181 protein-coding genes and 2 tRNA genes (2 of these 183 only partly in view) are annotated in these 230,686 nt (G+C 42.4%); 111 read left to right on the top strand and 72 right to left on the bottom strand.

What is annotated here, in order from left to right:
• The 6 genes in view from EZ437_RS14050 to EZ437_RS14075 are tightly spaced (at most 56 nt apart) and all read left to right on the top strand, a layout consistent with a single transcriptional unit that may run on beyond the window.
• Nucleotides 1-3,085, top strand: the 3' portion of a protein-coding gene (locus EZ437_RS14050; RefSeq protein ID WP_131596692.1) for a SusC/RagA family TonB-linked outer membrane protein. 113 nt of this gene lie to the left of the window's left edge; only the last 3,085 of its 3,198 coding nucleotides appear in the window; its start codon lies off the left edge, out of view; its stop codon occupies nucleotides 3,083-3,085.
• Between the two features lie 12 nt (nucleotides 3,086-3,097).
• Nucleotides 3,098-4,636 carry a RagB/SusD family nutrient uptake outer membrane protein gene (locus EZ437_RS14055; protein ID WP_131596693.1) on the top strand — a complete coding sequence of 513 codons (1,539 nt, stop codon included), beginning with the start codon at nucleotides 3,098-3,100 and terminating at the stop codon, nucleotides 4,634-4,636.
• Between the two features lie 56 nt (nucleotides 4,637-4,692).
• Nucleotides 4,693-6,162 (top strand): glycoside hydrolase family 30 protein, encoded by a 1,470-nt coding sequence (locus EZ437_RS14060; RefSeq protein ID WP_131596694.1) that lies wholly within the window; start codon nucleotides 4,693-4,695, stop codon nucleotides 6,160-6,162.
• A gap of 50 nt (nucleotides 6,163-6,212) precedes the next feature.
• Nucleotides 6,213-7,634: a glycoside hydrolase family 30 protein gene (locus tag EZ437_RS14065; protein WP_131596695.1), complete on the top strand. Its 1,422-nt coding sequence runs from the start codon at nucleotides 6,213-6,215 to the stop codon at nucleotides 7,632-7,634.
• A gap of 36 nt (nucleotides 7,635-7,670) precedes the next feature.
• Entirely contained in the window at nucleotides 7,671-9,446 is a 1,776-nt protein-coding gene (locus tag EZ437_RS14070) for a cellulase family glycosylhydrolase (RefSeq protein WP_131596696.1), read from the top strand.
• A 13-nt stretch (nucleotides 9,447-9,459) separates the two neighbouring features.
• The gene (locus EZ437_RS14075; RefSeq protein ID WP_131596697.1) at nucleotides 9,460-10,638 is read left to right on the top strand and encodes a multiheme c-type cytochrome; all 1,179 of its coding nucleotides are present in this window, start codon (nucleotides 9,460-9,462) and stop codon (nucleotides 10,636-10,638) included.
• Between the two features lie 66 nt (nucleotides 10,639-10,704).
• Here the strand turns inward: EZ437_RS14075 and EZ437_RS14080 are convergent, their stop codons facing one another.
• Complete coding sequence (locus EZ437_RS14080; RefSeq protein WP_131596698.1) at nucleotides 10,705-11,034, bottom strand: DUF3276 family protein; 330 nt, start codon at nucleotides 11,032-11,034, stop codon at nucleotides 10,705-10,707.
• A gap of 69 nt (nucleotides 11,035-11,103) precedes the next feature.
• Nucleotides 11,104-12,894: an ABC transporter ATP-binding protein gene (locus EZ437_RS14085; protein ID WP_131596699.1), complete on the bottom strand. Its 1,791-nt coding sequence runs from the start codon at nucleotides 12,892-12,894 to the stop codon at nucleotides 11,104-11,106.
• Between the two features lie 112 nt (nucleotides 12,895-13,006).
• Here EZ437_RS14085 and EZ437_RS14090 point away from each other — a divergent pair, with 112 nt between their 5' ends.
• The 9 genes from EZ437_RS14090 to EZ437_RS14125 all read left to right on the top strand — a co-directional run bounded on the left by EZ437_RS14090 (nucleotide 13,007) and on the right by EZ437_RS14125 (nucleotide 19,117).
• The gene (locus tag EZ437_RS14090; RefSeq protein ID WP_131596700.1) at nucleotides 13,007-14,095 is read left to right on the top strand and encodes a Glu/Leu/Phe/Val family dehydrogenase; all 1,089 of its coding nucleotides are present in this window, start codon (nucleotides 13,007-13,009) and stop codon (nucleotides 14,093-14,095) included.
• Between the two features lie 34 nt (nucleotides 14,096-14,129).
• Entirely contained in the window at nucleotides 14,130-15,080 is a 951-nt protein-coding gene (nusB, locus tag EZ437_RS14095; RefSeq protein WP_131596701.1) for a transcription antitermination factor NusB, read from the top strand.
• A 3-nt stretch (nucleotides 15,081-15,083) separates the two neighbouring features.
• Nucleotides 15,084-15,578 carry a DUF1573 domain-containing protein gene (locus EZ437_RS14100; RefSeq protein WP_131596702.1) on the top strand — a complete coding sequence of 165 codons (495 nt, stop codon included), beginning with the start codon at nucleotides 15,084-15,086 and terminating at the stop codon, nucleotides 15,576-15,578.
• Nucleotides 15,579-15,588: 10 nt separating this feature from the next.
• Nucleotides 15,589-15,909, top strand: coding sequence for a preprotein translocase subunit YajC (yajC, locus tag EZ437_RS14105; protein WP_131596703.1), 321 nt, complete (start codon nucleotides 15,589-15,591; stop codon nucleotides 15,907-15,909).
• 102 nt (nucleotides 15,910-16,011) lie between these two features.
• Entirely contained in the window at nucleotides 16,012-16,959 is a 948-nt protein-coding gene (locus EZ437_RS14110; protein ID WP_131596704.1) for a CdaR family protein, read from the top strand.
• Nucleotides 16,959-17,558 (top strand): dephospho-CoA kinase, encoded by a 600-nt coding sequence (gene coaE / locus EZ437_RS14115; RefSeq protein ID WP_131596705.1) that lies wholly within the window; start codon nucleotides 16,959-16,961, stop codon nucleotides 17,556-17,558. The genes EZ437_RS14110 and coaE overlap by 1 nt, the downstream gene beginning before the upstream one ends.
• Entirely contained in the window at nucleotides 17,555-18,496 is a 942-nt protein-coding gene (locus EZ437_RS14120) for an exonuclease (protein ID WP_131596706.1), read from the top strand. The genes coaE and EZ437_RS14120 overlap by 4 nt, the downstream gene beginning before the upstream one ends.
• The gene (locus tag EZ437_RS21630; RefSeq protein WP_165500427.1) at nucleotides 18,496-18,660 is read left to right on the top strand and encodes a DUF5522 domain-containing protein; all 165 of its coding nucleotides are present in this window, start codon (nucleotides 18,496-18,498) and stop codon (nucleotides 18,658-18,660) included. The genes EZ437_RS14120 and EZ437_RS21630 overlap by 1 nt, the downstream gene beginning before the upstream one ends.
• 7 nt (nucleotides 18,661-18,667) lie before the next feature.
• Complete coding sequence (locus EZ437_RS14125) at nucleotides 18,668-19,117, top strand: MarR family winged helix-turn-helix transcriptional regulator (protein ID WP_131596707.1); 450 nt, start codon at nucleotides 18,668-18,670, stop codon at nucleotides 19,115-19,117.
• Nucleotides 19,118-19,121: 4 nt separating this feature from the next.
• Here the strand turns inward: EZ437_RS14125 and EZ437_RS14130 are convergent, their stop codons facing one another.
• Genes EZ437_RS14130 through EZ437_RS14140 form a run of 3 tightly spaced genes read right to left on the bottom strand, consistent with a single transcriptional unit; the run spans nucleotide 19,122 to nucleotide 21,138 of the window.
• Nucleotides 19,122-19,847 carry a ZIP family metal transporter gene (locus EZ437_RS14130; protein ID WP_131596708.1) on the bottom strand — a complete coding sequence of 242 codons (726 nt, stop codon included), beginning with the start codon at nucleotides 19,845-19,847 and terminating at the stop codon, nucleotides 19,122-19,124.
• A complete protein-coding gene (locus tag EZ437_RS14135; protein WP_131596709.1) occupies nucleotides 19,847-20,410 on the bottom strand; it encodes a phosphatase PAP2 family protein in 564 nt (187 codons plus the stop codon). The genes EZ437_RS14130 and EZ437_RS14135 overlap by 1 nt, the downstream gene beginning before the upstream one ends.
• Nucleotides 20,407-21,138, bottom strand: coding sequence for a class I SAM-dependent methyltransferase (locus EZ437_RS14140; RefSeq protein WP_131596710.1), 732 nt, complete (start codon nucleotides 21,136-21,138; stop codon nucleotides 20,407-20,409). The genes EZ437_RS14135 and EZ437_RS14140 overlap by 4 nt, the downstream gene beginning before the upstream one ends.
• A gap of 115 nt (nucleotides 21,139-21,253) precedes the next feature.
• Between EZ437_RS14140 and glmM the strand changes: the two genes are divergently transcribed.
• The 7 genes from glmM (at nucleotide 21,254) to EZ437_RS14175 (ending at nucleotide 28,827) form a co-directional block, all read left to right on the top strand.
• Entirely contained in the window at nucleotides 21,254-22,642 is a 1,389-nt protein-coding gene (glmM, locus tag EZ437_RS14145; RefSeq protein ID WP_131596711.1) for a phosphoglucosamine mutase, read from the top strand.
• A 6-nt stretch (nucleotides 22,643-22,648) separates the two neighbouring features.
• Nucleotides 22,649-23,797 (top strand): cysteine desulfurase family protein, encoded by a 1,149-nt coding sequence (locus EZ437_RS14150; RefSeq protein WP_131596712.1) that lies wholly within the window; start codon nucleotides 22,649-22,651, stop codon nucleotides 23,795-23,797.
• Nucleotides 23,798-23,895: 98 nt separating this feature from the next.
• On the top strand, nucleotides 23,896-24,093 hold the full coding sequence (locus tag EZ437_RS14155) for a hypothetical protein (protein WP_131596713.1): 198 nt from the start codon (nucleotides 23,896-23,898) through the stop codon (nucleotides 24,091-24,093).
• 177 nt (nucleotides 24,094-24,270) lie between these two features.
• On the top strand, nucleotides 24,271-24,948 hold the full coding sequence (locus EZ437_RS14160; protein ID WP_131596714.1) for a basic secretory protein-like protein: 678 nt from the start codon (nucleotides 24,271-24,273) through the stop codon (nucleotides 24,946-24,948).
• A gap of 25 nt (nucleotides 24,949-24,973) precedes the next feature.
• Nucleotides 24,974-27,262 (top strand): GH92 family glycosyl hydrolase, encoded by a 2,289-nt coding sequence (locus tag EZ437_RS14165; RefSeq protein ID WP_131596715.1) that lies wholly within the window; start codon nucleotides 24,974-24,976, stop codon nucleotides 27,260-27,262.
• Between the two features lie 179 nt (nucleotides 27,263-27,441).
• Nucleotides 27,442-28,101, top strand: a complete 660-nt coding sequence (locus EZ437_RS14170) for a hypothetical protein (protein ID WP_131596716.1) — start codon at nucleotides 27,442-27,444, stop codon at nucleotides 28,099-28,101.
• Between the two features lie 99 nt (nucleotides 28,102-28,200).
• On the top strand, nucleotides 28,201-28,827 hold the full coding sequence (locus EZ437_RS14175) for a DNA/RNA non-specific endonuclease (protein WP_131596717.1): 627 nt from the start codon (nucleotides 28,201-28,203) through the stop codon (nucleotides 28,825-28,827).
• A 45-nt stretch (nucleotides 28,828-28,872) separates the two neighbouring features.
• On the opposite strand, the gene accD is transcribed toward EZ437_RS14175, so the two are convergent.
• Complete coding sequence (gene accD / locus EZ437_RS14180) at nucleotides 28,873-29,718, bottom strand: acetyl-CoA carboxylase, carboxyltransferase subunit beta (protein WP_131596718.1); 846 nt, start codon at nucleotides 29,716-29,718, stop codon at nucleotides 28,873-28,875.
• Nucleotides 29,719-29,897: 179 nt separating this feature from the next.
• Here accD and fbaA point away from each other — a divergent pair, with 179 nt between their 5' ends.
• Nucleotides 29,898-30,977 (top strand): class II fructose-bisphosphate aldolase, encoded by a 1,080-nt coding sequence (gene fbaA / locus EZ437_RS14185; RefSeq protein WP_131596719.1) that lies wholly within the window; start codon nucleotides 29,898-29,900, stop codon nucleotides 30,975-30,977.
• Nucleotides 30,978-31,135: 158 nt separating this feature from the next.
• Nucleotides 31,136-31,564: a GNAT family N-acetyltransferase gene (locus tag EZ437_RS14190; RefSeq protein ID WP_131596720.1), complete on the top strand. Its 429-nt coding sequence runs from the start codon at nucleotides 31,136-31,138 to the stop codon at nucleotides 31,562-31,564.
• Nucleotides 31,565-31,571: 7 nt separating this feature from the next.
• Here the strand turns inward: EZ437_RS14190 and EZ437_RS14195 are convergent, their stop codons facing one another.
• The 5 genes from EZ437_RS14195 to EZ437_RS21965 form a co-directional block, all read right to left on the bottom strand.
• On the bottom strand, nucleotides 31,572-32,432 hold the full coding sequence (locus tag EZ437_RS14195) for a hydroxymethylglutaryl-CoA lyase (RefSeq protein ID WP_131596721.1): 861 nt from the start codon (nucleotides 32,430-32,432) through the stop codon (nucleotides 31,572-31,574).
• 96 nt (nucleotides 32,433-32,528) lie between these two features.
• On the bottom strand, nucleotides 32,529-35,474 hold the full coding sequence (gene secDF / locus EZ437_RS14200; protein ID WP_131596722.1) for a protein translocase subunit SecDF: 2,946 nt from the start codon (nucleotides 35,472-35,474) through the stop codon (nucleotides 32,529-32,531).
• A 133-nt stretch (nucleotides 35,475-35,607) separates the two neighbouring features.
• A complete protein-coding gene (locus EZ437_RS14205; RefSeq protein ID WP_131596723.1) occupies nucleotides 35,608-36,093 on the bottom strand; it encodes a dihydrofolate reductase in 486 nt (161 codons plus the stop codon).
• A complete protein-coding gene (locus EZ437_RS14210; RefSeq protein WP_131596724.1) occupies nucleotides 36,090-36,884 on the bottom strand; it encodes a thymidylate synthase in 795 nt (264 codons plus the stop codon). Before EZ437_RS14210 ends, EZ437_RS14205 begins: the two co-directional genes overlap by 4 nt.
• A gap of 127 nt (nucleotides 36,885-37,011) precedes the next feature.
• Nucleotides 37,012-37,140, bottom strand: coding sequence for a hypothetical protein (locus EZ437_RS21965; protein WP_262708924.1), 129 nt, complete (start codon nucleotides 37,138-37,140; stop codon nucleotides 37,012-37,014).
• 73 nt (nucleotides 37,141-37,213) lie between these two features.
• Between EZ437_RS21965 and EZ437_RS21755 the strand changes: the two genes are divergently transcribed.
• From EZ437_RS21755 to EZ437_RS14220, 3 genes are all read left to right on the top strand, one after another.
• A complete protein-coding gene (locus tag EZ437_RS21755) occupies nucleotides 37,214-37,543 on the top strand; it encodes a hypothetical protein (RefSeq protein ID WP_205942718.1) in 330 nt (109 codons plus the stop codon).
• Nucleotides 37,544-37,715: 172 nt separating this feature from the next.
• Complete coding sequence (locus EZ437_RS14215; protein WP_131596725.1) at nucleotides 37,716-39,899, top strand: TonB-dependent receptor family protein; 2,184 nt, start codon at nucleotides 37,716-37,718, stop codon at nucleotides 39,897-39,899.
• A gap of 94 nt (nucleotides 39,900-39,993) precedes the next feature.
• Nucleotides 39,994-40,311: a hypothetical protein gene (locus EZ437_RS14220; RefSeq protein ID WP_131596726.1), complete on the top strand. Its 318-nt coding sequence runs from the start codon at nucleotides 39,994-39,996 to the stop codon at nucleotides 40,309-40,311.
• A 20-nt stretch (nucleotides 40,312-40,331) separates the two neighbouring features.
• Here the strand turns inward: EZ437_RS14220 and EZ437_RS14225 are convergent, their stop codons facing one another.
• Nucleotides 40,332-43,352: an ATP-binding protein gene (locus tag EZ437_RS14225; RefSeq protein WP_131596727.1), complete on the bottom strand. Its 3,021-nt coding sequence runs from the start codon at nucleotides 43,350-43,352 to the stop codon at nucleotides 40,332-40,334.
• Between the two features lie 355 nt (nucleotides 43,353-43,707).
• On the opposite strand from EZ437_RS14225, the gene EZ437_RS14230 reads away from it, so the two are divergent.
• Entirely contained in the window at nucleotides 43,708-44,244 is a 537-nt protein-coding gene (locus tag EZ437_RS14230) for a hypothetical protein (protein ID WP_131596728.1), read from the top strand.
• A 38-nt stretch (nucleotides 44,245-44,282) separates the two neighbouring features.
• On the opposite strand, the gene EZ437_RS14235 is transcribed toward EZ437_RS14230, so the two are convergent.
• Together EZ437_RS14235 and EZ437_RS14240 are read right to left on the bottom strand one after the other, a co-directional pair.
• Nucleotides 44,283-44,594 carry a hypothetical protein gene (locus tag EZ437_RS14235; RefSeq protein WP_131596729.1) on the bottom strand — a complete coding sequence of 104 codons (312 nt, stop codon included), beginning with the start codon at nucleotides 44,592-44,594 and terminating at the stop codon, nucleotides 44,283-44,285.
• 155 nt (nucleotides 44,595-44,749) lie between these two features.
• Nucleotides 44,750-45,391 (bottom strand): energy transducer TonB, encoded by a 642-nt coding sequence (locus EZ437_RS14240; RefSeq protein ID WP_131596730.1) that lies wholly within the window; start codon nucleotides 45,389-45,391, stop codon nucleotides 44,750-44,752.
• Between the two features lie 222 nt (nucleotides 45,392-45,613).
• Here EZ437_RS14240 and EZ437_RS14245 point away from each other — a divergent pair, with 222 nt between their 5' ends.
• Nucleotides 45,614-46,537, top strand: coding sequence for a DUF6263 family protein (locus tag EZ437_RS14245; protein WP_131596731.1), 924 nt, complete (start codon nucleotides 45,614-45,616; stop codon nucleotides 46,535-46,537).
• 126 nt (nucleotides 46,538-46,663) lie between these two features.
• Here the strand turns inward: EZ437_RS14245 and EZ437_RS14250 are convergent, their stop codons facing one another.
• Entirely contained in the window at nucleotides 46,664-47,845 is a 1,182-nt protein-coding gene (locus EZ437_RS14250) for a retropepsin-like aspartic protease (RefSeq protein WP_131596732.1), read from the bottom strand.
• Between the two features lie 20 nt (nucleotides 47,846-47,865).
• Complete coding sequence (locus EZ437_RS14255; protein WP_131596733.1) at nucleotides 47,866-48,348, bottom strand: hypothetical protein; 483 nt, start codon at nucleotides 48,346-48,348, stop codon at nucleotides 47,866-47,868.
• 337 nt (nucleotides 48,349-48,685) lie between these two features.
• Here EZ437_RS14255 and EZ437_RS14260 point away from each other — a divergent pair, with 337 nt between their 5' ends.
• On the top strand, nucleotides 48,686-49,192 hold the full coding sequence (locus EZ437_RS14260; RefSeq protein WP_131596734.1) for an RNA polymerase sigma factor: 507 nt from the start codon (nucleotides 48,686-48,688) through the stop codon (nucleotides 49,190-49,192).
• A gap of 1 nt (nucleotide 49,193) precedes the next feature.
• On the top strand, nucleotides 49,194-49,808 hold the full coding sequence (locus EZ437_RS14265) for a hypothetical protein (RefSeq protein WP_131596735.1): 615 nt from the start codon (nucleotides 49,194-49,196) through the stop codon (nucleotides 49,806-49,808).
• Nucleotides 49,809-49,991: 183 nt separating this feature from the next.
• On the opposite strand, the gene EZ437_RS14270 is transcribed toward EZ437_RS14265, so the two are convergent.
• Nucleotides 49,992-50,672, bottom strand: coding sequence for a hypothetical protein (locus tag EZ437_RS14270; protein ID WP_131596736.1), 681 nt, complete (start codon nucleotides 50,670-50,672; stop codon nucleotides 49,992-49,994).
• Nucleotides 50,672-51,010 (bottom strand): PadR family transcriptional regulator, encoded by a 339-nt coding sequence (locus EZ437_RS14275; RefSeq protein WP_131596737.1) that lies wholly within the window; start codon nucleotides 51,008-51,010, stop codon nucleotides 50,672-50,674. Before EZ437_RS14275 ends, EZ437_RS14270 begins: the two co-directional genes overlap by 1 nt.
• A gap of 234 nt (nucleotides 51,011-51,244) precedes the next feature.
• Here EZ437_RS14275 and EZ437_RS14280 point away from each other — a divergent pair, with 234 nt between their 5' ends.
• Together EZ437_RS14280 and EZ437_RS14285 are read left to right on the top strand one after the other, a co-directional pair.
• Entirely contained in the window at nucleotides 51,245-51,499 is a 255-nt protein-coding gene (locus EZ437_RS14280; RefSeq protein ID WP_131596738.1) for a type II toxin-antitoxin system Phd/YefM family antitoxin, read from the top strand.
• A complete protein-coding gene (locus EZ437_RS14285) occupies nucleotides 51,496-51,750 on the top strand; it encodes a Txe/YoeB family addiction module toxin (RefSeq protein ID WP_131596739.1) in 255 nt (84 codons plus the stop codon). The genes EZ437_RS14280 and EZ437_RS14285 overlap by 4 nt, the downstream gene beginning before the upstream one ends.
• 93 nt (nucleotides 51,751-51,843) lie before the next feature.
• Here EZ437_RS14285 and EZ437_RS14290 read toward each other — a convergent pair whose 3' ends face one another.
• Together EZ437_RS14290 and EZ437_RS14295 are read right to left on the bottom strand one after the other, a co-directional pair.
• Nucleotides 51,844-52,500, bottom strand: a complete 657-nt coding sequence (locus tag EZ437_RS14290; protein ID WP_131596740.1) for a hypothetical protein — start codon at nucleotides 52,498-52,500, stop codon at nucleotides 51,844-51,846.
• Between the two features lie 60 nt (nucleotides 52,501-52,560).
• Nucleotides 52,561-54,639: a right-handed parallel beta-helix repeat-containing protein gene (locus tag EZ437_RS14295; protein WP_131596741.1), complete on the bottom strand. Its 2,079-nt coding sequence runs from the start codon at nucleotides 54,637-54,639 to the stop codon at nucleotides 52,561-52,563.
• Between the two features lie 200 nt (nucleotides 54,640-54,839).
• Between EZ437_RS14295 and EZ437_RS14300 the strand changes: the two genes are divergently transcribed.
• The 3 genes from EZ437_RS14300 (at nucleotide 54,840) to EZ437_RS14310 (ending at nucleotide 57,939) form a co-directional block, all read left to right on the top strand.
• Complete coding sequence (locus tag EZ437_RS14300; RefSeq protein WP_131596742.1) at nucleotides 54,840-55,427, top strand: GDSL-type esterase/lipase family protein; 588 nt, start codon at nucleotides 54,840-54,842, stop codon at nucleotides 55,425-55,427.
• A 47-nt stretch (nucleotides 55,428-55,474) separates the two neighbouring features.
• Nucleotides 55,475-56,221: an esterase family protein gene (locus tag EZ437_RS14305; protein ID WP_225869592.1), complete on the top strand. Its 747-nt coding sequence runs from the start codon at nucleotides 55,475-55,477 to the stop codon at nucleotides 56,219-56,221.
• A 170-nt stretch (nucleotides 56,222-56,391) separates the two neighbouring features.
• Nucleotides 56,392-57,939 (top strand): bifunctional GNAT family N-acetyltransferase/carbon-nitrogen hydrolase family protein, encoded by a 1,548-nt coding sequence (locus tag EZ437_RS14310; RefSeq protein WP_131596744.1) that lies wholly within the window; start codon nucleotides 56,392-56,394, stop codon nucleotides 57,937-57,939.
• Nucleotides 57,940-57,953: 14 nt separating this feature from the next.
• On the opposite strand, the gene EZ437_RS14315 is transcribed toward EZ437_RS14310, so the two are convergent.
• Nucleotides 57,954-60,002: a tetratricopeptide repeat-containing sensor histidine kinase gene (locus tag EZ437_RS14315; RefSeq protein WP_131596745.1), complete on the bottom strand. Its 2,049-nt coding sequence runs from the start codon at nucleotides 60,000-60,002 to the stop codon at nucleotides 57,954-57,956.
• 147 nt (nucleotides 60,003-60,149) lie between these two features.
• Here EZ437_RS14315 and EZ437_RS14320 point away from each other — a divergent pair, with 147 nt between their 5' ends.
• The 7 genes from EZ437_RS14320 to metZ all read left to right on the top strand — a co-directional run bounded on the left by EZ437_RS14320 (nucleotide 60,150) and on the right by metZ (nucleotide 74,257).
• Nucleotides 60,150-60,866, top strand: a complete 717-nt coding sequence (locus EZ437_RS14320) for a LytR/AlgR family response regulator transcription factor (protein ID WP_131596746.1) — start codon at nucleotides 60,150-60,152, stop codon at nucleotides 60,864-60,866.
• A gap of 116 nt (nucleotides 60,867-60,982) precedes the next feature.
• Nucleotides 60,983-62,695, top strand: a complete 1,713-nt coding sequence (locus tag EZ437_RS14325; protein ID WP_131596747.1) for a hypothetical protein — start codon at nucleotides 60,983-60,985, stop codon at nucleotides 62,693-62,695.
• A 4-nt stretch (nucleotides 62,696-62,699) separates the two neighbouring features.
• Complete coding sequence (locus tag EZ437_RS14330) at nucleotides 62,700-69,731, top strand: hypothetical protein (protein ID WP_131596748.1); 7,032 nt, start codon at nucleotides 62,700-62,702, stop codon at nucleotides 69,729-69,731.
• 12 nt (nucleotides 69,732-69,743) lie between these two features.
• On the top strand, nucleotides 69,744-71,735 hold the full coding sequence (locus EZ437_RS14335) for a fibronectin type III domain-containing protein (protein WP_131596749.1): 1,992 nt from the start codon (nucleotides 69,744-69,746) through the stop codon (nucleotides 71,733-71,735).
• Nucleotides 71,736-71,808: 73 nt separating this feature from the next.
• A complete protein-coding gene (ispE, locus tag EZ437_RS14340; protein WP_131596750.1) occupies nucleotides 71,809-72,612 on the top strand; it encodes a 4-(cytidine 5'-diphospho)-2-C-methyl-D-erythritol kinase in 804 nt (267 codons plus the stop codon).
• Nucleotides 72,613-72,624: 12 nt separating this feature from the next.
• The gene (locus tag EZ437_RS14345) at nucleotides 72,625-73,038 is read left to right on the top strand and encodes an OsmC family protein (RefSeq protein ID WP_131596751.1); all 414 of its coding nucleotides are present in this window, start codon (nucleotides 72,625-72,627) and stop codon (nucleotides 73,036-73,038) included.
• Nucleotides 73,039-73,090: 52 nt separating this feature from the next.
• The gene (metZ, locus tag EZ437_RS14350; protein WP_131596752.1) at nucleotides 73,091-74,257 is read left to right on the top strand and encodes an O-succinylhomoserine sulfhydrylase; all 1,167 of its coding nucleotides are present in this window, start codon (nucleotides 73,091-73,093) and stop codon (nucleotides 74,255-74,257) included.
• A gap of 2 nt (nucleotides 74,258-74,259) precedes the next feature.
• Here the strand turns inward: metZ and EZ437_RS14355 are convergent, their stop codons facing one another.
• The 5 genes from EZ437_RS14355 to tgt form a co-directional block, all read right to left on the bottom strand.
• Complete coding sequence (locus EZ437_RS14355; protein ID WP_131596753.1) at nucleotides 74,260-74,538, bottom strand: LapA family protein; 279 nt, start codon at nucleotides 74,536-74,538, stop codon at nucleotides 74,260-74,262.
• Between the two features lie 3 nt (nucleotides 74,539-74,541).
• On the bottom strand, nucleotides 74,542-77,349 hold the full coding sequence (locus tag EZ437_RS14360) for a TolB-like translocation protein (protein WP_131596754.1): 2,808 nt from the start codon (nucleotides 77,347-77,349) through the stop codon (nucleotides 74,542-74,544).
• Nucleotides 77,350-77,801: 452 nt separating this feature from the next.
• Nucleotides 77,802-78,692: a DMT family transporter gene (locus EZ437_RS14365; RefSeq protein WP_131596755.1), complete on the bottom strand. Its 891-nt coding sequence runs from the start codon at nucleotides 78,690-78,692 to the stop codon at nucleotides 77,802-77,804.
• Nucleotides 78,692-79,795, bottom strand: a complete 1,104-nt coding sequence (locus EZ437_RS14370) for an LptF/LptG family permease (protein ID WP_205942719.1) — start codon at nucleotides 79,793-79,795, stop codon at nucleotides 78,692-78,694. Before EZ437_RS14370 ends, EZ437_RS14365 begins: the two co-directional genes overlap by 1 nt.
• A complete protein-coding gene (tgt, locus tag EZ437_RS14375; protein WP_131596756.1) occupies nucleotides 79,796-80,926 on the bottom strand; it encodes a tRNA guanosine(34) transglycosylase Tgt in 1,131 nt (376 codons plus the stop codon).
• A 129-nt stretch (nucleotides 80,927-81,055) separates the two neighbouring features.
• On the opposite strand from tgt, the gene EZ437_RS14380 reads away from it, so the two are divergent.
• Together EZ437_RS14380 and rsmG are read left to right on the top strand one after the other, a co-directional pair.
• Complete coding sequence (locus EZ437_RS14380; protein WP_225869593.1) at nucleotides 81,056-82,177, top strand: glycosyltransferase; 1,122 nt, start codon at nucleotides 81,056-81,058, stop codon at nucleotides 82,175-82,177.
• Nucleotides 82,168-82,800 carry a 16S rRNA (guanine(527)-N(7))-methyltransferase RsmG gene (rsmG, locus tag EZ437_RS14385; protein WP_131596758.1) on the top strand — a complete coding sequence of 211 codons (633 nt, stop codon included), beginning with the start codon at nucleotides 82,168-82,170 and terminating at the stop codon, nucleotides 82,798-82,800. Before EZ437_RS14380 ends, rsmG begins: the two co-directional genes overlap by 10 nt.
• 6 nt (nucleotides 82,801-82,806) lie before the next feature.
• Here the strand turns inward: rsmG and EZ437_RS14390 are convergent, their stop codons facing one another.
• A complete protein-coding gene (locus tag EZ437_RS14390) occupies nucleotides 82,807-84,441 on the bottom strand; it encodes a M56 family metallopeptidase (RefSeq protein WP_131596759.1) in 1,635 nt (544 codons plus the stop codon).
• Complete coding sequence (locus tag EZ437_RS14395; RefSeq protein WP_131596760.1) at nucleotides 84,438-84,809, bottom strand: BlaI/MecI/CopY family transcriptional regulator; 372 nt, start codon at nucleotides 84,807-84,809, stop codon at nucleotides 84,438-84,440. Before EZ437_RS14395 ends, EZ437_RS14390 begins: the two co-directional genes overlap by 4 nt.
• A 144-nt stretch (nucleotides 84,810-84,953) precedes the next feature.
• On the opposite strand from EZ437_RS14395, the gene dprA reads away from it, so the two are divergent.
• On the top strand, nucleotides 84,954-86,042 hold the full coding sequence (dprA, locus tag EZ437_RS14400; RefSeq protein ID WP_131596761.1) for a DNA-processing protein DprA: 1,089 nt from the start codon (nucleotides 84,954-84,956) through the stop codon (nucleotides 86,040-86,042).
• A gap of 151 nt (nucleotides 86,043-86,193) precedes the next feature.
• Nucleotides 86,194-87,555: a pyridoxal-phosphate dependent enzyme gene (locus EZ437_RS14405; protein ID WP_131596762.1), complete on the top strand. Its 1,362-nt coding sequence runs from the start codon at nucleotides 86,194-86,196 to the stop codon at nucleotides 87,553-87,555.
• A gap of 2 nt (nucleotides 87,556-87,557) precedes the next feature.
• On the opposite strand, the gene murA is transcribed toward EZ437_RS14405, so the two are convergent.
• From murA to EZ437_RS14465, 12 genes are all read right to left on the bottom strand, one after another.
• On the bottom strand, nucleotides 87,558-88,883 hold the full coding sequence (murA, locus tag EZ437_RS14410; protein ID WP_131596763.1) for a UDP-N-acetylglucosamine 1-carboxyvinyltransferase: 1,326 nt from the start codon (nucleotides 88,881-88,883) through the stop codon (nucleotides 87,558-87,560).
• A gap of 30 nt (nucleotides 88,884-88,913) precedes the next feature.
• Nucleotides 88,914-89,582, bottom strand: coding sequence for a DUF4290 domain-containing protein (locus tag EZ437_RS14415; RefSeq protein WP_131596764.1), 669 nt, complete (start codon nucleotides 89,580-89,582; stop codon nucleotides 88,914-88,916).
• 80 nt (nucleotides 89,583-89,662) lie between these two features.
• Nucleotides 89,663-91,984: an ATP-dependent helicase gene (locus tag EZ437_RS14420; RefSeq protein ID WP_131596765.1), complete on the bottom strand. Its 2,322-nt coding sequence runs from the start codon at nucleotides 91,982-91,984 to the stop codon at nucleotides 89,663-89,665.
• Between the two features lie 379 nt (nucleotides 91,985-92,363).
• Nucleotides 92,364-93,374, bottom strand: a complete 1,011-nt coding sequence (locus EZ437_RS14425) for a glycosyltransferase family 2 protein (RefSeq protein ID WP_131596766.1) — start codon at nucleotides 93,372-93,374, stop codon at nucleotides 92,364-92,366.
• 6 nt (nucleotides 93,375-93,380) lie between these two features.
• On the bottom strand, nucleotides 93,381-95,426 hold the full coding sequence (locus EZ437_RS14430; protein ID WP_131596767.1) for a glycosyltransferase: 2,046 nt from the start codon (nucleotides 95,424-95,426) through the stop codon (nucleotides 93,381-93,383).
• Nucleotides 95,413-96,621, bottom strand: a complete 1,209-nt coding sequence (locus EZ437_RS14435; protein ID WP_131596768.1) for an ABC transporter ATP-binding protein — start codon at nucleotides 96,619-96,621, stop codon at nucleotides 95,413-95,415. The genes EZ437_RS14430 and EZ437_RS14435 overlap by 14 nt, the downstream gene beginning before the upstream one ends.
• On the bottom strand, nucleotides 96,618-97,487 hold the full coding sequence (locus EZ437_RS14440) for an ABC transporter permease (RefSeq protein ID WP_131596769.1): 870 nt from the start codon (nucleotides 97,485-97,487) through the stop codon (nucleotides 96,618-96,620). Before EZ437_RS14440 ends, EZ437_RS14435 begins: the two co-directional genes overlap by 4 nt.
• 40 nt (nucleotides 97,488-97,527) lie before the next feature.
• Nucleotides 97,528-99,021 (bottom strand): PH domain-containing protein, encoded by a 1,494-nt coding sequence (locus tag EZ437_RS14445; RefSeq protein ID WP_131596770.1) that lies wholly within the window; start codon nucleotides 99,019-99,021, stop codon nucleotides 97,528-97,530.
• Nucleotides 99,011-99,568, bottom strand: coding sequence for a PH domain-containing protein (locus EZ437_RS14450; RefSeq protein WP_131596771.1), 558 nt, complete (start codon nucleotides 99,566-99,568; stop codon nucleotides 99,011-99,013). Before EZ437_RS14450 ends, EZ437_RS14445 begins: the two co-directional genes overlap by 11 nt.
• A gap of 34 nt (nucleotides 99,569-99,602) precedes the next feature.
• Nucleotides 99,603-101,555, bottom strand: a complete 1,953-nt coding sequence (locus EZ437_RS14455) for an OmpA family protein (protein WP_131596772.1) — start codon at nucleotides 101,553-101,555, stop codon at nucleotides 99,603-99,605.
• A 27-nt stretch (nucleotides 101,556-101,582) separates the two neighbouring features.
• A complete protein-coding gene (locus EZ437_RS14460; protein ID WP_131596773.1) occupies nucleotides 101,583-102,581 on the bottom strand; it encodes a PorP/SprF family type IX secretion system membrane protein in 999 nt (332 codons plus the stop codon).
• The gene (locus EZ437_RS14465; protein ID WP_131596774.1) at nucleotides 102,578-104,560 is read right to left on the bottom strand and encodes a gliding motility-associated C-terminal domain-containing protein; all 1,983 of its coding nucleotides are present in this window, start codon (nucleotides 104,558-104,560) and stop codon (nucleotides 102,578-102,580) included. Before EZ437_RS14465 ends, EZ437_RS14460 begins: the two co-directional genes overlap by 4 nt.
• A gap of 147 nt (nucleotides 104,561-104,707) precedes the next feature.
• Here EZ437_RS14465 and EZ437_RS14470 point away from each other — a divergent pair, with 147 nt between their 5' ends.
• Nucleotides 104,708-106,078, top strand: coding sequence for a dipeptidase (locus tag EZ437_RS14470; protein ID WP_131596775.1), 1,371 nt, complete (start codon nucleotides 104,708-104,710; stop codon nucleotides 106,076-106,078).
• 209 nt (nucleotides 106,079-106,287) lie between these two features.
• Here EZ437_RS14470 and EZ437_RS14475 read toward each other — a convergent pair whose 3' ends face one another.
• From EZ437_RS14475 to EZ437_RS14485, 3 genes are read right to left on the bottom strand one after another with little or no spacing between them, the layout of a single operon-like run.
• Complete coding sequence (locus EZ437_RS14475; protein WP_131596776.1) at nucleotides 106,288-107,919, bottom strand: M56 family metallopeptidase; 1,632 nt, start codon at nucleotides 107,917-107,919, stop codon at nucleotides 106,288-106,290.
• 11 nt (nucleotides 107,920-107,930) lie between these two features.
• Complete coding sequence (locus EZ437_RS14480; protein WP_131596777.1) at nucleotides 107,931-109,526, bottom strand: M56 family metallopeptidase; 1,596 nt, start codon at nucleotides 109,524-109,526, stop codon at nucleotides 107,931-107,933.
• Complete coding sequence (locus EZ437_RS14485; RefSeq protein ID WP_131596778.1) at nucleotides 109,523-109,894, bottom strand: BlaI/MecI/CopY family transcriptional regulator; 372 nt, start codon at nucleotides 109,892-109,894, stop codon at nucleotides 109,523-109,525. The genes EZ437_RS14480 and EZ437_RS14485 overlap by 4 nt, the downstream gene beginning before the upstream one ends.
• A gap of 210 nt (nucleotides 109,895-110,104) precedes the next feature.
• Here EZ437_RS14485 and EZ437_RS14490 point away from each other — a divergent pair, with 210 nt between their 5' ends.
• From EZ437_RS14490 to EZ437_RS14500, 3 genes are read left to right on the top strand one after another with little or no spacing between them, the layout of a single operon-like run.
• Complete coding sequence (locus tag EZ437_RS14490; protein WP_131596779.1) at nucleotides 110,105-112,837, top strand: TonB-dependent receptor; 2,733 nt, start codon at nucleotides 110,105-110,107, stop codon at nucleotides 112,835-112,837.
• A complete protein-coding gene (locus EZ437_RS14495; protein WP_131596780.1) occupies nucleotides 112,834-113,601 on the top strand; it encodes a GLPGLI family protein in 768 nt (255 codons plus the stop codon). Before EZ437_RS14490 ends, EZ437_RS14495 begins: the two co-directional genes overlap by 4 nt.
• Before the next feature lie 21 nt (nucleotides 113,602-113,622).
• Nucleotides 113,623-114,504 carry a glycoside hydrolase family 25 protein gene (locus EZ437_RS14500; protein ID WP_131596781.1) on the top strand — a complete coding sequence of 294 codons (882 nt, stop codon included), beginning with the start codon at nucleotides 113,623-113,625 and terminating at the stop codon, nucleotides 114,502-114,504.
• Between the two features lie 117 nt (nucleotides 114,505-114,621).
• On the opposite strand, the gene EZ437_RS14505 is transcribed toward EZ437_RS14500, so the two are convergent.
• Nucleotides 114,622-115,722, bottom strand: a complete 1,101-nt coding sequence (locus EZ437_RS14505) for a mandelate racemase/muconate lactonizing enzyme family protein (protein WP_131596782.1) — start codon at nucleotides 115,720-115,722, stop codon at nucleotides 114,622-114,624.
• Nucleotides 115,723-115,846: 124 nt separating this feature from the next.
• On the opposite strand from EZ437_RS14505, the gene EZ437_RS14510 reads away from it, so the two are divergent.
• Genes EZ437_RS14510 through EZ437_RS14535 form a run of 6 tightly spaced genes read left to right on the top strand, consistent with a single transcriptional unit; the run spans nucleotide 115,847 to nucleotide 121,729 of the window.
• A complete protein-coding gene (locus tag EZ437_RS14510) occupies nucleotides 115,847-116,677 on the top strand; it encodes a substrate-binding domain-containing protein (protein WP_131596783.1) in 831 nt (276 codons plus the stop codon).
• 9 nt (nucleotides 116,678-116,686) lie between these two features.
• Complete coding sequence (gene pstC, locus EZ437_RS14515; RefSeq protein ID WP_131596784.1) at nucleotides 116,687-117,577, top strand: phosphate ABC transporter permease subunit PstC; 891 nt, start codon at nucleotides 116,687-116,689, stop codon at nucleotides 117,575-117,577.
• The gene (pstA, locus tag EZ437_RS14520) at nucleotides 117,574-118,419 is read left to right on the top strand and encodes a phosphate ABC transporter permease PstA (protein WP_131596785.1); all 846 of its coding nucleotides are present in this window, start codon (nucleotides 117,574-117,576) and stop codon (nucleotides 118,417-118,419) included. The genes pstC and pstA overlap by 4 nt, the downstream gene beginning before the upstream one ends.
• A complete protein-coding gene (gene pstB / locus EZ437_RS14525) occupies nucleotides 118,412-119,173 on the top strand; it encodes a phosphate ABC transporter ATP-binding protein PstB (RefSeq protein WP_131596786.1) in 762 nt (253 codons plus the stop codon). The genes pstA and pstB overlap by 8 nt, the downstream gene beginning before the upstream one ends.
• 30 nt (nucleotides 119,174-119,203) lie before the next feature.
• Nucleotides 119,204-121,216 (top strand): thioredoxin domain-containing protein, encoded by a 2,013-nt coding sequence (locus EZ437_RS14530; RefSeq protein ID WP_131596787.1) that lies wholly within the window; start codon nucleotides 119,204-119,206, stop codon nucleotides 121,214-121,216.
• 12 nt (nucleotides 121,217-121,228) lie between these two features.
• Nucleotides 121,229-121,729, top strand: a complete 501-nt coding sequence (locus EZ437_RS14535; protein ID WP_131596788.1) for an FKBP-type peptidyl-prolyl cis-trans isomerase — start codon at nucleotides 121,229-121,231, stop codon at nucleotides 121,727-121,729.
• A 49-nt stretch (nucleotides 121,730-121,778) separates the two neighbouring features.
• Here the strand turns inward: EZ437_RS14535 and EZ437_RS14540 are convergent, their stop codons facing one another.
• The 3 genes from EZ437_RS14540 to EZ437_RS14550 are packed head-to-tail and all read right to left on the bottom strand — an operon-like array spanning nucleotide 121,779 to nucleotide 124,091.
• Nucleotides 121,779-122,216: a hypothetical protein gene (locus EZ437_RS14540; RefSeq protein ID WP_131596789.1), complete on the bottom strand. Its 438-nt coding sequence runs from the start codon at nucleotides 122,214-122,216 to the stop codon at nucleotides 121,779-121,781.
• A 4-nt stretch (nucleotides 122,217-122,220) separates the two neighbouring features.
• Nucleotides 122,221-123,420 carry an ABC transporter permease gene (locus EZ437_RS14545; RefSeq protein WP_131596790.1) on the bottom strand — a complete coding sequence of 400 codons (1,200 nt, stop codon included), beginning with the start codon at nucleotides 123,418-123,420 and terminating at the stop codon, nucleotides 122,221-122,223.
• Complete coding sequence (locus EZ437_RS14550) at nucleotides 123,417-124,091, bottom strand: ABC transporter ATP-binding protein (protein WP_317126431.1); 675 nt, start codon at nucleotides 124,089-124,091, stop codon at nucleotides 123,417-123,419. Before EZ437_RS14550 ends, EZ437_RS14545 begins: the two co-directional genes overlap by 4 nt.
• A gap of 80 nt (nucleotides 124,092-124,171) precedes the next feature.
• On the opposite strand from EZ437_RS14550, the gene EZ437_RS14555 reads away from it, so the two are divergent.
• Nucleotides 124,172-125,578 carry a glycogen synthase gene (locus EZ437_RS14555; RefSeq protein WP_131596791.1) on the top strand — a complete coding sequence of 469 codons (1,407 nt, stop codon included), beginning with the start codon at nucleotides 124,172-124,174 and terminating at the stop codon, nucleotides 125,576-125,578.
• Nucleotides 125,579-125,589: 11 nt separating this feature from the next.
• The gene (locus EZ437_RS14560; protein ID WP_131596893.1) at nucleotides 125,590-126,855 is read left to right on the top strand and encodes a glucose-1-phosphate adenylyltransferase; all 1,266 of its coding nucleotides are present in this window, start codon (nucleotides 125,590-125,592) and stop codon (nucleotides 126,853-126,855) included.
• On the opposite strand, the gene EZ437_RS14565 is transcribed toward EZ437_RS14560, so the two are convergent.
• Both EZ437_RS14565 and EZ437_RS14570 read right to left on the bottom strand, forming a co-directional pair.
• Nucleotides 126,852-128,213 carry a sensor histidine kinase gene (locus tag EZ437_RS14565; RefSeq protein ID WP_131596792.1) on the bottom strand — a complete coding sequence of 454 codons (1,362 nt, stop codon included), beginning with the start codon at nucleotides 128,211-128,213 and terminating at the stop codon, nucleotides 126,852-126,854. The two genes, EZ437_RS14560 and EZ437_RS14565, sit on opposite strands and share 4 nt — an antisense overlap.
• A 1-nt stretch (nucleotide 128,214) precedes the next feature.
• A complete protein-coding gene (locus EZ437_RS14570) occupies nucleotides 128,215-129,585 on the bottom strand; it encodes a sigma-54-dependent transcriptional regulator (protein ID WP_131596793.1) in 1,371 nt (456 codons plus the stop codon).
• A gap of 183 nt (nucleotides 129,586-129,768) precedes the next feature.
• Here EZ437_RS14570 and EZ437_RS14575 point away from each other — a divergent pair, with 183 nt between their 5' ends.
• The 3 genes from EZ437_RS14575 (at nucleotide 129,769) to EZ437_RS14585 (ending at nucleotide 134,081) form a co-directional block, all read left to right on the top strand.
• On the top strand, nucleotides 129,769-131,013 hold the full coding sequence (locus tag EZ437_RS14575; protein WP_131596794.1) for an efflux RND transporter periplasmic adaptor subunit: 1,245 nt from the start codon (nucleotides 129,769-129,771) through the stop codon (nucleotides 131,011-131,013).
• An 8-nt stretch (nucleotides 131,014-131,021) separates the two neighbouring features.
• Complete coding sequence (locus EZ437_RS14580) at nucleotides 131,022-131,720, top strand: ABC transporter ATP-binding protein (RefSeq protein ID WP_131596795.1); 699 nt, start codon at nucleotides 131,022-131,024, stop codon at nucleotides 131,718-131,720.
• Between the two features lie 237 nt (nucleotides 131,721-131,957).
• A complete protein-coding gene (locus tag EZ437_RS14585; RefSeq protein WP_165500429.1) occupies nucleotides 131,958-134,081 on the top strand; it encodes an ATP-binding protein in 2,124 nt (707 codons plus the stop codon).
• Nucleotides 134,082-134,139: 58 nt separating this feature from the next.
• Here EZ437_RS14585 and EZ437_RS14590 read toward each other — a convergent pair whose 3' ends face one another.
• Nucleotides 134,140-134,745 carry a YciE/YciF ferroxidase family protein gene (locus EZ437_RS14590; RefSeq protein WP_131596797.1) on the bottom strand — a complete coding sequence of 202 codons (606 nt, stop codon included), beginning with the start codon at nucleotides 134,743-134,745 and terminating at the stop codon, nucleotides 134,140-134,142.
• 376 nt (nucleotides 134,746-135,121) lie between these two features.
• On the opposite strand from EZ437_RS14590, the gene EZ437_RS14595 reads away from it, so the two are divergent.
• From EZ437_RS14595 to EZ437_RS14630, 8 genes are read left to right on the top strand one after another with little or no spacing between them, the layout of a single operon-like run.
• Nucleotides 135,122-137,488: an ABC transporter permease gene (locus EZ437_RS14595; RefSeq protein WP_131596798.1), complete on the top strand. Its 2,367-nt coding sequence runs from the start codon at nucleotides 135,122-135,124 to the stop codon at nucleotides 137,486-137,488.
• Nucleotides 137,489-137,499: 11 nt separating this feature from the next.
• Nucleotides 137,500-139,872 (top strand): ABC transporter permease, encoded by a 2,373-nt coding sequence (locus tag EZ437_RS14600; protein WP_131596799.1) that lies wholly within the window; start codon nucleotides 137,500-137,502, stop codon nucleotides 139,870-139,872.
• 5 nt (nucleotides 139,873-139,877) lie between these two features.
• Nucleotides 139,878-142,271: an ABC transporter permease gene (locus EZ437_RS14605; protein WP_131596800.1), complete on the top strand. Its 2,394-nt coding sequence runs from the start codon at nucleotides 139,878-139,880 to the stop codon at nucleotides 142,269-142,271.
• A gap of 2 nt (nucleotides 142,272-142,273) precedes the next feature.
• Complete coding sequence (locus EZ437_RS14610; RefSeq protein ID WP_131596801.1) at nucleotides 142,274-144,670, top strand: ABC transporter permease; 2,397 nt, start codon at nucleotides 142,274-142,276, stop codon at nucleotides 144,668-144,670.
• Nucleotides 144,671-144,681: 11 nt separating this feature from the next.
• The gene (locus tag EZ437_RS14615) at nucleotides 144,682-145,359 is read left to right on the top strand and encodes an ABC transporter ATP-binding protein (protein WP_131596802.1); all 678 of its coding nucleotides are present in this window, start codon (nucleotides 144,682-144,684) and stop codon (nucleotides 145,357-145,359) included.
• 13 nt (nucleotides 145,360-145,372) lie between these two features.
• Nucleotides 145,373-147,784 carry an ABC transporter permease gene (locus tag EZ437_RS14620; protein ID WP_131596803.1) on the top strand — a complete coding sequence of 804 codons (2,412 nt, stop codon included), beginning with the start codon at nucleotides 145,373-145,375 and terminating at the stop codon, nucleotides 147,782-147,784.
• A 15-nt stretch (nucleotides 147,785-147,799) separates the two neighbouring features.
• Entirely contained in the window at nucleotides 147,800-150,211 is a 2,412-nt protein-coding gene (locus EZ437_RS14625; RefSeq protein ID WP_131596804.1) for an ABC transporter permease, read from the top strand.
• Nucleotides 150,212-150,225: 14 nt separating this feature from the next.
• Nucleotides 150,226-151,023 (top strand): ABC transporter substrate-binding protein, encoded by a 798-nt coding sequence (locus EZ437_RS14630; RefSeq protein ID WP_131596805.1) that lies wholly within the window; start codon nucleotides 150,226-150,228, stop codon nucleotides 151,021-151,023.
• A 27-nt stretch (nucleotides 151,024-151,050) separates the two neighbouring features.
• On the opposite strand, the gene EZ437_RS14635 is transcribed toward EZ437_RS14630, so the two are convergent.
• Nucleotides 151,051-153,531 carry a M1 family metallopeptidase gene (locus EZ437_RS14635; RefSeq protein WP_131596806.1) on the bottom strand — a complete coding sequence of 827 codons (2,481 nt, stop codon included), beginning with the start codon at nucleotides 153,529-153,531 and terminating at the stop codon, nucleotides 151,051-151,053.
• 152 nt (nucleotides 153,532-153,683) lie between these two features.
• Here EZ437_RS14635 and EZ437_RS14640 point away from each other — a divergent pair, with 152 nt between their 5' ends.
• Nucleotides 153,684-155,831, top strand: a complete 2,148-nt coding sequence (locus tag EZ437_RS14640) for a prolyl oligopeptidase family serine peptidase (protein ID WP_394343172.1) — start codon at nucleotides 153,684-153,686, stop codon at nucleotides 155,829-155,831.
• Between the two features lie 309 nt (nucleotides 155,832-156,140).
• On the opposite strand, the gene EZ437_RS14645 is transcribed toward EZ437_RS14640, so the two are convergent.
• The gene (locus tag EZ437_RS14645) at nucleotides 156,141-157,430 is read right to left on the bottom strand and encodes a serine hydrolase domain-containing protein (protein ID WP_131596807.1); all 1,290 of its coding nucleotides are present in this window, start codon (nucleotides 157,428-157,430) and stop codon (nucleotides 156,141-156,143) included.
• A gap of 227 nt (nucleotides 157,431-157,657) precedes the next feature.
• Here EZ437_RS14645 and EZ437_RS14650 point away from each other — a divergent pair, with 227 nt between their 5' ends.
• The 10 genes from EZ437_RS14650 to EZ437_RS14695 all read left to right on the top strand — a co-directional run bounded on the left by EZ437_RS14650 (nucleotide 157,658) and on the right by EZ437_RS14695 (nucleotide 168,405).
• Nucleotides 157,658-158,218: a carboxymuconolactone decarboxylase family protein gene (locus EZ437_RS14650; protein ID WP_131596808.1), complete on the top strand. Its 561-nt coding sequence runs from the start codon at nucleotides 157,658-157,660 to the stop codon at nucleotides 158,216-158,218.
• A gap of 43 nt (nucleotides 158,219-158,261) precedes the next feature.
• Nucleotides 158,262-161,039: a TonB-dependent receptor gene (locus tag EZ437_RS14655; protein ID WP_131596809.1), complete on the top strand. Its 2,778-nt coding sequence runs from the start codon at nucleotides 158,262-158,264 to the stop codon at nucleotides 161,037-161,039.
• 46 nt (nucleotides 161,040-161,085) lie between these two features.
• Nucleotides 161,086-162,327, top strand: coding sequence for an MFS transporter (locus EZ437_RS14660; protein WP_131596810.1), 1,242 nt, complete (start codon nucleotides 161,086-161,088; stop codon nucleotides 162,325-162,327).
• Nucleotides 162,328-162,337: 10 nt separating this feature from the next.
• On the top strand, nucleotides 162,338-162,883 hold the full coding sequence (locus EZ437_RS14665; protein ID WP_131596811.1) for a carboxymuconolactone decarboxylase family protein: 546 nt from the start codon (nucleotides 162,338-162,340) through the stop codon (nucleotides 162,881-162,883).
• A 1-nt stretch (nucleotide 162,884) separates the two neighbouring features.
• Nucleotides 162,885-163,430 carry a carboxymuconolactone decarboxylase family protein gene (locus EZ437_RS14670; protein ID WP_131596812.1) on the top strand — a complete coding sequence of 182 codons (546 nt, stop codon included), beginning with the start codon at nucleotides 162,885-162,887 and terminating at the stop codon, nucleotides 163,428-163,430.
• A gap of 183 nt (nucleotides 163,431-163,613) precedes the next feature.
• Nucleotides 163,614-163,695: transfer RNA gene (locus tag EZ437_RS14675), tRNA-Leu, on the top strand.
• Nucleotides 163,696-163,836: 141 nt separating this feature from the next.
• Nucleotides 163,837-165,183, top strand: coding sequence for a trigger factor (tig, locus tag EZ437_RS14680; protein ID WP_131596813.1), 1,347 nt, complete (start codon nucleotides 163,837-163,839; stop codon nucleotides 165,181-165,183).
• A 177-nt stretch (nucleotides 165,184-165,360) separates the two neighbouring features.
• Nucleotides 165,361-166,056 (top strand): ATP-dependent Clp endopeptidase proteolytic subunit ClpP, encoded by a 696-nt coding sequence (clpP, locus tag EZ437_RS14685; RefSeq protein WP_131596814.1) that lies wholly within the window; start codon nucleotides 165,361-165,363, stop codon nucleotides 166,054-166,056.
• Between the two features lie 2 nt (nucleotides 166,057-166,058).
• A complete protein-coding gene (gene clpX, locus EZ437_RS14690) occupies nucleotides 166,059-167,303 on the top strand; it encodes an ATP-dependent Clp protease ATP-binding subunit ClpX (protein ID WP_131596815.1) in 1,245 nt (414 codons plus the stop codon).
• Between the two features lie 238 nt (nucleotides 167,304-167,541).
• The gene (locus EZ437_RS14695) at nucleotides 167,542-168,405 is read left to right on the top strand and encodes an AMP nucleosidase (RefSeq protein ID WP_131596816.1); all 864 of its coding nucleotides are present in this window, start codon (nucleotides 167,542-167,544) and stop codon (nucleotides 168,403-168,405) included.
• Here the strand turns inward: EZ437_RS14695 and EZ437_RS14700 are convergent.
• From EZ437_RS14700 to sppA, 7 genes are read right to left on the bottom strand one after another with little or no spacing between them, the layout of a single operon-like run.
• Complete coding sequence (locus EZ437_RS14700) at nucleotides 168,402-168,902, bottom strand: SixA phosphatase family protein (RefSeq protein WP_131596817.1); 501 nt, start codon at nucleotides 168,900-168,902, stop codon at nucleotides 168,402-168,404. The genes EZ437_RS14695 and EZ437_RS14700 overlap by 4 nt on opposite strands.
• 25 nt (nucleotides 168,903-168,927) lie before the next feature.
• The gene (locus tag EZ437_RS14705) at nucleotides 168,928-169,866 is read right to left on the bottom strand and encodes a glycosyltransferase family 9 protein (protein ID WP_131596818.1); all 939 of its coding nucleotides are present in this window, start codon (nucleotides 169,864-169,866) and stop codon (nucleotides 168,928-168,930) included.
• Between the two features lie 55 nt (nucleotides 169,867-169,921).
• On the bottom strand, nucleotides 169,922-170,419 hold the full coding sequence (gene rfaE2 / locus EZ437_RS14710; protein WP_131596819.1) for a D-glycero-beta-D-manno-heptose 1-phosphate adenylyltransferase: 498 nt from the start codon (nucleotides 170,417-170,419) through the stop codon (nucleotides 169,922-169,924).
• 2 nt (nucleotides 170,420-170,421) lie between these two features.
• A complete protein-coding gene (locus EZ437_RS14715; protein ID WP_131596820.1) occupies nucleotides 170,422-170,976 on the bottom strand; it encodes a D-sedoheptulose 7-phosphate isomerase in 555 nt (184 codons plus the stop codon).
• Nucleotides 170,977-170,982: 6 nt separating this feature from the next.
• Nucleotides 170,983-171,963 (bottom strand): D-glycero-beta-D-manno-heptose-7-phosphate kinase, encoded by a 981-nt coding sequence (rfaE1, locus tag EZ437_RS14720; protein WP_131596821.1) that lies wholly within the window; start codon nucleotides 171,961-171,963, stop codon nucleotides 170,983-170,985.
• Nucleotides 171,964-171,998: 35 nt separating this feature from the next.
• Entirely contained in the window at nucleotides 171,999-173,684 is a 1,686-nt protein-coding gene (locus EZ437_RS14725; RefSeq protein ID WP_131596822.1) for a DNA polymerase/3'-5' exonuclease PolX, read from the bottom strand.
• Nucleotides 173,685-173,719: 35 nt separating this feature from the next.
• Nucleotides 173,720-175,492, bottom strand: coding sequence for a signal peptide peptidase SppA (gene sppA, locus EZ437_RS14730; RefSeq protein ID WP_131596823.1), 1,773 nt, complete (start codon nucleotides 175,490-175,492; stop codon nucleotides 173,720-173,722).
• 58 nt (nucleotides 175,493-175,550) lie between these two features.
• On the opposite strand from sppA, the gene folK reads away from it, so the two are divergent.
• Nucleotides 175,551-176,045: a 2-amino-4-hydroxy-6-hydroxymethyldihydropteridine diphosphokinase gene (folK, locus tag EZ437_RS14735; RefSeq protein ID WP_131596824.1), complete on the top strand. Its 495-nt coding sequence runs from the start codon at nucleotides 175,551-175,553 to the stop codon at nucleotides 176,043-176,045.
• Nucleotides 176,046-176,103: 58 nt separating this feature from the next.
• Complete coding sequence (locus tag EZ437_RS14740; protein WP_131596825.1) at nucleotides 176,104-176,478, top strand: Hpt domain-containing protein; 375 nt, start codon at nucleotides 176,104-176,106, stop codon at nucleotides 176,476-176,478.
• Nucleotides 176,479-176,484: 6 nt separating this feature from the next.
• On the opposite strand, the gene pssA is transcribed toward EZ437_RS14740, so the two are convergent.
• Together pssA and rho are read right to left on the bottom strand one after the other, a co-directional pair.
• Nucleotides 176,485-177,171, bottom strand: coding sequence for a CDP-diacylglycerol--serine O-phosphatidyltransferase (pssA, locus tag EZ437_RS14745; protein WP_131596826.1), 687 nt, complete (start codon nucleotides 177,169-177,171; stop codon nucleotides 176,485-176,487).
• Between the two features lie 3 nt (nucleotides 177,172-177,174).
• Nucleotides 177,175-178,836 carry a transcription termination factor Rho gene (rho, locus tag EZ437_RS14750; RefSeq protein ID WP_131596827.1) on the bottom strand — a complete coding sequence of 554 codons (1,662 nt, stop codon included), beginning with the start codon at nucleotides 178,834-178,836 and terminating at the stop codon, nucleotides 177,175-177,177.
• 271 nt (nucleotides 178,837-179,107) lie between these two features.
• Here rho and pyrF point away from each other — a divergent pair, with 271 nt between their 5' ends.
• The 14 genes from pyrF to EZ437_RS14820 all read left to right on the top strand — a co-directional run bounded on the left by pyrF (nucleotide 179,108) and on the right by EZ437_RS14820 (nucleotide 196,502).
• Nucleotides 179,108-179,938 (top strand): orotidine-5'-phosphate decarboxylase, encoded by an 831-nt coding sequence (gene pyrF / locus EZ437_RS14755; protein WP_131596828.1) that lies wholly within the window; start codon nucleotides 179,108-179,110, stop codon nucleotides 179,936-179,938.
• The gene (locus EZ437_RS14760; protein WP_131596829.1) at nucleotides 179,935-180,831 is read left to right on the top strand and encodes a DMT family transporter; all 897 of its coding nucleotides are present in this window, start codon (nucleotides 179,935-179,937) and stop codon (nucleotides 180,829-180,831) included. The genes pyrF and EZ437_RS14760 overlap by 4 nt, the downstream gene beginning before the upstream one ends.
• Nucleotides 180,832-180,874: 43 nt before the next feature.
• Nucleotides 180,875-182,155: a DUF2851 family protein gene (locus tag EZ437_RS14765; RefSeq protein WP_131596830.1), complete on the top strand. Its 1,281-nt coding sequence runs from the start codon at nucleotides 180,875-180,877 to the stop codon at nucleotides 182,153-182,155.
• A 1-nt stretch (nucleotide 182,156) separates the two neighbouring features.
• On the top strand, nucleotides 182,157-182,378 hold the full coding sequence (locus EZ437_RS14770) for a PspC domain-containing protein (RefSeq protein ID WP_131596831.1): 222 nt from the start codon (nucleotides 182,157-182,159) through the stop codon (nucleotides 182,376-182,378).
• A 210-nt stretch (nucleotides 182,379-182,588) separates the two neighbouring features.
• On the top strand, nucleotides 182,589-185,123 hold the full coding sequence (locus EZ437_RS14775) for an FtsK/SpoIIIE family DNA translocase (protein WP_131596832.1): 2,535 nt from the start codon (nucleotides 182,589-182,591) through the stop codon (nucleotides 185,121-185,123).
• Nucleotides 185,124-185,129: 6 nt separating this feature from the next.
• Nucleotides 185,130-185,780 (top strand): LolA family protein, encoded by a 651-nt coding sequence (locus EZ437_RS14780; RefSeq protein ID WP_131596833.1) that lies wholly within the window; start codon nucleotides 185,130-185,132, stop codon nucleotides 185,778-185,780.
• Nucleotides 185,781-185,819: 39 nt separating this feature from the next.
• Nucleotides 185,820-186,584: an MBL fold metallo-hydrolase gene (locus EZ437_RS14785; protein WP_131596834.1), complete on the top strand. Its 765-nt coding sequence runs from the start codon at nucleotides 185,820-185,822 to the stop codon at nucleotides 186,582-186,584.
• 25 nt (nucleotides 186,585-186,609) lie between these two features.
• Nucleotides 186,610-186,693, top strand: a tRNA-Leu gene (locus tag EZ437_RS14790).
• Between the two features lie 431 nt (nucleotides 186,694-187,124).
• Entirely contained in the window at nucleotides 187,125-188,132 is a 1,008-nt protein-coding gene (locus EZ437_RS14795; protein ID WP_131596835.1) for a chemotaxis protein CheB, read from the top strand.
• 214 nt (nucleotides 188,133-188,346) lie between these two features.
• On the top strand, nucleotides 188,347-191,502 hold the full coding sequence (locus tag EZ437_RS14800) for a chemotaxis protein CheB (protein WP_131596836.1): 3,156 nt from the start codon (nucleotides 188,347-188,349) through the stop codon (nucleotides 191,500-191,502).
• A gap of 146 nt (nucleotides 191,503-191,648) precedes the next feature.
• Complete coding sequence (locus tag EZ437_RS14805) at nucleotides 191,649-193,397, top strand: PAS domain-containing protein (RefSeq protein WP_131596837.1); 1,749 nt, start codon at nucleotides 191,649-191,651, stop codon at nucleotides 193,395-193,397.
• Between the two features lie 178 nt (nucleotides 193,398-193,575).
• The gene (locus EZ437_RS14810) at nucleotides 193,576-194,628 is read left to right on the top strand and encodes a sensor histidine kinase (RefSeq protein WP_131596838.1); all 1,053 of its coding nucleotides are present in this window, start codon (nucleotides 193,576-193,578) and stop codon (nucleotides 194,626-194,628) included.
• A gap of 24 nt (nucleotides 194,629-194,652) precedes the next feature.
• Complete coding sequence (locus EZ437_RS14815; RefSeq protein WP_131596839.1) at nucleotides 194,653-195,801, top strand: TlpA disulfide reductase family protein; 1,149 nt, start codon at nucleotides 194,653-194,655, stop codon at nucleotides 195,799-195,801.
• A complete protein-coding gene (locus EZ437_RS14820) occupies nucleotides 195,798-196,502 on the top strand; it encodes a LytR/AlgR family response regulator transcription factor (protein WP_131596840.1) in 705 nt (234 codons plus the stop codon). Before EZ437_RS14815 ends, EZ437_RS14820 begins: the two co-directional genes overlap by 4 nt.
• A gap of 215 nt (nucleotides 196,503-196,717) precedes the next feature.
• Here EZ437_RS14820 and EZ437_RS14825 read toward each other — a convergent pair whose 3' ends face one another.
• Together EZ437_RS14825 and EZ437_RS14830 are read right to left on the bottom strand one after the other, a co-directional pair.
• Nucleotides 196,718-197,308 carry a nucleotidyltransferase family protein gene (locus tag EZ437_RS14825; protein WP_131596841.1) on the bottom strand — a complete coding sequence of 197 codons (591 nt, stop codon included), beginning with the start codon at nucleotides 197,306-197,308 and terminating at the stop codon, nucleotides 196,718-196,720.
• A complete protein-coding gene (locus EZ437_RS14830; RefSeq protein WP_131596842.1) occupies nucleotides 197,305-198,411 on the bottom strand; it encodes an XdhC family protein in 1,107 nt (368 codons plus the stop codon). The genes EZ437_RS14825 and EZ437_RS14830 overlap by 4 nt, the downstream gene beginning before the upstream one ends.
• Before the next feature lie 254 nt (nucleotides 198,412-198,665).
• Here EZ437_RS14830 and EZ437_RS14835 point away from each other — a divergent pair, with 254 nt between their 5' ends.
• The 3 genes from EZ437_RS14835 to EZ437_RS14845 all read left to right on the top strand — a co-directional run bounded on the left by EZ437_RS14835 (nucleotide 198,666) and on the right by EZ437_RS14845 (nucleotide 203,220).
• A complete protein-coding gene (locus EZ437_RS14835) occupies nucleotides 198,666-199,403 on the top strand; it encodes a hypothetical protein (protein WP_131596843.1) in 738 nt (245 codons plus the stop codon).
• 5 nt (nucleotides 199,404-199,408) lie between these two features.
• Complete coding sequence (locus EZ437_RS14840; protein ID WP_131596844.1) at nucleotides 199,409-201,457, top strand: plastocyanin/azurin family copper-binding protein; 2,049 nt, start codon at nucleotides 199,409-199,411, stop codon at nucleotides 201,455-201,457.
• A gap of 74 nt (nucleotides 201,458-201,531) precedes the next feature.
• On the top strand, nucleotides 201,532-203,220 hold the full coding sequence (locus EZ437_RS14845; protein ID WP_131596845.1) for a GH39 family glycosyl hydrolase: 1,689 nt from the start codon (nucleotides 201,532-201,534) through the stop codon (nucleotides 203,218-203,220).
• Nucleotides 203,221-203,302: 82 nt separating this feature from the next.
• Here EZ437_RS14845 and EZ437_RS14850 read toward each other — a convergent pair whose 3' ends face one another.
• From EZ437_RS14850 to EZ437_RS14870, 5 genes are read right to left on the bottom strand one after another with little or no spacing between them, the layout of a single operon-like run.
• Nucleotides 203,303-204,391 carry a family 16 glycosylhydrolase gene (locus EZ437_RS14850; RefSeq protein ID WP_205942720.1) on the bottom strand — a complete coding sequence of 363 codons (1,089 nt, stop codon included), beginning with the start codon at nucleotides 204,389-204,391 and terminating at the stop codon, nucleotides 203,303-203,305.
• Between the two features lie 7 nt (nucleotides 204,392-204,398).
• Entirely contained in the window at nucleotides 204,399-205,694 is a 1,296-nt protein-coding gene (locus EZ437_RS14855) for a glycoside hydrolase family 2 TIM barrel-domain containing protein (RefSeq protein WP_131596846.1), read from the bottom strand.
• Nucleotides 205,695-205,715: 21 nt separating this feature from the next.
• Nucleotides 205,716-207,386: a RagB/SusD family nutrient uptake outer membrane protein gene (locus tag EZ437_RS14860; protein WP_131596847.1), complete on the bottom strand. Its 1,671-nt coding sequence runs from the start codon at nucleotides 207,384-207,386 to the stop codon at nucleotides 205,716-205,718.
• Between the two features lie 21 nt (nucleotides 207,387-207,407).
• Nucleotides 207,408-210,464, bottom strand: coding sequence for a SusC/RagA family TonB-linked outer membrane protein (locus EZ437_RS14865; protein ID WP_131596848.1), 3,057 nt, complete (start codon nucleotides 210,462-210,464; stop codon nucleotides 207,408-207,410).
• A 34-nt stretch (nucleotides 210,465-210,498) separates the two neighbouring features.
• The gene (locus EZ437_RS14870) at nucleotides 210,499-211,332 is read right to left on the bottom strand and encodes a hypothetical protein (RefSeq protein ID WP_131596849.1); all 834 of its coding nucleotides are present in this window, start codon (nucleotides 211,330-211,332) and stop codon (nucleotides 210,499-210,501) included.
• Between the two features lie 177 nt (nucleotides 211,333-211,509).
• On the opposite strand from EZ437_RS14870, the gene EZ437_RS14875 reads away from it, so the two are divergent.
• The 9 genes from EZ437_RS14875 to EZ437_RS14915 all read left to right on the top strand — a co-directional run bounded on the left by EZ437_RS14875 (nucleotide 211,510) and on the right by EZ437_RS14915 (nucleotide 226,447).
• Nucleotides 211,510-214,425: a triple tyrosine motif-containing protein gene (locus EZ437_RS14875; protein WP_131596850.1), complete on the top strand. Its 2,916-nt coding sequence runs from the start codon at nucleotides 211,510-211,512 to the stop codon at nucleotides 214,423-214,425.
• A 62-nt stretch (nucleotides 214,426-214,487) separates the two neighbouring features.
• The gene (locus tag EZ437_RS14880) at nucleotides 214,488-215,045 is read left to right on the top strand and encodes an RNA polymerase sigma-70 factor (protein WP_131596851.1); all 558 of its coding nucleotides are present in this window, start codon (nucleotides 214,488-214,490) and stop codon (nucleotides 215,043-215,045) included.
• An 80-nt stretch (nucleotides 215,046-215,125) separates the two neighbouring features.
• Nucleotides 215,126-216,283, top strand: a complete 1,158-nt coding sequence (locus EZ437_RS14885) for a FecR family protein (protein ID WP_131596852.1) — start codon at nucleotides 215,126-215,128, stop codon at nucleotides 216,281-216,283.
• A gap of 226 nt (nucleotides 216,284-216,509) precedes the next feature.
• Entirely contained in the window at nucleotides 216,510-220,058 is a 3,549-nt protein-coding gene (locus EZ437_RS14890; RefSeq protein WP_131596853.1) for a TonB-dependent receptor, read from the top strand.
• A 23-nt stretch (nucleotides 220,059-220,081) separates the two neighbouring features.
• Nucleotides 220,082-221,545: a RagB/SusD family nutrient uptake outer membrane protein gene (locus EZ437_RS14895; RefSeq protein ID WP_131596854.1), complete on the top strand. Its 1,464-nt coding sequence runs from the start codon at nucleotides 220,082-220,084 to the stop codon at nucleotides 221,543-221,545.
• Nucleotides 221,545-222,951 carry a DUF4832 domain-containing protein gene (locus EZ437_RS14900; protein WP_131596855.1) on the top strand — a complete coding sequence of 469 codons (1,407 nt, stop codon included), beginning with the start codon at nucleotides 221,545-221,547 and terminating at the stop codon, nucleotides 222,949-222,951. The genes EZ437_RS14895 and EZ437_RS14900 overlap by 1 nt, the downstream gene beginning before the upstream one ends.
• 21 nt (nucleotides 222,952-222,972) lie before the next feature.
• Nucleotides 222,973-223,833, top strand: a complete 861-nt coding sequence (locus EZ437_RS14905) for a PKD domain-containing protein (protein WP_131596856.1) — start codon at nucleotides 222,973-222,975, stop codon at nucleotides 223,831-223,833.
• 5 nt (nucleotides 223,834-223,838) lie between these two features.
• On the top strand, nucleotides 223,839-225,338 hold the full coding sequence (locus EZ437_RS14910; RefSeq protein WP_131596857.1) for a DUF4832 domain-containing protein: 1,500 nt from the start codon (nucleotides 223,839-223,841) through the stop codon (nucleotides 225,336-225,338).
• A 2-nt stretch (nucleotides 225,339-225,340) separates the two neighbouring features.
• Nucleotides 225,341-226,447: an acyltransferase family protein gene (locus EZ437_RS14915; protein WP_131596858.1), complete on the top strand. Its 1,107-nt coding sequence runs from the start codon at nucleotides 225,341-225,343 to the stop codon at nucleotides 226,445-226,447.
• A 25-nt stretch (nucleotides 226,448-226,472) separates the two neighbouring features.
• Here the strand turns inward: EZ437_RS14915 and EZ437_RS14920 are convergent, their stop codons facing one another.
• Entirely contained in the window at nucleotides 226,473-226,895 is a 423-nt protein-coding gene (locus EZ437_RS14920) for a secondary thiamine-phosphate synthase enzyme YjbQ (RefSeq protein ID WP_131596859.1), read from the bottom strand.
• Between the two features lie 48 nt (nucleotides 226,896-226,943).
• Between EZ437_RS14920 and EZ437_RS14925 the strand changes: the two genes are divergently transcribed.
• Nucleotides 226,944-228,035, top strand: coding sequence for a hypothetical protein (locus EZ437_RS14925; RefSeq protein ID WP_131596860.1), 1,092 nt, complete (start codon nucleotides 226,944-226,946; stop codon nucleotides 228,033-228,035).
• 8 nt (nucleotides 228,036-228,043) lie between these two features.
• On the opposite strand, the gene EZ437_RS14930 is transcribed toward EZ437_RS14925, so the two are convergent.
• From EZ437_RS14930 to EZ437_RS14940, 3 genes are read right to left on the bottom strand one after another with little or no spacing between them, the layout of a single operon-like run.
• Complete coding sequence (locus tag EZ437_RS14930; protein WP_131596861.1) at nucleotides 228,044-228,679, bottom strand: DsbA family oxidoreductase; 636 nt, start codon at nucleotides 228,677-228,679, stop codon at nucleotides 228,044-228,046.
• Nucleotides 228,676-229,449, bottom strand: coding sequence for a hypothetical protein (locus EZ437_RS14935; RefSeq protein WP_131596862.1), 774 nt, complete (start codon nucleotides 229,447-229,449; stop codon nucleotides 228,676-228,678). The genes EZ437_RS14930 and EZ437_RS14935 overlap by 4 nt, the downstream gene beginning before the upstream one ends.
• Complete coding sequence (locus tag EZ437_RS14940; RefSeq protein WP_131596863.1) at nucleotides 229,433-229,759, bottom strand: hypothetical protein; 327 nt, start codon at nucleotides 229,757-229,759, stop codon at nucleotides 229,433-229,435. The genes EZ437_RS14935 and EZ437_RS14940 overlap by 17 nt, the downstream gene beginning before the upstream one ends.
• A 166-nt stretch (nucleotides 229,760-229,925) precedes the next feature.
• Here EZ437_RS14940 and EZ437_RS14945 point away from each other — a divergent pair, with 166 nt between their 5' ends.
• Nucleotides 229,926-230,686: the 5' portion of an MFS transporter gene (locus EZ437_RS14945; RefSeq protein WP_131596864.1), read on the top strand. The gene runs 448 nt beyond the window's last position; only the first 761 of its 1,209 coding nucleotides appear in the window; the start codon lies at nucleotides 229,926-229,928; the stop codon falls past the right edge of the window.

The following is a 230,686-nucleotide window of genomic DNA, read 5'->3' on the forward strand; positions in this document are numbered from 1 at the left end:
GACTCCATTGCCGGGGGTCACTATTAAAGTACAAGGCACTAACATTGGAACGTCAACAGACGCCTCAGGGAATTTTTCGATCCAGGTCGCCATCGGGGCAAAGCTGGTGATATCATCAGTCGGCATGATTATGAAAACGATTTCAGTAACCTCTCCCGGCCCACTCGAGATCAAGATGGCTCAAGATGCGGAAGCATTGGGCGAAGTGGTGGTAGTAGGGTATGGCACCCAGAAGAAAAGCGTAGTAACAGGTGCAATATCTAGTGTAAAGGCCGCTGATCTGGATAACCAGCCTGTGACAAGAATTGAACAGTCATTGCAGGGACGAACATCAGGTCTTACAATAGCTTCTAATTCAGGCCAGCCAGGTGCGGCTTCTACGGTGCGATTGAGGGGTTTTACCTCTTTTGGTAATGGCAAAAATGAGCCTCTTTGGGTGGTAGATGGTGTGGTGATCGACAATGGTGGTATAGGCTATCTCAATCAGGATGATATTGAATCACTGGAAGTATTAAAGGATGCTGCATCGGCCGCCATCTACGGTACACGCGCGGCCGCAGGAGTTATTCTCATCACAACCAAAAAAGGAAAAGCAGGTGCTATTGACATCAATTACAGTAACTATTTCGGCACTCAGGCACCGGCAAAAAAACTGGACCTCCTAAATGCTACCCAGTACGCTACGCTGAGGAACCAGGCATTCTCCAATAATGCAGCTAATGCGGGTAAACCACTGCCTTTTCCGGATGCTGCCTCACTGGGTGAGGGAACTGACTGGCAGGATATTGCATTCAATAACAGTGCTAACAAGCAAATTCATGAGTTTAATGTAAGTGGTGGAAATGAGAAAGTTACTTTCTTCAGTTCATTTTCTTACTATGACATTGAAGGAATTGTGGCATCGCCTATTTCTAAAGCCAACCGCGCAAATGTGAGGATCAACTCTACTTACAAACCTGCCAAATGGATCAGTTTTGGAGAGAATCTGGGCTACGCACACGGCGTGAACAGTGGCGTTGGAGAGACCAACCGTGAGTACGGGGGTGTATTAAGTTCGGCTATAAACCTGGATCCGATTACTCCGGCAATCATAACCGATCCGGCTAGCCAAGCGGCATTTTTTCCTGCCGCACCGATTGGTGGTGCCCCCGCCTCTGCTGCTTACAAAGCTGCACTAAGAGATTCTCAGGGCCGTTTTTATGGCGTTTCTCCATATGTAGCCAATGAGATGAGAAATCCACTTGCCTACATACAAAGCAGGTTAGGCAATTATGGCTGGGACCATAACATTATCGGAAATGTTTTCCTGGATCTGGAACCAATAAAAGGGCTTAAGTTTCATTCTTCTTTAGGTACTAAACTTTCATTTTATGGAGGCGACTCGTTTAATCCGACCACGTATTTTAATACTTCGTCATCTATTCAGCCCAATTCATTTCAGCGGGTAAACAACTACCTGATCAATTGGAATCTGGAAAATACACTTTCCTATAACCATGTATATAATAAGCACAATATTACTTTACTAGTGGGCCATGGTGAATACAAAGACAATAATGCCCGGGGTACCACTGTTACATATTCTAACATTCCGGCTACAAGATTTAACGAGGCATCTTTCCGTTTCCCTACGCTACCGGCCAATCGTACCAGTGAAGGTAGAGACGGTACTGATCACAGGATCAACTCCCTGTTTTCGCGTATCCAATACAACTACGATGAGAAATACCTTTTTACTGCCCTCATCAGACGTGACGGCTCGTCAAGATTCGGTGCAAACAATCAATATGGATTCTTTCCTTCAGCCTCTGTAGGATGGGTGCCGACCCTGGAGTCTTTTTTTCCTGAAAACAGCGTGGTTAATTTTCTAAAGATCCGTGCCAGTTACGGCGTTACAGGAAATGACGGTATTGGTGATTTCGCGTTTGTGCCATTGGTTGATGCCGGCGGACAGCGGAACTATACATTCGGAACCAGCAACGTAGAATCGATCGTATTGGGATATAGTCCTGCAGCACCTGCTAATCCGGATTTGAAATGGGAAGAGACAAGCCAGCTTGATATAGGTTTTGATGCGACATTATTACAGAATCTTTCTCTGACGGTCGATGTTTACAATAAAAAAACCAAGGGAATATTGCAGAATCCACCTATTCCAGGATATGCGGGATATGGGAGCTTTGCCCAAAATATCGCTGATATAGAAAATAAGGGGCTTGAATTTGAATTGGGTTATAGAAAGAAGTTTGGAGAACTTGATTTTGGTCTGAATGGAAATGTGTCGTTTTATAAAAATAAGGTAACCAAGCTGATTGCGGGCACTACTTTTCTAAACGATAACAATGCCACTTTTCAAACGCTGGGAGATATCACCCGTACTGGATTGGATCGGGCATACAACCAGTTCTTCGGCTACGAAACGCTTGGTATCTTTCAGAGCCAGGCCGAAGTTGATGCCCACTTGGGTGCGGATGGCGTTACAAAATTACAGCCGAATTCTAAACCCGGAGATCTGAAGTATGCCAACCTGCAAGAAGACAATACCATCAATGGAGATGACCGGACTTATCTGGGTAATCCAAATCCGACAATGAGCTATGGCCTTACGTTGAATCTTGGTTATAAAAACTTTGATTTAACTGCATTTGGAAGCGGTGCGGGCGGTAACAAGATTTTCCAGGGATTGAGAAGACTAGATATCGCCACCTCAAACTATCAGGAGAAATACCTGGATGCCTGGACGCCCACCAATACTGCGGCTAAACTTCCAAGGCTATCTGAAGGAGAGGCTACTAATAATTACACCCGGTTCACGAGTCTGTATCTGGAAGATGGCGACTACTTCCGCCTGAGGACCTTGCAACTGGGTTATAGTTTCCCAACTTCAATAATGAATAAGGTCAAAATCAAGAAGCTAAGGGTATATGTGCTGGCCGAAAACTTGTTTACTTCTACTAAATACTCTGGTTATGACCCTGAACTGGGAGTAAGTGCTGATTCAGGTGGCGGTGCAGTATATAGTGTTGACCGCGGGGTTTATCCGCAGGCCCGTACTTTCCTGTTTGGTTTGAATGTTGGATTTTAATTGTAAATAACTATGAAAAAGAAATATATGTATCTTGCTGTAGTCGCATTGGCCATACAGCTCACAAGTTCTTGTAAAGATAGCCTTGAAGTAAACCCAAGTGGCAGGATCACTCTGGATAACTATTACAAAACTGAAGCGGATGCTTTCGCGGCACTCGTGTCGGTTTATGACAGGTTCGGTTTCCAGGCAAGCGGCCTGTACGACAAGATCGCCATCATGGACGTTGCGTCAGATGATCATTTTGCCGGTGGTGGTAGTGCCACCGATATCAATGATCTGCAGGTAGTGTCTAATTATTCGCTAAGTGCCAATGTAGGTCCCCAGGGTTATCTTTGGAACAGAGGCTATTCAGGCATCTTCAGGGCCAATACACTGCTTGCAAAGATCGCAGATATACCTATGGCAGAAGCACAAAAGAACCGCTTTGTTGCTGAAACCAAAACCTTGCGTGCCCTATTTTACTTTGACCTGCTGAGGTTCTTCGAGAACATTCCAATTATCGACGGTGTGGTAGACCCAAAGGACCTTTACAATGTGGCACAAAGCAATCCTTCGGACGTATATACCTTTATAGAAAAGGACCTGACTGAGGCGATTCCAAACTTACCTGCTACTGTAGTACTGGCTGAGGGAGGAAGAATTACTAAGGGTGCCGCGCAGGCTACTTTGGGGAAGGTCTATTTATGGCAGAAGAAGTACAGCGAGGCGGCAGAGCAACTTGCGATTGTAAATGGTAGTACGCCAGGGCAGGTAAATGCAACCTATGGTTACAAATTAATCAATAATTTTTCGGATTTATGGAAGCCAGCTAATAAGTTCAATTCTGAATCTATTTTAGAAGTTACCCACAGTGCCAGCTCACAAGGCTCCTGGAATGATGCCGGTGCCGGCGAAGGGAACTTGCTTAGCATCATCTCAGGTCCCAGGGGCTATGCTACCCTAAAACCGGGTGCTCCCGATTACCATACAGGATATGGTTTCCTGATCATCACCAAAAATCTTTTCGATCTGATCCATTATGATCCGCGCAACCAGGCGACAGTGGCCAATCTAGACAGTCTGAAGAGCAATGGAATTGCAAATTACCAAAACAGCTACCAGAACACGGGTTATTTCCTTGAGAAGTTTGCCGGAAGGGTATCTACCCGTACCACAGTACCTTCATCTGTAGTGGATTTGAACTTTGGGTACAATACTTATGAAATCCGTCTGGCGGATACATACCTGTTGGAAGCTGAGGCTTTAATGAGCAGCAATGCTGCAGTAGGCGCGGGTTCCAGAGCATATCAGCTTTTAAATGCGGTGAGAGCAAGAGTGGGGCTGAGTCCCGTACCAGTGACACTGGAGACCATTGAGAAGGAAAGGAGGCTTGAACTCGCAGGCGAGGGACACCGGTGGCTAGACCTAATCCGGTGGGGAAAGGCTGCTGCAGTTTTAGGCCCGTTAAAGGGCTTTGTAGCCGGCAAGCATGAAGTGTTTCCAATCCCTCAAAATGAACTGAACAATACCAAAATTGAACAAAATAAAGAATGGGGCGGAAGTAAATAAAAATGCGTTCTCAGGGGCGGGTATTGTACACGCCCCTTTTTTTAAAAAATCATTAAATGAAAAGACCTTATCCATCAATTATCTTTATGTCTGCGCTTCTTGCCTGTACATCTCCTGCAGACAAAAAAGATGAAGCAGCCGCCAAAACATTTTCCCTAAATAACAAAAAGATCATCGTATATACCACCGCTCAAAACTCAGACCTGCGGATTACTCAATATGGTGTGCTGGAGTTTAAACCCGCTCCTCAGCCATTGGAAACAGAACCAGCAGTATTTATAGATCCAGGAAAGACCTTTCAGACCATGACAGGGATAGGAGGGGCAATAACCGATGCTTCTGCAGAAACTTTTGCCAAACTATCGCAGGAAACTCAAAAGGAGTTTTTAACTGCCTATTTTGATCAGAAAAATGGGATAGGCTATACGCTGGCGCGAACCAATATAAACAGCTGCGATTTCTCTTCAGGAAGCTATACTTATGTAGCGGATAATGATAAGGAGTTGAAAACTTTTGATATCGCACATGATGAGAAGTTTAAAATTCCGATGATCCAGCAAGCCATCTCTGCTGCGGGAGGTAAATTGCTGCTGTATGTAAGCCCTTGGTCGCCACCAGCCTGGATGAAGGACAATAACGATATGCTTCAAGGCGGTAAGTTAAAGCCTGAATTCAGACAAGCATGGGCCAGCTACTATATAAAATTTATACGGGAATACGAGAAAAGAAACATTCCTGTCTGGGGGCTATCGATTCAGAATGAGCCGATGGCGAAACAAAGATGGGAATCCTGCATTTTTACTGCCGGAGAGGAACGCGATTTTATCAAAGAGTTTTTAGGCCCTACACTTCACAAGGAGGGAATGAAGGATAAGAAGCTGATAGCATGGGATCACAACCGGGACCTGATCTATCAAAGAGCGTCTACCATTTTAAGTGACCCGGAAGCCGCAAAATACGTTTGGGGGATAGGCTTTCACTGGTATGAGACCTGGACCAAAAGTTCCATGTTGTTTGACAACCTGAGACGGGTGAAAGAAGCTTTCCCTGATAAAGAGCTGATCTTTACTGAGGGCTGCCAGGAGAAATTCAATCTGGACAGCATCGGCAATTGGTCGCTTGGAGAAAAGTATGGTCACTCCATGATCAACGATTTTAATAGCGGAACAGCAGCCTGGACTGACTGGAATATTTTGCTGGATGAAACGGGCGGTCCCAATCATGTAGGGAACTTTTGCTTTGCACCAATCCATGCCGACACAAGGACTGGTAAGCTAATCTATACGAATGCATATTATTATCTGGGGCATTTTTCAAAATTCATCAGACCGGGTGCAAAGCGGATCATTTCTTCGTCAAGCAGGGACCTGTTGCAGACCACAGGTTTTATCAATTCAGACGGTAAGGTCGTGGTCATAGTAATGAACACCAGCAATCAGGAACTGCCATATCATCTGTGGATAGGCGGACAGTCGGCAGCTGTAAAAAGCCTGGCTCATTCTATCAGTACTTTTGTTATCGAATAATCCCCTTTTCTGTTATCTTGCATGTTGCAACCAAACACATAACCAATTAAATGGATATCAATCTTAACGCTATAGGCAGAAATGTAAAGTTCTTTTTTGCCTGCTTACCGCTCTGTCTGGGTGTTATACCCGTTCAGGCGCAGAAAAGTGCAGAATTATGGCTAACCGATCCCGGCAATAAAATTTTGTTCAGCAGACAGGATCCGCTGAAAATCACAAAGGCAAAAAATAGTGGCCCACAGGAAATTGTAGTCGATACAAAGACCAGTTATCAAACCATAGACGGATTTGGCTATACGCTGACCGGAGGCAGTGCTCAGCACATTTTTGGAATGGGTAATGCGGAGCGGGCTGCACTTTTAAAAGAACTTTTTGCATTTGACGGAGCCAATATCGGTACCAGTTATATCAGACTTAGTATTGGTGCCTCAGATCTAAATGAAAAGGTTTTTTCGTACAACGATCTTCCGGCAGGTGAAACAGATCCGGAGATGGAAAAATTTGACCTTGGCGCTGATAAAAAAGATATAATACCGGTACTCAGAGAGATTCTTGCTATAAACCCCAACATTAAGATACTGGGTTCTCCCTGGTCGCCACCGGTTTGGATGAAAACGAACGGAGATACAAGAGGAGGAAGTTTAAAGCTGGAATATTATGATGCGTATGCCAAATATTTTGTAAAATACGTTGAGCACATGAAGGCTGAAGGAATTAGGATTGATGCAGTAACTATTCAAAATGAACCCTTGCACCCTGGAAATAACCCTAGTCTGCTAATGCTGGCACAAGACCAGGCAATTTTCATTAAGAACCACCTTGGCCCTGTTTTTAAGAAAGCTGGCCTGGATACCAAAATAATCATATATGATCACAATGCTGACCGTCCTGATTATCCGATCTCTATTTTGGATGATCCCGAAGCGAAGAAATATATAGACGGGTCGGCCTTTCATTTGTATGGAGGAAAAATAGATGCGCTGAAACAGGTACATGAGGCACATCCCGACAAACATATCTATTTTACTGAACAATGGGTCGGTGCTCCTGGAAATTTGAAAAGGGATTTTGTGGACCACATCAGCAAACTGATCATTGGCGCTCCGCGCAACTGGAGCAGGAATGTACTGGAATGGAACCTCGCCGCCAACAGCAATAATGATCCGCATACCGACAGGGGTGGCTGCGATCGTTGCCTTGGGGCAGTAACCATTGACGGTAATGAAGTAAAGCGTAATCCGGCATACTATATCATTGCACATGCAGCAAAATTTGTTAGGCCCGGATCAGTGCGGATTGCGTCTAACCTGCTAACAGGGTTGCCTAATGTCGCCTTTAAAACACCTGATGGAAAGAAAGTGCTTATCGTATTAAACACCAGCGATAGTCCGCAATCCTTTACTGTCCGGGCGGATAAAAATACCTTGGCAACCAGTTTGAATGCTGGTGCAGCAGCCACCATCGTGTGGTAAATAAATCATGAGAATTATAATATAAAGCAAACATAAATGCCTCTTCTAAAATTGATATATACCATAACAACTGCCGCAATTATTGTTTGCGGATTGACAATACTGCCCTCCGCTAAATTGCATGCGCAGGGGTATTTGAAAGCCGATGGAAAGAAGATCGTGAATGAAAAAGGTGAGAACGTATTGTTGAGGGGCGTGGGGCTGGGAGGCTGGATGCTGCAGGAAGGGTACATGCTAAGGATTAACAATGAAGGACAGCAATATCGGATTCGTGAAAGGTTTGAAAATTTGATAGGTGCGGAGCGTACACAGGAATTTTATGATCTCTGGCTGGCCAATCATACCCGTAAAATTGATATAGACTCGATGAAAGCCTGGGGTTTTAATTCAGTAAGACTGCCAATGCATTACAATTTGTATACACTACCGGTTGATAAAGAACCGGTAGCGGGGCAGGACACCTGGCTGGAGAAAGGGTTTGCGATGACAGACAGCCTGCTGGCCTGGTGCAAAGCAAATAAAATGTACCTGATCCTTGACCTTCATGCCGCGCCGGGAGGACAGGGCAACGATCTCAATATTTCTGACAGAGACCCATCCAAGCCTTCATTATGGGACAGTGAGGCCAATCAGAAAAAGACAATCGCCCTGTGGAAGAAAATCGCTGAACGCTATGTAGATGAACCCTGGATTGGTGCATATGACATCATTAATGAGCCAAACTGGGGATTTGATGATCCGACAGGCGACAAAAATGGAACGAAAGAAAAAAGAAATATTCCATTAAAGAAGCTGATGGTAGACATTACAAGCGCAATTAGGGAAGTCGATAAAAAGCACATGGTGATCATTGAAGGAAATGGATGGGGAAACAATTACAATGGTATTTTGCCTCAATGGGATGATAATATGGTGCTCAGTTTTCATAAATACTGGTCATACAATGACCAGGGTTCTGCAGAAAATATGATTAAAATGCGTGAACAGTACAACATCCCTGTCTGGCTGGGTGAAACAGGGGAAAATTCAAATGTCTGGTTTACCGAAGCCATTCGGTTATTTGAAAAGAATAACATCGGCTGGGCATGGTGGCCTTTAAAAAAGCTCGGCTTCAATAATCCTATGGAAGTAAGGTCTAATAAGAACTATGATCAGGTGCTTCGGTTTATTAGCCGAAATGAGGACAAGCCCGCTGCAGATAGTGTATATAAGGGGTTAAAAGAACTGGCGGAAAACGTTAGGCTTGAAAATACCATCATTCACAAAGATGTGATTGACGCAATGATGCGCCAGCCTTTTACCGCAGAGACAAAGCCGTTTAAAGTCAACAAAATAAACAGGAGTGCTGTGGTTCAGTCTGTTGATTATGATCTGGGGATTAATGGAGCGGCTTATTTTGATCTTGATACTGCAGATTATCATGTCTCCACCGGTAAAAATACACCCGGTAACAGGGGGCGTGTATATAGGAATGATGGTGTAGACATAGGTAGGGATGCTAACGGCAGAGACAATTATTATGTGACTAATTTTGAAAAAGGAGAGTGGTTGCAATATACCATCGATGTAGCAAAAGCAGGGGATTACAAGCTCGTTTTAAATTTTGCTACTGCCGATTCTGATGCGGCTGTTTCCGCAACCTTGAACGGGAAGCTATTTGCGGAGGCGGTTAAACTACCTAACACAGACGGATTAACTCAGTTTAAAGAACTAGAATTTAGAAATAGCAGACTTTCTGCAGGCAAACATAAAATACGTATATTCTCTACTGGGAGTAGTTTTAATTTTAGTTATATTCGGTTTGTAGAATAACTAATTAACAAACATGAAAGGAAAAAAGCGTTTATTACTGATATTTAGCGGTATAGGAATGTTTGTGTTTCTTTTTTCCCAGTGTATGGAAAAACCTAAAGAGAAGGTTGCTGCAACGGAATTGTCAATTGCCGGAGCGGAGACCTGCAAACAATGTCATCAAAAAGCATACAGTGATTACCTGAAAGATCCCCATACACATACCTCCTGGCCAGTAACTACAGATGAAGTTGTGAAGGGGGGAGGTGGTCCTAAGTCGGCTGGGTTTTCTTTTGATGAACACCTTAAAATAGTGATAGAAAAAAGAAAGGACGGTATGTATCAGGTGCCGTACTATGATGGAGAAGAAGGCCCTGCCAGACGCTTTGACATCGCCATAGGATCAGGAAAACATGCACACACATATGGTTTTTGGAGAGAAGACAGGCTTAACCAGCTCCAGCTTACTTATTTCAGAAGCATAAATGAATGGACAAACAGTCCTGGATATCCAAACCGCATGTTTTTACAGGCCATAGGAAAGCGCTGTCTGGAATGCCATACATCCTATGCAAAAGCTACGAATGTTCAAACGGGCTCTTTATCTATTGAGAACAGTTTCGATAGAAAATCAATTATATATGGCATCGACTGTGAACGCTGTCATGGGCCGGCGGGTAAGCATGTTGAATTCCACATCAACAACCCTGATGATAAATCACCTAAATATGTAAAGCTATATAAAGACCTTACCCGAAAACAAAAAATTGATGCCTGTGCAGTATGTCATTCCGGGAATGATGTTGAATCACTTAAGTCGTCTTTTGCTTTCAAGCCAGGGGATGATATTGCGGAGTATTACCATTACAACCCGGGCTCATTCGCCTCGGCAGAACCGGATGTGCATGGCAATCAGATTGGTATGCTGCAAGGGAGCCAATGTTTTATAAAAAGCAATGATATGACCTGCGGTAGTTGTCATAATGCCCATAAAGCTGAAGACAACAATTTGATCGCATATTCAAAAAAATGCATATCCTGCCATCCAACTGCAAAACATAGCAAAAAAACACTGGGCAATGCTATGGTAAACACAAACTGTATAAATTGTCATATGCCGCTCAAGGCTTCAAAAGTTATTACTTTTCAGCAGGCGGGACATGAAGGGAAAAGTGCCTATCAGTTGCACACCCACCGCATAGCGGTATACTAAAATTCGACAAAAGGATAGGACATAAAAAAATCCCTCTTTTTTGAGTAAAAGAGAGATTAGTTATTTTTAAAACGAGAAGTCGTCGTTTTGGACTCTTGTTCCTACACCTTCATGATTTTCGGAGTATTCATAACGTTTTTCTATAACTTCCTGATGATTCTTAATGTACTCAACAGTCTCGTTCAAACCCTCAGCAAATTTTTCAAAATCTTCTTTGTATAAAAAGATTTTATGCTTTACAAACACTCCGTCCTCAAGCCTTTTCTTGCTTTCGGTTAATGTAAGGTAGTAATCTCCTGATCTGGTTGCTTTTACGTCAAAAAAGTAAGTTCTCTTTCCAGCTCTTACTTTTTTTGAAAAAACCTCTTCTCTCTCTTTGTTGTCAAATTCTCCCATGGTTGCTTTAGCTCTTGGTTTTGGTACGGGTAAATATAAAGTAATAATTACTAAAGTTCAAAATAGAAATTACACAGAATGATTTTCTTGTTCCAATAATTGGTTCTGGTACATTTCAGCATAGGCCCCAGCCTGTTCTAATAGCTGGCTGTGTGTGCCCTGCTCTATAATTTCCCCCTGATCCAGTACCAGGATTTTATCGGCGTTTTTTATCGTTGAAATTCTGTGTGCGATAAGTATACTGGTTCTTCCTTTCATCATCCTACCCAGATTGCTCAGTATTTCTTCCTCTGTTTTAGTGTCTACAGCGGATAAACAGTCATCGAATATCAGGATACCTGGTGACTTAATTAAGGCACGGGCAATAGATACCCTTTGTTTTTGTCCGCCAGAGAGGGTAATCCCACGCTCGCCCAGCATCGTCTCAAACTTATGCTCAAAATCAATAATATTACTGTAAACAGCAGCATTTTTTGCGGCATTCTCCACTTCCTGATCGGTAACCTGATCAAGTCCAAAGGCTATGTTGTTTTTAATAGTATCAGAGAATAGAAAAACTTCCTGGGGCACAAAACCTACCTGGTTTCGAAAGTCATATAAGTTTAGGTCTTTTAATCCCTTCTCATCAATTTTAATCTGTCCTTCATCTACGTCATACATTCTCATAATCAGGTTTGCCAACGTAGACTTACCCGATCCGGTACGGCCAATGATGGCTACAAACTGTCCCCGTTTTATTTCGAAGGTTACGTTGTTTATTGCGTTTATACCTGTATCAGGATAAGTGAAGCTTACGTTTTTGAATTCGACATTGCCTTCCAGTTTAAGCGTTTCAGTATTTTCAGATACGATATCAGATTGCAGCTGCAGGAATTCATTGATGCGTTTTTGCGAAGCTGAAGCCCTTTGAATCAGTGTGGTCACCCAGCCAAGCATGGAGACAGGAAAGGTAAGCTGATTTACATATACAATAAATTCGGCTATATTGCCGGGAGTAATCGCGCCATTAATCACTTGCTTACCACCCACATAAATAGTAAGTATAGTGCTGAGGCCTACCAGCAAAAGCATTGTAGGGTAAAATAGGGCCTGTACTTTGACCAGGCTCATTGCATTCCTTTTATAGCCCTCACTTTCTGTAGCGAATACCATATTGGTATGTGCCTCCCGCACATATGATTTAATAACCCTTATGCCCGAAAATCTTTCCTGAACAAAACTTGACAGCCTGGAGAGCTGCTCCTGGATCTGTTCGCTTTTTTGGTTAATCATTGTATTTACAAAGTAAATGGTGACCACCAGTACCGGAAGCGGGAGCAGACAAAAGATGGCCAAAGTGACATTTACAGAAAACATGGCATAAATAATAAGGACAAACAATACTGCAGTATTGATGGCATACATAATGGCGGGACCAACGTACATCCTTACCCTGTTTACATCTTCTGTGGCCCTGTTCATCAGATCACCTGTGTTGTTGCGGCGATAGAATCCCAGGCTCAGGTCCTGATAATGTGCATAGATCTCATTTTTCATGTCAAATTCAATATGTCTTGACATCAGAATAATGGTCTGTCGCATAAAGAATAAGAAAAGGCCTCTTAGAAGATATAGGATCAGAACGATGCTCCCGAAATAGAGTAAGCTGTAGCTAAAGATATCGTAAATAATTGAGCGGCGTTCAAAACCTTCAAACAGGCTGTAAATCTGAATGTTTTCAGTGATCAGGTTAAAGGCATGGCCGATCACCCGGGCGGGTATCACACCAAATATATTTGATATAATCACGAAAAGCACCCCGGGAATAATCCGCCATTTATATTTTAAAAAGTACTTGTTTAAAAACCTAAGGTGTTTCATGAAAAAGTAATTTAGCCAAAGGAAGGTAAAAATTTCAAAGTCTTTGGTTAAAACAATGTAATTAATGTTTTTTTTATACTAGTTTTGCGGCTTATCTGATAAACAAAATTATATGTCTGGTAATAGTTCTATTGTAAATTCAGTTTTAGATCAAATTGGCGCCTCGGGGCATAAGAAGGTTGTTTACTGTAATGACCCAGATACGGGTTTAAGAGCAATTATTGCCATTCATGATACTACTTTAGGCCCCGCACTTGGCGGAACCCGGATGTGGAGCTATGCAACAGAAGGTGAAGCACTGGAGGATGTACTGAGATTATCAAGGGCTATGACCTACAAAGCTGCCATTACAGGCCTTAATCTAGGGGGTGGAAATGCTGTAATCATCGGTGATTCACGTAAAGGAAAATCAGAAGCGATGATGCGCAGTTATGGCAGGTTTATCAAAAACCTTAACGGTGAATTTATTACTGCTGAGGATGTTGGTACCAATACCAAGGACATGGAGTACATACGTATGGAAACAGCGCATGTAACAGGAGTTCCGGAGTCTTTAGGGGGCGCAGGTAATCCGGCACCAACTACCGCAAAAGGTGTGTTTCTAGGAATAAAAGCTTGTGTAAAGGAAGTTTTTGGTACGGATATGCTCGCCGGACGTTCTGTAGTGGTACAGGGAATTGGAAATGTGGGCGAACACCTGGTAGAATTGCTCAGAGCTGAAAACGTAGAAGTCTATATCAGCGACATCAATGAAGAGCGTTTGCAGCATGTTGCACGAACCTACAAAGCGAAACCTATTGCAGCAGATAAAATATTCGGACTAAACGCAGATATTTATGCACCGTGTGCATTAGGTGCTACTGTAAATGACAAAACCATTAAAAAAATGAACTTTGCAATTATTGCAGGTTCGGCCAATAACCAGCTTGCAGATGAGCAGGCTCATGGCAAGCTTTTACTGGATAAAGGAATTTTGTTTGCCCCGGATTATCTGATCAATGCCGGCGGACTGATCAGCTGCTATTCAGAATTAACAGGTTTTGGTAAAAAGCGGACCATGCAGCTTACAGAAAACATATACAATGCAACGCGTGACGTAATTAAAATGTCCAAAAAGGAGAATATCCCTACTATATGGGCCGCTAACCGCATTGCTGAACAAAGAATCATTGACATCAAAAAAATAAAATCATCATTTTAATAAACCAGGTAATTTACCACTCGTTCTTACATTCATGTTAAATAGAAGGCACTTAAGAATTAAAGCTTTGCAAAATATATTTGCTTGGCACATGACAGACAAAAGAGATCTTGCTTCTTCCAAGAAGGGGCTGATGCAAAGTATAGACAACGTATACGAAATGTATATTTGGATGCTCTCACTTTTAGTAGAAGTTACAGAATATACAGGCATTGATGCTACAGAAAGGGCAAATAAGCATTTACCAACAGCTGATGACCTCAATCCGAATTTGAAATTGCTGAACAACAAGTTCACAGTTGTGCTTAAAGCAAATCCGGACTTTATATCGGCGATGAATAAATACAAAATTAACTGGATGGCAGATCCGGAGTTTGTAAAAGCGATTTTTAATACTTTAAAAGTAAGCACTGAGTATGCTGCTTACCTTGCTGATCCGGATAACAGTCTGGAAGAATCCAAAACCATTATCAAATACATATTCCGGAAAATTATCCTTAAAAGTCATAACATCATTCAGGCTTTTGAAGACAAATTTATCAACTGGTCTGTAGACAAAGAGGTAATGCAGGGGATGGTGGCTAAAACAATCAAGAATTTTACATCTGATGATGTGTTTGCCAATAAGCTGACCCCGATTAGTCAGGACTGGGATGAAGACAAGAAATTTGTGGAAGACCTATTTGCCTATACACTTAGGAATGATAAAGATTACCAGGCACTTATAGCAGAACGCACCAAAAACTGGGAATCTGAAAGAATTGCTTTAATGGATACCATTTTAATGAAAATGGCTATCTGCGAACTGTTGAATTTCCCATCTATACCTGTTAAAGTGACGATTAATGAATACCTGGATCTTTCAAAAGATTACAGTACTCCGAAAAGTAATTCATTTATTAACGGTATATTGGACAAAATTATGGGCGACCTAAAAAGGACGAATAGTATAACAAAAATTGGTCGGGGACTTATAGAAGAATAATTTATGAAAAAAATCTTATTACTTGCAATGTGTGCTTTTACACTTGCATCATGCCAGCAAACTGGTAAAAAAACTGAAGGAAATACTGATTCCGTAGTTGTTAATGAACCACATCCTTCGTTAGTACCGGTGGACACGGCGGTGACAAATGCATCAAATATCACGGTGGTGAATGGGGATGCACCGGCAATTGAGTTTGCAACGGTCGATTATAATTTTGGGCAGATCAAGCGGGGCGAAAAAGTATCTTACAGCTACAGATTCAAAAATGTTGGTAAAACTCCGTTAATTATAGCTAATGCAGAAGCTACGTGTGGCTGTACTGTTCCGGAGATACCCAAACAACCTATTAAACCAGGTGCTGAGGGCGAGATCAAGGTAGTGTTTGACAGCACAGGCAAACCGGCCGGTTTACAGGATAAAGTAATTACCATTACCTCCAATGCTGCAGCGCCTGTAGTTCAGGTACACTTAAAAGGCGAAATTTTAGACAAATAAATTTATATATATGACATCAATGGTTATTCTACAAAGTACTAATATGCTGGGTACATTAGTTCCTATGGTACTTATTATGATAGTATTCTACTTCTTCATGATCAGACCACAGGTAAAAAAAGCTAAAGACCACAAAAAGTTAATTGAAGAACTTAAGAAAGGCGATAAAATAGTTACCACTGCTGGTATCCATGGAAAGATAGTAGACCTGAACGAGACTACTTTTCTGATTGAAGTGGAAGGCGGTACTAAAATCCGTTTTGATAAATCTGCGGTTTCTCTTGACGCAACTAAAGCTGTTGCACCTAAAATTGACACTGCGAAAGCCTAAAGCTTTTTTAATGAGCTTAAAGCCGTTCCATAATTGGGACGGCTTTTTTGTTTTGGTAAATTTCTTCAGTTAATTCATTTTTCTATTGTTAACTTTACGGTCATGCCGTTTATAAAACTCACGAAGATAGAACGAAAACGCTTTCTTGTTTTCATCACTTGCTTATTAACGGCAATCGGGGCCTGGCTGTTCCTGGCATTGAACAATAAATATGTGTACACTGCCAAAACAGTACTTATTTACAAAAACGTTCCTCAGAAAAGAGCATTTCATGCTTTGCAATCAGATACGGTCGATTTACAGGTGGAAGGCACAGGCTGGCAGTTGTTATTCGCAAGATTGAGAGTCAAACCACAATCCATTTCGATTAGTCTTGAAAAACTGAATAATAGAAACTTTATACTATTTTCTGAACAGCTGTACAACGTAAACCAACAACTAGAAACCTCACAAAAGATCATCTCTGTAAAGCCGGACACACTTTATTTCGATTTTTCGGAAAAGAAGATAAAGAGAGTACCTGTTACACTGGTGTCGGATTTTAGTTTTGCAAAGCAGTATGGTATATCAAATGACATTATGATCATTCCTGAATATGTTACGCTTTCAGGCCCGGAAAAGGAACTAAAGAAAATAAAGGAGTGGCCCACTGATACCCTAAAGTTGACAAATCTGCAGGCGACAAGTGTTTCAAGAGTGGCAATGACACAAAACAAAATGAAAAATGTAAGCATCTTTCCTTCCAGTGCAGAAGTCAGGGTGCCTGTTGATGAATATACAGAAAAAGTGATTGACCTAACCCTCGGGGTGATCAATAACAATCAGTTTTATGATATTAAACTATACCCCAGGAAAATCAAGGTTACCTTTCTGGTCCCACTATCCAGATATGCACAGATCGACGAAGACTTTATCGATGCTGTCGTAGATATGAACGATTGGAAAATACTTAACCATAATAAACTCAGGGTAAAATTAACAAGGTTTCCGGAGTATTGTAAACTGGTAAACATCATGCCGGACAAAGTCGATTTTATAATAGAAAAATAATGCTTAAAATAGGGATTACAGGCGGGATAGGAAGCGGAAAAACCACCATCTGCAAAATTTTTGAAGTATTGGGCACACCTGTATTCTATGCGGATAAGGTGGCCAGGCAGATTATGGTAGAAGATGCTGTTTTAATTGAAGCTGTAAAGGATACATTTGGACAAGAGAGTTACTTCGATAACGGGGCTTTAAATAACAAACACGTAGCCGCGATCGTATTTAATAATACCGCTGAACTGGAGAAACTAAACGCGCTGGTCCATCCTGCAGTTTTCAGGGCATTTGATTCCTGGATTGAACAGGTCCCGCAGCACATTCCTTATGTACTAAAAGAAGCTGCCCTGCTGTTTGAAAGCGGATCTTACAAGATGTGTGATCAAAGTATCCTGGTAATAGCACCTGAAGTGCTTAAATTAAGGCGTGTTACTGAGCGGGACGGGATAACGGATGATCAAGTAAGGGCCAGAATGGATAAGCAATTCACAGATGAGGAAAAACGGCTAATGGCTGATCATATTATTCACAACAATGAGCAACGCTCGTTAATAGCCCAGGTAATTGAATTGCACAGGGCATTCTTAAAAACAACAGCTATATGATATTGGATGATTTTATCGTGATCGACAAAACAGGACTGTTTTGCCGGTATGGCAATTTTTATCTTGATCCTAAGGAAGTGGTACAAAATGCGGTGATCTCTCACGCACATGGAGACCATGCCATTGGTGGCAACCTGAAGGTATTTTGTACAGAAGCTACCGCTTTATTTATGACCCACAGGTATAAAAAATTTGCTGCAGGTGAGTTTTTTATCAAACCATATTATGCTGTGTTTGAATTGAATGATATAAAGATCAGTTTTATTCCGGCCGGACATATACTTGGGTCGGCCATGGTATTGATGGAATACCTGGGGGTGAAGTACTTATATACAGGAGATTATAAACTGCAAGCCGATAAAACCTGCGAACCAATTGAATTTGTTGAAGCAGATGTACTCATTACTGAAACTACATTTGCAGATCCTGAAACACAACATCCGAACGCAGAAGCAGAGATTCTTAAGCTAAACACTACCAACAGCAATATCATGCTCGGTGCTTATTCGCTCGGAAAATGTCAGCGTTTGATTAGCTTAATGAACGATCATTGTATAGAAAAAAGGATATTAGTGCATTATAGTATGATGCCTTTTGTGAAAATATATGAACAGATGGGCATTAATTTGGGTAAATATGAAATATACGACAGAAAAGTCATGAAGCACAATCTGACAAATATGGTCTATATGGTGCCACCCATGGTTTTTAAAAGTTATTTTAAAGCAATCAACGTAATCAGGGTATTTGCAACGGGTTGGAAACACCTGCAGAACAACCATGAGATACAATTATACATTTCCGATCATGCAGACTGGAGTGATATTTTATTTACCATAAAGGAGGTAAAACCAAAGCAAGTCTGGACAAATCATGGCAACGGCATACAGCTAAAGCGTTATTATGAAAATAGTTTGGTCGTTAAATTGCTTAATTGATGGAAGAGGGTGTCGACTACTATTTTAACGAAAACGGATTTATGGTTTTTACAGAAGTCTACCATTTAAAACGTGGATACTGTTGTAAAAATAAATGCAAACATTGTCCATGGGATTTTGGAAAACCAAAAATAGCTGACCCGACTGATATAAAAGATAAGTAATTTAAAGATGCAATTGCAGAAAGAAACACATACTTCCCGATTTGAGAGTGAACATCAACAAGCTTTAGTAAACGTTCTATATACATTTAACTGGTGCAATGATAAATTAAAGGGGCTGATTACTCCATATGATATTACTACGCAGCAATTCAATATTTTGAGGATATTGCGGGGGCAGTTTCCAAATCCTTCCACTATTAATCTTTTAAAATCAAGGATGCTGGACAAGATGTGTGACGCTTCGCGCATTGTAGACAGACTGGTACAGAAAGACCTGGTTGTAAAGGAGCCTAATCTGACTGACAAGCGTTCTGTAAACATTTTGATTAGCCAAAAAGGTCTGAATCTATTGAAGAAAATGGACGATGAGATCAGTATATCAAATATTGTTGCCCCAAACCTAACTGAAAGTGAAGCCATTCAGCTAAATGAACTGCTTGATAAAATGCGCGGTTAAGGGCCTAATGAGCGTGTGAGGAGCTGAAATAGCCTATTAATGCAATGCCTATGCCACACAATACAGCAATCATTTTACGTTTGGTGACTTTGTGGTCCACGCTCGACTCAAATAGTATGGTGGTGGAAATGTGTAAGAATATTCCGATCACAATACCCATGATCCTGTTAAAGTAGTTTTCAATGCCTCCAATACTGCCATTGCTAATGCTATAGCTCACAAAAAAACCGAGCGGGGCCATCAATGCAAAGAGGCTGATATAAAAAATGATATTTCCTTTTTTAATATGGTTTTGCATCAGGATACTTCCCAATGCAAAAGCAGCAGGAATATGGTGCAGGGAAATCCCGAAGATAAGTGCGTTGTGCTGATCTTTTGCCAGGGGCATACCTTCCAGAAAGGCATGAAGACACAAGCTGATCATGATTCCGAAAGGGAATACCCTGTTCTCGTTGTGTTTGTGGATATGTCCATGTTCCACACCCTCAGAAAATTGTTCAAGAAATACCTGCAGTAAAAAGCCTATGAGGATGAAAATCCCGATGTCTTCATGGTCAGTACCATGATAAGCATCAGGTATTAAATGCAATACCGTGATGGCAAATAAATAGGCCCCGCTAAAAGACAAGATCAGTTTCAATAGTTGGGATTTATCGCTTTTGACCAAAAAAATAGCTGCACCTCCCAAAAAGGCGCTTAGAAATAAAATTGATAGCTTCCAGATTTCCATTATAACTGAGGTTGTAGTTTTTTATAAATACTTGCCGTGATCAAACCAATTGTCGTACCTAGTAAGGCACCCGCTATGGTATCTACTGGGTAATGAACACCGACATAAATTTGTGAAAAAGAAATGATGAATGCCCAGAAAAGGCCAATCGGCAAAACGGGTTTCCATTTATCATAAAATACAAAAATAAGAAATATCGCGATGGCAAAATGATTTGTGGCGTGAGCAGAAGGAAAACTGTAGCCGCTGCCACAGGGTACCCTATGGATGATGTCATTCACCAGATTTATGTCGTTGCAGGGTCTTATCCTTGCAATTAAAGGTTTAATCAATCTCGATGCGGTCAGATCGCCCAGCCCAAAGGTAGCCAATAGCATTCCTATTATGTACCAGGCTCTTTTCTTATATTCAATAAAGCAAAATACGATAATAAAAAGATACAGTGGTGCCCAGAAATACCTGTTGCGCATTAAAGGTAGCAGCCAGTCAAAAAAAGGATTGGCAAGGCCCCTGTGTATTTTTAAAAACAGGTCTGCATCAAATTGCTGCAAACTTTCTATCATGCTTTTTGGCAGATTAAGATCAATCTTTCAGACTTAACTTCATCATAAGGATCTAATCCGTAACTCCCAAAAGTAGCCCTGATCCTTAGCCCGCTTTTCTCACACATCCGCTCAAAATCTGCCAGTGTAAATGCCTTTACGCGCTCTTCAAAAGCATATGGCTTTCCTCTGTGTTCAAAATTAATGTGTTTGATGATCTTGCCGTCCGCCACAAATTTATGCAGGTGAAACTCAATCCCCTCCAGGGTCTTTATTTCCTGCTGGGTAAGGTTCTTTATGATCTTTTGGGTGTTGAAATAATCAATTACTAGGGTGCCGTCGGGTTTAATTCCTTTTCTAAAGGATTTAAGGGCATTTACATGGTCTTTTTCGGTTTCAAAATAACCAAAACTTGTAAACAGGTTCATCGCAATGTCAAAATAATTGATAAAGCAGAGCTTCCGCATGTCGTGTACGAAAAAATGCAGGTGCTTTTGCTCAAATTGCTGGGCATACTTGATGTTCTGTTCAGACAAATCTATTCCGGTAACATCATAGCCCTTTTTATTGAGGTATATGGCGTGACGTCCCCTGCCACAGGCAATATCTAAAATTCTTGAATCGGCAGCAGGTTTCAAATAAGAAGATAAATTGTCGATTAAAAATTCAGCTTCGGCATCATTCCTTTGACTATATAAAATATGGTAGAAGGGAGAGTTAAACCAATATTGAAACCATTTACGCTGCATAGAGCCAGTATTTGATGTTTTAGAAAAAAACAAAGATAGCATTTTGCTTTTGTGGTGGAGTTAAAATAACCTCCTTTGCCTAATTTTTGTTATTTTTGAAAAAAAAACTAACAAATTGACACTAATAAAATCTATCTCCGGTATAAGGGGAACTATCGGCGATACAGCCGGTAACGGTCTTACCCCAATTGATATTGTAAAATTTACAGCAGCTTATGGTTCATGGGTTATCAGCAAAACGAACAACAAGCGTATTGTTTTAGGCAGGGATGCAAGAATTTCCGGCGAAATGGTCAATAACCTGGTAGTCGGAACACTGCAGGGGCTCGGGATAGAAGTGATTGACCTGGGTCTTTCTACTACCCCTACGGTTGAGATCGCTGTCCCGATGGAAAAGGCAGGCGGAGGGATTATCCTGACTGCCAGTCACAATCCTAAACAGTGGAATGCACTAAAACTGCTCAATGACCTCGGTGAGTTCATCAGCGATGCCGATGGCAAAGAGGTACTGGATATTGCAGAAAAATCTGAATTTAAGTTTGCTGGGGTAGATGAGCTTGGTAAAGTGCACAGCAATGATACCTATCTGCAAAAGCACATAGACATCATCCTTGCGCTGCCTTTGGTGGATGTAGCAGCTATTAAGGCGGCAAACTTTAAGATAGCCATCGACTGTGTAAACTCTACTGGTGGCATTTTTGTTCCGGCCTTGTTAAGGGCTTTAGGTGTAGAGACAATTTATGAACTGTATTGTGAACCAAATGGTCATTTTCCGCACAATCCTGAGCCGCTACCGGAAAACCTTACAGAGATTGCCAAAGTGGTGCAGAGCAATAACGCAGATCTTGGTATTGTGGTAGATCCTGATGTAGACAGGTTATGCTTTGTAAATGAAGACGGAACCATGTTTGGTGAAGAATATACACTAGTAGCTGTCGCAGATTACATCCTTCAAAATACTCCGGGCAACTCGGTATCAAATCTTTCCTCTACACGGGCTTTAAGAGACGTAACAGAAAAGGCAGGAGGCGAGTACAACGCAGCTGCGGTGGGAGAAGTAAATGTGGTAAATAAAATGAAAGCTACCAATGCCATCATTGGCGGGGAAGGAAACGGTGGAATCATCTATCCTGAACTGCATTACGGTCGTGATGCACTCGTGGGAATTGCTTTATTTCTAACTCATCTGGCCAAATTTGGCAAGTCAATATCCCTTTTAAGGAGCAGCTATCCTCAATACCATATTTCTAAAAACAAGATTACGCTAACGCCTGAAATGGACATTGATGCCTTATTGATCAAGGTTCAGGATAAGTATAAAAATCAGCCTAACAGTACCATTGATGGTCTCAAAATAGAATTTGATAAGGAATGGGTACACCTGCGCAAGTCAAATACCGAACCGATCATCCGCATATATAGCGAGGCAGGTACGGAAACAGTGGCAGAAAACCTGGCAGCAAAGATCATTTCAGATATCAAAGAGATACTAAAACTGAGCTAAGCAGCCATGGACAGGATTTATTTAGACAATGCGGCGACCACCCCCCTGGATGCAGTGGTAATTGAGGAGATGGTTAATGTAATGAAATCGCATTATGGCAATCCCTCTTCTATTCATGCACAAGGGCGTGAGGTACGTACATTGATAGAAAAAGCGAGGAAAGCGGTAGCAGGGTTATTAAATGCCACTCCCGCCGAGATCTTTTTCACATCCGGCGGTACCGAGGCAGATAATACGGCTATCAGATGCGGTATTGCGGCTTTTAACATCAGACATGCCATCACTTCCAAAATTGAGCACCATGCAGTTGAACATACCTTAAGCATGTTGTTGCAGCAAGGGGTGATCGATAAGCTCAGTTTTGTCAATGTTGATGAAAAAGGAAATGTCGACCATGCCCATTTGGAAGAATTACTTCAAAATAATGAGCGTTCATTTGTTTCTTTGATGCATGCCAATAATGAGCTTGGCACACTCACCGACATAGAAAGAGTAGGGGATATCTGTGAGCAGTACAATGCCATTTATCATTGTGATACAGTACAGACAATGGGGCATTATGTTCACGATGTTAGAAAACTCAAAGCACATTTTATTGTCTGTGCGGCACATAAACTTCACGGACCGAAAGGTGTAGGTTTTTTATATGTAAACCACACAGTAAAGATCAGTCCGATGATCTTTGGTGGAGCGCAGGAGCGAAACATGAGAGGCGGTACTGAAAACGTATATGGAATAGTTGGCCTGGCCAAAGCGTTGGAAATTGCTTATGCTGAAATGGAGCAGCACCAGCAGCATATACAGGAATTGAAGACTTACATGAAAGATAGATTGTCAGCAGAAATACCTGATCTTAGTTTCAATGGCGAAACAGACACGGAAAAAAGCTTATATACGGTCCTGAATGTTTCATTTCCTGCAATGGATATGGCTGATATGCTCCTGTTCAATCTGGATATACAAGGCATCTCTGCTTCCGGAGGCAGTGCTTGTTCCTCGGGTTCCAATATAGGCTCACACGTACTTACTGGCATCAATGCTGATCCAAACAGACCATCTATAAGGTTCTCATTTAGCAAATACAATTCAAAAGAAGAACTGGACTTCGTTATTGATAGGCTTAAAAAAATAGTCAGTCAGAATGTAGCAGTTTAGTCTTCCGGGCTTCATAGGTTCATTAATTTTAAACAATATTGATTTCAACGTGTTACTTAATTGAATGCTTATCAATTTATTAACTAAACCTATGAGTTATGGCACTTACAAATAATAAAGACGAAAAGAAAACAGTTATTAAAGAAACGGGAAACTCAACAGATAATCAGACCCCTGGAGAAACATCATCCGTGGCTGATTTTGACAGATCCGGTGCTACTAAGAGACCAGTACGTAAAAATAAACCCCTGGGTGCAAGTCATGAGCCAGGAGTGATGCCGGGAACTGAAATATAGCTCCTGCAGCAAAATAAAAAAAAGCACATTCGTCAGAAGCGGATGTGCTTTTTTATTTAATCCTTTTCAGTGATGAGCTGAAAAAGTGAATAGTTTCAAATTTTATTTGCCATATAAAGATATTTCCTTATTATTATGTTTATTTGTTTGCTAAAACGTTTTAAACTTAATCAATATATGCGCAAGACCTGTTCCTCACTGTTTATAGCTGGCTTAAGCCTTTTTTGTTGCCTGCAATCAAAAGCACAAAAAATAGAAACATTCAAGGAGAACGACCTCACATTAAATTTTACCAGTCTGGAGCCTGCATTTGATCCTGTATTAAAAAAAAGAATGATTGAAACATTCTTTAAAGTATACCCTCTGCTAAAAAAGGAATACAACGACACAGCTGCTACTGAAGTCGATTTTGTGATCGATACCGCTTATGAAGGCGTTGCAGCTACGTCTGGAAGAAAAATCATGTATAGTCCGGTTTATTTTAAAGAGAATCCCGGCGATATTGATGTAGTGACCCATGAAGCAATGCATGTAATCCAAAACTATGGCCGTCGCTCTGGTCCCGGATGGCTCACCGAAGGCATTGCTGACTATGTAAGATATAAATTCGGCGTAGACAATCCCGGTGCAGACTGGGCTTTGCCAGAATATAAAAACACACATAAATATACCGACAGTTACCGCATCACCGCAAGGTTTTTTGCCTGGTTAGAAAACCATGGCAACAAAGGCCTGGTAAAGAAATTGGATGCCAATCTGCGCGGCCGAACTTATACTAACGCTATCTGGAAAGTTGAAACCGGGAAAACCCTGGATGAGCTATGGATGGCCTACTCAAAAAATCCTGCATTGTAACACATTAGACGAACCTTTAAATACTATGATTAAAAAATTGCTTACAGCCTCTTTATTTTTGGCATCTTACACTGTTTCAGCACAGCAAGTAGGGAAAATAACTGACCCTGTTGAGTGGATCAATCCGCTGATGGGTACCGACAGCAAGCCTTCCATGTCCAATGGAAATACTTATCCTTCATTGGGTGTGCCATGGGGTATGAACCTCTGGACTCCTCAGACGGGGAAAATGGGTGATGGATGGGCCTATCAGTACACTGCAGATAAGATCCGCGGCTTTAAGCAAACACACCAGCCTTCACCATGGATGAACGACTACGGACAGTTTTCGGTAATGCCTGTAACAGGCAAACTCCGCTTTAACGAAGATGAGCGTTCCAGCTGGTTTTCTCATAAAGCGGAAGTAGTAAAACCATACTATTACAGTGTCTATCTAGCTGATGCAGATGTAACTACAGAAATTACTACCACTGAGAGGGCTGCGCAGTTCCGTTTTACTTTTCCTAAATCAGATGAGTCATATGTAGTGATAGATGCTTTCGACAAGGGTTCTTATGTGAAGATCATTCCTGCTGAACGTAAAATAGTCGGCTACAGCACCAGGCACTCGCATAAAGTGCCGGACAACTTTAAAAATTACTTTGTGATCTACTTTGACAAGCCATTTGCTTCAGCCAGTACCTGGAAAGGAAAAGACCTGGCCAAAGACGTTTTGGAGATGACCGCTGATCACTCAGGTGCAATCATTGGCTTTAAGACCGCCAAAGGTGAAAATGTAAACATGAAAGTGGCTTCTTCGTTCATCAGCATTGAACAAGCCGATATCAGCTTGAAAAGGGAACTGGCCAGTGATAGTTTTAATGATACAAGGGATAAGTCAAAAGCAATATGGAATAAAACACTGAGCAGGATCTCTGTAGAAGGTGGTACCATTGATCAGATGCGTACTTTTTATTCCTGTTTTTACCGCACGCTTTTCTTCCCAAACAAATTGTACGAGCTGAATGCTAAAGATGAGATCGTTCACTGGAGCCCTTACAATGGCAAGATTCTGCCGGGTTATATGTTTGGCGGAACTGGTTTCTGGGATACGTTCAGGGCCTTATATCCATTCTTGAACCTGATGTATCCATCTATCAACAAGGAAATGCAGGAAGGCCTGGCCAATGACTTTAAAGAAGGCGGATGGTTACCGGAATGGTCAAGTCCTGGTCTTGCCAGTGTAATGGTTGGCAATAATTCGGCTTCTGTGGTTTCCGATGCATACATCAAAGGTATGCGTGGGTATGACATCAATACCCTTTGGGATGCAGTGAAGCATGGCGCAGACAATGAAGGCCCAATGCCGGCTGTAGGCCGCTACGGGGTTAAATATTACAATGAACTTGGATATGTACCCTATGATGTAAAGATCAATGAGAATGCCGCAAGGACATTAGAATATGCATACGATGATTTCGCGATCTATCAGTTGGGCAAGGCCCTTGGTAAACCGGCATCTGAAATTGATATCTTTAAAAAACGTGCAATGAACTATAAAAACCTCTTTGACCCTGCCAGCGGTCTGATGCGTGGCAAAAACAAAGATGGTAAGTTCCAGTCACCGTTCAACCCGTTTAAATGGGGCGATGCCTTTACGGAAGGCAATAGCTGGCATTACTCCTGGTCAGTATTCCAGGATGTGGCAGGCTTGTCTAAACTGATGGGCGGAAAAGATAAGTTTGTAGAAAAACTCGATTCAGTATTTATCTTGCCGCCAATATTTGATGATAGCTATTACGGTAGCGTAATCCATGAGATCCGCGAAATGCAGATTGCCAATATGGGGCAGTATGCGCACGGAAACCAGCCGATCCAGCACATGATCTACCTATACAACTACGGTGGTGCACCATGGAAGACTCAATACTGGGTTCGTGAAACCATGAACAGAATGTACAAGCCAACTCCTGACGGCTATTGCGGTGATGAGGACAACGGACAAACTTCTGCGTGGTATGTATTCTCTGCTTTAGGTTTTTATCCGGTAACACCTGCTACTGATCAATATGTTTTGGGTGCGCCATTATTTAAAAAGGTTACTTTAAACCTGGAGAATGGTAAACAAATTGTTATCAATGCTCCGGAGAACAGCGATACGAACAGGTATGTTGACATACTTAAGTATAATGGTAAAATCCGCACAGAGAATTGGCTGAGCCATGCTGATCTGTTAAAGGGAGCTAAGCTTGATTTTAATATGATTGCTTCGCCGAATAAAGGCAGGGGGGTTAAAGAGAGTGATTTTCCTTATTCTATGTCAACGGAAAAATAAGTGATCTTTTTTCGGGCTGCATTTCTTTAAGCTTCGCAAAAAGAACGCTATGCCCTCCCCAGACACTGATTTTTCTGGGAGCAGATCAATATTTAAAGGACAAGAGGCTGTAAATAAACAGCCTCTTTTTTTATACCGAATTATTAGATTTGTAACTCATGTATTCTTAAATTGTCCCTATGAAAAAAGCCTGTGTAATAATAATATTATTTCTATCCTCCGTTCACACCGCTATTGGACAAGATGACAACAGAAATTTTGGGAATATACTACAGAGCTATCATCTTTTTAAAGATAAAGATTTGATAGAAAAAACGATTGATTTTACAAACAATACCGACATGCCACAAAGCAATCTGGAACCAATTTTAACTGGTTTTTTTGGCGCATTATATCTGCAGGATGAATCTATTAAGAAAAAGATGGGGGCTAATCTTAAGCAAATTAAAAATCTGGATATTCAAAAGTTATTTCTTCACATCGCTTCATTAAATATCGATTCTGTGTATTCCAAAGCGCCTATTAATCCATCTTATAACGATATGAATTGGTCTTCTTACTTTGCTACTGGACAAACAAAATATCTGGATCATATAATTGCAAATATTCAGCATAGCGAGAATAGAGTGGATCAAAAAATGTTTCTAGCCGGCGCTACCGCAAAATGGTCGCTCTGCTCAAATGCGAAAAAACATCCTGCTGTAAAAGAATACCTCACCTCACTGCAGGATAAAAACGGCCGAATTGCTGAGCTCCTCACTAATGACCAAGTCTATTTTAGGGAACAAGTGATAAATGTCATTAAAGCACAGCGTGCAAAAGGAATATGGAACGAGTAAGTTACCGTAGTCAACTTAGGAGCCCTTTTAATAGGATAAGCACTTATCAGCATTTTAAAGCTGGAATTCTTACTTTAAAATTTTTAGTTTAACCGCTCAATGAAACCGCACAAATTTCTTATCTATTTCCTGATTTTAATGTTTTCTTTCTGCGCTGCGGTAGCACAGAAAGTCGATAAGATCATTAAAATGAGTGCATATAAATCTTATTATTCCTATGAGGTAAAGAATCCGCTGTATGTCACGTATACTTTGTCTAAGGGTGGAGGAGATTGTGACCGTAAGGGTTTTAGCTTCAGGAAATGTGACGAGGATACCGCAGGTGATGCGGACTATGCAGGTACAGGGTATGATAAAGGGCATCTGGCCAATGCAGAGGATTTTGCGTACGACTGTACACTTGATAAGGAAACCTTTTGTTATTACAATTGCGTGCCGCAGACGGTAAAGCTCAACAGGGGCATTTGGAAGCAATGGGAAACCGAAGTCAGGAAGCTATCTCAAAGTAAACCAGTCTTCGTTATCGCAGGGGCGATATATAGTGATAAACTGCTTAAGCCAGGACATAAAGTAATCAAGCCCGATTACTGCTATAAGATCGTGGTAGACCCGCCCACACACGCCATTATCTATTGCCTGTTATTTCCAAACGATGACAGCGGTGAAGTGCAGCAGCTTAGCTTAACGGAGCTTAAGGGCAAATTGCCCTACCCCCTGGTGCCTTAACTAGCTCATAAGCGTAATGATCTCGGCCTAAACTTGCTATTGCAACTAGTTTTTTATCATTTTAAGGAAGGCAGCAATCTTCGCTTTCATTGCCCTGCGGTCTACTATAAAGTCCAAAAAGCCGTGTTCCAATACGAACTCAGCGGTCTGAAAGCCCTTTGGCAGGTCTTTTTTAATCGTTTCTTTAATTACCCTTGGTCCTGCAAAGCCGATCAATGCACCTGGTTCAGCTATATTGATGTCGCCCAGCATCGCATACGAGGCCGTCACGCCACCTGTAGTCGGATCGGTAAGTAATGATATATATGGTATTTTAGCCTGGCTTAGCAGGGCTAATTTGGCCGAAGTCTTCGCCATTTGCATCAAAGAGAACGCAGCTTCCATCATCCTTGCACCACCAGATTTAGAAATCATCAGGAAGGGGATCTTATGTTTTATAGAATAATCGATAGAACGGGCGATTTTTTCACCCACTACAGAACCCATCGAGCCGCCTATGAAATTAAAATCCATACAGGCCACCACGAGGTCTTCACCCTCTACCTTCCCATGAGCCGCTCTGATGGCGTCTTTCAGGCCGGTTTTCTTCATGCTTTCTACCAATCTTTCTGCATAAGGCTTGGTGTCTGTAAAGTTTAGCGGGTCGCCAGATGTCAAATCAGCAAAAAGCTCGGTAAACTCGTTATTGTCAAATAAAACATGGAAATATTCTTTAGAACCAACCCTCAAATGATAGTCACAGTATTGGCAAACATATCTGTTTTCTACTAAATCAGCGCTGTGCAATGCTTTTTTACAATTCGGACACTTGTTCCACAAACCATCAGGCGCTTCTTTTTTTTCTTCAGTCAGCGTACTGATACCTTTTTTTTCTCTCTTAAACCAAGCCATGTTATATCTTGAAAAATGCGATACAAAGAAACGAAAAAAAATAGAACACTTTAATGATATATCAGCATTATAACTTTATTACCATTGACCTACAATATATTATAAATGAAAATAATCCCCCTATTGGTTGGCTCAGAATGATATTTTTGCTAACTTCGGCAGATAAAAAATTATAAAAAATGAGTTTAAAAGGCTATAAGGGTGTAATTTACGGAGATGCCGTTCAAGAATTGTTTGAGCAGGCTAAAAAACATCAGTTTGCATTACCAGCAGTAAATGTTACGGGTACAAATACTATTAATGCAGTAATGGAAACTGCCAAGGCAGTTAATTCGCCTGTTATTATTCAATTATCAAACGGCGGAGCCCAGTTTTATGCAGGTAAAACCTTAAATAATGATAATTTAAATGCATGTGTCCTTGGTGCAGTTTCTGCAGCTAAACACGTTCATTTATTGGCTGAGCACTATGGTGTAGCAGTGATCTTACATACTGACCATGCTGCTAAAAAACTTTTACCATGGATAGACGGACTGTTAGACCATGGCGAGAAATTCTTTGCTGAAACTGGCAAACCTTTGTTCTCTTCTCATATGCTTGACCTTTCTGAAGAGTCAATCGAAGAAAACATGGAGATCTCTGCCAAATACCTGGAACGCATGGCTAAACTGGGTATGACCATAGAAATCGAGCTTGGCGTTACAGGCGGTGAAGAAGATGGGGTAGACAATAGTGATGTAGACAGTTCAAAATTATATACTCAGCCGTCTGAAGTAGCATATGCTTACGAAGAACTGAGCAAAGTGAGCGATAAATTTACGGTGGCAGCAGCATTTGGTAATGTACATGGTGTGTACAAACCTGGTAATGTTAAACTACAACCGGTGATCCTTAAAAACTCACAGGATTTCATCAAAGAAAAATTCAACCTTACTGCTGAAAAGCCTATCAACTTTGTATTCCATGGTGGTTCAGGTTCCTCACAAGAAGAAATCAGAGAAGCAATTTCTTATGGTGCCATCAAAATGAACATTGATACAGATATGCAATGGGCCATGTGGGAAGGTTTGTTAAATTACTATAAAGCTAATGAAGCTTATCTTCAGGGCCAGATAGGAAATCCAGATGGAGAAGACAAGCCAAACAAAAAATATTACGATCCCCGCGTATGGTTGCGCAAAGGCGAAGAGCAATTCGTTGCACGTCTTAAACAAGCATTTGAGGATCTAAACTGTAAAGATGCCAGCGATAGGCTGTAATAATCTATAAGATCTAACATACAAAGCGCCTTAAAGAAACTTAAGGCGCTTTGTTGTTTTCATGTATTTTTATACGACCTGACAGGATGTATATATACTCCCTATGAACAGAAGAAAACCTTATCTTTACATCATCTCTTAAATTAAATAATAAGACTATGGATGCACTTCAGGTAATTAAGATCAGAAATAAAGAAGAATTAGACAAGGCATTTGCAGTTAGAAAGAAAGTATTTGTAGAGGAACAAAATTGTCCCCCTGAGCTGGAGTGGGAAAATGAAGAAGAATCCACACACTTCCTGGCGCTGCTAAACAATGAACCTTGTGGTGCATGCAGGTGGCGTAAAACTGACAAAGGCCATAAACTGGAGCGTTTTGCCGTGCTAAAAGAATATAGGGGCAAAAGGATAGGGCAGGCTTTACTGGCCGCGGTATTGTCTGATCTGCCGTCAGATGCTACTTATATTTACCTGCATTCACAGGTAGATGCCATGCATTTGTATTCCAGGTTTGGTTTTGCTGCTGAAGGAGGGGAGTTTGAAGAAGCTGGCATACAGCACTTCAAAATGGTAAAGACGCAGAACTAAGCTAAACTTACAAAAATACTTTTTGTGAGAACCAGACAGCTTCCTGCCATTTCTCCATATTTAAGTTAAGTGGTTCGGCTTTAGCAGAAAGATAGCTGATCAGGTCTTCAGTGGCCATATTTCCGGTCAGGTCGTCTGCCGCCATCGGGCAACCGCCAAATCCTTTCAATGCGCTGTCAAACCTGCGGCAACCACATGCATATGCGGCTTCAATTTTTTCAAATCGCGTATCCGGAGTACTATGCAGGTGAAGCCCAATTTCTATATCACTAAACCTGTTGATCAATACAGGCATCAACTCCTTTATCTTTTCCGGAGTGGAAACCCCGGTAGTATCAGACAGCGCAAGTATTACCGCCCCTGCACTTACCAGTTCATCCGCCCAGTGTGCTACAATCTCTGCATTCCAGGGATCTCCATAGGGATTTCCAAAGCCCATAGACAAATAGATCACCGCTTCTTTATTCTTTTTATCGCAAATCTCCAGGAGCTGTTTTACGGTATCCATAGACTGTGCAATGCTGGAGTTCGTATTTCGCAGTTGGAAGGTCTCAGAGATAGAAAAAGGGAAGCCAAGGTAAGCAATCGCTTCGTGCGTACTGGCGGCTTGCGCACCCCTTAAATTGGCTACAATGGCCAATAGCTTAGAGACAGAACTGCCAAGATCCAGTCTGGACAACACTTCACTGGTATCCTTCAGCTGCGGAATCGCTTTTTCAGAAACGAAACTCCCAAAATCTATGGTGTCAAAACCTACCTGCAGCAGGAGATTGATGTATTCAGCCTTAATTGCCGTAGGTATAAACTCATGGATGCCCTGCATGGCATCCCTTGGACATTCTATAAGCTTAATTGGCGTAGTGCTCATTTGATCTGGATATAAACTCAATAAACAAATATACACAACAAACAAAAAGGCACCCTATGCAGGATGCCTTTTTGTTTATGTTTAAGCTAATTGTCTTTATTTATAAACCTGATCGTCTCTCTTGCGGGTAAACTCAACCACGAAAGGAGTAGCCACAAACAGTGAAGAATAAGTACCGAATATTACACCGATCAGCATCGCGAATGAGAATCCTCTCAGGATGTCTCCACCGAAGAAGAACAATACCAATAAAGCAAGCATTACGCACAATCCTGTTACCACAGTACGGTTTAGTGTGCTGTTCAATGCATTGTTTACAATGGTTGGCATGTCCTCGTTTTTATGACGGCTCTGGCCAAGGTATTCCCTTACACGGTCAAATACAACCACCGTATCGTTCATCGAGTAACCCATTACTGTAAGGATGGCCGCGATAAACTGCTGGTCAATGTCCAGAGAGAATGGCAACCAGCCATTGAAGATAGAGAAGATCGACAATAGTACCAGTACGTCATGCAATAGCGCAATCACAGCTGCCAGACCAAACTGAACGTTTCTAAAACGAATAACGATGTAAATAAATACCGCTACTATAGCCAGCAATACCGCATAGATGGCAGATGTTTTGATGTCACTGGCCATTGTTGGCCCGATTTTCTGCGCATCTTTAATCTGATAAGGATTGTTTAAGCTTTTTAGGCCCGCAGCAAGTTTAGCCTCTACCTGATCATCAATGTTTTCACCGTTCTGATCTATTAAATATGAAGTCGTGATCCTTACCTGATTGCCGATACCAAAAGTTTTTACCTCAGGAACCTGACCAAACTGGTCATCCAGTGCATCCCTTACTTCAATCGTATTAATGTCTTTTTCAAACTGAACCACATAAGCACGTCCACCTTTGAAATCCACACCCAGGCTAAATCCTTTAGTGAAGATAGAGATGATACCGGCTAAAATGATGATAGAAGAGAAGATGTAAAACTTACGGCGACCGCTTACGAAGTTAAAGTTAGAGTCTTTAAAGATGTTGGCAGTAAAAGGAATTGAGAAGGAGATCTTACCGTCTTTTTTCAGCAATGATTCAAATACCAGTCGGGTAATGAAGATCGAAGTGAACAATGAAGTAATGATACCCAATACCAATGTAGTAGCAAAACCTTTGATTGGTCCTGTACCCAGGTAGAATAAAATAATACCTGTTATTAACGTAACAATGTTTGAGTCAATAATCGCAGAGTAAGCATTGCTATAACCATCAGCTATTGCCTGACGGATCGCTTTACCTGCGGCAAGTTCTTCCTTGATACGCTCATAGATCAGTACGTTGGCATCTACCGCCATACCTATGGTCAGTACCAGACCGGCTATACCAGGTAAGGTCCATACAGCACCCAAAGAGGTCATTGCACCGATCAGGAAGAATAAATTGGTAACTAAAGCAATGTTAGCTACCCAACCTGCTTTGCTATAATAGATCGCCATGAAAATCAATACCACGATTAGACCCACAATAGAGGAGATCAGACCGCTGTTGATGGATTCCTGACCCAGGGTAGGACCCACTACATACTCACCTACAATGTGCGCAGGAACAGGTAGTTTACCAGCCTTTAATACGTTGGCCAAATCTTTAGTTTCCTCAGGTTTAAAGCTACCCGAAATAGAAGAAACTCCACCAGGAATTTCCCCGTTTACATTTGGAGCAGAATATACCTGATCATCCAGTACGATAGCAATTGCACCTTTTTTAGCTGCAGCTTCGCCAGTCATTTTTTTCCATTTGGCAGCACCTTCACCGGTCATGTACATGGTAACTTCCGGTTTGCCGTCCTGACCAAAGTCATCACGGGCATTGCTCACAGCGTCGCCGCCAAGATCAGGTTTGCCATCCAATGAGGTTACTTTAATAGCATAGAGTTCAAATACTTTAGTGCCGTCCATTGGTTTCACGCCCCACATAAACTTATAAGTCTGAGGAATGATCGAAGCAATTTCAGGTCTTGCAAAGAAAGCATTTACTTTAGCAGTATCTTTTTGGGCTACCCAGCCTACTACAGCTCCCGGACGTAAACTTGTCTGTCCGTTTTCAGCCTGATAGCTAGGGATATTTAAAACCGCAAACAGCGGGTTAGATTTAGAAAGCTCCTGATTTTGCAGACTGGTTGAATCCTTAGCGTCAGTCTTTTTCGCTAAGTTGGCCAACTTACTTCCGCTTTTAGCGGTAGTATCACCAGCAACAGCAGCTGTTGTATCTTTTACAGATTTTAAACTTGCAGCAAGTGTTTTGTTGATGTTTTCCATTACCGGATACACCTCTTCATTATTATATACATGCCAGAACTGCAATTCGGCAGAACCGGAAAGCAATTTACGGACACGCTGTTTTGCGCTTTCGTCCACACCCGGCAGCTCAATCAGGATACGGTTGGTACCTTCCTGTTTTTGCATATTCGGACTCACCACACCAAAACCATCTATACGGCTACGGATAATGATGAATGAACGGTCAATCGCACTGCTTGCTTCTGTAGTAAGGAAAGATTTTACTTCAGAGTTAGTCGCGTTTGGCTTTAAAACTGCAGCATTGTCCTGGTTAGAGAACAAATCGGCAAGTTTTCCGTTAGGATTTAATTTTTCATATTCACTTACAAAAACAGATATAAAATCCCTTCCGCCGACACTGGTCTGCGTTTGGGCATTTTTTACCGCCTGGTTAAAGTTAGCATCGTCCGAATCATTGGCTAATGATTTCACCAGATTAGCTAGTGAGATCTCCATTGTAACGTTCATTCCACCTTTAAGGTCCAGACCAAGGTTGATCTCTTTTTCTTTACAGAATTGGTAGTTAAATCCAAAAAGCGGATAAACCGGAACTGTTGCCATAGAGTCTAAATAAGCTTTTTCCTTATTTACATCTCCTTTAGCATAAGCTTTTGCGTCTTTTTCAACCTTAGAAGTTACGAAGTTGAAAGAGAGAGAATACACACAGACAATACATAATAGTATTGCCATAAATTTTATAAAACCTTTACCCTGCATCTGTTTGTAATTATTAATCTATATGCTATATCTTTTTTTAACAAGTCGGCAAATCTAATTATTTTTTTAATTAATAGACCACGTTATGAAATTTTTATTATGGCGCTGCCAAACTAATGGGGTGCTCAAGTGTTTATCGGCGTTCAAGTGTTGAAAATGTAAAGCCAAGGTTGTTTTTTTCATCCGGCTGGTGACTTTCAGAAGCAGTTTCCTTCCAGATATTTTCATCGATCTGAGGGAAAAAAGTATCGGCTTCAAAACTTTCATGTACCACTGTCAGGTAGATCCTGCCCGTATGCGGCATAGCCTGTCTGTAGATCTCCGCACCCCCTACGATAAACACTTCCTGCTCTTCAGCGCAAAGCTGCAAAGCGGAGTCCAGGTCATTCACCACTTCCACCCCATCTATGCTAAGTTCCCTGTTTCTCGTGATCACGATATTGCGCCTGTTGGGCAGCGGTTTACCTACCGAATCAAAGGTCTTGCGCCCCATGATTACGGTGTGCCCGCTGGTGATGGTTTTAAAGTGCTTCAGATCCTTGGGAAGGTACCATAATAACTGATTGTCTTTTCCTATAGCATTGTTTTCGGCGATGGCCACTACCATGGAAACCATCATACTGCTACTGCTCCTTTAATGTGCGGGTGCGGATCGTAGCCCTTCAGTGTGAAATCTTCAAATTTGAAGTCGAATATATCTTTCACCTCCGGGTTGATCTCCATCACCGGCAATGCTTTTGGCTCACGGCTCAACTGCAGTTTGGCCTGTTCGATGTGGTTGTTGTACAAATGCGCATCGCCAAGCGTGTGGACAAAATCACCGTATTGCAAACCGCATACCTGCGCTACCATCATGGTCAGCAAGGCATAAGAGGCAATGTTGAAAGGCACCCCCAAAAATATATCTGCACTTCTTTGGTACAGCTGACAGCTTAGCTTGCCATCGGCTACATAAAACTGAAAAAAGGCGTGACAAGGCGGCAAGGCCATGTTGTCCACTTCCGCTACATTCCATGCCGATACAATGATCCTTCTTGAATCCGGATTGTTTTTGATAGTATTTATGATCTTTTCGATCTGGTCTATGTGCCCGCCATCAGGCGTAGGCCATGAGCGCCATTGCGAGCCATATACCGGCCCCAGATCGCCATTTTCATCCGCCCATTCATCCCAGATCTTTACCCCATTGTCTTTCAGGTACTTGATGTTGGTATCCCCGCTCAGGAACCAGATCAGTTCATGGATGATAGATTTAAGGTGCAGTTTTTTGGTAGTTACCATTGGAAAACCTTTTTGCAAATCAAACCGCATCTGGTAGCCAAATACGCTGATGGTGCCAGTACCTGTGCGGTCATGTTTTTGTGTGCCCTCGTCCAGCACATGCTGCATTAAATCTAAATATTGCTTCATCTGTTTGTCTCTTTTCTCCGTGTCGCCAGATTAAGCCTTTTTTGTCAAAGGTTTCATCCGATTCTAACAGACTGCTAATATAAAGGTATCCTTTCAATTTTTTCTGATCAAATCGCTTTTGTGGATATTAGGTGAGGGTCATGGTGTCTACATATACGCTGTCGCTGATGCTTTTCCTGTCATCGGCAATCATGGCGATATAAAGATGCAGTTCCGTGTTTTTGAAGTACACAGGTAGTTCAAGGATATCAGACATTTGGAAAATACTAGTTTTCCCCAGTACTAAACGACGTTAAACTCTGATTAAATTACCGGCTAAGCTGTTTTCTGTGAACCAAAAGCCGGTGTTATCAGATACGACTAACACCAGGGCTAGCATGCCTGTTGATCAGATTTTTTCGCATGCCACTTCGGATGAGCCAACGGCCGATTATTATTATTTTACCTTACCTGTTAGTACTGAAGGCACTGCTAATATTTCTGCTTACTTCAGCACTGTAAGTTTTTATGACCGGCAGCCTCGAAAGTATGACCGCTATTCAGGTAAACTATTAGTTGCAGGCGAACGGTCCTCTTCTCTGAGTGCTTCTGATCAGTTAAATCGATCAACTACGACATACATACCGGCACCGCGCTGGGTTTACCTGGGAAAATACTAGGTTTTTTGGCAGGATTAATTGCGGTGTGAAAAAGAACAGACAGTTACCACAGGGTCAGTATTGAGAAACTAGAAGCAATGGATGAAATAGCAAGAATCAGTTTTTTATCTGGAATCATTCCAGATAATTGAGGGTAATTTTTTATATTCGTCACAACCAAAATTAACCTTTAATGAAACAAACTTGGATCTTCGCACTTACAATAATTACCAGCATCCCTGTATTTGCGCAAAACACCACTACAGAAGAACCAAAAAAGCTGATGGAAGTTAACATTAACCGAATCAGCCGGCAGCGTGAAATAAGGCGGTTGGATTCTGTTTCCGGTACGTACATTTTCTCCGGAAAGAAAAGTGAGGTCATCGACCTGACCAATAAAGATGTAGGTTTGGCCGAAAAATACGGTCGCCAGGTCTTTTCCAAAATACCAGGTATTTTTGTATATGATATGGACGGTACAGGTAACCAGACAAATATCTCGACACGTGGTCTGGATCCGCACCGCGGATGGGAGTTCAATATTCGAAAAGACGGAATCCTCACCAATTCTGATATGTATGGTTATCCGGCCAGTCATTATAACATCCCTCTGGAAGCAGTTGAACGTATTGAACTGGTTCGTGGTACGGGTTCTCTTCAATATGGCGGACAGTTTGGCGGAATGCTCAATTATGTGAGTAAGAAGCCCGACTCTTCCCAACTTTCATTTCAAAGTGTTAATACGGTTGGTTCGTATGGTCTCCTGAGTACATTCAATTCCCTCAGCGGTACCAAAGGCAAATTTAAATACTACGCATGGTTCAATAAGAAGGCAAGCAGCGGTTATAGAAAGAACAGCGATTCTAAATACGGTGCGCAAAATATCTCCTTGTTTTATGAGTTTACTCCAAACCTGGAATTTAAAGCGGAATGGACAAGATCCGATTATGTCACCCACTTGGCAGGGCAACTGACAGACCAGATGTTCAAAGACGATCCACGTTCATCCACCCGGTCACGCAATTATTATAACCCGGATATCAATGTTCCATCTATTACACTCGACTGGAAGGCAGGCGAGAACACACAACTGAAATTTACTTCATCCGCAGTAATTGGTGCACGTAATAGTGTATTATTTGACAAGCTGGTCAATGTAGTTGATGCTATAGACCCGGTAAACCTTCAGTATGCAAACAGGCAAGTTGATGTCGACCACTTTAATAGTTACACCAGCGAACTGCGGTTGTTGCACTCTTACCGGTTTTTGGGCCAGATCAGCAACCTGACTGCTGGTATTCAGTACATGAACAATGACCTGCATCGTCAGCAATTGGGCAAAGGGACAACCGGAGCAGATTTTGACCTTTCACTGGTCACGCCTGGCTGGGGCAGGGACATGCACCTCAAGACCAGCAATGTGGCTTTATTTGCTGAGAACAGATGGGTCGTGTCGCCTAAATTCTCTGTAAATGCTGGATTACGTGTTGAAGCAGGAGAAACAAATATGACTGGGGTCATCAACAATTATCCTACTGAGGACATCCCAAATACCATCAAACACGAATATCCCCTGTTTGGTGCCGGCGCCCAATATGAACTGAATAAAACGATGAACTTATATGCAGGATGGTCACAGGCCTACCGGCCGGTCATCTTTAAGGATATTGTTCCGGGTTCGATATTTGAGATAGTCGATAAAAAGCTGAAAGATGCGAAAGGTTATAACCTTGAAGGTGGTTTTAGGGGTAACTGGAAATTCCTGAATTGGGATGTAAGTTATTTCCAGTTGCAGTACAATAATCGTCTGGGCACTGTTTCACAAACTGATGGAGATAACCAGGAAACTATCTATCGTACTAATATCGGTGATTCTAAAACCAGAGGAGTGGAGATCTTCATTCAGGCGGCATTTCCGTTAGGGAAAATGACCAGCCTCTCTTTATTTACTGCCACCGCATATATGGATGCACAATATCAGAAAGCGAGCATTAGAGATGCCAATGCCAAAAGTACTGTTTCCGTTGATGGTAACAAAGTGGAGAGTGTGCCGGAGTGGACATCGAGAAATGGTGCAACACTGAAAATTAAGCATAACAGTCTGAGCATCCTGCACAGCTATACCGCCAAATCATTTGCTGATGCATTAAATGCTGTAATGCCAAATGCAACTGGTTCTGTTGGTATTGTGCCTTCCTATAATCTGTTTGATATGAATGCCAGCATAGCAATGACCGGCTATTTACGTATCGGACTAAATGTGGGTAATGTATTTGATAAAGAATATTTTACGAAACGTCCTCAGTTCTATCCGGGGCCCGGTATTTGGCCGTCCGACGGCAGAATGTATTCGACCTCCGTATCGCTGAGTTTGTAGGCTGATTTTATATTTAAGCATTTTTGTAAATTAAACGCTATATTGAATTGCAGCTGCTTGCTGTTGTCTCAGAATTGTTTTATAAATTTGGTCTGTGAATAATTTAGATAACGAAATTGAATCCAAAAGGGAACCTGAACTGCCTATTTACCGCAAACTGGCTTTGTCTCTGGCCACTGACATTAAAGCTGGCATGTATAAAATAGGGGCTTTGATTCCTTCAATAGGAGAAAGCTCAAAACTACATGGGCTTTCGATACCAACTATAGCTGCTGCATATGACCTTTTAAAAAAGCATGGTATTATTGGCCTGAATGTCAGTAACAGATATGCGGTAAAAAGCAAGAATTTGGAACGGTTTTTAGCTGAAGAGCTTAAAATGACCAGACAAGCCCGGTCTCAAAGCAAGTAGATCTGCATTATATTATAAGGTTAAGAAAGCCCCACGCTACTTAACCATGCTCTGGCAGACTCAGCATCGGTGAAAAACTGAACCACTGTATTTCCGACTTTGACATCAACCGCTTTTTCAGCTGAGAGCCTGCTGAATGCACTGGGAGAATATACCCAGGCAAAATAGCGCAGCCCCGCGTTTTCCATCATCGGGAACCATTCCTGCCCGGCCCAGTCGGCAGCTTCAGACCAGGTGCCCGTTACATTCGTGTTGTCATTCATGACCTTACTAACACCGCTTGCTTCAAGCATCTCCAGCATTTTCATGCCACCAGCCTTTACAGCATCCACAGTCTGGAAACCTGTCCAGTCCACCTCCAACCAGTGGTTGTCCTTGTCTTGAAATATGGTGATGTGGTCATTTTTGTAGAATTGGTTTTCCTCGGTGACCGGAGCAGAAACAACGGGCTCAGTAAGCGGCAATCTGAAATAAAATGTGGAGCCTTTGCCCGGCTCGCTTTCTATCCAGAAAGTGCCCATGTGGCGCTTTAGGATTTCTGAAGAGATGAACAGCCCAAGCCCCAGCCCTTCAAAGCGCATGGCGCTATTGTCGATGCGGTAATAGCGGTCAAATAAGCGTTGTACGTGTTGCTCCTGGATACCGATGCCGAAATCCTGAACTGATACAATCAGCGCGTCCCCGGCCAGATGGCTTTTCACAATGACCTCTATTCCGTCCGGGGAATATTTAATGGCATTGCTCAAAAAGTTGTTGATCACCTGCTCCAGCCTCAGTCGGTCTCCGGTGATGGTCAGGCCCTCGGTTTGCGCTAAAGTGATCTGGTGACTGGTGGTCAGCTGCGCACTCTCCACAGCGTCTTTCAGCATCTGAGAGAAATTGAAAGGCTGCAGGTCGTAGCTGAGTTTCCCGGCGTTGATCTTGGTCACATCCAACAGGTCGTTGATCAGTTTTTCCAGTCTGTGGATGTTATCAGTCGATTTTTCAATATAAGTTGCAGTTCGCTCCAAGTCCGCGCTTCTTTGCATCAATTGCGTGAAAGCCTTTATTCCGGTAAGCGGGGTTTTAAGCTCGTGACTGGCAATCGAAAGAAACTCGTCTTTTTGCTGTTCATTTTGCTTTTGCTGCTGGATATTGGTATTGGTGCCCAGCCATAGGCTGATTTTTCCCTCTTCTATCAAGGGTACAGCCCTGGTCAGGTGCCAGTTGTACTCTCCGTTTGCAAATTTGAGGCGGAACTCAGTAAGGTATTCCTTGCCCGTGGACAGGGCCTGCTGCCAGGCCAGTAAGCAGGAGGGCAGGTCGTCAGGATGGATAAAAGCCTGCCAGCCTTGTCCTACAATTTCCGGACCGGGATAGCCGAAGTCGTTTGAAACTACTTGGTTGACGTAATTTAATTGCCCCTCAGGATCTGCAGTCCAGACCTGCTGAGGAATGGCGTTGAGCATGAACTGGAAACGGCGCTCTGTCGCTTCAGCCTGCTGCCTTGCTAATACCTGACCGGTGACATCCTGGCACAAGATCATCACACCGGCAAGCCTTCCATTAGCTTCGCGGTAGGGCTGATAAATGAGGTTTAAAAATCCTGATATTGGCGCATCGTCCTTATTAACCAGGTAGGCTTGTTCATACAGATAGGTGGGTTCGCCGGTATGGAGCACGTCTTCAATAACTTTTGCGAAGGCTGCTTTGGCCTCAGGAATGATATTGAACAGTGGTTTTTGGTGCAATTCCCCAGTGCTGCGCCCGATTAGTTTGGCGTATGCTTCATTGACGACTTCAACGATAAACTCGGGCCCGGTGAGTAAGATGATTCCAACAGAGGCTTCCCGGATCAGGTTTCGAAACCGCTGTTCGCTTTCTTTAAGCCCGTCGAGGGTAGCCTGCAATAAGGATTGTGTTTCGCTCAGTTCCTCATTGGTTGTAGCCAGTTCTTCGTTTGCTGCAGCCAGTTCCTCGTTGGATGCATACAATTCCTCATTTGAGGCAGAAAGTTCTTGGTTGGCAGCAGTGACTTCTTCTGCCAGCGCTTGCTGCTCTTCATGCAGGTTTGCATTCAAAAGGAGTTCATTTTGATAAGCCTGGGCCAACTCAGTCGCCGCTGCATTATTGAGGATGGTTCCGGTGTTTGCGGCGACGGCCAAAAGGAACTGACGGTAATCTTCGTCAATCCGCTTTCTCGCGGACGCTGCCAGTACCAAATGTCCCTTGATGATGCCTTCTGCATTATTTACCGGGATGATCAGGGCTTCAGTCACAGGTTCCGGCCAGTGACATATAGCCGGTTCAGCAAGTCTGGTATCCAGGTTTTCAAGGTGGATCACTTCCTGTCCGTCCCCATCTTCCAACAGTTGAGCTACACCGGCAAGCTGATGCGAATTCAAACAACTACTGAAGACCAGTTCTTTCTCGCTGGAATCGTTGTTATTGCTATAATAAATGTAAAATGGAATATCGAGAAAAGCAATTGCCAGCAGACCCTCAATGATCTGGTTCGCTGTTGTGACGCTTCGAGCGGTATGAACTTTGGCAAGAAATGCGCTTCTTATGGCCGACCTCCGCTCGTTGATGACCCGGTAGGAGGTCTCCACAACTGCGTTGAACACGCCGCCCACACTTCCATCTATACTGACAATAGGAGAAAGGGTATAGTCAAAATAGCACTCCTCCGTATACCCGAAACGGTGCATGTACAATGGGGCATCCGGTCGGCGGTAAGACTGGCCCTGGTACAGTACACTTTCAAACTCGCCTTTTAATCCTTCCCATATTTCCGGCCAGACCACTTCGCCGGGTTTGCCCAGCGCCCAGGGATGCTTTTGTCCCGGGATGCTGCTCCAGGCATCGTTGTAAAGCAAGGTAAAGTCCTTTCCCCAATAGATGGCTATCGGAAAGCCAGAACTCAATGAAATCGCAATTGCTGAACGCAGGCTTTCAGGCCAGTGATCAGGGGACTTTAAGGTGGTGGCTGACCAGTCTTTATCTCGGATCAATTCTCCGAGTTGACCTCCGCCCTGCAAAAAAGGTAGTTGTTCGTGCATGCAGCAAATATAATACGTGTTTTGGCAGAAAAAACTGAATTTTTATGATTAACAACCGCTTCTTGATATAGTTTTGGCTTAGGGCGAAATATTCTTATTTGATCTTATCTTCCACACAGAATAATTATATTGCAGTATGGAACAAGTATACGACCAACGAGTATAAATGGATACCCTCAAAGTAATGGGATCAGGAGCTATGCATTATATTGGGTGCTTGAGGTCTTGTCTTTCGGCCTCGGTCTTCTGCGTGCATCGCTATACATAATTTACAAAATTTACATTTTTATTTACAATCTAAGTTCTTCAGATTGAAGGATATCAAAGTAGTTTCGCTGAATCAAATTGATAGGATATGAAAAACAAAAGAATTGTTTTATCCAGCCTGATCTTCGTAATGGCGGTAGTAGTTTGCCTTCCTGTACTGGCTCAGCAAAAAAAAGGCGCTCATAAGGCTACCTTTGTTGGTAAATGGAAATTAAATAAGCCGAAAAGTGACCTGACCGGGCCGTTTCCCGTGTGTATTTTTGGGGAAGGTGATCGTATGTTTTCTAATACGATGACCGTAGCCGGAAATAAAGGTCTTCTAACCGTCCATGTAACGAGTTCGTCTCCTGAATGGGAGCCGGTTAAAAGGCAAGAGAAACTGATTTTCGACGGTAAAGAAAGGGAAGCTACTGTTTTTGGGAGAGCAAGGGACGAGTCTACTGCCAGGTGGGCACACGATGGACAAACTATGATTGTTACCTCGCTTAAATCCTTCTATACAAAAGGTAAGGAACCAGATATTAAAGTAAAAGAGGTTTGGAAGTTGATCAATGATGGTAAGTCTATATCTGTCCAGGTCAACCTCCGCAAGGAAATGAGGAAGCTGGTTTACGATAAACAATAGGCTGTGGATTGCTGTTTACATGATCTCTCGATAAATTGTTATTCGATCAATTCCAATATTACACCATATTTTTTCTCACGAATTTGAGTGTCGGAAATGATTTCAAAAGTATAAGAGCCAGAATTCTGAGATGTTGTAACTTTTAATTTAGAGCCATTGATTTTATAGGTGCCCCGATACACTATATCACCACCCGGGCTCAAATCTGCAACCCCTTCTGGTTGTAATGTCAGGCCCCAGCCTCCATCATAAGCATTCATTGGTACATGGCCTACCTGGCTATATTGCTTCGATTGGTCTACCGTAATTCGGTCTTTCTTGCAGCCTGCGGCGAACAGTAATACTGTCATACAAATAATGGAAGGTAGCAAATAAGTCTTAAATAGCTTCAGTTGAATGGTCATTGTCAGGTTTCATTTAAGGTTTTTTATTTAAACGACTAAAACACCTAGGAACGCTACAATTAAAGTTTTTTTGTTCTCACACCTCTCTATCGTTTGTTGGGTTATTTCATACTTAGCGGGATATTATATTTTACCCTCACTGGTTTACCGTTCTGGGTTCCTGGTTTCCATCTAGGGACTCTTTGTAAAACACGTACCGCTTCTGCATCAAGAAGTTCATGCATAGATTCTACCACAGTGATGTCGGTAATACTGCCATCCTTGTCTATTACGAAGCTCAAGTTTATTTTACCAATTGGCTTAGGGTTAAGACCTTTAGGGTAAACGAATTTTGCACCTATGTATTTATAAAGTGCCTGCATACCCCCAGGGTATTCTGGTGGAACGTTTATGATCTCGACTCCCTCTTCGTCCCAGCTTTTGGTGCTTGTGGTGGCGTTATCCTTATAATTCGTTACCGTCTGCTTTCTCCCATTTTGGTGGTACCAGATAAAGTCACCATCTTTTACCTCCGGTGATAAAGATTTGAAGGTTCCGGTCATTTGAACTTCCCCTGTTTTAAAATAATCAGTAGCGAGGAACTTGCCGTCATCAGTGTTGCTCATGATTCTGTAGAAAGAATGATTGGCTTTTTCTGTTTCCTTCCAGTCGGCGTCGTAAAATGTAGTGTCGACCTTTTGGGCATAGCTTTGAACGCCTGCAACAAGTAAGAGTAATGCTGAGATAATTAAGCGTAAATTCATATTGCTAATATAATATTTTCCTGCTGAAGGTCAAGGACTGAATAACTCCCTGTATGAATAAAAGCCAATATCATCGTGCTCTTCAAGTCATTTTAAGGTATTTATAGTTGCTGTGCTCTTTTCCCTTGAGTTTTTATCAATCCCGGGAAGTAAATCTAAAGGCAATGAATGCAAAAGAAATGTTTAAGTTTAACTACTTTAGCATTAAACCAAAATAATACCATGAAACGTCATTTAACCTTTATCCTCGTTACCTTCTTCTGCAGCGCCTGTTATGCCCAAAATAAAATTGAATTGAACCTGACCAAAGGACAGGTATACCAACAGAAAATGTCTATGGTAATGGCTATTAAACAGACATTCAACCAGACTGAGATGCTCATCAACATGGCCATCAACGGCACAACGGTATTCACCGTTACTGATGCAAAAGATGGTGTATATGACATCGATGTTGCTTATAAGACCCTTTCTTCGAAGACAGATATGCCTGGCGGACAAAGTATATCTTTCGATTCTGAAAAAGAAGACAAAAGCGATACGGTTTCCATTTCTTTGGGGCTGATGAAGAACAAGCCCTTTCATATGAAAATGAACAAGCAGGGAAAACTTTTGTCCATCAGCAATGTCACACACCTTTACTCCTCTGTATTTGAAAAATTCCCGAACCTGACGCCATTGCAAAAGCAAAAACTGCAGGCTAAGATCGAACAGTCCTTTGGCGAAAAGGCCTTCAAGAACAACATGGAAAATATGATGGCTTTCTATCCCCAGTCAGCAATCAGCAAAGGCAGCAAATGGACTGTGAAAAATACAGTTGCATCTGCAAACATGGATATGCAGGTGGATAACAATTATACTTTGGATGAGATTACTGCAGGACAATATGTGATCAGCGGCGTCTCCAAAATGACCAGTCCAAATGCGGGTACTTACAAGGAGCTCAACGGGATGTTCGCCAAGACGGATATCACCGGCGATGTTACAACCAGTATGAAAATAGACAAGAAATCAGGCTGGGTAGAGGAGTCTGCTTCAAATATGACCCTCAAAGGCATTGTTTCTTTCAAAGCCAATGATAAAATGCCCGAAGGAATGACCATCCCAATGGAGATCAGCGGCAAGACAACGATCACTTCAAATTAAGCCCGCTTGCTCTCCCACGGTCGCTGATTGGCCTATACTCCAGTCTAAAGCCATAGCCTGCCACACTGATGCCAAATAATAGAGTAACAATCGTAAAACTTTGCGCTTAAGCGAACTTTACTCTTTTTACTTCTTATATATAGTCACTTTTCTTGTCGCTCCATTAGCGTTCCTCAGCGTTAGAGTCGCTTGGCTTGCACCATTGAAGATGGTGGGTTTCACCATGATTTCGCAAGTGGAAACATTTGTATAGTCGACGCCGTCAATGGCAAGAACCTGGTCGTTAAGGCTGATCTTGTCTTTCAGCTGCTCATCCCAGATCATTCCTATCCATATTTTATCGTCTTTAGGAATAATGGTTACCGGAAACCAGCCATTGGACAGATCAAAAGATGTTTCAAAAGGTTCAAAGTAGAATTTTTTATGTTTATAGTCTACTGTTACTATACCGTAATCCAGCAGACGCGCTCCGATAATGGAATCGTTTCCTACTGTGGTATTGTGGTTTACATTCTTGAATACTGTTCCATTGATGTGTAATTCCGGCACCTGCAACCGATACTGCGTGGTGTCGGTTCCAAAGCCATATAAACCTAAACTGTTTCTGCCTCTTGATTTCGCCTGTACGTTAAACACCTCCGCTTGTTGAGTTGCATTAAAATGAAATAGGGCAAGGTTAAAAAAATCTGCGAAGCCTGTATCGAAGAGTGTCGGAATGGTACCCGACCCTTTGCCGAAAAATGCGATAGTTACCAAGGGAAGGTTCTGGCTTTGTGTCAAGTACATATCCGTTCCTTGTTTTTGGTGCAGATTCAATTTTTCCGGCTGATCTGTAATTACAATTTTCCTGGTTTTGGAGGAAAATTGCACTATAGAGTTTCGCAGCATATTGCTCCCGATAAAGCCGTCGATCTTCAGACAATCGAAAATGAGGGAGTCTTTAGGGACCGCGCTTGGAATATTGTTGAAGACTAGATTACCAATCGTGATTTCTTTTAAATTTACGATACTCAAACTGTCCGCTTGATTATTGGCGTCCGAGATGGGGATCTTCTTAATCACCTCGGGCGTTAATTCGTCAAATAGCTTTTTTGTGATGGTATTGCCCGCCCCGGTATCCAACAGAAAACGATAAGTTTTACCATTGATAGTCACATTGATAATGGGTGCCCATCTTATATCTTCATATTCGATCTCTGTAAAGTAGTTTTTTTGACTCGTGCCACCCTGATTCAGTGTGAATTCCTCTTGTGAGTAAGATAGTGTGGAACTTAGGGTAAGCAGGAGGATGGCGAAAAATATTCTCATTTAATATGCTCCGATCATTGTTACCAATCGACTCTTTCGTAGATTTCTTCATATATTTCCGGCCCACCTATTGTGCCAACGGTATGCAGCTTGCCATCTTTTATAGTTAGTTTGTAGTTGATTTTCATTTTTTCGAAGCCATCAAAAGCGGCATATTTAGTAAATTCCTGGTAATTTCCGTTCTCTAAAGAATAAATCCCTCCGGAAACTGAAGCTGCAATTTTTCTATTGTTTAGCTCTGGTACTTTCTTTTCTACGATCACAACAAAATTTGTCGGCGTCAGTATTTTCCGCAAAAAAACAGATCCGCTGTCCGACAAAAGCATTTGGCCGTTTTGATAGGTGATCTTCTGGCTGATCAGTTTCCAGGTGCCAATATGTGCTGTGCTGTGAGATGAGGTTTTAATTGTTGCGTTGTTAACTTTTTTCTTTTGCGTTTGTGCGATGGCAGCTGCGCAGATCAGCGTGGCCGCAAGGGTAAGGATCAGGATTTTATTCTTCATACAAGCGTTAATAATCGGTTATTGTAAATATATATTAATTCATCATTTGCAACAAGCTTATATGAGGAACTTTACGTAATGGGGCCAATAATTGATCATTGTATTAACATCTAAGATTTCCAGGGCGTATGAAATTTGGCTTCTAATAATCTTCGTTTTGTGAGACATTAAGTTTCTCTTTATCTTGCTTAATGCTTAAGTTCCCGGCTAGACGAAAAGATGGATTTCACAGCGTTAACAATGCACAATTGTCGATGTAAAATAAATGTTTTCATTTTTGTGATTTTTCAATCGTTCTAGCGAATAATATAGTGAATATAAATCTTAAGTGAATCGAATGTCAGAAAGAGAGCAATTTATTGATATTATAAATGAGCATAAAAGGCTTTTGTATAAGGTGATCTACTCTTATTGCCGGAATTCGGACGACAGAAAAGACCTGGAACAAGAAATTATAATCCAGTTATGGAAGTCCTTGAAGAATTATAATCAGGAATTTAAATTGTCTACTTGGATATATAAAATAGCTCTGAATGTGGCTGTATCATATTACAGAAGAGATTTCAAACGTACGAAGACTATCGAGCCTTATAATGAGACCATCTTTAAAATCGCAGTGGAAGAAGATTATAATGAAGAGCACATAAATAAAACCATTCTCTTACACAAGTTTATCAATAAACTCGATGAACTAAATAAGGCAATTATTATACTTTATTTAGAAGATAAAAGCTATAACGAAATTTCGGAAATCACTGGACTGACCGAAACCAACGTCGGCACAAAAATTAACCGAATCAAAAGGAAACTAAAAGAAAGTATTTCTATAATAAATGACTATTAATATGGAACTCGACGAATTAAAAAATCTCTGGCAAGCGGAACATAGAAACTTAAACAGCAGGATTAAACTTAACGAAGAACTTTTGATGAAAATGAATATGGAAAAAGCTGCCGGAGACATTAACAAGATTGTCAACATATCATTGTTTGGCCGGAATATGGCCTTGATTTATTGTCTTGTATCCATAGGCCTTGCAGTTTCGATGATTGAGTCAATTGAGTACAGTATACCGGCGATTTTAGGTGCTTTAGCGATGCTATGGTCTTTTATCTCCCATTTATCGATAAAAAAACCAAACTATAAAGACTCAATAATTCAATTGCATAAGACGATTTGCACCTTTAAGATTCATTTGGCTGCGAACGCTAAATATGATATTATAATTGTTGCCTTTTGGTTTTTAAGTGTAGTGCCAATCGTTTTAAATGTTACTTATAAAGTTTCATTGTATAATAATAATCAGGTTCTAGCAATCTTTTGTTTGGTTGCTGGTATTATTCTTACACTCACTATAATTTTAAGCCGTAAAGCGTATGCAGAATATGATAGACAATTAAAAATTACCCAGGATCAATTGGCAGAACTGATTGAATTTGAAAAGAATAACTTACGTTAATGAATTCTTGAAAGTATTGTTAGATCACATTTTTTTAATTTCAATACGGCTTTTTTCATACCTGAATCTTTGTTGTTAAGATTTTTTAAGAAGAAACTATTATATCAGCTTTACGGGAAAAAGAAATCTTCGTTTAATGATACAAATGATAAACACCATTATAAAGCTCTTTGTCTTATCGAACTATCTATCTAAGACCAGCCTTGTAGCAGGTAACATATTTATCTTCTTATCGAATAATCTTTTGAAGGAACGCACGTAGATATCAGTCAATAGAGTTGTACCAAATAATACAAAGAATTTTGCTTCTCCATTAACTGAAAATAATGCTGCAGGTTGAACAACCAAACCAATTATAGAAATAACAATGGAAAATCCAATCAACCAAGTTCTGTTCATGAAATCGTAAATCAAAGAAGGCTTCTCAAATCTTCTGTCTATAAAATATCTTTTGTAAAAATAGTACACTCCAGGAAAAGTTACCGCAATTGCTAATGCGTACATTATGTTAATCATCACCTTTTCCGGTATAGTGCTGTTGTAAATCATATAGAAATACCAGCATATAACGATATAGATACAACATCGGGGAACTTCAAAGCTGTTCAACACCTCTCGCCAAAGTAATTTACTATATTTTACTGTCACGTGTTTGCGATGATGCTTCTCTTCCTCCCCAATCAACTCAAAGCTCCCAAAATCCTCCTTAATAATTTGCGCTACGAGTAGTAAACTGAAGGCTTCATCTTTAAATTCCAACGCATTTACTAGATGGTCATAAAGTTCTTCACAAGTTTCTCTATATTTCACTTGCATTGAGACAAAGTGATGAATTTCATTCAGCTGTTTTATGGTTAATTTCATCAGAATGAGGGTTTAAGATTCAACAGCGCTTGCAGGTTTTGTATGAAACATGATGCTTCCTGTCGTTTATTTACCACTTCTATTTTTCCACTCTCAGACAGTGAATAATATTTACGAACACGATTATCCACTATTTCCGTTGATGTCTCCAATAATCCTTCAGCTTCCAGCTTATGCAAAGTAGGATATAATGCCCCTTCTTTTATTAGTAAGTCGCCCTGTGTGATGGTTTTTACTTTTTGAGTAATCTCGTAACCATACATTTTATCCTGCTGAGACAGCATGCTTAAAATAATGGTTTGCAGAGTGCCTTTAAATAGATCAGTGTTTAATGCCATATGCTAATATACATAATTTTATATACATAAAAAATTATGCATAAAAAACTACATTTATATCACTGTGTTTATTTACTAAGTTTCTATTTTTTTATTAGTGGTAGATCTTGATAAATCGGGGTGTATCGTGTTGTGGTAGTAAATTAAGGTTAGGAATTATTAAACAGACTTGTACTCGTTATTGTACAAGTCTTATTTTTTATTTAACTTTGAATATATATTATTGATAACATTATGGAGATCACCACATATTCTAATTTCAGGCAGCATTTAAAAAGCTTTTTAGATAAGGTATTCTTAAGCCAGGGACCTTTGTACATTAGCAGGAATAATGGAGAAGACGTGGTTGTTCTCTCTAAAGCGGATTACGAGAGTTTGATGGAAACATTTCATTTGATGAAAAGTCCGAAAAATGCTTCCAGACTAATGGAAGGGATTGTTGAATATAAAAAAGGTAAAGGGCAGGAAAGATCGCTTATTGAAGAATGAGAATTATTTTTCTAAGCGTTGCCTGGGAAGATTACCTTTACTGGCAACAAAATGATAAGTCAATTTTAAAGAAGATTAATGCGTTAATTAAAGAAATTGAAAGAACACCATACGAGGGGCAGGGGAAACCTGAAATGCTTAAGCACGATTTATCTGGTTGGTGGTCGAGGAGGTTAAATTTAGAGCATCGCGTTGTATATAGAATAGAAGATGACTCAGTTATTATTCTTCAATGTAGATATCATTATTGATCATTAAAACTTTTTTAAAATAAATCTACTACCAATAATCCGGAAATAGCCGCTGCTACGCCATTGCAGCTGGACATGGCTATCTTTAGCTGTTTATTCAAATCCACGATGGCCAGTTAGCTTAGCTACATAAACCGCCCTGGTATTTCCCCGAATAAATTTGATCCTGCCCTTTGACCTCCCCAACTGCATTCCAGTATGCCATCCAATCTCTACCGGCCCAATAGATTTCAGGGTTCCCTTTATTTCCCTGAGGTCGAAATTAGTGTTGTATTTGATGTTAATGTTCCCAATGGATTTGAGTGTTCCTTGTTGGTCGTGAATGTCAAATGAATTGTTGTATTTAAAAATAATGTTGCCAATTGACTTTATTTTTCCAGGTATGTCGTGGATGTCGAAATTGCTGTAGTAATCAACGTCGATGCCATTAATGGATTTTATCTTCCCCGCTTTATTGTTGTCAAAATCATTATACTCCTCTATTTTCAGGCCCTGGTTGGGGGAGGGCCTTCCGTATATGTCGAAATCGATATCCGAAGTTTGCTTATCGCTTCTGCGTAAAGATGTGGTAGCTATAATATTTCCTTCCCCATCGATCGTGATGATGAAATCCTGGACAGTGAGCTCGAGCAGACGGATATGAGATTTGAAGTCTTCGATCATAAAATAGGCGGAATGGATTTGCTGAGCGCTGGCGGTGCTGGCAAGACATAGCCAAAACAGCACCATTTTTACAGTAATGTTTTTCATTTGTGTGTGTTGATTATTGCAGACCTAACACTGCCCCTCAATATAGTAAATATTGGGGATTTAAAAAGGAGTTTGGTCTTTTAACAGCCGGTCAACCGTCTCACTGAACTTTGTTTGTAAGCGCTTATCAAAAAGCGCCAGTTTTTTCCATGCTTTGTTTCCATACACTCCGGCCTTAGTATAATCAAACTGCCTGAAGCCTATTTTATCGATCACTGTGGTGTTTTTAATATGGAAATCATGATTCAATGGATCATTAAACAATGGGTCGGCTACAAGGGCATGTTGATCTTTTGCAGTATTGATTTTTTCCATGGCAGTGTTCCAGTAGATATTGCTGTCTTTTACCGCATTGACTTTATCCCAGTTAGTCTCACCAAGTTTTCCCGACGAGTAGTAAATGATGTTTCTGGTAAACCTGAAGGATTGATGCTTTTCTACGCGGCTAGCCTGAAGCTGGGCTTTGATCTGGAAGGCAAAAATGTTATTGCGGATGAGGTTGTCTTTGCCATAATGCTGGTGAAAGCCGGAGTTTTTGCAATTGTATACCAGGTTGTTTTCCATAACAATACCTGTGGAGCCTTCATCGGTATACAATCCCCAGCCACCGTAGCCATAGGAGTAAATATCGTGAATGACATTGCCACTTACCACCGTGCCTTCAGAGAGGCCGAGCGTATAAATGCCACCCATATCACTCAACTCACCCCAGCCCAGATGATGGATGTGGTTGTTGATGATCTTATTGCGTTTTGTCGGACTTTCTGCATATCCCCATACCCATCCAACAGAAATACCTGTGTACCTGAAATCTGCAATCTCGTTGTGCGATATGGTGTTGTCTGCCGATTGAAAAATGATGACTCCTATACCCGTAGGTATTTCCTGCCCGCCTGAGCGGATGATGTTGTTGTCGATCAGGATATTTCCCGTAGCTGTGCGCTGATCAGCAGGTATCTTCATTTCGCCGATCTTTAGTCCTCCAATACCCAGGTCATGGAAGTAGCTGTTGGTGACAGAATTGTTCTGGCAGGCGGTCCGGAACCATAGTCCGTTATTGCCTGTGTGGAATATCTCACATTTGTCAAAGCGGATGTTGTCTGCATAATCGACCATAACGGTGGCTTCGGTAGGAGCGGCTGCCTGCATAGGTTCTTCCCCCTCAGCTGTCATGATGTGACGGGTATGCTGAAAAGAAAGATTTTCAAACCGTATATGTTGTGCTTTTAGATCAGGGCTGCCTTTAATGACTACTATTTGTTCGATAAGCGGGACGATTGCGATAGTTGCAGTTATGGTTTCACCTGGTTTGGGTATATAATACAAAGCACCTGAAGGATCGTAAAAGAACTCACCTGCCTGGTCCAGAAATGTTCTCTTGTTCTCGAAATAAAACTGTGCGCTGTTATTGAGCTTGTTCCAGGGCTGCATGGGTTTTCCGGAGATGGAAATACTTGTTTCTTTCCCCTCGATTTTCTCTACATATTTACGGGTTCTGTCCCATGCGTGGTGGATGGAAACGATCAGGTTACCAGTGTCCTGTGCAGGAAATTGCAGGGTCTGAAACTGATCGGTTGTGAGCGGGATCTTTTGAATAGCCCGCTTTCCGGCTGTTTCCGATACGCCTTTGATTTTGTAGAAAATATCTTGATTTGGTGTGCGGGCACGTACCGCCCTGGTTCCATTTATGAAGAGCTGCTGGATAGGCCCTCCATATAGATTGGGATTTGAAAGGTCAATTTTCCATAGCTGATCTGTTATTTTTTGAAAGGAAGGGAGCAGTGTGCCTCCGCTAAAAACAGGTGTTTTTCCAGCTGTACCGCGAATGATCAGGGCTGAATTGGCTGTGCCGGAATCCTCTTGTGTAAATTCCAGAGGCTTTGTCAGGTAATAAGTGCCGCTGCTTACCAGTATCTCTACCGGTTCCTTCAATTGTTTTTGCTGGCGTAGCTTTCTAATATGGTCCCGCGCTGCTTCAAGGGTAGCAAAGGGTGCTTTGGCAGTTCCGGGATTGCTGTCCTTGCCGTTTAAGGATACATATATGGTTAAAGAAAATGCGGAGGAAGTAATGCCTACTGAGAACGTCGAGTGCGTTGAGAACATGAGCAAAAGAAGAATGCTTTGTTTTAATCGGGTCATCTGGTTTAATTTAGAAAACCTAATTTAAACAATAAAAAGGGCTTATGGCTATTTTATTATAGACAACAAGAAATAGACTTATGTTATTGTCGTGTTAAATCTGTGTTATCAACAGTTGCCTAAAAGGTGAAGATGGCTTGGAAAACTTAATAATGGATATGATTAATGAGATGTAAAACAAAAGTATCTTTATGCTTACTATGTATTGGTACGAAAATGATGTAAGAGCACTTGAAGCTAATCACCTAAATGAAGCGTACGACCCTGAAATCATTTTTTACGGTAGTTCTTCGATCCGTTTGTGGAATACGCTTTATCTAGATTTCCCGGATAAAAGAGTAGCTAATCTGGGTTTTGGCGGTTCAACCCTCGCCGCGTGTGTCTGGTTCTTTGAAAGGATCATGACTGATTATAATCCGGGCGCTCTGATTGTTTATGCGGGGGATAATGACCTCGGAGATGGGAGGAATCCGGAAGAGATCTTCATTTTTTTTCAGCAGCTAATGGCCAAAACGTCGAGACTGTTTGGTGGCATACCTTGTTATTTTGTTTCCCTTAAACCTAGCATTAGCCGCTGGCACATGGCCGATAAGTTTATGTATACCAATAACCTGATAGAAGGAGAGATCATAAAACTTCAGAGTAACTGGAAGTTTATTGATGTATACAAAAATATGCTGGATAAATCGGGATATCCAAAACCAGAATATTATACACATGACGGATTGCATTTAAGCGGACAAGGTTATCAATTGTGGAAAGAGATCATCCAACAAGCGCTGTGTTAATCATGACACCTGCTTAATATCCATGTAACATCAAACACTGATATTTCTTGAGAAATTTAATAACGATGAGACGGGAATATCACAAATGGTTTAGTACGCGGCTGGGCCGGGAAATGGAACTCCTGGTTTTCGGTCACGCAGGAAAGGCGGTGCTGTTCTTCCCTACCCGTATGGCCAGGTTCTATGATTATGAAAACTGGGGAATAGTAAACGCACTAAAAACAAAAATTGATAATGGTGAGCTACAGCTTTTCTGTGTTGACAGTATCGATCAGGAGAGTTTCTATAATCAGCATGCCTGTCCTTTAGTGAGGATTGCAAGGCACCTGCAGTATGAGAACTACCTGATAGATGAAGTGATCCCATTGATCCGGCTAAAAAATAATGGGAATTATATAGAAACCGCAGGCTGCAGTATGGGTGCATACCATGCCATTAACCTTGCCATGAAATATCCATGGCTATTTAAAAAATCTGTGGGCATTAGCGGAAGATATGACCTGACCAATGCTCCTGGTGATTTTAAAGATCTGTTGGATGGCTATCATAATGAGACCGTTTATCTTAACATGCCTGAACAATATATTCCAAATTTAAATGACAATTACCTGCTGAATGCGCTGCGCAGTCTGGAAGTTATCCTTGCAGTGGGCGAAACCGATCCTTTTTTGCCTGGTAACCGAAGGTTCAGCAATATGCTGTGGAACAAAGGTATTTCCAATCAGTTTCACATATGGAATAGCAATGCGCACCGGCCACACTACTGGCGGCAGATGGTTCCGATTTATCTTTAATCATGCCGATGGCAAGCATAAGCCTGATTTATTTGTTGATGCTAATTTAAATAAATAAAAAGGGCTTCGGCATTTTTATTGTTTCTTTGTAGTGAGCTACTTTATTTACAAGACAATTCCCCGCCTTTTTTGGGAAAGATGGTCGTACAAAGAAAAAATCAATGGTTAATATGGAGAAAGAATTGAAAAATGAGGATCTTAAAATAGAATTAAGGACACTTACTAAGGACGATTATCTTGGGCTTAAGGCCTCTATGATAGAAGCTTATTCAGAATGGGAGGGTGCCTCTTCATGGGGTGAAACGCATATTAGCCAACTGGTGGAGATCTTTCCGGAAGGACAGATCTGCATACTGGTAAATGGTGCGATAGCTGGGTGTGCGCTTTCCCTTATTGTAGATTACGATAAATTTGGAGATAATCATACTTATGCACAAGTAACCGGCAACTATACCTTCTCTACACACGATGAAAATGGGGATGTTTTGTATGGGATTGATTTCTTCGTCCACCCTGATTATAGAGGGATGCGTATAGGACGAAGGCTGTACGATGCCCGGAAAGAGATCTGCGAAAGACATAACCTGCGCGCCATAATTGCTGGAGGACGCATACCGAAATATAAAGAGTATGCTGATCAGCTGACACCTAAAGCGTATTTGGCCAAGGTAAAAGGCAAGGAAATACATGATCCGACTTTGTCATTTCAGCTCGCAAATGATTTTCATGTGAGGAAAATATTAAAAGGCTATTTGCCGGGTGATACACAGTCGCTTGAATTTGCTTCGCTACTGGAATGGAACAATATCTATTATAACGAGGAAGCCGCCCATATCAATTCCAAGAAGTCTATCATACGACTTGGCCTGGTGCAATGGCAGATGCGTCCCTTTCCAAATATGGAATCGCTCTGCGAGCAAATAGAATTTTTTGTGGACGTAGTAAGTGATTATCAGAGTGATTTTATTCTATTTCCAGAACTGTTTAATGCGCCATTGATGACGGCTTATAATCATTTAAGCGGAGCAGAGGCGATGAGGCAAATAGCCAATAGCACGATCCCGCTGCGTGATAAATTTGTGGAGTACGCAATTAGCTACAACATCAATATCATCACTGGAAGTATGCCGTATCTGGAAAATGGGGTGCTGCAAAATGTTGGTTACCTATGCAGAAGGGATGGGACGTACGAGATGTTTCGTAAGATCCACCTCACTCCATCAGAAAAAAACGCTTGGGGAATGGTGGGCGGAGATGAAATAAAGGCTTTTGATACGGATTGTGGTAAAATCGGGATATTGATTTGTTATGATGTAGAGTTTCCTGAACTTCCCAGGTTATTGGCAGAGCAGGGCATGCAGATCCTCTTTGTGCCGTTTATGACGGATACACAGAATGGTTATACCCGTGTGAGGAGCTGCGCACAGGCCAGGGCGATAGAAAACGAATGCTATGTAGCGATTGCGGGTAGTGTTGGGAACCTGCCAAAAGTGCATAATATGGACATACAATATGCTCAATCGGCTGTGTTTACACCTTCAGACTTCTCATTTCCTAGTAACGGGATCAAAGCGGAGGCGACACCAAATACCGAGACTACTTTAATCGCGGACGTGGATGTGGACCTACTGAAAGAACTCCATAGCTTTGGCGCGGTCAGAAATCTTAAGGACAGGAGGTCTGATATTTATAAGATAGTAAATAAGAGTAAAAAATAAAAGAACTGACAACTTTATGGCAGTCTGAAAATCTTAGGTAAAATAATTTTTGCAGTAGTACCTGAGCCCTGTTCAGGTGTCTTTTTTACGATCTCAAATCGGGCGGGCGCGCCTTCATTGATGGCGTTGATGATGTCTATACGTTCTTTGATAGCTGAAAGGCCAATGGATTTGCTCTTGACCGAAGAGGAAGTTTTAAATTTCCCAGCCTCGTCTATTCCTATGCCATTGTCGTCTATTGTAAAAATGATACTGGATGTGGTTTGTTCGAGGCTGATAATGATGTTATTTTCAGCAGAATCTGAATTGCGCATGCCGTGATGGATGGAATTTTCAATAAGGGGCTGTACCAGCATAGGGGGAAGCATGATTGTGGAAAGATCAAGACTTGGGTCGAGTTCAAAAGTGCAGGTAAACTGCTGGTTGAAACGCATCATTTCCAGGTCGGCATATAATTTTAGTGCTTTCCATTCGCGTTCGGCAGTAACCAGGCTCTGGGTGGAATTTTCGAGTACCAAACGGGTGAGTGAAGCAAATTTCTGTACCAGTCTGCTTGCTGTTTTTGAATCATTTTCGACAATGTAGGACTCGATCGAATTGAGTACATTGAATATGAAATGCGGGTTCATCTGTGCCCTGATCGCTTTTAATTCGCTTTCTGAAAGCTTATTTAAATGCAGCAGCTCTTTTGTTCTTTCCTCAGCTTCTTTCTTTTGTAATTGGTTTTTCAGGTGCAGCTGGCCGATGCGCGAGCGGTTGAGCAGGTAGATCAGTATGGCAGATACAAGGAGTATTATGAGGGCTGCATACAGGTACACCTGCTTCATTTTTAGTACGCTGATCTGTTGCTGCTGTTTATATCCATCTTCCTTTTCCCTGAATGCATGCTGGGCTTCCAGGGTGGCTAGCTTGTTTTTGCTTTCCTGAGAATACAGGGAGTCATCTATCCCTTTGGAGGCTTTAAAATTTTCAAGCGCCTGCTGGTAATTGCCTTGCTCTTCCTGCAATTGCGCAAGGTTATCCAGAAAGTAACTCAGGTTGTCTTTGTCGCCTATTTCAGTGGCATATTTTGCTGCCTTTTTGAGGTATTCATCGGCTTTTTTAGCGATTACCTTGTAATCTAACGGGATGTTTTTGTAAGGACCTTTGCCAGCAAGCTTATTAATATAAATATCAGCATAGGTTCCCCCGATGTTCCCGATATTGGTGAGCGAATTGTTGTGATAGGGATTGGTCTCGTTAAAGAGCTTTTGGGCAGTAAACATATAGGTCAATTTCTTATCCTTATCGGCGTCGTGGACCAGGGCTATTTGCGACAAAAGGACCGCTTCTTTCAGTTTGTTTTCCATCGCTTTGTACATCTTGAGGCTCAGGTTAAAGTACACCTCAGCTTTTTTGAGGTTGTCCTTTTGAAGATGCATAATTGCCAGGCTATGATATACGTCGGCAATCCCATTCTTATCTTTCATCTCCTTGTGCTTCTTGAGTGCTTTGTAATTGTATTCCAGGGACTTCTCGAAGTTACCCTGATCCATATATACGGTAGCGATATTGGCGTATAAAAGACCCGTCAGATCGTTCATCTTATTGTCCTCTGCCAGTCTTAGTGCCTGAAAGTTGTACTCCTGTGCTTTGACCAGCTGGGCCTGCCGCTGATAAACTGAACCGAGATTGTTTAGGTTCCTTGCCATGTTTGGCCGGTGGTCTATCACTTTATTGATCTTGTATGCTGCATGGTAGTACTCCAGTGCCTTTGGATATTCGGCATTGTCATTGTGAACGCTGCCCAGGCAGTCCAGAAGCGCGCCAATCCCCTTTTGCCATTTGAGTTTTTTGGCCAGAACAAGCGCCTCACTGACATAACGCTTTGCTGAATCAGGTATACTGAACCGATATCCCTCGGCTATGCGGTACATGATACGGACTTTATGGGTATCCGGCTCTGCGGTAATCAGGTGTTGCTTTATCGAATCGATGGCGGTCAGCCCTTGTTTCTGTGTATAAGCCGGCTGGAAATACAGTATTGGCAATAGCATCAGGCAGATTTTGAAAAGGGACTTCATGATCAGGTCTTTTAATTACTCAAAATAACGGATTATTCATCATAATGTTAGCGGCTTCCGCTAGTTGCATGGCATTGCCCGCTAATTGATAACATGCATTCACTCAATCGGGATAATTTCTTTATCTTACCAGCGTAAATTCAGTGTATGTTAAAAGCGGTAATTTTAGATGATGAATTGCGCGGCAGTACTTTGCTGAACCGTAAACTTGATTTTTTTAAGGGCGACCTGGAGGTTGTTGCAGTCTTTAATGATCCTTATAAAGCACTTTCAAAAATTGCAGACCTGCAGCCTGATGTACTTTTTCTGGATGTGGAGATGCCGGGACTGAACGGGTTTGAGTTTTTGGAGAAGTTGGGCAGTTTTGCCTTTCAGGTGATATTTACTACAGCATATGATACTTATACGCTGGAGGCGTTGCGGCTGAGTGCGGTAGATTACCTGTTAAAGCCGATTGACGAGGATGAACTCCATACAGCCATCTTCAGGTTGAAAAAACGTATGGCCGAGTATCCGCGCAGCCACACGGCAGAGACACCCGGCCGACTGGCACTTTCTACTGCAGAGGGGGTATACCTGATAGACAGTTCGAGCATCATACGTGTAGAGGCCATGAGCAATTACAGCACATTTTACCTGCGCGATCAAAAGAAGATCATGGTTTCCAAAACCCTGAAGGAATATGAAAATACTTTGCAGGGAAACAGCTTTTTGCGCATCAGCCGCTCGGCCATTGTAAACCTGGATTATGTAGTCAAATACCGCAAAGGCGACGGTGGTACGCTGGAAATGACCGATGGTACTGAAGTAGAAGTATCAGCATCCAGAAAAGAGGCGCTGATGGAGAAATTGTCTATCCATTAAGCCAACTTACTCAGTTCATTAGGGGCTTCACTCATTGAACCTTACTGCTTACTCATTCTGACAAAAATCTAATAATTTTTGCTGCTACTTTGGGTTGAATCATCATAAACCCTATTATGAAAACAGCAGTAAAAATTCTCAAGTGGATGCATTGCCTGCTTATTGGATTGGTCATCATTCCGGAGGGAAAGGCACAGGATTTTTCTAATTTTAAGGAACTGAAGCCCTTTACTTACTCCGGAACCCTGGAGGCAAGAAGTATGTTTTACAGCGCCACAGGAATTGCCAATCGCAGGCAACCACTTTCTTATCTGTTTAGCGGCAACCCTACCATTGGTATCTATGGCTTTCAGATCCCGGTGTCGTTTAGCTTTAGTGAGTCGGACAGGTCGTTCCGCCAGCCATTTAACCAGTTTGGCATGAGCCCCAATTACAAATGGATTACCCTGCATGCAGGATATCGGAACCTTTCTTTTTCACCTTATACACTGGGTGGGCATACCATGCTGGGCGGTGGCTTTGAGCTGAATCCCGGAAAGTTGCGTGTTGGATTTATGTATGGCAGGCTGAGCAGGGCTACAACCATCGACACGACATCACAGTCGCTGGTCCCTTTCTCTTTCTCCAGAAAGGGGTACGCGGCCAAGCTAGGTTATGGATCGGACAGGAACTTTCTGGAATTCAGTTACCTGAATGCCAAAGATGACCCGCAGAGTAAACCTTTAGGCGTTCCCCAGCAACTTGATGTCATATCGCCTGCCAAAAATGATGTATTTGGTTACTCCTTTAAAGTAACGTTATTAAAGAATTTATTTTTGGAGAGCACAGGGGCATTTAGCTTGTATACAAATGATATCAATTCTCCGCTGAATCTGGATTCGGTAGACAGCGACCTCTTAAAGAAGGCGAGGAAATATTTTATCATCAATGCAACAAGTGAATACTACACGGCATTTTCTGGGTCATTTGGCTATAGAGTTAAAAACTACGGTATCAAAGTCGGCTATAAGCGCATAGAGCCTGAATTTAAGACAATGGGCGCTTATTTCTTCAATTCAGACCTGGAGAACTGGACCATAAGTCCGAATGTGACATTATGGAAGGGGAAGGTCCGGTTTAACGGAAGCATTGGTCTGCAGCATGATAACCTGAAAAAGCAAAAGACTGCGCAGAATAAACGCATCATTGCTTCTGCAAATGCCGGTGTGGAACTGACCAAAGCGCTGGGGCTGGATGTGGTCTATACGAATTTCTCTGACAACCAGCGCCCGCAGACGGCCAGGTTTGCCGATTCATTAAGGATTGTGCAGACCACGCAAACGATTGGCCTGATGCCCAGGTATTTTATATTGCGGCCGGAAACTACCCACGCCATTTCCGGTTCGGTCAACTTTAGCAGCCTGAATGATTTTAACAATTATTTTGATGCGCAGGCCACGTCTAGAAACATTACTACCAATCAGTATTTTATAAATTATAACCTCAGCTTTATTAAAAAGCAGCTGAGTTTGTTCATGAACCTGAACAATACTACGCTGAAAGGCCAGGGACTGTCAAACCGCTATACGGGAATCACCCTGGGAGGCAATTCTACCTTATTGAAACAGAAAATGCAGACCGGGCTTAGTGTTACTTTAACAGATGCGCTCGGCAATGGGCAAAAAAGCTATATCCTGAACGGATCAGGCAACCTGGGTTACCTGGTCAGTAGGAGCCAGCGACTGGGCTTCAATATATTTCTTACCAACAATAACACCAATACTTTCAATGCACTGCAGTCCAACTTTACTGAAACACGGGCAGAGCTGAGCTATCAATTTAAATTTTAACGTTATGAAAAGATCTTTTATACTAAAATCGGTGATGATGGCCTGTTTGCTGTTTTGGCAATTGCGAGCTGCTGCCCAGGTTAATATATCCATACAAATTCTGCCTCCGTACCCTACTAAATTTACGGATTATGCTTCCAAGCCACATTTGATGGTGGTTATGCTGACCAATACTTCAACTGTGACGCAAAGGATACAGCTTAGAGGGTCTATCACAGGAGACAATGGCATAGAAATCCGCTCGAGGGTAGGGCAGAGAAGTACGAGTCCGATAGAACTGGCCGCGGGCGAGACAAAGAGCCTGAACGGTAGTGACATTGCTAAAATAATCGACTACACCAGACTGGACTATGTGGGCATTACCCAAAACGAGTTTCTTACCAAAGGCGGACTGCCTGAGGGAAGATACCAGCTATGTGCAAGGGCTTATAATTATGACAACAACCAGCCGGTAAGTGCGGATGAGCCGGTGGGCTGCAGTAATGTATTTACGATCAGCAGCCTGGAACCGCCTGTGATATTGAGCCCGATGGCCGATCAGCAGATCCCTTCAGGTCCGGGACAGGTATTTTCCATTCGCTGGAATACGCCGGCAAGTGCCCCACCAAGCACCAAATACCGGATCAGGATGGTAGAGATGCTGGGCAACAGGAATCCGAACGATGCGATCATGACCGCTACGCAGCCTTATTTCTTTGAAAAAGAGGTAAACTCAAATATCTATGTATACAACCCTGCCGATCCCCAGCTCACACCGGGAAGGAAGTATGCGCTTATGGTAGAGGCATTTGATCCGTTTGAAGCAGCAGTATTCAGAAATCAGGGCAGGAGCGAGGTGATTGCCTTTGAATATGGCCTGACTGAACAGGTAATTGCAGCGGTGGAAGAGGAAGTGGAAGAACCTGAAAAGGAAACGGAAACATTGCCTAAAACTCCGGTTATTGTAAAAGGGACGTTGAAATACCGTTTCCCTGAATCGCCGGAGAGCGGCTTGTTTACCTTAAAGAATACCCGTGTATATCTTGAGAAAGTCAGCGCAAGGCCAAAATACAAGATTTCCGATATGCGGGATACTGATCCGCTGGACGGGGTAGTAGCTACCACAGACCAGGCTGGAAATTTTGAATTGAAGTTTGGGATGTCTGTCCAGGATACCGCGCTGGGTATAAGATACAGATTGCGCATAGCGAACCCTCATTATAAAGCCTATGAGGAACTTTTGAGAATCGCACCGGGAGACACGATTATGCTGCAGCAACTGGTGGTAGATGCGAACAGCTATGAGCTGAATGTAAATGTAGCTGAGTCCTTTAACGGTGATAAAGGAAAGTATGTGCCCGGTGCGACAATCAAAATTTACCGTCTAAAATCTGATAAATTAAATACGGAATTGGGGATTCCTTTCTTTGAAGGGGATTTGCTGGACAGTGCGAAAAACTGGAAAGAGGTGGGAGGTAAGGTGCTCATTGCATCAGCAGTTACCCCTCAAGCAGATAATGCCCAGGATGGCGCGGCTAACTCTGTCAACTTTAAGCGCCTGTTCAGGAACTTGAGCCAGCCGGGATACCATTACCTGGTTTCATTAGAAAAAGGGGAAAGGGTCTTGGCTCAGCACTCATTTGCGGAGCTTGACCAGGTCAGAAAAGGTGGTTCGGGGGCCTATTTGAATAAAACGAACAATGAGCCGCCACAGGATGTAGTAAAGGACTTTGCCTACAACCAGTCGACAAATGTCACAGACCTAACCCTGCTTAAAGAGCTGACCGCGTCACCACGGTCTAAGGTAACAGGCGTGATGAAATACAGGTTTAAATATTATAGCGGCGTTCCTGCTCAGCCTTACGCAAACATGAAAGTGTCCTTGCGTTCTTCGAAGGATATGAAGAGTGTGGTCGATGTTGCCATCACCGACAATGAGGGTCGCTTCAGCTTCGATTTTGCCAATGTAGACAGTACTTACCAGGCTAGGGCAGTAAGGCAAGGCGGAAGAACGGTCGGGGTAGACCAGCGTGTTTATTATGTCGTTCCGGAGGTAAAGTATTATGCGGTGCCCAACACTGAGGTAATGGTGCAGCCATGGGGCGATTTTGATTGCGGAGAACTGGTAAGTATGGTGCAGACTTATGGCGTAAAGATAAACGCAGAGGGTGTAGACAAAGAAGCTGTGCCAGAGGCGGAGGTACTGGTATTAAGGTACGCTCCTGAAACTTTTAAAAATCAATTGCCAAATCTGCCTGAAATGAATACCAATCAGGAGGTTAGTTTTGGAAATGGCGACGCATTGAGTAATAATTATCGGGTAGCAGGCAGCAATACAGGGTCATTGGTAGCTATGCAAATCGTAGGTCAGTCGGAAAGTAATACCAATAATTTCACCTTGCTGCGTAAGTTATATACCGAATCAGACGGCAGCTCTGTAACGATAAAAGGGTTAATTCCGAGTACAGATATCAATAAGGACAGGTATCAGATCCGGGTAGGGAGTGCAGATCGTTTGTCAAACAGCGTGGCCTATCAAACCGAGATTTTTCATTTTCCTTACACGATTCCTCCACGTCCCCAGCCTGGGATTGACGTAGTGGACAAAAATAATTTGACAGTGGAGGGAAGATTAAAGAATTTGAGAGATCAGCGTTATGACCCGACCTGGGGGTATAGGGAAACGGTTACACACGATCCGGGAGGTGCGCTGGTTACCAAAGGTTATGATATGGGTATTCTTCAAAACAGTGTATCCGGTGTGGTAGGGGTTAAGGTTAACGTTCCTCAGGTTAAAGCCCTGGGAGGAGTCAGACTCGGGTATTCAGCTAATGGCCACTCAAGTTGGTTTGAGTCATCGGACTGGAAGTCGCTGGCAAATTCTCTGCCCCAGGCTGAAGTGCAAGGCAACAGTGTGCTGAGGGAAGTACCCAACCTGTTTAATACAGTCGGGCTTTTATTGTCAGATACAGCCATCATTTTTAACAGTCAATTGCCTGCAAATGAAACCGTGTTTGAAGAGCAGATTATGATTACAAAAAAAGGCTGGCGCATTGCCGGCAGGGCATTGGATGCTTTTAGCAAATTGGGTGTGAAAAACCTAACTGCATACGTTTGCCAACCGGGATTACAAAATGGGAGAGTGGTCTATTATAATTTTGGACATGTAAAAGCCAATGATAATGGTGATTTTGTACTAACTGAATCGATACTATACCCACAGAGTACAGGATTTAAGGCCGACAAAAATGCTGCCCTTAAACTGGTAGCCCCGGGCTATAAAGAAATGATTATTGACCTGGGTAGGATCACCGTAGGATCACAATATTATAATGAACAGATCAATTTGGAGCCATTGGGCAATGGATTATATGGCTATGTGGTTGATGCACAAGAACAGCGGTATAGCGTACCTGCCCGCATCAAAATGGTTGATAACGGCAAATGGGTAAACACCGTGGCCTATTCTGGAGACAAACATAAGGAATCAATGAATTCTAGTCAGAACCTTGATATGACTGAACAGGTGAGGAATATGCAGCGGTTTAGCATTGACCTTCCCGCAACTAAGGTCAAACTGGTGATCATGCCCTATGACAGGGCTTATCTGACTGATACGATAGAGGTTGATTTACCGCGGGGAGACCAGTTTATCGGGATGATCCCTTTAACATTGAGGACCCATAAAATGAGGATCCGGGTGAAACACCAGAATGATGAACTGGTGCCTGCACTGGTAACATTGGTGGAAACCGGTTCACAAGATACGATTATGCAGACTTCGGGCCTTGTGCAGCAGAGTACTGCTTATTTTAACTTTGTAAACAATGCGACTAAAAACTTTACGATACACGTAAAGCCGCTTAGCAACACGCCAGTACCGGGAAAGAAGTTATTCGTGCCACGGACATTTACAATAGAAAATGTTGACAACGGCATCGAGGAGCCCTATGAATTGGAGGTGTTTCCTGGCAGGGCGATAACGGGAAAAGTAGCTTTTGATACCGGTGAGAAAGTGGCGGGGGCAAAGGTGTACATGGAATCAGGCTGGGGCGATGCGACAGACAACTTCTCGATATCAGACTCAGAAGGTAATTATAGTATCGTTTTACCGCAGGTGGGCATTAGCGAATATACGCTTCGTGCGAATCATTATGAAGAGGGCAAGACGTATGTTTCTGCTGAGAAGCTGGTTAAGCCCCAGGAAAACAAGGCTGATCTGCTGATTAAAATTGTAAAAGATATTGACATAAGCCGCCTGCTGGGCTTCAAAACTAAGATTACCGCCCTTAATTCCCAGGGAGATGGCGTCTATCAGGTCAGTGGCGAGCTTTACGACGTTCCGATGAACGGGAACTTTGGCACCACGGACAGCATTCTGAACCGTAACCTCAGCTTTAGCAATGTCCTGGTGAAGACCTCTACTATTAAAAATTCGGCAGGAGTGCCACTAGCGGTACCAATTGAGAACATACCAACAGACAATCAAGAGCTGTCTGTATCCGTAAACAATGCGTTTAATGGGATACTACATGGTGCTGAGGGTCAGATTATGCTGATGAAAGGCAGTTCAGATACCACTGGTACGATCAACGGTAAGGTTAGGATACTGGACAATTCATTTCAATTTCCAAGCAGCTATATGCGCATGCAGGACACGGATTTTTATCTGGGTATCCAGACAGCAGCAGAGACAATGCCTGTGTTTTCATCAGGACAACGTGGGGCGGTATCCGGGCAGTTTAAATTGACTAACAAATTAGGAGGTGCCATATCATTTAAGTATTTAGGCTTCAATGGGGTAGCTGATATCCAGGGAGCGCGCACCAGTAGCCTTAAAGCTCAGACCATTCATCTTTATATGAATTTAAGTACGGTATTGCCGGGGAATATTCCGTTAACCCTTAAAGCAGGCGAGGCACGCATTTCTAAAGGCGGGATTGGAAGGATTATTACAACGGATACGCTCAGTTTTGCACTGGACGATTGGACTGTAAAGGCAAGCAAACCGCGCATGAATATGGCGGTATACAATACGGAGACGGGGGAAAGTTCGGAGATCGACAACAGTACCTGGACACTTTCTCCAAGCTCTGGCGGACTGGTGATTAAAAGCGGAGAGATCCTGACGAAGAAGTTGAATATTCCATTTACAAATATGACCATTATTCCGGGTGAGGAAGGCGTGGCCGGAGATCTTATTTGTCCCGACCTGATTGATAATAAATCACTTGATAAGCTGGATCTTAATATTGGGGGGATTGCAACACTTAAAATACAACAGGGTTCACAGGTATCTTTTATCTATGACAGGGGTGTGGGACGTGACGGAAGCGGACATTATAAGCTTTCGGTTACCTCACCGAATTATAACGGTTATGCAGCCTCTTTTAGCGGATTGGATGGAATGAGCGATCCTGCGCAGTTGTTTAAGATACAAATGATCAGTTTGCTGAGTAATGGGGAAGAATTGTTTGGCTTTGTGAACAACCAATCGATCACTTATTACAATCAAGTGAAATTCATGCCGACGACATTGTCGAGTACATCACAGAACAGCTTCTCTATTGCGGGTAATCTGGATCTGGGGGTACCTTCCTTAAATACAGATTTTTATGATCGCCTGGTATACAGTAAGAATGGAACTGGTAATAAAGTGACCATGCCAGTGCTGGAGTTCAGCTTTACTGGTCCGGGTGGTGTGAAGTTTACCTCAATTGCTAAAAAAGAAGCACAGCAATTCCGTCCTGAAGGATTTGTCGTAGCTGGAAATATGGAACTGCCAGGGGGTGTGAATATAAAGGGAGGAAAACTCATTTCAATGGTTACCAGTGCTGCGGGAACTGCTCTGCAACGCGAAGTAGACGTGCTGTTTGGCGCCAGGGAGAAAGTAGAGCAATATTTTGAAGATACCAAACAGGAGCTGGAGGCCCGTGTAAAGCAGGCGAAGGATGACCTGTTGAAAGTGGCAGAAGATGCGGTAAAGGACGAGGTAACCAAGCTGATCCCGCTGGGGGCAGACGAGGCAAAAGGCGCACTCGGTGAGGTAGCAGGAGCATGGAAGTTGGGACAGGGTGCTGCAGACGCGTTGAGAGATGGAGATTACATGCGCCTGGCTGGTATGATGAAGAACATCCCGGGTGTGGATGAAGCGATTCAGGAAGCAAAGAACGCGGTGTTAATGGAAGCAAAGAACGCCTTGACAGCGACGCAGGAAGCTCTGCCGAAGTTTAAAGACCTGCCGGTAGGCAATGAAGGATTTAAAGGAGGGGAGTTTGAATTTGACCTTAAGAACGGACGGATATTCGGTAACATCAAATTTGCGTTAATTCCCCTTGGGCCGGTAATATTGCGCGATGGTGAGATGGAGATGCTGTTTGACCGTCAGGGTTGGTATTTCTGTTCGGGTGCAACAATGGAGATTCCTGTGCCGCTTCTCTCACCGCTCAAAGTAGGCGTGCTAATAGGCAACTATGGAGCTATCAGCGATGAGCTGGAGGCAAGAGTGACCCAAATTGCACAGTCACAATCTAAAAGGCTGCCACCTGCAGTAAAGAGCGGCTTAAGTGGTTTCTTTATTGTGGGAGCCAAACCGATTGCCGATGTGGATGTCAGTTACGGTATCCCAGGTATTGCACAGTTTAAACTGGTGGCAAGTGTGGGAGCAGAAGTGCGGACTTACGCCTTGTTTGGCAAGGGAAGCTTTACATTGGGTATGGGTGCCCTTGCTTATGGACGGGTTTATTCAAGTACTTCGGCTTTGGGTGTGAGTGTTTCAGGCGGGGCAGAGGTCAACGTGGCGATCGCCAGTTCGGCGAAGTTTGCTAATGGGAATGTGGGGATTTGTGCCCAGGGTTGTGTATCGGTCGAGTTCTTTGTAGAGGCTTGTGTATTGGGAGGCTGCGGTAGTCTGAACGCGAGTATTATGGCTATGCTAAATATTGGAATCGGCGATGCAGGGATATTGCGCACCACAGGATGCGGAGGCAACGGTGTTGATTTTAGCATCAGTACAGGGTCAGGAAGCTGTATCAATAACCCCAATTTTGATTTTTAAAAATTTACGATCATGAAGAATTTAATATATAATAGTTTACTATCAATGCTGATTTTTACATCCGCTGTTCATGCACAGGAAAAAAGTAATGACTTTAAGCCGGAAGTAACCCCGGCAGGGGTTTATCTTAATGTTGGTGCAGTTCCCCAAAAGGGAGAAAGGGTAATTGTATGGCGCAACACCGGCAAGGGTTTTGAAACCGTTGCCAGCCTCAATGCGGCGAGCACGAAAGCAGCATTTTATCAGCGGATGCAAAATCAGGCAATGAGGTTTCCGGATTACTATCATGTAACTGAACAGGTGGCCGGTAATTTATGGGACATGATCCAATCTGGCAAGCAGGACAGCATCCGTAACGCCGGTATTCCGGTGGTGCTATTGGCAATGGGTGCTGCTTTTTTGGATACTACTGCTAATCTCCCTGCGGGAACGCGGTACCGTGTACAATTGGGTAATAGAAAATGGGATTCTGAGGAGATAGGAGATAAACCGTTGAAGGTAGCTTATGATCAGATCGTTTTTCATCAGTTGCAGCCTGCTCAGGAAGCTATCAGGGCTGAATGGCGACTACTGCGTACACAGCAATCGCCATTGCTGGAGGTACAGCGTCAGCGTATGGGTATAGACAGCAATTTTGTAGCGCTGAAAACTGACCTTGGTTTCGAAAAAACAGCGAAGGGCGACTCGATAAGCGTTCATTTGTCGGATACTACTGTGCTGGCGGGTATCAATTACCAGTATTACCTTACGGGCAAAGATTATCTGGGCCGCGTGATCAGCCGGTCTGATACAGTGAGGAGCTTTGCTGGAAACCGGGCAACGGTTGCCGGGTTAAAGAACCTGGTAACGAGGGAGGCTGCGGATAGTAGTGGTATAGAACTATTGTGGAGTAAGCCGGCTGCGAACTCGATTCGATCCATCAGGGTGTTCCGGAGTGCCTATTATGATAGTGCATATGTGCAAGTGGCCGTACTCTCTGCCACTGATACGAGTTGGGTGGACCGTACGAGCGCAATGGGGATCAACTACTACTACCAGGTTATTGCGCAGGGCGATGGTGATTTTGCCATTCCGTCACTGAGGGTATTTGGGTCTTACATGAACAATAGTCGATTGATGCCGCCTTCAGAAATTACAGTCGCCGCAGTAGAAGCCGGGACTGCTTTAAATTGGAAATATCAAAGTTATCTGAACTTGTTAGGTTTTAGGGTATATCGAATGCAGGGCAACACCGGAAAATTTGAAGCAATCAGCGATTTAATCCCTGCCCGAAAAGATTCTCTGGTATTTAGTTATCTAGACAAAAATCCAGCATCATCAGGTGATCAATCCTATACTTATGCCATCACCGCGGTCGGTCGCAATGATAAGGAAAGCCCATTGTCAGGGATCGTGCAGTCTAATGTCTCTGAGAAGGGTGTATTGCCTGTACCCTTGCAAGTGAGGAGTTTGCAGCTGGACGATGATAAGATTTCCATCACCTGGCAGGATATGAGCGCTTCCAATCCCTCTGTAACTGGCTACCATGTGTATCGTAAAGCGATAGGCGCAGACAGCGTAAAGGGCTTTGTGAGGCTGACTACCCAAGCTATTGCCAATGCAAACGAGTTTGAGGATGCGCCAGGCAGGCAAAATGCCTGGCAATATGTGGTCAGGTCTGTGAGCTATGCAGATAGTAGTGGGTATAGTCTGCCTGTAGGCGTGAGGATATATGGTGCTAAACCGTTGCCTCCTGGGAGGGTGCATGCTGTCAGTCAGAAGAGCAGCGTGGTACTGGATTGGGATGGTACACAGATTCCCGGTATCGGGACTTATCAGGTTTACCGTGCATCGGTAGGGGCGGAGCCTGCACTTATCGGATCGGTGCCATACAGTGAGAAGAAGCACACCTACGAGGATAAGAATGTATCGGGAGGGGAACTGTATTTTTATTATGTGACCACTAAAACGTTGGACGGTGTAGAGAGTGACCGTTCGCGGGAAATAAGCATCAGGCCAAGATAATAGCCTCACAGGCAAAACGCATTTGCGAATAGGAACGGCAGTGCTTAGCTTTGAGGACGCTTAACAAATAAGGATGCTTGCTTTTGCCAATGCTAAAATAAATCTGGGGTTATCAGTCACGGAAAAAAGACCGGATGGCTATCACAATATAGAAACAGTATTTTATCCGCTGAAGCTATATGATGTGGTGGAGATCACCGATGCGGAGGAAACTTCGTGTGTGGTAGCTGAAGGAACCATTCCTGGAAATGCGGAGGATAATATATGTCTGAAGGCTTTTAATGCGTTGCAGAAGGATTTTGGGCTTCCTGCCCAGCAGATCACCTTATTAAAAAATATTCCGGTAGGCGCAGGATTAGGCGGAGGGTCGGCTGATGCGGCCTTTCTTGTAAAGCTGGTAAATGATAAGTTTAAGCTGGGGCTTTCCGATGCGCAAATGGAAGACTACGTGAGGCCTTTAGGTGCCGACTGTGCGTTTTTTATTCGCAATAAGCCGGTCTTTGCTTATGGAAAGGGTGATCAGTTTGAGGTCATCGATTTAGATCTTTCCGCCTATTTCATCGTTTTAGTAAAACCAGACATACACGTTTCGACTGCGGATGCCTATAGCGGAATAAAGCCGGCAGTTGCTGGTACTTCGCTAAAAGATTTAATACATTTGCCTCTGGAAGACTGTAAACTGGCTATTAAAAATGATTTTGAGGCTTCGGTGTTTGCAAAATATCCCGAGATTGAAGCAGTTAAGTCTTCGCTTTATCATGAGGGGGCAATATTTGCGGCTATGAGTGGGAGCGGTTCGTCAGTTTTTGGGATATTTGCTGCTGAGGTAAAATTACCGGAGCTGGAAAAGAGGAATAGAGTTTTTTATAACGGTTAGTTATTTTAATACATGGAAATCAATTTAATACGTAAAAGTGGCAAGTTTAATTTTGAGGCAGAGAATGCAGGTGGTTTTAAAGTAGAACTGGATGCTAATCCGGCAATCGGAGGTGAAGGTAAAGGGTTTAGGCCTATGGAGACCTTGCTGGTCGGTCTGGGCGGATGCAGCGGGATTGATATGGTAAATATTCTAACCAAGCAGAAGGAGCCCTTGGACGATATCAAAATCAAGATCAACGCGACCAGAAAGGATGCGGAGCCTGCGATTTTTGAAGTGATCGATATACATTTTAGCTTATATGGAATGCTCTCAGAGCAAAAAGTAAAGCGCGCGCTGGACCTGACTTTTGATAAGTATTGCTCGGTGTCTAATATCCTGGGCCGCTCGGCAACAATTAATTTTTCATATTCATTACATTCCTAAGCACAAAAATTTACATTTTTGTCGGAAAATATAACCAAGCCTTTCTAATCCAATGCAAGAAGATCATTTTGAAACCATAGCTATCCGTCTACAAGCCGAACGCAGTCAGTATAAAGAACATTCTGTGCCTTTATACCTGACCTCAAGTTACAAATTTGATGATGCGGAGGAAATGCGTGCGCTGTTTGCTAATGAAAAAGAAGGCAATGTGTACAGCCGTTATGCCAATCCGAATACAGATGAACTGATTGAGAAGATGGCTGTACTGGAAGGTGCAGAGAGTGGCTGGGCTACCGCAAGCGGAATGGCTGCGATCTTTACTACGTTTGGGGCATTCCTGCAGTCGGGCGATCATGTATTGTCAAGCCGCTCTGTGTTTGGCTCTACACATCAGTTGCTGAACAACGTTTTTTCTAAATGGGGTATCACCTACACTTATGCCGATCTGGACAAGCCTGAGCAGTGGGAAAGTGGGATTCAGCCAAATACTAAGGTTATTTTTGTGGAAACTCCTTCTAATCCAGGGATCGACATCATTGACCTGGAATGGTTGGGCAACTTCTCAAAAAAGCACAATGCCTTGTTGGTAATAGATAATTGTTTTGCTACTCCATATCTGCAGCAGCCGATAAAATACGGTGCTGATATTTCTATTCATTCTGCTACTAAGTTTATAGATGGCCAGGGCCGTACATTGGGCGGGATCATTTTGGGAAGTGCGAAGCTGATCAAGGAAATTGAAGGTTTTGCAAGACACAGCGGACCGGCCATGTCTCCTTTTAATGCCTGGTTGCTGTCTAAAAGCCTTGAGACACTTGCTGTACGAATGGACAGACATTGCGAAAATGCGCTGAAGGTAGCTGAGTTTCTGGAAAGCCACCCGAGCATAAAAAGGGTAATGTATCCTTTCCTGCCATCGCATCCGCAATATGAAATTGCAAAGAAGCAAATGAAACAGGGTGGTGGTATCGTAACACTGGTGATTGAAGGCGGCGTAACTGCTGCTAGTAAGTTTATGGACGGGTTAAAGATGTTCTCTATTTCTGCTAATCTGGGTGATACGAGGTCTATTGCAACTCATCCTGCCACCAGCACACATTCAAAACTAACTGAGGAGGAAAGGCTTCAGGTTGGGATAGAACAGGGGACTATTCGCCTGTCAATTGGCCTGGAGCATATCAATGACATACTTACGGATATTAAACAAGCATTAGATTAAGTTTAGTTGATGTAATCGCGGTCTTCTTCGCTTAAAGAATTTCTACGGTCCTCAGGGTTGTCCTGGGGATTTTCTGTATCATAGCTGCTGATGGTAGTTTTAGGTTTTCCAGCCCAGTAGCCCAATATGAACCCCACAAAGGTACAGATGCCTACGACCAACAGTTTGGAAATGTCTTTCTTTACAAAGATCAGGTCAAACTCTACGGCATCTGTGTTCATTAACAAAAATGTGGTGATCAACGCTGTGAAAGCAATTATGAAAATGGTTTTTCCGCTCATGGTTTAAAAGCTATAGTTTAAAATTAATTCTAAGATAGGATTATGTTTGTAAATTTTATTTACAAAAACAACCCTGGCGCCGACTTCGACAATTGGGTCATAACGTAACAGGTTCATGTTACTACGCAATTCGAAGCCAAAAGTTTTAGGTTCCCCAATATTTGTTTCTTTGCCGATGTTTTCATAGTGGCAGAATAAACCTGCCCTAAGGTTTTGTATATAGGCAAGGGGGCCAATTTCTGCATCGGGAAACGCTATTGGGAAACGGTAGTTGAACAAAAGGGTATTGCTCAGTTTGCTTCTCGCATTGATGTTGTTGTACCCGTACACAGTTCCGATATCGGTATCAAACTCACGTACCCCGGAAGCGTTCTGGTAATTGAAGTTGGCAAGAAAGGTGTGGTTTCTGGCCAGTCCGGGAAAATAGAAAAAGCTTTCAAACGAATACAAATGACCTTCCAGGTTGTCGGCAAAAGGCTGGTGACGGTAGCTGAAGCGAAAGGACTGGGCCCATTGCGGGGCTACTTCTCTTTCTGCCTGCCTGATTGAATGAGTCATTACCGCACTGTACCTCATTGGGAAAAGCAATTTCCGGATATAGTTATTTGGCATATTCTGGCCCATATATCTTTGGGTGTAGTTGGTAGATGCGGCAACAGAAAAATTGTAATAGTGGTTGAGTGCATTGATGCTAAGGGGAACAGAAGCCTGCAGGTCAATGGAATTCTCACGCCAGTCTCCCTGCTGCACAGTCCCTTTTGAGTTGTAGAAGGTTCTTCTGGGCCTGTTGTGATAGGTAGCGCTTAAAACAGGGTACAGTGCTTTGTAGGTAATTCCTGCGCTGTAATCAAAGCGGCGAAGGTCGCGTGCATATTCAACACCTGCGTACGACTCGACCGTGCTGAGGAGATTGTTAGATCTCAGTTGCAGTCCCCCTTTGTATTCGTTTTCAATCGTAGGCGTAATGCTGTGCACATGGAACAGGTGTGCCAGTGTCTTGTATGGCTTAGAAGTAAAGCTGCTGTCAGGAATGCTGGAAAATACATTTCCGGTATTTTCCTGGTTCTGTACTTCAGTGCTGAAATTGACAAAGTGGTTGCGGCCGTTTGGCCGAAGTTTTATGGCGGTTTCGGAAATCTGATAGCCCGTTAGCGTATAGTCGTTGAAAACTATCGAAGAGTCGTTGCTGAGGGCCGGATTAAATGCGCCGTATTTTGAGGCGCTCAGCGCGTTTATTTTTTTGCTGATGGTGTCTATGTAGTAAATGTTGTCGATCCCGTTGTAGTGGGCGTTAAAAGCTATTCCCTGGCGAATGTAAATTGGTCTGCTTAGTTGCTGTGGAGATCCTTTGATCAGTTGTTCAGTTTTTCCTTCGGCATCAGTGGTCCATAACCCCTTGCCCTGTTCCGTTACACTGATATAGGTGACCAGGTTGCCGGTGGCGTCGTATGAGGGAGTTTGCAGGATCAGGTTTTCAGGATTTGGAAAGATGTTTAATATTTTTCCGTCCGCTGCGCTAAGTTCGACAAGGTTGCATTTATTGCTGAGGTCGAACTTTACCGCAATGATCTTAGTACCGTCTGCAGACAGGGAAGGTGAGAAGAGCCTGCTTCTGGAGCTTAGTTTTTTAACTTTTTTTGTTTTTAGGTCGTACGTGCAGACCACGCTATAATTACGCTGATGATAACGGGGGTCGTTCCTGATCTCTGCCCAGGTAATGATCCCGTTGGCGTAGCTAAACCAAGGTTGCTCCTGCGGGGCTATGCTGATTAGCTTTTGTTCTCTTTTGCTGCTGTCGATCAAAGTAAAATGCGGAGGTTTAGCTTTGCTTTGCTTTAAGGCAAGGATACGGCCGTCCGGTAGTCTGACAGGTAGCAGGTAGCTTGTGGCATATTTAGCTGGTTTGTTTAGCGAAGGATAACTCAGTGATGGGGTATTGCTGTTCTGTTTATTCCATTCTTCTGTCAGGACAGCGGTGATATGGCTGAACCATTTTTTGCTGCCCTGGCCTGTAAATTTTTTCAGGCTGTTTGAAAAAGGGTAGGGTCTGAGTGGTCTTCTCCGGATGTCGGTAAGCACGCTGTCGAAAATATTTTTTCCAAACTCTTTTCTCATGTTGGCAGCCATCAGGTAGCCCAGCTGGTAGTACCCCGGTGTGATGTCTTTATTCGATCCAAAGTTGACCTTGCTGTAAGAGAATTTTTTGCCCTCGAGCAGGCTGGTCCGGTAGGGCATTATCCATGATGGTTGTCTGCCGCGGCCGGCATTGGTAAGCGCAGTTTCGATGGTCACCGCGTCTCCTTCAAAAAACCAAAGCGGAAGGCTTACACCGAACCAGGCAAAGTAGATGTCTTCAGGAAATGGCCGGGCCTTTCCGCCGGTGAGTTTGTCGAACTGGGCGACGTGTCTGAGTTCATGAACGGCGAGGTTGTTTAGCCAGTCCTGACTGTCAAACTGCTGCGGTGGGGTGGTGTAAAATTCTGACTTCTTTGGGGCGAGCTGAACGAAGCCATTTGCAATCACTCCCTGGTTTTGGAGCAGGATGGGAATGCTTGTTTTTTGGCGGTTCAGACTGCTGCCTACATAAGGGTAAATATGCTTTATCGTATTGGCCATTCTTTGGGCTTCATTTTCCAGTTCCTGTGGATAGACCAACTTAAAGCCGCTAATGTTAATTTGTCTCCATTTTACACTAAGTGGGTTTTGATCGCTTCCAAATATCTGGCTAAAACACTTATGTGAAAATAAACTTAATATACATGTGGTTATTGTAATGATTATCAGGTTTTTAAAGTGTTTATATTCAATCATTTTGTATGTTTACTAAAATTATTAGTTATTATCTTTTGTGAATGGAAGTTTTTTATGTTGTATTTGTTTATTTGATACTATATAAATATCTGATAATGTGTTTAATATTTAATTTATATAAATGTCCTGGTTGTTGATATATTGGTGATTTTTACCTGCTTTTTTATCGTTTTTTATTTTTAGCAGCTGACTTTTTACAAACCCTTGTTTCGTGCTATTAAGATACACTATTTAAGCATAAATGCAAGGAAATTTATGTGTAAATATTTTAAGATGTATACGAGATGGAATATTTACCAGCAGCTTTTTTACACGATTTTCGGTGCTGTTTTGCTATGGATCCGCTTGTCTCTGATGCTGTATGCTGCTCTTTTTTCTGGCATCTGTAGCGGGAAAAACGAGAGACAGGAGCCTTAAAAACTCTCCCCTACCCCTGGTATCTTATCGAAAAATTACTGAAGATTTTTGCGTTTTTTATAGATCGGATATAAGAAAACAGCGCCCAGAATGAGGGCAGCCCCAAGGTAAAATCCGGTAGACATAGTCTCTTTCGTACCGAAGAAAATGAAGGCTAAAAGGATGCCGTACACAGGCTCAAGATTGGTGATAAGTGCAACCCGGAAAGCCGATAAAGTACGCATTACTGCCACACCCGCAACGTAAGCAAGCGCGGTACAAACGGTACCTAAAATGGTAAGATAGATCCAATCTTTGGTACTTAAACTGAAGGTCTCATTTAACATATCCTGGTCAAAAAACCTGTATAAGGTAATCCAGAAAAATGCCCCTGTGATCTCATAAAAACCGATGATCTTTGGGTCGTTTTTTTGCACCAGTGTAGAGTTGATCGTGGCAAATAAGCTGGAGCCAATAGCGGAGCTGAGACCGAAAATTATGCCTAAAGTATACTGGGATTCGAACTTAAAAATGAGGTAAATTCCCAAGATAATGATGAGTCCAATGATGACATCAGGAATTAAAATACGCTGCTTTTTGATGAGCGGTTCGAGTATCGCTGTAAAAAGCGTAAAGGAAGAAAGGCATACCAGTGCAACTGATACTGCAGAAACTTTGATGGCATGAAAGAACAGTATCCAATGTATGGCTACGATACTGCCGGTAAAGAAGAACTGTAAAAACTGTTTTCTTGTGACCTTTATGCTGGTCTTTGTAAGCAGAAAATAGATATATAATGTAATGCTGGCAATCAAAACCCTGTACCAGACCATTTGGACTGCATCGATGGAAATTAAAGCACCCAGGATGCCCGTAAAGCCCCATATGAACACTGTAAAATGTAGTATGAGCAGATTTTTGGTAACAGATGTCTGTGCTGACGACATTATTTAGGCGCTTTCCTGAGTAAATAATAGCCCAGAATACCGAAAAACAAGGTAGGTACAAGCACTGAAAATAATGGAGATAGCCCTCCTTTGAGGGAAAACATTTTGGCAAACTGTTGCATCACTATATAGGCAAAACTCAGCAAAATGCCTATTCCAAGTGGTAATCCTACACCGCCCCGCACTTTACGAGAGGATAAGGCAACACCAATGAGTGTTAGTACGAAGGCGGATAAAGGCTCCAGGTACCGCCTGTATTGCTCAAATAGCAAGTCGTTCCATATGCCTGCGCCCCTTATTTTTTCCTTCTTTATTTTATAAGCAAGCTCCTTATTAGAGAGGTTTTGAAAGATGTTGTCATACGCCGAGAAGTCGTCTGGTCGCATATCCAATATGGTGTCCTTGACCTTTGTGCCGCCAATTACCATGCTTTCTTTTAAACCATCAATGTATCTTACAGAGTAATTGATTAGTTTCCATGACCTTTTAACCGAATCCCATTTTATTTCTTCTGCTACAAGCTTCTTGGTAAGTACATCACCTTTGAAGTTATCCAATGAAAACTTGTTGCCTACCAGCGTGATGTTGTTGAAATTGTCCATGTAAATATAGGTCTTTTCATCAAGCTTCATATGGATGTTATTTTTACTTGAGGAGGCATTTTTCTTTACATAAGTATTTTCAAAGCTATTTTTTAACCGATTTGTATAAGGCAGTACATACAGATTAGCAGCTAAATTGACAGCAAAAATGATGAAAGCAGATACGAAATAGGGCGCTAGAAACCTGTTGAAGCTAACACCACCGCTCAAAATGGGTACAATTTCCGTCTGATCGGCCATTTTTGCTGTAAAGAATATCACCGCAATAAAGTTGATCAAAGGCGAAAGCATACTCACATAAAAGGGAATTGAACCCGCATAATATTTGGTAATCACTTCCCAAAATGTCATTCGTGCATTCAGAAAGTCATCTAGTTTTTCAGAAAGATCAAAGATGACTATCACTACCACAAACAACATAAGGGTATACAGAAACGTACCCAGGTATTTGCTGATGATGTACCAGTCTATGATTTTGATTCTGTTTCTGAAGAAATCCATTTATAATTTATTCCCTAATATAGTGACCATTTTGTTTTTCCATGCGTAAAATTCTCCGCTGATGATCTTTTCACGCGCTTGCCTTACCAGCCAGAGGTAAAAATGCAGGTTGTGCAAGGTAGCGATCTGGGCACCAAGGATTTCTTTTGAGTGCATCAGGTGTCTTAGGTAAGCTTTGGAGTACACCTGGTCGGCATAAAGGTCACTATCGGCCTCAATAGGAGAGAAGTCGTCCGCCCATTTCTTATTGCCGATATTAATGATGCCGTTCTTTGTGAAAAGCATCCCGTTCCTTGCATTTCTGGTAGGCATTACACAGTCAAACATATCCACTCCTAACGCTATATTCTCTAAAATATTGATCGGTGTGCCTACACCCATTAAATAACGTGGTTTTTCGTATGGCAATACATTGCATACCACCTCGGTCATCCCGTACATTTCTTCTGCAGGTTCACCCACAGAAAGTCCGCCAATGGCATTGCCCTCACGGTCCATAGCTGCAATAAATTCAGCAGATTTAACCCTTAAGTCCTTATAAACAGATCCCTGGACTATGGGGAAAAGCGTTTGGTTAAAACCATATTTTGGCTCGGTAGTATCAAATCTCTGGCAGCAGCGCTTCAGCCAGCGATGGGTCATATTGATGGAGTTCGCCGCATATTTATAGTCGCATGGGTAAGGGGTACATTCATCAAAGGCCATAATGATATCCGCTCCGATCGTACGCTGGATATCCATGGCATATTCTGGTGTAAACAGGTGTTTTGATCCGTCTATATGGGAATTAAAAGTAACGCCCTCTTCTTTTATTTTCCTTACTTTGCTTAATGAATAGACCTGATAGCCACCACTGTCTGTCAGAATTGGCCTGTCCCAGCCTATAAATTTATGCAAGCCACCTGCCTGTTCAATGACATCCAGTCCCGGCCTTAAATATAAATGATAAGTATTTCCAAGGATGATTTTGGCATCAATATCGTTTTTAAGTTCCCGCTGATGCACAGCTTTTACGGTTCCTGCTGTCCCTACAGGCATGAAAATCGGAGTTTGAATGTCTCCGTGGTCTGTTGTGATCGTTCCTGCTCTTGCCTTTGAATGAGTATCTTTTGCCAGTAGGCTAAATTTCATATGTTGTTATCTTCATAAAATATCGGCAAAAATAGCAAAAAACCAGCTATTTACGGGCTTAAATTTTTATCAACATAAATGTGCATTACAGATTTAAAATCAGAAATTTGGGGCCTACTAAATTATATCGTGGAATTAACCCTTACATCTTACTGCCTGTTGGGCTCGCTCGTTTTCTGTTTGCTCGTCCAACTGTATTTTAGTCTTTTTTATCACCGGAAACTGGCGTTTCTAAAGATTGCCCCAGTTCCTGAAATTAGCGGAAGGCCCTTGACTGTGGTTGTTTGCGCGCGAAATGAAGCGGAAAACCTAAAATTGAATCTGCCGGCATTGTTGGAACAGAATTATGCTGAATTTGAAGTGGTTGTGGTAGACGACAGGTCATGGGACGGTACGGGCGATGTCTTAAAGGAGTTTGCCAAACAGTATGCCCATTTAAAAATCGTTACTGTAACAGATGGAGAGAAGTTTATAGTCGGGAAAAAATTTGCCCTTACCATGGGTATAAAAGCTGCCTCCAATGAATGGCTGGTATTTACAGATGCAGATTGCCTGCCGGCTTCCCAAAACTGGTTACTGGGCATGCAGCAGCCGGAAGATGAACAGATAGATTTTATCCTGGGCTATTCTCCTTACATTAAAAACAGGGGCCTGCTCACTTCGCTTATCTGTTTTGAAACCTTTTTCACCGCCGTGAATTACCTGTCATTTGCGCTAAGGAAGCAATCCTACATGGGTGTAGGTAGAAATATGGCTTACAAAAAGTCACTTTTCTTCAAGAACAGGGGTTTTGCAGCCCATATGCATATCCCATCCGGAGATGATGATCTTTTTGTAAATGCACATGCGAACAAACACAATACCCTGATCCAGGTGCACAAGGATACGCATGTCTGGACAGAGCCTAAAACGAGTTTTGGTGCCTATCTCAGACAGAAAAAGCGGCATTTTGGCGCAGGAAAACTGTATAAGTTTAAACACAAGTTTGTTCTGTCCCTGCAGATCATTTTTCAGTTCTTATTTTATGCTTTGCTGATCGGCTGTATGTTCTTTAAAGAGACGCTATATCCTGCATTGGGCATTTTTGCGTTGAGCATACTCATCAGGTGCTTTATCTATCCACGTCTTTTAAGAAGATTGAGCTACAGGAAACTGAGGTTTTGGTTTCCCCTGCTGGATATACTCTTGTTCATTTTTCTGGTGTTTAACGGCATAGTGTCTATATTTGTTAAAAAAGTACAGTGGAAATAAAGTCGGAATTAATACAGCAATATTTTAAAGGGTTGTCTGAACAGCAGGTGGCCCGGTTTGATCAATTGTATGCGCTTTACAGCTTTTGGAATGCGCAGATCAATGTCATATCAAGAAAGGACATCGACGAACTGTATGAGCGCCATATCCTGCATTCCCTTGGAATTGCTAAATTCATCAACTTCACTCCAGGTACAAAAGTGCTTGATGTGGGTACAGGAGGCGGTTTTCCCGGCATTCCATTGGCGATTTTATTTCCTGATGTGCATTTTCACCTGGTTGATTCTATTGGTAAAAAGATCAAAGTGGTAACTGAAGTTGCCGCTGCACTGGGTTTAAATAATGTCAAAGCAAGCCATTTAAGAGCCGAGCAGGTAACGGATAAGTATGATTTTGTGGTATCCAGAGCGGTTACTCGCCTGATTGATTTCTACCCATGGGTAAAAGGGAAGTTTAGCAAGGAATCAAAAAATGCGATCCCAAATGGCATATTGTATTTAAAGGGGGGCGACTTAAAAGAAGAGATAACCGAATCACGCCTAAAAGCGGAACTATATCCGCTTTCAGACTACTTTACAGAAGAGTTTTTCGAGACGAAGTACGTAGTCTATATCCCTCAGTAGGATCAATTATTCTTTTTTCACAGCTTCTGGTTCTGCATAGAAGACCTCGCCATCTTCCAATTCGATTACGCCATCTCTTGCTGCTTCTCCATACTTTTTAATGGCTGCATCGTTATTTTTAGGTTGTACTTTAACAGATTTTGCTGTGAATTTTACGATCTTTCCTTCACCCGAGTTCACCACGGTTATTTTTCCGTCTATGATATACAGGGGATTTAGACCAACATCTAGTTTTGCCGTTTGTGCTGGCTTTTCTGTATTCTCGTCATATTTTTTCAAGGGCTTAACAATCGGTGGAGGAAATTTGACCTGTTTCTCTTCTTTAAGCTTTGGATCGGCAGTAACATCTGGTTTTATTAACGGCGGCGGAAATTTGACGACTTTGTTATTGTTTTTTCTGGCAAGTGGAGGAGTAGTTTTAACTGGGCGAGGTGGAGGGAATTTTATGGAGATCCCGGTGTTTTTACCGGTAAATTCCAGGGCTCCTTTGTTTACGCGCTTTCCATATTTTGCTACGGCTTCACTGTTGTTCAGTTCTTTCACCTGATCGAAACCAGAAACAGAACTGAAGTTTTGTGCCTTTGAGATCTTACCGTTGATCACTATCAATTTAATGGGACGGTTGTTTCCTGTTTCAGCATCGTACACACTTTCGATAGGATAGGTTTTTTTCTTTTCACCTGTTGCAGCCTGTTTTGCCTGCTGTTTTGGCTCCTGAAGCGCCACAGAGGATACGGCTGTTGTTTTTCTGGCATAGAGATCCACCAATGCGTAGTCTTTGGTAAAACCTAAAGTTGAAGCACAAAGCATCCCACCGGTAAGCGGAAGTACATACAGGAGCCGGAGCCTGGCCCGTCCTGCAGATCTTTTTTTGTTTAACATGCTGATTCTGTTTTTTAATATGGATTGGTTGAACATTTGACTGGTGAGCGTATTTGGAAATGATCCAAAAGAGTTGTGGATGAGGAACAGTGCGTAATCATGTTTGACTAAGCCCTGATTGGTGGTGGCTTCATCGGCAATATATTCGTGCACGAGTTTGATGTCCTGTTTCATTAGCCAGCAGAGCGGATTGAACCAGTTGCAGATCAGCAGCATTTCAAAAAACAGGACATCAAAACTGTGTTTTTGACGGATATGGATCATTTCGTGTTGTAAAATGATGTTTTGTTTTTCTGTTCCGGGATTGATGAACAGCAGGTTAAAAAAGGAAAATGCGGTGTCTGACTGGCTGAAGTGCACCCGGATAATACCGTCCTTATAGGTTTTATCTGCCCTGGCCGCCATTCGGAATATTCCATAAAGGCTAGTGCCGAGACGGAAAAGGAAAAATGTGGCCACCAGCAGATAGCACGTAAAGAGCACACCTCCGGCAGTCAAAACGGGAGCAGTGTTAATAACCGGCAGCAGTTCTCCCGCATATTGGATCGTAACCGTTGCCTGGTTTTCGACAGGGTGAAGCAAGCTGTCCAGGTAACTGATTTGAAACATTGGCAGCAAAAATGCCAGCATCGAGGTGCCAAGCAGGTAATACCTGTTTAGCTGATAAAAGGTTTCACGATGCAGAAATAGCCGGTAAAACCCATAGAATACAGCCAGATACAGGTTGGCTTCCAGTAAATAATACAACCAGCTCATCATTTCTTGTTTTTAAGTGTTTCAGCCATTTTGATCAATTCATCCAGTTCATCCATATCCATGTTCTTTTCCTTTACTAAAAATGAAACCAGGCTTTGGTAATTATTTTCAAAGTAATTGTTCATCACCTTATCAAATGCAAAATGCTTGTACTGCTCTTCAGAAATCGAAGGGAAATAGATATGCGTGTTCCCAATTGCCTTATGGTCTATAAATCCTTTGTTTTCCAATACCCTGATTACGGTAGATACGGTATTATAGGCAGGCTTGGGGGGTGTCATTTTTTCAATTACCTCTTTTACCAATCCTTCCTTTATTTCCCATAAGATCAGCATTACCTGTTCTTCTGCTTTTGTAAGTTCTCTCATCATTGAATCAAATATTTAATGTTATTTAAAGCTACTACTATTTTTATAGTTTGCAAACTATTTTTGTAGTTTAATTTTAAGTATCTGTATATTAGTGTTTTAAAATTATCTGTTGGTGCTCTTCTTTGTTATTGTATAATTTTGCTAATGAGTTTAATCCACAACATTGCCCTGACGTTTATACCAGAAGTAGGACACGTAACAGCAAAAAACCTGCTTGGTCACTTTGGTTCATCGGAAGCTATATTTAAAGCAAAGAAAAATGAATTAGTAGCCGTACCGGGTATTGGTCCACAAACTGCCAGACATATCTTAGATAACAATGCATTACAAGACGCTGAGAAGCAGCTGAAATTTATTGAGCACCATGCGGTTCAAGCACTGTTCTATACGGATGAAGCTTATCCTCACAGACTGAGGAACTGTTTTGATGCGCCCGTTTTGTTGTATTACCGCGGTAATGCTGATCTTAACCATAGCAGGATCATTAGTATAGTAGGCACCCGAAAAGCCACAGAATATGGCAGACAGTTATGTAAGCAGCTGTGCGAAACACTAGCGGCCTATGATGTTTTGATTGTCAGCGGACTGGCCTACGGGATTGACATCGCAGCACATAAAGAAAGCGTATACCAAAATATCCCAACCGTTGGTATATTGGCACATGGCCTGGACAGGATTTATCCCCCCATACATCATCCCGTGGCACAAAAAATGCTGCTAAATGGTGGCCTGCTTACTGAATTTCCTTTAAACACCACTCCGGAAAAGGAAAATTTCCCTAAGCGAAACCGCATTATCGCAGGGCTTTCTGATGCGACCATCGTGGTAGAGGCGACAGCCAAAGGCGGTGCGCTGATCACCGCTGATATCGCCAATTCGTACAACCGGGATGTCTATGCATTTCCCGGAAGAGTAAACGATGTGAGCTCCCAGGGTTGCAATTTTCTGATAAAGACCAATCGTGCAGGTTTGATCGGCAATGCAAATGACCTCCTTTACTACCTGGGATGGGATGATAAAAAGAAGGTGCAGCAGGAGCAGTTGCAGATGCCTATGGGCCTTTCAGCTGAAGAGCAAAAGATTGTTGAGATTTTGCAAGGTGCCCCTGCACGTGTAGATGAACTTGCCATCCGTTCTGAAATACCGCAAAGTCAACTGGCCATGCATCTGCTGAACCTGGAAATGCAGGGGATCCTTGTTTCCCTTCCGGGTAAAGTCTACCAGCTGAATTAGCATATTTTATGATTGCCGATATATTAGCTTGTTTTTACTCTATTAAAGTACTAGATTAAAATATTGTTCTGATATATTTTGAATATCAATATTAAATTCTAATTAATCGATTGTAAATAGAATTCTGATCTTCATTCTGTATTTTTGTAATATGTGGTACAATAATATTTTAGAGACTATCGGCAATACGCCCCTGGTAAAATTGAATAATATTACTAAAGAAATCCCGGCTTTAGTACTTGCAAAAATCGAGACAACCAATCCTGGTAATTCGATTAAAGACCGTATGGCTGTTAAGATGATTGAAGATGCCGAGCGGGAAGGTAAGCTAAAACCTGGCGGTACAATAATCGAAGGCACCTCGGGCAATACCGGTATGGGCCTGGCGATGGCTGCTATTGTAAAAGGCTATAAATGTATTTTTACCACTACGGATAAACAATCTAAGGAAAAGGTAGACGCACTGCGTGCATTTGGTGCTGAAGTGATCGTGTGCCCTACCAATGTAGAGCCCGAAGATCCACGTTCTTATTATTCTGTATCGTCCAGACTGGAAAGAGAAGTTCCTAACTCCTGGAAACCCAACCAATATGATAACCTGTCTAATTCTCAGGCACATTATGAACAGACAGGCCCTGAGATCTGGGCACAGACAGAAGGCAAAATTACGCACCTTGTAGTGGGTGTGGGCACCGGTGGTACCATTTCAGGAACTGCCAAATACCTTAAGGAGCAAAATCCCAATATTAAAGTATGGGGAATTGATACCTACGGGTCGGTCTTTAAAAAATATAAAGAAACAGGCATACTGGATAAAAATGAGATCTATCCTTATATCACAGAAGGGATAGGAGAGGATTTTCTCCCTAAAAACGTAGATTTTGATATCATAGACCTCTTTGAAAAAGTAACGGATAAAGATGCAGCCTTGATGACCAGGGATATCGCCCGCAAAGAAGGGATTTTTGTAGGTAATTCGGCCGGTTCTGCCATTGCCGGTTTGCTGCAATTGAAAGATAAGTTAAAACCTGAAGATGTAGTAGTAGTCATTTTTCATGACCATGGCAGCAGGTATATGGGCAAAATGTATAACGAAGACTGGCTGCGTGAGCGGGGTTTTCTGACAGATGAAAGATTAACTGCCAGAACCATCATCGCTAAAAAAGACAATACTGAAATAGTGACCATCGATTGTGAAAAGACCATTCTCGAAGCAATAAATACCATGCATATGCTCAATATTTCTCAGATTCCCGTTACACAAAAGGAAATGGTAGTAGGTAAACTGGCCGAAAGTGATATATTGAAGGCTTTGATGGAAAATCCTTCCTTAAAATCAGCAAAGGTAGAAGAGATCATGTCGGCTACTTTTCCTTTTGTTGACCTTAACACTTCAATAGATAAGATCTCTGCGCTGATCAACAAAGAAAACAGTGCTGTATTGGTAGAGAGTGAGAGCGGAAAGATTGAAATAATAACGCAGTACGATATCATTAATGCCATATCGGGGTAGGACTAATGTCCCGGCCCCGATACTTCAACGCGTTTAATCTGTGCACCCAATGCGCGCAGACGAATGTCAATGTCCTGGTATCCACGTTCAATCTGTTCAATATTGAATATGGTCGATTTACCTTCAGCAGATAAAGCCGCAATTAACAAAGAAACACCAGCACGGATATCCGGAGAGGTCATGCTGATCCCTCTAAGCTTGTACTGTTTATTGATGCCGTTTACGGTAGCCCTGTGCGGATCGCAAAGAATGATCTGCGCACCCATGTCGATCAGCTTGTCTACAAAGAACAGCCTGCTTTCAAACATTTTCTGATGGATGAGCACATTGCCTTTTGCTTGGGTAGCTACTACCAGTACGATGCTTAGTAAATCGGGGGTAAAGCCCGGCCATGGCGCATCCGCTACGGTAAGCATAGAACCATCTATAAATGATTCGATTACATAATTTTTTTGTGAAGGGATATAAATATCATCCCCACGCAGCTCAAACTTGATCCCCAGCTTCTTAAATACATCCGGGATCACACCAAGTTCAGCATAGCATACATTTTTGATGGTAATCTCTGATTCTGTCATAGCAGCCAGTCCGATAAAAGAACCGATCTCTATCATGTCTGGCAGCATCCGGTGTTCTGTGCCACCAAGTTTGGTCACACCTTCTATGGTAAGCAGATTAGAACCCACACCCGTGATCTTTGCGCCCATGCGGTTAAGCATTTTGCAAAGCTGCTGCAGGTAAGGTTCGCAGGCGGCATTGTATATGGTAGTAGTGCCTTTAGCCAGTACTGCCGCCATTACGATATTTGCCGTGCCGGTTACAGAAGCCTCATCCAATAGGATATAAGCCCCTTTAAGATTGGTAGCATCTACATTGAAAAATTCTTTCTTGGTATCATAAACGAATTTAGCACCGAGCTTTTCAAAACCTAAAAAGTGTGTGTCCAGTCTCCTTCTGCCAATTTTATCACCACCTGGTTTAGGAATGGCAGCCGTACCAAAACGGCCCAAAAGTGGCCCTACTATCATGATAGAACCCCTTAAACCTCCTCCTTTTGCCTTAAAAGATTCAGACAGGAAAAAGTCAAGGTTGATATTTTTTGCTTCAAACGTATAGGTGTCTTTAGAAAGGCGTTCGATGCTGACACCCATATCTCCCAGCAGCTCAATAAGCTTGTTTACGTCTTTGATGTCCGGGATATTGCTGATGGTAATTTTCTGATCGGTCAATAAAACAGCGGCGATGATCTGAAGTGCCTCGTTCTTAGCCCCCTGGGGTTGAATTTCGCCTTTCAGTTTCTTTCCACCAATTATTTCAAATGCATTCATAGTATAATAAGGATCTAATGATGGTAAATATTAGTGGCGCTGTTTAGGATTATTATTGCGCTGTTGCGGACGGTTGTTGTTGTTCTGTCTGCCTTTGTTATTATTCCTTCCGCGATTATTATTTGCAGGCCTAACTACTACCGGGGCTTTAAACTCAACTTTATTCAGGTTGACGTTCTCGTCCAACTGCAGTTCGCCATTAGACAGCTCGTGAAGGTTCTTGATAATTGTTTCATCTGCTACACTGTCTTTGTTCCATTGCACATAAGCCATCTTCATGAAATTGGCAATGCTCTGCACCATCACAGCTCTTATTTCAGGTTCATCTACCGCCTTAGCTTTTTCGATCATCACTTCTACAGTCTTGCCATAGTGTTTGTACCTGATTTTTTGTTGCGGATATCCAATGTGTTGTGGTTTTATAAGCGCAGCTTCAGGAGTAGGAGCAGGGTAAGGACAATCTACGTCTATCTTATAACCTGAAATAATATGCAGGTGATCCCATAGTTTATGTTTAAAATCAGCAACATCACGCAGATGCGGATTCAAAAATCCCATCAGATCTATTACCGCCTGTGCATACCGGTTGCGCTCCTCACGGTCTGGTAATTCTATAATGTACTTAACCATGTTTTGTACATTACGGCCATATTCAGCCAATATTAACTCGTTTCTGGTGGTATTATAATCAAAATTCATTTAAATGTTTTCTATGGGGTAGTAATTTAGAAGCCTTAAAGCGGCTATATAAGTTTATACATAGTTAGCAAATATATAGCTTATTTAATAATCCGCAATTTAGCAAATTTTAATAACAACTGCTTATTTCCCAATCCCTGGAAAAAAACAGTAGCTTTTACGTCTGGAAGACTGCCTTCAAGGCTTACAATTTTACCAAATCCAAACTTCTCATGCTCTACATCCATTCCATTTTGAAAGGCACTTGCCGCATCGGGAGCAAATCCAGGAGTAGGTACGTGTGCCTTTGGAAGCAAAGAAGTCGTCTTTGGGCGCTGAACCGGAGTACTGGAAGTACTGCCTGCGCTGCCGCCAGCCGACATACCTGGCTTTGGCTTGCTAAATGAATCCCTTTGCTGGGTCCATGACCGTCTCTCGCCTTCAAAACTGTCATCGTTAAACACACTTTTTGCAGGTTTCGGTATTTCCAGTTCCAGGTATCTGGCATTGATCTCATTGATGAAGCGGCTGGGTTCGCAATTGGTAAGTGTACCCCAGCGGTATCTTGAAGTGGAATAGGTGAGGGTAAGCTTTTTCTCCGCGCGGGTAATGGCTACGTAAAACAAGCGGCGTTCTTCTTCCAGATCCGTTCTCGAATTTAAGCTCATCTGCGAAGGAAAAAGGTTTTCTTCCAGGCCAACCACAAATACATTTTTAAACTCCAGTCCTTTGGCAGAGTGGATGGTCATCAGCGAAACGGTATCCTTTTCTTTGTCGTCCTGCCTGTCATCATTGGTCAGCAAGGCAATATCCTGCATAAATATCGCAAGACTTCTGTCTTCAATATCCTCACGTTCCGCAAACTCCTTGATGCCGTTTAGCAATTCCTGTATGTTTTCATACCTGCTGCGTCCTTCTACACTATCATCCGTATGCAGTTCCTTTAAAATGCCAGAATGCTGGGCTATATATAAGGCAGTTTCATAGGCATCCAGTTTTTTGGATTCAGCGGCAAAGCTTTTAACCAGCATTGCAAAATCGTTCAACTGATTAGCAATCCTGCCTTCTATATACTGCTGCGGGTTGCAGATCACCTGCCACATCGTAATATCATGCTTATCTGCTGCCACTATGATCTTTTCTACAGTAGTATCACCCAGTCCGCGACGGGGATAATTGATCACCCTTTTTATTGCTTCCTCATCAGAAGGGTTAAAAGTAAGCCTGAAGTAAGCAATTAAATCCTTGATCTCTTTACGCTGATAGAAAGACAATCCACCATAGATCTTATAGGGGATGTTTAGCTTCCTTAGCGCTTCCTCCATAGCCCTGGACTGGGCATTGGTCCTGTATAATATCGCAAAATCTTTGTGATTGTATCCCTTGGAAGTACGCTCCTGGATAATGGCCTCAGCCACCAGTTTTCCTTCTTCATTGTCTGTAAAAGCACGTTGCACTTTTATCCTGTCGCCCTGCTCATTATCGGAAAATACGTTCTTCTCCAGCTGGTTCTTGTTATTGGCGATAATGCTGTTGGCTACCTCTACGATATTTTGGGTAGACCGGTAGTTTTGTTCCAGTTTATACACCTGAAGATCGGGGTAATCCCTTTCAAAATTCAAAATATTTTGGATATTGGCCCCCCTGAAAGCATAAATACTCTGCGCATCATCACCCACTACACAGATGTTCTGATACGCTGCTGCTAGTTTTTTTACGATGGTATATTGTGAAAAGTTGGTATCCTGGTACTCATCTACCATCAGGTATTTAAACTTCTGCTGGTATTTGTTCAGCACCTCCGGATGCGTTTTTAAGAGTACATTGGTCTTAAACAACAAGTCGTCAAAGTCCATTGCGCCAGCCTTAAAACATCTCTTGGTGTAGGTTTCATAAATAGCTCCCAGTAACGGACGTTTATTGCTGGTGTCTTCAGCTTGAATTTCCGGACTTTCCAGATACTCTGAATAAGAAACGAGGTTGTTTTTAGCAGAGGAAATCCTGTTGTACACAAAATTTGCGTTGTACAGCTTATCATCCAGCTGCATCTCCTTTAATATAGACCTGATCAGGCTTTTGCTATCGTCCGTATCATAGATCGTAAAATTGGACGGATAGCCGATCTTTTCCGCCTCCACTCTTAATATCTTCGCAAACACAGAGTGAAAGGTGCCCATCCAGATGTTCTTTGCTTCAGACCCCACCACCTTCATGATCCGTTCACGCATATCTTTGGAAGCTTTGTTGGTAAATGTCAGTACCAGGATGTTAAAAGCGTCTACTCCTTTCTCTATCAGGTGAGCTACTCTATAAGTGATCACACGGGTCTTGCCCGATCCTGCACCTGCCACGATCATAGAGGGGCCTTGGGTGTTTTCTACTGCTGCGCGTTGTTGGGGGTTTAAACCTGCTAAATAATCCAAAATCCTATCCTGTTCTGCTGTTTTAAGGTTGTATCTCTTTTGAAGCGGTGCCGCTTGTTAATTCTTTGCAAAGCTACATCTTTTGATAGTTGTTTCAAAAACTATCCGGCAGAGATTAGCTGAAAAATAATTACATTTGTGTATTAGTCAGTGATAAGGGTCTGACAATAGCCAATCGGCTCGCAGCAGCCTGATAACAGGATCAGGAAGGGCTTTTAAGTATCCAGATTTTTAACCGTAAGTTAGTCGAAAGCAACACGTTTATTATGCGTTTGCCAAGCGGGTAAAAAGCGCGTTAAGAGCGCGTTACTACCGTGTTGAGATCGTGATGCCACAAAGCCTGATATTTCGTTGCTATTAACCTGCTGTCAATCTGATGTTATTGTCCACCTGCCGCACTATTATCGTTCTTATAACCGATCAGGTATTTGAAGTATATTTTGAAAGCAGAGCTGACTGTCTTTTTACTTGGGTACATTTTAAGGGCATCAGTAGCCAGCTTTACACCCGCGGAGGGATTTTGATAATCGTGATATAACTTATGCGCTACCTGTGCATAATATTCAGAATAGTTTTTTTTACTGTTGCGTTTTATACGTTTACGCTCAGAATCAGGCAAATAATTTTGAATAACGTCTATTACTTTGTAAATATCTTTTATGGCCTGCCCGCTTAGGAGTGATTCGCCCGTAATGTTCTTAGTATGTACTCTATAGTTGGCCAGTATTTCTGGAGAATATGCTACCGGGTATGATGCCGCAATCCGTGTCCACATTTCCCAATCTTCTCCATAATGCACCCCATAAAACCCTCCTAAATGTTCATAAACTGATCTTTTCACTACCATTGCCACTACTTGTGTCATCGAACTCTGGGCAATCTGATACAGCCATTTATCCAGTATCCCTGGTGTTGAAGCGATTAGCTCTCTATTCCATAAGGTTGTTCCAGATTCATCTACATAGCGGTATTCCGCAAAAGCAGCACCGATCTCCGGAAATTTCTCAAACAGCATTTTTATTTCGGTATAAAAACCCGGGTCCACATAATCATCACCATGTAGCAGATGCACAAGGCTGCCCCTGGACCGATTCAGACAGGTTTCAAAATTGCGCAGGCTGCCCACATTGGTTGGCTGTCTGTAATAGCCAACTCTTCCACCACCAATGGTTTCAACAAGTGCTGCCACATCACCGTCGGTACTGCAGTCATCCACTACCTCAATTTGCATAAGATCCGGCCCCATATCCTGGATCAATACACTCTTTAAAGCCATTTCTATATAGTTTATACAGTTATAAGCTGGGATCATCACTGAAAATAGCGGTCTGTCTTTATTAGCAGATATAGCGGCTATGATGGGTGGGGAAATAGGTATGCGGAGAGACATAATAGATTAACCAGATGTTTTTTGTGAATAATAATGCTGCCAGTTTTGAACTCCCTTTTCATAGCAGTCTTGTTCATGAGGAGTCCTCAAAAAAGGAATTTGTTTTTCCAGCACTTTCAAAACTTGCTGTAGCATCATTTGCGTGTTTGCCGACATATTTTGGGTATGAATTCGATATACCGCAACTATCTTCTGATGCGTAAAGGTAAAGAAATAACGGGCAATTCTTAAATTGAGGTCATAATCCTCGCATGCAGTGATCGTTGTATCAAAAGCAAATGCATGAAACAATTCCCGCCGGTACATGACACTCCCTTCCATGGCTATATAGTTTCCCTGCAGCAAAGCATCATAACAATGGCCCCATTTAGTGAGCGCTTCAGCAGGCGGGAGCGGGGCCCGGTGTTCATTTATCCGTTGATGTGCACCTGAGATAAAAACAGAGATGGGACTGTATAGGAGATGTTCTATATGCGTGCTGATGGCATTTGTAGTCAAAAAATCATCCGCATCCAGAAAAATAACATACTGGCCTTCACAGTTTTTTACCCCAAAATTACGTGCAGCTGAAAGGCCCACTCTTTCTGTCCGGAGGTATTTCACACTGGGGTATTTCTTACAAATGCTGGCAGTGTCATCAGTTGAACCATCGTCTACTACAATAACTTCTACATGCGGATATTCCTGGTTCAAGACACTTTCTATAGCTTCAGACAAGTAATGGGCATGATTGTAACAAGGTATAATGATAGAAACCAAATTTCCAGCTTTGAAATTAGCCGGCTCATAAAGGCTCGTGAATTTTCTTTTAGTTCCCGCCGGTAATTTATTGTTTAAATAGAATTTCCATCCAGAAAAAGCACCATCTATTTCATTGAAAATATCCTGCAATTCGTTGAATTTTCCCTTACGGAATGTACTCCAGACTTTACTCAGATAATATTGTGGAAGTGAACGATAGACTCTGCGGCGGTCGCCCGGATGCCCATATTTTTCGTATTGGACCAAAATAGCGCTTACGTGCCCCCGCATATATGCAAATAATTGTTTACTAAGCTCTTCCTTGGTTTTCCGATGCTGATGATGCACTACCAGGTGGGGGAAATAGCGGCAAGTCCAGCCTTCAGCGATGATCCGGTGCCACATTTCAGAATCGCCACTGCAACCTGAAGCACCAACGTCCAGCCGTTCATCAAACCCTCCTGCAAATTGAAAAACCTGAGATCTGAAGGCCATATTAGCCCCCGCCCCAATTTCCCATACAGGCATGCCATAATTGTAGTGTATTTTGAAGTAATTGTGGTCAAAGACCTTAGGAACATACCCTTTATTGAACCCCCAGTTCTTTTCAAAAAGATATTGCGATTCATAGTCAAGGCTGGAAGGGAGGACAAGTCCGGTCACCGCCATGGTCATAGGGTCGTTAAAGCAGGTGCGAAGTTGTTCAATCCAGTCCACGGTTACAGAAACATCATCATCCGTATAGGCGATGATACTTCCTGATGCATGTCTGGCCCCGGTATTTCGCGCAATATCCAGCCCTTTTCTGGGTTCTAAAACATATTTCACATTGGGGAAACGTTGTACAGCTTCTCTTGTCAGGTTATTGTCCGGAGCATTATCTACTACAATGATTTCAAAATCTTTGTCCGGGCAATTCAGTATTTTTTCAATGCAAACGGCTATTGCTTCGGGGCGGTTCCTGGTACATACGACTACCGAAATGGTGTTCTGTTCCAGTGCTGCCGGGTTAAAGCAGCTTAGCCTGAGCAGTTCAAGTAATTGGACTTGATTGCCATTTATAAAGTTTTCTTTTGTGTCTGGTCCAATTGGGATAGGAGACTGGGCAGCATAATGGCTCAGCGCCGGATAGATAGCCTCGAAGATATCGGTGTAACAATCCTGTAAGGAATGATTGTCAGGTAGATAGGTATGTCCGAGTGGAATATTGTTGTAGTAAAAAATCACATAGTGATTTCCTGGCTCCAGTTCTGTTTCCTGAAGCCTGGCTATATCAATATGGACAATATGGTATGGTTTAAATGGCTCCATCACGATCAATATTTAGTAGCTGTATTGGAAACTCAGGCCGGACAATACCCACCCGCTTACCATACCATCTCAGGTTTTTACCATTGTCCTGTACATTAAAATTCAAGCAATCAGCAAAGTCAAACAGCAGTTTGCTTTGGTCCCCTATGAAGGCGATACTAAGTACATACTGGCCTTCATTAAGGAAGTTTTCCGGCAAGGTACAGGCTCCTTTTATCAATCCATTTTCCATCCTGGTGGGCGCTGATGCAAGATCAAATACACATTGGCCCAGATCATTGTACAGCATAATGCCTATGCTCAGGTTCTCATTTCCCTCTGCAGTGTACCAGAATTCAAAATGTATGATTGTAGAATTTTCTAATTCGGCCCTTTTTATTTTAATGTATGAATTGCCCGGTGCCTCATGGGGGCTTGAATAGGTATGCTTTGATAACTGGGTATCAAGATTCAGATATCCTGCAATGGCTTTGGGAGGATCACCTATTAATTTAATACGACCTTTTTCAAGGTAAATGCCTGTTGTACAAAGATTTCGGATGGTTTGCATATCGTGACTGACAAACAATATAGCCTTGCCATCAAGCCGGGATATTTCCTTCATCTTTGCAATGCATTTCAATTGAAATTCTATATCGCCAACAGCAAGTACTTCGTCTATGATCAGTATGTCTGACCTTAAATGCGCCGCTACAGAAAATGCAAGCCGTACGTACATTCCACTGGAATACCGCTTTACGGGAGTATCCAGGAATCTTTCTATTCCTGAAAACGCTACAATTTCATCAAATCTGGTTTTAACCTCAGCATTGCTTAGACCCAAAATCTGACCGTTCAGGAATATATTCTCTCTTCCTGTGAGTTCAGCATGAAAACCGGTGCCGATTTCAAGGAGACTTGATATCTTGCCCTTCCATCTCACTGAGCCCGTGGTTGGCCGGGCTATTCGGGACAATATCTTAAGTAAAGTTGATTTTCCTGAACCATTTCGGCCTACAATTCCTATTACTTCTCCGGCATGCAGTTCAAAATCAACGTCTTTTAATGCCCATATGTGCTGGGGATCTTCAACTGTCAGTCCGTCCCGGCTTTTAACAAACAAATTTTGAAGGTCTTGCTTGAGTGAGGATGAGCCAATAAGTCCCAGCCGGTAGTATTTCGAAATATTTTCAGCTTTTAGTACCAGTTCCCTCATATTGAATCCATTACGTCTAGTTCACGTTTTTTAAATAATAAAAGCCCCAGTGATATGAGAAAAAAGATTTCAATACCGGCAATGGCCAATGGATAATAGGGTATTTTTCCATTTTCAACAAAGGCAGCCCTAAAGGTTTCTATAATAGGGGTAAGCGGGTTCAGCCAGAAAAGTGCCTGATATTTGTCAGGTATGATCGATGCGGGGTAGACCACTGGTGTGGCAAACATAAATAGCCTGAGAAAAAACTGCAGGATATTGTCCAGGTCCCGGTATTTGGCAGTAATTATGCTAATCAAAAGTCCCAGGCCAAAGGCAAATCCCGCTGTCAGTAAAACCAGCAGTGGCAATAAAAGCAGGATTTTTGAAGGGCTTGCTGTATGAAAAATAAAATAATAAAAAACATAGATCAGTGCAAACAATACCAATTGTATCCCCAGCCTTACTGCCTGAGTTAAAATGATGCTCATCGGGACAACTAGCCGCGGAAAGTAAACCTTATTAAAAATATGCGTATTGGAGATAAAGGTATACATCGTGCCATTTAAAGAGTCAAAAAAAAAGCTCCAGATTGTACTTCCCGCAAGATAAAATAATATGGGAGGGATTCCATCTGTAGGCATTTTGGCAAAACGGCCAAAAACTATCAAATAAACCAGTGCAGTGAGGAGTGGCTGAAGGAATATCCAAAAAGGGCCAATTACGGTTTGCTGATAACTGGCAAGCAGGTCCCTACGGGTAAAACGTAAAATAAGCCCTCTGTTGTAGTATAGGTCTTTCAGCCCAAATTGAAACCATTTTTGACTTGCTGTGGTTTCATATTGCCACCATTTGTTAACGGTATTTAATTTAGCTGATTGCTTCATATTTGACCTAATTTACAGAAGATTTTGATATTCGCAATAGCTATATCCAATCTTTGCCTGAGCTTTCTACTTTGTACATCCAATAGTTGACCATCTCCAATATATCTGCATAGTTTCCATAGCTAAAATAGAGCTTACCGGCTGCGGTATGCAGCACCAGGTGTCCTATTCCTGCTTTCTTGTGCCAGAAATACTGTTTGGCAGTAATTGCCTGGATCTTATGGGGTTCTATGATTTCATATTCTACATCCCAGACCCCTCTTTTTTTAATGATAAAGTCCTGATCTACAAATAGCCTGTGGTGTCTGAATTCAAAATAAAGGAGGGTAAACACAACGATCACGTAAGGAATGATCAACACGAGATAGGCCTTTAATAGCGGGATTGCAAATAAGCTGAGCGTGAGGAAAATAGCTACGGGCCCCACAATGTAAACCATTACCTGTAAGAATAGAAACCTATAGTTTGGTACATATTCCATTCCCTGAGTAGGGACGCGGTCATAGATCATTTTTAAGATCTCCCCGCGTTCCTCCGCATTGCAGCCTGGTATTTCCAGGTGTGATTTCTTATGCTCCTTCTCCTGATGGCTGTCCTGTGAGGCCTGCTTGATCTTCATATTGATCATGTCAAACTTCTTTTGAAAGTAATTTTGACTATAAGCACTCAGCTGCACTTTATTGGGTTTTAACAGGGTATTGTTTTTGGTGAACAGCCCCGAACTGATTGCCAGTGCATTTTTTTGTCTGATGATCTCAAAGTTGAAATACCTGACAAAGGTCCTTACGATATTGGTGATCACAATGACAATCAAAATAACTGCTACAAATACACACAGGGAAAACAGGCCCATTCCCTTTTCAAAGGCAAAGTTGATCTTGTCCGCATCATCTTCATACGCTTTGTTGTAGTCATTCAGCATTTGAAATATGGCAAACACGAAACCTGTGAGCAATAAAATACTGGCCCCGTAATTACTGGTTATGCCTACTTTGAGCAGCGTAGCATTGCTGAGCTTTAAAAACGGCGGGGCATCATTTTGTGATATTTCCTGTTCTGTCTTTGCATTATACTCCCGGCTGAGTAATTTTTGTTTGAGCAGGGTGGCAGCGGCATGGTCAATGGCCTTGATACTGGCTTCTTTTTTCTCGCTTCCGGCAGTATCAATTTCCAGGCTGTATATGCCAATTAGCTGTTGGATAAATGATTGTTTGATATTTACATTCTGGATCTTATTGAGCTGAATGGTCAGGTTGGTCTTGTTCAGCACTCCCTCGTTGATCACAAACTCCTGTTTAGCATCGTCCAGGAAGAAGCTGAAGTTCTGATACCTAAGATAGGCGAAGATTGCCAGCACTAAAAGAACGACAAACAGGCCCAATAAGATATATACTATATCAGTACCCCTTAACTTGATCAGGATAAATATAGAGGGCAATACCAGGGCACGTACGGCTTTTTGAAGGGTGTCACCAAATAAGATGATGATGCCCAGGGCCGACTGTTTTTGTGGTCTGGAAAAATCATGATTCATCCTGATCCTCCTTTACGGCAATTATTTCCACTGTGTCTGTTTCATTGATTTGCTGCATCAGCAGTGCTTTGATATTTTTTGCTTCCGCAATCTCAATTCCACGGATGTGCATACTGCCGGAGCTGCCTCCTGCAGTGAAAATCTGCAGTTCGCCAAGTTGAAACATGCGTGAGATCAGGCCTTCATGCAAGGCAATGTGCTGAATCCGGGTAAAGGGGACAATGGTGGTTGATAAAGCCAGCACCCCGCTGGCGTAAATAATATCTTTCTCCCGGACTGCAAAGCCTCTTCTTTTCACTCCTATATTGTACATGAGCACTAACAGGATAGCAAATGTGAGGTACATAGCTATGATAATAAATAAATATTGCCGCGCCTCTTCCTTAAAATAAAGCACAGCGGATATCCCGGCCGCAAGGAAAAGGAGGAAAATAATGATATTGATCAATACTACTTTCCAGTATTTGGTGCTCAATGGCTTTAACTGCACATCTTCAAACTTCGGCAGCAAATCTAATTCTATGGTATTGTTTGTGAAATCAGGCATTTCAAGGGTTTTGGCGTGGCAACTAAGATAAACATTAATTTATACTCAGTACTTTAAATTCTGTTCGCCTGTTGAGTCTCCTGCCTTCGCGGTTGTCCTTACCATTAGGGAGGCTGTTAGGTTGTACGGGTCTGGTTTCTCCATATCCTTTTGCGGCAATCCTGTAGGTGGAGATCCCCATGGAAATGATGTAATCTACGCAGGACTGTGCACGTTGCTGGGACAGCTTGTTATTGTACAAGTCCGGGCCGATAGAGTCAGTATGCGCACTCAGCTCAATCCTGATTTTTGGATTGTCGGTCAGAATGGATACCAATCCATCCAGCACCACAAGCGACTCGGGCTTCAGAATGGCCTTATTAAAATCATACAATACGTTCTCAATCACGATAGGTTTGTCGACTATAAACTTCTGCAGGCAAATATCTGCGTTCCGTAGCGTGTCTTTTTTTAATGACTGAAATGGCGGAATCAGGACTACTTTGGAGAAATACCCTTCTTTTTCCAGCCGGAGCAGGTAGTTTTTTTTCAGCCCGATCTTAAACTGGTATTCGCCTGTGGTATTGGTTGTGCAGATCTGAATTTTTTTCGTCAGCGAGTCAATTAATTCTACCCTTACATCCGATAATGCTACGTTAGTTTCGCAGTCTGTAACCCTGCCGGCAAAGATGGCCGACTGCCGCTCAGGCTTTGCAAAGGTTACTTTAAACAGATTTAAACAGCAGTCAGATTCCCTGTCTGAGCTGAGATAGGCCGTGCCCTCTTTGGTGTCGTCTATGTAATAGTAAAGATCGTCTTTTGTCGAGTTATAAGGAGCACCCATATTGCGGGGTACTGTCCAGCTGCTATCGCCTTTGGCAGTACTTTCATAAAGGTCGAAATTTCCCATTCCGACATAACCTTTTGAACTAAAAATAAGCCTTTTGGTAGGCTGATGGTAGTATGGCGTATTTTCATCAGCTCCCGTATTGATTTTATTGCCCATATTGACCGCGTTCAGCGGCATGCCATTGGCATCCAGCTCACTCATCCAGATGTCATTCCCCCCGATACCGCCCATTCTGTTTGAAATAAAATACAGATATTTCCCATCAGGCGTTACAAAGGGCTGCATCGCATTAGCGCCGCCGGCATTTACAAAGTTATTTAGTTTATAGGGATTAGACCAGTTTTGCCCGCTGTACTTACTCAGATAAATGCCGGTTATTACCTTGTCGCCCTCTTTATACCATTTGGTGAGGTACATTTTTTTTCCGCTTGAATCCAATGAAGGAGTTCCGGAATGCACAGGGAGTTTAGCATCATCAGGAAAACTAAGATTTGTTTTCTTTGACAGGCTGTCGCGCTCAGTGACAAATATATGGTTGAGATTTTTATTTTTCACCAAAGCAGAAGTGCCTGTAAACCAGTATTTGTTGTCGCTGATGCTTACCGCAAAATCATTTTCATCTGTACTAAAGCTGCTTTCCAGTTTCACGATGCTTGCGGTAGCTTTCAGCTTGCTTTGTTGTTTGGCAAACAGGCAGTCCTTTAGCTCATTGTTGCCCATGGTAGTATACTGCTTGTTGTCCTTGCTAGCGCCGATAAACAAGTTAAGCTGGCCCTCTGCCTGATCAAGTTTATTGTTGCTTCTCAAACATACGCCATACCATAGTCTGGCCATCGGGTAGCTGGCTTCGAAACCTTCAATAACTTCTTTGTATAGTTCTTCTGCCTGTGCGTAATTATTGGAGAGTCTGTATGATTCGGCAAGCTGATAGTTCACTTCAGCTATTTCAGAAAGGGCAAATCTTTGTTTTTTGGAAAAGTAAGGCACTTTTCCCTGCTTCGTAATTGTTTCACCGTTTTGGGCCTTATCATAATAGAAAGCAGCTGTTGCATAGTCTTTTTCAGCAAAAGCTTTATCCGCGCGCGTTTTGAAGGCTTTGTTCTGAGCGGTAACAGTACCGGCTATCAGCAAGCATAGCATAAGAAGATAGTTTTTCATCCCTATAGATTTGGTTTCATCGGTTTCTTAAAGTCTTGGACATTTTTCATCCCGGGCTGATAACCGGTTTTTAAATATATAGCTGATGGAGAGTTCGTAGCTTCCTCCAGGGTTGCCTGTTTTTTGCAGGGAAGTAGTGGTGTGGTCATAACTGATTCCGATAACCAGGTTTTTGGCATAGAAGCCAATATTCCCTACAGCTGCGTCATTCATTCGGTACATTGCCCCGATGATCAGGCTATAGTCGGCCTGAAGATTGAACTCAAAATTGGTACCCAGTGCTTTTATCTGGCTTTTTTGCTGCTTTATGTAGATAAAGTGCGGTGTAATGTCAAGGAAATTTGAAACGCCGAGGCGGACACCTCCATGCAGGTTATATCGGAGCGGCATTTTGGTGTCCTGACTTCCCGGCGTAAATGGGTCACTGCTTTGGGTTAAGTGGGAAACGCTTAAACCGGCAAATGGATTGGCCCTTCCCGAAGGCGTGCCATTGTAATAAAATATTCCGGCACTGGCATCAAATGCAGTACCTCCTGTGTTTTCAAAAGATTCACCGGTCGACATGCCAGGGTCAAAACCGGTCGATGTGTTGTATTGGTTGTCCATCTGAAGTTTGCTGACATCAAAGCTGCGGTTGATCAGTCCAGCCTGCAACCCCATGTTGAGTTTATGGTATCCATTGGAGGAAACAGCAACCTGATAGGCAAAGGAACCCTGTGCAGTCAAATGGTTATAGCCCGCCGTTCCTGCCTTTTGGCTAAGGATGTTTGCGCCCAAAGCTATTTTGTCCGATAATCGGGTATCGCCAGAGATGGCAGTTGTTTTATACCCGCCATCCACACCTGCCCATTGGTCCCTGAAGTTGGCGGTCATCCGCGACTGTCCGTCCATCACCCCTGTTAATGCCGGGTTTAGCCATAAAGGAAAGGCGTAGTACTGCGAAAAATGAGGGTCTATCTGCGCCCTGCTTTCAAGGGCTCCGGCCAGTAATAGCAATATAATAAGAGAGGTTATAGAGTCCTTCATTTGATTAGGGTAATTGTTCCTTTTTTGTTGATTTCACGCCCGTCGTTCATGGTCGCTTTTAGTGTATAGATGTACACACCTGTAGGCTGACTGATGCCTTTGAAGGTGCCATCCCAGCCATTGGCAATATTGGTACTGTAGTACAGCTGTTCTCCCCACTGACTGTAGATGTAGAAGCGCAGCGTTTTTAGTGTTTGGCTGCGTACATAGACGATGTCATTCTGCCCATCATTATTTGGCGTAAAGGCATTTGGGACAAAGATGTCGTCAAACTCCTTTATGGTTTCTCCGGTAGTAGCGCTTGAATTTTCGCTTTCCTGGCAAACCAGTATGCCGGTAGCCTTTACCAAAAATGTTACGGTTTCACTTCCGCGGAGGTTATTGACGGTATGGGTAAGGCCATTGCTGCCAGAGCTGGGCGCAGTATAGGTCTGGCCGTTATCTATGCTGACCATATAGCCGGTCACACCGCTTACAGGGTTCCATTTAAAAGTGATGCTATGCTGTGTGACACTTTCTATTGTTACTACAGGGGCCAGTAATATCGGAAGTACGGTTATTTCTGCAGGCTGACGAGTGGCCGATGCGCAGCCTTCTTTGTTGACTACTTCCAGATAGTAAGTTGTGTTTACGGTTACATTAGGAGAAGTCCAGTTGCTGCCGGAGGCGACTGGAGTACCGCCTTCTGAAACGGTATACCAGTTGTACCTGAAGTCGGCATTGGGAGAAGTAACACTAAAAGTAGCGGTGGAGCCGCTGCAGATACTTGTTTTTCCTCCGTTTGCCAGGACATTTGAACTAGGTAAGGGGGATACGACGACTTGTATAGTTCCCGATAGGGGACTGGAACAGATGCCATTACTGCTCAGTACATAAAATGTTTTGTTTTCACTGAGTGCATCAGTCAGGTAGCTGGTTCCTGTAGACAGCAGGTTTGTTTTTGCTGGAGAATCGTACCATAAGTAACTGATGCCCGATACGGGGTTTTTGATAGAAAGGACCGCTTTGCTGCCTGAACACACGGTAATGATTGATTTTTCAAACTCAGGGACGAATAGCTCTGCCATTACTTCAAATCTTACCACATTGCTGATCAAGGGGATGTTGCAGGGTTCAGATACAATGACACGCCGGAAATAAGCGGTGGTGGTCAGAGTTGGCGGGTCATAAACAGGTCCGGCAGCACCAGGAATGTCAATGAAACTGACATTATCCAGAGATTTTTGCCACTTGTAAATATAAGTCCCTGTTCCCCCCGAAGGAGTTTCGCCGGTGATTGGCCCCGGATCACCGCTCACACAGAACACAGTTAATAGAGGGGCAGTGATGGTATTGTTGGCCAATGGAGGTACGACAGTGAGTTTAACCGTATTACTGGTAGATGTTAATGCGCAGCCATCAGGAATTGCGACCCTGCGAAAATAAGTGGTTTCAGTGAGTTTGTCCGGACTAAAGTCTTTGGCAGTAGCACCGTCTATGTTTTTGAAAGTCTTGTTATCTGTGGAGCTTTGCCAAATATAGAAGAACTCAGAAGTTCCGCTGGATGGCGTAGCCCCAACGATGGCAGCCGGGTTTCCAGGCCCGCAGAAAGAGTTGATCACCGGCAGCACAATATTGTTGTTTACGACAGGCAGTATGGGTTGGACTGTCATGATATAATAAGAGTCAATTTCTGTGAGCACTCCCACAAGGTTCTTACGCCTGACATTGATCAACATATTGACCTGCATTGGATTTATTATCGACGCTGCAAGGTAATCTTTGGTGTTATTAACCCCTGGGGCCGGTGTCCAGAGCCCGTTCTGAGAAACCTCCCACAAGTAGCTGTCGGGCAGTATACTAAGTTCATCACCTTTGATGATAATATTGGCCCCAGAACAAATAGTTACCGGTCTTGGAGTGGCGTCAGATGCCGGTAAGGAAGCATAAGTGCAAAGCGTAAATAAAAGGAGCAGACATGGTAAAAGTTTATATTTCATAGTGGATTATATCATCGGCCAATACAACGATATAAAGGTGTTGAATTTGGGTAGAACAAAACTGACATAAGTGATGACAAAACCGACATAACCGAATAATTGTTCCTTCGGTCAATTTTATATAAGTTTGCCCTAAACTAATTTGTTATGCAAGAGATCAAAAAATATGTAGAAGAAAACAAGCAGCGCTTCCTTGATGAGTTGTTTGAACTGTTACGTTTTCCATCTGTTAGTGCCGACCCGAAATATAAAGGTGATGTGCTTAAAACTGCTGATTTTGTTGCCGCCAAACTTAAAGAGGCAGGTGCAGATAACGTTGAGATTTGTTCGACTGCCGGCTATCCGATCGTATATGGTGAAAAGATCGTTGATGCCAGTTTGCCAACTGTGCTCATCTACGGACATTACGATGTGCAGCCCGCAGATCCTTTGGAATTATGGAAAACACCTCCGTTTGAACCAACTATACGTGATGGTAAGATCTATGCACGTGGGGCCTGTGATGATAAAGGACAGTTTTATATGCATGTGAAAGCATTTGAACTGATGATGAAAACCAATACACTTGCTTGCAATGTGAAGTTCATGATTGAAGGTGAGGAAGAAGTAGGTTCGGCCAATCTGGGTATTTTCGTTAACGCCAATGTGGAGCGCCTGAAAGCTGATGTGGTTTTGATCTCTGATACCTCTATGATCAGCATGGAAAACCCTTCTATTGAGACTGGTCTGCGTGGCCTGGCCTATATGGAAGTGGAAGTGGTAGGCCCAAACAGAGATCTGCATTCAGGTGTGTATGGCGGTGCGGTTGCCAATCCGGCCACTATCCTCTGCAAAATGATTGCTTCTCTGCATGATGAAAACAACCACATTACCATTCCTGCCTTTTATGATAAAGTAATTGAGCTTACAGATGAGGAAAAGAAGGCTTTAAATAGCGCTCCTTTTGATTTGGATGAGTATAAAACTGACCTTGATATTGCTGCGGAATGGGGCGAAAAGGGGTATTCAACTCTAGAACGTACCGGAACCAGGCCTACTTTGGAAGTAAACGGTATCTGGAGCGGATACATAGGAGAGGGTGCTAAAACAGTGTTGCCTTCAAAAGCGAATGCCAAGATCTCTATGCGTTTGGTGCCTAATCAAAGTTCTGAGGAGATTGCAGAGATCTTTACTAAGCATTTTGAAAGCATTGCGCCTGATAATGTAAAAGTTAAGGTTACTTCGCATCATGGTGGTGAGCCAGTAGTAACGCCAACTGATAGCGTGGCGTATAAAGCAGCAGAAAAGGCGATTTTGGATTCCTTTGGTAAGGCGCCAATTCCAACAAGGGGCGGGGGTAGTATTCCGATTGTCGCTTTGTTTGAAAGTGCATTGGGTATTAAATCGGTATTGTTTGGCTTTGGGTTGGATAGCGATGCACTGCATTCGCCAAATGAGAAATATGATATTTATAACTACTATAAAGGCATTGAGACACTGCCATTGTTCCATAAATATTTTGCGGAATTGAGTAAGTAATTTAAACGTTACTTCATCCTGAATTTATTTCAGGATGACGTTTGAGCAGGTCTTAAATGGAATGATGTTTAATTAATAAAAACTCCAATATTCCCGATCTTCCCGCAGCCATGAAGAATTGCTGCGCATGTCGATCAGGAACATTGGAGTTTTTATTTTGGGTGCCTTATATAGAAACTGACATTTCTAGGCGGCAGTTACTCTCTGGTTTACATGGTATCCTTTGTGACAATAACGATGAGTCCATTTCTTGCACTTTCATTGTGCTGAGCAACAGCCCGGTCTCCTTTAAATACACGAATTAATTTTAAGCCTCTTGGATATATTGCCTCATCGAGTTTAAATCCCATTGGTGTTTTTTTGTAGCTTGCTTCCTTACCATCAATAAGTATTACAGGATCTGTTATTGGTGTCTCGGCAAGATAATTTACAATTTTTCCTGCCTCTTCTTTAGTTTCATCACGGGCGATAAAATTTGGCATTTGTGTAATGTATCCACCAAATATCATCTTTGTTTTGCCAGTTAATAATTCTTTGTCGCTTAGATATTTATCTTCATTACCAGCGTAAACAAAGCCTTTATAAAAATGATATACGCCTTTGGTAAGCGAGACTGTATCATTAAATTTATTTAGATAACTTAAAAAATCATCCTGCCATTCAAAATTGCCGGATTTTGTTATTTTATAATTACCAGTTTTCTTGTTCTCATCAACCTCAAAGGATATATAGAGCAGACCCTCTTTGAAGTTGTGATCACGGTCCCCTTCGTAATTACTAGTATACCTTTGAAGATTGGCCGGAGAATCCTGATGCTGGGAGTTTAATTCAAGAACAGGGGAAATATTGCTTTTTTTCCTGGCTTTTTTTACTTTGAGGGCCGGGGTGGGCTTTATTTTGAGCTTTAAATCTCCTATTGGATTGAGATCAGCTTTGGCGTAATCACTAATAATTGGAACTACCTTATCGGTAATCTTAGTGATGATTTTTGCTTCAGCACCAGTAGCGGATGAAAAAATAAGCATACCTGCAAAAAGCGGTACTGAGAGCCCATACTTTAGTATGGCAACCTGGCGAGATTTTGTTTTGTGTAACATAATGAGTCTCCTTTTTAATAAAGATTGGTTAAAAAAATTGTTGGTTAGTCGTTGGGGTTGTGTGTTAAAAACATTGGAGACCAGCAAGAGCGCGTATGCTGATCTGTCTTCCAATGTTGATGCTGCTAATTCATCTGCGATGAATTCATGTATATTTTGAATCGCTTTTCTATAGAAGTAAGTGACTGGATTGAACCAATTTAGGGCCAGAAGTATCTCAAAAAACACCACATCTGCCGAGTGCCATTGCCTGGCATGTACCAGTTCGTGGCTAATAATCGTATCCTTCCCCTCCAGGTCCTGATCCACAGAGATCTTGCCGAAGAATGAGAAAGCCTGACCACTAACCTTGGTGGTAAGCAGTTTCCTGACTATGTAGAGCTTCCTCAAGAAGTTGAGTAAAAGGACCAGGCTGACCGAAAGGTAGATTACCCAAAGCCATTCCATGGGGCTAAACATAACCTGTTCTGGAGGGGTCAGAGAAGGGATGTTCATTTGAGTAACTGTTGGTTCGATTGCCCTGTAAGTCACAATCTGTGTAAAATTCTGCACCTTCTCTGTGATGAACAGCGCACTAACCCATTTTGCTTTTAGCAATGGTATACAAAGAGACAGTAACGCCGAGCCTACCAAATAAAACCGGTTGGTTTTAAAGAAGGTTTCATTTCGCAGTAACACCACATAAAATAGATAAAAGAGGAGCAGATATAGATTAACCTGCAAGATATAGATGAGTGCATTCATAGCCGATCTTTTTAATTGTTCTTTTCTTTTGTTTCGATTACAATAATTCCCTTCCTGGCCCGTTCACCGTAAATTTCCACCGCTTTATCACCTTTGAGGGCTTTTGATATTCCCTCTTTCGGATAAATGCTTTCGTTCAGTTTCAACCCCATTTTTGTAGGTAAATAGCTTACCTCTTTTTCATCTACCATTACGATTGGATCTGTAAGAGCAGTGAAACTCACATAAGTATTATGTACTTCTTTGCCGTCTTCAATTTCAGTGGCCGTCCCTACTGCCGGGCCATATACTTTCCATCTGTGGAATAATGGAATTTGTTCTGCCTTACTAATCTCTACAAGATCTTCGTTTCCGCCATAAGCGAAACCAAGTGAGAAGTGATATTTTCCGGTCGGCATGTCAACAGTATCTGGAAAAGCTTCTAATCCGGCAATCAGATCTTTCTCCCAATTGGAACTAATGGATTTCATAATTTTAAAGCCTGTCGGACGTTTGTCTTCGCCCACCTTAAATGATACATAGATGTTGCCTTCCTTGCCCGCTTTCGTCAAGGTGATGGGGTCATATAAAGTTCCCACATAGTCATACAAATTTTTTGGTGCCGCGATAGCTCTTTGCGCTTTCTGAGTGGTATCTGTCGGCTTGGTCGCCTTTGCTGCTACAGGCGCTTCCGCTACTGCGGCCGGCTCAGGTTTAGCGATTTTAAGCTTTTCGATCAAGGGTTGTACCCGCTCCTTCACTATTGCAAGAGTTTGGATATCAGCTCCGGTAGCAGATGAAAAGATCAGCATTGTGGCGAATAATGGTGCTGAAAGCCCATATTTCAGTATGGCAATCTTACGAGACTTTGTTTTGTGTAACATAATAATTCTCCTTTGTAGTAAAGATTGGTTGAAAAAGTTGTTCGTTAATCTTTGAGGCTCTGTATTAAAAACATTGGAGACCAGCAAGAGCGCATATGCTGATCTTTCTTCCAATGTCGATGCTGCTAATTCATCTGCAATGAATTCGTGTATGTTTTTTATCGCTTTTCTATATAGATAAGCTACGGGATTAAACCAGTTCATGATCAGTAATAGTTCAAAAAAGATCACGTCTGCCGAGTGCCATTGTTTCGCATGCACCCGCTCATGGTTAATGATTAGCTCTTTACCTTCCAGCGCTTCGTCAACGGCAATTCTGCTGAAAAATGAAAAAGCCCGGCCTTTGATGTTCATTTTGAATAATCTGTTAACACCGTAAAGTCTTCTAAGGAAGTTGAGCAAAAATACCAGACATACCCCTGCGTAGATCAGCCAAAGCCATTCCGCGGCTGGCAACGATGATTGGCTTTGAACCACTCCAGACGAGGTGTTCAATTGCTCGGTTCCCCTATCAATCACTGCATAAGTTACCGTTTGGGCTATTGCCTGTACCTTTTCTGTGATAAACAGTTCTTTTATCCATTCCGCTTTTAAAACAGGAATGACCAATGATAGAAAGGCTGAGCCTACCAGATAAAACCGGTTCATCTTAAAAAAGGTCTCGTTGCGAAGCAGCGCAAGATAGAACAAGTAGAAGAGGAGCAGGTACAGATTCACCTGCAGCAGATAGATCAGCGTGTTCATTTTTGTTTCTTTTTGAGGTCTTCAATCAATTTTAGTATCTCGTCGGCTTCTTTGAGGTCTACTTTTTCCTGCTTCAGAAAGAAAGAAAACATCTTCTCTACCGAATTGCCAAAATAGCTGTTGAGCAGTTTGCCTGCAGCGAAGGCTTTATAGTCTTCAATGCTGACAATAGGGAAGTACCTGTGTGTGGTGCCAAAAGATTCATGGTCTATAAATCCTTTCCCTTCCAGTATCCGGATAATGGTAGAGACCGTAGTATTGGCCGGTTTAGGATTTGGCAAATGCGCCACTACGTCCTTCACAAACCCTTGTTTCAATTCCCACAATACCTGCATGATTTGTTCTTCCGCTTTAGTCAATTCCTTCATTTTTCTGATACTACTATATATAGATAGACTGTTTAATAAAACTAATGTACGACTAATAATTTAGTTGCGCAACTAAATTATTAGTCGTATGTAATTTAGTTGTTACTATTCGGCAAATCACGATTCAAATGGCTTTATACGCGCAAATAAATTTTCAAATTCTTATAACTGTATTTTTAGTTATATATTGCAACTACCAAATATGCTCTCATGAAATTCTTAATCGCAGTACTAACTGTCTGTTGCTGTTTTCTTCTAAATGGCTATTCTCAAAACAATTATGCCGTAAAAGGCATGGTGATCGATACTGCCAGCAGCGCCAGGATCGACAAAGCCACGATCGTTGTGCTCAATGCCAAAGATTCTATCCTTCAGAAGTTTAGCTATTCAAATAATGGGCTGTTTGAAATAAATAACCTTAGTCCAGGCAAATTTCTCATCATGATCACCTATCCAGACTATGCCGATTTTGTAGAGCATTTCACCATTGATGCAGCCAAACCCAGCTATAATTTTGGAACGATAAGGATGATTTTAAAATCAAGGCTGTTGGATGAAGTGATCATCAAGGCCAGGGTAGCTGCTATCAAAATAAAGGGTGATACCACGGAATTTAATGCTGCTGCCTACGCCACACAGAAAAATGCCAAGGTAGAAGACCTGCTAAAGCAATTGCAGGGTATGAAGATCAATCAGAGCGGTGTGCTTATTTTTCAGGGAGAGCCGGTATCTAAAATTCTGGTAGACGGGGAAGAGTTTTTCAGTGATGATCCATCATTGGTTACCAAAAACCTCAGGGCCGATATGGTAAACAAGGTGCAGGTGTATGATGGTAAAAGTGATCAGGCCAAACTCACTGGTATTGAAGACGGAGTAAAAGTAAAAACCATAAACATCGTACTGCTGGAAGATAAGAAGAAGGGGGTTTTTGGAAAGGCTGAAGGTGGGTACGGCACAGACGATTACTATGTCACACAGGCAATGCTTAATAAATTTAGTCCTAAGCAGAAGATTTCTGCCTACGGAAACCTGGGCAATACAGGCAAAGTAGGGCTGAGCAGTGCGGATAACTCAAGATACGGCAGCGGATACAGCGTGGGCAATTATCAAGGGATAGGTACACCTTTTGCCCGTGATGCCGGTGCCCACTATGATAGTAAATGGAATAAAGACAAGCAAAGCATTAATGTAGACTATAAGATTGGCGCCCTGAACAATGAGGGGACAAGCAGTACCATCACCCAGAATAACCTGCCTGGCAATTTTAACAAGCGAAATCAGGAAAGAAATTTTGAAGGCTACAATTTCAATCAGTCCATGAATGGCAGTTTTACATCCAAACTGGATTCGATGTCAGACCTTACTGCCAGGTTCTCGGGAAATGAGGGAAGATACACATCCGGCAGCAATAGTCTGGCAACTACATTAAGAGGGAATGGTGTACTGCAAAATTTTAATACCATTGGTTCAACTAGCAGTAGTGAAAATAAGAACGTTGAGGCGAGCGTTAATTATGCCAAGCGGTTTAAGAAAAAAGGCCGGAGTATATCTTTAAACGGACGTACATCGTTTAGTGACGGTAGCAGCGATGGTTATCTCTTGTCCGAAACCGCCTATTATAATACAGCCGGTGAACGTGACAGCATCAATAATATAGATCAGTATAAACCAGGCAGATCTAATTCTAACAGGACCTCTGCAGGACTTTCCTATTCAGATGTACTGTCTAAAAGAATTTCAGTCACGGCTGGATATAATTTTGGGCTAAGCAGGAGCAACAACGATCAGCTATCCTTCAATAAATCGTCAAATAACCAATATGGTCTATTGGATTCTGCATTCAGTAGTGAATTTGAACTGGTTACCCTGTCGCATACCTATAACATGGGCTTCACTTATTCAACCACCAAGACTTATGCTGCGTTGGGCTCGAGCATGAGCGATGAAGTATCTGAACAAACAGACGATTTTTTGTCAGGTCAGCCTTTCGGACGAAAGTTTATCAACTGGCAGCCTTATGCCAGCTACAGGTATCAGTTGACGAAGGCGGCCTCTTTGTCCTTTAGCTATAACGGCTATACCTATCCGCCCGGTTGGTACGATCTTCAGGCTATAAGACAGAATTCAGATCCATTGAATATCAGGCTGGGTAATCCCGAACTGAAGCCGTATTTTGAAAACCGCTTTTCCTACAACTACCGGGTATATCAGCCGACAAAAGATCAGGGTATCAATTTTAGAGGTTGGTACGGAACTACCCTGAATGCGATAGTCAGCAACAGGACTACCGACTCGGCAGGGGTAAACGTGTTCCAGTCGTCCAATCTCAAAGGTAAAACCCCCATATCATGGAATGCCTATACAGAGGTGTATGGGCATGCTACCAAGCTTGATTTTATCCTGAGTATCAACTTCACATTCAGCGGCAATACGGGTTATAATTACATCAATAACCAGTTGAACAAAACCCAGACGATGCGGTATGCCCCTCAAATAGACATCTGGAAAAACAAAGGAAACTATTCCTATAATTTCAGCATTGGCCCTAACTACTCCGCCAATTCGAGTTCGCTGCAAAGGCAGATTGACAACAATACCCTGGGATATTTTGTGAGTTTTGGTGGCTTTACAAAGCTGCCGGGCAGGTTTTTTATCGGTGGCGACCTCAATTATAGCTATAGCGCTAAAAATGAAGTGTTTGACAGTCCGTTTGAACTGGCACTGCTAAAAGCACATTTTGGGAGGTCATTTTTGAAGGATGAAGGCCTGAAGATTTCCATTATAGGAAATGACCTGCTGGATCAAAATACCGGTTACAGCAGGACAAGTTATAGCGGAAGCTTTAATGAAAGCAGAAATACCACTATCAGAAGATATTTTATGTTCTCCTTAACCTGGGACTACAGCAAGTTTGGCAAATCATTACAAAAACAACAACCATGAAACAGATCATCTTAGTTTTAACCTGTCTTTTTTTGACTAACCATGTGTCTGTATTTGCGCAGAATAAGCATTTTATAACAAGTGGTGTGATTGAGTTTGAAAGAACTGCTAATATGTTTGCCTTAGTTAAAAAGAAGGTGACCAAAAGCAGTATGGAGAACAAGCCTTATTATGAACAATATTTAAGGACTGAACCACAGTTTCTGACGCTTAAAAGTACTTTGGTGTTTGGAAACAATATCAGTCTTTTTACCCCTGTTCCGCCTATCAAGCCTGTTCACTGGTGGTATGATAGCCCCATGGCCAATCAGCTCAATGTGGTGTACTCTGATCTGAAAAATGGGAAAGGTATTGTGCAAAAGGAATTCTATGAACGTACTTTTCTCGTGAAAGACAGTTTGCGGAAGATAAAGTGGAAGATAACCGATGAAACCAGGATTATAGCCGGCTACACTTGTCGCCGTGCCAATGCGTTGGTATTGGATTCTATTTATGTAGTGGCATTTTATACCGATGAGATCCATGTTTCAGGAGGTCCTGAATCATTTAATGGCTTACCCGGTATGATATTGGGAGTGGCCGTTCCGCATGAAAATGTGACCTGGTTTGCGACAAAAGTTACCGAAACAGTTGATCCCAAGACGCTTGTTCCTCCCAAAAAAGGCAAGGAAGTAAATAATAAACAGCTATACGATGAAATTGTAAAGGCGATCAGTAATACCGGTGATTACGCCATCGTACAGCTTAAGGGACTTTTGCTATAAAGTTGTATTTTTGCGGGCATCATGCCAGCTCCAAGAAAAACTTCCAACTCCCGTTCGTCGGCTCCACCCCGTAAAAAACCTGTCACAAGAAAAAGAACTTCCAAAGGAAAGAAAGGGCTGTCATTGGAATGGAAGTTTGCCATTGTGGCATTGTTGCTGGTCCTTTTTTCTCCTCTTTATTATGGGTATATTATAAAGGGTTTCACTTCCAGTTGGCGCTGGATCAAAGACGTAGGCGAAGATCCTGGTTACCGCACCTACAATAGTTTCAATATCAAGATTCCCAAGGGGCATGCGATTCATGGAATAGATGTCTCTTATTATCAGGGCAAGATAGACTGGAAGCAGGTAAAGGCGATGAAAGAGGATGATGTGGCAGTGAAGTTTGCTTTTATTAAAGCAACAGAAGGGATGTTTAATGTGGATCCTTATTTTCAGCGCAACTGGCGCGAAGCGCCAAAGGCAGGTATTATCTGTGGGGCCTATCATTATTTTAAACCGAAGAAATCAGGATTGTGGCAGGCCAAGTTTTTTTTACAGACAGTAAAGTTTGAGGCCGGTGATCTGCCTCCGGTGGTCGATATTGAAGAATTAAACGGGATTTCCTCTGCAGCGATGCGGCTTGAATTGCAGGTTTTCCTTAGCCATATAGAGAAGAAAACAAATGTTAAACCTATCATTTATACAGGTCTTTCTTTTTATAAGGATTATTTGAAAGGATATTTTGATGAATACCCGCTTTGGGTAGCGCATTATCATCAGCCGCGACTGAAAATGTCGGCCGGCGACTGGAATTTCTGGCAGCATTCTGATAAGGCGAAAATCACGGGTATCAATCATGTAGTGGATTTTAATGTGTTTAATGGGGACAGTTTGAAGTTCGACAGCATGCTGATCAGGTAAGGCCCATTTTTGTCCTGCTCCTGTGATCAATCTGTGACTTACCTGTGCTTGAAAGCGCGGCTAAATATGAAGTTCAATTTAAACAAGTCTATTAAGGTAAAAGTAGATTAGAGAGCCCTATTTTATCAACCACTTCTCACAGCTTTCTAAAAATGCTGGATCAGCATCAGCACCAATGCCGGGGGTATCAGGCACTTCAATGTGGTAACCGTTATAAATTATCCCGCCAATAACCGGATCTGCTAAATGTCCAAGCAAAGGCGAGTCCATATCAAAAAATACAATGTTGGGGCTGGCCAGGGCAAAATGCATACTGGCACTCATACCAATCCTGGTTTCCAGCATTCCGCCCATCATACACTTTATGCCTGCTTGCAAAGCGACTTCATGAATCTTTTGGGCTTCAAGTATTCCTCCTGACTTTGAAAATTTAATATTGAGGTAGGAGCATGAAGCGCTGTTGATCAGCTTACGGGCATCATGATGGTTATAGCAACTTTCATCAGCCATTATCTTTACAGGCGAATTGGCATGTAATTCAGGAAGCCTGTCGTCGTACCAGGTACGCATTGGCTGTTCACAAAATTCAATATCGTAAGCCGCAATAGCACCCAGGGCAAATAGTGCCTCATCAAAATCCCATCCCTGGTTGGCATCTATCCGCAATATCATTTCATCTCCAACTGCATTTCTGATCTGCTTTACCCGGTTTATATCGTCATGTAAATCCTTACCTAATTTGATCTTAATGATGCTGCAGCCCTTTGCTTTTAATTCCAGCGCAGCATGAGCCATGTTTTCGGGTGTGCTGATCCCTATAGTAATATCAGTTTCAATGCTGCGTTTTTGTCCGCCTAAATACTGGTATAGCGGCAAACCGGCATGCTTTGCCGCGATGTCAAATAGCGCCATGTCAAATGCACTTTTTATCGTTCCATTGTGGGCGGCAAAGCCCAGCAGGTCATTCATCCGGTCGGGAATCTGAAGGGGGTCTGTGCCGATAAAAATCTTTGCAAATTCTTTGGCCATAACGATGCAGGTTTCCTGTGTTTCACCTACTATGGTCGGGAAAGCAGAGCATTCTCCTACGCCGTGGATACCCGCATCGGTATATATTCTTATAAGCACATTTTGAGAAAAGTGCATAGTGCCGGTAGCGATTACAAACGGCTTTGTGGGGATGCTGAATCGGAATATTTCAATATGAGTAATGACCATAACATAAGGCTTGTACTATAAAAGTACAATTTGTATAGGACAGAAATGAAAACTACGTTCAATTAACACACGGTTAACCTGCAGTCAACATACAACTGTTAATTTTGGGGAAACCTTTTTCTTTATGAAATACCTGTCTGGCATTTTTGTATTGCTGTTATTAGGGTGCAGCAACAACGATAAATCCATTAAAGTAAAAGGCTCTGATACGGAAGTTAACCTGGCGGTGAACCTTGCCGAGCACTTTTATAAGATCAACGATGATTTTAGTGTGGCCATCTCCGGAGGTGGCTCCGGACTGGGCATAGCTTCACTTTTGAATGGTCAGGCTGATATCGCCAATTCTTCACGTCCGCTCAATGATGAGGAGGACAGCTTGTTTAGAGTGAAGGGAATCGATATCAAAACGGTAGTCTTTGCAGAGGATGCTACTGCATTCATTGTACAAAAAGATTTTCCGCTTGATTCTATTGATGTGGCTACCTTAACTAAGGTGCTGAGCGGGGAATACAAAAACTGGAAGCCCGTTACCGGACAGGATGTAGTGATCAACATTTACGGCCGTCAGAGCAATTCCGGCACACAATCTTTTGTGAGGAAAAAATTGAAAATAGAATTTAGCCGGGATGCCAAGGAAATGAACGGCAATGCACAGATCATGGAGGGGGTAAAGATGGATGTTTCAGGCATAGGGTATGTTGGTGCCGGATACATCATGCAGGACGGGACCAATCAACCAATAAAAGTATTAAAAATCAGTAGAGAGCAAGGCGAAGCTGCGGTATCTCCCCTGGACGAGGCGGCTATTGTTGCTAAAAAATACTACTTCCAAAGGCCGCTTTACCAGTTTATTCCTATAAAATCATGGGATAAAGTTTCGGCCTTTATCAATTTTGAAAAAAGTCCTGCCGGGCGCAAATTAATACAGGCATCGGGCTATTATATTCTAGATTAATTATCCTTCATGAAATTAGCTGCAAGAGAAAAAATAGATGATGCTGTAAAACTATTGTTCAGGACAACCGGATTATTGGTAATTGCCATTTTGGGGGGTATTTTCTTTATGCTTATCTGGAACTCAGTGGCATTTTTCCTGAAGATCAAGCCGCTGGATTTTATAACCGGGACACAGTGGAACCCTTCCGGTAGTAATGCCGAATACGGTATATTGCCCTTATTGGTGAGTACCTGCCTGGTTACTTTAGGGGCCATGACCATTGCCATTCCTTTAGGGATCGGTACTGCTGCCTTTCTATCTGAATATGCTGGGAAAAGACTCAAGAGTATCTTAAAACCGGTTATTGAAATGCTGGCTGCCGTTCCTTCAGTGGCGATCGGGTTTCTGGGGATTGTGATCCTGGGACCGGGTATTGCAGAATTAACGGGACAGTCGAATGGGCTAAACGCCTTAAACGGAGCTATTTTGCTAGCCGTTATGGCGCTGCCCACAATCATCACTGTTACAGAAGACGCGCTGCATGGAGTACCGCAGTCTTACCGGGAAGCAAGTTATGGCGTAGGCGCCAATAAATGGCAGACCCTGATCAGGGTAACTATACCGGCCGCTGCACCGGGGATACTTGCCGCGGTAATGCTGGGTGTGGGCAGGGCAATAGGAGAGACCATGACCGTACTGATGGCTACAGGGAACGCCTCTGCATTTCCCAAAGGCTTCTTTCATTCTGTACGCACCATTACTGCTACCATCGCTATTGAGATGGGAGAGGTGCCCTATCAGACCACGCATTATTACGCACTGTTCGCCATCGCGGCTGTCTTATTCCTTATCACCCTGGCAGTAAACCTGATCGGTGAGTATTTTGTCAATAAATTTAGAAAATATCAGGCCGCATGATGAAAAAACTTACTCCGCTAATTGAATGGGGCACATTGCTGTTCTGCACAGGCATGGTCTGTTTTTTTCTTGTCGTCATACTGTGGGACCTGATTAGTAAAGGCGCACCATCGCTGAGCTGGGAATTTGTGACTTCGCTGCCAAGTGAGGGCATGACCAAAGGCGGTATTCTTCCCGCCATTATCGGAACGGTACTTTTAACCATGATCACAGCACTTGTTTCGGTGCCTTTTGGTATAAGCTGTGCAATTTACCTGAATGAATATGCAAAGGATACTTGGCTGACCAGACTTATCAGGGCTTCGATTCGTAACCTCGCCGGCGTACCCTCCATTATTTATGGTTTGTTCGGGTTGGCGCTGTTTGTCCAGGGTTTGCAAATGGGTACATCTTTGATCTCTGCCGGACTTACATTGGGATTGCTGTCACTTCCGTATGTGATCATTACTACTGAAGAAGCTCTGCGCAGGATTCCTGCGAGTACCCGGGAAGCGGCACTGGCAATTGGGGCAACCCAGTTTGAATCCATCCGTGATGTGGTATTGCCATCTGCACTGCCCGGCATATTAACCGGGGTAGTGCTTACGCTTTCGAGGGCAGCTGGAGAAACTGCCCCCATATTATTTACCGGGGTAGCATTTTACATCAATAATCCTACTGGTTTTTTAAACCAGGAGTTTATGTCGCTCCCTTACCATTTATACATGTTGTCTACACAGCACCAGGCGATTGAAGAAGTCAGACCGCTTGCTTATGGCACCGCGCTCGTGTTAATCATAGTGGTGTTTTTATTAAACCTTACCGCGTTTTATGTGCGGTATAAACACAGTAAAGATGAATAATGATCTGGTAAAATTATCTGCTGAGTCCGTCAACCTTTGGTTTGGAAGCAAGCAGGTACTAAAGAATATAAACATTGATTTTGCACCCAACCAGGTTACCGCTTTGATTGGTCCCTCTGGCTGTGGTAAAAGCACCTTGTTGCGGGCGTTTAATCGCATGCATGACCTTTCTCCTGATGCCAGGATCGAAGGTAAACTGGTCCTTGAGGGACAAGATCTTTATGATGGGCATTTCTCTGCCACGCAGGTGCGCAGACGCATCGGTATGGTTTTTCAAAAGGCAAACCCCTTTCCAAAGAGCATTTATGAGAACATCAATTACGGTCTGAAAATTAATGACATTCCAAAAGCGGAACGGAAAGGGATCATTGAAAATGCACTCAAAGAAAGTTATATATGGGATGAATTGAAAACAGAGTTGGATAAACCTGCTACAAGGCTATCTGGCGGCCAACAGCAAAGACTTTGTATCGCAAGGGCGGTCGCACTCAGGCCAGAGGTCATTTTGATGGATGAGCCTTGCTCGGCCCTCGACCCCTTAAGTACTTTGAAGATCGAAGAACTGATCGTTAAATTGAAAAAGGATTATACCATTGTGATCGTGACCCATAATATGCAACAGGCACAGCGTGTTGCGGATAAAACGGTATTCATGTACCTCGGGGAGGTAATTGAGGAAGGGGAAACAAAGGAGCTGTTTAATAATCCTAAAAATGAGCTTACCGGCAATTATGTTAAGGGGCGTTTCGGCTAACCAGCTCAGTAAAATTGTTACCTTTATGGTATGAATACCGAACCCAATAGCCTGATCAATGCCTCCTCGCCATATTTGCTGCAGCATGCTTACAATCCTGTAAACTGGCACGAATGGGGACAGGAAGCCCTGCAAAAAGCCAAAACTGAAAATAAGCTGATCTTAGTAAGTATCGGGTACTCTGCCTGCCACTGGTGTCATGTAATGGAACGGGAAAGCTTTGAAAACCATGAGGTGGCAGAGGTGATGAACAAGCATTTTGTCTGCATAAAGGTAGACCGTGAAGAGCGGCCGGATATAGATCAGATCTATATGCTGGCCATACAGCTGATGACCGGCAGTGGGGGATGGCCCCTCAATTGTATCTGCCTGCCGGATCAGCGCCCTGTATATGGGGGTACGTATTTTAAAAAGACAGATTGGATAAATGTATTGCTCAATGTGGCAGATATGTGGGAGAAGGAGCCTGAAAAGGCGTTGCAATATGCCGACAGGCTGACGGATGGGATTAAGAATGCAGAAAAGATCATACCCAATGTACAGCTGAGTGAATATGATAAATCACATTTAACAGAAATAACAGAACCCTGGAAGCGCTATTTCGATATGGCCGAGGGTGGGTATAACCGTTCTCCTAAATTCCCATTACCGAATAACTGGCAGTTTATGCTCAGGTATAGTCATCTGATGGAAGATGACGCTACTCAGGTACCTGCACTGTTTACTTTAGAAAAAATGGCCCAAGGTGGGATTTATGACCATGTGGGTGGAGGTTTTGCTAGATATTCGGTAGACGAGCGCTGGCATGTACCTCATTTTGAGAAAATGCTGTATGACAACGGTCAGCTGATTAGCTTGTACGCTGAAGCCTTTCAATACACGAGGATGCCTTTGTTTAAGGAAGTGGTAGACGAAAGCATCGCCTGGCTGGAAAGGGAGATGACTTCACCTGAGGGTTTGTTTTACTCTGCACTGGATGCAGATAGTGAGGGTGTGGAAGGTAAATTTTACGTCTGGAGCAAGGAGGAGTTTGACAAGGTGCTGGGAGATGACGCTGTTTTGCTGACAGATTATTTTAACGTTACCGAAGACGGTAACTGGGAAGAGGAACAAACTAATATCCTGCATACTAAGTTTGTAGAGGAGGAATACGCGCAAGTTAAAGGACTTACCGTACTTGACTTGCAGACAAAGATCAGGGAGGCCAAAGGGAAGCTGCTTGAAGAAAGGAGCACACGCATCAGGCCCGGACTGGATGATAAATGCCTTACTGCCTGGAATGGCATAGCGATAAAAGGCCTTGCAGATAGTGCCGCTGCGTTTAATAACCCACATTATTACGATACCGCAAAAAAAGCAGCCTTATTTATTTTAAATAGCATCGGCATGGAAGATGGTGGTCTGTATAGAAATTTTAAAAGTGGAAGGGCTACTATTGCCGGATTTCTGGATGATTACGCCTTTATGATTGATGCATTGATCGGCCTATACCAGCTGGATTTTGAGGAAAGCTGGTTGGAGGAAGCAAAGCGCCTGACGGATTATGTGCTGCATAATTTTAACGACGCGGATAGTCCTATGCTGTTCTATACCTCTGAAAAGGGAGAGGTGTTAATCGCCCGAAAGCATGAGATAATGGACAATGTGATTCCTTCGTCTAACTCGGTAATGGCCCAAAACCTCCATAAACTTGGGCTGTTATTTGATGAGCAGAAGTACACCGATAAAGCATCGGCTATGCTCGCTGCGGTACATCCTCAAATAAAAACCTATGGCTCGGCCTACTCAAACTGGGCCATTCAATTGATGAACGAGATATTTGGAATAAATGAGATAGCACTAACAGGAAATGACATTGAAGAGGCTAAGCGGCAGTTCAATGCACACTATATTCCTAACAAAATTACTTTAGGAGGAACAAATTCCAATCTTCCTTTGTTGAAAGATAAGCAAAGCAATGAAACAAAAATATATATTTGTCGAAATAAAGTGTGCCAGTTGCCAGTAAGTACGGTTGATGAAGCATTACAACTAATAAATTAAAAAAACATCACAATGAGTATTAAACCCAATACAGTAGTATCATTAACGTACGAATTGCATACGACTAATGAAGAAGGACAACAAGTTTTTGTAGAAAAAGCTGATGAGCAAAACGCATTGGTATTTTTGTATGGTACAGGAATGATGCTGCCGAAATTTGAAGAGCATTTAAACGGTTTAAATGCCGGAGATGACTATGGTTTTGAGCTGACTGCGGCTGATGGCTACGGTGAGGTAGATCCGGGAGCTTATGCAGATTTGCCAAAAGATATGTTCAAGGAAGTCGACCTGCCTGCTGTAGGGGATGTTATTCCATTGCAGGACAATCAGGGCAATCATTTCAGAGCTGGCGTAACAGCAGTGGGAGATGAGGTTATCTCAGTAGATCTAAATCACCCGATGGCTGGTAAGCACCTGATATTTGCAGGTAAGATATTAACAGTACGTGAAGCTACTCAGGATGAACTGAGCCATGGTCACGCTCACGGTGCTGATGGCCATTCAGGTCACTAAATAATAATATACAGAAGGTGTCTTCAATAAGAGGACACCTTCTTCTTTTTTATATCGATTTTGCGGCGACCAGTGATATGGGTGGGTTATCCATCGCATTGCCGGTATTTAGTTTTAATGTACCCTTTACTACAATGGTATTGTAAGTGAATTTTATGGGCTCTGCCAGTTCCACCAATACCATCACCGGGACACCATTTTTGCCACAATAAAAGCATTGATTGATTGGCAGGGTAGAAAGCATGAACTTAGTCTGCTTCATGCCATCTTTTATCGGAACGATATAGCCTTCCAGTTCAAAGGTCTTATTGGCCAGCTTCTTGATCTTGTCATTGTATACAGCAAACATCTCCGTATCCTTAACAATCTTGAAATCTACACTTCCTATGATGTCCCAGTTGTCGGACATGATCTGGTCGTCCGGGTTGTGCTGTGCTTTGACTGCAAAGCCAATAAAGAGTAGTACTATCAAAAGGATCTTTTTCATTCAATTAATTTTTAGACAATATTTTAGAAATATTAGCTCTGTAAGCTTGTATTGCTGGTATGATTGCTGCAAATATACCAATTGACAAGCCAGCAGCAAATAGGTATATCTCATCCCGGAGTAAAACCATTCCGGTCAATCGCGCCTGACTGCTATCCTGGTTGCCTCCTATAAACTCCAGTGCCATATGTCCTAACAATACCCCAATTATTGTGCCTGCAAGCGTAAGGACGATACCTTCTGTTATAATGATAAGGAATAATTTACCCCTTGAAGCGCCTAAGGTGCGCATAATGGCCAGGTCATAACTGCGCTCTTTTAAAGAATTGTACAGGTTTACAAATACGCTGATGGCTGCGATGAGCATGATCAGTACGGCAAACCATTGTAAGGTGTCGACACCCACACCAATTAAAGAAAACAACCTGGTGCTTTCCTGCGCAGGGGAGGCGGCCTGCATATTGGTAGTTTCGTTTACCATACGCGGAAATATCGCCACTGACATGGGAGAGCGGTATTGAATCAACAGGGAGGTAAGTTCCTTATCGTCCTCATCATGATGTTCATGCTCATGTGCATCTTCTTCGTGATCATCATGCATCTTCCACACGCTGGCTATATTGGTCAGGATCAGGTTATCCGTTACATTTCCCTGTGGTGTAAGTATACCTGATACGGTATAAGCATGTGATTCGTGCACATCAGAAGCACTGGTCAGTCCATGTGCTCCAAAAAAAGTATCGCCAATTTTCAATTGCTGTGTGGCGGCTACAGTAGCACCTATAGTAGCTTCAAAGTCTTCCTGCCATAATTTACCTTCTTTAACCTGCAGCTTATACAAGCCCACAAAGTTACTGTCCGTACCTACTATCCGGACGCCTTTATAGTTGTCGCCCAGTGCAAGGGGTACCGCTTTTTTTACCAGCGGGTTGCGCGCCAGTTCCATGGCTGCTTTCATGGGGATGTTACCCGTTGGGAAATCAATGTAATAAATACTGCTCAGTACCAATTGCAGCGGGCTTCCTTTAGCGCCAACTACGAGGTCTACGTCTTTTGAATTGTTTTCCAGTTTTTCACCGATCTGTGAGGATGCCAGCATCAGTATGGTTAAAATGCCGGTACCAAAGGCAATGAGTAGTATGTTTAATGCCGACGACAATGGTTTCGACCACAGGCTTTTCCAGCTAATCTTGAATGGGCTCATAGTAGTTCGTAAGTGTTAGTGAAAGCATCTTTAACCCTTTTATCGTGTGTGGCAACAATCAGTGTAGCTTGGTTGATCTCCGATTGCTGTATCAATAGCTGCAATACAGCAGCAGTGTTTTTGTCGTCCAGACTGGAAGTAGGCTCATCAGCAATCAGCAGAGCAGGTTTATTGATCACCGCCCGGGCTATTGACACACGCTGTAGTTGTCCCTGGCTTAGTTCGCTGGGGTAGTTGTTTATTTTGTCAGCAATGTCAAGCGAGGCCAAGACCTCTTTCACTCTGTTCATATCCTCGGGAAGCTTGGCAAAACTCTGGGCCAGTAACAGATTTTCTGCTATAGTTAGACTTTTTATCAGGTGAGGCCGCTGAAAGATGATGCCAATATTCCTGCCCCTGAACTGGTCCCGTGCTTTGGAAGAAAGGCGGTAAATTGAAGTTTCGCCAAGCATTACTTCTCCATGCTGCGGTTTCAATATCCCTGTCAGGATGTGCAGTAAAGTGGTCTTTCCACTGCCTGATGCGCCCAGCAGCAGCCATTGATCTCCAGAGTTAATCTGCCAGTCTTTAAATTTGATCTGATTTCCGCCGGGATAATTGTGTGCTACTGCCTGTATTGAGATCATGCGGGTTTTTTTGTGGATAATGGCCAAAGATATTTGTTTAGCCATTGAAATAAATATTTTTACGTTAAAAATTTGCTTTCTATATTCTAATCCCTAATTTAAGATACTTTTTAACGGATTAGATTATGGAGATTATACACCTTAGTGCAGAATGTTATCCTATAGCCAAAGTAGGCGGTTTGGGTGATGTGGTTGGCGCTTTGCCTAAATATCAAAACAAACTGGGACATGTAGCCAAGGTGGTAATGCCTGCCTATCAGACCAGGTTCATGCAGGAAAACGAATTTGAAGTGGTCTATGACGGCTGGAGCAAACTCGGTTTTCAAAATTTCCCGGTAAGGATATTCAGAGAAAAGACCAATAAACTGGGTTTTGATCTTTTTCTGGTGCATATAGCCGGATTGATGGACAGAGAAAAGGTTTATGGATATGATGATGATACTGAACGCTTCCTGGCTTACCAGATCGCGGTGCTCGACTGGATGTCACAGTGGGAGCACACTCCGGATGTGATCCATTGTCATGATCACCATACGGGTCTGGTTCCTTTTATGGCCGCTTACTGCCAGCAGTTCAATAAGCTTAAAAAAGTGCCTACCATACTGACCATTCACAATGCGCAATATCAGGGACAGTTTGGCTGGGATAAACTGCATTATATACCGCCTTTTGATCTTTGGAAGGCTGGGCAGCTGGAGTGGCGGGGTGCCATTAATCCATTGGCCTCTGCTATTAAATGTGCCTGGAGGGTCACTACCGTGTCGCCTAGCTACCTGGATGAGATCAGTTTCAATGCCAATGGACTGGAACAATTATTTGCACGTGAACGCGGCAAATCGGTAGGGATACTAAACGGGATAGACAATGATGTGTGGAACCCAACTACAGATCCTATGCTGGAAAAGCAATATGCGATAAGAACTGTTGAAAATGGAAAAAAAGCAAACAAAGACATGCTTTGCCGTGTTTTTGAACTGGATCCTGATAAGCCCTTGTTTACCTTTATCGGCAGATTGGTGGGCGAAAAAGGAGCCGACCTGTTGCCGGATATATTTTACCGGACTTTAATTGAGGGAAACGGGGAGATAAACGTACTGGTGCTTGGTTCGGGAGATCCGCAGGTAGAAGGAAGGCTGGCACAGTTGAAGCATGCATTTCCGGGAAATTACAATGCATACATTGGATATAACGAGCAATTGTCACATCAGATCTATGCAGGAGCCGATTTTCTATTGATGCCCAGCAGGGTAGAGCCTTGTGGCCTGAACCAAATGTATGCGCTTAGGTATGGTACTATACCGGTAGTAAGACGGATAGGAGGCTTGAAAGATACAGTTGTTGATATTGGCGATGAGGGATTTGGGATCTGTCATGACCAGACAAGTGTATGGGATGTTTGTCATGCCATTGGCCGGGCAAATGAATTATACACAGATAAGAAAAAAATGAAGGAAATACGTAAGTTTATCATGCAGCTGGACCACTCGTGGGACAGGGCTGCGCAAGAATATATAGATCTATACCAAATATAATTACTATGAACATGACTGAAAAAGTATTGGCAGTAATCCTTGGCGGTGGCCAGGGTTCAAGGTTGTCTCCGCTTACACAAACGCGCTCCAAACCTGCTGTACCGATTGCAGGTAAATATCGGCTTGTCGATATTCCGATTTCCAACTGTCTGAACTCGGGAATCCACCGTATGTTTGTTTTAACACAGTTTAACTCTGCTTCGCTCAACAAGCACATTAAGAATACCTATCATTTCAGTCACTTTAGCCTGGCTTTTGTGGATATTCTGGCGGCTGAACAAACACCTGAAAATCCAACCTGGTTTCAGGGAACAGCAGATGCAGTAAGGCAAACCATGCATCATTTGCTAAACCATGAGTTTGAATATGTACTTATCCTGTCTGGCGATCAGTTGTACCAGATGGATTTTGAGCCGATGGTACAGGCACATATAGATGCGGGAGTGAAAGTGACCCTTGCTACCATACCGGTAAATGCTAAAGATGCCCCGGACTTTGGGATCCTTAAATCAGATGAGCGGAACATCATTACTTCGTTCATTGAGAAGCCAAAAACCAATCTCGAAGACTGGACTTCAGATACAGGTCCGGAAATGCATGCCGAAGGGAAGGATTATTTAGCTTCAATGGGTATTTATATCTTCAACAGAGACCTGCTGATTAAGATCTTTGCAGAAAATGCAGATGAGAAGGATTTTGGTAAAGAGATCATTCCCAGAATGCTTACTGAGCACGATGTTTTGAGCTATCAGTATGATGGGTACTGGACGGATATAGGAAATATATCTTCTTTCTTTGAAGCCAATCTCGGATTGACAGACGACATTCCTAAGTTCAATTTATTTGACAGCCATCACAGTATATTCACCCGTGCACGTATGTTGCCGCCGTCAAAAATACTGGGTACCACACTAGATAAAACCATTATCGCAGAGGGCTGTATTTTAGAAGCTAAAAGCATCAAACATGCAGTTATCGGCATCCGGGCACGTATCGGAACAGGTACACATATCGAAAGCTGTTACATCATGGGCAGTGATAAATACCAGACCCTGATAGAAATAGAAGAGGAAAAAGGAAAGAAACCGTTGATAGGAATCGGTGATAACTGTAAAATAGTGAATGCCATAATTGACAAGAACAGCAGGATAGGGGATGACGTAGAAATCATTGGAGGAGCTCATTTGCCTGACGGCGATTTTCCCCTGTACACTGTTAAGGATGGTATCGTAGTGGTTAAAAAAGGAGCCGTTATACCAAATGGCACTAAGATCTAAAACTGATACTTAAATACCAGAGAGAAAGTTGTTTTCTCAAATGGAGTGGAGGACACCTCTAAACTCCCCATATGCATCTTCATAATGTTTCGGGTAATGGTAAGGCCAATACCCGAACCATTTTTTCTTGTGGTAAAGAAGGGCACAAAGATCTTTTCCACTAGATCGGCCTCAATGCCTTTTCCATTATCACTCACTTCCAGGAATAGCTTGTTTTGATCCAACCTGTAGTTAATTTCAATGATTGGGTTTTCAATATCTTCCAGTGCATAAATGCTGTTGGTAACCAGGTTGATCAATGCTTGCTCTATCAGCTTCAGGTCTATCTGTATACTGATTTTTGAAGCCGTTTGTTCCACCTTCAGTCTGATGTTACGTCCGGAGGCAAAAGGCATCATCAGCACTTTAATGTGCTGCAAGATTTCGCCGATGGTATGGTGCTGCAGTTGAGGGGTTGGCAGTTCAGCTATCAAACGGTAATCCTTCACAAAATCAAGTAATCCTTCTGATCTTCTTTTTATCGTTTGGATGGCTGGTTTTAGGTCTTCCAGTTCGGCGTAGTTTAAGGTCTGTTTGCCCGCAATCATGCTATTTACCGTGTCTGAAAGCGAACTGATCGGGGTAATGGAGTTCAATATCTCATGTGAGATGACGCCGATCAGCCTGTTCCACGCTTCTGTCTCTTTCTGTTCTATTTCATCCTTAATGTTCTGAAAAGAGATGATCGTATAATCTGTGAGGTACAAGTTCAAAGGAATAATTTCTGTAGACAGCTGGATTAATTTATCCTGTAGCTTAAGTTCGATGAACTTCTTGCCGCCCTTTGCGATGTTGACAATTTCATTGGCAAACTGAGGGATATGCCCTTCCAGTCGCCGCCAGTATTTATAAGCAGGAATCCCTAACAAATTGGTTGCCGCCTGGTTAAAAAATACGATTTCAGATAGTTTCGGGTCTTTTCCATAGTCCTTCACTACTATTACTCCTACCGGCACCTGTTCCAAAATAGTTTTGATCAACTGAAACATCGAATCTTTTTCCAGCTGTATGTCTTTATGGATCTGGATGATGTCATTAAACGACTCATATAGTTCAGGAAAGCTTCCTTTAGTAACTTTATTTTTAAAATTCAGGGTGCTGTCACGGGTTTTTACTGCCAGGATGAATCTTTTGATGTCTTCCCTGATCTGGTTGATATAAAAATATAAACTAAAGATGCAGCTCAGCAAGAGGACACTCAGACCTATGATGGTAAACCACAGTTCGGTAGTCCTGATAAGATGTACCAGAAAAAAGGCCAGTAGGTTGATCACCAGTAACCTGATGATCAGTCTGAAGGTAAACCGTTGGTAAAACATACTAAAGATCAAATTTTTCAATGCGCCTGTACAATGCCGCACGTGTTAAACCCAGATCAGCGGCAGCCCTGGATATATTTCCCTTGTGCTTGTCTATAGCCTTCTGTACCATTAATTTCTCCATTTCTTCCAGTCCCATATCAGTTTGTAAGGGAGCATTGCCCCCAAATCTATTGGGCATCAGCTGCAGGTCGCTGCTTACTATTTCTTGTCCTTCAGACATGATCACGGCGCGTTCTATCACATGCTGAAGTTCGCGGACATTGCCCGGCCAATGGTAATTCAGCAAGGTAGTTTCTGCTTTTGGCTCAAATCTCAATATGCCTTTATGGTATTTGCCAGCAAAACTGCTGAGGAAATGACTGGCCAATAGTATGATGTCAGTGCCACGCTGCGCCAGTCCGGGCAGCAAGAGCTCAACCGTATTTATTCTAAACAAAAGATCTTGCCTAAAGGTGCCTTTAGCTACCATCTCATTCAACGGCATGTTGGTGGCAGTGATGAGCCTTACGTTTATTTTTCGCTCTTTACTCTCTCCAAGCCGGGTTACCGTCCGGTTTTGCAGTACGCTTAATAGCTTGGCCTGAAGTGGTAAGGAGAGATTGCCTATTTCGTCCAGGAATATGGTACCTCCTTCGGCCATTTCAAAACGCCCCGGCTTATCCTCTTTAGCATCCGTAAAAGCACCCTTTGCATAACCAAAAAGTTCACTTTCAAAGAGATTTTCATTTAGCGACCCTAAGTCCACATGCATAAACAGCTGGTTTCTTCTTGTCGAAAGTCTGTGCATTTCATACGCAAAAACCTGCTTTCCCGTCCCGTTTTCACCCAATATCAGTACATTGGCATCAGTTGGCGCTACTTTGATCAGGGTGTTTTGCAAATGCCTGATCGGATCGGAAGTACCCACTATATTCTCAAACTGCCGGTTGATGTCCTTTTGCAGGGATGAATGGATTTTTTCCAGTTTTTTTATCTTTTTGTTAGACTGCCTCAGCTTCGATGCAGCAGACAGTGTGGCAAATAGCTTTTCATTTTCCCAGGGTTTGAGAATGAAATCAGTAGCTCCTTTTTTGATGGCCTGAACGGCAAGTTCGACATTGCCATAAGCAGTCATCAGAATTACCACATAGTCCTTGTCAATGGAGAGGATGTGTTCCAGCCAGTAGAGACCTTCGCGCCCGTCACTGGCACCTTTTTGATAATTCATGTCAAGCAAGACAATATCTACCTCATTGCGGCTTAGCAATACGTTGAGCTCTTTTGGTGATTTACAGGTCAGTACCTGGTTGAAGTGCTGTTTCAGAAACAGCCTTGCACTCAGTAGGATATCGTCATCATCATCAATTACCAATACGTTTGCGTCTATCATATTTCCAGTTTAAGCTTGCGTATCCCAAAATTACTGAAAGTGTTCGATGATGTACAGAGAGTGTCCGATAATGAACGATATTTTCTTGGTGCTTGGGTTAATTACCTGATAATGTGTAATATAAAATGATATTTATCAATTGGCATATACTTGGCATAAACAGATAAGTACAGAAATAAAAAAATGGATAAGATCATAGAGAAAAAGAGATTCAATAAGAAAACCATCCTGACAATTGCCGGGGTCGTCCTTTTTGTGGCTCTTGTGGCATACGGTTATAATTTGTCTTTAAGCAAGGTCTATAAAGCTGATGCCGATAAGGTAACAGTCAGCAAAGTGATCTATGGAGATTTTGAAGATGTGGTATTGTTAAATGCCAGCGTTGTTCCGCTTACCTCAGTCATAGTAAGTTCTCCTGAAGGTGGTACAGTAGCAGAGATTTTTACAGAAAATGGCGCCAGCGTAGAGAAAGGGACGCCACTGTTGCGGATTGCCAATCCAAATGCGTTATCCAGCTACACATCCAGTGAAACGAGTATAACCGAGCAGATCAACCAATTACGCAAGCTAAGACTTGACCTGGAGCAAAACCAGCGGGTGATGAGCCAGGATATGATGGAGATTGAGAACAGTCTGAGGACCGCAACGAGAAAGTATAAAATAGACAGTACACTCTACTCAAAAAAGGTGATTACCCAACAGGAGTTTAATATCTCCAGTCAGGATTATGAATATTATGAGGGCCGTAAAAAGATTCTGAAAGAGGCTGTTAAGCAGGAAAACCAGAGTCGGGTGATGCAGTTGCAGCAAATAGATTTTTCTATCACCAGGATGAACGAAAGCCTGGAAACGATCCGGCAGAACATTGAAAATATGACCATCAAAGCCCCGGTTGCGGGACGCTTATCATCCTATGATCCCGTGATCGGAAAATCGTATGGTGCCAATGAGATGCTGGGGAAAATTGATGTTTTGCAGGGATATAAACTGCAGGCAGGCGTAGATGAATACTATGTGAACAGAGTGAAAGAAGGGCAGTCAGCCAATTGTGAGTTTAACGGAAAAACCTATCAGTTGACGGTAAAAAAGGTAATACCTGAAGTAACTGCCGGACAGTTTCAGGTAGAGCTTACCTTTGAAAAAGATGCTCCTGAAGGTCTAAGACGAGGATTGTCCATGCAGGTCAAGCTCACCCTTTCAGACAATAGCAAGTCGCTGCTGTTGGCCCAGGGTCAATTCTTTCAAAGCACCGGCGGTTCATGGGCTTTTGTAGTAAAAGAAGGCAAAGCCACAAAAAGAACGATAAAGATTGGCCGTAAGAACTATCTTTATTACGAAGTGCTGGAAGGCCTGCAGAAAGGCGAGGAAGTGATCACCTCTTCGTACGATCAGTTCAATCAATACGACATTATAGAAATAGACAAATAAGACATACCATGATAAAAATCGAAAATCTGGAGAAAGTTTATAAAACTGAAGAAATTGAGACCACTGCCCTGAATGGCATCAATATGCAGGTGAAGGAAGGTGAGTTTGTTTCCATAATGGGCCCTTCAGGATGTGGCAAATCTACCTTGCTCAATGTAATGGGATTGCTGGACAAGCCGGAAAGCGGAAGCTATCAGTTTGCCGGAACGGAATTGCTTAAGCTGAACGACCGGGAGCGCTCTAACTTCAGGAAGCGGAACATGGGCTTTGTGTTCCAGAATTTCAACCTGATTGACGAACTGACAGTGTTTGAGAACATAGAACTGCCGCTTATTTATAACAAGATCCCTTCGGCAGAGCGTGAACGACTGGTAAATGAGATCATTGAGCGTATGAACATCGTAAACCGGAGCGGGCATTTTCCACAGCAGCTTTCGGGTGGCCAGCAGCAAAGGGTAGCAGTTGCGCGGGCGCTTGTGACCAAGCCAAAGCTGGTACTGGCTGATGAGCCGACAGGAAACCTGGACAGTTCACATGGTAATGAGGTAATGGAACTGCTCTGCGAGTTGAACGAGGCCGGAACTACCATCGTCATGGTCACCCACTCTTCGCATGATGCTAGTTTCTCTAACAGGATCATCAACCTGAAAGACGGCCATGTGATCTCAGAAAAAATCAATAAAGGAAGAACGGAAGAACTGATATAATGATCAGATATCAAACAGATGCAGATAGTGCGACATTTGGTAGAAGAAAATACTTTGAGCAGTAAAAGATGGCGTTCAACCAACGGTGGCTCCTGGAGCCACAACTGTTGGTTTTGTTAATATATTCCTGTTTATCAATTATTTGGGCTAACTTTATAGTCTGGTCATAGGAGTTTCATGAAAGAGGCACGTTTTGTGCTTTTTTTGATACATGCTGATTATACCGGCATCCCATCTATGAAAACTAGCATTTTTAAAATTCCTGTATTCCGGTACGGCGTAGTCGTGATGCTCATGACATTCTTATGTGGCATCATCTTTTATCTCTCTGTTAACTATAATAAAACCAGGAAGATGCAAAATGATGTAAACAGCCTGATGGCTATACATGAAAATTCTTCACAAATTGATGATTGCATCCTTAACCTCTACCGTGCAGATAATGACAGCCGTCTCTATAGCGTAACAGGTGACACCAGTTATTTAAAAAGTTTTACAAGGCACATCAAACGGATTGATTCCATTTTGAAAAAACTGGCAGCGGCAAGAAGTATTCCTATCAATACCTCCTCGGTAAAGATATCCAATCTAATGGATCGCAAAAGTTTAATTACAAAAGACTATATGCATTTAAGACATCTTTCTGATAGTTTAATTAAACTCACCCTGCAAAATCCTGCACTTTTGACGAAACCAGGCCGCATAGCCAGGAAAAGCCTGATTGTTGCACCTACAGTTACTACAGATACAAGCATTAAGCATAAAAAGAAGAAATTATTTGGAAGAATCGCAGATGCCATTTCAGGTAAAAATTCAGCGAAGGTGGATACAGTATACATTTCTAAATCTGTCGTTACGCCACAGGATAGCAGCGTTACAACTGATCGCCGAACTAACTATTATAAAAAGCTTTCCCTGGCCAACAATGGAATGCGCGCCCAGGAAAGAGAAATGCTCTATATCAATTCCGGAATTATCCAGGAAATTCTTGTTGTATTGAATCGGTATAAAAAGGAGGAACAGGGTTATACTGCCAGCAGGAAAAGAATGCTTCGTGGAAACTTAAATACCATTTTTGCCGGCGTATCAGAACTATCCCTGCTGACGGGTATCTTTCTTTCTCTGCTAATTCTTATCCTTTTATACAATACATGGAAAATTTTTACGCATGAGAAGAAGTTGGTCGCCTATAGCGAAGACGCAATCCGTTTTGCTGAAGAAAAGAGTACCTTTCTGGCTAACATGAGCCATGAAATCCGTACACCGCTCAATTCAATTGCAGGGTTTTCGGAGCAATTGGAACAGAGTTCGCTGAATGCTGAGCAGTCCGGACAAATCAAAGCGGTTAGGAACTCTGCAGAAATGTTACTGAACGTTGTGAACCAGGTACTGGACTATTCGAAATATGAAACCGGGAAGATGATCTTTGATAACGCTTCGTTCCTGCTCGACACAGTATTAACGGAGGTTACCATAAGTATGGGAATACTGGCAGAACAAAAAGGTATTCATTTACGCAGTGAACTTAAATATAATAAAACACTTTACCTGTCTGGCGATGCGTTTCGGTTGAAACAAGTGATTATGAACCTGGTGGGGAATGCAATTAAATTTACAAAAAAGGGAGAAGTAGCCCTGCATGCCTGGATAGAAGAAGGGCCTGCCGGCATTCAGATGTTACATGTCGCAGTAAATGATACAGGAATGGGAATCAGTCAAGCAGATCTTCCATTTATTTTCAAAGAATTTACCCAGGCTACAAGTAGCCGGAAACAGCATCGCAGCGGGACCGGACTGGGACTGGCCATCTCGAAAAGCATTGTTGAACTGCAGGGTGGTAGCATCACAGTCGAAAGTGAGCTGGGCAGGGGCTCTGTATTCTCGTTCACTATTCCTTTTGAATCAGGTCAAATTATAGCCAGCCAGCAAGCCGCTGCTTTTGATGAAGAAGAAGTGAGAACATTTTTGAAGAATAAGCGTGTATTATTGGCCGAAGATAACAATATGAATGTTTTGCTGGCGAAAACGATTCTGCACAAATGGAACATAAGCTGCGAGGTTGCTTATAATGGTAAAGAAGCACTTGCCTTGTTTGAGAAGAATGACTATGATCTGATTTTAACAGATATACACATGCCAGAGATGGGGGGTGTAGAACTCGCTTCTTTGGTACGTCAGATTAGTGATCAGGATAAAGCGAATATTCCCATATTGGCACTCACTGCTAATGTCATGGTTGAGGATCATCACCACTATTTAGGATCTGGCATAAGCGCGATAGCTTTGAAGCCATTCTTTGAAAAAGAACTTATTTACAAGATCCAGTTTCTGCTAAAGAAAATCTCTGTTCAGCCTGTTTGATTATAATGTAATTGGTAAGGGATAGACCAACTTGGCCTATCCCTCCTGTTACGTGTGATTACTCGGCGGCAGCCTGCTCGTTTACAAAGCTTTCGGCCACTTTAGTCAGGGCAACATCCGTTGCTTTTTCATTTTCCAGGGTGAACTGTAATAGTTCAGCAACTTCGCTGTGTCCCATGTTGTTTGCGAAGACCACGAGCGTACCGTAGGTTGCAATCTCATAATGCTCCACTTTTTGAGCAGCAAGGATCAGCCCGGCATCCCGGATCATGGTACCCGCCTCAGTGTCTTCTATGATTCCTTCTGCTTCTTTAAGCAGCCCTTCCATAGCATCACATTTCTTAGCTTGTGCCTTTTCTTCCAGCAATGCAAACACCTGGTCCAGCGTTGCAATGTGCGTATTAGTTTCTTCTGTGTGTTTTTCAAATGCTGCCGCCAATTCAGGACTGGTAGCTGCCTTTTTCATTTTAGGTAAGGCTTTTGCCAGGTGTTTTTCAGCCCAATAAATGTCCTTTAACTCGTCTACAAAGAACTCATGGAATTCTGAATCTTCCATTTTCCCCGTTTTTCCGCCCTTAGCTGAAGAAAGACTTACACTTGAACTTTTTGTTGCAGTACCTTTTGCGGTAGCTGCTTTTTTAGATGATGTTTTTGTAGTTGCCATTGTGTTGTTTTTTATGAGTATAGATTTAATGCATTAAACGCGTTAGGAGTAATTTTGTTTAATAATTTCAAAATTAGTTTAAACGGTATCAGTGGCTTGCAACTAGTGTGGCGTAACGAAGGCCAGGATGTTATAATCCAAACTTCCCTTCCACCCAATATGGTTGGGTTTTAATAAATAGCCAGTACTTAATCTATTGATGAACAACGGCAATTTAAAAAGTGTCCGTTTACGTACAAAAGGTGTACGTAAACGCACAGGCAGTAGGGGGTTTTGATTGTAAGTAATTGGTTGTCAATCGTATGTGTGATAATGCTAATTTGGCATTAGCTTTGGCATTAGCCTATCATATCCACAGCAATCATTAACTTTAGCTATGTTCAAACTGAACTTTAAAATTGCACTAAGAAACCTTTGGAAAAATAAAGGCTTTACACTGATTAACGCAGGCGGTTTAGCTATTGGTCTCGCCAGTTGCATGATCCTGCTGCTGTATGTTGCCTATGAATGGGAATATGATAAACAGTTTACAGATTATGACAATACCTACATAATCTATAAAAACGACCCTGTGTCTGATCAGGTGTATACCAATGCATGGACTCCTGGTGTTATGGCAGCCGAAATTAGAGAGAAAATCTCAGGAGTAAAATATGCATCACGTTCGACCTATCCATCGAACATGCTGATCACTTATAAAAATGATAGTTATAAAAAGCAAGCGGTACATACCGAGCCCTCGTTTCTGAAAATACTCGACTACAAGTTTCTCAAAGGTGATCCAAATACGGCACTGCAAAGTATCAATTCCGTAGTATTGACAGAGTCATTGGCGAAAACTCTTTTTGGCGATTCAGACCCCATTGGCAAAGAACTGAAATTAGACAACAAGGAACCACTAAGGGTGGAAGGCGTAATTTCCGATGTGCCTGAAAATAGCAGTATACAGTTCGATTACCTGATGTCATGGACTTTGTTTGAGAAAACAAATCCCTGGGTTAAAAACACCGATTGGGGAAGTAATTTCTGCCTAACTATGCTGCAGTTAAAGAGTAATAAGTATTTTGATCAGGCGAACAGCCAGATGAAAGAACTCGTAGGACGCAACGATAGTGATACAGGTGTGGAGGCTTTTATGCATCCTTTGTCTAAATGGCATTTATACAATGATTTTGAAAATGGAAAGCTTGTGGGCGGCAGCATTGATCAGTTGAAGATCTTCGCTTTACTTGCCGGGTGCATACTCCTGATCGCTTGCATTAATTTTATGAATCTTTCGACAGCCCGATCAGAAAAGAGGGCAAGAGAAGTGGGTGTACGCAAGGCAATAGGCTCATCCCGAAGCTCATTGATCGGCCAGTTTATGCTGGAGTCCGTATTGCTTTCATTAATGGGGATGATTGTGGCTTTCATGCTTATGGAGATTAGCTTGCCATATTTTAATAATTTGCTGAATTTAGAGCTGGTTTTAGCCTACCGGGATTGGAAGTTCTGGGGAATGCTGGTCGCACTGACTTTATTTGCTGGATTAATAGCAGGGAGCTACCCGGCGTTTTATCTCTCTTCGTTCGAGCCAGTTAAAGTATTAAAAGGGTTCAGTGCCAGAGGTGGTTCATCTCTACCAGTGCGTAAAATACTGGTGGTTTTTCAGTTTGTTTTCGCGGCCTGCCTGATTGTTTGCACCTCTGTTATTTACCAGCAATTGGATTTTATAAAGCGTAAACCCATTGGGTATGATAAAGGTAATCTCATACAGCTAACAGCTCACGGTACATTGAAAGACCAAAAGAAACTCCCTCTGCTGAAAACGCTGTTAATTAAATCCGGCGCGGCGAGCCATGTTTCCAATTTTTCTACTGATATCAGCAGCGGGGGAAATAACACAACCGGAATAGCATGGCCGGGCAAAAATCCAAAGAATGATATTCTTTTTAACACACGCGGTACCGGGTACGACTTTGTAAAAACAATAGGAACGGAGATGGTGTCCGGAAGAGCGTTCTCGGCCCGGTTTAAAGACTCGACCAATGTGATCGTAAACGAGGCCGCAGTGAAAGCCATGGGACTGAAAGATCCAATCGGAACAGTGCTTGAATGGGGCGATGACCGGCATACTATTATAGGTGTCATGAAGGATTTTGTAGTGGAATCTGCCTATCGTGACGTAGCTCCTATGCTTTTTTATCCAGATTATCTGGATGATATTTCCGTAATTTTGGTGAGGATAAATCCCTCTCAAAATATCACTTCTTCGGTCGCTAAAATAGATGAAATTGTAAAGCAGTTCAATCCAGCTTATCCCATAGAAAGAACTTTCGTAAATGATGCTTTTGAGACCAAATTTGACGATGAAAAGTTGCTGGGTACCTTGGCCAACTGGTTTGGCGGCTTTGCTGTATTTATTTCCTGTCTTGGCTTGCTGGGCTTGGCGCTATACATGGCAGAACAGCGTAAAAAGGAGATCAGCATCCGAAAGGTACTGGGGGCCAGCACTTACAATATTCTTACACTTTTGAATAAGGATTTCATCAAGCTCGTGGCCATAGCCAATCTAATCGCCTTTCCGCTCGCGTATATTATTATCAATAAGTGGCTCTCAGGCTATGAGTTCAGAATTCAAATTTCCATATTACCGTTTGCCATTGCCATTGCCTTGTCATTGATCATTGCCATTCTTACTGTAAGTGTGCAATCGGTAAAAGTAGCGAAGGCCAACCCCGTTGATGCATTAAAATACGAATAACCTACGATCGCATGCTGAAACTCAATCTGAAAATAGCACTAAGAAACCTTTGGAAGAACAAACTCATCACTACCATAAATGTGGGCGGACTGGCAGTTGCGCTAGCCTCGTTCATATTGATCATCATGTATGCCAATTATGAAACCAGTTTTGATAAGGAAAATCCGAACTACGATAATATTTATATTGTTGGAATCACTTATCCGGAATTTAAAACTTATTACACGGCTGCTCCGTTTGCAAAAGCCATCGAACAAAATTTCCCTGAAGTTGAGTCTGTCGGAATAATAAAAGGGAGTTCTTTTGAACTGGCCATTAAAAATGGCAAAAACACACTTTTTACTAACAACATTTTACAGGCTGATTATGATGCAGCGAAGATCCTCAATATAACACCTGAAGGTGGCCTTATAAAGCCAACTGGTGATGTAGAAAGACTTAGTTATTTGAGTAAAGAAAGCATGAAAACGCTTTTTCCGGATAAAAAAGACAATAAGCCGGAAATGGTTGGATTTGGAGCGAGTAATTTAGGGATCACAGGAATAATAGCTGGCTCGATAAAAAAGAACTTGCATTCAAACTTTACTTTTGATGGTGTTTCTATCGCCAACGAATTAGGCGAAGGTGACAATTATGATATGAATGATTTCTCCATCTATTTACAGGTGAAGCCTGAAACGAATTTGGCGGGTCTCGAGCAAAAAATTACTGATTTATACAGAGTTGAATTATTAAAAGGTAAAACTGGTCAACAATTAATTGATGAAGTAAAAGGTATTTCCACCTTTTTAGATCCACTCTCCAACCTGCATTTAAAACCAAAAGCTGGCAACAACGCACCTTACAAAATATTAATAGCACTTTCTGTTCTGGGAATTTTAATTCTAGTCATCGCTTCTATTAATTTTACCAATTTAAGTATTGCACAGGCAACTAAACGAGCAAAAGAAGTTGGCATCAAAAAAGTACTTGGCGCTTATCGGTTTCAATTAACAACACAGTTTTTGGTCGAGATATTTATGCAATGCTTTGTAGCTACTATTCTAGCCCTGATTTTAGCAGAATTGGTATTGCCGAACTTTAATAATTTGTTTCAAACCCACCTATCAATTTGGCGTATTGATAACGATTTGTCCTGGCAATTACCGTTAATTTTAACCGTAATTACGGTTATTGCTGGTATTTACCCGGCAATGGTTTTATCAGGTTTTAAACCCGCGGTAGTTTTAAAGGGAAATTTCTCTAGCAGTAAACAAAGCTATTGGTTGCGTAATGGATTACTGGTTTTTCAGTTTAGTGTTGCTATAGTATTCATCATTGGTTTATTCATTATCAATTCGCAACTGAAATATATGAGTAAAGAAGATCTCGGTTTTACAGCAAATGAGGTAGTTTACATTAAAAACATCACAATTTTTAACGATCCCGTCAAATTCGAACCAGTTAGAGAAAGGATTCTTAGAATTCCGGGAATTAAATCGGCAACTGTGGCCACTTTTATACCTGGTGGTGAAAATGGAGTGAATAGTTATACCGCCAATGGTTTAAAAGCAAATATTGATTTTGTGGATGTAGATTTCGATTATTTCAAAACCTTGGAGATTAAACTAAAAGAAGGGCGTTTTTTCTCTAATGATTTTAAAACGGATACTGCAAACGCTGCTGTAATAAATGAAAGTGCCGTAGCTAAATACGGGATTAAAAGCCCTATCGGACAAATTATTAGGGGCTGCAATATCGATTATAAAATAATTGGTGTAATTAAAGATTTTAAAACGCAAGGCTTTGAAAATGCCGTTCAACCTACTATTTACGCCATTAAAGACCCTTGTGGTGGTTATAAAATGCAAATCATGCTTAAGATTGAAGAAAATAAAATGGCTGAGGCATTGGCCACATTAAAGGCACAATGGCTTGAAATTAATCCTAAAGATGGCGAAGACTTTAGATATGAATTTTTAGATGAATTGTATGGAAAGCTGTTCAAAAAGCAAGAGCAATTGCAGTCCATGTTTTTTGCTGCGGCTTTGTTAACTATTTTCATTGCCATATTAGGTTTATTCGCCTTTGCAAAATACATTACCAACGGTAGAATTAAGGAAATCGCTGTTCGTAAAATATTAGGAGCAGCTGATGTTCAAATCTTGAAACTAATTAACCGTTCGTTTTTTATTATGGTTGTTTTAGCCAACATTATCTCCTGGCCTGTAGCCTATCTTCTAACTAAAATGTGGCTAGGAACCTTTGCTTACAGAATTGATCTATCACTTTTACCGTTTGTTGCCAGTGCCATAATAACCATTTTATTAACGGTGCTCACGGTAACCGTTCAGGCTGCCAAAGCCGTAAAAGCCAATCCTGTAGATGCCCTTAAATACGAATAAGCTATATGTTCAAACTCAACCTCAAAATCGCACTACGGAACCTTTGGAAACACAAGGGTTATACATTTATTAACTTGACGGGTTTGGCTATAGGTATGGCCAGCTGTATTCTTATTTTCTTGTTTATCCGCTTTCAGTTTAGTTTTGATGAAGACCATAAAAATGAAGACAGGATCTATCGGGTAGTTACCCACTGGAAGTACAATGCTTTTGATGATGTTTCTTCTGGAGTACCGGTTCCTTTCGCTGCCGCCGCAAGAAATGAGATTGCAGGATTTGAAAAAGTAGGTTCCATATTTAAGCGTGGGGGCATCATCCATGTCAACGATCAGAACGGAAAAACAACTATTAAAACGCAGCAGGCAATCTATTATACAGACCCTGATTTTTTTGAAGTTTTTAGCGACATCAAGTGGAAGTACGGAAAGCCTCAACAAGCACTTAGTGCGCCTAATACAGTTGTATTATCTGAAGGCTTCGCCATCAGATTTTTCGGCAATACGGAGCGAGCTATCGGCAAAAATATAACATTGGGTATCAATACAAATTTAGAGGTAACTGGTGTCATACAAGACATGCCTCAAAACAGCAGTTTTCCACTTGGGATCATAGTAAGTTATCAGACTTTTTATGGACGCAATAACAGCAATTGGGATTCTGTAAATTCAAGTTCGTCCTGTTACGTGCTACTGAAGGAAGGGGTAAATCTTGATGACGTACAGGTACAGTTAGATCAATTCAATAGTAAATATTATCCCATTCAGAAGGTCGCCGGAAACCAAAACAATCAGCTTCAGGCACTGAGGGATATCCATTTTAGCACAGCGTATGATAATTTCGGTGAGTCGACAATCGGCAAAAGCGAAGTTTACGGATTAGCGATAATCGGACTGTTCCTGATGCTGACAGCCTGCATCAATTTTATCAACTTAAGCACTGCCCAGTCCGTAAACCGCTCAAAAGAAGTCGGTGTGCGCAAGGTGATGGGCAGTAAACGCAAACAACTTATTGTACAGTTTCTTACAGAAACTTTTGCGCTAAGTTTAATTGCCTTGTTAGTTGCCTGTGTGATCGCTGAGATGGTCATCCCGTCAATGCAAAACTTATTCAACGGCCAAATTGAGTTTAGTCTTTTCAGCCACCCCATTATATTATTATTTATGGCCATTCTGGTTGTCATTGTAGCATTTCTTGCCGGATTTTATCCAGCACTCATTGTCTCGGGGTTCAGTCCTGCATTGGCTATCAAAAACAAAATAAGTTTAAATGGTAAAGGGCTAAGTATCCGAAAGGTGCTGGTTGTATTTCAGTTCTCGATTACAGTAGTACTGATAATAGGGACCTTAGTAATTGTCAGGCAGATGGAATTTGTACAGAAGAAATCCCTAGGGTTTAATCCGAATGCAGTGGCGATGGTAAGTATTCTGGGCGACAGCACAAGCGTCACTAAATTTAATACTTTCAGAGAGCAAGTCTTACCGGTGTCTGGTATAGAATCGATCAGCTTTTGCCAGTCACCTCCATTGTCAGACGATGTAAACGCCACTGATTTTACCTATAACGGGATAAAGAATAAAGATTTTGAGTTAAGAACCGTCAGAGCTGATGAAAATTATTTCAAGGTGTTTGACCTGAAACTAATTGCAGGTAAGATTTTCATGAAAAGCGACACAGCCAATGGCTGCGTAGTAAATGAAACGTTTTTGAAGAAGATAAATGTATCAAATCCTCAGGATGCGATAGGAAAGATGCTAGATGCAAGCGGCAATTTCATGCCCATAACAGGTGTAGTTAAAGATTACAACGATAAATCGTTAAAGGAAGGGATTTCAGGAGTTGCCATATTTCCGGGAAAGAACCAATATTGGAATACAGCTATTAAAATCGACGCAAAAAAGATCATGCCTGCGATGAAAGAAGTAGAAAGAATTTGGAACAGAACTTTTCCGAACGGCATTTATCAGGCAAATTTTGTGAACGATGAGATCAACAGCTATTATGAGGGCGAAAGAATAACCGGGGTTTTGTTTAAGGTTTTTGCAGGTGTCATCATTTTCATTTCATTTATCGGTTTATTTGGCTTAATTTCCTTTGTAGCTACCCAAAGAACCCGCGAAGTAGCTATCAGAAAAGTGTTAGGCGCATCTACAATAGAATTGGTCAAAATGTTGAACGGTTCCTTTTTAATCATGGTTTTCATCGCTAATTTAATTGCCTGGCCACTGGCATACTTGTTTGTGAAAAAATGGCTTGCTGGATTTGCTTATCAAATGGAACTGACTGCGTGGCCTTTCGTGCTGGCAATGTGTATTTCAATGTTAATTACGCTGCTCACCGTCAGTATCCGGTCTTATAAAGCTGCGGTAGCGAATACTATAGATGCCCTTAAATACGAATAACCATGTTTAGACTCCACCTCAAAATTGCTCTTAGAAATCTGCTGAAGCAGAGGAGCTATGCTTTTATCAATGTTTTTGGACTGTCAACAGGCCTGTGTGCCTTCTTCCTCATACTTTTCTATGTGGCGGATGACTTGAGCTACGACCGCTTCCATAAGAATGCAGACCGCATTGTCAGGGTCGTGCAGCGGGCCAGTTGGGAGGGAGGTGCGCTCAATTTGGCGCTTACCTCTTCACCTTTTGCGCCAGCATTGAAGGCAGATTACAAGGAAGTAGAAGAGGCAGCCTGGATCATAGGTGAAGCCGGGGGGCTGTTTAGCTATGGGACACAGCAGATCAAGGCCGGTGACGTATTTTTTACCGATAGCTCATTCCTAAAAGTATTTAGTTACCAGTTTTTGTATGGTGATCCTGAAAATTCACTATCGGCCACGAATTCCATTGTACTGACGGAGAAATTAGCCAGGAAGTTATTTGGTACAGCCGAAAATGCCATGGGCAAAGTGCTGACACTCGATAAAGATCCCGGTGGTACAGTAACTGGTGTAATCGCTGATCTTCCTGAAAATACACATCTTAAGTTTAGCGCTTTGAGGTCAGCACCGCCCAATCAGGTCGGGGCCTGGCAGCAGTTCAACGGATATACCTATTTGCTTTTAGCACCAAATGCTGATTACAAAATGCTAGAGGCCAGATTGCCTGAGTTCTATAAAAAGCACCTAAAGGGTGAGATGGGAGTAGAAGACTATAAAATGTCACTTCAGCCGATCACCAGCATCCACCTTCATTCAGACCTGGACTATGAGGTAGGTACCAATGGTAGTATGAAATACATTTCTATTTTTATTGTAGCGGCCGTCATGATCCTGCTGATTGCGATCATCAATTACATGAACCTCGCTACGGCCCGTGCTTCGGTCAGGGCCAGGGAAGTCGGTGTCCGTAAAGTGGTCGGTGCAGAACGGAAACAGATCATGTTTTCGTTTTGGCTGGAATCTGTGGTGCTGACCCTTATCGCCTGTCTGGTCGCTGCGTTGATGGTAGAATTGCTCATGCCTTATTTTAACCAGTTAGCTGGTAAATCGTTATCTACTTTGAAATACGGATTTCCATTTAGTGTAATGTTCGTCGTTGTTTTTGCATTAGTAGTAGGAACCCTGAGTGGCAGCTACCCCGCATTTTTCCTTTCGGGTTTTTCGGTAATCAACGCGTTAAAAGGTAAAACGGGAACGGTATCCGGTCATGGTATACTAAGAAAAGGGCTGGTGGTCTTTCAGTTTACAATTACTATCGCAATGGTTATTGTTTCCTGGGTGATTTATAATCAGATGCAATATGTAATGACTTCAGATCTCGGTTTTGACAAGCAGCAGGTGCTGACTTTTCATCTGGATGATGAAAACACAAGATTAAAGGTCAGTTCGCTCAAAAATGAACTGCTGCAGAGCCCGCTCATCAAAAAGGTTGGCGTGGCAGGAAATCCAATAGGTAATAATAATATTGGGACCAGTGGATTCTTTTTTGAAACGGATAAAGGCTTTAATCCCTCGACAAATATAGTGCAGGTGTTCATGGCTGATGAAGACCTGCTGCCGGCCATGGGCACAGACATAGTGCAGGGCAGGAACTTTTCTGGACAGCAGAGTTCAGATCAAACCCATGCAATAATAATCAACGAGACCCTGGTCAAAGAGCTGGGCCTTAAAAATCCCATCGGCAAAAGAATGAGGACTACGTACGTCAATGAAAAAGGGCAGCGGGAAGAAAGAACCATTGTAGGGGTCGTCAAAGATTTTCATACCTATTCGCTGCAGCACAAGATTCAGGGAATGCTGCTGTATATGCCGCCGCAGCGGCAGGATCAGGACAACCTGTATGTCCGAATTGATCCTGCCCAGACAAAAGCAGCCCTGCAGTGGATTAAAAAGGTATATGCCCGATTTGACAAAGTTAATCCTGCTGAGTTTCACTTTCTGGACGATAATTTCGCTGCCCGGTACGAGTCGGAACAGAGGCAGGAAAACCTGTTGCTAATTTTTACGCTGCTTGCCATTTCTATTGCGTTGCTAGGCATGTATGGGCTTTCTACCTTTGTTACCAGCCAGCGCACTAAGGAAATAGCCGTCCGACGGGTATTAGGTGCTTCTGCGATGAGCATCATCAACCTCCTGAACAGCGGATTTATGAAGATCACATTGTTAGCGAGCATATTGTCTTGGCCAGTGGCCTACTTCTTCTGCAATCGCTGGCTGCAGGACTTTGCCTACCGCATACAAACACCATTGCTGCCGTTTGTTTTGTCCAGCACATTGTGTATGGCAATGGTATTCCTGACGGTAACTTATAAAACCTGGAAAGCTGCAAAGGCCAATCCGGTAGACGCCCTTAAATACGAATAACACATACAATCATGATAGAACTAAAAGACATTGAAAAATACTATGCCAGCAAGGGCGTAAAAAGCTATATCCTGCGCCATGTATCTACCACGATCAAACAAGGCGAATTTGTATCCATCATGGGTCCCTCAGGTGCAGGAAAATCTACACTTTTAAACATCCTGGGAATGCTGGAAGAGCCGACCTATGGAAGCTATAGCTTTATGGGAGAGGACGTAACAACACTAAATGAGCGCAAGCGAATTGAACTGTACCGCAACCACATAGGCTTTGTATTTCAGGCATATCACCTGATAGACGAGATGACGGTTGAAGAAAATATCGAAGCACCCCTGCTATACAAAAAAGTGCCTGGTGCAGAGCGGAGGAGCAGAGTAGCCGATATCCTCGACCGCTTTAATATGGTGGCCAAAAAAGACTTGTTTCCTAATCAGCTCAGTGGCGGACAGCAGCAGTTAGTCGGCATAGCCCGCGCACTTGTAGCCCAGCCATCCATCATCCTGGCCGATGAACCTACCGGAAATCTGCAGTCTGCACAGGCCCTGCAGATCATGGAACTGTTCAAAAAACTCAACGAAGAAGAAGGGATTACCATTATCCAGGTTACCCACTCAGAAGTAAACGCTGCTTACGGCAGCCGCATTTTGCACCTGCTGGACGGTGTGATCAAAGAAGACGTAAACTTATAAAAACGGCTAGTTAATGTTTAAACTTAACCTGAAGATCGCTTTTCGCAACCTTTATAAAAATAAAGTGTATACAGCTATTAATGTTGCCGGATTAGCTCTCGGCTTAGGTGGATTTATTTTTATACTGCTGTACATCAATTATGAGAAGAGTTATGATACCTGGGATAAAGACCTCGATAAAGTTTATCAGGTGCAGGAACTTGACCTGTTTTCACTAAAAGAGGGAAAAGCTGAATGGTGGGGGGAATCTGACGGGAGGCTGATGGAAATGATGAAGACCAGTTTACCGAATGTTGCAGCGGTGACCCGGGTATTCGAATCCGGACGGGAAGAAGCCCTTGTCATTGACGATAGAGCGCCTTTTTTTATCAATAATATTCACAAAACTGATAGCGCTTTCTTCTCTGTATTTCCCTATAAATTTCTGTATGGGAACCCAGCTACGTCGCTGAAAAATTTAAATGATATGGTAGTCACTGAAGATTTTGCAAGGAAATATTTCGGAGATACCAATCCCGTCGGTAAGGTAGTCAAACTAACATCTCAGTCCTGGGTAACCCCCACGACTCCATACACCATTACTGGCGTAATTGCAAAACCGGAAACTCCCAGTGTTTTTGAGCTCAGCGTGCTCATTCACGCTCCGGTTTACAAGTTTCAGGATCAGATTCTTTCGTTTTGGCCTACTTATGTCAAATTTAACAGTATCCAGAGCGAGAAAGAGATCAGTCAGTCACTTCAGAAAATCTATGAACCCTTTCGGGCTGCTATGCTAAAAAAATGGAAATGGTCACCTGCTGAATATCTAAAAAATGGAAATAAACCTGCCGTGAGGCTAAAGTCTTTTTATAGTGTACATCAGTATCCTTTACAGCAGGAAGACTGGTTTACACTATTAAAACCGATCTTGCTACTGTCTTCCTTGCTGCTGCTCATCTCTATTATCAATTTCATCAATATGTTCACCGCTCAGGCTGTATCAAGAGCCAAAGAAGTGGGAATCAGGAAAGTGACAGGCGCGACCAGGGCATCCCTCATCAAGCAATTTCTGGTGGAAACAGCGCTTCAGTGTTTTTGTGCATTGATATTGGGGATTGTCCTTCTCGAACTCTTTCTTCCTTATTTAAACAAAGAGTTTTCACTTTCATTGTCCATTACTGGTAGCTTCAATATTGGTCTGGTTAGCCTGCAACTGATTGTTCTGGTAACACTGATTACATTGCTCGCAGGGATCTACCCCGCAGTATTCCTCTCTTCCTACAGTCCTCATCACGTATTGAAAGGCAATTTTTCCCATGGAAAGAAAGGATCGAAATTAAGGGTAATACTGGTTGGATTGCAGTTTGTCATCGCAGTAGGTTTCTTCATTGGTATCATGATTGTTTCTGGTCAGATCAAATATATGGAGTCAAGAGATCCAGGATTTGATCCCACGGGGGTTATTTACCTCCATGTGCCAATGATCAAGATCCATGCTGATCGTGTAAGGAATATAGATGGTGTTAAATATTTTGGGGTCAACAATGGGAATGTTCACAGGAATCCGAAGCTGACTGCGAATTATAAATACAATAATGAGGTAAAGGAACTGGCAACCGTATTTGTAAATATCGATGGCTTGCAGACTGTTGGAGCCAAATTACTTAGTGGAAGGTTCTTCGACAGGGATTATAAACAGGATACTTCCAGCACTGTGATCATAAATGAGGGCCTCGAAAAGCTGTACGGTGGAAACATGACGGGCAAATACATCACTTATAAAAATGATAGTGTGCGGGTTCAGGTAGTCGGTGTTATCAAAGATATACAGGTAGCTGGTTTTGATAAAGTGTCACCTCCAACTATCTATACCGCATCTAAATTTAATGCCACCTGGTACCCAAATGAGGAATTTATCAATCTGATAAGGTATGAACATAGAAAGGAAAAGCAGGTATTGGCTGACCTTACAAAGCTCTGGAAAGAGATTTCTCCTCAATATCCGTTGAGCTTCACTTTTCTTGAACATGATTTTAAGAAATTGTTTATTGCCCATGAGCGTTTTAAGCAGATGGTAAAGCTGTTTTCTTTTTTATCGATCTCACTTTCTATGATCGGTTTGTTTTCCCTGGCAGCTTTCATGACCCGCCAGCGGACTAAGGAAATTGCCATCAGAAAGGTATTGGGGGCAGACGATAAGGATATATTCTTCCTGCTCAATAAAAGCTACCTCTGGCTGATGGTTGGTGCTAATGTCATAGCCTGGCCATTGATCTATATTGCTGTGCAGCATTGGTTGGCGGGTTTTGCCTATCGTATAGAAATGCCTGTCCTGCCATTTTTAATGGCGTTTATTGTTTCTATTCTAGCCACAGCTCTTACTGTTAGTGTTCAGGTGAGAAATGCCGTCAAATCTAACCCTGTACAAGCCCTTAAATATGAATGATAAATAATTGAAAAGATGTTCAGAATCAACCTTAAAATTGCTTTTCGCAACCTCGTTAAGAACAGGGTATATGCGGCCATTAATATCTGCGGACTGGCCATAGGTCTTACTGCATTTATATTGTTGCTATTGTACATCAATCACGAAAACAGCTATGATAGGTGGTCTCCGGAATTGAACAGGGTGTATCAGTTGCGGGAAAGGCATGATTTCTTTACACCAGATAATAAGCAATACTGGCAGGAAGTGAATGACTCCAAGGTAGCCGCCCTTGTCAGGGAAAATATACCTCAGTTCAAATACGTAACCAAGGTAGACAATACCTGGGGGAGCGGATCTTCCATAAAGGCCGGAAGCTCAGATCCTGTCATGATGGATTATATCCGCGATGCGGACTCTTCTTTTTTTAAGGTCTTTGATTATCAGTTTTTACAGGGTGACCCAGTCACTGCGCTAAATCAACCTAATTCCATTGTTTTGAAACAGCGTACTGCGATTCAATTATTTGGTACAGACCAGGTGTTGGGTAAGGAAGTTAAAATAGTAATGTGGCGTACTGACAAAGGAACACCGATGAAAATTACGGGTATAGTAGCAGAGCCGGATATGCCAGAGAGTCTGCTTTTTGATGCCATTATGCATACTGGAGAGAAAGACAAGGATCCTATTAACTATACCAACTTTTGCCGGGTATACGCCCTGGCAGGATCAGACATAGATACGGCGGCTGTGAATGCCTTGTTGCAAAAGACCTATGTGGATTTTAAGAAGTCTTCCTTTGTACAGCGTAAAATCAGCTTTACTGATGTGTATAAAACAGGGAAAACTCCCGGATTAAAGGCGATACCCCTTAAGGAGGTGCATGCAAGTCCTCCTTTCGATATCAGCTGGACCGATCAGATCAAACCCGTTATTGCGCTCTCTGTATTTCTGTTGTTAATATCTGTCATCAATTTTGTAAACCTGGCCACTGCGCAATCTGCACAGCGGGCAAGGGAAGTTGGGGTCAGAAAAGTACTTGGCGCTTTTAAAAAGCAGTTAATGGTCCAGTTTCTGCTGGAGTCAGCCATCCAGTGCTTGTTTGCGTTGTTTCTCAGCATTGCCCTTGTAGAGTTACTGCTCCCCATGTTCAATACTTATTTTGAAATCAATCTAAGCTTCTGGTACAGTCATCAGCTTTTGGGTATCCTGACACAATTGGCTGCTGTTTTTATCACCATTACCCTGCTTGCGGGGCTATATCCGGCAGTTGTCCTGACAAATTATCAGCCGGTAGCTGTATTGAAAGGAAATTATCAACACGGATTTAAGGGAGTGAGACTTAGAAACGGACTGGTTATTCTACAGTTTATGATTGCTGTGATCCTCATGATCAGTATTGGGGTTATGAAACTGCAAACAAGTTATATGGCAGACAAAAATCTGGGTTATAACAAAGCACAGCTGATTAATATCAATACCAATTACGATGAGGGTTTTGTAAATCACATCAGACGTTTGCCCGGTGTTCAATATGTGGCCTCTACTACCCAGGTAATGGGTAATGTATTCAACATGCCTGAAGAGATCAGTTATCAAAACCAAAATTATAACATGAATACCGTTACCGTAACCATGGATGCTTTACCAGCATTAGGAGTCGAGGTAGTCAACGGAAGGATGTTTTCTGCAAAGTACGGCCAGGATACTGTAAATACGGTGGTATTAAACCAAACTGCGGCAAATCTGCTGGGCAAAAATATAATCGCTAAAAGTTACGATGTAAAAAGTGAAAATGAAAAATACACCTTTCAGATCGTAGGAATCATTAAAGACTACCACAACGAAGGCTTTGACAAAGCAGTATTGCCTACCATTTATAAGGTAACTATGCTTGGGGGAACATCCAGTACCAATAACCTGCTGGTCAGGTTCAATACAGTAAACTATCAACCCGTTATTAAAGCTATTGAAAAAGAGTGGAGGGCACTTTATCCTGATTTCCCCATGATTTATACCAGTGCAGAAGATACTTTTCAACAACAGTTAAAGTCAAGCCACAGGCTAGTGCAGATGATTTTCCTGTTTAGCATAGTCTCGGTAGCCTTGTCACTGCTCGGTTTATTTGCCCTGTCTGCTTTTATGGCCGAACGGAAAATTAAAGAAATAGCCATTCGCAAGATAATGGGAGCCACTGACTTTCAGGTGATCAATATGCTCAACCGCTCATTTTTAATTCTGGTGGCTTTGGCCAACCTGGTAAGCTGGCCAATAGCTTATGTCCTGATCAATAAATGGTTGCAGGGTTTTGCTTACCGCATCGACATGCCTTTTATGCCTTTCCTGATGGCAACCTTTATGTCGATGATCGTTTCCATCCTGACAATTACAATTAGGGCCAGAAAAGCAGCAGTCAGCAATCCTGTTGAAGCATTAAAGTATGAATAGATTACCTTTGTGTCATGCAGCGCAGTTTTACCGATCAGCTAGGTCAGCAAATCACCATCACCTATCCACCTAAACGGATCATTTCACTGGTGCCTTCGCAGACTGAGCTGCTCTTTGACCTGGGACTGGACAAAGAAGTCATTGGGCTGACCAAATTCTGCATTCATCCGATAGAGAAATTTGCAGCGCGGACCAAGGTAGGAGGGACTAAGAAGTTAAACCTTGAGCTGATTCGCTCCTTGCAGCCTGACCTGATCATCGGCAATAAGGAAGAGAATCAGCGCGAACAGATCGAAGAACTTATGCAGGAGTTTCCGGTATGGATGAGTGATATTTATACACTGGAGGATGCTAAGCAAACGATTTTACAGATCGGCGAACTGGTTGACCGCTCGCCTGAGGCTGCTTATTTAAACCACCTGATCACCGCAGGTTTCAATGACCTGCAAACACTGGCTGTACAAAACGGACTAAACAAAAAAGTAGCCTACCTGATCTGGAAAGACCCGTACATGCTTGCCGGCAGGGACACCTTCATAGATAATATATTGGCTTTAAATGGCCTTAGCAATGTAGTTAAGGAGAAAAGATACCCTGAAATTGCATTAAATGAGCTGAACGGATTAAAGCCTGATCTGGTATTTCTTTCTTCAGAACCCTATCCTTTTAAAGAAAAGCACCTTCAAGAAATCGAGTCGATATTACCTGATGCCAAAGTAGTGATTGTAGACGGAGAAATGTTCTCCTGGTATGGCAGCAGATTGGTAAAAGCTGTTCAGTATCTTTTTCAGTTGCAAAAGGATCTGTATTAAAAAAGGAGGGCATTGCCCTCCTTCATACTATTTCAGTTCTGCAATCGCCGCATCGATATAAGTAATACTCTCCTGGTCAGCTGAGCGCAATTGCTTAAGCTGAGAAAGGAAGTTTGTGATGAACTTATCTGCCCCATACTGCTTATACTTTAGTCCAATTGCCTTCAGTGCATCTATCCCTTTTTTCACCTGCGCCTTATCAGTTAGTTTTCCTAGTGTCACTATATACGCAGGGATTAAATTGATTTGTTCCTGTGGGCCCAATGCGGAAAATTTATCGGTTACAAACGGAAGCTCTTTTTCAGAACCATATTTGGCGTAAACATTTACAATGGCTGTAGTAAGCGCTTTGCGGTTGTCTTTTTCCAAACCTTTTGCAGTAGCCAATGCCTCCGCAGCAGGTAACAGTTCAGCTAAGGCCATCAAAGACGCACCCTGTACCGCATATGACCTGCTTTCCAGTCCTTTCTTAAACATGGACAGGTCTTCCTGGTTTTTAGCAGCAGCCACCATGGTGATGGCCTGTGCCTGTACCAAAGTATTCACATCGGCAACTGCCATCTTTTTAATTGCCGGCATTAGCGAAGCAAGTAGCGCTTTATTAGCAGGATCTATGGACTGCATGGCATTTAACCTGATTCCGTAATATTTATCATTCAGTGCAGCAGTTAGGATCTGCAAAGAAACAGCCTCTGTCTGCGCCTTCGACGCTGCGGCTACCGCTTCCAGTCTGTCCAGGTATAGCGGCGCATTGGTGTACTGAAAAGCAAATTCAGCCAAAGATTTATTGTCCGTTTTTTCCGCCAGCAATACTTTGTCTGCATCCACATTGACTAAATCAGGTTTAGTGGGACTTAAAAAACTAAATGTCTGCACAGAATCTTTCATGATAATCTGGTGGCGTTGCTTATTGGTGCCTACATATACATCTACTGCCATCGGCAGGGTAAACAAATTACCTCCCTGGGTCTGCTTTATCGTTACTTTTTGTGTTTTCGTAGCGGCATCCCATGCATAATCAATACTCAATACAGGGTGTCCTGAGTTAAAATACCACTGGTTAAAGAACCAGTTCAGGTCCTTTCCGCTCGCCTCCTCCATCGCCAGGCGCAACTGGTGGGCCTCGCCATTTTTAAAGGCATTTTGCTTCAGGTAAAGGTTCAGCCCTTTATAAAATACCTGCTCGCCCAGGTAATTGCGCATCATATTGAGAATCCTTCCGCCTTTTTGATAAGAAACCAGGTCAAACATCTCCTCCTTATCTGCGTAATGAAAGCGTACCAGGTTTTTGAGCGCGTCATCTTTAGTGCCCAGGTAATTGGCCATGTCCTCATAGTTGTGCGCATCACCGGCATCTTTGCCATACTTATATTCTGCCCACATTACCTCACTGAAGTTAGCAAACGACTCATTTACGGTAAGGTTGCTCCAGCTTTCAGCAGTTACATAATCACCAAACCAATGGTGGAACAGCTCATGTGCAATGGTACTTTCGGCCTGTCCGAAATACTCGTCCAATACCTCTCTGTCGGTACGCTGCACATATTCACCATGCAGGGTAGCTGTGGTGTTTTCCATCGCACCGCTCACAAAATCACGCACCACAATCTGACTGTATTTAATCCATGGATAGTCAATGCCCAGTTTTTCGGAATAGAAGGTCATCATTTCCGGTGTAAGTCCGAAACTATGCTTCGCAAAAGGGGCGTAGGCAGGCTCCAGGTAATAACTAACTTCCCGATCTTTCCATTTGTCCTTATACACTTTAAAATCGCCCACTGCCATCATAAACAAATATGGTGCATGCGGTAAATCCATTTTCCAGGTATCGGTACGCGTACCGTCTGTACCCTTCAGTTGCGTTACCAGTTTGCCGTTAGACAAGGTCACATATTTAGCCGGAACGGTAATGCTGATCTCAGAAGTGGTTTTCTGGTTAGGCCTGTCAATAGTAGGGAACCATACCGAAGAAGCTTCAGTCTCACCCTGTGTCCAGATCTGCACCGGCTTATCTTTATCGGTGCCATCCGGATTGATGAAATAGAGTCCCTTTGCATCGGTTATCGCAGCGCTACCCTTCACTTTTAGCTCATCAGGTTTGGCAGTATAGTCGATAAAAATGGTGTATGATTGCCCCGGCAAAAATTTCTTGCCCAGTTTAATTTTCAGCTGTTGCTGATCATACTCATACTTTAAAGTCTGAAGTGTTTTTCCGTTTACCAGTGATACATTACGGATGTCCATTCCTTTGGCATCCAGCGTCAGTGAGTCTGTAGGATAGGCATAAGGCTTTAACGTCACCCATTCTTTACCGATCAGCTGCCTTTTTGCATAGTCAAACTTCACACTCAGTTTGGTATGCACCAGCGCATTTATTTTAGTTGCAGAAGCTTGGTATATCGCATCAGTTTTGGCTACCGCGATGTTTTCAGTCTGTGCCCGGAGGCTATTGGCTGCGAGCACTACCGTCAGTCCCGCGCAGATGGATATTCTAAATAAGTCTTTCATTTAAGTTAGCTATGAGGGGCTAAATGTACATAAATCAAATAAATAATAAAATTTCCAGGGTCATTCAGCTAGTTAAAAAACGTTAAACCATCGTGCTGCAAATAACTTATTTGTATTATTGTGTGGATGAATAAGCATTCAGACAACCGGCCATGAAAGCAATCGTTAAAATCTTAACATTATTTACCTCATTGCTGCCTGCTTTTGCAAATGCGCAAACAAATGCTAAACAGGCGAACACTCAACAAAAAGAATCAATGACCTATCCTGCTACAAAACAAGAAAACATAAGCGATAACTACTTTGGAACTACCGTAAACGATCCTTACAGATGGCTGGAAGACGACCGCTCTGAAGCTACCAAAGGATGGGTTGTGGCCCAGAACACGGTTACCCAAAATTACCTTTCTCAGATTCCTTTTCGCAAGGCGATCAAAGAGCGCCTTACCCGGCTCATGAATTATGAAAAGTTCTCACAGCCATTTAAAGAAGGCGGTTATACCTATTTCTACAGAAACTCAGGACTGCAAAATCAGAGCTTGCTTTACCGCCAGAAGGATGGAGCTGAGGCCGAGGTATTTCTTGATCCAAATACCTTTTCTAAAGATGCAACTACCTCATTGGCAGACATCAGCTTCTCCAAAGATGGCAGCCTCGTTGCCTATCAGTTATCAACTGGGGGATCGGACTGGACGAATGTTGTAGTCATGAAAGCAGCAGACAAGTCCATCATAGGTGATACGCTTACAGACATCAAATTTTCCGGCATCGCCTGGCAGGGCAATGAAGGCTTCTACTACAGCACCTATGACAAGCCTGCACAAGGTAGCCAGTTATCCGGCAAAACTGAGCACCATAAGCTGTACTTCCACAAACTGGGCACTGCCCAGAAAGATGATCAGCTAATCTTTGGAGGTGAAATCACGCCGAGAAGGTATATTGGCGCAGGCCTTACCGAAGATGAACGCTACCTGATCATTTCTGCAGCCAAGTCGACCTCGGGTAATGAGCTTTACCTAAAAGACCTTTCGGTGCCTAACTCAGCCATTGTAACAGTTGTCGATAATTTCGACCAAAATAACAACATCGTCACCAATGTGGGCAGTAAGCTCTACATATATACCAGTTTAAATGCGCGAAACGGGCGCATCATCACAGTAGATGCCGCTAATCCGAAGCCGGAGAACTGGAAAGAACTGATTAAGGAAACAGAGAACGTGCTAAACCCATCCACAGCCGGAGGGAAGCTGTTCGCCAACTATATCAAAGATGCTGTCTCTATGGTGCAGCAATATGATATGGAAGGTAAACTGGAGCATGAGATTCAGCTCCCTGAGATAGGGACTGCCATTGGGTTTTCGGGTAAAAAGGACGATAAGGAACTTTTTTATACGTTTACTTCTTATGTTTATCCCCCTACGATCTTTAAATACGATATAGCTGCAGGTAAATCTGAAGTATACAAAAAGCCGGGTGTAGATTTCGACCCTACTCTGTATGAATCTAAACAGGTGTTTTATAAATCCAAAGATGGCACGAAAATCCCGATGATCATCACGTATAAAAAGGGCTTGAAACTCAATGCCAAAAATCCGACCGTCCTGTATGGTTATGGAGGTTTTAATATAAGCCTGACCCCGGCCTTCAGCACTTCGGTGGTCGTTTTACTGGAGCAAGGTGGCGTCTACGCAGTAGCCAACCTGCGCGGTGGTGGCGAGTATGGAGAAAAGTGGCATACGGCAGGCACCAAAATGAAGAAGCAAAACGTATTTGATGATTTTATCGCCGCGGCAGAATACCTGGTTAAAAGAAAATATACCTCCAAAGACTACCTGGCCATATCAGGCGGCTCCAATGGCGGCCTGCTGGTCGGTGCTGTCATGGCCCAGCGACCGGAACTGTTTAAAGTAGCCATGCCGGCAGTAGGAGTGATGGACATGCTACGCTACCATAAGTTTACCGCAGGTGCGGGATGGGCGTACGATTATGGTACATCAGAAGATTCCAAAGAAATGTTTGCCTATCTATATAAATATTCTCCGGTACATGCATTAAAAAGTGGGGTTGCTTATCCGGCTACACTGGTGACTACCGCCGATCATGACGACCGGGTGGTACCGGCGCATTCCTTTAAATTTGCGGCGACCCTGCAAAAGCAGCAAGCAGGCAATGCCCCTGTGCTGATCAGGATAGAAACCAACGCAGGTCATGGTGCAGGAAAGCCCACCGATAAGGCTATTGAAGAGGTGGCCGACCGATGGGCGTTCATGCTGTACAATATGGGCTTATCTTATCAATGATTTTTTAGTTATCCGGGAGTTTCATGGGTATCTTTTGTTATGTATTTTCTTTAGTAGAAAATACATCGTATACCGCAAGTATGTAACAGGAATCTAGTTGGGATATTAGAGGGGATTCATACGGAATGAATAGGGACTTTCCCCCTGTTATCTCCCTATAATGTCCCTATAAAGTCCCTATTAAACCCCTATTATCTCAAAACACAGTCAAAACTGTTCCAAGGCTTTTTCCATTTCATTTTCGTAAGTCTTTTCGATGGTGGGAGGGTTATTCAGTGCGGCTTTTTTCGCTCAAAGAAGAAGCCTTTATTAATTCAGCGCCTGATAAGTGAGTGCCCTGAACCTTTCTGTCACATTACCATGTGAGGAACTCTGCAACTGACGGTAGAAGAGCAGTACCATTTTTTCCTTTGGATCTACCCAGTAAGAAGTGGAAAATGCACCACCCCAGCTAAAAGTGCCTGCTTGCGCGGGTGTGTTGGCACTCCCTTTTTCAGTGACTATACCAAAACCCAGGCCAAATTTATCATCGCCCAGGCTCAGGTCGCCGATCTGGTTCATCGTCATCATCCTTACCGTATTGCGGCCGAGCAACCTTACGCCATTGTATTCGCCACCGTTCAAAAGCATTTGCAGAAATATTGCGTAGTCCATGATTGGCGCACTAAGACCTCCGCCACCGGAATAGTAGGTGCTGCCGATCAGGGGATAATTTGATGCCGTAGGGGTGCCAAAGATCTTGTTGCCTCCTTTGATGAGCTTTCCCTGCTGGTCCTCAGTATACATATTTACCAGTTGGTCAGATTTACTTTCAGGTACGGAGAAATAGGTACTGTTCATTCCCATTGGTTGAAATATGCGGGTTTTGAAGAACTGATCGAGGCTCATGCCTGAAACCACTTCCACTATGCATCCTAGCAGGTCGGTATTGAGTCCGTAGGTCCAGCGCTGTCCGGGCTGATGCATGAGGGGCAGTTTGCCCAGGCGTGTCATTGCTTCCAGCAGTGTTCCTTCTTTTACGCCTAGTCCGGCAGTGATGTTACTTTTGGCATAAATGGCATTTGCCTCCGGCGATCCGATTTGTGCATAGCCCAGTCCGGAGGTATGGGTCAGCAGGTCTTTGATGGTGATCTCCCTTGCGGCCGGAAGGGTAGTATAGGTTGTGTCTTTTGCTTCGAATTTATCCAGTACCGTAGGTTTGCTGAATGAGGGAATGAATTTAGATACCCGGTCGTTAAGCAATAGTTTTCCATCATCAAACAACATCATGATGGCTACGCTGGTGATGGCTTTGGTCTGTGAGGCAATCCGGAAGATGCCTTCTTTGGGCATTTTTTGCTTTGCTTCTATATCATTATAGCCTACACCGTTGTAATAAGCAATCTTTCCATTTCTGATGACAAGAGCTACCGCGCCGTTCATCCAGCCCTTGTCTGTCCATTCTTTCATTGCGTTGTCAAGTTTGGTAAGTCTTTGGGCTGAAAAGCCCGCGACTTCCGGTGTTCCGGCTGTAATGGTTGTACTTAGATGCTGAGCGATGGCAGCGTAACCTACAGTAAGATTAAGCAGCAGACAAAGGAGAAGGTTTTTATTGCACATATTTTGAACGCATTTCCTACTAAGTTGCGCAATAATAATCAATATTAAAAGTGTGTATAAAGCGATAATAGCTAATTGGTAGGAGACCTTTACCCAAAGCGTTTAAAGGAGATTACGGGGCAATATAATTTTATTTTAAATTAATATTTGGAATTTCAAATAATAACAATATTTTTATCAAATCCAAATATATTGCCAATTGTATAAACAACGTTACAAAAGAATCTATGCCACACATTCCTTTAGAAAGCCATTTGCCCGGGATAACGGGTTTGCTGGAATACAGTAAAGCCACCGCACAGCCCATTCGTGACCTTACCCAATTCCTGCTCCGCGGACCGTCTTCCCTTACAGAAGCTGAGCGCGAGCTGATTGCAACGGTAGTTTCGCATGGCAATGAATGTACTTTTTGTACTACTGCCCATACTGCAGCGGCAGATTTGCTGGCGGGGGAGGCTATTACGGCGCAAAAAGTAAAGGAGAATATTGAAACCGCGCCTGTGAGTGAAAAAATGAAAGCGCTACTGCACATTGCTGCCCTGACCAGGCAGAGTGGTAAAAGCGTCAGTGAAGAGGCGATAGCCCGCGCGAAATCAGCAGGGGCTACGGATGTAGAGATCCATGATACAGTGTTGATTGCCGCCCTTTTTTGTCTGTATAACCGCTATGTAGATGGCATGGGAACTGCATTACCGGCTGATCCGGCATATTATGGAGTGCTAGCCGAACGGCTGGTAAATCATGGATATACCCGGTTGCCTCAGGGGTATGAGCACCTGAAGAAATAAAAACCAAGAACAAACAAACCATATATAAACCAAACCAACAAACATGCGTAAACTTTTATTTTTTATTTTACTGTTTTGCACAGTAAACCTGGTAGCACAGGATGTTAAAATTTCGGGAACTGTGACTGCTGCCGACGGTAGCGCAGCACTGGGTAGCGCCAGTATCAAGGTCAAAGACAAAGTAGTGGGTACCACTACCAATTCCAAAGGGAATTTTACCCTGAATTTTAATGGAAAACTGCCATTTATCATCGTTATCTCAGCCGTAGGCTATGAAACACAGGAGGTAGAAATTACTTCAGCATCTCAAAATGTATCGGCAGTACTCGTGACTAAATCGATTATGCTAAACGAGGTGGTGTCTTCAGCAGCCAGGGTAAATGAAAGTATTTTGCAATCACCCGTAAGTGTTGAAAAGATGTCCCTAAAAGCCATCAAGGAAAATCCTTCTTTTACTTTTTACGATGGGCTGCAAAGCCTGAAGGGGATGGAGGCGGTGACGAGCAGTATCACCTACAAACAGGTAAATACCCGCGGATTTAATACTACCGGAAATTCAAGGTTTCTGCAATTGGTAGATGGAGTGGATAATCAGACTCCGGGACTTAACTTCTCTGTTGGTAACCTGTTTGGAGCTTCAGATATGGATATCGAATCGGCCGAGGTAATTCCGGGTGCTGCTTCAGCGCTATATGGTCCGGTGGCATTTAACGGATTATTGAGTGTGAAGACTAAAGATCCTTTTACACATCAGGGTTTGTCAGTACAGGTTAAAACCGGGTTCAATCATATTGGGGAAAGCTTTGAAGATCCAAAAAGTATCAATGATTTTGCATTGCGATACGCTAAATCGTTTAATGATCGCTTTGCATTTAAGATCAATGCTTCGTATTTGAAAGGTACAGACTGGTATGCAAATGATTTTACTGATGTGAGTGGCATAACCGCGGATGCACAAAAAGGGCCTAATAACCCAACGAGAGATGCACTGAACATTTATGGGGATGAGGTTACAAAAAACCTGGAGGGCACCATTGGGGTAGTTTCCCGTACTGGCTATGAGGAAAAGGACCTGATGAATTACGGTGTCTATAGTTTAAAATTAAATGGGGCCCTGCACTACCGCTTGAGCGACAATATAGAAGCAATATACCAGTATAATTTTGGTCGTGGTACCGCCAGTTATACAGGTAGCAGTCGCTTTGATCTTAACAATTTTGTATTGCAGACGCATCGGGTTGAGCTGAAGGGTAGCAAGTTCTTCTTGCGCAGCTATGTAGTCAGCGAGAACTCTCATGACTCTTATAACACACGTTCTCTTGCACAGTTCATTAACAGGGATTGGGTTAAAGACCTAAGCGGAAATACTGTAGCGCCTAATCAGGCTGATGCGACTTGGTTTGCACGCTATAAAGCGGCTTTTTTAGGTAGCGCTAATGGGGTAACACCTAATAGCCATTCTGCTGCACGTACTTTTGCTGATCAGGGCAGGTTTTTGCCTGGTACAGATGCATTTGAAAAAGCCAAGGATGCTTCCATCCACAATTATGGGTTAAGTGGTGCCGGTGTATTTAGTAATAGTAAATTTTATCATACAGACGGACAGTATGATTTTTCAAGCGCTGTGAAAGTGGTTGAGTTATTGGCCGGCGGTAGTTTCCGTAACTACAAGATGTTTACCAATGGAAGTCTTTTTGACGATAAAGAAAACAAGATTGGTATTAAAGAATATGGTGCTTTTGTTCAGGCCAGTAAAAAGTTGCTGGATGATAAGTTGAAATTGAGTGCCTCTATCCGCTATGATAAGAATGAGAATTTTGATGGTAACTTTACACCTCGCTTTTCAGGTGTGTATACTTTGGCGAAATCTCATAACTTCAGAGCATCTTATCAAACTGGATTTAGAAATCCAACTCCTGTGGATCAATTTATTAAGCTTAACGTAGGCCCTATTACGATATTAGGTGGTGCGCCAGCCAATAGTGCGGGTATGAATGTATATGAAAATTCATTTACAGCAGCCTCAGCAGGTGCATTTTTCCCTGCTGTAGGAGCGGCTATTGGTGGCGGTATGACACCACAACAAGCGATAGCTGCAAATAAGGATATCCTTGTAAAGTCTAACGTTGCTTATGTCAAACCTGAGCAACAAAAAGCTTTTGAGGTCGGCTATAAAGGTCTGATTAACGATAGAGTTTTGGTTGATTTAAATTATTATCACAGTTCGTATACAGATTTCTTACTGAGCACTGTTGTGATGAGACCGGCTAGTCCGGTCCTGGGAACAGATGGAAAGGTCAATCCTGCAGCTGCAGCTGATATATTCGCACAACAACCACAAACGGTAAGCGTTTTTCAATTGTACACTAACGCCACAGACGAGGTGTCTGCTCAAGGTCTAAGCGCCGGGATCACTTACTTATTGGATAAAGGCTATGTACTTGGTGGTAACGCGACTTTGTCTGACTTTAATATTGGCGAAGCCAATATTAATAATATAGCCCAATTCAATACCCCAAAATACAGCACCAACGTAACCTTTGGCAATGCCAACGCAGTCAAAGATTTCGGGTTTAACCTGGCTTGGCACTGGCAGAGCGCGTTTAAGTGGTATGGTACATTCAATGGTCTAAGACCTGGAACGATCGAAGCTTATTCGATGGTAGATGCACAGATCAATAAAAAACTGCCTCGCTACAACACTACAATCAAACTGGGAGGAAGCAACATCTTTAACAAAAGGATTATGCAATCGTACGGATCCCCAAGAATAGGTGCTATCTATTATGTAGCGCTTGTGTTTGAGAACCCGCTTAAATAGTAATGCCTGATCTAATTAATTTTTAAGGAAGCTAATTAAAATAAAAATGAGTAGTGTAGCAAATATAGAAGTGGCCGAAGATGCCTCAAAAATAAATAATACTTATCTGGCCTTGTTGTTTGCACTGTGTTTTGTAACGAGTGCCCTTGGCGGAACGGTATCTACGCTCATGTCTGTATATCTCCCTGTGGTCGTAAAAGACCTGCAGGGAGATCTTGGCCCGCAGGAGCTCAATTCTGTAAGCGGATTTATCAATGCGCTGTTCATATTTGGCTGGGCCTTTGGAGGTTTTAGCTGGGGACTGATCAGCGATAGGATCGGGCGGAAAAGTGCGCTGCTGTATGCTATGGTCTGTTATGGTGTATTTACTTTTATGACGGGACTGATGCCTAGCTGGATGGGTGTGGTGATGTGCCGCTTTATGAGCGGATTTGGGGTAGGAGGAGTGCTGGTGGTGTCATTTACCTTGCTGAGCGAGGTATGGCCTAAGAAAAGTAAAGCGGTGGTGACTGGCATCTTGTCTATTGCCTTTCCGGTAGGGATATTTTCGGCAGGACTGATCAACTTTGTAGTATCCTCCTGGAGAGAAGGTTTTTTTGTAGGAGCTGTGCCTGTGGTATTGGCGTTGGTGGGTATGGTTGTGATTAAAGAATCAGACCAGTGGCTGGAGCATCGCAGAGAAAAAGCAAGCGGCCATAAAAAGCCCGTATGGCATTCATCAGAAAACAGGAGAGAATTATTGGTAGGCTCGCTGATGTTCGGTACGATGCTGATCGGCCTTTGGGCCATCTTCTCCTGGTTGCCCACCTGGGTGCAAAGCCTGATACCGGGTGATGCGCAGAAGGAGCGTGGCCTCAGTATGATGTGTATGGGTATGGGCGGTCTGGCGGGTGGCTTTTTCTCAGGCTGGGTAGTCAATCTGATCGGTACCCGTAAGGCAATGCTGCTGAGTTTTGCCGTATGTTCGGTGATGTCGTTTTTGTTGTTTAAATTGAATACCACCTTTTCACCATTGGTGTTTGTTGAGATTGGGTTGCTGGCTATATTTTTTGGGATAAGTCAGGGTGCCCTATCGTCGTTTATCCCTCAGTTGTTCCATACTGGTATCAGGGCTACTGCTACTGGCTTTTGCTTTAACATCGGCAGACTGTTTACCGGAACTGCGGTATTGTTCATCGGCGTGCTGGTAGCAAAATTGGGTGGCTATGGCAATGCGATTTTCATATTCTCTACTGTGTTTTTGGTAGGTTTTGTAGTGGTATTATTTGTAAAAGAAAGAAAAGTTTAACATTATATTTATGGCACATATACAAGTTCCGGAGGGTGTTCCGGGCATAAGATCTTTGGTAATGTTCAGGCCCGAAACGGGAAAATACCTGTACGATCTGGCGCAGGAGTTATTGAGAGGAGATTCGCCTTTGTCGCAGGCCGATAGAGAGCTGATCGCCGCGTATGTCTCAAAACGCAACGACTGCTTTTTCTGCATGAGCAGTCACGCTGCAGCTGCAAGGTGCCTGTACGAAGGCGACGAAGCATTGGTAGATGAGGTGCTGAGAGATATGGAGCGCTCATCAGTAAGTGATAAGCTGAAAGCCCTGCTGCACATAGCAGGAAAGGTGCAGGTATTGGGAAAGGAAGTGACCGAAGGGGATATTTCCGCTGCGCGGGATTTGGGCGCTACGGATAAGGAACTGCATGATACGGTGCTGATAGCTGCGGCCTTTTGCATGTTCAACAGGTACGTGGACGGATTGGCTAGTCTGACGCCGACCGATCCGGAGGTATATAAAGAGATGGGCAAACACATGGTAAAGGGGTATAACCTGCCACCAAAACAAGCATAGTATGGCGCATATAGCATTGGGAAATGAATTGCCGGGCATCAGGGGACTGATGGAATACCGGCCTGAAACAGCGGCTCCGCTAAATGCGCTGGCTGAAATACTGTTGAGAGATGACAACAATAGCTTATCTCGGGGTGAAAGGGAGCTGATAGGTACTTATGTGTCCTACCTGAACGATTGTTTTTTCTGTCAGAATGTACACGGCGCGCTGGCGGGGCATTACCTCGGTTGCGACATTAATCAGATCGATGCGATCAAAGCAGACTTTATGGGTGCGGGCGAGCTGTCGGACAAAATGAAAGCCCTGCTGACTATTGCAGGCAGCGTGCAACAGGGAGGGAAGGCTGTGACCTCTTCGCAGATCTCGGATGCGCGCTCTTTTGGCGCGACCGATACAGAGATTCATGACACTGTTTTGATAGCTGCATCGTTTTGTATGTTTAACAGATATGTGGATGGATTGGGTACTTTGGCTCCGTCTGACAGACAGTTTTATGTAAATCGTGCGCCGCAAAGAGCGGAAGATGGATATTTAATTTTAAGGTAGGGATTGTTGTGGTTGCAGATTATCTCTAGTATATAATTGGTAATCAGGATAGTGGCGCTACGATGGTGTATGAGTAGGTTTAGGCGTAAAACAGGCATTGAAATTTTTATTAAAAATAATTGCAAAACAGTTTTGAGAAATGAAAACTATCTCTATCTTTGCAGTCCTAAAACAATCCTAACTGCGGAAGTGGCGTAATTGGTAGCCGCACCAGACTTAGGATCTGGCGCTTCACGGCGTGGGGGTTCGAGTCCCTTCTTCCGCACAAAAAAATAAGGCCGTTTCGAATTAAATTTGAAACGGTTTTATTTTTAAAGAGGCATTGTTTAAGAAACAAATTTAAAATCGATGTGCTAAGCGAATACCAAATATTCTGATAAACACATCTCAATACGCACAGCTAAAGATGAACATTACACAGGAAAAAATTAATGACTTAAATGCAGTTGTAAAAATTAAAATTGCACCAGAAGATTATACTGAAAAAGTTGAGAAATCTATAAAAGAGCAAGCTAAGAAAGCGAATCTTCCCGGCTTCCGTAAAGGAATGGTTCCTGCAGCACATATTAAGAAGATGTATGGCAGAAGTATCCTGGTAGAAGAGATCAATAACCTGCTGAGCGAGACATTAAATAAACACCTGACTGATAATAAAGTAGACATCCTTGGGCAACCACTTCCGGTATTGGATGATACTAAAGAATTTAAATGGGATTTTACAGACGAATTTGAGTTTGACTATGAACTGGGTCTTGCTCCTGAAGTTGACGTAAACATCACTTCTAAAAATAAATTCACTAAATACGACGTCAAAGCTGATGAAGACACCTTGGCTGCTCGTATCAAAAATATTCGTAAAAGCTATGGCAAAATGACAAATCCTGAAGTTTCGGCAGAGGATGATGTACTTTATGCCGAATTAACACAACTTTCGGCAGATGGTTCAGTTTTTGAAGGTGGCATTAACCATACAGGGTCTATTCGTTTAGACCAGGTGACGGATAAAAAGATTTTGAAATCTTTGGTGGGTTTGAAAAAGGACGATGTAGTAGAACTTGATGTTCAGGGAGCTTTTGACAAGAATGAGGTGATCATTGCCAAATTGTTGAATATCGGTGAAGAAGATGCTAAAGATCTGCAGTCTAAATTCAGTATAACGGTAAAAAATGTAAACCGTTTAGAAGAAGCTGATTTAAACCCTGAGTTCTTTGATAAATTATTTGGTGAAGGAGCGGTAACAGATGAGGCAGGTTTTACTGCCAAAATTACCGAAGAAGTAGAAGGAATGTTTAATCAGGATGCTGACCGTAAGTTGCAGAACGACATTTATACCAGCTTGCTTGAAAGTGTAAAAATGGAACTTCCTGATAAGTTTTTGCGTAAGTGGCTGAAAGCTACCAACGAGAAACTGACTGAGCAGGAGCTGGCAGAGGGATATGAAGATTTTGCTAAGAACCTGAAATGGACTTTAATTGAAAACAAGATCATTAAAGACAACAGCATCGAGATTAAATATGAAGAAGTATTTCATACTGCAAAGCAACGTTTGGATGCGCAGTTCAGGATGTACAGCCCTTCTCCGATGCCTGAGGATCAGCTGGCCCAGTACACAGCAACTTTCCTTAAAGAGAAAGACAATGCAAACAGGATATTTGATGAGGTAAAAGCCCTTAAAGTATTTGATTACATTCAGTCGGCCGCTACGATAGACCAAAAAGAAATAGCTTACAACAAGTTTATAGAATTAAAATAGGCGTACTATTATATATAGCATCATTTTAATTTATATACTTTTACAGATAAGGCGGCTTTATTAAGGCCGCCTTATTTATATAAACAACTATTCAAATTTTACAATACCACAATAAATAATCAACTTAGTTTTTTTACTTTGGTACAATAAACAGGATTTAAGAAACAATACGATATCATGAAGATAGATAAAGACGAATTTAGAAAATATGCTGTTAAACATCACCGTATTAATGGTTTAAATGTAGACCGTTATATAGGTGCGACAAATAGTTCTCCAAAAAGCATGACCCCTTATATCATTGAGGAACGTCAGCTTAATGTAGCACAGATGGACGTGTTTTCGCGTCTGATGATGGACAGGATCATCTTTTTAGGTGATGCGATCTACGATGGAAATGCAAATATCATTCAGGCGCAGCTGTTGTTCCTGCAGTCGACAGACAACCACAGGGACATTCAGATTTATATCAACTCGCCCGGTGGCTCTGTATATGCTGGTCTTGGTATTTACGATACGATGCAGTATATCACACCGGATGTGGCTACAATCTGTACAGGTATGGCTGCCTCGATGGGTGCGGTGCTATTGGTAGCGGGCGCTGCAGGTAAACGTGCAGCGTTGACACACTCACGTGTGATGATCCACCAGCCTTCTGGAGGTGCACAAGGAGTAGCATCAGATATGGAGATCAACCTGAGAGAAATGCTGAAATTGAAAAAAGAGCTGTACGATATTATTGCCACTCATTCGGGGCAAACTTATGAGTGGGTAGAAAAAGCTTCAGACCGTGACTACTGGATGAAGGCAGACGAGGCTAAAAGCTTTGGGATGATTGATGAGGTGCTGGGAAGCAGCAGTAAGAAAGATTAAAAATGGCGAAACAAAACAAAGAATCACGCTGCTCTTTTTGCGGCTCTGGCAAGCAGGATACTTTAATGCTTATAGAGGGTCTGGATGCATACATTTGCGATAAATGTGTAACGCAGGCCAATCAGCTCCTGGTACAGGAACTGGGTAGCAGCAAAAAAGGTAAAGCGCTGGATCCTTCAGTTACCTTGTTAAAACCGCAAGAGATCAAAGCGCATATAGATCAGTATGTAATTGGTCAGGATGATGCCAAAAAGGTATTGTCTGTAGCGGTATATAACCACTACAAGCGCCTGAGCCAGAAGGTAGACAAGGGTGATGAGGTGGAGATTGAGAAATCAAATATTATGCTGGTCGGCGAAACTGGTACGGGCAAGACTTTACTGGCAAAGACGATCGCTAAAATATTGCATGTGCCCTTTTGTATCTGCGATGCGACTGTGCTGACAGAGGCAGGGTATGTAGGAGAGGATGTAGAAAGTATCCTTACACGCCTGCTGCAGGCTGCAGATTATGATGTTGCATCGGCTGAACGTGGCATCGTTTACATTGATGAGGTGGATAAGGTGGCACGTAAGAGCGACAATCCTTCTATTACCAGAGATGTATCTGGAGAGGGTGTGCAACAGGCATTGCTGAAAATCCTGGAAGGAACGGTAGTAAACGTACCTCCTCAGGGCGGACGTAAACATCCGGACCAGAAGATGATCCCGGTGAACACGAATAATATCCTGTTCATTTGCGGTGGTGCTTTTGATGGCATCGAAAGGAAGATTGCCAATAGGTTGCGTACGCAGGCAGTGGGCTATAAAGTGAAAAAAGATGATGTAGAGCTGGATCTTAAAAACCTATATAAATACATTACCCCACAGGATTTGAAGTCATTTGGACTGATCCCTGAACTGATAGGCCGTGTACCGGTATTGACACACCTTAATCCATTGGACAGGGAAGCTTTACGCAACATACTTACTGAACCTAAGAATTCTTTATTCCGTCAGTACGTGAAGTTGTTTGAATTTGAAAATGTAAGCCTGGTATTTGAAGATGAAGTGCTGGATTTCATAGTAGATAAGGCAATGGAATATAAGCTGGGTGCGAGGGGACTGAGGTCTATCTGCGAGGCGATCATGTTGGATGCGATGTTTGAGATCCCGTCGGATCCCTCGATAAAGGAGCTGGTGATCACACTCGACTACGCGGTAGAGAAATTTGAAAAGGCTGATTTTAAAAAGCTGAAAGCTGCATAAAGAATTTGATCCCCGGTAAATTACCGGGGATTTTTTTTATATTGTTATTTGGCATATGCGTCACATCAATGTGAAAAATAACCGTTCTCTTCGAAGAAGGAAAAATAACCATTCTCTTCGAAGACTGCATCCCCTGAAGCTTCGCAACATGGGCGCTGATGTCTTCTCTGAGAAGGTGATTTTTCTGGTCTGAGGGCGCAGAATAAGTAGTAAATGAGAAATCGTAAAATGGAAAAAGATGAATGAAGAAAAAGATGTAAAGAAAGATGAGAAGGTAGTTGCCAAGGCTAAGAAAATAAAAGAGGTGAATTCTCCTGTAAAATCGGGAATGAAATCTAAGGCCGAGATCGTTAAAAATTGGTTGCCGAGATATACCGGTCGGCCGCTGGAAGAATTTGGTGAATATATATTGCTGACGAACTTCAGTAAATATCTGCAGATGTTTTCTGAATGGCATGAGCATGCACCGATCATGGGGCTGGATAAGCCTATGCAAAGTGTAACGGCCAATGGGATTACCATTATTAACTTTGGGATGGGAAGTCCGCTGGCAGCTACTATGATGGACCTGCTGAGCGCAATTGGCCCCAAAGCAGTGCTGTTTTTAGGGAAGTGCGGCGGGTTGAAAAAGAAAAACCAGCTGGGGGACCTGATCCTGCCCATAGCAGCAATCAGAGGTGAGGGGACATCTAATGATTACCTGCCGGCTGAAGTTCCAGCCCTTCCTTCGTTTGCACTACAAAAGGCGATATCAACCACAATACGAGACCACTCCAGGGATTACTGGACAGGAACTTGTTATACCACCAACCGCAGGGTTTGGGAGCATGATAAGGAGTTTAAAAAATACCTGAAAACACTTCGTGCCATGGCGGTTGACATGGAAACGGCCACTATCTTTACTACCGGATTTGCCAATAAGATACCTACAGGCGCGCTGCTGCTGGTGTCTGACCAGCCGATGATACCGGAAGGAGTAAAGACGGCAGAGAGCGATAGCAATGTGACCACCAATTATGTGGAAACCCATTTAAGGATTGGGATTGATTCTTTAATGCAGCTGATCAATAACGGGCTGACTGTAAAGCATCTGCAGTTTTAATCTTCGCTTAGCCCTTTTGGTGTGTCAAAATCCAGCAGTGTACCATTGCCAATACTGATCTCTGCCCAGTCTTCTGTATAGAATGTCAGCGATACGATGCCGCAGGTGGGCAGGTTGTAGATGTCGGCATCGCTGATATAATTTGCCAGATCCGTAAACCCGGGGTTGTGGCCAAATACAGCAATGCTGTCGTATTGGTTGTCAAATGTGTTGATGATCTTTAACAAGGCGATCACATTTGCATTATAGATGCCCATCTCAGTTTTTATCTGATCGGCAGGAATCTGCCATACTTGTGCAAAATGTTTGGCTGTAGTGAAGGCTCTTAATGCAGGGCTGCTGACCAACAACTGAGGTACCTGATCTTTGTCCAGTATTCTTTGGGCCATTTCCGGTGCATTTCTATGTCCTCTGGCATTTAGGGGTCTGTCAAAGTCAGACAGATGGCTGTTGCCCCAATCAGATTTACCATGCCTTATTAATATGAGCTGTTTCATGTACGCGCGTTGAGAACTTATGATGTTAAGAATTTATAAAGTTAACAATTGGATCTGGCGGAATGTTTTTCATGCATTTAAAATGCCCTAGCGGGCACTGCTCCAGTCCAAATTTTGAACATGGCCTGCAAGGTAGTTCAATGCCAACTATCAGGGAATCAGAGATCTGATAGGGAGAAACGCCAAGAAGCTCTGGTGTGGTGCCTCCCCAAATAGAGGCAAGTGGTTTGTTGAATGCTTCTGAGATATGCGTGAGACCAGTGTCAAAGCCTATTACTTTATGGGCTTTAGATACCAGAAATACAGATTGATCCAAGTTTATCGATCCGCAGGTGTCATATACCTGGTCGCCTAATGCAGCTTTGATCTCCAAAGCATTTTCTTTAACATCCGCACCCCCTAATAATACAATAGGAAGGTTAATGCCTCTGCAAATTTCTATAATCTGATTATTGGGCATTCTTTTTGTAAAATGGGTTGCACCAATGATAAACGTGATGAATTTTTGATGATGTGATGGAGGTAGCAGCTCCTGTATGTCGTAATTTTTAGAAATGTAATAGTCAATGGGCTTACCATCGTTTTCTACCCCAAAAAATTTAACTGTATCCATGTATCTGTCTACCAGATGCTTTGATGATATAAATCTTGACCATTTAAATTTTAAGGCAAGCCATTTGTGGATCCGGTCTTTTTTATATGTAGAAGAAGGAATCCGGGTAACTGCTTTTATTATGGAAGTGCGCAGGTTATTGTGCAAGTCTATAATGAGGTCAAATTGTTCTGCTTTGATGGAGCTGATGGTATCAAAAAGCCTGGGTTTTAATAAATGGAGCTTTGTGAGATAAGGATTGTTCTGATAGATGTATTTAAACTGTTCTTTTGTTAAAAAGTGTATTTCTGCATCCGGGAAGCGTTGTTTGAGGCATCGTACTACGGGCGTGGTATAAATAATATCTCCCATTGAACTGAACCGTATAACAAGGATTTTTGAGGGTGTTTTCAATACAGTTCGTCGCTTAATGTTTTTTTATTTTCTCTATGATCAAAGTGGAAGAGTAGCCGGGTAAAAAGCTTAAAACTTCAACTTTACCGCCTCTTTCAAGCGTTTCTGCCGCACCTACTATATTTTCAATCTGATAGTCACCTCCTTTAACCAGTACGTCAGGTTCAACTGATTTGATGAGTGCTAATGGAGTGTCCTCGTTGAAAAAGACTACAGCATCTACAAAGAACATAGCAGCAAGTAATTGCGCCCTGCTAAATTCGTTGTTTATTGGCCTGTCAGCTCCTTTGAGTTTCCTTACAGACTGGTCGGTATTTAATCCAACTACTAATACATCTCCAAGACTGGCCGCTTCATTGAGATAGGCGATGTGACCGGGATGAATGAGATCAAAGCAACCGTTAGTAAAAACAATTTTTTTCTCCTGGTCTTTCCAGTCTCTGATCTTTTCGGTAAGCGCATTGCCCGAAACAATTTTTTGTGTTAAGGATTGTTTTGTGTCTCTGGCCATCGTTAATATAATTGATCTACTGCTGTGCAAAAAATATGCCCGACAAGGATGTGCATTTCCTGTATCCTGGCAGTGTTATCTTCGGGGATGACAATGTTAATGTCGCACAGTTCATTCATACCACCGCCATTTTTGCCTGATAAGCCAATCGTTTTGCAGCCAATGGATTTTGCAGCACGCAGGGCATTTAGGATATTTGGGCTGTTACCGCTTGTGGAGATGGCGATAAACAGGTCTGAGGGATTTGCGAGTGCTTCAATCTGGCGTTCAAAAACCCTTTCAAAACCATAATCGTTACTTATTGCGGTTAGTGCAGAAGTATCTACCGTTAGCGCGATAGCCGGTAAGGCCCTACGCTCTTTAACAAACCTGCCGGTAAGTTCGGCTGCAATGTGCTGGGCATCGGCGGCACTTCCGCCGTTTCCGGCCAGTAATACCTTCCCACCTGAAGAAATCACCTGTGTAATTAATTCACAGCCAGCTTCAATTTGTGGAACTAGGGTAGCGATGACCCTGTCGATGGTCTGTTTATGATAATTTAGTTCTTCTATTACCATAAGGTATTAATTATTTTTTAGGGATCTAATAATTTCATCGGTGGTAGTGGTAGCACTTCCAATATGTTTGATGACAATTGAAGCAGCATAATTTGCCACCATTGAAGCTTCTTCAATGTTAAAGCCCAGGGCCAGACAATAAGACAATGTGGCGATAACGGTATCACCAGCGCCCGTTACATCATATACTTCTGTTGCTACAACAGGAATGACCTTACAATTCTTTTTGCTGATAATGGCAATACCCGCCTCGGAGAGCGTTACAATTAAATAGCTGGCATCTGTTGCATTTAAAATTACATTTGCCGCTTTAATTAAAGCCTCTTCTGTATTTATCCGCTCAGTTTTTGAAGCTTCAGCCAGTTCTTTCCGGTTTGGCTTAATGATAAAAGCGCCCTGGTATTTGCTATAATCCAATCCTTTAGGGTCTACGATGACCCTTTTGTTTAAGGTGTTGCAAAGATGGATGATCTTTAGCGAAATGGAATGGGTAAGCAGTCCTTTATTGTAATCAGAAAGGATTACCAGATCTGCATGCTCAATATGGTCTGATAATGAATTGATAAAGCGCGTTTCCAGATCAGGTAAAATATCATGAATGTCTTCGTTGTCTATCCTCACAATCTGGTGAGTGCCGGCAATGATCCTGGTTTTTACTGTGGTTATCCTGCTTTGATCTTTTATAATGAGGGAGGTACCGATGTTTTTAGCAGCTAACAGTGATTTGATCTCTTCTCCAGGTACGTCATCACCAATTAGGCCTGCCAGTTGTACTTTAGCTCCAAGTTCAATTAAATTACTGGCCACATTGGCTGCCCCTCCAATAATTTTAGTTTCTTTATTTACGTTCACAATTGGAACAGGTGCTTCCGGAGAGAGTCTGTTTGCCGAACCAAAAATATAGTGATCAAGCATCAGGTCGCCTATTACCAATATATTGGGGGCAGGATTGTTATGATAGGCTTGATATAATTTGTCTGCTAGCATGTTTGCGTATGAATGGTCAAATATAGGTATAACGGTTAAATATTACTGATCCTGTTGGCAAACAGGTTTGTGATCTCGGTCAGGGAGTATGCATTTAAACATTGTTTAGCTGTTAAGCCACCTTTTCGACCAATAAATACGCCATAACGCATGTCGTGAAACCCTTCGGTCCTGTGCGCATCTGGATTTATAGAAAGTAATATGCCTTTTTCAAGCGCATAGCGATGCCAGCGCCAGTCGAGGTCTAAGCGTAAAGGATTTGCATTGATCTCTATGACAACATTATTTGCTGCACAGGCATCTATCACTTTGGAATAATCGATGGGATATCCCTTCCTGCTGAGCAGGAGCCGGCCGGTAGGGTGGCCCAGGATAGTAGTGTATGGATTTTCAATTGCTTTGATAAGCCTTGCGGTAGCTTTTTGCTCATCCATACGGAGAATGCTGTGCACAGAGGCAACAACAAAGTCGAATGTCTTAAGAATTTCATCAGGATAGTCCAGGGCACCGTCATACAGTATGTCGCTTTCTATGCCTTTAAAAATACGGAAGGGTGCAAGCCGTGCGTTCAGCGCATCAATCTCCTGGTGCTGACCAAATACGCGCTGTTCATTTAAGCCATTGGCATAAAAAGCAGACTTGGAATGGTCGCAGATGCCGAAGTATTCCAATTGCAGGTGATCCTTAGCATACAGGGCCATTTCCTCGAGGGTATGGACGCCGTCACTCCAGGTAGAATGGTTGTGAAGCGCACCTTTCAGGTCCCGATATTCGATCAACACTGGAAGTTTATTTTCTTTAGCAAGCTGTACTTCATCCAGTCCTTCCCTTAGCTCAGGAGCTACGAAGGCAAGTCCTGCCTTTTGATATATGTCCTGCTCGCCACTGAATGGCCCTTCACCGGCAATTTTCAAAACTTCAGCAACATGCTGTTCATTGCCTGTATGCCTGAACCAGTTAAGGTAGAAGTCAGCTTTTTTAACTACATGGAGTATGATCTTTAATCCGAAAGGACTTGTTGCGGTGCAGGTTCCATCATCTTGTCTCTCAAAAGCGATGGGTTCAAATTCAGGGAGCTTTAGGTAAAGTTCTTCCGTGTTTTCTGCTCCGGCTACGAATTCAATTTCTTCGATTATTTCCAGGCACCGGCGGTAACTGCCTGCAATACCCAAAAGGGGCTCGCCACTGATTCCGTTAAGCCATATGGCGAGGTCCTCGTGTAGTTTGCCGGCCAGTAACTCGGCCTGTGAGAACAGGAATTTGCCGGATGCGGCCATTTTAAATTCAATCAGTTTCCTGATCTCTTCCTGGGTTTTCAAACCAAAGCCCTTAGCTTCAATTAGTCTGTTTTCATTACAGGCGTAATAAAGTTCTCCGATGGTCTCTATACCGAGGTCTTTCCAGATCACCAGGATCTTTTTAGGCCCAATGCCTTTGATGCTCAGCATTTCAACGATGCCTTCAGGAGTTTCAGCAAGCATGGCATGCAATTCGGCCATCGTACCTGTTTGCAGCAATTCCCATACTTTAGCAGAAATGCTTTTGCCAAGACCGTCCACCTGTCCGATCTCTTCCAGGTTTTTAGTTTTTATAGCAAATGGAAGTTTGTCTACCTTAAAAGCAGCATTTGCGATAGATTTGATCTTGAAGGGATTTTCATTATGAAGTTCCATCAATTGTGACAGCAGGCGCAACGTACGGGCAATGGTTTTGTTTTCCATAGCGCTAAATTAGAAAAAGTACAATAGTTATGGAACTATTGTACAGTAATTTCGAATGGCATCCTGGTTTGAATCCCTGATTTGGAGATCGCGGATTTTAGCTGACGATACAGGTTATAGTTGTCGCCCAGCTCTTGTTTGGCAAAATAAGTCTTTACTTTATCAGTTCCATGCTCCATTAACTGTTTTAGCGGATCAATTATTTCCGGATATTCTACAGTTCTGTATTCTTTGATCTTAGCTTTTTTAGCGGCTGCTACGATGGCATCGTTGAAACTTCCTGTCCTGTCGGCCAGTCCGATCTTAACTGCATCGGTGCCAATCCAAACCCTGCCGCCTCCTATGCTGTCGATGTAGGATTTAGATTTTTTACGTCCATCGGCCACACGACTGATAAAGCTGTCGTATATACGGTTTACACTATTTTGGATGATCAGGCGCTCGCCCGGCGTAAGTGGTCTGTTGGTACTCATGATGTCAGCATACTGTCCGGTTTTTACCCCGTCAAATGTGATACCAAGCTTATTGTTGAGGAGATTTTGAAAATTTGGTATCACACCAAATACACCGATAGAGCCTGTAATGGTATTGGGCTGCACAAAGATAGAGTCTGCTGCACAGGCAATGTAATATCCGCCAGAGGCGGCCACATCACCAAATGAGGCGATAACTGGCTTAACCTTTTTGGTAAGAACGATCTCTCTCCAGATGACGTCAGATGCAAGGGCACTGCCTCCTGGTGAGTTGACCCTAAGTACAATGGCTTTAATGCTAGAATCCATGCGTGCTTTTCTGATGGTTCTGGAGATGCGCTCTGATCCTATGACTTCGTCAGAACCTTCGCCACCCATGATGTCACCATTGGCGTAGATGACTGCTACTTTATTTTTGATGGAATAATCAGTGTTTTTAGGGAGGCTTTTAGCATAGTCATTGATGCTGACACTGGTGATGTTTTTTGATTTATCTATGCCGCTCAGTTCTTTTAGCTCATCAAGTACTTCGTCCTTATATTTAAGTCCGTCGACCAGTTTGTATGCCAGCGCATCTTTAGGTTGCTGTATTTTATAATCGTTGGCTATCAGGTGAAGATTTGCAGTGCTGATCTTTCTTGTTTGCGAGATGCCTTCCAGAAAAGTATTGTATAATCCTCCAAGGTAAGCAGTAACCTGCTCACGGTTCTTATCGCTCATTTTATCATTCATAAAAGGCTCAACAGCACTTTTATAGTTGCCCACTCTAATGATTTGGGCTTCTATTCCTAATTTATCCAGCGCCCCTTTAAAGAACATAAGCTTTGCACTAAGACCCTTTAGTTCTAACGCTCCTTCAGGATTAAGGTATACTTTGTCGGCTGCCGAAGCAAGGTAATAGGCACCCTGCGTATAAACCTCACTGTAGGCAATGATCTTTTTTCCACCGCTTTTAAAATCCAGTAAAGCATTTCTGACTTCCCGCATGGTGGCAAAACCAGCATTGGGAGACGTAACACTCAGATAGATGCAATCGATGTTGTCATCTGTCTTTGCTTTCTTTAAAGATTTGATGATGTCGTTAAAGCCGATGCTTTTATCTCCGTTGGAACCCACAATTGGTAAGTTCGCAAATTTATCGTCGGGGGTACGTTCGATAATAGCCTGATCAAGATTCAGATAAAGCACAGAGTTGCTGGTTACGTTAACCGGTTTATCATTGTCTAATGAAGAAACGAGGCCAACTATAACTGCAATAAAAACGACTAAAAAAAGTCCAAGAGAGATGATCACTCCTAAAACAGTTGCAAAAACATACTTGAAAAATTCTCTCATGTGGCAGTTAAGTATTTAATTTGTAAATATAAGTAAAATATTAGCCCTTGGCTTGGATATGGTATTGGATAGCAAAAAAGTTTATTTGTTACTTGGCAGTAACCTTGGGGGAAGAAACCAGTTGATCAGGTCGGCGATTGAGCAGATCAAAGTTGAAATTGGGAATGTATTTGCGATCTCATCCTTTTATGAAACTGCTGCCTGGGGCAAGGAAGACCAGCCGGCTTTTGTAAATGCAGCAGTAGGGGTAGAGACTATGCTTTCTCCGATGTTGGTGTTGCAAAAGGCACTTGACATAGAAAAAGGATTGGGTAGGGTGAGGCATGAAAAATGGGGATCCCGGTTGATAGATATCGATATTATCCTGTTCGCTGAGGAAGTTGTAAACATTGCAGATGTACTGCATATACCCCATCCGCAGATGCAGTTCAGAAAGTTTGTACTGGTACCCCTTGCAGAGATTGCCGGAAATCTGGTGCATCCTCTACTTAATAAAAGTGTATCAGAACTTTTGGAAAGCTTAACTGATAATTTATCAGTATCAAAATTTTAAGTGTAATATTTTGCATGTATAATAAAAATTAATTCTCTTTTACCTAAGTTTGATTTACATGATTGACTATAGTAAAAATAATGAGCCGCTGGATCTTTCTTATCTAAGAGAAATGACCGGTGATAGTACTGAATTTATTATTGAAATGATAGATGTGTTTAAAGAGCAGACACCGCTATATATTACAGAACTGCAGCAGGCTTTGAATGCAAAAGACTGGGCCAGGGTATCAAGCTGTGCACACAAGATTAAACCGACTTTTGCTTATTTGGGCAGGGAAGATGCCAAAGATCATATGCAGATGATAGAGCAGGGTGCACGTGAAACTAATGTTGATGAGGCTGCAGTGACCAGCGCCTGTGAAGAAGTAATCAGTTTTACCGAAATACTGTACGGGCAATTGGATAAGGCAAAGGTTGAACTTTCTAAATAGCCTGATTTAAGCTACAGGGATTTTCCGGAAATGGAGGATTGACAGGCCTATGTATAAAACCAGTATAAAGGGGACAGCAGCAAATTTCAGAAAAGGTATCAATAAGGCTGATAAGATCAGAAATACGTATTTCAGCTTGTTTTGTCGCCAGTTTACAGAACTGAATTTCAAAGAAAATATCCTGATCTCGCTCACCAGCAGCCAGCTCAGCAGTGCTGTGAGTGTAAGCAAAAATATAGTGGCATTGACGATGTCCGGATAATCCTTTTGTATGAAGGGCAGGGAGACTATGAACAGGGTATTCATTGGCGTATTTAAGCCAATAAAATCTTCCGTTTGCCGTGTATCTATATTGAACTTGGCCAGGCGTAAGGCAGAAAATAGGGTGATAAAGAACCCTAGATAAGGTAGGTACGGAGCGTTATAGTCGCTTTTTCCGAGCAGCTGGTACATGACCACACCGGGAAGGAAGCCAAAGCTGACCATGTCTGCCAGTGAATCAAGTTCTTTGCCAATCGGCGATTTTACATTCAATGCACGAGCGGCAAACCCATCAAAGAAATCGAATATTCCGGATAGCAATACAAAGTACGCAGCGGTTTCAAGATCTCCGTTAAAGGCATAAACAATCCCGATGCAGCCTGAAAAAAGATTGGCGCAGGTAACTGCATTCGGGATATGTTTTTTAATCATGAATTAGCTATTCATTGACATTAAAAATTCTTCATTAGATCTGGTATTCTTGATCTGTTTCTGAACAAACTCCATTGATTCCTGAGCATTCATGTCAGCAATGTAGTTGCGCAGGATCCAGATACGTTGTAAAGTATCTTTTCCGTACAACAGGTCGTCTCTTCTTGTGCTTGACGAAGTAATGTCGATAGCAGGGAAGATTCGTTTGTTAGACAATTTACGGTCTAACTGAAGTTCCATATTACCAGTACCTTTAAATTCTTCAAAGATCACCTCATCCATTTTAGATCCGGTCTCTGTCAGCGCTGTAGCAAGGATGGTCAGTGAGCCTCCCTTTTCAATGTTACGTGCAGCACCAAAGAAGCGCTTAGGTTTGTGTAATGCATTGGCATCTACACCACCTGAAAGGATTTTTCCGGACGCAGGAGCCGTAGTATTGTATGCTCTGGCTAAACGGGTAATTGAATCTAAAAGAATGACTACATCATGTCCGCATTCGACCAGGCGTTTTGCTTTTTCCAATACAATATTGGCAATCTTAACGTGGCGTTCAGCAGGTTCATCAAAAGTAGAAGCAATTACTTCAGCCCTAACACTTCTGGCCATGTCAGTTACCTCTTCCGGACGTTCGTCTATCAGCAGGATGATCAGGTATACCTCAGGGTGGTTTTTGGCAATTGCATTCGCTACTTCTTTCAGTAAATTGGTTTTACCTGTTTTAGGCTGTGCTACGATCAGTCCGCGCTGACCTTTACCAATTGGGGTGAACAGGTCTATTATACGGGTGGAATAATTGTTTGCATCTGTGAAAAGATTTAACTTTTCGGTAGGGAACAAAGGAGTAAGGTAGTCAAAAGGGACACGGTCCCTTACATCAGCAGGTAAACGGCCGTTGATGGTCTCTACCCTTACCAATGGGAAATATTTTTCCCCTTCTTTTGGCGGACGGATACTGCCCTTAACAGTATCACCGGTTTTCAGGCCAAATAGTTTGATCTGAGATTGGGATACATAAATATCATCAGGCGAAGACAGGTAATTGTAATCCGCAGATCTTAAGAAACCATAACCATCGGGCATAATTTCTAAAACACCTTCGTTGGTAATGGTATTGTCGAAATCAAGATTGGAATAGCTGTTTTCGGTTTGTTTCTGTTGATTGCTGTTATTTGGATTTTTAGGCCTGTTTTCGGGATGCCTGTTCTTTTTACTTTCGAAAGCCTGTATGGAATTTGGAGCCGGTGCTGCAGCATTTGTAGCTGCCGGAGCTTCAGCTTCAGTTACTTCTGCAGGGACTTCTATCTCAGGCTCGACCTCTGTAACAGCAACTTCTTCCTGCCGTTCTTCTGCACCCGGAAGTGTATCAAATAAAGAAGCTCTGTTGAAAGGTTTGATTACATTACTTTCTGTCTCTTTAGGTGCAACAATCCTTGTTCTCTTGCGGGTAGGTTTTTCTGACGAACCTTCTTTTACTGCTTTTACCTTAGGCGAAGCTTTGACAGCAGCATCAGCAGGCTCAGCTACGACTTCCTGCTCGGTGATCTGAGCAATAATCTCCACCAATTCGGCCTTGCGTAATTCATCGGCGTTTAAGATACCCTGGGCTTTTGCAATCTCACGCAGTTCGGCAGTGAGTTTTTCATTTAATTCTGTTTTATTAAACATTATATAGTTGTAGAGAAATTTTTTAAAAAAGCATTTACCAATAGACCAAAGCAGAAAATACAGCTATAAAACACAGTTAAAGACAAATTTTTACGGGATTTTCTGGAATGATCAGATATACTTTTAGAGAATTATGTTGCAATTGTATGTATTTGTAATCTAATCTCCAAGAAAAATTTAAAATTGTTTAAAATATTTTGCGCTCAAATTTTCAAAACGGGTTTTAATTGACTGCTAAATTTGGCATCTTTGCACTCAAATTTACCTCCTGATGAACAAAGCGCAGTTATTTGAGCAAATCAAAAATAAGAGATCTTTTTTATGTGTGGGACTTGATCCTGTTTTGGAAAATATTCCCAAGCACCTGTTGAAATATGATAATCCGGTACTGGAGTTTAATAAGCAGATCATAGATGCAACTAAAGATCTTTGCGTAGCATACAAACCAAACACTGCTTTTTTTGAATCAATGGGGTTAAAAGGCTGGGAAAGTCTGATCAGGACCTGGGAATATATGCCTAAAGATATTTTTAGTATTGCCGATGCAAAACGGGGTGACATAGGAAATACATCGGCTATGTATGCAGATGCTTTTTTTAATGAATCGAAATCCCAGATGAGTTTTGATGCCATTACGGTAGCTCCATATATGGGTAAAGATTCAGTGGGTCCGTTTCTCAGCTATAAAGATAAATGGGTAATCCTGCTGGCCCTTACATCCAATGCAGGGCATAGTGATTTTCAGCTTCATAGTACCCCCCAGGGGATGCTTTATGAGGAAGTGATCAGGATTTCTTCTGAATGGGCAGATAGCGGGCAGCTGATGTATGTGGTAGGTGCTACCAGGGGTGCTGAATTTGAAAATATACGCAGGCTGGCCCCTGATAATTTTTTGCTTGTTCCGGGCATCGGTGCACAGGGAGGTAGTTTAGCCGAGGTTTGCAAATACGGGTTGAACAAAGAATGTGGCTTGCTGGTTAACTCAGCGAGGTCAATTATCTATGCCGGTAATGGCCCAGATTTTGCAGAAAAAGCGAGAGAGGAAGCATTAAAACTTCAGCAGGAAATGGAGCAGATCTTGTTATCTGCAGGATTGATATGATTAAAACCCCCGATTACAAGTTAATTTTTGCCTTGATGGGCGTAGCCATTGTATGGGGCACTACCTATCTGGGTATCCGCGTGGCGGTAGAGACTATACCCCCCTGGTTTGTTACGGCCATCAGACAGACCATAGCGTCATTAATTTTGCTGATCATATTGCTTCGGAAAAAAGAACTGAAATGGATGGACTGGCCCTACATGAGGCGACAGTTGCTGGTCTCAATTTTAATGATTGTCATTGCTAACGGGATGACTACGGCAGCAGAAAAAACGATACCCAGCGGACTAACTTCTTTGTTAAATGCATTAAACCCTTTAGTTGTGTTCGTTGGAAGTGTAGTGATCGGACTTCAAAAGCCATCGCTGAAAGGCTTTATTGGTCTTATGATTGGGTTTTTAGGTGTCGCCTTCATTTTTAGAGATGGTATTAATGATCTGCTCGACCCCAATTATAAAACAGGTATTCTTTTGTTGTTTATAGCCATTACCGGGTGGGCTGCAGGTACTATTTATACAAAAAAGTACGTATTTCAATCGTCAAATATATTTCTCGACCTGTTCTATCAGTTTGTCTTTTCTGCAATTATACAGTTGGGCCTTGCTTTTTTAGTCTCAGGAGACACCTCGGTAGCTACCTGGAGCAGCACCAGCCTGATGGCTGTGGTTTACCTGGCTGTATTTGGTTCAGTGGTTGGCTACTTTTGCTATCATTACGCTTTAAAGAAGGTAACGGCCACGGATGTTTCCATTCTCTCTTATTTCAATACTGTGATTGCCTTGTTTCTGGGCTGGCTGATCCTCGACGAAGTGATCACTTTTGATATTGTAATTGCCACTGTACTGATCATACTTGGTGTATTTATTACAAACTACAGAAGAGAAAAAATATAGGCTTTTGCTTGTGGACTTTGGTCTATTTAGATTAAGTTAGCCGGTGGATTTTCAGGAAAACTTTTTATATTTTATTTGGCAGTTCAGGTTGTTCAATACCAGGGAGCTTTTTTGTACTGAGGGGAAAAGTATGGCGATTTTAAATCCTGGACTGCTTAATAAGCATGCAGGACCCGATTTTAGTCAGGCGAGGCTGATTCTGGACGGGACTACGTGGGTAGGTAATATAGAGATCCATATTAAATCATCAGACTGGATGCTGCACGGGCATCAGCATGACGGGGCTTTTGAATCAGTCATTTTGCATGCGGTCTATCATCATGACAAGCCTGTATACAGAAAAGATGGTAGTGCTATACCGGTATTGGTGCTGAAGGGCTTGTTTGATGAGCAGCTGCTTGCTACTTATAGCACCATGATTACTTCCTCCAACAGGTTCCCCTGCCAGCCTCAGATAGGTAGCGTACCGGATATTATAATATCTGGGTTTTTGTCGAGGGTACTTGCAGAAAGGTTTGAGCAGAAATCGGCAGAAGTGTTGGAACAGCTGGAAGTACTAAAGGGAGACTGGGATGAAACCTTTTATCATTTTATGGCCCGTAATTTTGGGTTTAAAGTAAATGCAGATGGGTTTGAATTATTGGCGGGTTCAGTTTCCCGTCAGGTATTTGCGAAACACAAGGATGATCCAAAACAAATAGCTGCGCTGGTATTTGGGCAGTCGGGATTTTTAGCTCAGGATTTTGCTGAAGATTATCCGGCGAAGTTAAAAAAGGAGTATGACTTTTTGCGGAAGAAATACCAGCTAGATCCAATAGATGTATCTGTCTGGAAATTTTTAAGGATGAGGCCGCAGAATTTCCCTACGATAAGGCTGGCGCAATTCTCCGCACTGATTTTCAGTTCCACTCATCTTTTTTCAAAGATTCTGGAAATAAAAAATTTAAAGGTACTATATGAATTGTTTGAGGACCTGCCGGTCGACAACTACTGGCGAACACACTACCACTTTAATAAAACCACTAAAAAAGTAAACCTGCAGTTGGGCCGGACATCTGTCCAGAACATCCTCATAAATACCGTATGTCTGTTCCTTTTTTCATATGGCAGATATACAGATCGGCAAGAAATCATAGACCGGGCTCTGGATTTTTTGGAAGAAATGCCAGCAGAAAATAATTCGATCATAGGCTATTATATTGACTCAGGCATTAGACCTGACAATTCTTTTATGTCCCAGGCGTTACTTCAATTAAATAAATGCTATTGCTCTCAAAAAAAATGTTTAAATTGTGGTATAGGAATTCACATATTAAAAAAATAAGATGTTTCAGCGGATCGTTACCTTTTTCGAAAAACAAAGTTTTGGTGTATGCACCTATTTAGCAGAACGCTTAAATATGTCGATCAGTAAGATCCGGCTCTTTTTTATCTATTCTTCATTTTTAGCAGTTGGCTTTCCTATTGTATTTTATATCCTTGCCGCACTCGTTCTGGATGTGAGGCAATATGTGAAAAGAATAAGGCTGCGGATATGGGATGTGTAGTGTTTTATAAAAAAATCCCGCTTAATGATTCACCAAGCGGGACTTACCTAAAACAAAACTATATCTAAAATTCAAAACTTGCATGTTGTTATGTAGTTCTGACCTGCGCAGAGAAAAAAGGTTTAAAATTCCGGAATATTTTTTTTGTTGTGTAACCAAATGATATGCACTTTTATCTAAGTTTGTTGATCATTAATATTAGTAATTAAAATGTCTGTAAGGGGAAATCAATTTAAGTCCAATTCTTTTAAAAGTGAGCCGGGAGAAAAGCAGCATTCCAGGACTTCAGGAGCGGGGAAGATAAAAGAAAGGGTAGAGATCATGCCCAGGTTTGATTTTCAGGACGGGAGATTTATCAAGATCGTTGGCTTAGTATTTATCATTGTATCATTGTATTTTCTTGTTGCCTTTACCTCTTATCTTTTTACCTGGCAGGAAGATCATAGCTATGTTATTGATGCAAATGGGGGTTGGAGCAATCTGTTTAAGACCTATGAAGAACTGCAACAGGTGAATTTACCTCCTGTGGTACAAAACTGGCTGGGTAAAATAGGTGCTTTACTGGCCCATCAGTTTATCTACGAATGGTTTGGCGTAGCTTCTTTTCTTTTCGTTTTTGTTTTTTTTGTGATTGGCTACCGTTTGCTTTTCAAGGTAAAAATCTTTCCACTTGAAAAAACATTTGCTTATAGTCTTTTCTTTTTGCTGTTCACATCACTTACGCTTGGATTTGCCCATTCTTTTTTTACCAAAGCTCCGCATTTCCTGGAAGGTGAGTTTGGCTACTGGTCTAATAAGCTTTTGGCTGCACAAATAGGCGTAACAGGCGTAGGTGGAATTATTCTTTTTCTTGCACTTGCGGTGTTAATTATTGCTTACAATATTGATTTTAAATTTCCGGAGCGTAAAAAGGAAGAAGCCATTGTGCCGGATGTACCTGATCATATAGAACTGGAAAATGAAGTGCGTTCTGAAGCGGTAGAATTTACCCTGAATGACCGCTATAAACCTACTGCCAGACAGGAGCAGAATGTGGTGATCACGCCATCCAGGTTTGAAGAAAAGCCGATGGATGAAGAAATTATTCCCACATTTACTCCAGCAGTAAATGTAATGAACAAACCTTTAGAGGTAGTAGCAGCGGTAGAGGTCTCGGTAAAGGCTGATCCGGAACTGACCATTGAGAAGACAGAAGAAGATAAAAAATCTGAAGAGCTGGTTGAGCAGTTTGGGCAGTATGACCCAACTTTAGACCTGGCAAGTTATAAGTACCCGCATTTAGACCTGCTGGAAAATTACGGATCGAATAAGATCTCTGTGAATGCAGATGAATTGGAAGCGAACAAGAATAAAATTGTAGAGACCTTAAATCACTACAATATCGAGATCGATAAGATAAAGGCGACCATAGGTCCGACTGTGACACTTTATGAGATCATTCCGGCACCGGGGGTGAGGATCTCCAAGATCAAAAATCTTGAAGACGACATCGCGCTTAGTTTGGCTGCCCTGGGAATCCGTATCATCGCCCCGATGCCGGGAAAAGGAACGATTGGAATTGAGGTGCCAAATATGCATCCGGAGATGGTTTCTATGAGAAGTATCCTGGCTACAGAGAAATTTCAGCAAACCACGATGGATCTACCAATAGCATTGGGTAAAACAATTTCCAATGAAGTTTATATTGCTGATCTGGCTAAGATGCCCCACTTATTGGTAGCTGGTGCTACGGGACAAGGTAAGTCAGTCGGTATCAATTCCATTTTAGTATCCCTGCTCTATAAGAAACACCCGTCACAACTAAAATTCGTGCTGGTAGATCCGAAAAAAGTGGAGCTTACCTTGTTTAATAAAATAGAACGCCATTTCCTGGCCAAGCTACCGGGGGAAGCAGATGCAATCATTACCGATACCAAAAAAGTGATCAATACGCTAAATTCACTTTGCATAGAGATGGATCAGCGTTATGATTTGTTAAAGGATGCGCAGGTAAGGAATTTGAAAGAATACAACGAGAAGTTCATCAAGCGGAAGTTAAATCCAAACAACCTGCATAGGTTTCTGCCTTATATTGTGCTTATTGTGGATGAGTTTGCTGATCTGATGATGACTGCAGGAAAAGAAGTTGAAACACCAATAGCCAGGCTGGCACAACTGGCACGGGCGGTGGGAATCCATCTGGTGCTGGCTACACAGCGCCCATCAGTAAATATCATTACCGGTACTATCAAAGCAAATTTTCCGGCACGACTGGCTTTTAGGGTATTGTCTAAAATAGACTCCAGAACGATCCTGGACAGCGGAGGAGCAGATCAACTGATTGGTAGGGGAGATATGTTATTGTCTACCGGAAATGATTTGATCAGGTTGCAATGTGCTTTTGTCGACACACCTGAAGTAGACCGCATCTCTGATTTTATCGGAGTACAGCGTGGCTATCCTGAAGCCTATCAATTGCCTGAATACATAGATGAAGCCGCTGAAAATGCTAAGCTAGACTTTGATCCGAATGATAGAGATAATATGTTTGAAGATGCAGCCAGACTGATTGTCATGCATCAGCAAGGTTCCACTTCACTGATACAGCGAAAACTAAAGCTAGGGTATAACAGGGCCGGCCGGATCATTGATCAGCTGGAAGCCGCAGGGGTAGTAGGCCCGTTTGAAGGAAGTAAGGCCAGAGAAGTTTTAATACCCGATGAGTACGCTTTGGAACAGTTCTTGAATAACCTTAACAACAAATAAGAAAAGATGAAAAAGATAATGGTGTTGTTGTTAGTAGCAATTGGATTTACAGTATCCCTGCAGGCGCAGACAGATGCAAAGGCTAAATCGATCTTGACACAGGTCAGTAAAAAATACAGGGCTTATGATATTGTTAAGACCGAATTTGTATTCAGCCTCGACAATCAGCAGGCAAAGATCAAAGAAACACAGCAAGGCACACTGTATGTAAAGGCCAATGCCAATAAGTATAAAGTGGTGATGAAGGATCAGGAACTAATCAGTGATGGGAAAAGCCAGTGGACCTATCTTAAGGAAGACAGGGAAGTACAGGTTACTGATGTCGATAATAGCAGTGATGCCATAAATCCGGCAAAGATATTTACGCTTTATGAACAAGGTTTTAAGTACCTGTATACAGGTGAAAGTAAAATTGGGGGTAAGGTTTATCAAATGATAGATCTGTCTCCGGTAGACACCAAAAGGTCTTATTTTAAGATCAGGCTTAGTATAGATAAGAATGCAAAGCAGATTGCCAGTGCAGTGATCTTTGAAAAGAGCGGAAATAAGTATACTTATGAAATAAAGTCTTTTGTTCCGAATGTGAAAATTGCTGAAAGTGCTTTTTCATTTGATACTAAAAAATATCCCGGTGTAGAGGTTGTAGATTTGAGGTAGTTTATCTAAGTTTGGGCAGATGACGATAACAATTCTATTTTGAAAATCACTTTTTTAGGCACAGGTACTTCACAGGGAATTCCGGTTATTACCTGCAATTGCATTGTTTGTCAGTCAGCTGATCATAAGAACAAGCGTTTGCGGGTATCTGTATTGCTTGAAACAGATGATAAGACAATTGTGATCGATAGCGGCCCTGATTTCCGATATCAGATGTTAAGAGCTGGTGTAAAAGATCTGGATGCCATTGTCTTCACCCATGAGCATAAGGACCATGTAGCGGGTCTGGACGACATCAGGCCTTTCAATTATCTGCTAAAAAAGAACATTGATATTTATGCAACTGAAAGGGTTCAGGATGCTTTAAGAAAAGAGTTTTCTTATATCTTTTCTGAGGTGTGGTATGCCGGACTTCCGCAGATTAACATCCATACAATATCAAATGAAGAATTTTCCATTGGGGGTACTAGGTTTACGCCGCTGGATATTATGCATTATAAGCTACCTATTTTGGGTTTTCGGATTGGTAATTTTGTATATATAACTGATGCAAAAACTGTGTCGGACGAAACAGTCGCAAAGATAAAGGGTGCTAAGGTGTTGGTGGTAAATGCTTTGCAGAAAGAACAACATATCTCGCATTTTAATTTGGCCGAAGCAATTGATTTTGCCCGCAAGATTGATGCAGAGACTACTTATTTTACGCATATTAGCCATAATCTTGGCCTGCATGAGGAGGTAGAAAAAGAATTGCCGGATAATATTAAATTAGCCTATGATGGCTTGATATTATTCTGTAAATAAAATATATATTTGCCGCACAATAATTACCTAGGTGGCGAAATTGGTAGACGCACCAGCTTGAGGGGCTGGCGCCCGCAAGGGTGTGGGAGTTCGAATCTCCTCTTAGGTACTGTTCTAAGTATGCATGCTTAGGGTATAAACCGTACTTTGACTTGTTCAAAGTACGGTTTTTTTATTTAAAATCGGCCTTCTATGCTATCTCAGCCTTGTTCAAAGTATTCCTGCTAAAGGCTTTTAAAATTACTGGAGATCAGAAGATTATGTTTGAACTCTTTTGAGCCCAATATATACTGATGGAGAACATTGCATTTGGTGCGATTTTTCATTAATTATTTGATAGTCAATGATTTTATTTTATAAAATATTCATGGAACGGCTAAAAGTCAGCCATATTTGTATGAATGAAGCAGCGCTTTTAAATACTCCATTCTGCAGGGATTACTGCCGATATCATCGGTGATGAAACAATTTACTTACTTTTCTTCTTATTAGATAACTATTCACAACTTGTGAACTATTCTTAATTAAATCCCAGCCAATATGAAAACCACTAAAAAGAAAATCGCAGTAAAGGATCTGGACAGATTGGTAGTGATCGGCACTTCGGCGGGAGGGCTTGAGGCGCTAAAGGAATTTGTTGAACATCTCCCAATTGATTTTCCTGCACCGATTTTAGTAGTAATGCACATCTCGGCAGATGCTACGGGCAACGTATTGATAGACACATTAAATTCAGTTGGCAAGCTGACATGCATTCATGCTACGGATGGGATGCAAGCCAAATCTGCGCATATCTATTTTGCATCACCTGATCATCATTTGCTGGTTGGTGCTGGCGGAAGATTGATGGTAACAAAAGGAGCTCAAGAAAACCGCTACCGACCTGGGATCGATCCGCTTTTTCGGTCGGCGGCCGTCGCCTATGGCAATAGGGCCATCGGAATTATATTAACTGGCTATTTGGATGATGGAACTGCTGGGCTAATGGCAATTGATAGGTGTGGTGGAATTTGTATTGTACAGGATCCTTCTGATGCGGAATACCCTGATATGCCAAACAATGCACTTGGTCAAGTGACGGCAGACTTTAAGATTCCTATTTCTCAGATGGGGGTAACCCTAACAAGGATTCTTTTGGATAAACTTCCAAAACAAGTTAAGATTCCAAAAGACATTGTTCGAGAGTCTGAAATTGCTGAAAGGGTACTGAGTGACCTTCCTTCAGTAAACGCATTAGGTGATCAGGTACCGTTCAACTGCCCCGGCTGCGGAGGAGTGCTCTGGCAAATTAGCGAAGGATCCTTGCTTCGGTTTCGATGCCATACCGGACATTCCTACACGGCAAAGGTGTTGATTTCCGAACAGACCAAAAAGATAGAGGAGACGATGTGGTCGGCACTTCGCATGTTTGAGGAGCGTCGGAATCTTCTGACCACATTCTCAAAAAGCCAGAGTGGCGCTTCGGCGAAATCTTCGATGGAAAGAGCAGAAGCTTCACAGATCCATATCGATAGGATCCGGAATATATTGATGTCGGATAACGAGTAAATAACAGTAGATGGGCCCAATTAGTTATTTTAATGCATCAGCTTAGCTTTTCTTGCGATCTTAAAATAATATAGACGGGTGTTTCTTGACTTACTATAATCAAGACTCCCAATGGAAGTCTTGCTAACAATAGTTTATTCCAATTATTTAACTATCTTGTGATTGTTTCCTTTCTTTCGGCAGGTTTTGCTGTGCTACCTAACAAATAACTGCCATGATAAACGATCTTCCAAAACATATAATTGCTATTGGCGCTTCTGCGGGAGGAATGGATGAGATAAATATCTTTTTCGACAACACCCCGCTTGATGGTGTAGCCTACGTGATTATGCAGCATCTTCCGCAGGATTTTAAGAGCAGGATGGTCGAGTTGCTAGCTCGACACAGCAAACTAGAGGTCAAAGAGGCTACCCAAGGTGTTCTTGTAGTTCAGAATATTGTCTACCTAATTCCCAGTAATAAGTTCATGACCATTGTTGAGGGTAGACTACATCTCAGTGATAAAGGCAAATCTAAAGGGCCACACATGACCATTGACACTTTTTTTGACTCGCTTGCCACAGACTGTGGACAAAGAGCGATAGGGGTAGTGCTTTCGGGATTAGGTGCTGACGGTAGCCAGGGGGCAGTATCCATCCATAAAAATGGTGGACTAATAATCGTCCGCACTCCTGAGACCTCTGAATTTTCAAGCATGCCTGCTCATGCCATAGCCACAGGAATGGCCGATTTTATTCTTGAGCCCCAGCTTATGCCCGCTGCAATAGCCACTTATGTTATTGAGCATGGGGAGCAACTAATTGAGGATTTCGACGAACAGGAAATGATCGAGGAAATTATCGCATTGATTGGAAAGATTTCCCCACTTGACTTTTCAGGTTATAAGCATACCACGATCTTACGTAGAATCAAAAAAAGAGCAGCACAGGAAAACTACACATCACTAAAAGAATATTTAAATTTTCTTAAAGGCTCGCCCGAAGGACTTATTACATTAGCCAGCGAGTTCTTGATTAGCGTTACAGGGTTCTTCAGAGATGCAGACGCTTTTGCGACGCTCAGTGCAAAGGTAATTCCCGAACTATTAAATAATCTTGCTGCGGGAGAGGAGCTAAAGGTTTGGGTGGCAGGTTCTGCCTCTGGAGAGGAAGCTTATTCCATCGCAATTTCAATTGCAGAACAACTAATTGGCTCTCGTGCAGAGATATTAGTGAAGATTTTTGCAACGGATTTGGATGGCGATGCAATGGCGCTTGCAACTAAAGGTATCTATACAGCAGAGGCAGTTAAGGGAATCTCTGCAGAACGATTACAACATTTTTTTGTAAAGGAAGGGGGTTTCTATAGGGTAGTCCCATTGATCCGCAAGATGGTCATCTTTGCAAAACATGATCTGGCTAAGAACCCTCCTTACTGTAATATGCATTTAATAAGTTGTAGAAACCTTCTGATCTACATGATGCCAGTACTTCAAAAAAAGATTTTTTCAATGTTGCTCTTTGGGCTTAGAATGAGAGGCTATCTTTTTTTGGGCTCTAGTGAGATTCCAACATCGATCATTGACAGTCTAGAAACGATAGATAAGCGTTGGAAAATCTACCGTAATATCAAGAGCAAACGGTCGCTCAGCTATGATGCCTTTTCTCTTCCAGAGCTTCCAGAAGTCAAATCTGTATCATTAAAAGTAAGTAATGTGTCAATTCCCCAATTCGGAGAGTTCATGTCCCATACTTTAGCACTTACGATGGGTTGCCTTGTCATTTTCATAGACGAGAGCTATCAGGTTATCAAGTCTTTCGGTGATTCTTCAAAATTCCTCTTACAAGAGAATTTTAATACCAACCTAACAGAACTGTTGCACCCCCAGCTTGCTGTTGCTTTCAATACACTAGCTAAAAAGGTTTTGCAGACCGACCAGCAGACCAGTGTTGCGGGAATTCCGATGAAAAGTTCTACAGGTACGGTCCATATTGACCTATCTATTGCTCCGGTACCGAATTCAGCGAAATCATCGGAGGTACTTATGGTGATTTTGAAGGCGTCGGACATCGGTTCTGCTGGGGAAGAAGTCCCTGTTTTTAATGGACAGACTTACCAAGACCAATATACCCAGGATCTTGAGCATGAGCTAAAGCAGTTAAAGGCAAGCCATCAGAAGCTTAATCAGCAGGTTGATGCTTCTAACGAAAACATGCAATCTTTTAATGAGGAACTGGTATCTGCTAATGAGGAAATGCAGAGTACGAATGAAGAAATGCAGTCAGTAAATGAGGAGCTGCATACCATCAATTCAGATTACCAACTGAAAAACAGGGAATTACTGGAAATCAATGATGACCTTAACAATTATTTCAGGAGCAATATCAATGGGCAGCTATTCATAAACAGCGAAATGCTGCTGATGAAATTTTCCCCGGGAGCAGTAAAGCTGATCAATCTAAGGGAAAGCGATATCGGTAGGCCGATTTATCATATATCGACCAATATCAGGTTCGAAACAATCTTGGATGATATAAATCAGGTGACCATAGATGGCAGTACGATCTCCAAGCAAATCCAGACTAACGATGGAAGATGGTACCAGATGATGATAATGCCCTATCTACAGCAATTAGGCACAAAGCGCAACGGAACTATTGTTACCTTTGGTGATATTACAGAACTCAAGGATATACAGTTTGAGCTTGACCGAAAGAACCAAAGCCTGCAAAGGATCAACGAAGACCTGGATAATTTTATCCATACCGCTTCCCACGACCTTCTCGCTCCATTAGGAAATATCGAGGCTAGTATTGATGTGATGAACAGTATCGCCCTTTCTGATCCAAAATTTCTCGACGTAATAAATCTTATCAATAGGTCAATCAAAAATTACAGGCAGTTGATTACTGATATTTCAATTATCGCTAAGATAGAGAGCGAAATAGACCAAATGGATCTGGTAAACATTGAAGAACTGGTTCGAAACGTGGAATGGAGCCTAGAGGATAAAATAAGGCTTTCAGGTGCAACCATTCAGTTAGATCTTGAAGTGAAGGAACTCAAATTTTCCAAAAAGAACCTAAGAAGTATTCTTTTCAATCTGGTTTGCAATGCGATAAAGTTCAAAGGCGCTGATCCTCCGGTGATCAAAATCAGTTCCTATCTAAGTTCTGGTAGGGCAGCTGTTAGTATTATGGATAATGGTAAAGGCATAGACGAAAAAGGACTAGGAAGGATTTTTGAAATGTATGGAAGATTACATCAGGATATTGAGGGCACGGGAATCGGACTCTATCTTGCAAAAAAGATCATCAATGCCTCTGGCGGGAAATTAGAAGTAGAAAGCAAGATTGGCCAAGGCAGCATGTTCACCATCTTTTTCGCGTGACCCAGCACAATTCTATATCAGTCGTAAATGCTTCCTAACTATTAACTAGGTTAATTTATTAGCACAATGTTCAACATTCCTTGGTAATGAGAGTGTATTCGATTACTTTTTAAAGAGCTATGCGCTAACATCCATAAACATATCAAATGAAAAATACGGATCTATATAGTCTTTTTGAACTTTCCCCAGTGCCGATGTGGACCTTTGATGTTAAGACCCTTCGGTTTTTGGACGTTAACTTAGCCGCAACTACCAATTATGGCTATTCTCGGGATGAATTTCTCTCCATGTCAATTAATCAGATACGTCCCGATGATGACATTACCTGGGTTAGGAACATTGTCAGAGAAAATTTCCGTACTGGTAGTTTCTATCAGAACACCTTCAGGCATATACGTAAATGTGGAAAAATGATATATGTAGACATTGCCAGCAACCTCATTAAGGTGGACGGAAGGGATGCAAGATTGGTGTTGGCCACCGATATCACAGAAAAACTCGAGGCACAGCAGGCGTTGTTCTTGAGCGAGCAACGTTTCAGGGCCCTGGTGCAGGATGGATCGGACATGATTACCATACTGGATACTGATTTTAGGTACAAGTATGTTAGTCCGGCCTCAGCAAGGGTATTTGGGATGCAACCTGAGCTTTTTATCGGAAAGGAAGCTTTTGAGTTTGTTCATCGCGATGATAGGGAAGTCCTTGAGCATGAAGCTGCCCGTATTTGGGACGAACGTAGCATCCAGCTTTCTCCCTACCGCTACCGCGATCATGTTGGCGGATGGCTTTGGATAGAAACCAGGGCAACGAACCTTTTTGATGATCCAGCAGTAAAAGGAATCGTATGTACCTCCAGGAATGTGACCGAAAGAATCTTGGACCAGCAGCTCGTACAGGAAAATATTGAACGGTTCAAAATAGTTTCAAAAGCGACCAGTGATATCATTTGGGACTGTGACCTTGTTTCAGAAACTATTGTATGGAACCGGGCCATCAAGGGGATACTAAAGTTCATTGACAAGGAAAGGACTACAGCCGCATGGTGGATTGATCAGATTCACCCGGAGGATAGGCAAAGGGTGATAACAAGACTGGATAGACATATTGAACAGGGCATCACCAAGTGGGAGGATGAATACAGGTTCCGTTGTGGAGATGGTAGCTATAGGCATATTTTCGATAGGGGATTTGTGCTAATGAACGACAAAGGCCATGCCTATCGAATGATAGGTTCTATGCAGGACATTACCAAGCGCAAAGAAGAGGAAAAATGGTCAAAGATGCTTGAATCAGTAGTAGTGAATACTTCTGATGGTGTGCTTGTGACTGATGGCTCGTACAGGCCGGTTATCATTTACGTAAACGATGCGCTGGTAGAAATGTCAGGGTTTTCGAAGCAGGAGCTGATCGGTCGCACACCAGATATGCTCCATGCCCATCATACTGGCCAGATAGGATTGAATAGGCTAAAGGCTGCTGTAAAAAAACAACATTCCTGCAAAGTGGAACTGGTAAACTACACCAGAATGGGAAAACGATATGATGTAAGTATTTCATTAACCCCAATTTTCTCCGAAGAAGGGAAACTGTCCAGCTGGATAAGTATCCAGAGAGATGTAAGCGAGCAACGCCGTTATATGGAGGAAATCGAAGCTCATAACAAAAACCTGAATGAAATTAGTTGGATGCAATCCCATGTGGCAAGGGCTCCACTTGCCAGGATCATGTCCCTTATTGAACTTCTTGAAACTTGTGGCAATTTAGCTGAACGAATGGAGTTAATGGGCTACCTTAAGACTTCAGCCGTTGAATTGGACGAAATCATTAACGCAATAGCCAATAGGAAGAAAATCGATGCCCAGGCGAATATTGTGGTTAATCCAGTAAAGTTGTAATTGATGGCCAAGAGTTACATCTCTTACCGATAACAAGACCTAGTCTTTAGTGCAGAACCGTGGCGTACTATGCAGCGGAATATCCACTATTATTTCACCACATAATTGATAACACTTGCCACATTAATTACACAATATTCTTTTAGTTTGCTTTCTTTGATCTATATCAAAAAGAAATATGTTGACAGCTCTTAAAAAACTACTGACAAACTGGACACTCCATTTTTTAACGTTGTGGATTGGTATTAAGGCAATTAGTGTGATTTCTTATGTGTATCATGTACATACTTGGGGAAATTATATCAAAAATGACGATGGTACACCTGTAACAGCTGTTCAATATGCTACCAATCCAGATGATAGATTATTCTTTGTTGCACTTTTAGTATTGTTGACTGAAGTAGTAAGACAATTTATATTCAAAAAATATCACTTCATCTTTTTTATAGCGGGATGTTTATTGACTGCGATGATCTCAACTGCGGGAATTGTGTATGAACGGCCGCATGTTTTCAACCAAAAAGCTAAACTAACTCTTATTGAACCCATTTTATATATCGCAGCATACGCTTTTATTTATATAATTGTGAGGGATTATTATCTTCAAAGTAAAAACAGGCAGCTTCAAAGGATTCAGCAGTCGGAGAATGAATTACATGCTTTAAAGGCGCAGCTAAACCCACATTTTCTGTTCAATGCCTTAAATTACCTTTACGGCACTGCTTTAAAAGAAAAGGCCACAGACACCGCTCAGGGTATCGACATGATGTCTGATATGATGCGGTATACCATTCATGGAATGCATGAGAATTTTGTTCCGCTCCAGGATGAACTGAAGTTTATGGAAAACTATCTACAACTTCAGCAGGTACGTTTGCCTGTAAAGGATAATATTGAAATTAGCACTCAAATTGTTTTTGACGACCATAATTATCATCATAAAATAGCACCACTATTGCTCCTCCCGTTTATTGAAAATGCTTTTAAGTACGGCATCAGTATGGATTCGCAATGTGAAGTTCAGATAAAGATTGCTGTGGCCGGGAACGAACTGCAGATGGATGTATTTAATACCATCGTTCAGAACCGTGTCGAAGTCAACGGAAACAATACGGGGATAAAAAATACAATTAAGCGTCTTGATTTCCTTTATCCGGATAACTACCGTTTAGATCATAAAAATACCGGTTTAGGTTATAATGTTTCATTTTGGCTGAAACTCAGTTCTTAAATAACTAATTCAATTTTTCAAATCATGATAAAAAAAGTAATGTTACTGCTTTGCGGTGCAGCAGTCCCCTTCATTTCTGTATCTCAGACCAAAGATTCTTTGTTTACAGTTAAAATAACCGCAACAAAAATGCCGTTAGCGGCTAAGATTTACCTGTTATACCAAGAATACGGTAAAAGAATAATTGATTCTGCAACACAGAACAATGGATTGTTCGTTTTTAAGGGTAAGATAGATAGACCCATGTTTAGCACGCTTGTTTGCGATACTACAAAAATTGGTTTATCGGGAATGATTAAAAAACAACTTGAAAAACCGGATTTATTGCGAATGTACATTTATCCAGGGCAAGTAGCGTTGAAAACCTCTAGCCGTTCAATCGCTGACGCAAAGTTTATTGGCAAGGGCATCAATTCTGATTATCTTAAGCTGGAACAAATGCTTAGCCCCGTTGATGCAGAGATCGAAAAGATCAGTAAGTTGACGGAAATAGCTCATGCGCCAAAAACCTCAGCGTTGAACAAGAAATTAGACAGTTTAAACTCAGTTAAGCAGGCTATTAGAAGGATATTTATTATCGACAATCCAGACAGCTTTATTGCATTGAATGCATTGCAGGACTATGCAGGAATCTTACCTGATGTTGCTGTTATTGAGCCAATGTTTAACAGGCTTTCTTTAAGATTGCAGAATACACGGTCTGGTAAGGAATTTCGGAAATTTCTTTCAAACCAAAAAAACCTTAATCCCGGTGCATTGGCACCTGTTTTTGTTCAAAATGATACTGCAGGCAATCCTGTTAATTTGGCCTCATTTAGAGGGAAGTATGTGTTGATTGATTTCTGGGCTTCCTGGTGTGGACCTTGTAGAGCTGCCAACCCTGAACTTGTTAAAATTTATAATGATTTTAAAGATAGAAATTTTACTATCTTGGGTATTTCTCTCGATGCTGCAGATGGAAAAGGTGCATGGTTAAAAGCTATAAAGGATGATGGGTTAAGTTGGCCCCAGGTTTCGGATTTGAAGCATTGGGAAAATGAGGTGGCAAAGCTTTATAGTATCAGAAAAATTCCAGAGAGTTTTCTGATTGATCCTAAAGGTGTGATTATAGCAAGAGATCTTGAAATGAATGAACTAATGGAGAAGCTTAAACAAGTATTACCGGTAAAATGATCAAAGTAATTGCAGTTGACGATGAGCCTGTAGCGCATGATGTGATTCGTTCCCATGCGGAAAAGATACCTTTTATTTCGCTTGATGCTACGTTTTTGAGTGCCACAGATGCTCTGTTTTATATTAAAAATGAGCGTGTAGATTTAGTGTTCCTCGACATCGCTATGCCTGATCTTTCAGGTATTGAATTTGCCGCTATGATAAGTCCTGAAATTCAGGTCATTTTTACTACTGCTTATCCGGAATATGCATTAAAAGGTTTTGAGTTGGCGGCAACAGACTATTTATTAAAGCCAATCAATTTTACCCGCTTTTTAAAGGCTTGTCAGCTTGCTGAAACCAGACTTCAACTGCCCGACGTAAAAAAAAGGGACGAAGAGCAAGCTTTATTTGTAAAAGATGGGCATGATTGGGTACAAATAAAGTTTAGTAACTTGGTTTATGCCAAAGCGGAAGACAATTATGTTGACTTGCATGAAACAGGTAAGCATACGCTCACGCGCATGACATTGACAGAATTGCAGACAAAACTCCCTTCAGATCAGTTTTTACGTGTTCATAAATCGTTTATAATTTCCAGACAGAAAATTGAACGGATTGAGAAACACCAGGTAATTGTAACGGGGAATAAGATTCCTTTATCTAAATTATATAGAGATCAGCTCCTGCAAAATCTTGGGGGAGAATCATCAGTTAGTTAACGTTTTTACAAGAAAAGGACGGCAAAGGGAGTATGCCATGAGGCTTTGGTCCTATGCCGGCCAAAAAACGTTCATTTAGTGTTAGCAGCGATAGAACTTTTGAAGGATTGATCTTTTTCAATTCCAAATAAAAAATTAGTGCAACCAATCATCGATCGCTGAAAGCAAAGAACAGACGAATGAAATAAGATGTATACGTCCAAATGAATCTGCAATCATTGCTCGTGGTTTAAATTGTTATAATCCTTTTGGGTATCGATGTCAATGTGACCAAGTTCAAAGGGAATTGTCGCTACATCTGCTGCATATTTCTGCAAGAGGGGTTTTGCCCCGGTATTTCCATTTAAGGCAATTAGCTCATCAAAATAAATTTCATTGAACAAGGCAGGAGTGCCAATGGTTTCGGCATATTTACTGGCAACGATGTTTTTTCTACTTCTTTGACTTTCCTCAACAAGTTCCGTGAAAATTTCTGGTCGAATAAATGGCTGGTCGGCAACTGCGATGACCACATTTTTTGTATCGGCCTCCAGTTCGAGCATTTTTGATAATCCCGCCGCAATGCTCGATGAAATTCCTTTTTCCCAGCTATCATTGATGATGATGTTGATGTTGAAATCTGGGTGCTGCTCAAGGATTTGGTCTGCGTAGGCGCCCAATACCAGCACAATCGGCACATAAGCTGTTGTTTCGGCCGCTGCCACGGTTCGTTGCAATAAGCTGCTTCCCTGATAGTAGAGCAATTGCTTGGGGCTTCCGAGCCTGCTGGAATTTCCGGCTGCCAATATAATGATCCCGGTATTCATGAGCTACAGTGATTTGAATGTTGGTGTACAGAACCTGTTTTTTCTTTAAGTAAACCTGCCGAGGCCCCAGCAAACACCGATCTAATTTCTGCGATAATGGAAATGGCGATTTCTTCAGCGGTTTCTGCACCTATATCAAGCCCGATTGGACCATGGATGCGAGACCTGTTTTCTGCTGTATCTGCTCCTAGTTCATCGAGCATCCGGAGCATTTTTTTCTTTGGCCCCAGGGTACCGATATAGGGGGCATTGGTCTTTAGCAAAATTGCCAAAAGTTCGATATCATAGTTATAGTTATGTGTCATTAGCGCAATGGCTGTATTGCCGTCAATAGTAAGCTGATCCATTAATTGCTGTGGTTTGGCCACAATGACCTGCGTTGCAGTTGGAAAACGGTTGAAGGTAGCGTGCGTTGCCCTACCATCTGCAACAGTTACATTCCAGCCAAGTTGATAAGCAAAAGTCGCCAATGGTTGCACATCATTACCCGCTCCCGCCACGATAAGTGAGATTGGCGGTTGAATGAATTCAACAAATGCATTGCTATTGCCGTAGGTGGTAAGCTTTGATGCGCTGGTTTTTAATACTTCTTCTGCATCTAGTTCTCCCCGATGTTGTATTTCTTTCGGAAACTTAGTAAGTTGACTGACACTTGTATAGAACAACATAGTTCCCAGTTGCATTTTTTCTGTAAGGGAAAATAAAGTTGTGATGACTGCATCTTCCCTTTGGTTTTTGAGCGCGGTTAATATTTTGATTGCATTTAATTGATCTGCCGGATCGATGGGTTCAAACAAAATATGGACAATCCCATTGCAGCCCAGCTGGACTCCGAACTTGGCGTCATCTTCATCGGTGGTATCATAGGTTACTAGTTTGTTTTCTTGCTGATGAATGGCCGAAAGCGCTTTTTTTAGGGCATCGCCTTCTAAACAGCCACCACTGATGGCGCCAGTCAACATGCCGTCTTCAGTAATGAGCATCCTGGCACCAGGCCTGCGATAGGAGGAGCCTTCCACACTGACAACCGTAGCAAGAGCCGCCCTAAGGTTTTCCTTTATAGCTTTCTGATAGGCGCTTATAATGTCATTGATTTCTTTCATTTTTTTTACACGCTTGTGGGTATTACATTAAATTACTTGGCATATGTATCAGTATTAGCTTTCCTCTGGTCTACCAAATTAAGCAATGTTTGGGCAATAATGTTTGTTCATCAGTAAAAGTTGTTGATGGGACAACTTAAATACCCGTCACCTACAGATTCAGATCTATTCAAATAGTTGATAATTAAAGATCTTTTATATATTTACTCCGCAATCGATTGTTTCGTTGTTATATAACCAAAAAACCTCTAATTATGACTACTTGTAAACGAGTAATGTGTTGCCTGGCGTTTTTTACTTGCTGCGCAAGCTCTACCTGGGCGCAAACCGCCAATCCATATATGCCCGCCGTCGGAAATAAACCGTATTTATTGCGGAGTTACCTGATGTTTGAGGGTAAAAAACGTACCCATGTGATCTCAGTCGGTACTCCGGAAAAGGTCAGTTATTCATACGACCTCAAGCAGGGTGCATTATTACAGATATGGCGCGGACAGTTTATCGATGTGACAGAAATGTGGAAGGACAGGGGGGAACCTCAACTGGCCAAACCATTAGGTTCCGTGTTGCCGCTTTCTGCGGCTCCTGCTATTGCGGCGCTGGCCGATAAAGATACAGTATGGCCGGACTCGATCGCATTTGATGGCCTTCAGAATAAGGGTTATGTATTGGATAAGAACAAAATGCCCACATTTTCATATTCCTCAAATGGTGCTGATATCAATGACCGGATAGTGGTACAAAATGGTGGCGGATCGATAGACCGAACTATAAGTATAAGCAATAGCAAGGAACTTCTGTATTGCAGGATCGCCGCAGGACCAGTGATAGAAGCGCTGAAAGACAATACTTATAGTGTTGGAAATAAAGCCTATAGTATAAAAGTGGGGGCGGAATCGAAAGCTTTTATCAGGAAAACAAAAAATGGCCAGGAACTGCTTGCTCCATTGGCCAAAGGCACTGCTTCACTAACTTATTCGCTAATCTGGTAATCAAAATGAAACACTCGAAATACTTATTGTCCTTTTTATTGCTGGGCGCTGGCATGATGGCAGCAAATGCGCAAAATAATACCGGCGTTGCTTATGTACAAACAGAAAATCAAATATTTCCAATCGTTACGGTTCCTATTCCAAAAGGAATCGCACTTGAAGTTGGCGGGATGGCTTTTTTACCCAATGATGAACTGGCGGTAGCTACGCGTCGCGGAGAGGTATGGATCATTACGAATCCGTATATGAAAGACGGACAGCAGCCTAAATACCGCTTATTTGCACATGGTATGCATGAAGTATTGGGCTTAAATTACATAAAAGGTGATTTGTACTTAACGCAGCGTGCCGAACTTACGCGCCTTCGCGATCTGGATGGCGATGGCGAGGCTGATGAATACAGTACGATGTACTCCTGGCCGCTATCAGGTAATTACCATGAGTATGCCTATGGTCCGATGCTGGACAAGGATGGCAATATGGTGGTTACGCTGAATCTTGGTTGGATCGGTTTTGGTGAAAGTTTATCCAAATGGCATGGCTGGATGCTGAAATTCAGTCCAGATTTTACGATGAAGCCTTTTGCTACAGGTTTTCGTTCGCCTGCCGCCTTTGAACTGAACAGCAATGGCGAAATATTTTATGCAGAAAACCAGGGCGACTGGGTGGGCTCCGGTCACATTACCCATGTAGAGGAGGGCGATTTTTTGGGCAATCCGGCAGGTTTGATCTGGGCTGATCAGCCCGGTTCTCCGGTTAAGCTTAGTAAAAAGGACATTCCAGATACCGGTGAACCGAAGTATGAAGTGGCCAAAAAGGTACCCGGATTAAAAACCCCTTCAGTATGGATCCCGCATTCTATTATGGGCAATTCGACTTCAGGCATCCTGAATTATTCGGATCATGGAAATATGGGGCCTTTTAAAGGACAGCTTTTTGTGGGTGACCAGGCCCAGAGCAAGATCAGCAGGGTATCCCTGGAAAAGGTAAAAGGTGTATACCAGGGGGTCGTATTTCCATTCAGGAAAGGATTTTCATCAGGTATATTGCGGATGAACTGGGGATCTGATGGCAGTATGCTCGTCGGTATGACTTCAAGGGGATGGTCATCGACCGGAAAAGAAGAGTATGGCCTGCAGCGTTTGACCTGGTCTGGTGTTGTGCCTTTTGAGGTGCAGACAGTAAGGGCGCAGCCTGATGGCTTCGAACTGGAATTTACCATGCCTGTAGATGAAAAGACTGCGCGTAATGCGGGTTCTTACCAGCTGTCGACTTTTACATACAAGTACCACCACATTTATGGGAGCCCGGCAATAAGCCAGTCCGCACGCAGCATCAAAGCTATCGTGGTTTCTCCTGATCACAAACGTGTGCGTTTGGTACTGGATAGTTTAAAAGAAGGGTATATCCATGAGATCAGGACAGAAGGGTTGAGGTCGGCAAACGGCAACATTCCTTTGCTCCACAATTATGCGTATTACACTTTAAATAAGATTCCTGATGGGGGAAAGCTTACAGTTACGACTGAAAATAAGCCAGTTGGTGAAATGCTGGCTAATAAAGCAGCAGAAACAAAGGGTCATCATCACATGGACAATATGGCAACAACTGGTGGCAAGATCAGCGGCAGTACGGCTGCAGAAAAGCACCTGACCAAACAGCCGGAAAGCTGGAAGAACGGCCCGGATAAAACCATTGTACTGGGAACTAAGCCGGGCTTGAAGTTTGACATCACAAATCTTACTTTAAAGGCAGGCACCAGGGTGAAACTGACTTTTGCCAATACGGATGACATGCTGCATAATTTTGTGTTGACTGCTCCGGGATCAGGCAATCTGGTCGGGGAAATGGCAATGAAGATGGGGCTGGATGGTGAAAAGTACAATTTTATTCCTAACAGCGATAAGGTATTGGCGCACACCGTTTTATTGCAGCCCGGGAAATCTGATACTATTTATTTTACAGTACCTAAAGCTCCAGGCATATATCCTTTCATCTGTACCTATCCCGGCCATTATATGGTGATGAAGGGGCAGATCAAAGTGCTGAAATAAAAGCACATTAAATACGCTTAGACCTGATGAAAATTCGATCAATGGTAAAAATATTATCACTTCAAACAGAAAACATGCTTGTAAAAAAATGTATTAAACTTTTTATCATTGTATTTGGTATAAATAGTCTGGTCTATGCTCAGACCGGGAAAAATAAATCGGCAAATATAGCCGTTGATTTTTCTAAGTCAATAGAATCAATGAAGCCATTATGGGCATGGTTTGGATATGACGAGCCAAATTACACCTATATGAAGGATGGTAAGAAATTGCTAAGCGAAATTGCTGCTGCAAGTCCGGTGCCTGTCTTTGTCAGGGCACATAGTTTATTGGTAACGGGTGATGGAGTGGCTGCGCTAAAATGGGGGTCAACAAATGCCTATACTGAAGATGCAAATGGAAATCCAATTTACAACTGGTCTATTATTGACAGTATTTTTGATACCTATATCAAAAGGGGGATGAAACCTCTGGCTCAAATTGGCTTTATGCCGGAAGCACTGTCGAGCAAACCTGTTCCTTATAAACATAACTGGAAACCAGGTGATAAATACAGTGATATTTTTACTGGTTGGGCATATCCTCCCAAGGATTATAATAAATGGGCAGAGCTTATATATCAATGGGTGAAGCATAGTGTTGAACGCTACGGAAAGGAAGAAGTAGAAAGCTGGTACTGGGAACTTTGGAACGAACCGGATTCACCATATTGGAGAGGAACGCAGCAAGAATTTTTTAAACTGTATGATTATTCAGCCGATGCAGTTAAGAGAGCTTTGCCAACAGCAAAAATTGGAGGTACTGATATCACAGGAGGAGCCATGAAATTTCAAGATGCTTTTATCAGACATTGTTTGTTTGAACCCAATTACGCAACCGGAAAAATAGGGGCACCATTGGATATTCTTTTATTTCACGCCAAGGGGTCACCAAAATTGGAAAATGGAAGGGTGGTAATGGGAATCCGTAGTCAGCTTCGCAATATTAAAGACAATCTAAAAGTCATTGCCGCTTATCCCGAACTAAAACATCTACCAATAGTGATAGGAGAGTCAGATCCGGAAGGATGTGCAGCGTGTGGTATGGCTACTGATCCTCAAAATGCTTACCGCAACGGAACCATGTATTCCAGTTATACTGCCGCATCATTTGCCCGCAAGTATGAGTTGGCCCGCTTATTAAAATCTAACCTGATCGGTGCGGTTACCTGGGCATTTGAATTTGAAAACCAACCATGGTTCTATGGATTCAGGGATCTGGCAACTAATGGTGTAGATAAACCAGTGTTGAATGTGTTCAGGATGTTTGGAATGATGACTGGAGATTTGGTTAAGGTTGAGTCAAACAGGATGTATGTTCTTGACAGTATTTTAAGTACGGGTATTCGTGGTGTTCAAACAGATATTGGGGCATTGGCTTCAAAAGGCAATAAATCTGCAGCAGTTATGGTATGGAATTATCATGATGCTGATGAAAAGGGCAGTGCTGAAGAGGTTAATATCCAGCTTAATGGATTGCCTTTAAAAGCAATCGAAATTAAGCATTATCGCATTGATGATCTGCACAGTAATTCCTATGAAGTTTGGAAAAAAATGGGTTCTCCTGTAAATCCAACAGCCATGCAAATCAGACAACTTGAAAAAGCCGGTCAACTAGCTATGCTGGGGAAACCTTCAATGCTTAAACCTGAAAATGGTACTGCTAATTTAAAAATATTGCTGCCAAGGCAGGGTGTTTCCTTACTATATCTTTCGTTTAAGTAGTTAAATTCTTCAAGTTTAGTGATTAAGATGGCTTTTTGTCAACTAACGCCAGACAAAATATTTTAGATTAGTTCGGGGTTTCTTATTGAAACACCCGAACATAATCTACTACCATTTGTTGTGGAAAGCTGGTGGCAGCATTAGGGCTACCCGGCCAGTTGCCGCCCACTGCTACGTTAAAGAGCAGGAAGAACTGGTTGTGAAATTCATTGTATGCCGACGAGCTAATATCTACAGCATAAAACTCCTGATTGTCTACCAGCCATTTCATAGAAGTGGAAGTCCATACCAGGGAGAATAAATGGAATTTGTCATTGAAGATTCCCTCGGGAAGCGTATATGATTTTCCCGTAGTGGCATAGCCGTTGTTGTCGTAATGGAGTGTGCCATGCGAGGTATTGTCCCTGCCGGCTCCTCCACCTATCATTTCCATGATGTCTATCTCCCCAGAAAGCGGCCAGTTTACTGTGCTGATATTATTGCCCAGCATCCAGAGTGCAGGCCATATACCCTGGCCTTTTGGCAATTTCGCGCGCATATCTATGCGACCGTATTTGAAGGTCTTTTTATCCTGTGTCTTAATCCTCGAAGAGGTATACTCCCTACCGCCAAAAGCTTCTTTTTTTGCAGTAATGGTCAGAAAGCCATCTTTAACACCGGTGTTTTCCTGACGGTAATACTGAAGCTCATTATTACCCCATCCATTACTTCCGGTACCGGTTTCGAAAGTCCAGAAAGCCGGATTCAAACTAGTTCCGTCAAATTCATCTCTCCAAACCAGGTTCATGCCAGTATAACTCAGCGCTCCTTCATATTCGGTTCCATTACCCACCGTTACAGCAACATTTTGACTGAGTTCAGCTGATTTATTATCTGCAGAGTAGGCAGTAACCTTTACGGTAAAGGTACCCGAATAGGTATAAGTAGCAGAGACCTTGCCGTCGTTTGATCGTATGCCTTCTTCATTGCTGCTTTTTCCAAAGGTGAAGTAATAGCGGTCTGCATTCTGTGCAGTAGCTGTAAAGTTAACCTTACCTGATCCGTCACTACTTACCTCGGCCTGAAGTTGGAGATTGGTAGGACTGAGGGCGGTCGCATTTTTTTTGCAACTTAACAGTAAAACAAAAAGTAAGAGCAGTGGCATCTTTCTATACAATTGGCTTGATCTCATAGTGGTATCATTTAACATAAAATGGAATATTTGCTGTTGCAACCTTGTTTTTGCCATCGCTGATGTAAACAAACAAGCGGTAAGCACCTGCTTTCGCCGGAGCATTAATAGTAACTTTGCCTTTTCCTGCCTCCTGGTAAGTAAATTTGACAGCATCAGGTTTGTCTTCATGGTCGCCGCCTTCACCTACATTGGTGGCTTCAGGCAGTAGCTCCCAACTATACCTGAGGGAATCTTGATCAGGATCTGAGGCCAATGCAGTTGCTAAATAGCTTTCGCCAGCCTTAAGATAAATATTTTGACTGGCTTTTTGCTCATTTAGTTGAAACGAATACACATGCGGAGCTTTATTGGCCGGATATTCACCTTTCCATAGGTATTGCATTACATCCACCACCTCTGATTCTTCTCCACTGCTAGTAAATATGCCATACCAGGTCGGTGTTCTTTCCTGCTTTTGCCCCCATAAGAACACGTACGAACCCAAACATTTTTCTTTGTCTTTTTCAATTGAAAATCCATAGCGGCTTTTGTATACGGCTGCCTTTTCACTGCTTGTTTCCTCTATGGGAGCTTTCCATGCAGTTTCAAGCCCTTCCCAGTGACCAGTAGGCCCCCATTCTGTTATCATATAGGGTCCATCCCATCCTGCCAGCTTAATCTCAGATGGTAGGGTAGCCAGACCACCATAGGTATTAATGGAGAGGATATCGATTGAAGCAGCACTTTTCTTTATTTCATCTATTTCTTTCTTGTGTATTCCTGCCAGTACTATGGTTGCCGGATGGTTCGGGTCTAGTTCATGGATCATTTTTGCAATATCATTTGCTGCATCCCACACTTTGTTGTTGGAGTAAGAAAGGTTCAGCTCATTACCTATTCCCCAGGCTAGCAGAGCAGGGTGGTCCTTGTATTTTAAGACTTCCTGTTTGACCTGTTCAAACTGTTTTTTTACCGCTGCTGCATCACTGTAGTTAAAACCATGGCGCTCTGCAGTTACCGGAAGCCCCATCAGGACGGTCAATCCGTGTTTATGGGCCGAATCAAGGATCTTTTTAGCATTATTGGTACTCCAGGTCCTTATAGAGTTGCCGCCATAGGCAGCAACTCTATCTAAGTAATCCATTCCACCAGCACCTTTTACAAAGTAAGGTTTACCGCCGCGTATCAGCTGATATCCGGTTCCTTTCTTTACAACTTCTACCTTGATGGCTTTATTGGGCGCATCGGGTAACTTTGCTGTCGCGGGTACTAAGCTCAGGAAGCAAAGGCCAAGGAAGATACCTGCAATTTTCTTCTGCATTTTATAATTTTTTATAGATTACTAATTTGGATTTGGAACTAGTTCAGGGTTTCTTTCAATTTCCATTTGCGGGATAGGCAGCAGGTTGAAATTTTCTTTATATACCCTGTTCTCGTAGTTTTCTACAGTATAAGTGAGTGTGGAATTGGCGTTTTTCACAATCTTCATTTTCTTTACAGGTACGTTAAAGTAAGTCATGCCCAGTTTCCAGCGACGTACATCATAAAAGCGGTGTTCTTCAAATGAAAGTTCCACACGTCGCTCATTGCGTATCCGCTCCCGCATTTCCACCTGACCAAGTCCTGATAAAGCAGGCTGATCTGACCGCCTTCTAAGTTCGTTGATTGCACTAAAGACCGTTCCGTCGGGGCCTGCAGCTTCATTTCTTGACTCTGCGTAGTTCAAAAGTACTTCGGCATAACGCATATAAATCCAGTCGTTATCACCCCCGCGGTATACATCATCTGCGGTAAGGAAGCGCTCATCTATAAATTTCCTAAGTCCGTAGCCTGTTTTTGTACGGTCGCCATTGGTAGATTTATTGGCATTACCGCCTTCAAACGTTTCGACGGTGACGCCTTTAAAGACCGAGCCGTTATGTATAAGGGATTTGTCAAAGCGGCTGTCTCTGTCCTTGTAAGGGTTTTGCGGATCATAGCCGGATGTAGGGTCCGAGATCAGTTTGCCATTTTTCATTTCATAAGCATCTACCAGGTTTTGGGTAGCGTGAAAAGCACCCCAGGCGCCGCCAATTACGTCAGGGTTCTGGATACTCATATGGAGCATCCATGCAGTCTGATGGGTTCTTCCTGGTCTGGCAAACTTTTTCGCAAAAATCACCTCTTTATTACCTGCTTTGGTGAAAAACAACTGATAGTAATCCGGATGCAGGTTGTAATAGCCCTGGTCTTTGATATCCATGACTGCTTTGGCCGCATTTGCTGCATTGGTCCAGCGTGTAACATCGTTTGACGGATTGTTCAGTGGACTGGCGTAATATAATAATACACGGGCTTTCAAGGCAAGTGCTGCGCCTTTGGTAGCGCGGCCAAGGTCGGCAGCAGGATATTCGAATGGAAGGTCTGCTGCTGCTTCATCACATTCCTTGGTAATAAAATTAACGCACTCTTCATACGTATTGCGTGGAACTAGCAAGTCATCTGTGATCAATTGCTCGTTTAGAATCAGTGGGACACCACCAAAGGCCCTGATCAATTCAGAGTAGGCAAATGCCCTCAGGAACCTGGCCTCAGCCTTAATACGTGTTTTTAAGTTGGTATCTGTAGTAGGTACCCCGTCAATCCTGCCGATAAGTGTATTGGCCTTACGGATCAGTATATAATTGTTGCGCCACATTTCTGTGCCCAACGAAAAAGAAGAGTTGAGGTCGCCTGCCTGTACTTTGTTTAATGGCAGGTCATTGTGTCCTTCAATATCATCCGTAGCCATGTCCAGCAACGCAAAGCCCGCCGACCAGTCCTGGTCAAAGCCCCAGTCTTTACGCTCAAAGCCGCTTAGTAAACTGGAATACACATTGGTTAAAAACTGCGAGGTCAGGGTGATGTCTTCAAAAACAGCCACATCGGATACAAAGTTGGTTGGTTTGACATCGAGCACATTTTTCTTGCAGGAAAGGGCGATTGATGTTATAAACATCGCCGCAACTACCCATTTATATTTCTTAGTAATCATTATCTTATTTTTAATATTGATTTAAAACTGTACGTTTAATCCCATGGTAAATGTCTTTTGCTGAGGATAATACCATCCCATTGCATTTGAATTCTCCGGATCAACATTTAAAATGTCAGTGAAAGTCAGCAGGTTTTGTCCGGTAGCGAAAAAGCGTACTCCACTGGAGCTGATTTTTGAAAGAAACCCGCTTTTTAAGGTGTAAGCAATTTCCACATTCTTGAGCCTGATATAACTTGCATTTTCAACCCAAAAACTGCTTGTCAGGTAGTTGTTTCCATTTGTATTTAAAGACAAACGGGGAAGTGCGGCATCCGGGTTGTCCGGAGTCCAGCGGTCCAGCCATTCTTCAGTTACACGTCCGCCATTATGGAAAGCCCATGCTGAATTTTGGGTCAATAGCTGCTGCACTTTTGTGGCTCCCTGAACGAGGAAGTTGACTTCAAGACCTTTAAAGTTTACACCCCCACTGATGCCGTACAAAACCTCCGGCAGCGCCCCGCCACCTAGATAGGTAATGTCAAAATCATCTATTTTGCCATCGGGTACCCCATCAGCTCCACTTATATCTTCATATTTGATATCGCCAGGGCCAGTAGAGTTCAGGAAAGCTGTTGTCTTTGGTGAATTGTTGTAATCTTCAAGGTCCCGGAATATGCCGATTGCCTTATATCCGAAGTAGCCATTGTTGGCCCTTCCTGTAATTTTTTTGCCTGGAGGAACATTCACTGCTTCTGCAGCTTCAATGATTTTGTTTTTAGCCACGGTAACATTGCCACTAAGCGAGTATGACCAATTGTCGGAAATTCTATTGGTGTGGCTTAGTACCAGTTCAAAACCTTTATTTTCTACTATTCCGATATTTTCACTTGGCAGCGATGCACCAAAACTCAAGGGAACAGATAAGCTTCGAGTAGTCAGGATATCTTTTCTTTTTTCATTGAAATAACTAAAGTCAATGCCAATCATCCCTTTATATAGACGGGTTTCAAAGCCTAAGTCTGTTTTTGTACTGGTTTCCCAGGTTACATTTGGATTGGCAATGGCACCAGGAGTTAGTCCGTTTGCCAGATCCGTGCCAAATGGATAATTGTTTGCTACCAGGTTATAACGGTTATAGTATCCAAACCGGCTGGCGATACGGTCACTTCCCAGCTGACCATAAGAAGCTTTGACCTTCAGATACTCTATAGCATTAACCGATTTCATAAAATCCTCTGAGCTAATCAGCCATCCCGCTGAGAAAGCAGGAAAATAGCCAACCCGTCTGTCAGGGGCGAAGTTTTCTGATTCATCCCTTCTTAAACTGGCCTGAAAAAGATATTTATTGTCAAAATCATAATTTACCCTTACGGCAGCACTACGCAGACCGGTACGGTCTTCATTGTCCTGGAGCACTTCATTAAGTGCCGGGCCAAAATTCAGGATCTGCAGGGCGGAGCTTTCATAGGCATTTCTCGAACCCGTAATTCCGCTGTTTTCATTTTCTTTTTGTATCACCAGGGCAAGCGCCGAGATGCCATGTTTGCCAAAGCGGTTTTCATAGTTGATGTGCGCTTGCAGCTCTGTTCCTTTTGCTTCTCCAAAGTTTTTAGATAAAGCCGATTTGCTGGGTGTGGTAAGTGCAAATGTACCGTCATCGTTTCTTACATAGAGTGGCACCCATTGGTTCCAGGTTTTGTTGTAGGTAAAGCTTCTGTCGAATGCAAGCACCCCTTTTAGTGAAAGACCTTTCACCCATGGGATGTCCTGGACTACCTGAAAGTTGCTCAACAGGTAATTTCCTGACGTGCGGTTGTACCCACTTTCTTCACTCACCAGTGCCAAAGGGTTTGGATACACACCCGGACTGGCCAACCTGCCGTCAGAGAACCTGGCCGGAAAGATCGGTGGATTACGCATGGTATGTTCAAAGATACTGCCAGACGGAGGAGTCGTTCTTTTCTCCAGTCTTCCTGAAAGGTCTATTGATACACGCGTGGTAGGGGTAGCCTGAATATCCAGGTTGCTACGTACATTGTAACGGTTGTAGTTTAGTGATTTGTATAAACCATCTTCGTTCAAATAGCCCAGAGAGGTAAAGTACTTCACTTTTTCGGTTCCCCCGTTTAATGAAACGTTGTGTTGCAGCCTGGGAGCGTTGCCGCCCAGCACGAGGTCCATCCAGTCTGTATTTGGGTAGAGATCTGGATTTGACCCGCTTCTGAAACCTTCCAGACGGTCGAGCGTGAACTCCGGACTTGCGTCTGGATTGTCGTTTATTTTTGCTTCGTTATATAGCGATCCATATTCATATGATCCTAGATTTTTAGGTAACCTGGTTACTTCAGAAAAGCCATAGTTGAAGGAGTAGTTGGCACTAAGTTTACCTGATTTACCACGTTTGGAGGTGACAAGCACTACACCATTTGCGCCTTTTACCCCAAAAATAGCCGCAGATGAGGCGTCTTTCAAAATATTGACCGATTCAATCTCATTTGGGTCCATCTGAGAGAAATCTCTGAATGAACGGACAATTCCGTCGATCACGAAAAGAGGTTCCATGGTTGCATTTCCGAATGTAGAATTTCCTCTGATGTAAATCTGTGCGGCATCAGATCCAGGCTCGCCTGCTGGCTGCTTGGTAATTACGCCAGGTGTGCGGCCTGCCAGTGCGTTACTCAAATCGCCTACAGGACTTTGCAAGAGCTCCTTGGTATTGACGGTAGAGATAGATCCCGTAACGCTGGAACGTCTCTGACTACCATAGCCGACTACCACTATTTCGTTGAGCACATCGGTATTGTCATCAAGTACCACATCGACCACACCAGATTTTGTAACAACAATTTCCTGACTGATCATGCCAATATAACTGAATACCAGGGTGGCTGTACCTTGAGGTACATTGATGGTATAATTACCCTGCACATTGGTCGTAGTGCCTGCATTAGTTCCTTTAACAAGGACCGATACGCCTACCATCGGCAGACCAGTTTTGTCTGTGGCTTTTCCGCTTACGGAATAGTTTTGTGCCAGCGACTGATGTATGAAGCAGGTGCTGAGCAATAGTATGAGTAAAAGTCTAATTTTTTTCATGAATTTTAATTTATTTATCTCTGATAAGGATGGATTAGTTGCGAATAAACCTCATTTGATGAACAACCTCTGTGGCTTTGCCAGAACGGAGTACCATCTCATTGGCAGATATGGAAATGATCCTGAAATTATTGGACGAGATGTCTGTAACACCAATAAAGTTGGGGATAGGTGCACCAGGCAACGTAATTGTAGCGAGACCTGCGCCTGCAACTACTGTACTAAATGTGAATGATACGTTGTTATAAGACCTGTCGCTACCGCAAACATAATTTGGCTGGAGATTTCCGGCATTGAATGTGGCACCGTTTGCATTATAGGAAAGTTTAAAGTCGTTGTTGGTAAATGCAAACGTGTATACATCATCTACCTGGCAATTTGCCAGTGGCCCACCTCCAAAATATTCTCCAGGGTTGCCTTCCGTACCTACGATAATAGGCGAAGCTGAGACTGGGTCTAGCTTCCATGGATGTGCGGTGAGCATTTGGAAAGTTGGATTTGTAAGAATAGGGGTCAGGTCGTCGCTGTCTACCGTCACCTGCTGTGTGGCCATGTCATAGCCACCATTACCATAGGCATAAAGTTTCACATTATAAATGCCCTTTTTTAAGAAATAAGCTTCTTGTTTGGCAACTCCTGCTTTCAGGCCTTCTTCTGTACCGATGTCCCATTGGTATCGGTAAGCATTTTCAGACGTACTTTCCAGGAGAAATGTATTGGCCTTGCCATCCACTTTACTGACTTTGAAAGATGCGTTAGCAGGAACACCCAGTTCATGAACCTCATCTTTGCAACTAAAATTTAAAAAGGATACCATAATTAATGGCAGGTACAGGTATAGGAACCTGATGATTGGTTTATAGTTCATACGATTTATAATTGGTTATTGATGGTGTAAATGTAGAGTTGATTTCTACATATCCAATATTTTAGGGTACATCAATACTACATCATAACCGCTAAAAAAAGTGTTTAAATGAGGTTTTTGGGTACATCATTTGTAATTGATAAGATTTTGGTTAGTTTTATTACATAAACTGAGCGTGTGCGACCAAATATTATCTTTGTTTTACTTCTGTTTTCTGCTTTGCTTGCTTCCGGCCAAAATCCCATCGGTTTACCTGATGTTATAAACTATGAAAAATCAGAATACGGAGGGGGTACACACAATTGGGATATTCAACAGGACCGCAATGGAATTTTGTACTTTGCCAACAATGAGGGGCTCCTCAGTTTTGACGGCACCTACTGGAAAATATATCCTTTGCCTAATAAGACCATTGTTCGTTCTATCCGCATCGCGGCAGACCATAAGATTTATGTAGGTGGACAAAACGAATTTGGTTATTTCTCTCCGGGTGCCAATGGAGAACTGCGTTTTTTTAGTTTGAAAAGCAAGATACCCCTGCGCTACAGATCTTTTACCGATATATGGGAAATCGTATCAATAAACCACATTGTTTATTTTCGGTCAGAAGAAAGCATTTTCCAATATTCGAATGATTCGGTTAAAGTTTTCCCGTCAGTCTCCAGTTGGGTATTTATGGGAGCCGCAAATAACCAGCTCATAGTACAGGATAAGGAAAACAGGTTGCTGGGTTTTGAGCGGGGAAAGTTTTTTCCTATTACTGCGCGACTGCCTGCCTCAGATTTTTTAATTACTTCTGTGGCACCTTATGGCAAGGACAGCATATTGCTCAGTTCCTGGGACCATGGTCTGTATACTTATCATAAAGGTTCACTGAGAAAGTTGGAGGATTACAATGCCAGCGGATATGCTAATGATCAGATCAAACAAGCATTTAAGATCAATTCCGATATGATGGCAATTGCCACCAATGTCAACGGTTGCTATATTGTAAACAGGAAAGGCTCCCTGGTCTATAATTTTTCCAGGAAATCCGGTTTACAAAACAATTCTGTGCTGCGTATGCTCAAAGACAACAACAACAATATCTGGCTTGGACTCACCGACGGAATTGGTTTTATTGCAAACAGCAACGCCATCAAACATATAAATCCAGAAGTTTTTGGTAATGCAGTAGGGCATAGTTCGATGGTTTTCAAAAATAAACTGTATATGGGACTGTCCAATGCTGTGTTCAGTATTCCACTATCTGAAAACAAAGACCTGACCCTGATCAATGCTAATTTTGAATTGGTTTCCAACACAAGAGGCCAGACCTGGGGAATGAATATTGTAGACGGACATTTATTGCTGGGTAAACACGAGGGCGCTTATGCAATAAAGGGAGGTGCCGCCACGCGCATCAGCAGTGGAAAGGGCTATTGGAATTTCCTGCCCTATTATACTAAAAGTGATACCACCCTGCTTACCCTTGCTGGAAATTATAATGGTATCGATCTTTTCAAATTGGAAGACGGTACGTTTAAATTATCTGGTACCATCAAAACACTGAGGGAGTCTGCCAGATTTGTAACAGTTGACAGGAAGGGCATCATCTGGGCTTCTCATCCTTACAAGGGTGTTTATAAGATTGACCTGCATAACCTGGAAAATCCGAAGGTTAGTTTATATACCAAAAACAATGGGCTTCCTTCTACCTTCAACAATCACGTCTACAAGGTGATGAACAAGATTGTCATTTCAACTGAAAAAGGCATCTATGAATACAATGAGTCAAAAAATCGTTTCTTACCTTCGGCCTACTTTAAGCCCGTTTTTGGGGAACGCTACATCAGATATCTAAAGGAAGACCTGGAAGGCAATATCTGGTTTATACAGGAAAAAAATCTGGGAGTCTGTGATTTTTCGGCAGGCGGAAAAAAACTGATCTATATACCTGAATTAAATGGCAAGCTGGTGGGTGGCTTTGAACACATCTATCCGGTCAATAAGAATAACGTGCTGATCGGCTCTCAAAAAGGATTCTATCACATCAATTATGAGAACTATCTAACGAGTATCAGTCCATTGAAAACAAAAATCCGGATGGTTAAAGCCATAGGTAAAACAGATACCTTGCTTTTTGGCGGGTATTTTGGCGAAGTGGACGAGCTTAAAAATCAGGAACAAGTACCTGGTATCAAGTACGACTGGAACTCTTTTCACTTTGAATACTCCTCAACACTGACTAAAAGCCAACCTAATATTGAGTACAGTTACTTGCTGGAAGGTTATGATAAGAAATGGTCAGCCTATGGCAAAAGGACAGAAAAGGATTATACCAATTTGCCGCATGGCGACTATGTGTTTAAGGTAAAAGCGAGGAACAACTTTGGCAATGACTCGGAAGTAAGTTCGTACGCCTTTACTATTTTCCCTCCCTGGTACCAGTCTACCCTGGCATATCTTTTCTATTCCTTCCTGCTGCTTTCACTGATCTACTATATTTATAAGCAGCAGCAAAAGAAATTTTTGCAGCAGCGGATCAAGTTTCAGGAGAAGCAACAGCGGATTAAATACCTTCATCAGCTGGAAATTGACAAATCTGAAAAGGAGATTGTGAAGCTGAAAAATGAAAAACTGGAGGCGGAAATAGAAGCCAGAAATTCCGAACTGGCTTCAACAGCAATGCACCTGGTACAGAAAGCCGAGTTATTGTCGAAGATCAAAGACGAGTTGAATAAACTCAATAAAGGAATACACGAAGAAGAACAACAGTCTGATATTAAACGAATCGTCCGCTTGCTGACTTCCGAGGAAAAGGCTGATGAGAGCTGGGAACAATTTGCGATCTATTTTGATAAGGTACATACCGATTTTTTAATGCACCTGAAATCTGCCTTTCCCGGAATTACAAATAATGACCTGAGGTTGTCTGCTTTTCTGAAAATGAATTTGTCGACCAAGGAGATTGCGCAGCTTATGAAAATTTCCCCGCGCGGAGTGGAGATCAGCCGGTACCGGCTCAGAAAGAAGTTGCAGATTCCCGGAGAAGTTAGTCTGTTTGAGTTTTTAAGGGATTTTCAGACACCAAGCAGTGAGGACGTCAAATGATTTAAAATGTATGTGTAAATAATTATTTGTTTATTTGTGTGTGTTGAAACTCAGGGAAACCCATGACTTCTTATAGCTCATATACCGACCAGGAACTGCTGTCTTTATTGAAAGCAGGAGATCGTATGTCTTTTACTGAGATCTATAACAGGTACTGGATGGTAGCCTATCGCTCAGCCATTCAGGTTTTAAAGGATGAAGAAGCCTGCATGGATGTATTGCAAGACGTTTTTGTTTGGTTATGGCAGCATCATGAGCAGTTGAGTGTACATTCCTTAAAAGCATATCTCCTCACTGCAGTCAAGTTTAAGATGCTAAATGTGATTCGACAGGGCAGACTGAAAGACATCGCTTATAGTAAAATTAAGGTAGATGAATACGAAGCAGAGACTAATCTTGAAGTTAAGGAACTGATGAGGATGATCGAGGAATTTGCAGAGACATTACCTTCACAGGCGCGACAGATTTTTCACCTGAGCAGATATGATCATCTTAGCAACAAAGAAATTGCCCATAAATTGGGTATATCAGAAAAAACTGTCAAAAATCAGATCAATATTTCATTGAAAAAGCTCAAATCTAATCTGGGCAAGATGTCTTTGTGGTGTACAATGCTTTGATTTCAAGAAAAAATCGCAAATAAAATATATATTTCAAATAAGCTTGGGCCTTCCGTTCGTTTCAAGTGCCTATATGGTATATGAACAGGGAAGAACTCATCGTTTTAGCAGATAGAATCCTCAAAAAGGAAGCTTCTGAGGCTGAGATCAGCGCATACAATGCCTGGTACAATTCATTTCAGGAGTCAGGTGAAATACCTGTGACAGACGAAGCGGATAAAAAGAAAATCTTATATGCCAGAATTGCGTCTTCTATTGATGACGAAGTTTCTGTTAAGCGTTTAAGTGCAGGCCGATCTAAAATAGGTATTTGGGCTGCAGCTGCGGCAGTTGCCTTCCTGGCAATCGGCATTTACTTCTTTAATGCGCCGCTTAATTCGGATAAAAGCAAAACAGCTGATTTGGCCGCGAGTACCGGGAGCATTAAGCCTGGCCGCAATACAGCTAAGCTTACACTGGCGAATGGTAAGTCGATCGATCTTAGCGAGTCTAAAACAGGGGTAGTAATAGATGTCGCCGGTTTGAAATATAATGATGAAACAGTAATCGCTGCTACACAGGCCAATGATATAAAAAAGGATGGTTTAATGAGTATAGCCACGCCTCGCGGCGGTACTTACCAGGTTATTCTTTCCGATGGATCTAAAGTATGGTTAAACGCTGCTTCCTCTATTCAATTTCCCGCTAGCTTTACCGGTCAGGAGCAAAGAAGGATAACGCTTGTAGGTGAAGCCTATTTTGAGATCGCTAAGCATAAATCGCAGAAATTTGTAGTCAATACCAGAAATCAGGAGGTAGCCGTGCTGGGCACGCACTTTAACATCAATAGCTACCTCGAGGAGGGAAATGAGAAGACCACTTTGCTGGAAGGCTCAGTGCGTGTGTCTTCAGTCAGGGCTGACGTAAAAGATGTACGCCTAGTTCCCGGTCAGCAAGCCACCGTATCGGCTGCCAGCAAAATCGAAGTAGCTGAAGTAGATGTGAACGATGTGATAGCATGGAAAGAGGGCAAATTTGTTTTCGTTGAGGAAAATGTACCGAGTATTATGAATAAGATTGCGCGGTGGTATGATGTAGAGATCGCTTACGAGGGAGATGTAAGGCGCAAAGCACTGGCAGGGTCTGTTTCAAGATTTAAAAACGTGTCGGAAGTCCTGGAGATGTTAAGTGCCACTAAAGCCGTACAGTTCAGAATAGAAGGCAGGAAAGTGATTGTCATGCCATTTAAAGATAAATAAACAAAATTTCAATTAACCATAAACCGAAGAACCAAATGAAAAAACCTTACAAAAACGATCCTTAATCTTCTGAGTACAGCTAAAATATAATTAAACAGGGATGATAGAACACCCCTGTTTATGACCGGGTAGCTGCAAATTATGTATTAACACAATTTTAACCGCTGTGGGTGCTTTCACGTCCTGGAAGATAAAAAAGCACGTCACAGTCTAACTCAGTAAACAAATGTATAGAAATTTTACTAGAAATTTTTGTATGCCTTTGGGCTACAAGCAAATGTTCCTTACGGTAAAGAATTACCTTTCAAATGGAAGTGTAAAGAACTACCTGGAGGAACTAAATTTAGGTTTAGCGATGAAGATAACTACTCTTTTATTAATCGTTAGTATTATACAGGTAAGTGCTGCTTCCTTTGCCCAGAAGGTAAGCATCAGCAAGAAGAATATATCGCTGGAAGACGCACTTAAACAGATCCATGTGCAGTCCGGATATGATATTTTATATGATGTAGATCTTTTAAAAGATAAGCCATCCATTAATCTGAGTCTAAAGCAGGTGTCTATTGAAGAAGCGATGAAGACCACGCTCCATGGACAGTCATTGACTTATGCGCTAAAAGGCATGACCATTATTTTGCAAAAGAGAACTGCGCCTGCATTTCTGGATATCGTGGTCGATCGCTTTGTGAACATCGACGTTACTGGTCGTGTGACAGACAAGGATGGAGCCCCTATTCCGGGTGTAACTGTGAATGTAAAGAATCGTAGCGCGGCTACTTCAACCAATAGCGATGGTAAGTTCGGTATTACTGTAGATCAGGGCGAGATTTTGGTCTTCAGGATGATAGGATACGATATCCAGGAGGTAACAGTAGGTACTCAATCTCTCATGAACATCACCTTGGTAGAATCAAATTCTGGTCTGGATGAAGTGGTAGTGATCGGTTACGGTACCCAAAAGAAACGTGACTTAACGGGTGCGATTTCTTCTGTCAAATCAGAGGACCTGGTCATCTCATCTGGTCCTGAGATCGGAAACATGCTAAAAGGTAAGGTTGCAGGACTAACAATTCGTCAGAACAGCGCACAACCCGGTGGTGGAGTCGATATTCAGGTGCGGGGATATGGATCTGTCGAAACTGGAAATGTACCACTTTATGTAGTAGACGGCTTCCCAATATCCGATTTGCAGCAGCCTCCAACAGTGGGGGGAAGGTATGAAGGAGGCACACAGAGTATCTTGAATTCTTTCAATCCGAACGACATTGAATCTATCGAAGTGCTTAAAGATGCAAGTGCAACTGCTATATATGGTTCACGTGCGGCAAACGGAGTAATATTAATTACCACCAAAAGAGGCGCTGAGGGGAAAACAAAAGTTGATTACGCGAACAATTTTACTATACAGCAATACAACGATTCATTTGACGTATTACCCTTAAATGAATGGATGCAAGTGAGGAATGAGGCTGGTAGAGAGCAATGGGAGTTCGATAATGGGGTAATTCCCTATGGAACAAGGACATTGGCTGATGCCCTGGCAAGTCCTGTAAATGGTCTATATAAGAATTTATACACCCAAAACGCTATTAACAATGTAGGAAAGGGAACAGACTGGCTGGAATTAGTCACACGTAACGGTTTTACCCAACAGCATAATTTGTCAACCTCCGGAGGTTCTAAAACGACCAAATACCTGATTTCAGGGAACTACTATGATCAGGATGGAATTATTAAAAATTCCGGCTTTAAAAGATTTTCATTAAGAGCAAATGTAGATCAAGAGATTAGCAAATACATCAAACTTGGTTTGAACCTGACAACTAGCAGGATAGATAATAATAACAGTCAACTTGGTGGACAACAATTTGAGAATTCTGGCATAATCAGGGCTGCTATCCAGCAGGGCCCTCATATCCAGGCAATTGATGAAGATGGCAATTATCCACTGAATCCACAGTTGGCGCTGCAGCCCAATCCTTACTCTCTGTTAACCATTTCTGATAAAGGAAGAATCGAACGCATGCTTCTGAATTCTTTTGTTGATATCACACCCCTTGAAGGATTAGTAGTAAGATTAAAGGCAGGTATGGACAGGGGTTTTACGAAAAGAGAGAGTTATATCCCGACAACTACCTTAAATGGTGCATTAGAAGGCGGCAGGGCTTTTATTGGTAATACAGATAACGATGACTACCTGCTTGAGGCTACTGCAAATTATACGAAAACATTGGGTAGCGACCATCGGTTTGATATTCTTGCAGGTGTCTCCCAACAGAAAACATTAAACAGGAATAGCAACAGTTCGAGCACTGGGTTTATTACTGATGCGTTTCTTTGGAATAATCTGGGGGCTGCTACAAACCCTCTGGCTCCTGGTTCAGGAGCGTCTGAAGTAATGATTGCTTCATACTTCGGGAGATTCAATTATAATTATAAAGGAAGGTATCTATTTACCTTTACCACCCGTACAGACGGCTCAAGCGTATTTGCGGTCAATAATAAATGGGGTACTTTTCCATCTGCCGCAGTGGCATGGAATGTAGCTGAAGAACCGTTTTTTAAAAGTTTGAAAAATGTGGTTTCCCAGTTCAAAATCAGACTTGGTTACGGACAAACGGGAAAAGCAAGCATTAATACCAACGCATTTGCGGCATACGGTACTTATCCGGCCTGGTTATCAGGTGATGATGCCCGTTTAATAGGAGTCTCACTTTCCAGACTTGAAAATCCGGATTTGAAATGGGAAACGACTACAGGGGCAAACTTTGGCATTGATTATTCCATTTTAGGCGGAAAGGTAGAAGGATCATTTGAGTTGTTTGATAATGAAGTTTCAGATCTGCTGGATTTCAAAGACCTCAATTCATACCATGAAGTCAACACCATTATCTATAATGTCGGTACAACTAAAAGTAAAGGATTTGAATTTAGTGTAACTACACGGAACATCAGGACCGATAACTTTCAGTGGAAAACAACGCTTAATATATCTAGATTTAAAGACAACTGGAAAGAAAGAGCACCAGATTGGAAACCATTGGTCTACGAAAGTGATAGTGATCCGATCCGTGCCGTGTACAGCAGACTATCTGATGGTATTTTACAAGTTGGAGAGACTGTTCCGGTATCACAGCCAGAACTAAAACCTGGTATGATTAAAATTAAGGATATAAATGGTTATGTAAGGGATGCCAATAATAACCCGGCAGTAGATGCCAATGGCCGGTTTCTCAGAACTGGTAGTCCTGACGGAATCATTGATGATGCCGATACCAAACTCGTGGGTACTTCTGATCCGAGCATGATGGCAGGTATAACCAACATATTATCCTATAAGAGATTCAGTCTTAATTTTGATTTTAATGGACTATTTGGTCGCACCATGGCGGATCCAAATTATGTAACTTATGGCTTTAGCGCATATGGAGTTTACTCAAATGGTTATAATGCATTAAGGACTGTGAAGGAAAGATGGACACCACAAAACCCTTCCACAACAACTCCTAGTTCTTTTTGGGGATTTTCTCCGTACAGTGTGGGTGACTTCTTTATGCAGGATGCCTGGTTTGTAAGGCTACAGAATGTTTCACTTGGCTACAGCTTACCTACAAAATGGACAAGAGGAGCTTTTTCTTCTATCAGGGCCCATGTCGATGCACAGAATCTTTTTACCATTACGCCTTACAAGGGTGTTGATCCGGAAACAGATTCTTATACAGCTGCTTATCCCAACATCCGTACGTTTACGGCCGGACTGAACTTTACATTTTAAATAACACTATAAAAGATATAAAAATGAAAAGACATACATTATTATTCCTGTCCATAGTGTTACTACTAAGTAGTTGCACAAAAGACCTGGTACCTCTGGATTATTCAGAGATCAACCCAAGTATTTTTCCAAAGAGTGCGGCAGATTTGGAAGCCATGGTGAATGCAGCATACCATCCGGTTCGCGGAGCGTATGGTGATGGAATCTTCTCTACCTCAGAAAGAGGTGTGATGTATATAACTGATGCCACTACAGAAACGCTTTACGGCCCATATGGTGATCAACAGATTGCTACATTGCACAATTACCGCCCTGAAAACACAGCTTTTACCCATTATTATGACGATTATAACAATAAGATTAGCAGGATGACCACCACCATCGATCTTATCCAGAATTCAACTGTTGGGGAGGATTTGAAAAAAAGAGCAATAGCACAAGTACGTTGTGCCAGGGGGCTGTTAGCTTATACGTTGTTTGATTTGTATGGACCTTTAGTGATCGCTCCGTTGGAAGTTCTTAAAAGTCCATTAAAAGAAGAACCCCTTGCCAGACTGAGCAATCAGGAAACAGTAGATTTTATTGAGGCTGATCTTATTGCAGCTGCAGAAGATCTTCCCGCCGTGGCGGAAGCAGAATACGGCAGGTTCAATAAGGCTCTTGCAAAAATGATCCAAATTCGATTAAACCTTCACGAAAAAAAGTGGGATAAAGTTATCGGACTTTCAAATGAAATCATTGCTTACAATTATTACTCATTGGATCAGGACTATGCGGGTATCTGGGATCTTGATGGTGCCAAAACTAGTAATGAAGTGATCTGGGCCATTCCTTGTGACTATGCAGGTACAAGTGAAAACCAATGGCAGCTGATGGTGCTTCCTGCCGTATTTGCACCTAAAGGTGGCTTCGGAACTATCCAAAGCACCTGGTATTTTTATGACTCATTTGAAGACGATGACAAACGGAGAGAGATGCTCATTTCAGAATTTACCGGCACGGATGGTGTTTCTTACAGCAGGGCGAATCCCGGTACACTAATCAATTTCGGTCCGATTCCCCTGAAAATGAATCAAGATGCAGCCAGAACAACCGGTGTATCCACCGTGGATATCGTGATGTACCGCTATTCTGACGTGTTGTTATCGAAAGCAGAGGCTATTGCTAATCTGTCCGCTCCAAATCAAGAGGCTATGGAACTGGTAAACAAAGTGAGAAGAAGAGCAGGCCTGGGGGATAAGTCACTTTCAAATTATAGTACGCTTGCAACATTTAATGATTTGATTTTGCTAGAAAGAAGTCACGAGTTCTGGTGCGAGAACGGACAGTACCGGGCCGATCTAATCAGAATGGGCAAATTTGTATCGCGCACACAGGAAGTCAAAAAGTCGACCTATACAGCACCACATAAAGTGTTGTTTCCATTTTCTCCAGCAAGGATAGCTGAAGGAAAAGGCAAATTTATACAAAACCCTGGATACAATTAATGGCATTTATCTTAAATAAGCATGTGATGAAGAGAAAAAGCAGATTTGGCAGATTGATGATGTACGGTGCAGGGTTTGTGCTGTTGATGAGTATTGCTTTTGCATGTTCAAAGAAAAAAGACGGACCTGCAGCAGAGCCGGAACCAGGCGTTAAGTACGAGGCATCTTCAGAGATATTTCCTAACACCGAAAGAGGATTTGCTAAGACCATGACTGTGCAGTCGGGCGGTGCACCGCTAAATCTGGTACAGCTAAACACGTTCAGGGCGCAAAATATTTCGCTGGTGGTACGCGTGTTCTATTTTAACGCTTACAAGGATAAAGCACTCGATGCTGCGGAATTAACGCTGATACAGACCGATCTGGATAATTTACGTCAAGCCGGATTAAAAGGAGTGGTACGTTTTGCTTATACCGACCAGATTGATGGTACAGATGCACCTTTGGCCATTGTTCAGCAGCATATGGATCAGCTAAAGCCCATTTTTGAAGCAAATAAAGACGTAATTGCTTTTGTACAGGCTGGTTTTATTGGTGCCTGGGGCGAGTGGCACAATTCGAGTAACGGATTGGCTACACCGGACAATAAAAAGATCGTGCTGGAGAAGCTGTTGAGCGTATTGCCAAAAGAGCTCATGGTGCAAGTAAGAACGCCGGTTTACAAACAGGGCGTGTTTAACACTACCAACCCTTTGACGAAGGCGCAAGGCTATTCTACCGAGAACATCGCGCGTGTAGGACATCACAATGATTGCTTTTTATCCAGTACGGACGATTACGGAACATATCTGAATATCGCGACTGAGAAGCAATACATCAGCAATGAAGCCTTGTATGTTCCAGTGGGCGGCGAGACTTGTCCGCCACTCGCTGGGTTTTCTCCCACCTGTATAGAAGGAAGAACGCAGATGAAGCTGTTAAAATGGACCTACATTAACATAGATTACTACATACCTACTATTAATGCATGGAAGGCTTCAGGATGTTTTGAAGAGTTTCAGCGCAGTTTGGGCTACCGGTTTTCGATGATGAGTTCTTCATTTGCAACAGAAGCAAGCGGCAGTTTTAAGATGAATTTGCAGCTTATCAACAACGGTTATGCGCCTTTGTACAATAAAAAAATCGCCAGTCTGGTGCTTAAAAATAAAGTAAGCGGTGCCTTTTATACAGCACCCCTGGCATATGACATGCGAGAGAGCAAGCCTGGGGTTGCGGTTACTTTGGATGAGAGCGTAAGCCTTTCCGGTATTCCGGCAGGAGATTATGCCCTTTATTTGCGCGTGGCCGATCAGGCCGCAAGCCTAAAGGACCGGATAGATTATGCAGTAAGGTTTGCGAATGCTGGAACCTGGACGACAGACAATGGAGGCATGAACGACCTAAAGTCAAGTTTAAAAATTAATTAAAAGTATTTAAATCATAAAAACATGAAAAAGAACATCGTTTTAATGTATAGCCTTTTAGCAGCAGTGCTGGTAATTGGTGCTTGTAAAAAAGGTGAAGATGAAGGCAGTGGCACCAAAGCTGTATTTAGCTATGTAGCTGATGGCTATAAAGTAAACTTCACCAACTTCTCTACCAATTCAACAGAGTTTATGTGGGATTTTGGAGATGGTAGTAATGAAACGTCTACGAAGAAATCACCACAACATATCTTTAAAAGCAAGGGCAATTTCCTGGTATCGCTGACTACCAAAAATGGCGATTTGACCAGCCAATTTATTGATACGGTGAGTATTGTTGGTCCGAATATTAAGATAGATGGTGACTTTACGGACTGGGAATATGTTGGCTATACGTTTACAAATGAAGCGGGAAAAGGCGGAAATCTGCAGGCAATAAAAACTTTTGCCTCCTCAACTGCGATTAACTTTTACCTGGAAGGCACTGCGGATATGAAAATGGAGATCCTGGATCTTTACCTGGATGCAGACAACAATACCGCTACTGGATTTAGCACCTGGCAGTATCCTGCAGGATCTGGTGCCGAGTTTTTATTTGAAGGCAGTTTTGTAGGTGGCTGGGGCGATATGTATGCGCATTCGGGTCCGCCTGCAGGATTTAATTTCACACCGATAAGCAGCTTTGCTGAAGAATTGAGCTATTCTACCATTAAAACTGTATCGGGCAAAAAAGTGATCGAGTTTTCTATTAAGAGAAATAAACTTGGAGCACTAAAGAACTTTGTGAACTTTTCCATTACCGAACTGACTTCGGGTTGGGCTGATGTGGGAAGTTTACCGGTTAGTCAAACACCAACCTCCACCTATGGCAAAATACCATTGTAGGATTTATGCGGGTCATTAAAAAAGCTGCCTTATTAACCTGGTTGCTTGGATGTGTGATAAGCACCGTTCAGGCTCAAGTTAATAAGGTGGCTTACATCCGAAGTACGGCCGACTTTCCGAATCCGGAAAGAGGGTTTTATCTTGCTGTTGGTCAGCCCCCTGGAACATTGTCTGCTGTCGAACTGAAAAAGCTGCGAACTGTGTATGCTAAGCGGGGCAGTGCAAGTTATCAAACCTGGATCTCACTGATCTATCGCGGTTACCTTCTTACAGACTTTAGAAAAGGGGCCTTGAGCGGGGAGTTTTTGGAAAAGCTGCAAGGAGATTTTGATGCAGTTAGGCAAGCGGGATTGAAAATGGTACTGAGATTCTCGTATATCGATAAGACGACAAAAGGCGGTTGCCCGGATGGAGAAATTTGTCCGCCTTATGGCGATGCTTCCAAGGATATTGTACTGCAGCATATCGCTCAGTTAAAGCCCCTGCTAATGAAGAATGCGGATGTGATTTCGGTGTTTCAACAGGGATTTATTGGTATTTGGGGTGAAAATCATTATACAGATTACTTTGGAGATCCTTCAAAAAATGGTACGGGATTTATACCCGACCAGGGCTGGAATGACAGGAATGATGTATTAAAAGCATTGCTGGATGCTTTGCCTAAGGATAGAATGGTGCAGGTACGGACTCCTCAGTTGAAGCAGCGCTTTGTATTTGGTGCAGGGGCGCCGCTGACTACCAAAGCTACGGATGGTAGCGCTGCGTATACTTTTACAGATGCCTCGAGGGTGGCTCTTCATAACGATTGCTTTTTAGCTTCTAAAGATGACTATGGCACTTTTTCTGATTATGGAAATAAGGAGGGCAGGGCGGCTGACCCCAATGATTTACTGCGTAAGTATTTCATAGCAGAAAGCAAATATCTGGCAGTTGGGGGTGAGACTTGCGATGACAGTTTTAGTCCGCAGAATGATTGTGCCCCATTGGGTTACGCAATTAAGGAAATGGCCGCCATGCATTACAGTTTTTTAAATGTGAGTTACAATAACCTGGTCAACAATGATTGGGAGACACAAGGTTGTATGGCAGAGATTAAGCGGAATTTGGGATACCGCTTTGTATTGAAGTCCTCATCTGTGACGAAGCGCATTGCTAAAGGGAAAAAGCTGCAGTTTTCGCTGGAGTTGCAAAATGAGGGATATGCCACACCTTATAACCCAAGACCAGTGCAACTGGTGTTTCGGGAAAGAACTAGTAAAAAAGTATACAAGCAGACGTTGAAAACCAATATTCAGAAATGGTATAGCGGTAAGGTTCTCCTGAATGAGGCAGTTGCGCTTCCTGTAGGGATACCTAAGGGAAGTTATGAGCTGTTGCTGGCAATGCCTGATGCGGCTGCTTCTTTGAAAAACAGGCCTGAGTACAGTCTGCGCTTAGCCAATGAGCGTATTTGGGAGGAAAGTACTGGTTTTAATAAACTTGCCCAGGTGATTACAATACTATAGCTATGGATACGGAAGGCAAAAGTCCTCTAAAAACGCGGTTGCTATCGCTGGATGTGATGCGCGGACTGATTATGATCCTTCTGGCAGGGGAAAGCTGTGCGCTTTACCATTCCATTGAAAACGCAACAGGTGGCAATTGGTTTGTCGACCAGTTTTTTCATCACCCATGGCATGGTTTGCGTTTTTGGGATTTAGTACAACCGGCTTTTATGCTGATGGCAGGATCGGCTATGTATATCTCCTGGCATTTTAAGGCATTAAAAGGCCTTAGCTGGTCGGAAAATTTTAAACATATTCTTAAGAGGTGCCTTGGCTTGTTTGTCTGCGGTATTGCCTTGCATTGTGTTTATTCGGGCAAGCTTGTCTGGGAACTCTGGAATGTGTTAACACAATTAGCTGTTACCACTTTAATTGCTTATCTGATTATTAACAAGTCCTTTACCTGGCAGCTGTTGTTTTCGCTGTTGCTGTTACTGCTCACAGAGCTACTTTACAGGTTTACAAATGTTCCGGGTTTCGATCAACCTTTTACAGAACACCATAATTTCGGTGCTTATGCAGATATGCTCCTCATGGGTAAGATCAACTCAGATGGGTGGGTGACCATCAATTTTATACCCACAGCTGTGCATACCATTTGGGGTGTATTGGCAGGCAAGCTTCTGGTGTCGGCATTTACGCAGTCAGACAAGTTGAAATACCTGGTTATTGCTGGTCTGATCGCTTTAACAGCAGGATATTCTCTTGACTTTTTTGCTGTAACACCGATTATTAAACGGATCAGTACCAGCTCGTTTGTATTGACATCTGGTGGATGGGTTCTTTTGACGTTAGCCTTTTTATACTGGATTAATGACGTTAGGCATTACAAAAAATATGCATGGGTTTTTACAGTAGTCGGGATGAATTCTATATTTATTTACTTGTTTTTTGAAACGATAGGAGTTCAATGGTTTAATGGAGTGGTCAAGATTTTCATGGGTGGAGCACTGTCAGGCATTGGCATATCCGATAGTTTATCAAGCATATTTTGCGCTGTCACCACCTTGTTGTTAGAGTGGCTTTTGTGCTTTTGGTTGTTTAAAAGAAATATATTCTTTAAACTATAGATCGTATAAAAGTAAACTGCACAACTTAATCTCCCCAGGCGGTGATGACCAGCTTTCGTTGACCCCCATAGTCTCGGTGCTCGCATAGATAAATGCCCTGCCATATTCCCAAGGCAAGTTTTCCGTTACTGATCGGGATACTCACTGAAGCTCCCAATAATGCCGATTTAAGGTGTGCGGGCATATCGTCCGACCCTTCATAATCATGCACATACTCGGGGTCGTTTTCTGGTACAGCTTTATTAAAAAACATTTCAAAATCTGCCCTTACCGTCGGATCTGCATTTTCATTAATCGTGAGCGACGCAGAGGTATGTTGTATAAAAACCTGACATATACCTGTTTTTATCTGCCTGATTTCCGGTAACGCGCTTAGAACTTCGTCCGTAATCAGGTGAAACCCGCGTCTTCGCTGCCTCAGTGATATAGTTGTTTGAAAAATCTTCATACTATTAAATCCTTCGAAAGATACCTATATTGCTTGTCAGATAAAAGTATGAGAAAAATAATACCTCACAGTATCATCGTTGGATTGCTGTTTACATTAACCTTTGCCCTGCAGCAAAAATCCTCTGCCCAGGATGCAGCCTGGATAAGACCGGAAAAGGGAACTGATCCCGCTATATGGGGTATTCGTAACGGCATTGTATTCGGCTTCTGGCCCAACCCGATTGAACCCTCCAGAGTAGGTAATGACGGGGGTCCACGCGGATTGATCAGGGTGGGGTATGAATACATGGGCGCCGTTTATCACATCAATTATATTGCTGTTGAGCCCGTTGTAAACGGAAAAATGGAGTTCAGTGAGATTTCACCTTCTAAGGTGGACGGAAAATGGGGTAAGTTTATGTGGGCTACTGATAGTGAAAAGGCAGGTGCGTTCTATCCTTCAGCCATTTCCAGGGGGATAATCACCCATCCTGATCCGCAGCATCCTGAAATTGAAGAACTGTCACTCTACGTTCATATGGAGCAGTTTACGAACGGTGCTTTTCCTTATTTTAAGGTCACCATCAGAAGTGACCGGCCGGAAGAGATCGGTTTTCAGCTATTCAACCGTCAAAGCAGCAGTCAGATGGAACGATGTGCGCTCAGCGCTACAATGGGCAACTATGCAAGAATACGCGAGTTGCACCTGAAGAATAAAATTGTCGACTCCCGCGAACTTTACAAGGGCTTTGATGAAATTGATTTCATAGAAAAATTCGGTTATCCAGCTGATCAGCTCCTGAAAGACAAAAACGGTGACCTTATCGCACTGGCTACTTCATCTGAATCATTTTCTGAACTTTCTTCCTGGCCACAGGAGACAAGGTATTATGCCAGATGGGGATGGCGGTACAGGCCTTTTTTTAAAGTTACGCAGTACTGGCGAAAAGCAGGGGCATATGATCCTTCACTGCAGGTGCGTGTAAACGGAAGGGCAAGATACTGGAGTGGTGGTACACAAGACAAGAATGCCTATGTGCCCATTCCTGGAGGGCCTTCTTTTGAGAATTTTGAAATGCGTGAGAAATACCAGTCGGGACAACAATTCTATTTTGGGATTTCTCGTAAGCTCCCCAATGAAATTCTTAAGGGGATGTAGCGGTGTTTTTACTGCTCTTTCCAGGCTTGCTGCAAGGCACTCAGAAATGTTTCAGGCGCCTGTGCGCCGGATACGCCCAGTTTTTGGTTCAATACAAAAAACGGGACACCCCTCACGCCAATGTTTTGTGCTGTTTGCTCATCATAGCGGACTTCATCAGTAAAGTCAGTTCCGTTCAGCATCTTCCTTAAGGTGAGTTCCTCAAGGCCAATGGAAATGCCAATTTCAATGAGCGTCTGATGGTCAGCAATGTTCTTCCCGTCAGTAAAATGTGCTATAAAAAGCTGTTCTTCTATTTCATCCCCAAGACCTTCAGTTTTAGCCAACTGGATCAGTCTGTGTGCATCAAAAGAATTGGCAACTACTGATTTGTCAAGGTTAAATGTAAGGCCCACTTCTGCTGCTGTTTGGGTTACGTTAGCCTGCATTTCTTCAGCCCATTCCAGGGGCTTGCCATATTTGTCGGCCAGATGCGATGCAGGGTTTGCACCCGGTACTGTTTCTGCATTCGGATCCAGTTCAAAGCTGTGCCATTCTACCTCCACCTGTTCCTGATGCTCAAATTGCGCCAACGCAGTTTCGAATTTTCTTTTACCTATATAACAAAACGGACAGCGTACGTCCGACCAGATATCAACTTTCATAATATTTCCCTAAATAGTTTGTCCAGCAGCCTTGGTGTCATTATAGCATTGTCCCTTATTGAATATACAATTTTATGCGACTTATCGGTAAGGACTATGATCGGCCTGTTTCCAGTCTCGTAACTGTCCGTAATTGCCGTTGCATCGAGAATATGACGGTCATTAACTATTGGATTTTTAGCCAGTGCTGTCGAAACATGTTCTACTGAATGATGGGTAATGGTCAATATCTTCAGTTTCTCAGGATTTTTGTATTTTAACAACACCTCGTTTACCTGTGAATAGGAATTGGGCAAACTTCCAGCATAACATCCATCGCACCAAAATATCAGCATAACCGCTTTTCCCGCAAGACCGTCTGGCTTTACATACTTGCTTAACGGTTTAAGATCTAGGACAACTCCGACCTGAAGCTTAGGGCTGTTCGGTCGAAGAGCGATTTTCGTAATGGAGTCACTTTGAGCTTGGATGGCGGTATTAGTGTTGGTAATTAATCGCTTGTATTCACCGTTTTCCTTTCTTACCCATCCCATCATGGATTCGAAGCTTTTCACTCGTCTTTCTGCCTCGGCAGAATCTACAACGTTACCTTTTATGTCATAGATTTTTCGATCAGTAAACCTTACATTACCTAACATTTTATTCAGGTCGGCCCCTTTAATGGTCGTTGTTTGCTTCTTTACTGCAGTCGCGTCGTCGGTCTGAGCCAAAAGAGAAGACCAGGAAGTAATTAGCAGCACTGTTGATAGAATGCTATGAAAAGTTTTCATGTGCTGGTTGATAAGATAACAATTTTGGAGTTCTTATGATGTATTTACGTCTCAATACAAAATAGATGAACCCTGTAATTGGATTGAAGAACAAGAAGCCAAGCACCCACATTACCTGTTCCGGTTGTTTAATTCTTTTCGCAGTGAATATTTCTGTCAGTGCCAGCACAGAGTAAATGATACTTGCAACGACAGAAACACCAATGAAGGGTAAGGGGAAACTGATATGCATCATTTTGAGATATAGTCCAATCAGCCCACAGAAAAGACTAATGCCAAAAGTTATTTTTAAAATGAGATCCTTGTTCATAAAGCGTCAATTTTAAATAAAGTTAACAAAAGGGTGTTGCATTTACAATACGCCTTCAATGAAGTTCAAGTAGGCAAGGAGAAGCAAAGCTTTTTTGTCATTCAAGTAATAGAGTGCTGATTTGGCAAATTGTTACTATTACTATATTTTTGCGCAACCAAACAACATGCAACTGCTCAAAGAAATCGGGACCAATTACAAAGACTCCTTTACAGGCCTAAGCCGGGAGACCTGGATATTGAGTATTGTAATGCTGGTAAACCGAAGTGGTTATATGGCAGTGCCTTTTATGGGGCTGTTCGTCACCCAATCCCTTCACCGTTCGGCCTCAGATGCCGGCCTGATCATTACCCTGTTTGGGCTAGGCGCTATTTTAGGTTCAGCAGCAGGTGGTAAGTTCACAGATATGATCGGGTTTAGGCCTGTTCAGATCATTGCCTCCATCTTAAGTGGAGCATTCTTTATTCTCTTTGCCCAAATCAGTAACTTCAATGCCCTTTGCGTGCTGGCGGTGGTGATCAGCTTTTTCTCAGAAGCCTTCCGTCCGGCCAACTTTGCGGCCATCGCTGCCTATTCCAAGCCAGAACTGCAAACCAGGTCTTATTCCCTAAACAGACTGGCTATTAATATCGGATGGGCCATCGGCGTAAGTCTGGGAGGAATTGTGGCCTCCTACGATTATCGCCTGTTGTTTGTTGTCGACGGCGTAATCAGTATCATAGCAGGCCTTAGCATCTTGCTCTTTTTGCCGAAAATCAGAGGCTATAGAAAAGAAATCAAAGAAAAAATTAAGGGAATCATAGTCAGGAAGCCCTGGGAAGACATCCTGTTCGTTAAGTTTTTACTACTCAGTACTTTGTTTATCATCTGCTTCTTTCTGATGTTCCGGGTGGTGCCGGTTTTCTTCAAGGAAGTGTGGAAGATCGA

The organism is Pedobacter psychroterrae, assembly GCF_004331695.1.
Taxonomy (GTDB): domain Bacteria; phylum Bacteroidota; class Bacteroidia; order Sphingobacteriales; family Sphingobacteriaceae; genus Pedobacter; species Pedobacter psychroterrae.

Excerpts from the sequence above, each read along its gene's own strand:
- EZ437_RS14055 (WP_131596693.1), top strand. The coding sequence starts at position 3,098 with ATGAAAAAGAAATATATGTATCTTGCTGTAGTCGCATTGGCCATACAG.
- EZ437_RS14060 (WP_131596694.1), top strand. The coding sequence starts at position 4,693 with ATGAAAAGACCTTATCCATCAATTATCTTTATGTCTGCGCTTCTTGCC.
- EZ437_RS14065 (WP_131596695.1), top strand. The coding sequence starts at position 6,213 with ATGGATATCAATCTTAACGCTATAGGCAGAAATGTAAAGTTCTTTTTT.
- EZ437_RS14070 (WP_131596696.1), top strand. The coding sequence starts at position 7,671 with ATGCCTCTTCTAAAATTGATATATACCATAACAACTGCCGCAATTATT.
- EZ437_RS14075 (WP_131596697.1), top strand. The coding sequence starts at position 9,460 with ATGAAAGGAAAAAAGCGTTTATTACTGATATTTAGCGGTATAGGAATG.
- EZ437_RS14080 (WP_131596698.1), bottom strand. The coding sequence starts at position 11,034 with ATGGGAGAATTTGACAACAAAGAGAGAGAAGAGGTTTTTTCAAAAAAA.
- EZ437_RS14085 (WP_131596699.1), bottom strand. The coding sequence starts at position 12,894 with ATGAAACACCTTAGGTTTTTAAACAAGTACTTTTTAAAATATAAATGG.
- EZ437_RS14090 (WP_131596700.1), top strand. The coding sequence starts at position 13,007 with ATGTCTGGTAATAGTTCTATTGTAAATTCAGTTTTAGATCAAATTGGC.
- nusB (WP_131596701.1), top strand. The coding sequence starts at position 14,130 with ATGTTAAATAGAAGGCACTTAAGAATTAAAGCTTTGCAAAATATATTT.
- EZ437_RS14100 (WP_131596702.1), top strand. The coding sequence starts at position 15,084 with ATGAAAAAAATCTTATTACTTGCAATGTGTGCTTTTACACTTGCATCA.
- yajC (WP_131596703.1), top strand. The coding sequence starts at position 15,589 with ATGACATCAATGGTTATTCTACAAAGTACTAATATGCTGGGTACATTA.
- EZ437_RS14110 (WP_131596704.1), top strand. The coding sequence starts at position 16,012 with ATGCCGTTTATAAAACTCACGAAGATAGAACGAAAACGCTTTCTTGTT.
- coaE (WP_131596705.1), top strand. The coding sequence starts at position 16,959 with ATGCTTAAAATAGGGATTACAGGCGGGATAGGAAGCGGAAAAACCACC.
- EZ437_RS14120 (WP_131596706.1), top strand. The coding sequence starts at position 17,555 with ATGATATTGGATGATTTTATCGTGATCGACAAAACAGGACTGTTTTGC.
- EZ437_RS21630 (WP_165500427.1), top strand. The coding sequence starts at position 18,496 with ATGGAAGAGGGTGTCGACTACTATTTTAACGAAAACGGATTTATGGTT.
- EZ437_RS14125 (WP_131596707.1), top strand. The coding sequence starts at position 18,668 with ATGCAATTGCAGAAAGAAACACATACTTCCCGATTTGAGAGTGAACAT.
- EZ437_RS14130 (WP_131596708.1), bottom strand. The coding sequence starts at position 19,847 with ATGGAAATCTGGAAGCTATCAATTTTATTTCTAAGCGCCTTTTTGGGA.
- EZ437_RS14135 (WP_131596709.1), bottom strand. The coding sequence starts at position 20,410 with ATGATAGAAAGTTTGCAGCAATTTGATGCAGACCTGTTTTTAAAAATA.
- EZ437_RS14140 (WP_131596710.1), bottom strand. The coding sequence starts at position 21,138 with ATGCAGCGTAAATGGTTTCAATATTGGTTTAACTCTCCCTTCTACCAT.
- EZ437_RS14150 (WP_131596712.1), top strand. The coding sequence starts at position 22,649 with ATGGACAGGATTTATTTAGACAATGCGGCGACCACCCCCCTGGATGCA.
- EZ437_RS14155 (WP_131596713.1), top strand. The coding sequence starts at position 23,896 with ATGGCACTTACAAATAATAAAGACGAAAAGAAAACAGTTATTAAAGAA.
- EZ437_RS14160 (WP_131596714.1), top strand. The coding sequence starts at position 24,271 with ATGCGCAAGACCTGTTCCTCACTGTTTATAGCTGGCTTAAGCCTTTTT.
- EZ437_RS14165 (WP_131596715.1), top strand. The coding sequence starts at position 24,974 with ATGATTAAAAAATTGCTTACAGCCTCTTTATTTTTGGCATCTTACACT.
- EZ437_RS14170 (WP_131596716.1), top strand. The coding sequence starts at position 27,442 with ATGAAAAAAGCCTGTGTAATAATAATATTATTTCTATCCTCCGTTCAC.
- EZ437_RS14175 (WP_131596717.1), top strand. The coding sequence starts at position 28,201 with ATGAAACCGCACAAATTTCTTATCTATTTCCTGATTTTAATGTTTTCT.
- accD (WP_131596718.1), bottom strand. The coding sequence starts at position 29,718 with ATGGCTTGGTTTAAGAGAGAAAAAAAAGGTATCAGTACGCTGACTGAA.
- fbaA (WP_131596719.1), top strand. The coding sequence starts at position 29,898 with ATGAGTTTAAAAGGCTATAAGGGTGTAATTTACGGAGATGCCGTTCAA.
- EZ437_RS14190 (WP_131596720.1), top strand. The coding sequence starts at position 31,136 with ATGGATGCACTTCAGGTAATTAAGATCAGAAATAAAGAAGAATTAGAC.
- EZ437_RS14195 (WP_131596721.1), bottom strand. The coding sequence starts at position 32,432 with ATGAGCACTACGCCAATTAAGCTTATAGAATGTCCAAGGGATGCCATG.
- secDF (WP_131596722.1), bottom strand. The coding sequence starts at position 35,474 with ATGCAGGGTAAAGGTTTTATAAAATTTATGGCAATACTATTATGTATT.
- EZ437_RS14205 (WP_131596723.1), bottom strand. The coding sequence starts at position 36,093 with ATGATGGTTTCCATGGTAGTGGCCATCGCCGAAAACAATGCTATAGGA.
- EZ437_RS14210 (WP_131596724.1), bottom strand. The coding sequence starts at position 36,884 with ATGAAGCAATATTTAGATTTAATGCAGCATGTGCTGGACGAGGGCACA.
- EZ437_RS21965 (WP_262708924.1), bottom strand. The coding sequence starts at position 37,140 with ATGTCTGATATCCTTGAACTACCTGTGTACTTCAAAAACACGGAACTG.
- EZ437_RS14215 (WP_131596725.1), top strand. The coding sequence starts at position 37,716 with ATGAAACAAACTTGGATCTTCGCACTTACAATAATTACCAGCATCCCT.
- EZ437_RS14225 (WP_131596727.1), bottom strand. The coding sequence starts at position 43,352 with ATGCACGAACAACTACCTTTTTTGCAGGGCGGAGGTCAACTCGGAGAA.
- EZ437_RS14230 (WP_131596728.1), top strand. The coding sequence starts at position 43,708 with ATGAAAAACAAAAGAATTGTTTTATCCAGCCTGATCTTCGTAATGGCG.
- EZ437_RS14235 (WP_131596729.1), bottom strand. The coding sequence starts at position 44,594 with ATGACAGTATTACTGTTCGCCGCAGGCTGCAAGAAAGACCGAATTACG.
- EZ437_RS14240 (WP_131596730.1), bottom strand. The coding sequence starts at position 45,391 with ATGAATTTACGCTTAATTATCTCAGCATTACTCTTACTTGTTGCAGGC.
- EZ437_RS14245 (WP_131596731.1), top strand. The coding sequence starts at position 45,614 with ATGAAACGTCATTTAACCTTTATCCTCGTTACCTTCTTCTGCAGCGCC.
- EZ437_RS14250 (WP_131596732.1), bottom strand. The coding sequence starts at position 47,845 with ATGAGAATATTTTTCGCCATCCTCCTGCTTACCCTAAGTTCCACACTA.
- EZ437_RS14255 (WP_131596733.1), bottom strand. The coding sequence starts at position 48,348 with ATGAAGAATAAAATCCTGATCCTTACCCTTGCGGCCACGCTGATCTGC.
- EZ437_RS14260 (WP_131596734.1), top strand. The coding sequence starts at position 48,686 with ATGTCAGAAAGAGAGCAATTTATTGATATTATAAATGAGCATAAAAGG.
- EZ437_RS14265 (WP_131596735.1), top strand. The coding sequence starts at position 49,194 with ATGGAACTCGACGAATTAAAAAATCTCTGGCAAGCGGAACATAGAAAC.
- EZ437_RS14270 (WP_131596736.1), bottom strand. The coding sequence starts at position 50,672 with ATGAAATTAACCATAAAACAGCTGAATGAAATTCATCACTTTGTCTCA.
- EZ437_RS14275 (WP_131596737.1), bottom strand. The coding sequence starts at position 51,010 with ATGGCATTAAACACTGATCTATTTAAAGGCACTCTGCAAACCATTATT.
- EZ437_RS14280 (WP_131596738.1), top strand. The coding sequence starts at position 51,245 with ATGGAGATCACCACATATTCTAATTTCAGGCAGCATTTAAAAAGCTTT.
- EZ437_RS14285 (WP_131596739.1), top strand. The coding sequence starts at position 51,496 with ATGAGAATTATTTTTCTAAGCGTTGCCTGGGAAGATTACCTTTACTGG.
- EZ437_RS14290 (WP_131596740.1), bottom strand. The coding sequence starts at position 52,500 with ATGAAAAACATTACTGTAAAAATGGTGCTGTTTTGGCTATGTCTTGCC.
- EZ437_RS14295 (WP_131596741.1), bottom strand. The coding sequence starts at position 54,639 with ATGACCCGATTAAAACAAAGCATTCTTCTTTTGCTCATGTTCTCAACG.
- EZ437_RS14300 (WP_131596742.1), top strand. The coding sequence starts at position 54,840 with ATGTATTGGTACGAAAATGATGTAAGAGCACTTGAAGCTAATCACCTA.
- EZ437_RS14310 (WP_131596744.1), top strand. The coding sequence starts at position 56,392 with ATGGAGAAAGAATTGAAAAATGAGGATCTTAAAATAGAATTAAGGACA.
- EZ437_RS14315 (WP_131596745.1), bottom strand. The coding sequence starts at position 60,002 with ATGAAGTCCCTTTTCAAAATCTGCCTGATGCTATTGCCAATACTGTAT.
- EZ437_RS14320 (WP_131596746.1), top strand. The coding sequence starts at position 60,150 with ATGTTAAAAGCGGTAATTTTAGATGATGAATTGCGCGGCAGTACTTTG.
- EZ437_RS14325 (WP_131596747.1), top strand. The coding sequence starts at position 60,983 with ATGAAAACAGCAGTAAAAATTCTCAAGTGGATGCATTGCCTGCTTATT.
- EZ437_RS14330 (WP_131596748.1), top strand. The coding sequence starts at position 62,700 with ATGAAAAGATCTTTTATACTAAAATCGGTGATGATGGCCTGTTTGCTG.
- EZ437_RS14335 (WP_131596749.1), top strand. The coding sequence starts at position 69,744 with ATGAAGAATTTAATATATAATAGTTTACTATCAATGCTGATTTTTACA.
- ispE (WP_131596750.1), top strand. The coding sequence starts at position 71,809 with ATGCTTGCTTTTGCCAATGCTAAAATAAATCTGGGGTTATCAGTCACG.
- EZ437_RS14345 (WP_131596751.1), top strand. The coding sequence starts at position 72,625 with ATGGAAATCAATTTAATACGTAAAAGTGGCAAGTTTAATTTTGAGGCA.
- metZ (WP_131596752.1), top strand. The coding sequence starts at position 73,091 with ATGCAAGAAGATCATTTTGAAACCATAGCTATCCGTCTACAAGCCGAA.
- EZ437_RS14355 (WP_131596753.1), bottom strand. The coding sequence starts at position 74,538 with ATGAGCGGAAAAACCATTTTCATAATTGCTTTCACAGCGTTGATCACC.
- EZ437_RS14360 (WP_131596754.1), bottom strand. The coding sequence starts at position 77,349 with ATGATTGAATATAAACACTTTAAAAACCTGATAATCATTACAATAACC.
- EZ437_RS14365 (WP_131596755.1), bottom strand. The coding sequence starts at position 78,692 with ATGTCGTCAGCACAGACATCTGTTACCAAAAATCTGCTCATACTACAT.
- EZ437_RS14370 (WP_205942719.1), bottom strand. The coding sequence starts at position 79,795 with ATGGATTTCTTCAGAAACAGAATCAAAATCATAGACTGGTACATCATC.
- tgt (WP_131596756.1), bottom strand. The coding sequence starts at position 80,926 with ATGAAATTTAGCCTACTGGCAAAAGATACTCATTCAAAGGCAAGAGCA.
- EZ437_RS14390 (WP_131596759.1), bottom strand. The coding sequence starts at position 84,441 with ATGATGAGCTGGTTGTATTATTTACTGGAAGCCAACCTGTATCTGGCT.
- EZ437_RS14395 (WP_131596760.1), bottom strand. The coding sequence starts at position 84,809 with ATGATGAGAGAACTTACAAAAGCAGAAGAACAGGTAATGCTGATCTTA.
- dprA (WP_131596761.1), top strand. The coding sequence starts at position 84,954 with ATGAGTTTAATCCACAACATTGCCCTGACGTTTATACCAGAAGTAGGA.
- EZ437_RS14405 (WP_131596762.1), top strand. The coding sequence starts at position 86,194 with ATGTGGTACAATAATATTTTAGAGACTATCGGCAATACGCCCCTGGTA.
- murA (WP_131596763.1), bottom strand. The coding sequence starts at position 88,883 with ATGAATGCATTTGAAATAATTGGTGGAAAGAAACTGAAAGGCGAAATT.
- EZ437_RS14415 (WP_131596764.1), bottom strand. The coding sequence starts at position 89,582 with ATGAATTTTGATTATAATACCACCAGAAACGAGTTAATATTGGCTGAA.
- EZ437_RS14425 (WP_131596766.1), bottom strand. The coding sequence starts at position 93,374 with ATGTCTCTCCGCATACCTATTTCCCCACCCATCATAGCCGCTATATCT.
- EZ437_RS14430 (WP_131596767.1), bottom strand. The coding sequence starts at position 95,426 with ATGGAGCCATTTAAACCATACCATATTGTCCATATTGATATAGCCAGG.
- EZ437_RS14435 (WP_131596768.1), bottom strand. The coding sequence starts at position 96,621 with ATGAGGGAACTGGTACTAAAAGCTGAAAATATTTCGAAATACTACCGG.
- EZ437_RS14440 (WP_131596769.1), bottom strand. The coding sequence starts at position 97,487 with ATGAAGCAATCAGCTAAATTAAATACCGTTAACAAATGGTGGCAATAT.
- EZ437_RS14445 (WP_131596770.1), bottom strand. The coding sequence starts at position 99,021 with ATGAATCATGATTTTTCCAGACCACAAAAACAGTCGGCCCTGGGCATC.
- EZ437_RS14450 (WP_131596771.1), bottom strand. The coding sequence starts at position 99,568 with ATGCCTGATTTCACAAACAATACCATAGAATTAGATTTGCTGCCGAAG.
- EZ437_RS14455 (WP_131596772.1), bottom strand. The coding sequence starts at position 101,555 with ATGAAAAACTATCTTCTTATGCTATGCTTGCTGATAGCCGGTACTGTT.
- EZ437_RS14460 (WP_131596773.1), bottom strand. The coding sequence starts at position 102,581 with ATGAAGGACTCTATAACCTCTCTTATTATATTGCTATTACTGGCCGGA.
- EZ437_RS14465 (WP_131596774.1), bottom strand. The coding sequence starts at position 104,560 with ATGAAATATAAACTTTTACCATGTCTGCTCCTTTTATTTACGCTTTGC.
- EZ437_RS14470 (WP_131596775.1), top strand. The coding sequence starts at position 104,708 with ATGCAAGAGATCAAAAAATATGTAGAAGAAAACAAGCAGCGCTTCCTT.
- EZ437_RS14475 (WP_131596776.1), bottom strand. The coding sequence starts at position 107,919 with ATGAATGCACTCATCTATATCTTGCAGGTTAATCTATATCTGCTCCTC.
- EZ437_RS14480 (WP_131596777.1), bottom strand. The coding sequence starts at position 109,526 with ATGAACACGCTGATCTATCTGCTGCAGGTGAATCTGTACCTGCTCCTC.
- EZ437_RS14485 (WP_131596778.1), bottom strand. The coding sequence starts at position 109,894 with ATGAAGGAATTGACTAAAGCGGAAGAACAAATCATGCAGGTATTGTGG.
- EZ437_RS14490 (WP_131596779.1), top strand. The coding sequence starts at position 110,105 with ATGAAATTCTTAATCGCAGTACTAACTGTCTGTTGCTGTTTTCTTCTA.
- EZ437_RS14495 (WP_131596780.1), top strand. The coding sequence starts at position 112,834 with ATGAAACAGATCATCTTAGTTTTAACCTGTCTTTTTTTGACTAACCAT.
- EZ437_RS14500 (WP_131596781.1), top strand. The coding sequence starts at position 113,623 with ATGCCAGCTCCAAGAAAAACTTCCAACTCCCGTTCGTCGGCTCCACCC.
- EZ437_RS14505 (WP_131596782.1), bottom strand. The coding sequence starts at position 115,722 with ATGGTCATTACTCATATTGAAATATTCCGATTCAGCATCCCCACAAAG.
- EZ437_RS14510 (WP_131596783.1), top strand. The coding sequence starts at position 115,847 with ATGAAATACCTGTCTGGCATTTTTGTATTGCTGTTATTAGGGTGCAGC.
- pstC (WP_131596784.1), top strand. The coding sequence starts at position 116,687 with ATGAAATTAGCTGCAAGAGAAAAAATAGATGATGCTGTAAAACTATTG.
- pstA (WP_131596785.1), top strand. The coding sequence starts at position 117,574 with ATGATGAAAAAACTTACTCCGCTAATTGAATGGGGCACATTGCTGTTC.
- pstB (WP_131596786.1), top strand. The coding sequence starts at position 118,412 with ATGAATAATGATCTGGTAAAATTATCTGCTGAGTCCGTCAACCTTTGG.
- EZ437_RS14530 (WP_131596787.1), top strand. The coding sequence starts at position 119,204 with ATGAATACCGAACCCAATAGCCTGATCAATGCCTCCTCGCCATATTTG.
- EZ437_RS14535 (WP_131596788.1), top strand. The coding sequence starts at position 121,229 with ATGAGTATTAAACCCAATACAGTAGTATCATTAACGTACGAATTGCAT.
- EZ437_RS14540 (WP_131596789.1), bottom strand. The coding sequence starts at position 122,216 with ATGAAAAAGATCCTTTTGATAGTACTACTCTTTATTGGCTTTGCAGTC.
- EZ437_RS14545 (WP_131596790.1), bottom strand. The coding sequence starts at position 123,420 with ATGAGCCCATTCAAGATTAGCTGGAAAAGCCTGTGGTCGAAACCATTG.
- EZ437_RS14550 (WP_317126431.1), bottom strand. The coding sequence starts at position 124,091 with ATGGCTAAACAAATATCTTTGGCCATTATCCACAAAAAAACCCGCATG.
- EZ437_RS14555 (WP_131596791.1), top strand. The coding sequence starts at position 124,172 with ATGGAGATTATACACCTTAGTGCAGAATGTTATCCTATAGCCAAAGTA.
- EZ437_RS14560 (WP_131596893.1), top strand. The coding sequence starts at position 125,590 with ATGACTGAAAAAGTATTGGCAGTAATCCTTGGCGGTGGCCAGGGTTCA.
- EZ437_RS14565 (WP_131596792.1), bottom strand. The coding sequence starts at position 128,213 with ATGTTTTACCAACGGTTTACCTTCAGACTGATCATCAGGTTACTGGTG.
- EZ437_RS14570 (WP_131596793.1), bottom strand. The coding sequence starts at position 129,585 with ATGATAGACGCAAACGTATTGGTAATTGATGATGATGACGATATCCTA.
- EZ437_RS14575 (WP_131596794.1), top strand. The coding sequence starts at position 129,769 with ATGGATAAGATCATAGAGAAAAAGAGATTCAATAAGAAAACCATCCTG.
- EZ437_RS14580 (WP_131596795.1), top strand. The coding sequence starts at position 131,022 with ATGATAAAAATCGAAAATCTGGAGAAAGTTTATAAAACTGAAGAAATT.
- EZ437_RS14585 (WP_165500429.1), top strand. The coding sequence starts at position 131,958 with ATGAAAACTAGCATTTTTAAAATTCCTGTATTCCGGTACGGCGTAGTC.
- EZ437_RS14590 (WP_131596797.1), bottom strand. The coding sequence starts at position 134,745 with ATGGCAACTACAAAAACATCATCTAAAAAAGCAGCTACCGCAAAAGGT.
- EZ437_RS14595 (WP_131596798.1), top strand. The coding sequence starts at position 135,122 with ATGTTCAAACTGAACTTTAAAATTGCACTAAGAAACCTTTGGAAAAAT.
- EZ437_RS14600 (WP_131596799.1), top strand. The coding sequence starts at position 137,500 with ATGCTGAAACTCAATCTGAAAATAGCACTAAGAAACCTTTGGAAGAAC.
- EZ437_RS14605 (WP_131596800.1), top strand. The coding sequence starts at position 139,878 with ATGTTCAAACTCAACCTCAAAATCGCACTACGGAACCTTTGGAAACAC.
- EZ437_RS14610 (WP_131596801.1), top strand. The coding sequence starts at position 142,274 with ATGTTTAGACTCCACCTCAAAATTGCTCTTAGAAATCTGCTGAAGCAG.
- EZ437_RS14615 (WP_131596802.1), top strand. The coding sequence starts at position 144,682 with ATGATAGAACTAAAAGACATTGAAAAATACTATGCCAGCAAGGGCGTA.
- EZ437_RS14620 (WP_131596803.1), top strand. The coding sequence starts at position 145,373 with ATGTTTAAACTTAACCTGAAGATCGCTTTTCGCAACCTTTATAAAAAT.
- EZ437_RS14625 (WP_131596804.1), top strand. The coding sequence starts at position 147,800 with ATGTTCAGAATCAACCTTAAAATTGCTTTTCGCAACCTCGTTAAGAAC.
- EZ437_RS14630 (WP_131596805.1), top strand. The coding sequence starts at position 150,226 with ATGCAGCGCAGTTTTACCGATCAGCTAGGTCAGCAAATCACCATCACC.
- EZ437_RS14635 (WP_131596806.1), bottom strand. The coding sequence starts at position 153,531 with ATGAAAGACTTATTTAGAATATCCATCTGCGCGGGACTGACGGTAGTG.
- EZ437_RS14640 (WP_394343172.1), top strand. The coding sequence starts at position 153,684 with ATGAAAGCAATCGTTAAAATCTTAACATTATTTACCTCATTGCTGCCT.
- EZ437_RS14645 (WP_131596807.1), bottom strand. The coding sequence starts at position 157,430 with ATGTGCAATAAAAACCTTCTCCTTTGTCTGCTGCTTAATCTTACTGTA.
- EZ437_RS14650 (WP_131596808.1), top strand. The coding sequence starts at position 157,658 with ATGCCACACATTCCTTTAGAAAGCCATTTGCCCGGGATAACGGGTTTG.
- EZ437_RS14655 (WP_131596809.1), top strand. The coding sequence starts at position 158,262 with ATGCGTAAACTTTTATTTTTTATTTTACTGTTTTGCACAGTAAACCTG.
- EZ437_RS14660 (WP_131596810.1), top strand. The coding sequence starts at position 161,086 with ATGAGTAGTGTAGCAAATATAGAAGTGGCCGAAGATGCCTCAAAAATA.
- EZ437_RS14665 (WP_131596811.1), top strand. The coding sequence starts at position 162,338 with ATGGCACATATACAAGTTCCGGAGGGTGTTCCGGGCATAAGATCTTTG.
- EZ437_RS14670 (WP_131596812.1), top strand. The coding sequence starts at position 162,885 with ATGGCGCATATAGCATTGGGAAATGAATTGCCGGGCATCAGGGGACTG.
- tig (WP_131596813.1), top strand. The coding sequence starts at position 163,837 with ATGAACATTACACAGGAAAAAATTAATGACTTAAATGCAGTTGTAAAA.
- clpP (WP_131596814.1), top strand. The coding sequence starts at position 165,361 with ATGAAGATAGATAAAGACGAATTTAGAAAATATGCTGTTAAACATCAC.
- clpX (WP_131596815.1), top strand. The coding sequence starts at position 166,059 with ATGGCGAAACAAAACAAAGAATCACGCTGCTCTTTTTGCGGCTCTGGC.
- EZ437_RS14695 (WP_131596816.1), top strand. The coding sequence starts at position 167,542 with ATGAATGAAGAAAAAGATGTAAAGAAAGATGAGAAGGTAGTTGCCAAG.
- EZ437_RS14700 (WP_131596817.1), bottom strand. The coding sequence starts at position 168,902 with ATGAAACAGCTCATATTAATAAGGCATGGTAAATCTGATTGGGGCAAC.
- EZ437_RS14705 (WP_131596818.1), bottom strand. The coding sequence starts at position 169,866 with ATGGGAGATATTATTTATACCACGCCCGTAGTACGATGCCTCAAACAA.
- rfaE2 (WP_131596819.1), bottom strand. The coding sequence starts at position 170,419 with ATGGCCAGAGACACAAAACAATCCTTAACACAAAAAATTGTTTCGGGC.
- EZ437_RS14715 (WP_131596820.1), bottom strand. The coding sequence starts at position 170,976 with ATGGTAATAGAAGAACTAAATTATCATAAACAGACCATCGACAGGGTC.
- rfaE1 (WP_131596821.1), bottom strand. The coding sequence starts at position 171,963 with ATGCTAGCAGACAAATTATATCAAGCCTATCATAACAATCCTGCCCCC.
- EZ437_RS14725 (WP_131596822.1), bottom strand. The coding sequence starts at position 173,684 with ATGGAAAACAAAACCATTGCCCGTACGTTGCGCCTGCTGTCACAATTG.
- sppA (WP_131596823.1), bottom strand. The coding sequence starts at position 175,492 with ATGAGAGAATTTTTCAAGTATGTTTTTGCAACTGTTTTAGGAGTGATC.
- folK (WP_131596824.1), top strand. The coding sequence starts at position 175,551 with ATGGTATTGGATAGCAAAAAAGTTTATTTGTTACTTGGCAGTAACCTT.
- EZ437_RS14740 (WP_131596825.1), top strand. The coding sequence starts at position 176,104 with ATGATTGACTATAGTAAAAATAATGAGCCGCTGGATCTTTCTTATCTA.
- pssA (WP_131596826.1), bottom strand. The coding sequence starts at position 177,171 with ATGATTAAAAAACATATCCCGAATGCAGTTACCTGCGCCAATCTTTTT.
- rho (WP_131596827.1), bottom strand. The coding sequence starts at position 178,836 with ATGTTTAATAAAACAGAATTAAATGAAAAACTCACTGCCGAACTGCGT.
- pyrF (WP_131596828.1), top strand. The coding sequence starts at position 179,108 with ATGAACAAAGCGCAGTTATTTGAGCAAATCAAAAATAAGAGATCTTTT.
- EZ437_RS14760 (WP_131596829.1), top strand. The coding sequence starts at position 179,935 with ATGATTAAAACCCCCGATTACAAGTTAATTTTTGCCTTGATGGGCGTA.
- EZ437_RS14770 (WP_131596831.1), top strand. The coding sequence starts at position 182,157 with ATGTTTCAGCGGATCGTTACCTTTTTCGAAAAACAAAGTTTTGGTGTA.
- EZ437_RS14775 (WP_131596832.1), top strand. The coding sequence starts at position 182,589 with ATGTCTGTAAGGGGAAATCAATTTAAGTCCAATTCTTTTAAAAGTGAG.
- EZ437_RS14780 (WP_131596833.1), top strand. The coding sequence starts at position 185,130 with ATGAAAAAGATAATGGTGTTGTTGTTAGTAGCAATTGGATTTACAGTA.
- EZ437_RS14795 (WP_131596835.1), top strand. The coding sequence starts at position 187,125 with ATGAAAACCACTAAAAAGAAAATCGCAGTAAAGGATCTGGACAGATTG.
- EZ437_RS14800 (WP_131596836.1), top strand. The coding sequence starts at position 188,347 with ATGATAAACGATCTTCCAAAACATATAATTGCTATTGGCGCTTCTGCG.
- EZ437_RS14805 (WP_131596837.1), top strand. The coding sequence starts at position 191,649 with ATGAAAAATACGGATCTATATAGTCTTTTTGAACTTTCCCCAGTGCCG.
- EZ437_RS14810 (WP_131596838.1), top strand. The coding sequence starts at position 193,576 with ATGTTGACAGCTCTTAAAAAACTACTGACAAACTGGACACTCCATTTT.
- EZ437_RS14815 (WP_131596839.1), top strand. The coding sequence starts at position 194,653 with ATGATAAAAAAAGTAATGTTACTGCTTTGCGGTGCAGCAGTCCCCTTC.
- EZ437_RS14820 (WP_131596840.1), top strand. The coding sequence starts at position 195,798 with ATGATCAAAGTAATTGCAGTTGACGATGAGCCTGTAGCGCATGATGTG.
- EZ437_RS14825 (WP_131596841.1), bottom strand. The coding sequence starts at position 197,308 with ATGAATACCGGGATCATTATATTGGCAGCCGGAAATTCCAGCAGGCTC.
- EZ437_RS14830 (WP_131596842.1), bottom strand. The coding sequence starts at position 198,411 with ATGAAAGAAATCAATGACATTATAAGCGCCTATCAGAAAGCTATAAAG.
- EZ437_RS14835 (WP_131596843.1), top strand. The coding sequence starts at position 198,666 with ATGACTACTTGTAAACGAGTAATGTGTTGCCTGGCGTTTTTTACTTGC.
- EZ437_RS14840 (WP_131596844.1), top strand. The coding sequence starts at position 199,409 with ATGAAACACTCGAAATACTTATTGTCCTTTTTATTGCTGGGCGCTGGC.
- EZ437_RS14845 (WP_131596845.1), top strand. The coding sequence starts at position 201,532 with ATGCTTGTAAAAAAATGTATTAAACTTTTTATCATTGTATTTGGTATA.
- EZ437_RS14850 (WP_205942720.1), bottom strand. The coding sequence starts at position 204,391 with ATGAGATCAAGCCAATTGTATAGAAAGATGCCACTGCTCTTACTTTTT.
- EZ437_RS14855 (WP_131596846.1), bottom strand. The coding sequence starts at position 205,694 with ATGCAGAAGAAAATTGCAGGTATCTTCCTTGGCCTTTGCTTCCTGAGC.
- EZ437_RS14860 (WP_131596847.1), bottom strand. The coding sequence starts at position 207,386 with ATGATTACTAAGAAATATAAATGGGTAGTTGCGGCGATGTTTATAACA.
- EZ437_RS14865 (WP_131596848.1), bottom strand. The coding sequence starts at position 210,464 with ATGAAAAAAATTAGACTTTTACTCATACTATTGCTCAGCACCTGCTTC.
- EZ437_RS14870 (WP_131596849.1), bottom strand. The coding sequence starts at position 211,332 with ATGAACTATAAACCAATCATCAGGTTCCTATACCTGTACCTGCCATTA.
- EZ437_RS14880 (WP_131596851.1), top strand. The coding sequence starts at position 214,488 with ATGACTTCTTATAGCTCATATACCGACCAGGAACTGCTGTCTTTATTG.
- EZ437_RS14885 (WP_131596852.1), top strand. The coding sequence starts at position 215,126 with ATGAACAGGGAAGAACTCATCGTTTTAGCAGATAGAATCCTCAAAAAG.
- EZ437_RS14890 (WP_131596853.1), top strand. The coding sequence starts at position 216,510 with ATGTATAGAAATTTTACTAGAAATTTTTGTATGCCTTTGGGCTACAAG.
- EZ437_RS14895 (WP_131596854.1), top strand. The coding sequence starts at position 220,082 with ATGAAAAGACATACATTATTATTCCTGTCCATAGTGTTACTACTAAGT.
- EZ437_RS14900 (WP_131596855.1), top strand. The coding sequence starts at position 221,545 with ATGGCATTTATCTTAAATAAGCATGTGATGAAGAGAAAAAGCAGATTT.
- EZ437_RS14905 (WP_131596856.1), top strand. The coding sequence starts at position 222,973 with ATGAAAAAGAACATCGTTTTAATGTATAGCCTTTTAGCAGCAGTGCTG.
- EZ437_RS14910 (WP_131596857.1), top strand. The coding sequence starts at position 223,839 with ATGCGGGTCATTAAAAAAGCTGCCTTATTAACCTGGTTGCTTGGATGT.
- EZ437_RS14915 (WP_131596858.1), top strand. The coding sequence starts at position 225,341 with ATGGATACGGAAGGCAAAAGTCCTCTAAAAACGCGGTTGCTATCGCTG.
- EZ437_RS14920 (WP_131596859.1), bottom strand. The coding sequence starts at position 226,895 with ATGAAGATTTTTCAAACAACTATATCACTGAGGCAGCGAAGACGCGGG.
- EZ437_RS14925 (WP_131596860.1), top strand. The coding sequence starts at position 226,944 with ATGAGAAAAATAATACCTCACAGTATCATCGTTGGATTGCTGTTTACA.
- EZ437_RS14930 (WP_131596861.1), bottom strand. The coding sequence starts at position 228,679 with ATGAAAGTTGATATCTGGTCGGACGTACGCTGTCCGTTTTGTTATATA.
- EZ437_RS14935 (WP_131596862.1), bottom strand. The coding sequence starts at position 229,449 with ATGAAAACTTTTCATAGCATTCTATCAACAGTGCTGCTAATTACTTCC.
- EZ437_RS14940 (WP_131596863.1), bottom strand. The coding sequence starts at position 229,759 with ATGAACAAGGATCTCATTTTAAAAATAACTTTTGGCATTAGTCTTTTC.